At 72.4% G+C, this 191,188-nt stretch carries 194 protein-coding genes and 3 pseudogenes; 96 read left to right on the top strand and 101 right to left on the bottom strand.

Annotated elements, in window-relative coordinates; translation table 11 throughout:
- Together HCN51_RS27545 and HCN51_RS27540 are read left to right on the top strand one after the other, a co-directional pair.
- Window positions 1–1,111, top strand: a 1,111-nt coding sequence (locus HCN51_RS27545) for a sensor histidine kinase (protein WP_168013029.1), incomplete at its 5' end; no start/stop codon positions are given.
- A 509-nt stretch (window positions 1,112–1,620) separates the two neighbouring features.
- The gene (locus HCN51_RS27540) at window positions 1,621–2,796 is read left to right on the top strand and encodes a serine hydrolase (protein ID WP_168013027.1); all 1,176 of its coding nucleotides are present in this window, start codon (window positions 1,621–1,623) and stop codon (window positions 2,794–2,796) included.
- Window positions 2,797–3,120: 324 nt separating this feature from the next.
- Here the strand turns inward: HCN51_RS27540 and HCN51_RS27535 are convergent, their stop codons facing one another.
- Entirely contained in the window at window positions 3,121–4,287 is a 1,167-nt protein-coding gene (locus HCN51_RS27535; RefSeq protein WP_168013025.1) for a CU044_5270 family protein, read from the bottom strand.
- Window positions 4,284–4,889, bottom strand: a complete 606-nt coding sequence (locus HCN51_RS27530) for an RNA polymerase sigma factor (RefSeq protein ID WP_168013023.1) — start codon at window positions 4,887–4,889, stop codon at window positions 4,284–4,286. The genes HCN51_RS27535 and HCN51_RS27530 overlap by 4 nt, the downstream gene beginning before the upstream one ends.
- Window positions 4,890–5,586: 697 nt before the next feature.
- Between HCN51_RS27530 and HCN51_RS59810 the strand changes: the two genes are divergently transcribed.
- Window positions 5,587–7,044: an arabinofuranosidase catalytic domain-containing protein gene (locus HCN51_RS59810; protein WP_168013021.1), complete on the top strand. Its 1,458-nt coding sequence runs from the start codon at window positions 5,587–5,589 to the stop codon at window positions 7,042–7,044.
- A gap of 502 nt (window positions 7,045–7,546) precedes the next feature.
- On the opposite strand, the gene HCN51_RS27520 is transcribed toward HCN51_RS59810, so the two are convergent.
- Entirely contained in the window at window positions 7,547–7,732 is a 186-nt protein-coding gene (locus HCN51_RS27520; protein WP_168013019.1) for a hypothetical protein, read from the bottom strand.
- A gap of 367 nt (window positions 7,733–8,099) precedes the next feature.
- Here HCN51_RS27520 and HCN51_RS27515 point away from each other — a divergent pair, with 367 nt between their 5' ends.
- From HCN51_RS27515 to HCN51_RS27505, 3 genes are read left to right on the top strand one after another with little or no spacing between them, the layout of a single operon-like run.
- Window positions 8,100–9,245 carry an FAD-dependent oxidoreductase gene (locus tag HCN51_RS27515; RefSeq protein ID WP_168013017.1) on the top strand — a complete coding sequence of 382 codons (1,146 nt, stop codon included), beginning with the start codon at window positions 8,100–8,102 and terminating at the stop codon, window positions 9,243–9,245.
- A 10-nt stretch (window positions 9,246–9,255) separates the two neighbouring features.
- Window positions 9,256–10,038, top strand: coding sequence for an NAD-dependent epimerase/dehydratase family protein (locus HCN51_RS27510; protein WP_168013015.1), 783 nt, complete (start codon window positions 9,256–9,258; stop codon window positions 10,036–10,038).
- A gap of 44 nt (window positions 10,039–10,082) precedes the next feature.
- Window positions 10,083–10,691: a TetR/AcrR family transcriptional regulator gene (locus HCN51_RS27505; RefSeq protein WP_168013013.1), complete on the top strand. Its 609-nt coding sequence runs from the start codon at window positions 10,083–10,085 to the stop codon at window positions 10,689–10,691.
- 21 nt (window positions 10,692–10,712) lie between these two features.
- Here the strand turns inward: HCN51_RS27505 and HCN51_RS27500 are convergent, their stop codons facing one another.
- Window positions 10,713–12,332 (bottom strand): CocE/NonD family hydrolase, encoded by a 1,620-nt coding sequence (locus HCN51_RS27500; protein WP_168013011.1) that lies wholly within the window; start codon window positions 12,330–12,332, stop codon window positions 10,713–10,715.
- A gap of 120 nt (window positions 12,333–12,452) precedes the next feature.
- Between HCN51_RS27500 and HCN51_RS27495 the strand changes: the two genes are divergently transcribed.
- A complete protein-coding gene (locus HCN51_RS27495) occupies window positions 12,453–13,043 on the top strand; it encodes a hypothetical protein (protein WP_168013009.1) in 591 nt (196 codons plus the stop codon).
- Between the two features lie 338 nt (window positions 13,044–13,381).
- Window positions 13,382–13,744 carry a hypothetical protein gene (locus tag HCN51_RS27490; RefSeq protein ID WP_168013007.1) on the top strand — a complete coding sequence of 121 codons (363 nt, stop codon included), beginning with the start codon at window positions 13,382–13,384 and terminating at the stop codon, window positions 13,742–13,744.
- A 61-nt stretch (window positions 13,745–13,805) separates the two neighbouring features.
- On the opposite strand, the gene HCN51_RS62400 is transcribed toward HCN51_RS27490, so the two are convergent.
- Both HCN51_RS62400 and HCN51_RS27480 read right to left on the bottom strand, forming a co-directional pair.
- Window positions 13,806–14,222, bottom strand: coding sequence for a ferredoxin (locus HCN51_RS62400; protein WP_346433818.1), 417 nt, complete (start codon window positions 14,220–14,222; stop codon window positions 13,806–13,808).
- A gap of 11 nt (window positions 14,223–14,233) precedes the next feature.
- Window positions 14,234–15,439, bottom strand: coding sequence for a cytochrome P450 (locus tag HCN51_RS27480; protein WP_206067942.1), 1,206 nt, complete (start codon window positions 15,437–15,439; stop codon window positions 14,234–14,236).
- Window positions 15,440–15,571: 132 nt separating this feature from the next.
- Between HCN51_RS27480 and HCN51_RS27475 the strand changes: the two genes are divergently transcribed.
- Window positions 15,572–16,201 carry a TetR/AcrR family transcriptional regulator gene (locus tag HCN51_RS27475; RefSeq protein ID WP_168013005.1) on the top strand — a complete coding sequence of 210 codons (630 nt, stop codon included), beginning with the start codon at window positions 15,572–15,574 and terminating at the stop codon, window positions 16,199–16,201.
- 128 nt (window positions 16,202–16,329) lie between these two features.
- On the opposite strand, the gene HCN51_RS27470 is transcribed toward HCN51_RS27475, so the two are convergent.
- The gene (locus tag HCN51_RS27470; protein WP_206067941.1) at window positions 16,330–17,325 is read right to left on the bottom strand and encodes an MBL fold metallo-hydrolase; all 996 of its coding nucleotides are present in this window, start codon (window positions 17,323–17,325) and stop codon (window positions 16,330–16,332) included.
- Window positions 17,326–17,426: 101 nt separating this feature from the next.
- Complete coding sequence (locus HCN51_RS27465; RefSeq protein WP_206067940.1) at window positions 17,427–18,581, bottom strand: MFS transporter; 1,155 nt, start codon at window positions 18,579–18,581, stop codon at window positions 17,427–17,429.
- 610 nt (window positions 18,582–19,191) lie between these two features.
- Between HCN51_RS27465 and HCN51_RS27460 the strand changes: the two genes are divergently transcribed.
- The 4 genes from HCN51_RS27460 to HCN51_RS27445 all read left to right on the top strand — a co-directional run bounded on the left by HCN51_RS27460 (window position 19,192) and on the right by HCN51_RS27445 (window position 21,281).
- The gene (locus tag HCN51_RS27460) at window positions 19,192–19,920 is read left to right on the top strand and encodes an SDR family NAD(P)-dependent oxidoreductase (protein WP_206067939.1); all 729 of its coding nucleotides are present in this window, start codon (window positions 19,192–19,194) and stop codon (window positions 19,918–19,920) included.
- 258 nt (window positions 19,921–20,178) lie between these two features.
- On the top strand, window positions 20,179–20,598 hold the full coding sequence (locus HCN51_RS27455) for a hypothetical protein (RefSeq protein WP_168012999.1): 420 nt from the start codon (window positions 20,179–20,181) through the stop codon (window positions 20,596–20,598).
- On the top strand, window positions 20,595–21,005 hold the full coding sequence (locus HCN51_RS27450; protein WP_168012997.1) for a sialidase/neuraminidase family protein: 411 nt from the start codon (window positions 20,595–20,597) through the stop codon (window positions 21,003–21,005). Before HCN51_RS27455 ends, HCN51_RS27450 begins: the two co-directional genes overlap by 4 nt.
- A 45-nt stretch (window positions 21,006–21,050) precedes the next feature.
- Window positions 21,051–21,281 carry a hypothetical protein gene (locus HCN51_RS27445; RefSeq protein ID WP_168012995.1) on the top strand — a complete coding sequence of 77 codons (231 nt, stop codon included), beginning with the start codon at window positions 21,051–21,053 and terminating at the stop codon, window positions 21,279–21,281.
- 413 nt (window positions 21,282–21,694) lie between these two features.
- Here the strand turns inward: HCN51_RS27445 and HCN51_RS27440 are convergent, their stop codons facing one another.
- Window positions 21,695–21,991 carry a hypothetical protein gene (locus tag HCN51_RS27440; protein WP_168012993.1) on the bottom strand — a complete coding sequence of 99 codons (297 nt, stop codon included), beginning with the start codon at window positions 21,989–21,991 and terminating at the stop codon, window positions 21,695–21,697.
- Between the two features lie 605 nt (window positions 21,992–22,596).
- Between HCN51_RS27440 and HCN51_RS27435 the strand changes: the two genes are divergently transcribed.
- Together HCN51_RS27435 and HCN51_RS27430 are read left to right on the top strand one after the other, a co-directional pair.
- Entirely contained in the window at window positions 22,597–23,448 is an 852-nt protein-coding gene (locus HCN51_RS27435; RefSeq protein ID WP_168012991.1) for an SDR family NAD(P)-dependent oxidoreductase, read from the top strand.
- 50 nt (window positions 23,449–23,498) lie between these two features.
- Complete coding sequence (locus HCN51_RS27430) at window positions 23,499–24,728, top strand: NAD(P)/FAD-dependent oxidoreductase (protein WP_168012989.1); 1,230 nt, start codon at window positions 23,499–23,501, stop codon at window positions 24,726–24,728.
- 281 nt (window positions 24,729–25,009) lie between these two features.
- Here HCN51_RS27430 and HCN51_RS27425 read toward each other — a convergent pair whose 3' ends face one another.
- On the bottom strand, window positions 25,010–25,615 hold the full coding sequence (locus HCN51_RS27425; RefSeq protein ID WP_168012987.1) for a response regulator: 606 nt from the start codon (window positions 25,613–25,615) through the stop codon (window positions 25,010–25,012).
- Between the two features lie 297 nt (window positions 25,616–25,912).
- The gene (locus HCN51_RS27420; protein ID WP_168012985.1) at window positions 25,913–27,730 is read right to left on the bottom strand and encodes a sensor histidine kinase; all 1,818 of its coding nucleotides are present in this window, start codon (window positions 27,728–27,730) and stop codon (window positions 25,913–25,915) included.
- Window positions 27,731–27,997: 267 nt separating this feature from the next.
- On the opposite strand from HCN51_RS27420, the gene HCN51_RS27415 reads away from it, so the two are divergent.
- Together HCN51_RS27415 and HCN51_RS27410 are read left to right on the top strand one after the other, a co-directional pair.
- Window positions 27,998–28,678, top strand: coding sequence for a hypothetical protein (locus tag HCN51_RS27415; RefSeq protein ID WP_168012983.1), 681 nt, complete (start codon window positions 27,998–28,000; stop codon window positions 28,676–28,678).
- A gap of 673 nt (window positions 28,679–29,351) precedes the next feature.
- Window positions 29,352–30,185 (top strand): SDR family NAD(P)-dependent oxidoreductase, encoded by an 834-nt coding sequence (locus HCN51_RS27410; protein ID WP_168012981.1) that lies wholly within the window; start codon window positions 29,352–29,354, stop codon window positions 30,183–30,185.
- 794 nt (window positions 30,186–30,979) lie between these two features.
- Here HCN51_RS27410 and HCN51_RS27405 read toward each other — a convergent pair.
- The 5 genes from HCN51_RS27405 to HCN51_RS27390 all read right to left on the bottom strand — a co-directional run bounded on the left by HCN51_RS27405 (window position 30,980) and on the right by HCN51_RS27390 (window position 34,037).
- Window positions 30,980–31,465: a hypothetical protein gene (locus HCN51_RS27405; protein ID WP_168012979.1), complete on the bottom strand. Its 486-nt coding sequence runs from the start codon at window positions 31,463–31,465 to the stop codon at window positions 30,980–30,982.
- 144 nt (window positions 31,466–31,609) lie between these two features.
- On the bottom strand, window positions 31,610–31,876 hold the full coding sequence (locus tag HCN51_RS27400) for a hypothetical protein (protein ID WP_168012977.1): 267 nt from the start codon (window positions 31,874–31,876) through the stop codon (window positions 31,610–31,612).
- Window positions 31,877–31,896: 20 nt separating this feature from the next.
- Entirely contained in the window at window positions 31,897–32,031 is a 135-nt protein-coding gene (locus HCN51_RS61510; protein ID WP_277350102.1) for a hypothetical protein, read from the bottom strand.
- A gap of 243 nt (window positions 32,032–32,274) precedes the next feature.
- A complete protein-coding gene (locus tag HCN51_RS27395) occupies window positions 32,275–33,096 on the bottom strand; it encodes an ABC transporter permease (protein WP_168012975.1) in 822 nt (273 codons plus the stop codon).
- Window positions 33,093–34,037, bottom strand: a complete 945-nt coding sequence (locus HCN51_RS27390) for an ATP-binding cassette domain-containing protein (RefSeq protein ID WP_168012973.1) — start codon at window positions 34,035–34,037, stop codon at window positions 33,093–33,095. Before HCN51_RS27390 ends, HCN51_RS27395 begins: the two co-directional genes overlap by 4 nt.
- 87 nt (window positions 34,038–34,124) lie before the next feature.
- On the opposite strand from HCN51_RS27390, the gene HCN51_RS27385 reads away from it, so the two are divergent.
- The 3 genes from HCN51_RS27385 to HCN51_RS27375 all read left to right on the top strand — a co-directional run bounded on the left by HCN51_RS27385 (window position 34,125) and on the right by HCN51_RS27375 (window position 37,049).
- Window positions 34,125–34,904 carry a TetR/AcrR family transcriptional regulator C-terminal domain-containing protein gene (locus HCN51_RS27385; RefSeq protein WP_168012963.1) on the top strand — a complete coding sequence of 260 codons (780 nt, stop codon included), beginning with the start codon at window positions 34,125–34,127 and terminating at the stop codon, window positions 34,902–34,904.
- Between the two features lie 430 nt (window positions 34,905–35,334).
- Entirely contained in the window at window positions 35,335–36,360 is a 1,026-nt protein-coding gene (locus tag HCN51_RS27380) for a permease (protein ID WP_168012961.1), read from the top strand.
- On the top strand, window positions 36,357–37,049 hold the full coding sequence (locus HCN51_RS27375; protein WP_168012959.1) for a TIGR03943 family putative permease subunit: 693 nt from the start codon (window positions 36,357–36,359) through the stop codon (window positions 37,047–37,049). Before HCN51_RS27380 ends, HCN51_RS27375 begins: the two co-directional genes overlap by 4 nt.
- 97 nt (window positions 37,050–37,146) lie before the next feature.
- On the opposite strand, the gene HCN51_RS27370 is transcribed toward HCN51_RS27375, so the two are convergent.
- The gene (locus HCN51_RS27370) at window positions 37,147–37,467 is read right to left on the bottom strand and encodes a hypothetical protein (protein WP_168012957.1); all 321 of its coding nucleotides are present in this window, start codon (window positions 37,465–37,467) and stop codon (window positions 37,147–37,149) included.
- A 354-nt stretch (window positions 37,468–37,821) separates the two neighbouring features.
- On the opposite strand from HCN51_RS27370, the gene HCN51_RS27365 reads away from it, so the two are divergent.
- The 7 genes and pseudogenes from HCN51_RS27365 to HCN51_RS27335 all read left to right on the top strand — a co-directional run bounded on the left by HCN51_RS27365 (window position 37,822) and on the right by HCN51_RS27335 (window position 43,955).
- Complete coding sequence (locus tag HCN51_RS27365; RefSeq protein WP_206067937.1) at window positions 37,822–39,573, top strand: ABC transporter ATP-binding protein; 1,752 nt, start codon at window positions 37,822–37,824, stop codon at window positions 39,571–39,573.
- On the top strand, window positions 39,570–41,339 hold the full coding sequence (locus HCN51_RS27360; RefSeq protein ID WP_168012955.1) for an ABC transporter ATP-binding protein: 1,770 nt from the start codon (window positions 39,570–39,572) through the stop codon (window positions 41,337–41,339). The genes HCN51_RS27365 and HCN51_RS27360 overlap by 4 nt, the downstream gene beginning before the upstream one ends.
- A gap of 215 nt (window positions 41,340–41,554) precedes the next feature.
- Window positions 41,555–41,881: a hypothetical protein gene (locus tag HCN51_RS58230; protein WP_206067936.1), complete on the top strand. Its 327-nt coding sequence runs from the start codon at window positions 41,555–41,557 to the stop codon at window positions 41,879–41,881.
- Entirely contained in the window at window positions 41,878–42,681 is an 804-nt protein-coding gene (locus HCN51_RS27350; protein ID WP_168012953.1) for a class I SAM-dependent methyltransferase, read from the top strand. The genes HCN51_RS58230 and HCN51_RS27350 overlap by 4 nt, the downstream gene beginning before the upstream one ends.
- On the top strand, window positions 42,678–42,857 hold the full coding sequence (locus tag HCN51_RS27345) for a hypothetical protein (RefSeq protein ID WP_168012951.1): 180 nt from the start codon (window positions 42,678–42,680) through the stop codon (window positions 42,855–42,857). Before HCN51_RS27350 ends, HCN51_RS27345 begins: the two co-directional genes overlap by 4 nt.
- A gap of 421 nt (window positions 42,858–43,278) precedes the next feature.
- Window positions 43,279–43,524, top strand: a pseudogene (locus tag HCN51_RS27340) (helix-turn-helix domain-containing protein); the annotation flags it as partial.
- A gap of 89 nt (window positions 43,525–43,613) precedes the next feature.
- Window positions 43,614–43,955, top strand: a complete 342-nt coding sequence (locus HCN51_RS27335) for a Rossmann-fold NAD(P)-binding domain-containing protein (RefSeq protein WP_240973311.1) — start codon at window positions 43,614–43,616, stop codon at window positions 43,953–43,955.
- Between the two features lie 151 nt (window positions 43,956–44,106).
- Here the strand turns inward: HCN51_RS27335 and HCN51_RS27330 are convergent, their stop codons facing one another.
- The 4 genes from HCN51_RS27330 to HCN51_RS27315 form a co-directional block, all read right to left on the bottom strand.
- On the bottom strand, window positions 44,107–44,958 hold the full coding sequence (locus tag HCN51_RS27330) for a CU044_5270 family protein (protein WP_168012949.1): 852 nt from the start codon (window positions 44,956–44,958) through the stop codon (window positions 44,107–44,109).
- Window positions 44,951–45,523: a sigma-70 family RNA polymerase sigma factor gene (locus HCN51_RS27325; protein ID WP_168012947.1), complete on the bottom strand. Its 573-nt coding sequence runs from the start codon at window positions 45,521–45,523 to the stop codon at window positions 44,951–44,953. Before HCN51_RS27325 ends, HCN51_RS27330 begins: the two co-directional genes overlap by 8 nt.
- 596 nt (window positions 45,524–46,119) lie before the next feature.
- The gene (locus HCN51_RS27320) at window positions 46,120–46,878 is read right to left on the bottom strand and encodes a methyltransferase domain-containing protein (protein WP_168012945.1); all 759 of its coding nucleotides are present in this window, start codon (window positions 46,876–46,878) and stop codon (window positions 46,120–46,122) included.
- The gene (locus HCN51_RS27315) at window positions 46,875–48,041 is read right to left on the bottom strand and encodes an MFS transporter (RefSeq protein ID WP_168012943.1); all 1,167 of its coding nucleotides are present in this window, start codon (window positions 48,039–48,041) and stop codon (window positions 46,875–46,877) included. Before HCN51_RS27315 ends, HCN51_RS27320 begins: the two co-directional genes overlap by 4 nt.
- Window positions 48,042–48,145: 104 nt before the next feature.
- Between HCN51_RS27315 and HCN51_RS27310 the strand changes: the two genes are divergently transcribed.
- The 4 genes from HCN51_RS27310 to HCN51_RS27295 all read left to right on the top strand — a co-directional run bounded on the left by HCN51_RS27310 (window position 48,146) and on the right by HCN51_RS27295 (window position 54,560).
- On the top strand, window positions 48,146–49,111 hold the full coding sequence (locus HCN51_RS27310) for a GlxA family transcriptional regulator (protein ID WP_168012941.1): 966 nt from the start codon (window positions 48,146–48,148) through the stop codon (window positions 49,109–49,111).
- A 1,273-nt stretch (window positions 49,112–50,384) separates the two neighbouring features.
- A complete protein-coding gene (locus HCN51_RS27305) occupies window positions 50,385–50,999 on the top strand; it encodes a sensor domain-containing protein (protein WP_168012939.1) in 615 nt (204 codons plus the stop codon).
- Between the two features lie 191 nt (window positions 51,000–51,190).
- On the top strand, window positions 51,191–51,439 hold the full coding sequence (locus tag HCN51_RS27300) for a hypothetical protein (RefSeq protein ID WP_168012937.1): 249 nt from the start codon (window positions 51,191–51,193) through the stop codon (window positions 51,437–51,439).
- Window positions 51,440–51,800: 361 nt separating this feature from the next.
- Window positions 51,801–54,560 (top strand): LuxR C-terminal-related transcriptional regulator, encoded by a 2,760-nt coding sequence (locus tag HCN51_RS27295; protein WP_168012935.1) that lies wholly within the window; start codon window positions 51,801–51,803, stop codon window positions 54,558–54,560.
- 68 nt (window positions 54,561–54,628) lie between these two features.
- Here HCN51_RS27295 and HCN51_RS27290 read toward each other — a convergent pair whose 3' ends face one another.
- Together HCN51_RS27290 and HCN51_RS27285 are read right to left on the bottom strand one after the other, a co-directional pair.
- Window positions 54,629–55,192, bottom strand: a complete 564-nt coding sequence (locus HCN51_RS27290; protein WP_168012933.1) for a hypothetical protein — start codon at window positions 55,190–55,192, stop codon at window positions 54,629–54,631.
- Window positions 55,189–55,827 (bottom strand): hypothetical protein, encoded by a 639-nt coding sequence (locus tag HCN51_RS27285; protein WP_168012931.1) that lies wholly within the window; start codon window positions 55,825–55,827, stop codon window positions 55,189–55,191. Before HCN51_RS27285 ends, HCN51_RS27290 begins: the two co-directional genes overlap by 4 nt.
- A 437-nt stretch (window positions 55,828–56,264) precedes the next feature.
- On the opposite strand from HCN51_RS27285, the gene HCN51_RS27280 reads away from it, so the two are divergent.
- Together HCN51_RS27280 and HCN51_RS27275 are read left to right on the top strand one after the other, a co-directional pair.
- On the top strand, window positions 56,265–56,666 hold the full coding sequence (locus tag HCN51_RS27280; protein WP_168012929.1) for a hypothetical protein: 402 nt from the start codon (window positions 56,265–56,267) through the stop codon (window positions 56,664–56,666).
- 53 nt (window positions 56,667–56,719) lie between these two features.
- The gene (locus HCN51_RS27275; protein ID WP_168012927.1) at window positions 56,720–56,890 is read left to right on the top strand and encodes a hypothetical protein; all 171 of its coding nucleotides are present in this window, start codon (window positions 56,720–56,722) and stop codon (window positions 56,888–56,890) included.
- Between the two features lie 130 nt (window positions 56,891–57,020).
- Here the strand turns inward: HCN51_RS27275 and HCN51_RS27270 are convergent, their stop codons facing one another.
- Window positions 57,021–57,647 carry an isochorismatase family protein gene (locus tag HCN51_RS27270; RefSeq protein ID WP_206067934.1) on the bottom strand — a complete coding sequence of 209 codons (627 nt, stop codon included), beginning with the start codon at window positions 57,645–57,647 and terminating at the stop codon, window positions 57,021–57,023.
- A 10-nt stretch (window positions 57,648–57,657) separates the two neighbouring features.
- Complete coding sequence (locus HCN51_RS27265; protein WP_168012925.1) at window positions 57,658–58,455, bottom strand: AraC family ligand binding domain-containing protein; 798 nt, start codon at window positions 58,453–58,455, stop codon at window positions 57,658–57,660.
- 315 nt (window positions 58,456–58,770) lie between these two features.
- Here HCN51_RS27265 and HCN51_RS27260 point away from each other — a divergent pair, with 315 nt between their 5' ends.
- Window positions 58,771–59,673, top strand: coding sequence for a tetratricopeptide repeat protein (locus HCN51_RS27260; RefSeq protein WP_168012923.1), 903 nt, complete (start codon window positions 58,771–58,773; stop codon window positions 59,671–59,673).
- 293 nt (window positions 59,674–59,966) lie between these two features.
- On the opposite strand, the gene HCN51_RS27250 is transcribed toward HCN51_RS27260, so the two are convergent.
- Window positions 59,967–60,803: an alpha/beta fold hydrolase gene (locus HCN51_RS27250; protein WP_206067932.1), complete on the bottom strand. Its 837-nt coding sequence runs from the start codon at window positions 60,801–60,803 to the stop codon at window positions 59,967–59,969.
- Window positions 60,804–60,898: 95 nt separating this feature from the next.
- Here HCN51_RS27250 and HCN51_RS27245 point away from each other — a divergent pair, with 95 nt between their 5' ends.
- A complete protein-coding gene (locus HCN51_RS27245) occupies window positions 60,899–61,837 on the top strand; it encodes a LysR substrate-binding domain-containing protein (RefSeq protein ID WP_168012921.1) in 939 nt (312 codons plus the stop codon).
- Between the two features lie 88 nt (window positions 61,838–61,925).
- On the opposite strand, the gene HCN51_RS27240 is transcribed toward HCN51_RS27245, so the two are convergent.
- The gene (locus tag HCN51_RS27240; RefSeq protein ID WP_168012919.1) at window positions 61,926–62,759 is read right to left on the bottom strand and encodes a nitrilase-related carbon-nitrogen hydrolase; all 834 of its coding nucleotides are present in this window, start codon (window positions 62,757–62,759) and stop codon (window positions 61,926–61,928) included.
- Between the two features lie 29 nt (window positions 62,760–62,788).
- Between HCN51_RS27240 and HCN51_RS27235 the strand changes: the two genes are divergently transcribed.
- Together HCN51_RS27235 and HCN51_RS27230 are read left to right on the top strand one after the other, a co-directional pair.
- A complete protein-coding gene (locus HCN51_RS27235; protein WP_168012917.1) occupies window positions 62,789–62,947 on the top strand; it encodes a hypothetical protein in 159 nt (52 codons plus the stop codon).
- A 324-nt stretch (window positions 62,948–63,271) separates the two neighbouring features.
- A complete protein-coding gene (locus HCN51_RS27230) occupies window positions 63,272–63,847 on the top strand; it encodes a DoxX family protein (RefSeq protein ID WP_168012915.1) in 576 nt (191 codons plus the stop codon).
- Window positions 63,848–64,475: 628 nt separating this feature from the next.
- Here the strand turns inward: HCN51_RS27230 and HCN51_RS27225 are convergent.
- The 5 genes from HCN51_RS27225 to HCN51_RS27205 form a co-directional block, all read right to left on the bottom strand.
- A complete protein-coding gene (locus HCN51_RS27225) occupies window positions 64,476–65,735 on the bottom strand; it encodes an RNA polymerase sigma factor (RefSeq protein WP_168012913.1) in 1,260 nt (419 codons plus the stop codon).
- Complete coding sequence (locus HCN51_RS27220) at window positions 65,732–66,109, bottom strand: YciI family protein (RefSeq protein WP_168012911.1); 378 nt, start codon at window positions 66,107–66,109, stop codon at window positions 65,732–65,734. The genes HCN51_RS27225 and HCN51_RS27220 overlap by 4 nt, the downstream gene beginning before the upstream one ends.
- Before the next feature lie 14 nt (window positions 66,110–66,123).
- Window positions 66,124–66,705, bottom strand: a complete 582-nt coding sequence (locus HCN51_RS27215) for a dihydrofolate reductase family protein (RefSeq protein ID WP_168012909.1) — start codon at window positions 66,703–66,705, stop codon at window positions 66,124–66,126.
- Window positions 66,706–66,797: 92 nt separating this feature from the next.
- Window positions 66,798–67,361, bottom strand: a complete 564-nt coding sequence (locus HCN51_RS27210) for an NADPH-dependent FMN reductase (RefSeq protein ID WP_168012907.1) — start codon at window positions 67,359–67,361, stop codon at window positions 66,798–66,800.
- A 23-nt stretch (window positions 67,362–67,384) separates the two neighbouring features.
- The gene (locus tag HCN51_RS27205; protein WP_168012905.1) at window positions 67,385–68,524 is read right to left on the bottom strand and encodes an FAD-dependent oxidoreductase; all 1,140 of its coding nucleotides are present in this window, start codon (window positions 68,522–68,524) and stop codon (window positions 67,385–67,387) included.
- A gap of 112 nt (window positions 68,525–68,636) precedes the next feature.
- On the opposite strand from HCN51_RS27205, the gene HCN51_RS58225 reads away from it, so the two are divergent.
- Window positions 68,637–69,851 (top strand): TetR/AcrR family transcriptional regulator, encoded by a 1,215-nt coding sequence (locus HCN51_RS58225; protein WP_206067930.1) that lies wholly within the window; start codon window positions 68,637–68,639, stop codon window positions 69,849–69,851.
- Here HCN51_RS58225 and HCN51_RS27190 read toward each other — a convergent pair.
- Window positions 69,841–70,818, bottom strand: a complete 978-nt coding sequence (locus HCN51_RS27190; RefSeq protein WP_168012903.1) for a helix-turn-helix domain-containing protein — start codon at window positions 70,816–70,818, stop codon at window positions 69,841–69,843. The two genes, HCN51_RS58225 and HCN51_RS27190, sit on opposite strands and share 11 nt — an antisense overlap.
- 136 nt (window positions 70,819–70,954) lie before the next feature.
- On the bottom strand, window positions 70,955–71,314 hold the full coding sequence (locus tag HCN51_RS27185; RefSeq protein WP_168012901.1) for a hypothetical protein: 360 nt from the start codon (window positions 71,312–71,314) through the stop codon (window positions 70,955–70,957).
- Between the two features lie 432 nt (window positions 71,315–71,746).
- Between HCN51_RS27185 and HCN51_RS27180 the strand changes: the two genes are divergently transcribed.
- Entirely contained in the window at window positions 71,747–72,964 is a 1,218-nt protein-coding gene (locus HCN51_RS27180) for an MFS transporter (RefSeq protein ID WP_168012899.1), read from the top strand.
- A 175-nt stretch (window positions 72,965–73,139) separates the two neighbouring features.
- Here the strand turns inward: HCN51_RS27180 and HCN51_RS27175 are convergent, their stop codons facing one another.
- Both HCN51_RS27175 and HCN51_RS27170 read right to left on the bottom strand, forming a co-directional pair.
- A complete protein-coding gene (locus tag HCN51_RS27175) occupies window positions 73,140–73,445 on the bottom strand; it encodes a hypothetical protein (RefSeq protein ID WP_168012897.1) in 306 nt (101 codons plus the stop codon).
- Window positions 73,446–73,758: 313 nt separating this feature from the next.
- Window positions 73,759–75,087: a sensor histidine kinase gene (locus tag HCN51_RS27170; protein ID WP_168012895.1), complete on the bottom strand. Its 1,329-nt coding sequence runs from the start codon at window positions 75,085–75,087 to the stop codon at window positions 73,759–73,761.
- Window positions 75,088–75,304: 217 nt separating this feature from the next.
- On the opposite strand from HCN51_RS27170, the gene HCN51_RS27165 reads away from it, so the two are divergent.
- A complete protein-coding gene (locus HCN51_RS27165) occupies window positions 75,305–76,432 on the top strand; it encodes an alpha/beta hydrolase family protein (protein WP_168012893.1) in 1,128 nt (375 codons plus the stop codon).
- A gap of 77 nt (window positions 76,433–76,509) precedes the next feature.
- Here HCN51_RS27165 and HCN51_RS27160 read toward each other — a convergent pair whose 3' ends face one another.
- Window positions 76,510–77,412, bottom strand: coding sequence for an alpha/beta hydrolase (locus HCN51_RS27160; protein WP_168012891.1), 903 nt, complete (start codon window positions 77,410–77,412; stop codon window positions 76,510–76,512).
- A 64-nt stretch (window positions 77,413–77,476) separates the two neighbouring features.
- Here HCN51_RS27160 and HCN51_RS27155 point away from each other — a divergent pair, with 64 nt between their 5' ends.
- The 3 genes from HCN51_RS27155 to HCN51_RS27145 all read left to right on the top strand — a co-directional run bounded on the left by HCN51_RS27155 (window position 77,477) and on the right by HCN51_RS27145 (window position 80,321).
- On the top strand, window positions 77,477–77,947 hold the full coding sequence (locus HCN51_RS27155; protein WP_206067927.1) for a MarR family transcriptional regulator: 471 nt from the start codon (window positions 77,477–77,479) through the stop codon (window positions 77,945–77,947).
- A gap of 273 nt (window positions 77,948–78,220) precedes the next feature.
- Window positions 78,221–78,619, top strand: a complete 399-nt coding sequence (locus HCN51_RS27150) for a YybH family protein (RefSeq protein ID WP_346433817.1) — start codon at window positions 78,221–78,223, stop codon at window positions 78,617–78,619.
- A 172-nt stretch (window positions 78,620–78,791) separates the two neighbouring features.
- Window positions 78,792–80,321, top strand: a complete 1,530-nt coding sequence (locus HCN51_RS27145; protein WP_206067924.1) for a Gfo/Idh/MocA family oxidoreductase — start codon at window positions 78,792–78,794, stop codon at window positions 80,319–80,321.
- Between the two features lie 18 nt (window positions 80,322–80,339).
- On the opposite strand, the gene HCN51_RS27140 is transcribed toward HCN51_RS27145, so the two are convergent.
- The 6 genes from HCN51_RS27140 to HCN51_RS27115 form a co-directional block, all read right to left on the bottom strand.
- Window positions 80,340–81,512 carry an alpha/beta fold hydrolase gene (locus tag HCN51_RS27140; protein WP_168012883.1) on the bottom strand — a complete coding sequence of 391 codons (1,173 nt, stop codon included), beginning with the start codon at window positions 81,510–81,512 and terminating at the stop codon, window positions 80,340–80,342.
- Window positions 81,512–81,910, bottom strand: a complete 399-nt coding sequence (locus HCN51_RS27135; protein ID WP_168012881.1) for a VOC family protein — start codon at window positions 81,908–81,910, stop codon at window positions 81,512–81,514. Before HCN51_RS27135 ends, HCN51_RS27140 begins: the two co-directional genes overlap by 1 nt.
- 17 nt (window positions 81,911–81,927) lie before the next feature.
- The gene (locus HCN51_RS27130; RefSeq protein WP_168012879.1) at window positions 81,928–82,764 is read right to left on the bottom strand and encodes an alpha/beta fold hydrolase; all 837 of its coding nucleotides are present in this window, start codon (window positions 82,762–82,764) and stop codon (window positions 81,928–81,930) included.
- A gap of 121 nt (window positions 82,765–82,885) precedes the next feature.
- Window positions 82,886–83,476, bottom strand: coding sequence for a DinB family protein (locus HCN51_RS27125; protein ID WP_168012877.1), 591 nt, complete (start codon window positions 83,474–83,476; stop codon window positions 82,886–82,888).
- A gap of 180 nt (window positions 83,477–83,656) precedes the next feature.
- Window positions 83,657–84,298, bottom strand: a complete 642-nt coding sequence (locus HCN51_RS27120; protein ID WP_168012875.1) for a response regulator transcription factor — start codon at window positions 84,296–84,298, stop codon at window positions 83,657–83,659.
- A 52-nt stretch (window positions 84,299–84,350) separates the two neighbouring features.
- Window positions 84,351–86,333, bottom strand: a complete 1,983-nt coding sequence (locus HCN51_RS27115) for a histidine kinase (protein WP_206067922.1) — start codon at window positions 86,331–86,333, stop codon at window positions 84,351–84,353.
- Window positions 86,334–86,513: 180 nt separating this feature from the next.
- Between HCN51_RS27115 and HCN51_RS27110 the strand changes: the two genes are divergently transcribed.
- Window positions 86,514–86,864: a hypothetical protein gene (locus tag HCN51_RS27110; RefSeq protein WP_168012873.1), complete on the top strand. Its 351-nt coding sequence runs from the start codon at window positions 86,514–86,516 to the stop codon at window positions 86,862–86,864.
- Between the two features lie 327 nt (window positions 86,865–87,191).
- On the opposite strand, the gene HCN51_RS27105 is transcribed toward HCN51_RS27110, so the two are convergent.
- Both HCN51_RS27105 and HCN51_RS27100 read right to left on the bottom strand, forming a co-directional pair.
- Window positions 87,192–87,827, bottom strand: a complete 636-nt coding sequence (locus HCN51_RS27105; RefSeq protein ID WP_240973300.1) for a rhomboid family intramembrane serine protease — start codon at window positions 87,825–87,827, stop codon at window positions 87,192–87,194.
- Window positions 87,828–88,014: 187 nt separating this feature from the next.
- Complete coding sequence (locus HCN51_RS27100) at window positions 88,015–88,569, bottom strand: class I SAM-dependent methyltransferase (RefSeq protein ID WP_168013057.1); 555 nt, start codon at window positions 88,567–88,569, stop codon at window positions 88,015–88,017.
- A gap of 290 nt (window positions 88,570–88,859) precedes the next feature.
- On the opposite strand from HCN51_RS27100, the gene HCN51_RS27095 reads away from it, so the two are divergent.
- Entirely contained in the window at window positions 88,860–89,093 is a 234-nt protein-coding gene (locus tag HCN51_RS27095; protein ID WP_168012869.1) for a hypothetical protein, read from the top strand.
- A 6-nt stretch (window positions 89,094–89,099) separates the two neighbouring features.
- On the opposite strand, the gene HCN51_RS27090 is transcribed toward HCN51_RS27095, so the two are convergent.
- Window positions 89,100–89,723 carry an SbtR family transcriptional regulator gene (locus HCN51_RS27090; protein ID WP_168012867.1) on the bottom strand — a complete coding sequence of 208 codons (624 nt, stop codon included), beginning with the start codon at window positions 89,721–89,723 and terminating at the stop codon, window positions 89,100–89,102.
- 33 nt (window positions 89,724–89,756) lie between these two features.
- Entirely contained in the window at window positions 89,757–90,950 is a 1,194-nt protein-coding gene (locus HCN51_RS27085) for a cytochrome P450 (RefSeq protein WP_168012865.1), read from the bottom strand.
- Between the two features lie 167 nt (window positions 90,951–91,117).
- On the opposite strand from HCN51_RS27085, the gene HCN51_RS27080 reads away from it, so the two are divergent.
- The gene (locus tag HCN51_RS27080; protein ID WP_206067919.1) at window positions 91,118–91,825 is read left to right on the top strand and encodes a sulfotransferase family protein; all 708 of its coding nucleotides are present in this window, start codon (window positions 91,118–91,120) and stop codon (window positions 91,823–91,825) included.
- A gap of 112 nt (window positions 91,826–91,937) precedes the next feature.
- Complete coding sequence (locus tag HCN51_RS27075) at window positions 91,938–92,402, top strand: helix-turn-helix transcriptional regulator (protein WP_168012863.1); 465 nt, start codon at window positions 91,938–91,940, stop codon at window positions 92,400–92,402.
- 509 nt (window positions 92,403–92,911) lie between these two features.
- On the opposite strand, the gene HCN51_RS27070 is transcribed toward HCN51_RS27075, so the two are convergent.
- The gene (locus HCN51_RS27070; RefSeq protein ID WP_168013053.1) at window positions 92,912–93,703 is read right to left on the bottom strand and encodes a maleylpyruvate isomerase N-terminal domain-containing protein; all 792 of its coding nucleotides are present in this window, start codon (window positions 93,701–93,703) and stop codon (window positions 92,912–92,914) included.
- Between the two features lie 228 nt (window positions 93,704–93,931).
- On the opposite strand from HCN51_RS27070, the gene HCN51_RS27065 reads away from it, so the two are divergent.
- The 5 genes from HCN51_RS27065 (at window position 93,932) to HCN51_RS27045 (ending at window position 98,444) form a co-directional block, all read left to right on the top strand.
- On the top strand, window positions 93,932–94,909 hold the full coding sequence (locus HCN51_RS27065; protein WP_168012861.1) for an SDR family NAD(P)-dependent oxidoreductase: 978 nt from the start codon (window positions 93,932–93,934) through the stop codon (window positions 94,907–94,909).
- Between the two features lie 271 nt (window positions 94,910–95,180).
- The gene (locus HCN51_RS27060; protein ID WP_168012859.1) at window positions 95,181–95,900 is read left to right on the top strand and encodes an ABC transporter ATP-binding protein; all 720 of its coding nucleotides are present in this window, start codon (window positions 95,181–95,183) and stop codon (window positions 95,898–95,900) included.
- 2 nt (window positions 95,901–95,902) lie between these two features.
- Complete coding sequence (locus HCN51_RS27055) at window positions 95,903–96,646, top strand: ABC transporter permease (protein ID WP_168012857.1); 744 nt, start codon at window positions 95,903–95,905, stop codon at window positions 96,644–96,646.
- Complete coding sequence (locus tag HCN51_RS27050; protein ID WP_346433816.1) at window positions 96,643–97,809, top strand: sensor histidine kinase; 1,167 nt, start codon at window positions 96,643–96,645, stop codon at window positions 97,807–97,809. The genes HCN51_RS27055 and HCN51_RS27050 overlap by 4 nt, the downstream gene beginning before the upstream one ends.
- A 5-nt stretch (window positions 97,810–97,814) precedes the next feature.
- Window positions 97,815–98,444 (top strand): response regulator, encoded by a 630-nt coding sequence (locus tag HCN51_RS27045; RefSeq protein WP_168012855.1) that lies wholly within the window; start codon window positions 97,815–97,817, stop codon window positions 98,442–98,444.
- 14 nt (window positions 98,445–98,458) lie between these two features.
- On the opposite strand, the gene HCN51_RS27040 is transcribed toward HCN51_RS27045, so the two are convergent.
- A complete protein-coding gene (locus HCN51_RS27040) occupies window positions 98,459–98,680 on the bottom strand; it encodes a hypothetical protein (protein WP_168012853.1) in 222 nt (73 codons plus the stop codon).
- 204 nt (window positions 98,681–98,884) lie between these two features.
- A complete protein-coding gene (locus tag HCN51_RS27035) occupies window positions 98,885–100,180 on the bottom strand; it encodes an alpha/beta hydrolase (protein ID WP_168012851.1) in 1,296 nt (431 codons plus the stop codon).
- A 59-nt stretch (window positions 100,181–100,239) separates the two neighbouring features.
- On the opposite strand from HCN51_RS27035, the gene HCN51_RS27030 reads away from it, so the two are divergent.
- Window positions 100,240–100,782, top strand: coding sequence for a helix-turn-helix domain-containing protein (locus HCN51_RS27030; RefSeq protein WP_168012849.1), 543 nt, complete (start codon window positions 100,240–100,242; stop codon window positions 100,780–100,782).
- 2 nt (window positions 100,783–100,784) lie between these two features.
- Here HCN51_RS27030 and HCN51_RS27025 read toward each other — a convergent pair whose 3' ends face one another.
- Both HCN51_RS27025 and HCN51_RS27020 read right to left on the bottom strand, forming a co-directional pair.
- Entirely contained in the window at window positions 100,785–101,795 is a 1,011-nt protein-coding gene (locus HCN51_RS27025; RefSeq protein WP_168012847.1) for an amidohydrolase family protein, read from the bottom strand.
- 87 nt (window positions 101,796–101,882) lie between these two features.
- Complete coding sequence (locus tag HCN51_RS27020) at window positions 101,883–102,437, bottom strand: TetR/AcrR family transcriptional regulator (protein WP_168012845.1); 555 nt, start codon at window positions 102,435–102,437, stop codon at window positions 101,883–101,885.
- 77 nt (window positions 102,438–102,514) lie between these two features.
- Between HCN51_RS27020 and HCN51_RS27015 the strand changes: the two genes are divergently transcribed.
- Entirely contained in the window at window positions 102,515–103,744 is a 1,230-nt protein-coding gene (locus HCN51_RS27015; RefSeq protein ID WP_168012843.1) for a CynX/NimT family MFS transporter, read from the top strand.
- Between the two features lie 801 nt (window positions 103,745–104,545).
- The gene (locus tag HCN51_RS27010) at window positions 104,546–105,997 is read left to right on the top strand and encodes a vanadium-dependent haloperoxidase (RefSeq protein WP_168012841.1); all 1,452 of its coding nucleotides are present in this window, start codon (window positions 104,546–104,548) and stop codon (window positions 105,995–105,997) included.
- Window positions 105,998–106,382: 385 nt separating this feature from the next.
- On the opposite strand, the gene HCN51_RS27005 is transcribed toward HCN51_RS27010, so the two are convergent.
- Genes HCN51_RS27005 through HCN51_RS26995 form a run of 3 tightly spaced genes read right to left on the bottom strand, consistent with a single transcriptional unit; the run spans window position 106,383 to window position 109,938 of the window.
- Window positions 106,383–107,135 (bottom strand): ABC transporter permease subunit, encoded by a 753-nt coding sequence (locus HCN51_RS27005; protein ID WP_168012839.1) that lies wholly within the window; start codon window positions 107,133–107,135, stop codon window positions 106,383–106,385.
- Window positions 107,132–108,475: an ATP-binding cassette domain-containing protein gene (locus HCN51_RS62395; protein WP_168012837.1), complete on the bottom strand. Its 1,344-nt coding sequence runs from the start codon at window positions 108,473–108,475 to the stop codon at window positions 107,132–107,134. The genes HCN51_RS27005 and HCN51_RS62395 overlap by 4 nt, the downstream gene beginning before the upstream one ends.
- The gene (locus HCN51_RS26995) at window positions 108,472–109,938 is read right to left on the bottom strand and encodes an alpha/beta fold hydrolase (RefSeq protein WP_168012826.1); all 1,467 of its coding nucleotides are present in this window, start codon (window positions 109,936–109,938) and stop codon (window positions 108,472–108,474) included. Before HCN51_RS26995 ends, HCN51_RS62395 begins: the two co-directional genes overlap by 4 nt.
- 166 nt (window positions 109,939–110,104) lie before the next feature.
- On the opposite strand from HCN51_RS26995, the gene HCN51_RS26990 reads away from it, so the two are divergent.
- On the top strand, window positions 110,105–111,568 hold the full coding sequence (locus HCN51_RS26990; RefSeq protein ID WP_168012824.1) for a histidine kinase: 1,464 nt from the start codon (window positions 110,105–110,107) through the stop codon (window positions 111,566–111,568).
- Window positions 111,565–112,203, top strand: coding sequence for a response regulator (locus HCN51_RS26985; protein ID WP_168012822.1), 639 nt, complete (start codon window positions 111,565–111,567; stop codon window positions 112,201–112,203). Before HCN51_RS26990 ends, HCN51_RS26985 begins: the two co-directional genes overlap by 4 nt.
- Before the next feature lie 350 nt (window positions 112,204–112,553).
- Here the strand turns inward: HCN51_RS26985 and HCN51_RS26980 are convergent, their stop codons facing one another.
- From HCN51_RS26980 to HCN51_RS26960, 5 genes are all read right to left on the bottom strand, one after another.
- Window positions 112,554–112,997, bottom strand: a complete 444-nt coding sequence (locus HCN51_RS26980) for a globin domain-containing protein (protein WP_206067916.1) — start codon at window positions 112,995–112,997, stop codon at window positions 112,554–112,556.
- A gap of 149 nt (window positions 112,998–113,146) precedes the next feature.
- The gene (locus HCN51_RS26975) at window positions 113,147–113,686 is read right to left on the bottom strand and encodes a GNAT family N-acetyltransferase (RefSeq protein ID WP_168012818.1); all 540 of its coding nucleotides are present in this window, start codon (window positions 113,684–113,686) and stop codon (window positions 113,147–113,149) included.
- Window positions 113,687–114,070: 384 nt separating this feature from the next.
- Window positions 114,071–114,532: a GbsR/MarR family transcriptional regulator gene (locus HCN51_RS26970; protein WP_168012816.1), complete on the bottom strand. Its 462-nt coding sequence runs from the start codon at window positions 114,530–114,532 to the stop codon at window positions 114,071–114,073.
- Entirely contained in the window at window positions 114,532–115,341 is an 810-nt protein-coding gene (locus HCN51_RS26965) for an alpha/beta fold hydrolase (protein WP_168012814.1), read from the bottom strand. Before HCN51_RS26965 ends, HCN51_RS26970 begins: the two co-directional genes overlap by 1 nt.
- 26 nt (window positions 115,342–115,367) lie before the next feature.
- Window positions 115,368–115,901 (bottom strand): DUF3307 domain-containing protein, encoded by a 534-nt coding sequence (locus HCN51_RS26960; protein WP_168012812.1) that lies wholly within the window; start codon window positions 115,899–115,901, stop codon window positions 115,368–115,370.
- Window positions 115,902–116,084: 183 nt separating this feature from the next.
- On the opposite strand from HCN51_RS26960, the gene HCN51_RS26955 reads away from it, so the two are divergent.
- Window positions 116,085–117,056 (top strand): MBL fold metallo-hydrolase, encoded by a 972-nt coding sequence (locus HCN51_RS26955; RefSeq protein ID WP_168012809.1) that lies wholly within the window; start codon window positions 116,085–116,087, stop codon window positions 117,054–117,056.
- A gap of 13 nt (window positions 117,057–117,069) precedes the next feature.
- Here HCN51_RS26955 and HCN51_RS26950 read toward each other — a convergent pair whose 3' ends face one another.
- From HCN51_RS26950 to HCN51_RS26935, 4 genes are all read right to left on the bottom strand, one after another.
- Window positions 117,070–118,413: a carotenoid oxygenase family protein gene (locus tag HCN51_RS26950; protein WP_168012807.1), complete on the bottom strand. Its 1,344-nt coding sequence runs from the start codon at window positions 118,411–118,413 to the stop codon at window positions 117,070–117,072.
- Between the two features lie 125 nt (window positions 118,414–118,538).
- A complete protein-coding gene (locus tag HCN51_RS26945; protein WP_168012805.1) occupies window positions 118,539–119,306 on the bottom strand; it encodes a MerR family transcriptional regulator in 768 nt (255 codons plus the stop codon).
- Window positions 119,300–120,103: an alpha/beta fold hydrolase gene (locus HCN51_RS26940; protein WP_168012803.1), complete on the bottom strand. Its 804-nt coding sequence runs from the start codon at window positions 120,101–120,103 to the stop codon at window positions 119,300–119,302. Before HCN51_RS26940 ends, HCN51_RS26945 begins: the two co-directional genes overlap by 7 nt.
- Window positions 120,100–120,804, bottom strand: a complete 705-nt coding sequence (locus HCN51_RS26935; protein ID WP_168012801.1) for a TetR/AcrR family transcriptional regulator — start codon at window positions 120,802–120,804, stop codon at window positions 120,100–120,102. The genes HCN51_RS26940 and HCN51_RS26935 overlap by 4 nt, the downstream gene beginning before the upstream one ends.
- A 74-nt stretch (window positions 120,805–120,878) precedes the next feature.
- Here HCN51_RS26935 and HCN51_RS26930 point away from each other — a divergent pair, with 74 nt between their 5' ends.
- Window positions 120,879–121,817: an MBL fold metallo-hydrolase gene (locus HCN51_RS26930; RefSeq protein ID WP_168012799.1), complete on the top strand. Its 939-nt coding sequence runs from the start codon at window positions 120,879–120,881 to the stop codon at window positions 121,815–121,817.
- 79 nt (window positions 121,818–121,896) lie between these two features.
- Here the strand turns inward: HCN51_RS26930 and HCN51_RS26925 are convergent, their stop codons facing one another.
- Entirely contained in the window at window positions 121,897–122,874 is a 978-nt protein-coding gene (locus HCN51_RS26925) for a helix-turn-helix transcriptional regulator (protein WP_168012797.1), read from the bottom strand.
- 110 nt (window positions 122,875–122,984) lie between these two features.
- Here HCN51_RS26925 and HCN51_RS26920 point away from each other — a divergent pair, with 110 nt between their 5' ends.
- Window positions 122,985–123,380 carry a RidA family protein gene (locus tag HCN51_RS26920; RefSeq protein WP_080038304.1) on the top strand — a complete coding sequence of 132 codons (396 nt, stop codon included), beginning with the start codon at window positions 122,985–122,987 and terminating at the stop codon, window positions 123,378–123,380.
- Window positions 123,381–123,386: 6 nt separating this feature from the next.
- Here HCN51_RS26920 and HCN51_RS26915 read toward each other — a convergent pair whose 3' ends face one another.
- Genes HCN51_RS26915 through HCN51_RS26905 form a run of 3 tightly spaced genes read right to left on the bottom strand, consistent with a single transcriptional unit; the run spans window position 123,387 to window position 126,057 of the window.
- A complete protein-coding gene (locus tag HCN51_RS26915; protein WP_346433815.1) occupies window positions 123,387–124,199 on the bottom strand; it encodes an MBL fold metallo-hydrolase in 813 nt (270 codons plus the stop codon).
- 53 nt (window positions 124,200–124,252) lie between these two features.
- Window positions 124,253–124,876, bottom strand: a complete 624-nt coding sequence (locus HCN51_RS26910; RefSeq protein WP_168012793.1) for a response regulator — start codon at window positions 124,874–124,876, stop codon at window positions 124,253–124,255.
- Window positions 124,873–126,057, bottom strand: coding sequence for a sensor histidine kinase (locus HCN51_RS26905; RefSeq protein WP_168012791.1), 1,185 nt, complete (start codon window positions 126,055–126,057; stop codon window positions 124,873–124,875). Before HCN51_RS26905 ends, HCN51_RS26910 begins: the two co-directional genes overlap by 4 nt.
- A 200-nt stretch (window positions 126,058–126,257) precedes the next feature.
- Between HCN51_RS26905 and HCN51_RS26900 the strand changes: the two genes are divergently transcribed.
- Both HCN51_RS26900 and HCN51_RS26895 read left to right on the top strand, forming a co-directional pair.
- On the top strand, window positions 126,258–126,800 hold the full coding sequence (locus HCN51_RS26900) for a GlcG/HbpS family heme-binding protein (protein ID WP_168012790.1): 543 nt from the start codon (window positions 126,258–126,260) through the stop codon (window positions 126,798–126,800).
- 101 nt (window positions 126,801–126,901) lie between these two features.
- Entirely contained in the window at window positions 126,902–127,495 is a 594-nt protein-coding gene (locus tag HCN51_RS26895; RefSeq protein WP_346433814.1) for an ankyrin repeat domain-containing protein, read from the top strand.
- A gap of 30 nt (window positions 127,496–127,525) precedes the next feature.
- Here the strand turns inward: HCN51_RS26895 and HCN51_RS26890 are convergent, their stop codons facing one another.
- Together HCN51_RS26890 and HCN51_RS26885 are read right to left on the bottom strand one after the other, a co-directional pair.
- Window positions 127,526–128,017, bottom strand: a complete 492-nt coding sequence (locus HCN51_RS26890; RefSeq protein ID WP_168012788.1) for a DinB family protein — start codon at window positions 128,015–128,017, stop codon at window positions 127,526–127,528.
- Between the two features lie 21 nt (window positions 128,018–128,038).
- Window positions 128,039–128,659: an SAM-dependent methyltransferase gene (locus HCN51_RS26885; protein ID WP_168012786.1), complete on the bottom strand. Its 621-nt coding sequence runs from the start codon at window positions 128,657–128,659 to the stop codon at window positions 128,039–128,041.
- Between the two features lie 80 nt (window positions 128,660–128,739).
- Here HCN51_RS26885 and HCN51_RS26880 point away from each other — a divergent pair, with 80 nt between their 5' ends.
- Entirely contained in the window at window positions 128,740–129,336 is a 597-nt protein-coding gene (locus HCN51_RS26880) for a helix-turn-helix domain-containing protein (RefSeq protein ID WP_206067913.1), read from the top strand.
- 12 nt (window positions 129,337–129,348) lie between these two features.
- Here HCN51_RS26880 and HCN51_RS26875 read toward each other — a convergent pair whose 3' ends face one another.
- Window positions 129,349–130,845, bottom strand: coding sequence for a hypothetical protein (locus HCN51_RS26875; RefSeq protein ID WP_168012782.1), 1,497 nt, complete (start codon window positions 130,843–130,845; stop codon window positions 129,349–129,351).
- 45 nt (window positions 130,846–130,890) lie between these two features.
- A complete protein-coding gene (locus HCN51_RS26870; RefSeq protein WP_168012780.1) occupies window positions 130,891–131,652 on the bottom strand; it encodes a PASTA domain-containing protein in 762 nt (253 codons plus the stop codon).
- A gap of 309 nt (window positions 131,653–131,961) precedes the next feature.
- On the opposite strand from HCN51_RS26870, the gene HCN51_RS26865 reads away from it, so the two are divergent.
- From HCN51_RS26865 to HCN51_RS26855, 3 genes are all read left to right on the top strand, one after another.
- Window positions 131,962–132,489 carry a DUF1062 domain-containing protein gene (locus HCN51_RS26865; protein WP_346433813.1) on the top strand — a complete coding sequence of 176 codons (528 nt, stop codon included), beginning with the start codon at window positions 131,962–131,964 and terminating at the stop codon, window positions 132,487–132,489.
- A 77-nt stretch (window positions 132,490–132,566) separates the two neighbouring features.
- On the top strand, window positions 132,567–133,271 hold the full coding sequence (locus tag HCN51_RS26860; protein ID WP_346433812.1) for a TetR/AcrR family transcriptional regulator: 705 nt from the start codon (window positions 132,567–132,569) through the stop codon (window positions 133,269–133,271).
- A 42-nt stretch (window positions 133,272–133,313) separates the two neighbouring features.
- Window positions 133,314–133,784, top strand: a complete 471-nt coding sequence (locus HCN51_RS26855) for a hypothetical protein (protein WP_168012777.1) — start codon at window positions 133,314–133,316, stop codon at window positions 133,782–133,784.
- Between the two features lie 6 nt (window positions 133,785–133,790).
- On the opposite strand, the gene HCN51_RS26850 is transcribed toward HCN51_RS26855, so the two are convergent.
- The 3 genes from HCN51_RS26850 to HCN51_RS26840 all read right to left on the bottom strand — a co-directional run bounded on the left by HCN51_RS26850 (window position 133,791) and on the right by HCN51_RS26840 (window position 135,595).
- Window positions 133,791–134,039 (bottom strand): hypothetical protein, encoded by a 249-nt coding sequence (locus tag HCN51_RS26850; RefSeq protein ID WP_168012775.1) that lies wholly within the window; start codon window positions 134,037–134,039, stop codon window positions 133,791–133,793.
- Between the two features lie 64 nt (window positions 134,040–134,103).
- Window positions 134,104–135,222 (bottom strand): alkene reductase, encoded by a 1,119-nt coding sequence (locus HCN51_RS26845; protein WP_168012773.1) that lies wholly within the window; start codon window positions 135,220–135,222, stop codon window positions 134,104–134,106.
- 85 nt (window positions 135,223–135,307) lie between these two features.
- Window positions 135,308–135,595, bottom strand: a complete 288-nt coding sequence (locus tag HCN51_RS26840) for a hypothetical protein (RefSeq protein ID WP_206067902.1) — start codon at window positions 135,593–135,595, stop codon at window positions 135,308–135,310.
- Window positions 135,596–135,643: 48 nt separating this feature from the next.
- Here HCN51_RS26840 and HCN51_RS26835 point away from each other — a divergent pair, with 48 nt between their 5' ends.
- From HCN51_RS26835 to HCN51_RS26820, 4 genes are all read left to right on the top strand, one after another.
- Complete coding sequence (locus HCN51_RS26835) at window positions 135,644–135,796, top strand: zinc-binding dehydrogenase (RefSeq protein WP_206067900.1); 153 nt, start codon at window positions 135,644–135,646, stop codon at window positions 135,794–135,796.
- Between the two features lie 38 nt (window positions 135,797–135,834).
- On the top strand, window positions 135,835–139,269 hold the full coding sequence (locus tag HCN51_RS59800; protein WP_346433811.1) for an AfsR/SARP family transcriptional regulator: 3,435 nt from the start codon (window positions 135,835–135,837) through the stop codon (window positions 139,267–139,269).
- A gap of 132 nt (window positions 139,270–139,401) precedes the next feature.
- Window positions 139,402–139,620: a hypothetical protein gene (locus tag HCN51_RS26825; protein WP_206067889.1), complete on the top strand. Its 219-nt coding sequence runs from the start codon at window positions 139,402–139,404 to the stop codon at window positions 139,618–139,620.
- Between the two features lie 13 nt (window positions 139,621–139,633).
- Window positions 139,634–140,932 (top strand): MFS transporter, encoded by a 1,299-nt coding sequence (locus HCN51_RS26820; protein ID WP_168012771.1) that lies wholly within the window; start codon window positions 139,634–139,636, stop codon window positions 140,930–140,932.
- Here HCN51_RS26820 and HCN51_RS26815 read toward each other — a convergent pair.
- On the bottom strand, window positions 140,865–141,563 hold the full coding sequence (locus HCN51_RS26815; protein WP_206067887.1) for a TetR/AcrR family transcriptional regulator: 699 nt from the start codon (window positions 141,561–141,563) through the stop codon (window positions 140,865–140,867). The genes HCN51_RS26820 and HCN51_RS26815 overlap by 68 nt on opposite strands.
- Before the next feature lie 197 nt (window positions 141,564–141,760).
- Here HCN51_RS26815 and HCN51_RS26810 point away from each other — a divergent pair, with 197 nt between their 5' ends.
- Window positions 141,761–143,017, top strand: a complete 1,257-nt coding sequence (locus HCN51_RS26810; RefSeq protein WP_168012769.1) for a YncE family protein — start codon at window positions 141,761–141,763, stop codon at window positions 143,015–143,017.
- 62 nt (window positions 143,018–143,079) lie between these two features.
- Here the strand turns inward: HCN51_RS26810 and HCN51_RS26805 are convergent, their stop codons facing one another.
- Window positions 143,080–144,534 (bottom strand): MFS transporter, encoded by a 1,455-nt coding sequence (locus tag HCN51_RS26805; protein WP_346433810.1) that lies wholly within the window; start codon window positions 144,532–144,534, stop codon window positions 143,080–143,082.
- Window positions 144,535–144,625: 91 nt separating this feature from the next.
- Between HCN51_RS26805 and HCN51_RS26800 the strand changes: the two genes are divergently transcribed.
- Window positions 144,626–145,192 carry a TetR/AcrR family transcriptional regulator gene (locus HCN51_RS26800; protein WP_168012767.1) on the top strand — a complete coding sequence of 189 codons (567 nt, stop codon included), beginning with the start codon at window positions 144,626–144,628 and terminating at the stop codon, window positions 145,190–145,192.
- On the opposite strand, the gene HCN51_RS26795 is transcribed toward HCN51_RS26800, so the two are convergent.
- Window positions 145,186–145,536, bottom strand: a complete 351-nt coding sequence (locus HCN51_RS26795) for a hypothetical protein (protein WP_168012765.1) — start codon at window positions 145,534–145,536, stop codon at window positions 145,186–145,188. The two genes, HCN51_RS26800 and HCN51_RS26795, sit on opposite strands and share 7 nt — an antisense overlap.
- Window positions 145,537–145,649: 113 nt before the next feature.
- Here HCN51_RS26795 and HCN51_RS26790 point away from each other — a divergent pair, with 113 nt between their 5' ends.
- Window positions 145,650–146,075 (top strand): cupin domain-containing protein, encoded by a 426-nt coding sequence (locus HCN51_RS26790; protein WP_168012763.1) that lies wholly within the window; start codon window positions 145,650–145,652, stop codon window positions 146,073–146,075.
- A 7-nt stretch (window positions 146,076–146,082) separates the two neighbouring features.
- Here HCN51_RS26790 and HCN51_RS62390 read toward each other — a convergent pair whose 3' ends face one another.
- Entirely contained in the window at window positions 146,083–146,880 is a 798-nt protein-coding gene (locus HCN51_RS62390) for an MmyB family transcriptional regulator (protein WP_168012761.1), read from the bottom strand.
- Window positions 146,881–146,963: 83 nt separating this feature from the next.
- Here HCN51_RS62390 and ilvD point away from each other — a divergent pair, with 83 nt between their 5' ends.
- The gene (ilvD, locus tag HCN51_RS26780) at window positions 146,964–148,811 is read left to right on the top strand and encodes a dihydroxy-acid dehydratase (protein ID WP_168012759.1); all 1,848 of its coding nucleotides are present in this window, start codon (window positions 146,964–146,966) and stop codon (window positions 148,809–148,811) included.
- Window positions 148,812–148,930: 119 nt separating this feature from the next.
- On the opposite strand, the gene HCN51_RS26775 is transcribed toward ilvD, so the two are convergent.
- On the bottom strand, window positions 148,931–149,353 hold the full coding sequence (locus HCN51_RS26775; protein WP_168012757.1) for a DUF2992 family protein: 423 nt from the start codon (window positions 149,351–149,353) through the stop codon (window positions 148,931–148,933).
- A 136-nt stretch (window positions 149,354–149,489) separates the two neighbouring features.
- A pseudogene (locus tag HCN51_RS26770) lies at window positions 149,490–150,679 on the bottom strand (cytochrome P450).
- Window positions 150,680–150,818: 139 nt separating this feature from the next.
- Between HCN51_RS26770 and HCN51_RS26765 the strand changes: the two are divergent.
- Together HCN51_RS26765 and HCN51_RS26760 are read left to right on the top strand one after the other, a co-directional pair.
- A complete protein-coding gene (locus HCN51_RS26765) occupies window positions 150,819–151,631 on the top strand; it encodes a GNAT family N-acetyltransferase (RefSeq protein WP_168012755.1) in 813 nt (270 codons plus the stop codon).
- Window positions 151,632–151,731: 100 nt separating this feature from the next.
- Complete coding sequence (locus tag HCN51_RS26760; protein WP_168012753.1) at window positions 151,732–152,478, top strand: hypothetical protein; 747 nt, start codon at window positions 151,732–151,734, stop codon at window positions 152,476–152,478.
- Between the two features lie 165 nt (window positions 152,479–152,643).
- Here the strand turns inward: HCN51_RS26760 and HCN51_RS26755 are convergent, their stop codons facing one another.
- A complete protein-coding gene (locus HCN51_RS26755; RefSeq protein WP_168012751.1) occupies window positions 152,644–153,105 on the bottom strand; it encodes a hypothetical protein in 462 nt (153 codons plus the stop codon).
- A gap of 205 nt (window positions 153,106–153,310) precedes the next feature.
- On the opposite strand from HCN51_RS26755, the gene HCN51_RS26750 reads away from it, so the two are divergent.
- The 3 genes from HCN51_RS26750 (at window position 153,311) to HCN51_RS26740 (ending at window position 155,433) form a co-directional block, all read left to right on the top strand.
- Entirely contained in the window at window positions 153,311–153,808 is a 498-nt protein-coding gene (locus HCN51_RS26750) for a pyridoxamine 5'-phosphate oxidase family protein (RefSeq protein WP_168012749.1), read from the top strand.
- 63 nt (window positions 153,809–153,871) lie between these two features.
- A complete protein-coding gene (locus HCN51_RS26745) occupies window positions 153,872–154,279 on the top strand; it encodes a YciI family protein (RefSeq protein ID WP_080038278.1) in 408 nt (135 codons plus the stop codon).
- 8 nt (window positions 154,280–154,287) lie between these two features.
- Window positions 154,288–155,433 carry a DUF6596 domain-containing protein gene (locus tag HCN51_RS26740; protein ID WP_168012747.1) on the top strand — a complete coding sequence of 382 codons (1,146 nt, stop codon included), beginning with the start codon at window positions 154,288–154,290 and terminating at the stop codon, window positions 155,431–155,433.
- Between the two features lie 187 nt (window positions 155,434–155,620).
- On the opposite strand, the gene HCN51_RS62385 is transcribed toward HCN51_RS26740, so the two are convergent.
- The gene (locus tag HCN51_RS62385; RefSeq protein ID WP_206067883.1) at window positions 155,621–157,018 is read right to left on the bottom strand and encodes a cytochrome P450; all 1,398 of its coding nucleotides are present in this window, start codon (window positions 157,016–157,018) and stop codon (window positions 155,621–155,623) included.
- 165 nt (window positions 157,019–157,183) lie between these two features.
- Between HCN51_RS62385 and HCN51_RS26730 the strand changes: the two genes are divergently transcribed.
- Window positions 157,184–159,073, top strand: coding sequence for a S9 family peptidase (locus HCN51_RS26730; protein ID WP_168012743.1), 1,890 nt, complete (start codon window positions 157,184–157,186; stop codon window positions 159,071–159,073).
- 35 nt (window positions 159,074–159,108) lie between these two features.
- Window positions 159,109–159,651: an LOG family protein gene (locus HCN51_RS26725; protein ID WP_080038275.1), complete on the top strand. Its 543-nt coding sequence runs from the start codon at window positions 159,109–159,111 to the stop codon at window positions 159,649–159,651.
- On the opposite strand, the gene HCN51_RS26720 is transcribed toward HCN51_RS26725, so the two are convergent.
- The 4 genes from HCN51_RS26720 to HCN51_RS26705 all read right to left on the bottom strand — a co-directional run bounded on the left by HCN51_RS26720 (window position 159,618) and on the right by HCN51_RS26705 (window position 163,453).
- Window positions 159,618–160,568 (bottom strand): LLM class flavin-dependent oxidoreductase, encoded by a 951-nt coding sequence (locus tag HCN51_RS26720; protein ID WP_428981552.1) that lies wholly within the window; start codon window positions 160,566–160,568, stop codon window positions 159,618–159,620. The genes HCN51_RS26725 and HCN51_RS26720 overlap by 34 nt on opposite strands.
- A 73-nt stretch (window positions 160,569–160,641) precedes the next feature.
- Complete coding sequence (locus HCN51_RS26715) at window positions 160,642–161,106, bottom strand: MarR family winged helix-turn-helix transcriptional regulator (protein WP_346433809.1); 465 nt, start codon at window positions 161,104–161,106, stop codon at window positions 160,642–160,644.
- A gap of 31 nt (window positions 161,107–161,137) precedes the next feature.
- Window positions 161,138–162,280, bottom strand: a complete 1,143-nt coding sequence (locus tag HCN51_RS26710) for an erythromycin esterase family protein (protein ID WP_206067881.1) — start codon at window positions 162,278–162,280, stop codon at window positions 161,138–161,140.
- A gap of 93 nt (window positions 162,281–162,373) precedes the next feature.
- A complete protein-coding gene (locus tag HCN51_RS26705) occupies window positions 162,374–163,453 on the bottom strand; it encodes a DUF5937 family protein (RefSeq protein ID WP_168012737.1) in 1,080 nt (359 codons plus the stop codon).
- A gap of 100 nt (window positions 163,454–163,553) precedes the next feature.
- On the opposite strand from HCN51_RS26705, the gene HCN51_RS26700 reads away from it, so the two are divergent.
- Both HCN51_RS26700 and HCN51_RS26695 read left to right on the top strand, forming a co-directional pair.
- On the top strand, window positions 163,554–164,900 hold the full coding sequence (locus HCN51_RS26700; protein ID WP_168012735.1) for an MFS transporter: 1,347 nt from the start codon (window positions 163,554–163,556) through the stop codon (window positions 164,898–164,900).
- Window positions 164,901–164,909: 9 nt separating this feature from the next.
- A complete protein-coding gene (locus HCN51_RS26695; protein ID WP_206067879.1) occupies window positions 164,910–165,980 on the top strand; it encodes an MmgE/PrpD family protein in 1,071 nt (356 codons plus the stop codon).
- A 47-nt stretch (window positions 165,981–166,027) separates the two neighbouring features.
- On the opposite strand, the gene HCN51_RS26690 is transcribed toward HCN51_RS26695, so the two are convergent.
- On the bottom strand, window positions 166,028–166,642 hold the full coding sequence (locus tag HCN51_RS26690; RefSeq protein WP_168012733.1) for a TetR/AcrR family transcriptional regulator C-terminal domain-containing protein: 615 nt from the start codon (window positions 166,640–166,642) through the stop codon (window positions 166,028–166,030).
- Window positions 166,643–166,711: 69 nt separating this feature from the next.
- Between HCN51_RS26690 and HCN51_RS26685 the strand changes: the two genes are divergently transcribed.
- Window positions 166,712–168,253: an FAD-dependent monooxygenase gene (locus HCN51_RS26685; RefSeq protein WP_168012731.1), complete on the top strand. Its 1,542-nt coding sequence runs from the start codon at window positions 166,712–166,714 to the stop codon at window positions 168,251–168,253.
- Window positions 168,254–168,278: 25 nt separating this feature from the next.
- Here the strand turns inward: HCN51_RS26685 and HCN51_RS26680 are convergent, their stop codons facing one another.
- Complete coding sequence (locus tag HCN51_RS26680; RefSeq protein ID WP_168012729.1) at window positions 168,279–169,820, bottom strand: hypothetical protein; 1,542 nt, start codon at window positions 169,818–169,820, stop codon at window positions 168,279–168,281.
- Between the two features lie 223 nt (window positions 169,821–170,043).
- A complete protein-coding gene (locus HCN51_RS26675) occupies window positions 170,044–171,504 on the bottom strand; it encodes a dihydroorotase (RefSeq protein WP_168012727.1) in 1,461 nt (486 codons plus the stop codon).
- Window positions 171,505–171,680: 176 nt separating this feature from the next.
- Here HCN51_RS26675 and HCN51_RS26670 point away from each other — a divergent pair, with 176 nt between their 5' ends.
- The 5 genes from HCN51_RS26670 to HCN51_RS26650 all read left to right on the top strand — a co-directional run bounded on the left by HCN51_RS26670 (window position 171,681) and on the right by HCN51_RS26650 (window position 175,999).
- On the top strand, window positions 171,681–172,151 hold the full coding sequence (locus tag HCN51_RS26670) for a DUF2306 domain-containing protein (protein ID WP_168012725.1): 471 nt from the start codon (window positions 171,681–171,683) through the stop codon (window positions 172,149–172,151).
- A gap of 118 nt (window positions 172,152–172,269) precedes the next feature.
- The gene (locus tag HCN51_RS26665) at window positions 172,270–173,397 is read left to right on the top strand and encodes an acyltransferase family protein (protein WP_168012723.1); all 1,128 of its coding nucleotides are present in this window, start codon (window positions 172,270–172,272) and stop codon (window positions 173,395–173,397) included.
- Window positions 173,398–173,440: 43 nt separating this feature from the next.
- Window positions 173,441–174,064, top strand: coding sequence for a TetR/AcrR family transcriptional regulator (locus HCN51_RS26660; RefSeq protein ID WP_168012721.1), 624 nt, complete (start codon window positions 173,441–173,443; stop codon window positions 174,062–174,064).
- Window positions 174,065–174,145: 81 nt separating this feature from the next.
- Entirely contained in the window at window positions 174,146–175,312 is a 1,167-nt protein-coding gene (locus HCN51_RS26655; RefSeq protein ID WP_168012719.1) for an acyl-CoA dehydrogenase family protein, read from the top strand.
- A gap of 57 nt (window positions 175,313–175,369) precedes the next feature.
- Entirely contained in the window at window positions 175,370–175,999 is a 630-nt protein-coding gene (locus HCN51_RS26650) for a TetR family transcriptional regulator (RefSeq protein ID WP_168012717.1), read from the top strand.
- A gap of 298 nt (window positions 176,000–176,297) precedes the next feature.
- On the opposite strand, the gene HCN51_RS61495 is transcribed toward HCN51_RS26650, so the two are convergent.
- The 5 genes and pseudogenes from HCN51_RS61495 to HCN51_RS26625 form a co-directional block, all read right to left on the bottom strand.
- Window positions 176,298–177,461 carry a helix-turn-helix transcriptional regulator gene (locus tag HCN51_RS61495; RefSeq protein WP_168012715.1) on the bottom strand — a complete coding sequence of 388 codons (1,164 nt, stop codon included), beginning with the start codon at window positions 177,459–177,461 and terminating at the stop codon, window positions 176,298–176,300.
- Between the two features lie 19 nt (window positions 177,462–177,480).
- Window positions 177,481–178,032 (bottom strand): hypothetical protein, encoded by a 552-nt coding sequence (locus tag HCN51_RS26640; protein ID WP_168012691.1) that lies wholly within the window; start codon window positions 178,030–178,032, stop codon window positions 177,481–177,483.
- A gap of 22 nt (window positions 178,033–178,054) precedes the next feature.
- Window positions 178,055–178,537 (bottom strand): annotated as a pseudogene (locus HCN51_RS26635) (RNA polymerase sigma factor); the annotation flags it as partial.
- A gap of 57 nt (window positions 178,538–178,594) precedes the next feature.
- Complete coding sequence (locus HCN51_RS26630; RefSeq protein WP_168012713.1) at window positions 178,595–180,055, bottom strand: amidase; 1,461 nt, start codon at window positions 180,053–180,055, stop codon at window positions 178,595–178,597.
- A gap of 203 nt (window positions 180,056–180,258) precedes the next feature.
- Entirely contained in the window at window positions 180,259–180,585 is a 327-nt protein-coding gene (locus HCN51_RS26625; protein ID WP_168012711.1) for a hypothetical protein, read from the bottom strand.
- A 26-nt stretch (window positions 180,586–180,611) separates the two neighbouring features.
- Between HCN51_RS26625 and HCN51_RS26620 the strand changes: the two genes are divergently transcribed.
- The 3 genes from HCN51_RS26620 to HCN51_RS26610 all read left to right on the top strand — a co-directional run bounded on the left by HCN51_RS26620 (window position 180,612) and on the right by HCN51_RS26610 (window position 183,233).
- Window positions 180,612–180,941 (top strand): YciI family protein, encoded by a 330-nt coding sequence (locus HCN51_RS26620; RefSeq protein WP_080038256.1) that lies wholly within the window; start codon window positions 180,612–180,614, stop codon window positions 180,939–180,941.
- A gap of 24 nt (window positions 180,942–180,965) precedes the next feature.
- A complete protein-coding gene (locus tag HCN51_RS26615; protein WP_168012709.1) occupies window positions 180,966–181,742 on the top strand; it encodes an LLM class flavin-dependent oxidoreductase in 777 nt (258 codons plus the stop codon).
- Between the two features lie 120 nt (window positions 181,743–181,862).
- Window positions 181,863–183,233 carry a glutamine synthetase family protein gene (locus HCN51_RS26610; protein WP_168012707.1) on the top strand — a complete coding sequence of 457 codons (1,371 nt, stop codon included), beginning with the start codon at window positions 181,863–181,865 and terminating at the stop codon, window positions 183,231–183,233.
- On the opposite strand, the gene HCN51_RS26605 is transcribed toward HCN51_RS26610, so the two are convergent.
- Complete coding sequence (locus tag HCN51_RS26605; RefSeq protein WP_168012705.1) at window positions 183,227–184,006, bottom strand: SAM-dependent methyltransferase; 780 nt, start codon at window positions 184,004–184,006, stop codon at window positions 183,227–183,229. The two genes, HCN51_RS26610 and HCN51_RS26605, sit on opposite strands and share 7 nt — an antisense overlap.
- Before the next feature lie 17 nt (window positions 184,007–184,023).
- A complete protein-coding gene (locus tag HCN51_RS26600) occupies window positions 184,024–184,902 on the bottom strand; it encodes a LysR family transcriptional regulator (RefSeq protein ID WP_168012703.1) in 879 nt (292 codons plus the stop codon).
- 103 nt (window positions 184,903–185,005) lie between these two features.
- Here HCN51_RS26600 and HCN51_RS26595 point away from each other — a divergent pair, with 103 nt between their 5' ends.
- The 4 genes from HCN51_RS26595 to HCN51_RS58215 all read left to right on the top strand — a co-directional run bounded on the left by HCN51_RS26595 (window position 185,006) and on the right by HCN51_RS58215 (window position 188,876).
- Window positions 185,006–185,743, top strand: coding sequence for an arginase family protein (locus HCN51_RS26595; protein WP_206067876.1), 738 nt, complete (start codon window positions 185,006–185,008; stop codon window positions 185,741–185,743).
- A 90-nt stretch (window positions 185,744–185,833) separates the two neighbouring features.
- Window positions 185,834–187,255, top strand: a complete 1,422-nt coding sequence (locus tag HCN51_RS26590; protein WP_168012701.1) for an FAD-dependent monooxygenase — start codon at window positions 185,834–185,836, stop codon at window positions 187,253–187,255.
- A gap of 96 nt (window positions 187,256–187,351) precedes the next feature.
- On the top strand, window positions 187,352–187,705 hold the full coding sequence (locus HCN51_RS26585; protein ID WP_168012699.1) for an STAS domain-containing protein: 354 nt from the start codon (window positions 187,352–187,354) through the stop codon (window positions 187,703–187,705).
- A 250-nt stretch (window positions 187,706–187,955) separates the two neighbouring features.
- Window positions 187,956–188,876 (top strand): hypothetical protein, encoded by a 921-nt coding sequence (locus tag HCN51_RS58215; protein ID WP_206067875.1) that lies wholly within the window; start codon window positions 187,956–187,958, stop codon window positions 188,874–188,876.
- Window positions 188,877–188,961: 85 nt separating this feature from the next.
- Here HCN51_RS58215 and HCN51_RS26575 read toward each other — a convergent pair whose 3' ends face one another.
- The 4 genes from HCN51_RS26575 to HCN51_RS26560 form a co-directional block, all read right to left on the bottom strand.
- Window positions 188,962–189,615: an aquaporin gene (locus HCN51_RS26575; RefSeq protein WP_168012697.1), complete on the bottom strand. Its 654-nt coding sequence runs from the start codon at window positions 189,613–189,615 to the stop codon at window positions 188,962–188,964.
- Between the two features lie 96 nt (window positions 189,616–189,711).
- A complete protein-coding gene (locus HCN51_RS26570) occupies window positions 189,712–190,059 on the bottom strand; it encodes an STAS domain-containing protein (RefSeq protein ID WP_168012695.1) in 348 nt (115 codons plus the stop codon).
- Window positions 190,060–190,158: 99 nt separating this feature from the next.
- Window positions 190,159–190,380: a hypothetical protein gene (locus HCN51_RS26565; RefSeq protein ID WP_168012693.1), complete on the bottom strand. Its 222-nt coding sequence runs from the start codon at window positions 190,378–190,380 to the stop codon at window positions 190,159–190,161.
- Between the two features lie 37 nt (window positions 190,381–190,417).
- Window positions 190,418–191,182: an SGNH/GDSL hydrolase family protein gene (locus HCN51_RS26560; RefSeq protein ID WP_168013031.1), complete on the bottom strand. Its 765-nt coding sequence runs from the start codon at window positions 191,180–191,182 to the stop codon at window positions 190,418–190,420.
- Between the last annotated feature and the right edge of the window lie 6 nt (window positions 191,183–191,188).

Genomic DNA, 191,188 nt, shown 5'->3' with positions numbered 1-191,188 from the left:
ATCGCGGCGGCGCGAGACCTGGCTGCAGGCCTCCGCCGAGCTCACCACCAGCCTGCTGTCCGGCGCCGACCCGCACGAAGTGCTCGCCACGATGGCGGCCCGCGCCCGCCACATGTGCGACGCCGACCTGGCCCAGGTGCTGCTGCCCGAGACGTCCGGCGAGTCGCTGACCGTGGCGGTGGCCGACGGCGAAGGAGCCGGCGAGCTGCTGGGGGCCACCTTCGACATCGCCGCCACCCTGGCGGGAGACGCGTTCACCCAGGGCGAGCCGCTGTCGGAGACGGACCTGCAGAGCGTCACCGACCTCGACTCGCCGCTGCGGCGGCTGGGCTACGGACCCGCGCTCCTGGTCCCGGTGGGCGCGGCACCGCATGTGCGCGGAGTGCTCACGCTCACCAAACGCAGCGGCCGGCTGCCTTTCAGCCGCGCCGACCAGCAGATGCTCCAAGCGTTCGCCGGGCAGGCCGCGATCGCGCTGGAGCTGGCCGAGGCCCGCCGCGACGCCGAACGGCTCGGCCTGCTCGAAGACCGCGACCGCATCGCCAAGGACCTGCACGACGTGGTCATCCAACGCCTGTTCGCCACCGCCATGACCCTGATGAGCACCGTGCGGCTGGTGGAGCGGCCGGAAGCCGCCAAACGGCTGCAACATGCGATCGACGAGCTGGACGAGACGATCCGGCAGATCCGCTCGTCCATCTTCGCGCTCCAGGGCACCCGCGAGGACAGTGCCCCGGGCCTGCGCGCGCAGATTGTCGACCTGGTGGAGGGCGCGGGCGGGCACCTGGGCTTCATGCCCGGCCTGCGCATGGAGGGCCAGATCGACACCCTGGTCGGCGAGCAGGCCGCCGAGCACCTGCTGGCCGTCCTGCGCGAAGCCCTGTCCAACGTGGTACGCCACTCCCACGCCACCCGGGCCGAGGTCTCGGTCGAGGTCGCGGACCGGCGACTCACCCTCACGATCTCCGACAACGGCGTAGGGATCGGGGAAGGCGGGCGCCGCAGCGGGCTGCGCAACGTCGAGGACCGCGCCGGCCGCCTGGGCGGCACCGCCGAGCTGGACGCCCCGCAGGGGGGCGGTACCCGGCTGCGCTGGCAGGTCCCGCTCTGACAGCGGATCCGGCCGCCTCCGGCACGACGTGGCGGCCACCTGGACCTCGTAGAACGTGCGGGGCCGTCTCCTGGGTGAGCGGTCCGGGCTCCGGCCGGGGGCCTTGCGCGGGCGGGCAGGCGACGTTGGTGCTGGCGCCCGCTCCTCGGGGGTCGAAGCCGATGACGTCGTAGCGCTCGTTGAGCTTGGCGATCTCCTCGTTCCTGAGCCTGATCCGCAGGACGGGATCGAGGTATCCGCCGTTGCCGGGCCCGCCGGGCAGGATCACGGTGGCGCCGAGCCGCCGCTTCGGGGTGGGTGGCGGTCCGGCGGGTCACCGCGATGTCGATCTTCCGCGAAAAACGTCATGGCAGTCATCGCTACGGCAGCGCTTGTTTCCTCCCGGTTTCCGCCGCCGCGCCGATCGAGGGCGGAAACCGTGAGGAAACCTCGCCTGGTCTAGGCATGAGTCGAACGTCGCGACCGGCGCCACCGCTGGGCCGCGATACTCCGACGGAAGGAACGTCTTCGTGAATCGTGCAACAGCGGCCGGCCTCGCCGGGCTGGCCTGCGCCCTGCTGACGCTGAGCACCGTGCCCGCCGCGGCGAAACCCGCCGCGAGCCGGCCCCGGCTGGGCGACGTGCAGCGGGCGCTGGCGGCCCTGGCCGAGTCTCCGCAGGTGGTGGGCGCCATTGGCGAGGTCTACGTCGACGGCGAGCGCGTCGGCAAGGGCTCGGCCGGCACCCGCCTGCTGAACGGCAAGGGCGGCAGGATCCCGACCGGCGCACGCTTCCGGGTCGGCTCCCAGACCAAGCAGATGACCGGCGTCGTGGTGCTGCAACTGGTCAAGGAGGGCAAGCTCGCCCTCGACGACAAGCTCAGCGACCTGCTCCCGGAGGTCGCCGAGAAGGACCTGGTGGAACGCGCGAGCGAGATCACCCTGCAGCAGCTCGTCCAGCACACCTCCGGCATCCCCAACTTCTTCGACGACGAACTGGTCGACACCTTCGACTTCACCACCTACCATCCGCCGATCGAGCTGGTGAAGAAGTCGCGCACCCTGCCCCGCACCCAGGAGCCGGGAGAGAGGTACTCCTACTCCAACACCAACTACATGCTGCTGGGCCTGATCATCGAGAGGTACACCGGGCACACCCTGGCCGCCGAGTTCGAGCGGCGCGTCTTCGATCCCGTCGGCATGGACGACTCCTATCTGCCCACCACGTTCCCCGGCGGTATCAAGGGCCCGCACGGCCACGGCTACTTCCCCGACAGCACGGGCAAGCCGCGCGATGTGGACCGGCTCAACATGAGCTACGGCTACGCGGCCGGCGGCGTCATCTCCACCGCGCACGACATCAGCGCCTTCCAGCGGGCCTTCGCCCAGAACCGGCTGCTGCCCGAAGAGCTGAAGAAGGTGCTCATGGGACCGCCGAGAAGCGCGCCGCAGCCGTCGGGACAACCCTCCGGGCAACCGTCCGAGGGCGGGGGCGGCCGGCAGCAGCCCGCGCTGCCGTGCGGCGGCGAGCCGGCGATCATGCCGCTCAAGGGCAGCGCCCCCGGCTTCAACGCGGTCACCTTCACCTCGCCCGACGGCCGGACGCAGTTCGCCCTGTCGGCCACCCTGGCCGTCTCCAACATCGACCCATCGCTGGATCCGCTTCTGGTGAAGGCCGCCGAAGCGGTCTTCTGCCCGCAGAAGTAACAGCAGTACTGAAACAGGGATAACGGCGAGGAAACAGCGACTTCGCCACGCCCTGACAAATTCCTTATTCCCCGGGAGCATCCCAGCCCTCACCGCCCGCATCAAGGCCGGGGAGGCGGGAGCGCTCCGGCACGCCGGCGGCGGCATCCGGGTGCCCGCCGTCGTGCGCCGGCCCGCCGCCCTCCACGGCCGCCAGGTCAGCGACGTCCCCGTCATCACACAAGACTGGACGGCGCCCCTCCTGGACGCCGCCGGCTACGCCGTATGACAGGGGCACGGCAATCACCACACCCTGATGGCACGTGCCGGTGGAATCGACCGTCTCTAGCCGGGCAGCTTGGGCTTGGTGTCGGTCCAGCCCGAGTCCACGATCAACCAGTACTGCAGAACTCTGCCGGGGACTTGCCAGGACTGGCTGTCAGGCCCGCGTTCCTGGAGGACCTCCCTGCTGCCGAGGACCTGGCCGGTCCGCCGGTCGAAGATCAGGTCGCGTTGGAGCGTCCCCCGGCCGTCGCGGCTCTCGAACGAGGCCGCGAGGGCGACGCCAGGGCGGCCGAGGGGGTCGGTAACGGCGCCGAGCTGGCGTACACCGGGATAGTCGGTGAGCAGACGCATGAGGCCCGCTCGCACTTTGGGAGGGACCGGGGTGCTGCTGAGAGCGAAGAAGACCTTGTCGAGTACGCCGGCTGCGCCGTCGCAGCGCTTGCGCGCCGCGGTGACGCCGCCGCGGCGCAGTTGCCCGGCCACTTCCGGCGTGAGCCTGACTCTGCCCTCGCACAGCAGTTTGCGCAGCTTCTCTGGTTCGGTGGGGAGATTCTGAAGCTCCGCGTAGGTGAACGAGCCGACGCCTGGAAGGTTGAAGGCGCCGCCTGGAGACTTGTTCTGATCCGCGTCCCATTTGCCGGACTTGGTGCTGATCGTGCGCGTCACTCCCGACGAGCGCACCTGCCAGCTTCGAGGCGAGCCCGCTTCGCGCCAGGCTTTGACGTCGGCGTCGGTCTGCGGTTCGCCGGCGAGGTCGCGGCCGTAGAACGCCTGGCCGTCGCCGCGGGTGCGCCCTGTCCATTCGAAGGTGTCCACGCGTTCTTCCACGACGTACCCGCCCGTACGGCCGAGGGCGAGCAGCGGCAGGCTGGTCCGCTGGTGTGTGAACCAGTAGCGAGCCTGCGGCTGCCGTTCGGCCCGGGAGGCGGCGGCCAGCATCATGGCGCGTGGGGTGAGGGTCTGAGGAGCAGGGTCCGCGCCCTTGTTCGCTTCTCCGGGCCTGTGCGGGGCTGCGGGGTCGGCGGCGATGAGCGCCGCGCCCGCGACCACGGACGCGACCATCGCGGCGGCCACCAGACCGAGCGGCAGACGCCACGCGCGGCGAGGACGGGGGCGTACGGTCCGGGTCTGGCTCAGCATCTGCGCCCGGGCCTGGGCCATCGCCTGACGGGTGGGCGGGGGCGGGTCATCGTCATACAATCCGCGTACGAGATCCAGGTCGTTCATCGATGGATGTCCTCCTCGTCGAGCAGGGGATTGGTCCCGCCCAGTGCCTTGCGTAGTTTCTTGCGAGCCCGGTTCAGCCGCGAGGAGACCGTGCCGAAGGGCACATCCAGGGCCTGCGCCGCCTCTTCGTAGCTGAGCCCCGACAGCGCCACCAGCAGCAGCACGTCCCGTTGCTCGGCGGGCAGAGCGGCGATGGCCTTGGCCAGCACCTCTCTGAGCCTTTCTGAGCTCACTTTCGCGGTCACCGCGTCCTCATGGCCCCCGGCGGACTCCGATCTCGGGCCGAGCCGGTGCACGGCGCGCAGGAGACGGACCTCATCACGCCGGTGGCGGCTGATGACGTTGGTCGCGATGCCGTAGAGCCACGGCCGGGCGCTGCTGCGGCTCAGGTCGTAGCGATGACGTTGGCGGAAGGCCAGGGCGAAGGTCTCGGCGCAGATGTCGTCGGCCGCGTGCGGGCCGAGCCGCTGGGAGGCGTACCGGTGGATCTCGGTGTAGTGGGCGTCGAAGACGGCGCCGAAACAGTCGGGCTCGTCCCAGGACCGCTTGATCACCGTGGCGTCGTCCGGCCACGGCGGTACGACGCTCTGGGGAGCTGCCATGTCTGGCTCCTTCATACACAACCTTGTCGTCGGCGGTACAGCGGTCACCCCTTGTTGTCCGAAGGCCGACACCGCCTTCCCCTCGAATTCCGGGACGCCTCAGCGGATGCTTGCGGCAGGTGCGGCGACGGCGGTGAGGGCTCACCGGCCGCGCATCCGCTCCAGCCCGCCTTCCGCACGATCTCGGCCCGATGGTGAACACCGTCAGGAGCCGGCCCTTGCCTCCCCCCGGCCGCGGGATCGATCACGATCTGCTCGACGCCCTGCCCCGCCTCCTCCTGGAGAGCCGGCCCGTCGAGCCCGAACATCCGCCGAACGTCGTCGACCACCGTGGTGCCCGGCTTCTCGGCCAGGAGCAGATAGGCGGCGGCCCCTGGTCCCGGGCGTCGCCGGCGAGGTGATGAGCCGCGAGGCGGCCGCCCAGCGTCGGGGCCGCGGGGGGTGAAAGTTTCACGACGTCTCACCGGAACGGTGCGAACGCATCGCGGCAAGAGCCCAGGCGGGGGCGCCGACGACACTCCGGGCGTCCGGGAGAGGTGATCCACGTGCTTGACGCCGGAACCCGCACTGCGTTGACTCGCACTACCGTTGACCGTCGAATCGATTCGGCACGCTACAGATGTTAGCGCTAACATTACTGGCAGGGCCTGCCGCATCGGTGCCGTCCGGTCATGATTCCTGATTGGGAGAAGAAGGCATGATGCTTTCCGGGTACCTGAGAAGGTCGCTCGCGGCCGGGGCGAGCGCATTGCTCGCCACCGTCTGCCTGACCGGCGGTGGTACGGCCCAAGCCGCGACGCCGCAGCCGTGCGACATCTACGCCGCGGGCGGTACGCCGTGTGTCGCGGCGCACAGCACCACGCGCGCCCTGTACGCGGCCTACAACGGCCCGCTCTACCAAGTCAGGCGCTCGTCCGACAACACCACCCGCGACATCGGCGTTCTGAGCGCGGGCGGTGTCGTCAACGCCGCCACGCAGGACTCCTTCTGCGCCGGCACGACCTGTGTGATCACGATCATCTACGACCAGTCCGGCCGCAACAACCGCCTCACCCAGGCGCCGCCCGGCTACTGGAAGGGCCCTGCCCCCGGCGGATACGACAACCTCGCCGACGCCACCGCGGCCCCAATCACCATCGGCGGCCAAAAGGCGTACGGTGTCCGCGTGGAGCCCGGCACCGGCTACCGCAACAACAACACCAACGGCGTCGCGACCGGCGACCAGCCCGAGGGCATCTACGCCGTCGTGGACGGCACGCACTACAACCAGTGGTGCTGCTTCGACTACGGCAACGCGCAGACGGACGGCCAAGCCGACTCCCCCGCCATCATGGAGACCGTCTACTTCGGCGCCAACAAGCAGTGGGGCTACGGCGACGGAGCCGGCCCCTGGATCATGGCCGACCTGGAGTGGGGACTGTTCTCCGGGGTGAACGCGGGCTACAACAAACTCGCGCCGATCAACCACCGTTTCGTCACGGCCATGGTCAAGGGCGAGCCGAACCACTGGGCGATCCGGGGTGGGGACGCGCAGTCGGGCGGCCTGACGAACTACTTCGACGGACGACGCCCCAACGGCTACAACCCGATGAAGAAGGAAGGCGCCATCCTGCTCGGCATCGGCGGTGACAACAGCGTCTCCGGCCGCGGCACCTTCTTCGAGGGCGTGTTGACCTCCGGCTATCCGAGCGCCGCCACCGAGGACGCCGTACAGGCCAACATCACCGCCGCCGGCTACGCGCCCGCGGGCGGCGGCAACCCGCAGCAGGGCGTCCAGATCGTGGGCGGCCAGTCCGGCCGGTGCGTCGACGTGCCGAACTTCAGCACCACCAACGGCACCCAGGTGCAGATCTGGGACTGCGGGAGCGGCACCAACCAGCGGTTCACCTACACCTCCGGCAAGCAGTTGCAGGTGTACGGCAACAAGTGCCTGGACGCCTACGGGCAGGGCACCGCCAACGGCACCCAGGTGATCATCTGGGACTGCAACGGCCAGGCCAACCAGCAGTGGAACGTCACCACCAACGGCACCATCACCGGCGTGCAGTCAGGGCTCTGCCTCGACGCCACCGCGGCCGGCACCGCCAACGGCACCAAACTCATCCTGTGGTCCTGCAACGGCCAGGCCAACCAGCGGTGGTCCCTGCGCAGCTGATCCTGACCACCTGGTCCTGCGCACGAGGGCGATCGGGTGAAACGCCTGGGGCGAAGGTCCGGACACTGGATGGCCGAACCGGTCCAGATTTCGTAGCGGCCCTGATGTGACGGTGGCCATGAGAGGCCTCTCATGGCCACCGTCACCTCGCTTCCCAAGCGATGAGAAGCATCGTGACAACAGATCGCACATCGTCTACCCATGGCTGCTCGGTGGTTGCTCGTCCGCGTTCGGACACCGTGAGGATCGAAGCCTCGTCACGGCACAGAGCCGTGTCGGGAAGAGGGCGAATGGCACACTCACCAGCTTTCGCAACGGGGTGCCAGGCGGCGGTTGTTCGTATGCCGGTAGCTTGTCCCGGGGCACCGGCCAGCAACAACGCGCGATCTCTGATGCGGGGTACGAGCCGTCAGATCCTCGAAGTCGGATTCGGTTGTTCCCGTCCGGCCCTGCTGCTCGGGCAAGCCCGCGGCTCCCGCTGTGCCGCAGGCAGGCCAGGGCATCAACGGCTCGATGGGCTGCCATTCTTGTGGCCGATGGCGACACGACGCACAGGAGGGATGGCGAACACCAGCGCGATCAGCACAAGCGAGATGACGATGCCCGCCATCGGATCCGCTCCCGGGGCAGCGAAGAAGCCGATCAGGTACAGGACCAAGACGGCTGCGGCTCCACGGAATACGCGCATGTGATCGACTCTACTGGTGCGACAGGACGAACCGCCGAAGCACAGCGGCGTGATGCGTTCACCGTGCTGTCACCATCCAGGTGCCCGCTCAGCCGCTCGGCGAGCTTCTCGGCCGACGTGACGGCCTCGGCGGGCGCGGGCGACGGGCCACCCGTGGCCGTGAGCACCGCGACCTCGCCGATCTTCGGCAGGCGCAGCTTTCCGCGCGCGTGATCGAGAACCGGACGCCACACGCGGCGGCGAGGTCTAGGTCCCGTGACGCCGGTCGCGCCCCCGCCCGTGCAAGGGTTCACATCTCCGACGCTTGAAAACAAAAGAACAAGATGTTTTTATAGACGTAGAAATTCTTCGGAAGGGAGGCTCGGACATGCGGGCCATCATCATCGGGGCGGGGATCGCCGGGCTGGCCGCGGCGCTGCGGCTGCACCAGGCGGGCTGGGAGACGCTGCTGGTCGAGCGGGCCCCGGCGCGGCGCGGCGGCGGCTACGGGGTGACGTTCGGCGGCATCGGCCACGACGGGGCCGAGCGGATGGGCGTGCTGGCGGAGCTGAAGCGGCGCGCGTTCGTGACGCGCGAGCTGGTCTACCGCAAGCCCGGCGGGGAGCGGCGCTTCGCGCTCAGCGGCGAGACGATCGCGGCCACCATGGGCAGGAAGTCGTTCACCATCCTGCGCGGCGACATCGAGGCGGTGCTGTACGAGGCCGTCGCCGAGCACACGACGATCCGGTTCGGCACCACGATCACCGCCGTCGAGCAGGACGCGGACGCGGTGCGCGTCACGCTCAGCGACGGCGGCACCGAGAGCGCCGACCTGCTGATCGGCGCCGACGGGCTGCACTCGGCGACGCGGGCGCTGGTGTTCGGCCCGGAGGAGGACTACCGGCTCGACCTGGGGCACCGGGTGGCGGTGTACATGTTGAAGGAGCGGCCGGAGGGCCTGCCCTCGGGCACGACCGGCTCGATCAGCTCGGGCGGGCGCACGTTCGCGATGATGAGCGTCGGCGACGGCCGCACGGCCGCGTTCTTCGGCTACCGCACCGACGGCGCCCGGGCGCGGGCGTCGCTGGAGGAGCTGGGTGAGCTGTACGGCGACATGGGCTGGCTGGTCCCCCAAGCGTTGGAGGGGCTGAAGACGGCCGAGTCGGTCTACTTCGACAGCATCAGCCAGATGGTGGTCGACCGGTGGAGCAAGGGCAGGGTCGTGCTGCTCGGGGACGCGGCGTGGTGCGTGACGCTGTTCGCCGGCTACGGCTCCTCGCTGGCCGTCGGGGGTGCCGACCTGCTGGGCGCGGCGCTGGAGCGGCACGGCGGCGACGTCCTGGCCGCGCTGGCGGAGTGGGAGGCCGAGCTGCGGCCGGAGGCGGAGAGGAAGCAGCAGCTCGGCCGCCGGGTGAAGGGCGTCTACGCCCCGCGCAACCCGCTGGTGCTGGAGCTGACCCAGCTTCCGCTGCGGCTGTCGTCGTGGGGGCCGGTGCGCCGGCTGGTCGAGCGCAAGTTCCAGCTGGCGGGCTGAGGGGATGGCGATGCGTGTGCTGGTCCTGGGCGGCACCCACCATGTCGGGCGGGCCGTGGTGGAGGTGGCGCTGCGGCGCGGCGATGCCGTCACCACGCTCAACCGCGGCCTGTCGCGCCCGCCCGCGCCCGGGGTGGAGGCGCTGGTCGCCGACCGCACCGACCCCGACGCGGTGCGGCGGGCGCTGGGCGGGCGTTCGTGGGACGCGGTGATCGACACGTGGGCGTGGGCGCCGCGCGTGGTCGCCGACAGCGCCCGGCTGCTGGCCGGCCGGGCCGGGCACTACGGTTACGTCTCCAGCCGCGCCGTGTACGCCTGGCCCTGGCCGGCCGGAGCCGATGAGAGCGCGCCGCTGGTGGCGGGCGATCCCGGCGGCCAGGACGGCGGCGACTACGCCGCGGCCAAGCGGGGCGGCGAGCTGGCCGTGGCCGAGGCGTTCGGCGAGCGGGCCCTGCTGGCCAGGGCCGGCATGATCCTCGGCCCGTACGAGGACGTCGGGCGCATGCCCTGGTGGCTGCGGCGGCTGGAGCGGGAGAACTTCCCGCTCGGCATGGAGTTCGGGCTGCGCTACCCCGGCGATCCCCATCCGACGGGCCTGCACGACGCCGACGTCTCCGCCGCTCTGGCGGCCGGGCTCACGCTGCGGCCCCTGCGCGAGACGCTGGCCGACACCTGGGCCTGGCTGCGGCGCGAGGGCGATCCCGCCCCTCGCCCCGACACTCCGTCCCCGGCCCAGTGGTTCGACCCGGTCCAGGAGCGGCACGTCCTGGAGCTGGCCCGGTCCCTCATGTGAAAACATTTGGTCGGTATGTTTCGACCATCGGAAGGTGCACCTCCATGCCTCCCGCCTTCTCGGCCGCGGAAAAGGCGCGCATCACGCGGCTGCTCCTGGACAACGGCCTGCGCCTGTTCACCACCCAGGGCCTGCGCAAGACCTCGCTGGAGGACCTGGTCGCCGGGACCGGGATCGCCAAGAGCACCTTCTACGTCTTCTTCGACTCCAAGGAGGCGCTGTATCTGGAGCTGATGCTCGCCCAGATGGCCGAGGTCAAGAGCCGCGTGATCGACGGGGCGCTGCGCACGCAGCCCGACACGCGCGCCGGGCTGCGCGCCTTCCTGCACGCCACGCTGGCCGAGCTGGACGGCAACCCACTCTACGGCAGGCTGATGACCCATCCTGAGGAGATGGAGGCGGTGGTCAGGAAGCTGGATCCCGAGCGGGTCACCTCCGCACCCGGCAACCCGGTCAGCGCCCTGGCGGCCTACCTGGCCGAGCACCGCGACGACCTCGCCGGCGACGACCCGGAGGTGATCGTCGGCGTGCTGCAGGCCGTCCTGATGATGCCGCTGCACCGCGACCGGCTGGCCAGCCCCGACCTGTATGAGAAGATCCTCGACCGGCTCATCGACATCGTCGCCGACGGCCTGACCCGGCCGCAGCGGTAGGAGCAGCGCGGTGCTGTGCGGTCAGGTGACCGGCAGCACGACGGCCGACGGACGGACTGGGTCGTGGTGGATCTGCTGGTCGGCCGCGCGCATCGCGGTGGCGGTAGCGGGCGGTTCGCCGGTGCCGAGGTTGCGGTCCCAGCGCGGGTACGCCCCGCTGGCGACCTGCACCCGGATGCGGTGGCCGCGCTTGAACCGGTGGGCGACGGGCGCCAGCTCGATCTCGGCCATCCCGTCGACCGGCCGGTCGGCGGCCAAGCGGCGCAGCGCGTCACAGACATGCGTGATCGCGCCCGAGGGCGCCACGTCGCTGACGCGCACGTAGAAGTCGGTGTGTGCCAGGCTGGAGGTCACGTGCAGCTCAGCGGCGGGGACGCCGATGACCTCCAGGTCGGCCGGCAACGGCTCGCCGGTGTAGGTCAGGACGTCGTCACGCCCGGCCAGCACGCTCTCGCCGGTCTTGCGCGAGATGCCGATCATGCGGGACATGCCGGCCACCGCCGGGGTCGGGTCGGCGGGGTCGTAACGGTAGCGGCCGGGCGCGGAGCCGGCGGGCAGGTCGCCGCCCAGGCCGCCGTTCCCGTGCAGGTAGAAGCGCTGCGGTCGCACCGCGGCGGGCGGGTAGGCCGGCAGGTCGCGCCACTCCTCGGCGCCTCTGACGTAGATGCGCACCGGTGCCGTGCGCAGCCCGTTGCGGTCGTTGAGCAGGTGGGCGCGCAGCCAGGTGAGGCTTTCGCGCAGGGCCGTCATCGACAGCTCGGCGTCCCAGTGCCGCCACGGCCCGATGGTGAGATACGGCTCGCGCCCCGCTTCGCGCAGTGCCTGGTAGTCACGGACCAGGCCGGGCAACGCGATGTCGTCCCAGCCGCTGACCAGGTGGTTGGGAGCGGTCACCTTCGCCACCGCCTGGCTGTGGTCGCCGGGCGACCACCACGGGTCGTCGGCGTCGGGGTGGGTGAGCCAGTCCCGCCAGTGCGGGGCCACCGCGCCGACGGCGATGGTGTCGGCCTCGGTGAGCGGCAGGGCGCGAGCGGCCCGCGCCCGCCTCCTACCGCCTAACGCTACGGCGGACAGGTAGACGGGCAACGGCTTCTCCTGGTGGGCGACCATGCTGATCCAGCCGAGGAAGAGCTCCAGGGCCAGTGCGCCGCCCGGGTAGATCAGGTCGTAGGCGTTGGAGCCGATCAGCGAGGTGCTCATGGCGCGCAGCTCGGGCCCGGCACCGGCGGCGATCGCCCACTGGGTGTAGCCGTTGTAACTCTGCCCCACCATGCCCAGCTCGCCGGTGAACCATGGCTGCCGGCGCAGCCACTCCAGGACGGCCAGGCCGTCGTCGCGCTCGGAGACGAACGGGGTGAGCGTCCCGCCGGATCCGCAGGTCCCCCGGCCGCTGACCACCACGACGTGGAAGCCGCGTTCGGCGACCAGGCGGCTGACCATGGCACCCTTGGTCCTGTCGGTGTAGACCGAGCGGATCAGCACGGTCGGCCGGTCGCCGAGCCCTTGGGGAGCGTAGTGGTCGGCCAGCAGCACCACGCCGTCCGGCATCGGGACCGGCAGGTCCTTGTCCACGGTCACGTTCGCGGTCTCGGCCGGGGCCAGCTTCGCCCTGTTGGCCAGCAGCCTGGCGGCGATGCTCATGACACACGCTTCCTTTCCTGACGGTTGCGCGGGACTCATCGCGAGCCGCGCTGGGGCCCGCGGTCGTCGCGCACGGCGTCCCATGCCTCCAGGGCGCGTTCGTCGGCGAACACGCCGCGGGTGAAGATCTCGATGCCGGCGCTGGCCGCCGAGCTGGGCCTGCTCGGCCTGGTCGCGGGAGCTTACGCCGTTCAGGCCACGTTGCGCTTGCAGGGCGAGGAAGCGGCCCTCAGAGCCGAGCCCGTCCTGGCCACGGCCGTGGCTCGCCGGCGCTGGATCCTGAGCCATCTGGTCATGGCGCTCGGGGGCAGCGCGGTGGTCCTCGCTTCGGGCGGGCTGGCCGCCGGGATCGCGCACGGCCTGCGGATCGGCGGCCCGGTCGGGCAAGGGGGCCGCATGCTCGGCGCGGCCCTGGTCCAGGTGCCCGCCACGTGGACGCTGGCGGGGATCGCGATGCTGCTGTTCGGGCTGTTGCCCCGGCTGACCGCGCTCGCGTGGGCGGCGCTGCTGGCCTTCGCCCTGCTCGGCCAGCTGGGCGAGCTGCTCCAGCTGGCCGACTGGGTGCGTGACCTGTCACCCTTCGCGCATGTGCCACGAGCCCTGGGCCAGCCGCTGGACCTCGGACCGCTGCTCTGGCTCGGGGCCGTCACGGCCGCGCTGCTCCTTGCGGGGATGACGGCCTTTCAGCGACGCGACGTGCAGGGCGGCTGAGGTCCTGATGCTGTCGCTGACGGGCGAGGCGGACCTACGGCGAGGCGACACCGTTGGCTGGGCCCGCTGGCCTGCACCGGTGATCGACTGGCTCCCGTCCGGGGGTGGCCGGCGCCTCGGCCAGCGCGGCCATGAAGCTCGATTCCGCGGCGGGCACGTCGGCCGGCAGAGACGGCGTGAGCCGGCCCGCCCCGTCGAAGCGCTCCCACAGCGGGCCTGTCCGCATGTTTCGACTGCCGTTGCCCTGATCAGGTTCTCGCCGTTGGATACTGTCAGTAATGTTAAAGTAACGTTAAGTTACATTTCGGGAAGGGCAAGACCATGCAGGAGCACTTCCAGTGGAAAGGAACATCATGTCTCCCAGCCTCCGCACGAGCAGCATCGCCCTCGCCACCGTCGTCACCAGCATCGTCGCCTCTGCCGTTCTCGCCGCCGGGTCTGCCCACGCCGACGTATGGGGAGACTGCCGCCCGACCAAATCCGGCTACACCTGCCACAAGCTTCTGGAAGCCAGCATCCTTACGTGCATGGACGGCGGCGGCGACGTACCAGCCGACTTCGTCGCCGACCCCACTCAGCTCGCGACCTGTGCCGGCGGCCGGTGGGACGGCGTCAAGCTGGACCCGAACGAGGCCCGTCGCTTCGCGGAGAACGCGAAATCGCTGCGGCAGCTCCTCGGCAACCTTGACGTCGACGTATAGGAACAAGCAGGGGGAAGCCGAGGACGAGCGGCCGACCGGCGTGTGCCGATGTCGCGAGCGATCACGGCGGCCTCGGCACCGACGAACCCGTCATCGATGACCACCCTGCGCGATTCCGGTCGCCTTTGCCGTCGCAGTGCCGCCCGCCTTCGGCCCACGCGGACTCCCGCCGGCGCGGATCCGGGCTGGTTGCAGTGGCGCCCGACCGCAGGTCCAGGTCCAGCTTGTCCGCTGTTCGCCACTGCGCAGCCGCAGCCGTTCCGGTTCCATCGGCCCGGCGGGAACTGTTTGGACGAATGGATGCGCCGCGCAACAGCGCGATCCGGCCGATGAAGTCGCGTTGGTGTTGCTCCGGATCAGCGTAGGGATGCAGCAGAACCGCGATCCCGTCCTCCTCCCGCTGGTCGAAGAGATCAAGAGCGGTGAGCACGCACTGACCTGAACCGCAGCCTTTCCCCTCATCCAATGTGATCTTCATGGAGGCGTCTCTTACCAGGTCACCGGCAGCCGGTGGATGCCGTAGACGAGTGCGTCGTTCTTGAACGGCAGGCGCTCCAGCGGGTCCGCCAGTGCCAGGTTCGGGATCCGCGCGAACAGCGTGTTGAGCACGACCTCCAGCTCCAGCCGGGCCAGGTTCTGTCCGAGGCACTGGTGGATGCCGAAACCGAAGGCCAGGTGGTGCCGTGCACCGCGATCGGTGTCGATCTGGTCCGGCCGCGTGAACACGTCCGGGTCGTGGTTGGCGGCCGCGGCCGCCACGATGACGCCGTCGCCGGCGCGGAAGGTGACGCCGTCCAGTTCGAAATCCTCGACGACCACCCGGGAAGTGGCGTTGTCGACGATGGAGTGGAAGCGCAGCAGCTCTTCGACCAGCTGCGGGGTCTGCTCGGGCCGCTCGCGCAATCCGGCCGGCAGTTCCGGATCGTCCAGAAGCGAGGCCACGCTCAGGGAGATCATGTTGGCGGTGGTCTCGTGACCGCCGACCAGGAGCAGGAGCCCGATCCCGGTCAGGGTCTCGCGGTCGTAGGCGTCGATGTCGCGGTACTTGCCGATCAGCCGGCTCAGCAGATCCTCGCCGGGCTCGGTCTCCTTGGCGACGACCAGGCCGTTGATGTACTGGCGCAACCACAATGCGGTGTCACGTCGCTGTTCGCTGGTCGCGTTGCGACTGAGAATGATCTTCGTTCTGCCCTGGAACTGACCGCGATCGGCGTAGGGCACTCCCAGGAGCTCGCAGATCACCAGTGACGGCACCGGCAGCGACAAGGCTTCCACCAGGTCGGCCGGCCGCGGTCCGGCCAGCATCTCGTCGATGGCTCGGTCGGTGATCCGCTGGATCTCCGGTCGCATCTGCTTGACTCGCTTGACGGTGAACTCGTTGGTGATCATGCGCCGGTGCCGGGAGTGTTCCGGCGGGTCCATGGCGACGATCGTGCCCTTCAGCGGCACCGAGGCGACCCCGGGGATCAGCTGCGGGAAACCGGGGTTCGCGCGGTTCGAGCTGATCTTGTCACTGGACAGGAATCTTCGCGCGAGGGCGTGCCCGGTGATCAGCCACGCCTGCTTGCCGTCTTGCAGGGTCACCCGCGAGATCGGCGCCTCCTGCCCGAGTTCCGCGTACTGCGGCGGCGGACCGAACGGGCAGGAGCGGGGCATCGGGAAGGCCGGCGGAGCCTGAGTGGCGGTGTTCGTCATGATGTCACCTCTCGAAATAAGAAACCCTGGGTTTCTTATGCTCAGGCTAAGCTCGGCGATCAGGGAACGCAAGGTTTCTTGGGAGCTGTGATGCCGAACACGCCGAGGACGGCCCCGTCCGCAGGTGAGACCATGTCGCGCCGCCGGGGAGCCGAGCTCGAGGACGCCATTCTGGACGCGGCTCGCGAGGAACTGGCCGAGCTGGGTTACGCGAAGTCCACCATGAGAGGCATCGCCAACCGCGCCGGCACCAGCAAGGCCGTGTTGTACCGCCGCTGGAGCAGCCTGCCCGAGCTGGTGCTGGACACGCTGCGGAGCCGGTTCGCCCACGTGCCGGTCCCCGACACCGGCGATCTGCGCGACGACGTGCTGCACCTCTTGCGTCAGGCGCAGACGAACCTCGGCGACACCCGCCGCGACACGGTCTCCGGCCTGATCGCGGACACCGTTCACGACCCGCGGCTGACACAGCGACTGCGGGACCTCATCGCCAACTCCGCCCTGTCGGACGCCATGTCCGCGGTGCTGGAGCGCGCGGCCGAGCGCGGCCAGATCCCGCCCGGCCCCTGGCCGCGACGGGTGATCACCCTGCCGATCAGCCTGCTGCGAGACGACTTCGTGGTCTTCGGGAGCCGGCCATCCGACGCCGACCTGGCCGCGGTCGCCGACGAGGTCTTCCTTCCGCTGCTGGGCTACGCGTCCCCTTCCACCGGGGTCCGAAACGGTGATCGTCCGTCGAGCGAGCAGAGAGGAAGCCGATGATGTCGTAGGCGTCGTCCTGCTCGACCCCTGCGAACGCGCCGGACTCGACCCCCTCCGAAGGGCATGGTCACGGTATGCGGCGGGCCAGTCGCGGCACGAGGCTCAGCCTCTCTGCTCACGGTCGAAGGTCAGCGGCAGATTCGGGGAAGATCGGCCGGCCTGGCCGAGGCCATCTCTGCGGCTACCGCCTTCACGTTCTCCTCCATCAGCGTCGGAAGCGAAGCGACACGGGGATGGCCGGGATAGGCCCGCTCCATGGCGGCGATGACGGCCCGGCGCTCGGTGCGGGTCACGCGCCGGCCTGCCGGGGAGTTCGTGCGTACGACGGGCTTGACCAGGTGCCGGAAGTGCTTGATGTAGGCCTGCTGCCGGGCGATCAGGTCGAGGGCCAGCGCGGGAGCGCCATGGCCGGGATAGGCCACCTCCGCGGCACGGTACGACGTGCGCAGCCGCCCGAGCTGGATGAGCCAGCCGCAACTGTGACCTTCTACGAGAGCGGGCGTCACCCGGTTGCCGAGCAGGTCACCGGGGAACAGGGAACGGCTTCGCGGCTCGTAGTACACGGTGGCCGCATCCGACTCGGCGCCGGGGAACTCCGCTGTCCGCACCGTCATCCCGGCGATCGTCAGCGTCGCTCCCGCCCGGAAGACCTTGTCCGGATAGGTGAGCTTCTGGGGAAAGTCCGATCCGGGCAGGGACCGCGTGAGCTCGTAGAGTCCCCGTCTGTCCTCCCGCATGGCTCGGGCACTCGCCTCGGACGCATAGATCGGCGCCTGCGGGAACGCTCGATGAAAGATGCCCGCTCCCCCGACGTGATCGGGATGGGCATGCGTCAGCAGAACGGCCACCACCGGTTGGCCGGCGTCCCGGATGCGCGCAAGCGCCTGCCGGGCGTCGGTGAGCGTGCGCAGGGTGTCGATCAGGATCAACCCCTCCGGCGCCTGGATCCAGTAGGTGTTCACCGACCCGGGATTGCGCGAGGCGAAGCGTCCGACGCGGAGCTCCGCCTCGGCGTGCGCCTTCGAGGGTGCGAGGGCCGGTTCGGTGGCTGTTGCCGGACGCGCTGCGGTAAGGGGCGTGCCGGCGAGAATGGCAGCAAATACGGCGATGGCCTGCTTCTTCACTCTCTCGATCCTTTCAAGATCGCGATCCGGACCACATGGCCGGCGGGGTGTCTCGGCGTTTCGGGCGGAGTGAGCTCGTCCGGTTGCTGGTCCACCGGCTGTCAGCGGGCGGTCCACCGTGCCGTCAGCCACGTCAGCGGCAGGCATGCCAGGCACATCAGCATGCCTGCGACGACGACCGCCGACAGGCCGCTGGTCAGGGCCCAGCCGCCGAGCAGCGCCCCCGCGGCGATGCCGGCGTTGACCGCCGAGGCGGGCAGGCTGGCGGCCAGATCACGTGCCGGACCGGCCAGGGTGGCCACCTGGTACTGCAGAGACGGCACCAGCCCGAACCCGACCAGTCCCCACGCCAGCAGTGCCACAGCGGCCAGGATTGGAATGGTCCCGGTCAGGTGGAGCAGGCCCAGCGACAGCGCCAGCACCACGTTGGCCACGAGCAGCGTGCGGGGAGCGTCCCGGTCGGCCGCCCAGCCGCCGGCGAACGTGCCGATCGCCGTGGCCACACCGTAGGCCAGCAGGAAGCCGCTCACGGCCGCGTCGGAGATGCCGGTCACCTGCAGCAGGAACGGGGTGATGTAGGTGAGGACGGTGAACTGCCCACCCAGCAGCAGCACACCGACCGCCAGCATGACCAGCACGCGGGGGGCGAACGCGGAGCGGACCTGGGCACGCAGCCCCACCGCCGCACCGCCGCCGGCGACCGCCGGGAGCAGGACGAGCAGGCCCACAAGGACGAGCGCACCCACGGCGACGATGACGATGAACCCACCGCGCCAGCCGAGGTTGCGGCCGATCAACGTGCCGATGGGGACGCCCATGGCGGTGGAGACGGCGATGCCGCCCATGACGATCGCGATGGCTCGCCCCATGCGGTCCGCGGGCACGAGCGAACCGGCGGCGGCGAAGGCGGCCCCGACGAACGCGCCATGCAGGGATCCGGCCACGGCCCGGGCCACGAGCAGGAACTCGAAGCTGGTCGTGACGACCATGGTCAGGGTGGCCAGGAGGAAGGCCAGCATGCAGGCCCACAGCAAGGTACGCCGGTGCAAGCGGATGGTGGCTGCGGTCAGCGCGGGTCCGCCGATGGCCAGCCCCAAGGCGTAGGCGGTGACCAGGATGCCTGCCGTGCTGACCGTCACGCCGGTGTCGGCGGCCATCAGGTCCAGCACTCCGACGATCATCAGCTCGGTACTGCCAAGGACGAACGTGGCGAGAAACAACGAGAACAGGGCCAGATTGCCACGTGTTCGGCTCAAGGTGGGGAAGGGCTGCATGTCGAACTCCAGCTCCGTTCACATCGTTTCGGGGTCTTCGATACCGCCTGCCGCCGGTGAGCAGCGAGTGCTGCTCACCCTCACTGAGCCCTGGGCGAGCGAGTCGTCGAGCGGCGGCTGACGGGGGTGGCGATGGCGCGTGGGAACGCATGCTCCCAGCGGGGCCTGCCCCGTCGTTCACACGCGGACTTCGGCGCCTGGCCGTCCCGTCCCACCAGGTCGCAGTGAGACGCCGTATGCCTGTGCCATCCGATCCCCTCGCTCACCAGACGGGTACGGCCGCAGACTCGCTTCGGACAGCGTTCGTCGGATCACGGCTCATGCAGATCGTGACAGGAGGCCGAAGACTGCCGATAGTGCCCCTGTCACCAGGCGAACATGCAGTTTGCACAGTCTGACAGGGGGTGCGTCAGCGGGGCGGGAAGATGAGGACCTGTCGCTTCGGTTCGCAGGTCTCGCCCTTACCTCCCAACACCCGCCTTTCAGCACCTTGAGACCCGCCGCCGGTGGCCCACATCACACCTCGGCGGTGTCACAGAAATCGGGCCGGCACCGCCACATGGTCGTCAGGACAACGACGTCAGGAGTGGACATGACCTCCGTATTGATCACCGGGGCGAACAAAGGCCTGGGCTACGAGACGGCACGCAGGCTCGGGAAGCTGGGCTGGAGGGTCTTCCTCGGCTCCCGCGACGAGGGCCGGGGAAGGGCCGCCGCGCAGAAGCTGGCCGCCGACGGCGCACAGGTCATCATGGTTCCCTTGGACGTGACCTCGCAGGAGTCGGTGGCCGGAGCCGTGCGGCTGGTCCGCGAGCACACCGACCGGATGGACGTGCTGATCAACAACGCCGGCGCGGCGGGCGGCGGTGTCAACCCGGCGGAGGCGACGGCCGAGGACGTCCACGCCGTCTACGACACCAACGTGTACGGGCCGGTCCGGGTCACGCACGCGTTCCTGCCGCTGTTGCAGGCGGCCGACAACCCGCGGGTGGTCATGGTCACCGGCGCCGGGGGTTCCATCGCGTTCGTGACCGACCCCGGCCAAGCCGTCTCGACGATGTACGAACTCGCCTACACCTCGTCCAAGGCGGCACTGAACATGATCACCGTCCGATACGCCCAGGCGCTTCCCGGCATCAAGTTCAACGCCGTGGCCCCCGGCGAGGTGGCCACCGGCAGGTTCACCGCCACCGACATGAACATGCACACGGGCGACCTGACGGTCACCGAGGGCAGTGATCCGATCATCGAGCTCGCGACGCTCACCCCGGACGGGCCGAGCGGTATCTTCATCGATCGCCTCGGCCCCATCGGCTGGTGAAGGTTCACCACGATGAGACGGATAAGCAAGGGGCATCCGCCAGCGTAGGGGGCCCAGCCGCAGAGCCAGCCGCGCGAAGCCGGTGACGGACGGCCCTTGCGGGAGGAACGCCACCGGCTGACTACGCAACGGCTGCTTAGGTGCGGGGCGAGTGAACTCTCCGCTCACCAATGACCTCAGCTCAAAGCAGTCCCTTTTCATTCTTCCGCTTGATGATGATCACGCTCCTGTAATGTCGTCTTACTCGCCACAGCCATCGTGCTCGCCAGCGCCGCCGCCTCCCCTGCCGCGGCGGACAGCACCGACATCGACCGGCCCATCATCGTCGAGACAGTCTCGGGCACCAGCCCGCTGCCCGCAGGCTGCGGAGCCCCGCCGGCCGACGGCTACACCCTGAACCCGAACATCGAAGTCCTGCCCTCGCTGGCCCGCGACCCGAACCGGCCGCAGCACCTCGTCACGATCTACCAGCAGGACCGATGGAACCGCTACGGCAGCAACGGCGCGATGACCGCCGTGTCCGACGACTACGGCCAGACCTGGCAGGAGCCGGTCACCCTGCAGCGCAATGACGACCCGAACGTCTTCAACGACCGGCCGACGGTGACCGCCGCCCGTACCACCCCGGCGTCGTCGACATACCGGCCAACAGCGGCGTCATCGGCACCCAGCTCGTGACGCTCCCGGACGGGACGCTGCTGATCGGCATGCACCACAAGACCGACACCGACGCCTCCACCCAGGTCATCCGCTCCACCGACGGCGGCAAGACCTGGTCGGCGCCGACGCTGGACGTGCCTGCCCCGTTCGCGGTCGGCGTCCGCATCCCCGACCCGGACGACTCCGGCGACCCGATCCGCAACGCCTCCCTGCCGCTGCTCGCCGCCCAGCCGGGCACCCAGAACGTCAACGCCGTCTGGCCCAGCCAGGAGGCCAACGGCACCTTCCACGTCGCCTACTCGCGCTCGGCCGACGGCGGACAGACCTGGTCCGCCCCGATCCGCCTGGACAAGACGCCCACCGGCTCCGCCGCCGTGCCGGTCGTCGCCGCGTCCGAGACCGGCGCCGTCGCGGTCACCTACTAAGACTTCCGCAACAACACCTCCGACCCGGCCACCCTGCCCACCGACGTGTGGGCCGTGACCTGCGCCAAGGACTGCACGAAGCCCGGCTCGTGGCGTGAGCAGCACCTCGAGGGCCCGTTCGACGCCCGGAAGGTCCCCTTGACCAGCGTGGGACGGCTGCTCGGCGACTACACCGGCCTCGTCGCGGGCGGCAACGCCTTCACGGCCGTGTACGGCGTCTCCACCGGCGACGCCGCCAACCCGGTCGACCTGCACACCGTGATCTTCTCCCGCTGACCACGACCACGCTGATGACGGCGACGCTGATCACTCGGAGTCGATAGAACGGCGGGGCCGGTCCCACCGGCCCCGCCTCCTCGTGTCAGCCGGTCGTATCGCGTCATGCCCGATCACCGTAGCTCTGACCTGCGGCTTGACGGGATCCATCTCTACAGACAGGAACGCATCCTGTGCCGGGCGGAGATGAAGGGCCACGGAGACTCCGGGCAACCGTCTTATGGGCAGAACCTTCGATGTGGCGGATGGCCTGCCCTCGTGCCTTGGCGCACCCCGCGCACCTTGAGATCGAGGTAGCGCACGATCCACACCTCAAGAGAGGAAGACCCACGTCATGATGAGCAGGCCGACGACGTACAGCAGGGCGAACCAGCGGGCGACGCCGCGACCCCGGGCGCTGATCGCGGTCACTGTCAGATGAGGCGGGTGACCTGCAGCAGGACGAGCAGGGCGAGGAAGCGGTCGGCGGCGGCGAGGCCGTCGATGAATTCCTCGCCGTTCACCGGCTCCCCCGTCGCCTGGCTCGCGCGTGACGTGGCGTCGGCGGCGGAGCCGGTCTGCTGCCACGTGGTCACGAAGAGCGCGCCCGGTTCCGGCACGGCGACGAAGATGCCCAGGTCGGGGCGGCCGAGTATCCAGGCTTCGCCGTCGTTGCCGACGGTCAGCGAGGCCGCCCGCTCTTGCAGTTGTGCTGCCGTCAGGCCGGTCATGTCTCTCCAGATGGCAGGAAAGGGATCCGCGATGAGGGGGGGAAGCCCGAGGACGAGTGGCCGACCGGCGTGTGCCGGCGGTTCAAGGCGCGTCAGGTATCCGAGCAGCTCGAAGGCGGCGTCGATCGTCTCCACCTCGACCGCGGGCGCCCAGACCGGCCACATGCTGGAGGACGGTGGAGTTCAGACCGCCGGTGCCGAGCACCAGCACGTGGGACTCGCGAAGCCGCCGCTGCAGGTCCACCCGGCTGCGGTCCAAAGAGGCGAACGATTCGAAGAAGGCCAGGTTGCCGCAGTAGCGTTCGGCCTCGTACGTGGTGAGGCCGCCGAGGCGGCCGCCGCAGGCCATCGGCCGGGCTGCGCCCGTCGTCGCATCCCCCGCTCGCGAACATCTGGCTCCTGTCGGTCCCCGGCGGCTCCTGCTCCGTACACGAGACGCCGGCCCTCGCCGCGCTGTGACATCCCGTCCTGTGTGGCGTAGGGCACAGCACCGCGCTGTCACAAAGGGCGGGGCGCCGACGCCGCATGGTCGTCAGGATGCGCGCGCCCCATCGAGCGGGACCACCGCGCGACCGCCACCCGGAACTAAAGAACGGAAAGACATCATGAGCAAGGTCTGGTTCGTCACCGGTTCGTCTCGCGGCCTGGGCCGTGAGTTCGTCGAGGCCGCCCTGTCGCGCGGCGACCAGGTGGCCGCGACCGCCCGGACCGCCGAAAGCCTCGACGACCTGGTCACCGCCTACGGCGACCTGGTCCTTCCGCTGAAGCTGGACGTGACCGACCCGGACGCCGTCCGCGCGAGCGTCACCCGGGCCAAGGAGCACTTCGGCCGGCTCGACGTCATCGTCAACAACGCCGGCTACGCCCAGGTCGGCGCGGTCGAGGAGCTGGCCGGGCAGGACCTGCGCGACCAGCTGGAGACCAACCTGTTCGGCGCGCTGTGGGTGATCCAGGCCGCGCTGCCCTACCTGCGCGAGCAGGGCTCGGGGCACATCATCCAGCTGTCCTCGGCGGCGGGAGTCATGGCGATGCCGCTCAGCGGCGCCTACAGCGCCTCGAAGTGGGCGCTGGAAGCCCTGAACGAGTCCCTGGCCCAAGAGGTCGCCGGCTTCGGCATCAAGGTGACCGTGATCGAGCCCGGCGGCTTCGCCACCCGGGACGGCAAGAACCCCGACCCGCTCGCCAACGGCCACCTGTCCGAGCCGAACCCGGTCTACGACGGTCTCCGGCAGCGCATCGCCGCGTACGCGGGCAAGCAGCCCGCGGGCGATCCGGCCGCCGCGGCCCAGGCGCTGCTCAAGCTCGTCGACTCCGACAACCCGCCCCTGCGGGTGCTCTTCGGGCAGGGCTTCTACCCCATGCTGCAGCAGGTCTACGCCGACCGGCTCAAGACCTGGGCCGACTGGCAGGACCTCTCGGCGCAGGCGCACGGCCCCCTCGATCGCGAAAACCGATGACGAGGGCCGCGTCCACTCCGTCAGCGCAACCCAACCGACAGGAGCGACACATGAGGCATCACATCGTCGTCCTCGGCGCCGGCTATGCCGGGGCCTACGTGGCCGGGAACCTGGCCCGCCGGCTGTCCCGCAAAGACGTCAAGATCACTGTGGTCAACGCCGTGCCGGACTTCGTCCAGCGCATGCGGCTGCACCAGCTCACCGCCGGCCGGGACCTGCAGGCCCCGGCGCTCGCCGACGTCTTCGCGGGAACGGGGATCGAGCTGCGCCTGGCCCGCGTCACCGCCATCGATCCCGAGCACCGGATCGTCACCCTGGCCGACACAGACACAGACAGCGTCGCCGGCAGCGTCGCCGGTGGTGGCGGGGAGCTCGGCTACGACACGCTCGTCTACGCGCTCGGCAGCCGCGGCGACGTCGAGCGGGTCCCCGGCGCGGCCGAGCACGCCTTCGACGTCGCCGCCCGCCCCTCGGCACTGCGCCTGCGCGAGCGCCTGGACAGCCTGGACAGGCGGGGCGGAGGCGGGAACGTGGTGGTCGTCGGCGACGGGCTGACCGGCATCGAGACCGCCACCGAGATCGCCGAGGCCCGGCCCGGCCTGTCGGTGACGCTGGTCGCGCGCGGCGAGCTGGGCGCCCGGCTCTCGGCCGGCGCCCGCCGCTACCTGCGCCGGGCCTGCGACCGGCTGGGCGTCACCGTCGTGGAGCACGCCGGCGTCGAAGCCGTCGAGGCGACGCGGGTGCTGTGCGCCGGCGGAACCGTGCTGGCGTCCGACGCGACGGTGTGGACGGCCGGGTTCGCGGTCAGCCCCATCGCCGCCATCGGCGGGCTGGAGGTCACCGGGAAGGGGCAGATCGTCGTCGACCGCACCATGCGGTCGGTCTCGCACCCGGACGTGTACGCCATCGGCGACAGCGTCCACGCCATCGGCGACAACGGCCGGCCGCTGCCGATGTCCTGCGCGTCGGCCGGCTACACCGGCCGGCAGGCCATCGAGGCGATCATGGCACGGCTGACCGGGCGCGCCGTCCCGCACACCAAGCTGGTGCACACCTACAACCACATCAGCCTGGGACGGCGGAACGCGATCCTGCAAACAGTCGACGACCAAGGGAAGCCGAAGCCGAAGTACCAGGGCGGCCGGCAGCCCTCGCGGGTCCAGGCGGCCATTCACCGGACGGCGCTGTGGGCCACCTCGCACCCCACGTACGGCTTGCCCAAGCGCAGGCACCGCCTGGCCGCCGCGCCGGACCGCATCTCCGCGCGGACATCGGCGTAACCGCCGCGCAGACCTCGGAGGTGCCGGGGCCGTCAGACACGGGGTTTCTGACGTGCCCGGCACCTCCCCCCGCTTGCGTGCCCGCCGGTGGCAGGCGGGGCGGAGCGGTTCGAGCAGGTGCTCGCCGCAAGGGGGTGCGGTTGCGGCCGGACAGGCTCAGCAGCCGCACGCGCGCTCGGCCAGAAAGGGTGCCGGCCGGGCGAAGGCTCAGTCCGGCACAAGCTCAGTCCGGCACAAGCTCAGTCCGGCGCAGGCTCAGTCCGGCAGGGTTCCGGGGCCGGTCAGATCCAGCCGGACTCCGTGGCGATCCGGATGGCGTCGACGCGGTTACGGGCGTCCAGCTTGACGACGGCCGAGGTGAGGTAGTTGCGGACTGTCCCGTAGGTCAGGAACAACCGTTCGGCGATCTCCAGGGGCTGCGCACCGGTCGCCGACAGGCGCAACACCTCGGTCTCCCGCCGCGTCAGCGGGCTTGGCCCGGCCTGCAGCGCCGCGACCGCCAGCGCGGGAGAGATCACCCGGCCGCCCCCGGCGACCGTTCTGATCGCCGCAGCCAGTTCGGCCGGCCCGATGTCCTTGGGCAGGAGCCCGGCCACGTGGCTGTCGATCGCCGCGCGCAGCTGGCCGGGCCTGGTGAGTGCGGTCAGGAACAAGATCTTGCAGGCCGGGAGCCGGGTCCGAAGTTCGGCGGCGGCTGTGACGCCGTCCATCCCGGGCAGGCCGATGTCGATCACCGCCACGTCGGGCCGGCGCTCCACCGCCGCCTCCACGATCTCGGCGCCGGTGGCGAGCTGCGCCACCATCTGGATGTCGTCCTCCAACGACAACAGCTGGACCAGGGCCTCGCGCAGAATGTGCATGTCCTCGGCGATGAGCACGCGAATCACGTACTTCTCCTCCTCGCCTTTCGTAACGGTGCTGCTGACCTGCGCCGGTGAAAGAGCACACGCCACGGCCGCCAGCGGCCCGGACGGTGCTTTCCAGAGCCGCGTCACCAGGTCCACAGCCTGCCCTCTCGGGGTTGGCCGGAGCGGAAGGCCGGTCGAGGCCTGCCTTGGCCCGCCGCGGATCCTCCGGGGAAACCACTCGAAAGGCGTAGCAGGCCGATGAAGGCGACATTATCACCGGGTGGGGCCTCCGCTTCCTCTCCTCACGAGGGGTGACACAGGTATCGGGTCGGGACTTCACCGATCCCCCAGGCGGGTGTTTCCCACCGGGTCGTCAGGAAGCGCGGCCGGCTTCAACGGGAACTCGACGACCACCTCGAACCTGTCGCCGGGCCGATACCCGGCCGTCAAGCGGTCCCCGGAGCGCCGGGCCAAGCTGCCAAGCCCGCAACCGCGCCCGTCCGGTCGCGCCGCCACCGGGACTTCGGCTCGGGCGGCGGGCGCGGCGCCATCGTTGACCACACGTAACCGGATGAGATCGCCGGTACCGGACACGGTGATCTGACAGGTGCGAGCGCGGCTGTGCCTCAGCACGTTGGTGACGCTCTCGCGGAGCGCGGCCGCCAGCGCGGTGTCGACGTCGGCCGGCACCGGTCCGGTCTCGATCCGTACCGAGACGTTTATGCCGGCGGAGGCCAAGACCTGGCGTGCGGCCTCGGCTTCCGCACCCAGGTGCAGCTCGACCCGGTCACCGGTGATGGCCTCCAGCTCCGCCACCGCCCGTTCCACCAGAGACACCAAAGAAGCCATCTCGGCTCTGGCCCGCCCGGGGTCGGTGTCCAGCAGGCGTCCGGCCACCTCGCCCTTGAGCGCGACCGCCGACAGGCTGAAGCCGAGCATGTCGTGCAGGTCCTGGGAGACTCTGGTCCGTTCCTGTTGCACGGCGTCCTCGGCGAGCTCGTGTCGTGCCCGCTCCAACACAGTGATCAGCTCGCTGAGCCGTCCCAGGCTGTAGACGAGCCACGCGAGCATGAGGTGACCGCCCAGGTTGGCCAGGACGTTGCTGGCCTCGACGCCTTCCTCGGCCAGTACGAGCGTCACGTGCCCGGCCAGGATGACGCCAGCGAATCCCCAGGATCGAGGGGGCCGCCCATGCAGCAGCACCTTGCCGGTGAGGTAGCTCAGCACGCGGTCCCACGAGCCGGGGATGACCGCGAGCGGAAGCAGGATCAGCAGGCCCTGGACGATCAGGGTGGCGCGGGTCTGCGGCATCATCTGCAGCACCACGATGATCGCGAGCCCGGCGGCGGCCGACGCCATCGTCAGCGTGCCGGCGGCTTCGACATAGTAGAGGTTGCTCAACACGAGCACGCACTGGATGAGCAGCACGGCGAGCAGGATGATCCGGGCTGGGCGGGACGACCCGATCGGCATCGCCGGCCCGGTGATCGCGCCGGCCCGGTAGGCGGCGGCCGTCGCCCGCACCTCCGCCAGGGTGCGCCGGGCGAGCGCGACACTCTCGCGCAGGTCCTCCCCGGCGTCCGGCGGCTCCGCTGCCGCCGCTTTGCGTATCCGGAACGCGGTCGCCTGGAGTTTTCCCCCGAGCAGGTCGCGTAGTTCGCCGTCGAGCCGCAGGCGTTCCCCGAGCCGGGCCGGCCGGGCCAGCGCGTCCCGGGTGGCGTGCAGCCGGCTCACGGTTCCGACGAGCGCGGCCAGGCCGAACACGATGAGACCGTCGTCCGCCGTGACGATCATGAACCAGAGCGAGGAGTACATCCCGTAGCCGAGCAGAGCGGCGCCCGCACCAGCCGCCGCCACGATCAGGACGAACAGCGGCCAGGCCCACCGGGCCGGCAGCACGCACAGCACTCCGGCGGCCACCGCCCAGGGCATCCAGTCCCACTGCGTCCCGACCACCGCGAACGGCAGGAGGTAAAGCCCGACCAGGGCGAGGAGAAGCCCGCGCTGGACGGCCGGGCGGCGGTGCCGGGCCACGATCGCGATCAGCGGCGGGTACGACAGCGTCACCAGTAGCAGCCCGAGGGGCTCAACGCCGCGCCATATCCCGCTCATGGTGCGGATGTAGAGGAGGATGACGAACGACGCCCACAGCATGGCGCGGGCGAGCCGGAGCGGGAGATCGTCGTCGCTCCGTTCTGCCGGCGCCTCTCGCCGGCCTGCGCGAAAGGCACGTCCCACTGCTGACGGGGACACTGTCGCCCCTTTCCTGTCTCCTGCCACGATCTCCGTTGACCGGGCCCCACCGGGCGGTGTCCGCCACCTGCCGGCGGTGAAGGCGTGTCATGAGCGAGGAGAATTCATGGGCCAGATCGACCCCATCCCCGTCCGCAGGACAGCGGAACTGCCGGCCGCAGGGCGACGTTGATGGAGCCGACCGGAATCCTGGCGATCATCGCGGTCCTGTCACTCGTCACGGTCGAGTTCGGCGGGCATGCGCTGCTGCGCTTCATCACCACCGATCGCGACCGGCTCGGAGAATTTCGAGAACGCTTCATCCGCGCCGGCCACGCCCACGCCGGTGTCCTGCTGGTGCTGTCCCTGGTCTATCCGCTGTACCTGCCCCGCGCCGCGTTCCCTGACAGCGTGGAATGGCTGTGCGGCGGTGCCCTGCTGGCCGGTGTACTGGCGCAGTCCGGGGGCTTCTTGATCCATCTGGCCATCGGCGAGCAAGGCCACCGTCCGCCCGGCACCGTGCTGACGCGGGTCGGCGCCCTGCTGCGAGACCCGCACGGTCCTGCCGGGCGGCTCGGCCGCTCTGAAGGACCTGGACGATGCGATCTCGCGCTCCGTGCAGCGCCGTCCATGTCCAACATCAGCGGCGACTGGGTGGGGAACTGGGGCAGGGTGGCCGCGTCGATGGTGAAGATCGGGAAGCCGTCGTGGCGCCGTTCGGAGGAGAAGCGGGACCGGCCCGGGCCTCCTCGTGCCGTGCCACCCACCAGACCGCTGGGAGGCCGCCGGCCGGCTGGTCACCGTGCCGGGCCCAGGGTGAGCGGGGTTTCGACGGCGATGCGGGTCAGCTTGTGGGGGTTGCGGACGTAGTAGAGGCCGGTGATGCGGGCGTCCTCGACCCATCTCGTAGGCGACGGTGAACAGCAGATTGCGGTGGGCGACGAACAACTCGGTGGCCGAGCCCGTCCCGCGGCCGGTCAGGCCGCCGTGGATGAGCGGTCCGGCCGTCCCGGTGGTCGGCTCGCTGCGCTCGTGCATAACCGGCTCCTGCCTGTCGTCGGCGATTCCTGCTCTGTGCACGAGACGCCGGCCCGCGCCGCCGTGTGACAGGCGCGACCGATACCGCACGTCACAGCGGCGGCCCTGTACCGGGCCCCCGCAGGTGGTCATTGTCGCGTTGCCGCTTGCGGTGGCGAGCAGGCGGGCTGGTCGAGGTCTCAGGCGCTGGCCGCGTGATCCCCAACAGGGTGTCGGACCAGGTCCTCCTGCACGGCACGCTCGGCGGCGGTACTGGTCGTGGTCATGACCTCGGCCGGCCGCCACGTACCAGACGCCGGCCGCGTCTCACCGCCTGTGACATCCGAGATCGTGGCGCACGTCACACGACGGCGCTGTCACAGGGAAGGGGCCGTCAGCGCCACATGTTCGTCAGGACGCCGCGCGAACGTTCGGCGCGGCACACCTTTCCATAAGCGATCGCCCCGGCCTGGCGCGCGGTGACCGCCGCACAACTACCGCGGCCCGGGCGGAACGAAAGGACATCATGAGCAAGGTCTGGTTCATCACCGGCTCCTCGCGCGGGCTCGGCCGTAACTTCGTCGAGGCCGCCCTGTCCCGCGGCGACCAGGTCGCCGCGACCGCCCGCACCACGGCGAGCCTGCACGACCTGGCCACCACCTACGGCGACGCGCTGCTGCCGCTGGCGCTGGACGTGACCGACAAGCCGGCCGTCTTCGACAGCGTGAAACAGGCCAAGGAGCACTTCGGCCGCCTGGACGTCATCGTGAACAACGCCGGCTTCACCCAGGTCGGCGCGGTCGAGGAGCTGAGCGAGCAGGAACTGCGCGACCAGATGGAGACCAACCTGTTCGGCGCGGTGTGGGTGATCCAGGCCGCCCTGCCGCACCTGCGCGAGCAGCGCTCCGGGCACATCATCCAGCTCTCCTCGGTGGCCGGGATCGTCGCCATGCCGCTCGTCGGCGCCTACCACGCCTCCAAGTGGGCCCTGGAAGGCCTCAACGAGGCCCTCGCCGGCGAGGTCGCCGCGTTCGGCGTCAAGGTGACCATCATCGAGCCGGACGCCTTCGCCACCCGGGACGGCGACAACCCTCTCGACTACGGCCACATGGCGCAGATGCACCCGGCCTACGACGAGTTGCGCCAGCGTCTCGGGGCCACCGCGCAGCAACCGACGGGCGACCCGGCCGCCGCCGCCCAGGCGCTGCTCACCCTCGCGGACACCGACGACCCGCCCCTGCGCGTGCTGTTCGGCAAGGACTTCTACCCCATGATCCAGCAGGCGTACGCGGACCGGCTCAAGACCTGGACCGACTGGCAGAATCTGTCGGCGCAGGCGCACGGCCCGCTCGGCGCCTGACGTCCGCGGCCTTCCCGCGCCGCCGCCTGCGGCGCGAGCGGTCGGGCTCGGACGTGACGGCGCAGACGGGATCGAGGACCGGTAGAGGCCCGGAATCCCGTCATGGTGGAGCCGGTCATCTCGGACTGGCGGATGCGCCGGTAGACCTGGCGGATCGGTGCCGTGGCACGCGGCCTGTCGGCGCCGACAGGCCGCCGCCCGGATGGCGGAAGCTCCGATCACGCTGGTCACCGCGCCCGAGCCACGCGGACCGATCAGCCGGGTTTCCGTTTCACGAGGTTCCTCGCCTTTGGAACGTCGGCTGTCTCGGAGGGGTGGTCAGCGATCAATGCCAAGGAGAGACGAGACGTGCCCGGCAGCCGCCGCGACCTGGCCGCCGATCAGATTCGCGGGCTTCTCCCTCACCTGCTCGGCCTCTGACGCGTGGGCCCACCCGTGTGACGGGCCCACCTATCGGCTCGCGGGCTGATCAGCGCCGCACCCCGGATCACCGCTTCACAAGGCGCCGTTCGCTCACATGCCGCGATCGATCACCCTGCCACCTGGGCGCCGGGCATCGCTTCATGGTCAAGGTCAAGCGTGGATGTGTTCGGCACGCTTCACCTTGGAACGCCCTGTCGGTTCGACATCCTGGACAGGGGCCAGCTGGCGTGTGGTCGTCCGTCCGGCAGGCTGCGCCAACGTCGCCCACGCCCGCCGCAACCTCCTCAGCCACCATGCCGCCTTCCCCGTCTACAACAACTGATCAACGTGACGGGCCTGAACATAGAAACTCACTGCCGGGGCCCCTGCCTTCATGGGAGCGCCTTCCCTTGTCGTGCGTGCGGCTTGAGCATCAAACGCAGACAAACCGCGGGCAGCTCTGCTGGATAAGGCACCGATTGTCCTGAGCGCGATCCCTGCCTTGCAAGGACCTTCTTCACTTCGGGGTCGTCCTGTTCATCAGAGACGCTGAACACATTAAGGGCGATGGTGGCGCCTTCCCACTGGGGCGATTTCATCCATACATTCAGCGGCGAAGCATCCGTGGAGATGACCCAGTTTCGGCTGTGGAGGCGCGCGACCGCCTTCTGGAGTGACTCAGCCTCGGAATTGCCTGAGATGTCGACCACGAGACTATTGGTGACGACGGTTTCAGTTCCCGACAGGCCTTCGTGGCGTTCTTCCCAGACAACCGCGCCCAGCTTGCGCACCTCACCCAGCACGCCGGGATCGACCTCCTCGGGCTGTGCCGCGCAGCCCCCGGCGAGAAGAGAGGCCGCGAGAACAATTGCGGTCATTGTTCGCATTGGCACATCACTCCCCTTTCATAGTTCGCTGGATGCGCCTTTCCTTCTGCCAGCGGCTTTCATGCAGGGGAACCGCACCCAGCACATTCTCATTGTCCCCGGTTCGAAGCGGCCTGCCGGATGTCCGTCCAGTGCCTAACGACGAGCTCGTATGCTCTCCATGCCGCCGACCAGAATCCAGTTCGTCGCCAGTTCCTCGGTCGTCAGCCTGGGTGACCAGCCGGACATGTAGTCGTTCTGCTCCGTCTCGTAGCAGATGCTGCCGCTGGAGATGCACCCTCCGCGACCCGAGCCGGCCTCTTGTAGCGAGCCGCCCGGCAGAATTGTCTGGGAGGAGCGGCCGGTGGGGTCGGTGCCGGTCAGGGGTGAGGCGTTGGCGTGGGCGTAGCGGTTGGCCTGCACCGACGGGCTCGGCTCCAGCGTCAGGATGTCGCGGCCGGGTGACCGCGACCGGTGTTGGTGCCGGTCTGGGCGGTGACCGAGCCGAACGGGTCGTACGCGGTGGAGGTCTGCACGCTGGTGGTGAAGGTGGCCACCAGGTCGCCGTGCAGGGTCATCGTGGTGCCGGGGTTGGTGACCTGGGTGTTCTCCCCGGCCGCGTTGTAGGTGTAGCTGGCGGTCCTTGTTGCCCGGTGCGGTCTGATTGGTCAGCCGGCCGACGTCGTCGTACTCCATCGTGGTGGTGTAGGCGGCGCCGGCGGGCTTGCGCTCGATCCGAGTGGGCGTTTTGTGTCGTTGTGATGCCCTTCGGGGGAGAACTGTTCGGTGGAGGGCACGCGGCTCACGGATGCTTGGAGCGTTCAGCGTCCTCTGCGCATGTAGGCGCGGAGGGACAGCGGGATGAAGATCACCAGCAGAGCGGCCGACCAGAGCAGGACGGTGGTCACCGGATGTGCGAGCGGCCAGGCCACGTCTCCGGACGCACCACCCGGGTTGCCGAAGAGTTCCCGTGAGGCGGCGGTGAGCGCGCTGACCGGGTTCCAGTCGGCCAGGAAGCGCAGCCAGCCGGGCATGCCGTCGGTCGGGACGAACGCGTTCGACAGCATCGTGAACGGCAGGCCCAGCGGCACCATCGCGTCGGCGACCTGGTCGTTCTTCACGGCAAGGCCCACATAGACGCCCACCCAGCTCAGCGCGTACCGCAGCACGATCATCAGCAGGAACGCCTGGGCCGCGGGGATCAGTCCGCGGTGCGGCTGCCAGCCCACCAGCAGGCCCGTTCCCACCATGATGGCCAGCATCAGCAGGCCGGTCAGCAGGTCGGCGCCGGTCTGCCCGAAGGGCACCGCCAGCCGCGCCATCGGCATGGAGCGGAACCGGTCCATCACACCGCGGGAGGCGTCGGCGGCCACCCGTGTCATGACGCCCAGCCAGGCGGAGAAGGTCACCATCGCGAACAGGCCGGGCATGAGGTACTCGCGGTAGTCGCCGCCACCGGGCACCTGGATGGCGCTGCCGAAGACGTAGCCGAACAGCAGCACCATGACGGCCGGGAAGATCAGCGCGGCGACAATCTGCCCAGGTTCTTGCCGGAGCCGGCCCAGCTCGCGGCCGACCAGGGTCAGCCCGTCGGCGAACGTCCAGCGGACGCGGCCCAGCGGTGAGGCGGTGGAAGCGGTCATCGCATGGTCTCCTTGCGGTCGGTGAGGCGCAGGAACACCTCGTCGAGGGTGGGGCGGCGCAGGCTCAGGTCGGCGGCGGCAACCCCGGCGTGGTCGAGCTCGCGGACGATGTCGGCGAGCCGGAGGCCGGTGGCGGGCAGGGCGACGGTGAGCCGGTCGGCGTCGGTCGTCGTGGGTTCGGTGCCGGCCAGGGTGGTCAGTACGGTCGCCGCTGCCGGCAGCGTGGCCGGGTCTTCGAGGGTGACGTCGAGGCGGTCGCCGATCGTGGCCTTCAGCTCGTCGGGCGTGCCGGTGGCGATCACCTTTCCGTGGTCGATGACGGCGATGTCGTCGGCCAGCTGGTCGGCTTCGTCCAGGTACTGGGTGGTGAGCAGCACTGTGGTGCCGTCGGCCACCAACTCGCGGATGCTGTCCCAGATCTCGCCGCGGCTGCGCGGGTCCAGGCCGGTGGTGGGCTCGTCCAGGAAGAGCACCTCGGGGCGCAGGATGAGGCAGGTGATCAGGTCGAGGCGGCGCCGCATGCCGCCGGAGTAGCCGTGAACGGGCCGGTCGGCGGCGTCCGTCAGGCCGAAGCGGTCCAGCAGCTCGTCGGCCCGCTGGTGCGCCTGACGTCGCGGCAGGTGGTACAGCCGCCCGAACATGCGCAGGTTGCCGCGGCCGGTGAGCTTCTCGTCCACGGCGGCGTACTGGCCCGCGAGCCCGATCCGCTCGCGCACCTGGGCGGCCTCGCGGACGACGTCGTGTCCGGCGATGCGGGCGTGTCCGGCGTCGGGGTCGGACAGGGTCGCCAGGATGCGCACCGCGGTCGTCTTACCGGCGCCGTTCGGCCCCAGCACCCCGCATACCGTTCCCGCCGGAACGCTGAGGTCCAGGCCACGTAGTGCATGGGTGTCGCCGAAGGACTTGTGCAGCCCCTCGGCGACCACGATCGGATCCGCCATGTCCCCTCCATTGGGTACGTTGTACGCGTTCGTGGCGATCACCCTAGGCCAATGGGTACCATGTACGCAACCGGGAGGAGTGGAGCGGTGACCGACGCCGAGTACGTGAGCATCTGGATGCGGCCCGAGGGCGCGACCTATGGGCGGAAACCGGCCTACAGCCGCGCGCAGATCACCGAGGCAGCGATCCGGATCGCCGACGCCGAGGGACTGGAGGCGGCCACCATGCGGCGCATCGCCGCCGAGATCGGCGCGGGCGCGATGTCGCTCTACCGCTACGTGCCGAGCCGTGACAACCTGATCGAGCTCATGGTCGACCGGCTGCAGGGCGAGATCGACGTCGAGGGCATGCCCTCGGGCGACTGGCGCGCGGACCTGACGCGCTACGCCGACGGGCTGCGCGCGATGTGGCTGCGGCACCCGTGGATCGCCACCGTGCAGCGGTCACTCCCCAGCTTCGGCCCCAACCAGCTGCTCGTGATCGAACGGGTGATGGGCGCCCTCGACCCCCACGTCTCCATCGACGAGAACCTCGCCCTCATGGCCATTCTGAACGGCTATGTCGAGGGCGCCGCCCGCGAGGAAATCAGCTGGGCCGAAGAGGTCCGCCGCAGCGGGCTCAGCGAGTCGGAATGGATGGCGCGGAGCGGCCCGTACGTTGAGCAGCTGCTGAAGAGCGGGGAGTACCCGATCTTCAGCAGGATCGTGACGGAGGCGCACCGATTCCACCTGAGCCGCGGCGATCAGTTCCGGTACGGACTCCAGCGCGTCCTCGACTGCATCGCCACGGCCCTCCCCCAGGCGGCCGAGTCTGCGATGGCGGCGCACCGAGAGGGGCCGGGAGAACAGGCCGGGGCAGGCTGCTGAAACAGTAGAGCCACCATGGCACGCAGGGAAGCTGGAAAGCCGTCTCGATGACCAAGGTCGCCGTCGATTCGACGATCCGACGGCCTTCCGCGCGGGCCCACCGCCAGGGGGCGGCACCAGCTCCACCCCTGGCTGCCGGCCGCCACCGCCATGCGCCAGCACGGTGCCGCCTCACCTGCTCGCAGATCACCGACCTGCTGGTCATGGTGCGAGCCCGTCGAGGTGTCGTGGTTCATCTCACGGCGAGCCCTGAACAGGTCCGCGCCCGGCTCGTGGCCCGCGACAGCAGCGCACCACCCGTACCGACCTGCGTCTCCGTACCTATCGGCAGCTCGGCCGCTCCGGACGGCTCCATCTCCGCTGTTGGGCGTAGGCGTTGAGACAGCCGCGCTAGTCTGCTGCGGCGTACCCGTGTGCGGTTGGGAGGGTGATGTCGCAGCAGAGCACGGCGGATCGGCCGGTTCCTGAGGGTGGCCGGTTGCCGGAGTACGGGTCGCAACGAGGCTTGGGCGGGTTCCGGCTGCCCTGGGCGTTCATCGTTCTCGTGGTCCTGCTCGCGGCGGGACGGTTCCTGCTCGCGCCTTACCTGACGCATCCGGCGCTGCAGACCTGGGCGACCGTGTTCGTGGCGGTGTGTGTACAGGCGCTGCCGTTCCTGGTGCTGGGGGTCGCGTTGTCCGCGGCCATCACCGCGTTCGTGCCCGCGTCGTTATGGACGCGGGCGCTGCCCCGGCGCACCTACGCGGCGGTGCCGGTGGCGGGCATCGCGGGGGCGGTGCTGCCCGGCTGCGAGTGCGCGTCGGTGCCGGTGGCCTCCGGGCTGATGGCGCGCGGCGTGGCGCCGCCGGCGGCGCTGGCGTTCCTGCTGGCCTCCCCGGCGATCAACCCGGTGGTGCTGGTGGCCACCGCGGTGGCCTTTCCCGATGACCCGTCGATGGTGGTGACCAGGTTCGCCGCCTCGCTGGCGGTGGCCGTGCTGGCCGGTTGGATCTGGGCTCGGTTCGGGCGGGCCGCGTGGCTGCCGGCGCCCCGCCGGGCCGCCGGGACCAGCGAGGGCAAGGTGAGCGTCTTCGTGGACGCGATGCGTCACGACCTGCTGCACGCCGGCGGGTTCCTGGTGGTCGGCGCGCTGGCCGCGGCGACCTTGAACGTGGTGATCCCTCGCGACTGGCTGACCACGGTGGCCGGGGTGCCGGTCGTGTCCGTGCTGGTGCTGGCGCTCCTGGCGGTGCTGCTGTCGATCTGCTCGGAGGCCGACGCGTTCGTGGCGGCCTCGTTCACGGCCTTCTCCCCCACCGCGAAGCTGGCGTTCCTGGTGGTCGGGCCGATGGTGGACCTGAAGCTCATCGCCCTGCAGGCGGGCACGTTCGGCCGGGCGTTCGCCTGGCGGTTCGCGCCGCTCACGCTGGTCCTCGCGGTCGGGGTCAGCTTCGTCGCCGGCTGGGCCCTGCGGTGAGCCGCCAGGCGCAGGGCGCCGTCCTGCTGATCCTGGGCGCGACGGTGCTGAGCATTTCCGCGTTCTCCATGACGTACGTCAACTACGTCAAACCTGGCTTCCGGCCGCTGCTCGTGGGGGCCGGGGCGGTGCTGGCGGTTCTCGGTCTGCTGTCCGTCGTCGCCGACCTGCTGGACCGGCCCGGCGCCGCCCATCACCATGGGACGCGGGTGGCGTGGCTGCTGGCCGTGCCCGCCTTCGCCATCGTGCTGATCGCCCCGCCCGCGCTCGGCGCCTTCGCGGCCAGGCAGAGCGACAGCCCGCCGGCGCTCGCCCGGACCGGGTCCTACAGCACGTTGGCGGGAGACGGGGTGACGGAACTGACGCTGGGCGAGTTCATCGGCCGTGCCTACGCGCGGTCAGGGCCGTCGCTCGCGGGCAGGAAGGTCAGACTGACCGGCTTCGCCGTCCCGGCCGAGGGCGGCAGGAGCTGGTATCTGACCCGGATGCAGATCCGCTGCTGCGCCGCCGACGCGCTCGCGCTGGAGGTCGCCATCAAGGGGGCGGCCGCCCCGGCGGAGGACTCGTGGGTGACGGTCACGGGCACCTGGGTTCCGTGGCCGGAGGGCATACCCGAGGACTATGTGGTGCCCGCGTTGGCCGCGACCGGCGTGACCGCCGTCGCGCAGCCGGCCGAGCCGTACGAATAGGGCTCCGCAGACGGACCGGGTCACGCAGAATCTGCTGCTCCTCCTGCCCGCCGGGGGCGCTGTCGAAGATCTCGGCCTTCTCCGCGGACTTCGCCGACTACGTCGAGCCCGGCTTCCGGCCGCTGGTGATCGCGGCGGGCGTGGTGCTGGTCGTCCTGAGCATGGCCGCCCTGGTTGCGGACCGCCGCAGGAGCAGGAGCGCAGCACGCCGGCGGAACTCCTCCACGCCGGTGCGGAGGAAGAAGCCCATCGGGCATGGCTGCCCGGTCGTGACGCGGTCATCCACGTCACCGTCCTGATCGCCCTCGTTCCGCTCGGCCGGGTGAACCACGGCCTCGTCGCGCGCACGGCCACCCGGCGGGCGGCCTCGGCCGATCACGTGCCGGCCGTACGGGCCGCCGGCGCGTCCCCGTTCCACGTGCGGCGGCGCACCATCGGCCCGCACATCGCCGGCCCCGTCCTCCCTGACCGTCACAAGCGCGAATCCGCCCGGGCGCCGTCACGTCGCTCGGCTTTCTCGGCATCGGGTCGCCCCCGCCTGACACCGACTGAGGCGGCCTGGTGAGCGAGGCCACTCCCCTGCTGGTCACCACACGGCCGTATCGCGCTCGTAGCGGATCTGCTTCGTGAACGGTACAGCGGCGGCCCTTTCCAACGCGGGTTGACCGCCACGCCCGTCAGGCACACAGGACGAGGATGACGGGTTACGAAATCGAGCGACAATGATTATCATTTGCTCAAATTGTCGTCCGTTTACCGTCAGAGGTGACGCATGTCCGCTTCCACGAGCCCATCGGTGCTGGCTCCCGCTCGCGCCACCCTCATCGGTTGCGGTGTCCTGACCGGGATCAGCGCGCTCGCCGGAATGGCGCCGCTGATCGCGGTCGTCGAGATCAGCCGGCGCCTGCTGCAGGGGAGCACGGACGTGTGGCCGGTCATCGTGGTCGCGCTCGTGGCGCTCGCCGTCAAGCAGCTCGGCACGTTCGGCGCGGGCGTGCTGACCCATCTGGCCGACATCCGGGTGTCGTTCCAGATCCGGCGGGACCTGCTGCGCAAGCTGCGCAGGCTCCCCCTCGGCTGGTTCACCGACCGCAACTCGGGGATCGTGAAGAAGACGGTCGAGGACGACGTCGCCGCGCTGCACCACCTCATCGCCCACTCCGTGGTGGAGGTGACGGCCGCCGCGGTCCCGGTGCTGGTGGCGGTCGGCTACCTGTTCCTCGTGGACTGGCGGATGGCGCTGATCAGCCTGGTCCCGCTGGTCAGCGGGCTGATCGTGTACCAGCGGGCGATGGCGGGCGCGGGGACGAAGTACCCGGAGTTCATGGTGTGGCTGACGCGGCTGAGCGGGGCGGCGGTCGAGTTCGTGAACGGCATCGGGGTGGTCAAGGCGTTCGGCACGCCAGGGGCGGCCAGCCGTAGATTTCAGGAGGTATCCCGAAATTTCGCCCGCTTCTTCCTGGAGTGGGCGAAGGCGACGACCGTGGCCTCCGTCATCGCGGAGATCCTCCTGTCACCGCCGAGCGTGCTCGTCGTCATGGTGGCCGCGGGCGGCTTGCTCACCGCCGCCGGCTGGTTGCCGCTGACGAGTCTCATCGCGTTCCTGGTGTTCGGGACGGTCACCACCGCGGGCCTGATGACGGTCATGATGTCGATCCACCCGCTGGTCACGGCGCTCAGCGTGGCGCGCGGCATCGGCGAGGTGCTCTCCACACCGGAGCTGCCCGTCCCGGCGAGCCCGATCGTGCCCGACCCCGCCGCTTCCGGCCCGGTGGTACGGATGCGCGGGGTGCGTTTCGCCTACGGCGACACGGTCGCGCTCGACGGCGTGGACCTGGAGCTCGAACGGGGCACGGTGACCGCGCTGGTCGGCCCGTCCGGGTCCGGCAAGTCCACCCTGGCCAGGCTGCTGCCCCGCTTCGACGACCCGCAGCAGGGCTCGGTCGAGCTGCACGGCGTCGACCTGCGCGACCTCGACCCCGCCGAGCTGTACCGGCACGTCGCCTTCGTCTTCCAGGACTCCGCGTTGCTGCGCATGAGCGTCCGCGACAACATCCGCCTGGCCCGCCCGAACGCCGATGACGAAGCCGTGCGCGCGGCAGCGGCCAAGGCGCAGATCCTCGACCGCCTGGACACGCTGCCGCGCGGGCTGGACTCGGTGGCGGGCGAGGACGCCGAGCTGTCCGGCGGCGAGCGGCAGCGGGTCTGCATCGCCCGCGCCATCCTCGCCGACCGGCCGATCCTCGTCCTGGACGAGGCGACCGCCGGCGCGGACCCCGAGAACGAGGCCCGCATCCAGGACGCGCTCAGCGAGGTCGCGCGCGGGCGCACCGTGCTGGTCATCGCGCACCGGCTGAGCACGATCCGCGGCGCCGACCAGATCGTGGTCCTCGACGAGGGCCGCGTCGCCGAGCGGGGACGGCACGACGAACTCCTCGCCCGCCAGGGCCTGTACGCCCGGCTGTGGCAGCACGACCAGCGCGCCCGCGAGGGCGCCGCCGAGCGACTGGAGGCCGGCCGATGATCACCATGATCCGCTACCTGGACGAGCTGCTCGACGAGCGCGGGCGCCGTCACCTGCGCGTCATGCTCGCCGCCCAGGCCGGGCAGGGCATCCTGCAAGGGCTGGGCTTCCTGCTCGTGGCCCCGCTCGTGACCACCCTCACCACCACGCCACCCGACTGGAGCCGGTTCTGGCTCTGGGCGGGCGCGATCGCCGCCGCGGTCGCCGCCCACCACGCGCTGCTGGCGTGGAGCACCTCCCTCGGGTACGTCGTCGGCACCGACGTGCTGACGAGCTTCCACGAACGCCTCGGCAACCACCTGGCCACCCTGCCGATCGGCTGGTTCCGCGGCGACCGCACCGGCCCGATCGGGCGCATGCTCGGCAAGGGCACCATGGACGTCGCCAACATCCCCGCCCACCTGCTGCGCCACGTCGTCGTCGGCCTCACCGCCCCCGCCACCATGATCGTCGGCAGCTTCCTGCTCGACTGGCGGATCGGCGCGGCCTTCACCGCCGGAGCGCTGCTGTGCGCGCTGGCCCTGCGCCTGCTCATGGCCATCGTGCGGCGCAACGACGACGACTACGACCACGACATCGGCGTCAGCGCCTCCCGCATCGTCGAGTACGCCCGCCAGCAGCCCACCCTGCGCGCCTACGGCGTGCTCGACCGGCCCGAACTCGGCACCCTGGAGGAGTCCCTGATCCGCCAGCAGGGCTCCCAGTCACGGCTCACCATCCGGGGGGCCTGGGGGATGATCGCCTTCTTCGGCACCCTGCAACTGGTCGTCACGGCCGTCATCGCCCTCACCGTCGGCCTGACCCTGAACGGCTCCATCTCCCTCCCGGTGATGATCGGAGTGCTCGTCGTCACCCTGCGCATGCTCGACCCCCTCTCCCAGCTCGGCGAGCTGGCCGGCACCGTGCAGATCAACGCCGACGCCATCGGCCGCGTACGCGCCCTGCTGGCCGTGCCGCCGCTGCCCGAACCGGCAGCGCCCGCCGAACCCGCCGGCACCGCCATCGAGCTGAGCGGCGTGCGCTTCCGCTACGACGATGCCGACGGCGGGGCCCCCACCGTCCTCGACGGCATCGACGTGGACATTCCCGCCGGAAGCTTCACCGCCGTCGTGGGCCCGTCGGGCGCGGGCAAGAGCACCCTGCTCAAACTGCTCGGCCGCTTCTTCGACGTCACCGAGGGGTCGATCCGCATCGGCGGCCGGGACGTGCGCGAGCTGGGCAGCGCCGGCGTCTCCCGGCTGACCGCGCAGGTCTTCCAGGACGTCTACCTGTTCGAGGGCACCATCGCCGACAACCTGCGCATGGCCGCCCCGCACGCCACCGACGCCGACCTGGACCGGGTGGCCCGCATCGCCCGCCTCGACGAGGTCGTCGAACGCCTGCCCGACGGCTGGGACACCCGCGTGGGCGAGGCCGGCTCCACCCTGTCCGGCGGCGAGAAGCAGCGCGTCTCGATCGCCCGCGCCCTGCTCAAGGACGCCCCCATCGTGCTGCTGGACGAGGCCACCGCCGCCCTCGACCCGGCCAACGAGGCCGCCGTCGCCGACGCCATCGCCGAACTGGCCCGCGACCGTACCGTCATCGTCGTCGCCCACCGCCTGTCCACCGTCGTGGCCGCCGACCACATCCTCGTGCTCGACCACGGCCGGATCGCCGAACGCGGCGACCACGACAGCCTGCTCGCGGCCGGCGGCACGTACGCCCGCTTCTGGCATGAGCGCCTGCGCGCCCGCGGCTGGCAGCTCACCCCGGAAGGCACCGCATGACCACCACCACCCCCGCCGGGCGCCGCATCGACGATGGGCCCCCACCACGTGTCCCCCGGCACGCTGGTCGCCCTCGACTTCTCCACCATCGTCTTCGGCCTGCTCCGCGGGCTCGGCTCCGCCCCCTAGCCCACGGCCCCGCACCCGCCGCGCCTGGGCATCACCGATCCGGTCACCGCGCTCGTCGCGGCGGCGTCGACCACGGTCACGCTGCTGTGATCAGGACCGAGAACGTGCGCCGGACCTGCACCGGCGCGGAGTTCGCCTCCCTCGACGACACCACCCTGCGCGCGGAAGGGCTGCGCTGTGCCTTCCACGGCCGCCGCGTGCCCGACGTCGAGCACGACGCCCGCTCCGGCGTGGACCGCCGACACCTGCGCTCCATCATCCAGGTCGTGCGCGACCTCGCAGCCGGCGGCGCCGTCGTCGGCCACGACGACGAGCTCCTCGCCCACGCCGCCGACCAGGAGCTGTGCCTGCGCCCCCTTTTGAGCATCCTGAAGCGCCACATCCCCACTCATTCCTACGGAGATTCCCCATGACATCCGCCGGCATCGGCGCCGTCTTCGACAGGGCAGCCACCCACTACGTCGAGGTCTCACCGCTGCTGTGGAACCCGATCGGCGAGGCCACCGTCGCGGCCGCCGCGATCGCAGCAGGCGAACGGGTGCTGGACGTGTGCTGCGGCGCGGGCGCCTCCGCCATCCCCGCCGCGCGGGCGGCCGGACCGCACGGCCACGTGGACGCCATCGACCTCGCGGCAGGGCTCCTCTCCCACGGCCGCCGCCGCGCCACCGCCGAAGGGCTGCGGAACGTGCGCTTCGTCCGAGCCGACGCGACCACCTGGCAGGACCGGCCCTACGACGTGGTGCAATGCGTTCACGGCGTCTTCTTCCTGCCGGACATGGACACCGCCGTCTCCCGCTTGGCCGAGCTGCTGCGGCCCGGCGGACGCCTGGTCATCACCGCCTGGGCCCAGGGCGCCATGGAGAGCTTCGGCCGGCTGTTCACCGAAGCCGTCGCGCACGTCCGGCAAGCCCCCGTGGCTCCCCCGGCCAGCAGGCAGGCGGCGTCCACGATCGACACCGAGGAGGACCTGCGCTCCTGGCTCACCGCGCGCGGGCCGACGCGGGTCACCGTGACGCGCTTCCCCCTGCGCATCCCCCTGGACGCCGCGCGCGCCTGGCAGGTGGTGCTCGGCAGCGGCTTCCGCGGCATGCTCTCCGGCCTGGAGGATGCCGCCGTCGATCAGGTACGCGCAGCCTTCGGACGCCTCCTGCGCGAACGGGGAATGACCGAACTGGACGCCACGTCCCTCATCGGAGCGGGGACGCGCCCGTGATCGACGGCACCACCCGAGTGACGCAGCGGCGATCCTGGCAGCGCACCTCGGCCCAGGCCCCGATCCACGAGTACGACGTCGCCGAGGCCGCCGCCGAGACCCTGCTCTCCGACGACCATCTGGGTGAGGCGATCCCGCTCACCGGCCCGAGAGCCCACGTCCCGTCACGGCAGTGACCGGGCGGCCGGGCCGTACTCTGGCGCAGTGGGCCGCCGACCACCGAGCAGACTTCGAGACCCCTTGACGGGACTCGGCGTACGGGCGTTGCCGGGGTGAGGCGACCCGACCGTGGGCCGGCGCCCTCCGCGCGGACGCGCGGGTCATGGCAGATCACACGTATCCCAGGTGGGCGGCGCCGAGCGCTTGCTCCGTGGCAGCTCGGAACCACGTCGATCATGGGGCGGCTGAACGCGAGCGAGCTACTGTGGGGAGGCACCGCCCGCCGGACCGCCTGGCCGCGCTCGGTGCAGCCGGGCGATGGCGCAGGCCGCCCTTCCGTTCCCGGCGGACTCTCGCGACCTCTGCCACCTGGTGTGTAGTACTGGCAGGGCCAGCCACCCCCTTGGTCATCGGAAGAGCGATGGCCAGACTTGAGGCATGGGCAACAGCGACTTGGGCGACTTCCTGCGGGCCCGCCGTGCTGGACTCACGCCGGACGAGGTCGGCCTGCCGGTCGAGTTCGGCGCCGGTCGCCGGGTCGCCGGTCTGCGGCGCAGTGAGGTCGCACAGCTGGCCGGGGTGAGCACCGAGTACTACACCCGTCTGGAGCAAGGCCGTGCCCGGCAGCCGTCCGAGCAGGTGCTGCACGCCCTCAGCGACGCGCTGCGGTTCGACGACGTCGAGCGGCGGCATCTGTTCGCCCTCGCGGGCACCGCCGCCGGGCGCTGGAAGGCATCACCGACACGCTCGCCCAGGAGGTCGGCCAGTTCGGCGTGCGAGTCACCGCCGTGGCCCCCGGCGCGTTCAAGACCGACTGGGCAGGCAGGTCACTGGTCCGCACACCGCGCAGCATCGCCGACTACGACGCGCTGTTCGACCCCGTCCGGACCCGCCGCCAGGCCCTCGCGGGCCAGGGCATCGGTGACCCTGATCGCGCGGGCGACGCCATCCTCACCCTCCTGGACGTGGACAAGCCGCCCGTGCATCTCCTGCTCGGCTCGGACGCGCTCCGCCTGGTCGCCGCCGGACGCCAACGCGTCCAGGACGACTTCTACGCCTGGGAGGAACTCAGCCGCTCCATCGACTCCACCGAAGGCGGAGTGACGGTCGCCTGACACGGGACACCTCACCAAGGCGGCGGCCGTCAGCGGCGGGCCTCGGCCTCGCGGACTACGGGCACCCCTCGGCGGCCATAGTGCCGAGGTCGCCGAACTCGAGTTCCCCGCGGTCCGCACACCGGCCGTACCCGCCTGGGCTGCGACGATTTCACCGCGGCAGCTCGTCCGTCCACTCGGTGGCCACCGAGATGTACGAGTTGCTCATCGCCGAGCCCCCTTCGGCGGTCAGCAGGATGTTGGCGCGCGTCACCCGGGCGGCCTCGGGATCGACGACCATCTTGATCTGCACGCTCCCGGAGAGCGGGATCAGCAGTTCCTGCCCGCCCTCGACCGGCCCCGCGTTCTCGACCCCCGGCGTCGCGGCGAGGGCCTCGAATGCAGCCGAACGGACCGGCGCGGGCGTCGGCAGCTCCGTGATCAGGGTGATCAGCGGGGAGACGAGCTCGCCTTGCCGGTCGGCGGAGATCATGGCGCTGTCATGGCGGGGTAGCCCGGCGATGCGCTCCTTCAGCTCCTCCGGATCCGATGGAAGCCCTTCGAGCTCCTCGAAACCGATCTTGGCGCCCATGAGCCTGAACGGGGCCGGGTCCTCGACGACGGCGCCGGGAGTGGCGTACGGCTCGTTCCTGGACCAGCGGTGGCCGTCGCGGGTGGTCCAGCTCTCCTGCATTTCGGGCGCGTCCGGGCCCTGCCACGTACGCGTGATGTGCCAATAGGTCCCCGTGCCCTGGGGGATGTGCTCGGCGCTGGCCGCGGCCATGAGCAGGACGTCCCTGCCCGAGATCGGCGTGGCGGCGGGCGGGGCCGCGCTCGTGACGATCACGGCGACGGCCACCGCGGCGGCGACCGCCATGCCCAGCACCGGCAGGAGCCGGCCGCGGCGCCGGCGGGCGCGGCCCCGCGTCATCCTGTCCTGGAGACGTCCCCTGCTGCGGGTGATCGCCTCGGCGGATGGTTCGGGCTTGGCCAGCAGATTCGCGACGGCGTTCAGGTCATCCACGGGCGTTCTCCTTGTCGATGAGGGCGAGGATCTTGCTGCGGGCCCGGCTGAGCCGGGAGCCCACCGTGCCGACGGCGATGCCGAGCGCCCGAGCCACCTCGTCGTAGCTGAGCTGGCCCAAGGCCACGAGCAGCAGCACGTCACGCTCGCCGCCGGAAAGGGCGGCGAGCGCCTTGGCCAGGTGCGGCTGCATGCGCTCGGCGGCAACGGAGGTGACGACCCGGTCCTCGTGGCCTTCCACGACAGGCTCCGGTCCCAGCTTGGCCAGCGCCTTGTAGTGGCGGGTCTCCTTGCGGCGGTGCCTGGCGATCAGATTGGTGGCGATGCCGAACAGCCAGGGCCGCAGGTCTCCGCGTTCCGGTTCGTACCGGTCACGCCGGTCGAAGGCCAGCAGGAACGTCTCGGCGGCGAGGTCCTCGGCGATCTGCGTGTCCAGGCGCCCGGCGACGTACAGGTAGATGTCGCGGTAGTAGCGGTCGTGGACGGCGGTGAACAGGTCGGGGTCGCGCCGGTACCGGGCGACGAGCTCGGCGTCGGTCACCTGTTCGCTCGCTTCGGCGCTCACGTTCTTGTCTTCGGCATCAGGTCGGCCTTCCGGTCGGCGGTCACGATCATCCATCCTTCGCCGCAAGCCGGAATCGTCTTCCCGCGCGCATCCCCCGCTCTGCTCTCATCCCCGCTTTCGGGACGCGACGTGGGCGCACGTCCGGCAGTGACTCACCCGGCAGAGCGAGAGGGGGCCGCCCCATCGGGTAGCGGGGACGTATGGGCGGGTCAGCTTGTGTTTCTTGGTCCAGCGGATGAAGTGTCCGGTCTCGCGGCGGCGGGTGGCCTGGTCGCTGCCGATCCAGGCGTGCAGGTGGTTCTCCCCGGCAGGTCGCGAGCCGGCGCAGTGGTCGGTGAACGCCGCCCGTACCTCCTCAAGCCGGGCCCCGGCCGGCGCGGGCGGCCTGCCGCGGTGGCGGCCTTCAGCCTCCGCCGCGGCGAGCCGCTCGGCGGTCAGCTCGTTCGCAGGTCGCGTGGGAACTGGGGGTCGTTGACCAACGTGTCATACGCCACCAACCTCGAAGATCCCAAGCGGGTGTTGCGCTTGAGCGAGCGTGGTGCCGGCCACTGCCGGGCGGTGACTGATTGTCAGGCGTCCCCTCCCCGTCCGGCTTTTCAGTGGGGACGTACGGCGATGGCGGTGACCCATGCTTGAGCGAACATCGCACGTGGGCTGGTGGCCCAGTCGCGGAGCCGACGAGCGTGGGCGGTCTGCCCCGCGGCCTCGAGCTGGACCGCGAGATAGCCCGCGATGCGGGCCGGGTCGGCATGGCGTTCGTAGTGGGCGTCGAGGTGGCACTGCTCGAATCCCGCTTCGAGCAGGTACTCGCCGAGTTTGTGGCCGACGAAGGGGTCTCCGCCGTTGGCTTGCTGCAGGCGCGTGTAGGCGCTGACAGCGTCGTCACAGGGTGGGCTCAGCAGGAAGCCGCCCCAGTCGGGGCTGCAGAGCCCGACCTTGCCGCCAGGGCGCAGCACCCGCCGGATCTCGGCCAGGGCCTGGGCCGGGTGGGCGAGGTGTTCCATCAGGGCGTGGGAGAAGACGCGGTCGACCGATCCGTCGTCCAGCGGGATGTCGTAGCAGGATCCCTGCCGGAATCGCACGTTGGTGAGGCCCCTCTGTCGCGCGAGGGCGCGTGCGCCGCTGAGCTGGGAGGCTTGCTGGTCGAGTCCGAGAACGTGTCCCGGTGCGACGGCGGCGGCCAGGTCGACGGTGATGGTGCCCGGCCCGCATCCCAGATCCAGCAAGGTCGTTCCCGCAGACAGGTGCGGCAGGAAGAACCGTGCGTGCGTCGCGGCTGTTCGTGCCGCCATGAAGGCGATGGCGGAGGTGTCGTGGCCGGGTGTGTAGCGTTCGGTCCCGGGAGTGTCGCTCATCGTGCGACCGCCGCCTTGGCGCGCGCGTCGAGCAGTCCTGAGCAGACGGCCAGGGCCAGCCCCGTGGCGGCCAGGACGGCGCCGACCGCGTTGGGGCCGGTGTAGCCGTATCCGGCTCTGATCGCCATGCCGCCGAGGAAGGCGCCGAGCGCGTTGGCGATGTTGAAGGCCGACAGGTTCAGTGCGGAGGCGAGGGTGGGGGCGCCTGCGGCCTTGTCCAGGATGCGCAGCTGCAGTGCCGGGACGGTCGCGAACCCGAACACCCCCAGCAGGAACAAGGTGCAGACGGCGAGGACCTTGCTGTGCGCGGTCATCACGAACAGGCTCAGCACGATGCTCAGCCCGGCCAGGAACACATACAGGCTCGGCATGAGCCGCCGCCCGGCGAACCGGCCCGACACCAGGTTGCCGGCGGCCATGCCCAGCCCGAAAACGATCAGCAGCAGCGTCATGCTGGACCCGCTGAAGCCCGCGACCGTGGTCATCATCGGCGTGACATAGGTGAAGGAGGCGAAGACACCGCCGAAGCCCGCCGTCGTCACTCCCATCGCGAGCCAGACCTGTGGCCGCCGCAGCGTCGCCAGTTCCGCGCGCAGTCCCGTCTCGTTCTCGGGCCGCAGCCCGCGCGGGACCAACGCGGCGATGCCGGCCATCGACAGCGCGCCCAGTGCCGCGACCGCCCAGAACGTGGCCCGCCAGCCCGCGGCCTGCCCCAGCCAGGTCACCAGCGGCACTCCGGCCACGTTCGCCAGGGTGAAGCCGCCGAACATCACCGACATCGCGCTCGCCCGCCGTTCCGGCGGGACGAGCTGGGCCGCGACCACCGACCCGACCCCGAACAGCGCCCCTTGCGGCACGCCCGCGACCACCCTGGCCGCCAGCAGCAGGCCATAGCCGGAGGCGACCGCCGACAAGGCGCTGCCCGCCGCCAGCAGCGCCGCGACGATCATCAGCGTCGTGCGGCGCGGCAGCCGGGCCGAAGCGGCGGTGAGCAGGGGCGCCCCGACGATCACACCGGCGGCGTACCCGGTGATCAGGCCCCCCGCGTCCGGGATCGACACCCCGACCCCCTGGGCGACCTGCGGCAACAGCCCCATGATGGCGAACTCCGAGGTCCCCACCCCGAACGCCGTGACGGCCAGGGCCAACAATGCCAACGGCATGGCGCCGCACTCCTCACTCAACGGGAAATACCGGTGTCCAGCCTGAGCGGCGAGCCACCGGAGGCGTGAGTGGCTGAAACGCCAACGTGGGATAGATTTCCGCCATGATGCGTGTGGGGGTACTGGTCACCGAGCAGGTCCGCGTGTTCGACTACGCCGTGGCCACCGAGGTCTGGGGGCTCGACCGGACCGCCCGCGGCGTCCCGCGGTTCGAGCTGCGCACCTGCGGGCCGCACCGCTCCATGATCCCCATGACCTCGGGCGTGACCTGCGTTCCCGGCCACGGTCTGGACGGCCTGGACGAGTGCGACCTGGTCGTCGTTCCCGGCGTCCAGAACCCCACGGCGCCCGTCCATCCGCAGGTCCGGGCCGCGCTGCGGGCCGCCCACGCACGCGGCGCCACCGTGGCGTCCCTGTGCTCGGGCGCGTTCCTGCTGGCCGCCGCCGGCCTGCTGGACGGCCGCCGCGCCACCGCGCACTGGCTGGACGCCGAGGAACTCGCGCGCCGCCATCCCGACGTGATCGTGGACCCCAACGTCCTGTTCGTCGGGGACGGCTCCGTATGGACCTCGGCAGGCGTGGCCGCCGGCATCGACCTGTGCCTGCACCTGGTCCGCCGCGATCACGGCGCCGCCGCCGCGGCCGAGATCGCCCGGACCATGGTCACCGCACCCTTCCGGACCGGCGGACAGGCACAGTTCATCACCCGCCCCATCCCGGCCGCCCAGGACCAGGTCGACGACCTGTCAAAGGTACGCGAACGGGTTCTCCACGACCTTGCCCGCCCGTGGACCGTCGCGCAGATGGCGGGGCTGGCGCGCATGTCCGAGCGCAGCTTCGCCCGCCGATTCGTTCAGGCCACCGGCGGCACCCCTCTGCAGTGGCTCCTGACCCAGCGCGTGCTGGCCGCCCAGCACCTCCTGGAGGTCAGCGACCTGCCCATCACCGCCATCGCCCGCCGCTGCGGCTTCGGCACCGCCCTCACCATGCGCCACCACTTCACCCGCCACGTCGGCCTGCCACCCCGCGACTACCGCCAAGCCTTCGGCCCCACCCACGACGCCGATTGAGCACGCACCGTCGCAGGTCTGGCCCGCCGCAGTCCTTCGACTCAACCCCCTGCTGTCGGGGAAAGGCTGTGGTGCCGGTACGCGGCGACTCGCTCGCCGCGCCCTGCTCCAGCGCCTCGACGGCCCGGTCGAGGTCGTCGTCGTGACCGGGGAGCCCGTATCGGCCCAGGAGGGCGGTGCCCAGATTTGGTGGGGCTGAGCCCGGCGCGTCGGCTGCCTGCCCGGCCGGCTTGACCGCCCGGTCGAGGTCCGCCTGCGCCCCGGACGTCGTGTGGCGGTCACGCGAGGTCCGGCTGAGGTGGTCGAGCCACATGGCCGTCGCCATCGGATTGATCTCGAAGGCGGTCGTGGCCTCTTGAACCAGGAATCCCAGGGAGTAAGCCCGGGCCCTGCGGCTACGGCAACGCTCAACCGGTCAGCGAACGCATGGGGCATTTCTCACGGGCGGCGCCGGACCGGCCGCCCGGTAGGCCTGGGCGACACCGCCTGGTCTCTCTCGACCACAAGGTCAGCTGCGGCAAATGTCCGCAATATGTCCGGTCAATGTCCCTTCAACCTGGGCGGCTTCTTCAGTATCGTCGGCTTCCGTGCACTGGATGCGGCCGGGGCAGCTGGCGCCGTGCATACCACGGAGGAATCCGGGCCACGCCGAAATCACCGCACGGTAATTCTGCATATGCTCGTCGGCAGGCGCACGATCGTGCCTGATTCTGATTTGCCGCCGACGCGGCAGGCACAGTCCTGGTCGTGACGGGAATGGCCGGCAACGAGCCAGATCCGTGTGATTCCGAAACAGGAGAAAACAGGAGTGAAATATCTGACGGCGGCGGTCACGAGCGTCGCCATGACGGTGGTCGTGCTCATCATGACGGCGCCCAGCGCCGGCGCATCCGCCTACGTCCTGCTGAAGCAGTCCGGAGTCACCTTCAGTCGCGGAGCTTGCAGCAGAGCACCACCAGCAAGCTCGACACGAAGGCGTACCACGTCCACCCGCGGCGCTACTCCGCCTGCGCGGGAAGCCCGGCCGGCGGCACGCGTTTCGTGTGCACCCCGTATTACAGCTGCCGAGGCTGACCGCTCTTCCCGTTCAAGAGCCCAGTCGACGGCGCCGATCCGGACCGTCAACGGGCAGGTTCGGCAGTCGTTCGGGTCGCCGCGATCCGGCACCGTGCTCGGGTTGACGGCCGTCTCGGCCATGTGACCCGAACCAATCGCTCGGAACTGCGTCTGACTTCACGTACGCATCCATCCAGAAGCGACCAGAGGAGCCACATTGCTCAAGAAACTGATGGTGCTGGGGATCGCCGCCACGGTGCTGGGCGCCGGCGCCGGCGAGGCCGCAGCGGCGCCGTCGGCCGCCTCCCTGCCCAAGGGATTCCTGCTGTACGAGGCCAAGGCGGCAGGACCGGCCAAGTCGTGGGAGAAGTGGACGGTGAGCAACCGGCTGAGCCGGCGCCTGGAGGTCAACCCGTGCGAGCGCAACCCCGGCGCCAATGACCGGGTCACGGCACGCACCATCACGTACGTGGCCGAGGCCGATCACCTGAGCGAACAGGTCGTGATCTACCGGAGCAAGACCGCCGCCCGCCAGGCGTTCAACGACGTACGAGCCGACCTCAAGCGGTGCGCCACCGGCGGCACCAAGCCCTACACCTACACGTACCGATGGAAGAAGACCCTCATCGGCGACGAGGCGTTGCGCATCGGCGGTTTCTTCTTCGAGGGCAGGGCCCGCTACGTCATCGTGCGGAAGGGCAAGGCCCTGGCCATCTACGCCGAAGGCGGCAATGTGACCAAGAGCCTGAAGTCCTCGCACTTCCGCGCGGTGGTGAAGGACGCTCGCACCATGGCCGGCAAGGTATGCGGCCTGCCTGGCGTCTGCTCCTGACAGGCGGGACCGACAGGACGGTGAGCGATGCCGGGCGAATCGACGGAGGGTGGCCCGGTCCCTTGCGTTCCGGGGCACGGCCGGACGTCCGCCGGCTGATGCCGTGCCGCTGACGGGCTTCGTCGCGATCGAGGCTGAGGTGAAGCCGGACAGTCCTGCGCTTCCGGCCGCGTACACCGTCGAGCCGGCCGGTGAGCGCGGCGAAGACGACCGTGGGCGCCGGCATGACGGCGCCCAGCTCCAAGGTGCCGGCGCAGCCGTGGCGCCGGATGTGCATCCAGGCGCACATGGCCACCGTCATGGTCACCCCCGTCTCCAGGACGGTCAGCGCCGGATGGCGTTTCATGGAGTGCTCCACGCCGGCCAGCCCCAGGACCGCGCGCAGCGCCCCGCCGAGCACGACCATGCCGGCCAGCATCGCCACGACCGTCTCCAGGTAGTGCGGGACGCAGCGCCACCAGGTCCGGCGGTCGCCGGAGCGCTGGGGGAGGCGCAACGCGCCGCGCCCAGCGGCCGCCCGCCCTGGCCCTGCGAGCTCCAACGGCTTGAGCGCGTGCTGCGGGTCTCGCGCAACCTCACCGAGGGGCTTGACGCCGACGATCGGGGCGACATGGGAGGCATTGCCGGGTGCGGATGGCCGACGCCCCGCGGGTACCCCCGGTGGGCATAATTCGAAGAGCCAGACTGACTGGAGCTGCCCTATGTTTCGGTCAGAGGATAGTGCCAGGGCCGGATCTAGGTGGGCAGGGTGATATGGCTGCAGGCGTTGCACCCGCGACGCGCCGGCACCACAACGTGCCGGTGAGCTTGACCTCGTTCGTGGGCCGGCAGGAAGAGGTCGACAAGCTGCTCACCCTGCTGTCCTCACGGCGCCTGGTGTCGCTGACCGGGGTCGGGGGCTGTGGCAAGACCAGGCTGGCGCTTCGGGTGGCCGAGAGCCTGGCCGCGTCCTGCGCCGACGGCCCCTGGATGGTGGACCTCTCGGCTGTCAAGGAGCCGGAGCAGGTGGGGCGGCTCGTGGCTTCGACCTTCGACCTCCTGCTGGAGCCGGGCAGCGACCAGCTCGCCGGTCTGGTCAGGCAGCTGGCTCACCGCGAGACCCTGCTGTTGCTGGACACGTGCGAGCATCTGCTGGCACCGGTGGCCGAGCTGACCGACCGGTTGTTGCGCTCGTGCCCCGGCCTCACCGTCCTGGCCACCACGCGGGAACCCCTGGGGGTGGAGGGCGAGACGGTGTGGCGGGTTCCCGTCCTCGACGCCGCGGAGGCCCGGCAGCTCTTCGCCGAACGCGCGACGCTGGTGGCTCCAGGCTTCGATCTGCGCGCGGTCGAGGCCGACGTGGACGCGGTGTGCACGCGAGTCGATCGGCTTCCGCTCGGGATCGAACTGGCAGCGGCTTGGGTCAGGGCGCTCGGACCGGCGCAGATCGCATCCGGGCTTGAGGCTTCGGTGCGGCTGCTCACGGGTGGGCCGCGCGGGGGCGTCGCGCGGCATCGGACCATGAATGCCTCGATCAGCTGGAGCCACGCGTTGCTCGACCGCCGCGATCAGGTGCTGTTCCGCCGTCTCGCGGCGTTCGCCGGTACGTTCGACATCGACTCCGTGGCTGCCGTGTGCGCCGGCCCCGGCGCCCCTGCCCCTGTCCGGGGCCCCGTCGACGGTCCAAGTCGGGAAGTCGGTGGTCCAGGCCGGGAAGCGGCGCTGCCCGTCGACTGGCTTCAGCCGCTCGGCCGGCTCCTGGACAAGTCGCTGGTCACCGTACGGGAGGTGGCCGGGCAGGTCAGATACCGGCTCCTGGACACCATCCAGCAGTACGCCGAGGAGGAGCTGCGGGCGGCGGGCGAGGAGGACGCCGTGCTGGAGCGCCATCTCGACTATTTCCTGCGCCTCGCGGAGGAGGCCGAGCCGGGACTGGACTTCGACCAGGACACCTGGCGGCTGGTGCTCGACGGCCATCACGACAACCTGGTCAAGGCGTTGCGCTGGGGATTCGCGGGCGGACCCGCGCGACGTGCGAAGGCCTGCCGGATGGTCGCCGCGCTCGGGCGCTACTGGTTCCTGCGCGGGCTGTCCACCGAGGGGCACCAGTTCCTCGACCTCGCCCTCCGTTGCGTCGATGACCGCGTGGTGCGCCACCGCCTGCTGGCCGGGCAGGCCATGCTGGCCATGGTGAGCGGGCGCGGTGACCTGCTCGATGACGCGGTGAGCGAAGTCCTCGACGACCCCGCCTCCGACCCGGTGTCCCGCGTGCGGTCTCTCACGGGGCGCTGTTTCCGGGTCTTCTTCCGCGACTTCGAGGAGACCGAGCGCCTGGCCCGCGAGACCTACCGTGAGGGCGAGCGGGTGGGTGACCCGTTCTCCCGGGACTGGTCGCTGGTGACGGCGGGATACAGCCTGCAGACACGCGGCCTCAATGACGAGGCGAGGAAGGTGGCCCGCCGGGCCTACGCCGGCAGCATGGAGCGTGGTGACCGCTTCTGCGGCGCCTTCGCTCGCGGGATCGAGATCTTCACGACCATGCAGACCGGCGACGTCCGGGCCGCTGTGGCCGTCGCGGACGAGGTGGTCGCCCTTGTGCGGCCGCTGCGCGACTATTTCGCCGTCGGCACCAACACCGTCAACGCCGCCCACGCGATCGCTTCGTCCGGCGATCTGGACCGTGCTCGCGAGCTGATCGACCCGGTGGTGAGGTCGGTCGTCGAGACCGAGGACGTCAACGTGGTCGGATTCATGGTCGCGGACGGTCTCGTGCGCCTGTGGTCCGGCGAGCTCGAGGCGGCGGTCCGCACGTTCGAGCGAGGTGTCCGGCGACGTGCCGACGGGTCGATCGAGTGGATCGGGCTTCGCTGCCTGCCGGGCCTGGTGGGGGCGCTGCGGCGGCTGGACCGGCTGGAGACCGCCGTGACGATCGCGAAGGAAGGCGTCGCGCTCGCCGAGCGGCTGCGGACCCCGTACGAGCTGGCGCAACTGCTGGACGAGCTGGGCAGGCTGGCCGCGCCGGCCGACCGGGGGCAGGCCCGCGACCTGCTGCACCGGTCGCTGGCGTTACGACACGACAACGGGCTCGTCACCAGCTTGGTCGACTCGCTCGAAGCGCTGGCGGAGCTCGACGCGGGCGAGGACGCCCACCGGGCAAGGGCCGCCCGGCTCCTGGGTGCGTGCGAGGCAGCCCGCGAGCGGATGGGCTACCCACGGCCGCCCGTCGACACGGCGGCCGCTGCCGCTCTGGTCGCCGTGCTGCGAGACAGGCTCGGGGCGGGCTTCGACGAACACCGGGCCGCAGGCCGGGCCCTCACGCTCGCGGACGCCGTGGAACTCGCGCGACGCGGCCGCGGCAGCCGCGACCGCCCCAGCGCCGGTTGGGAGAGCCTGTCGCCGACCGAGCGTGAGGTGGTCGTCCTGGTCTGCGCCGGCCTCAGCAACCCGGACGTGGCCGGACGGCTGTTCATGAGCCGGTCCACGGTCAAGAGTCACCTCAGCCGGATCTACCAGAAGCTCGGGGTGGCGAACAGGACCGAGCTTGCGGCGTACGCGAGCTCCCACCCCGATCCCGGCAGCTGACCGCCACGAGCCGGCGGGCAGGTCGCCGTCGTGCCTGGCGAGGGCGGTGGTCACGGCGCGGCTCCATGTCAACGATCTTCCCGGCGGGCAGTACGGAGACGCAGCCGGCCCCACGGCTTCCAGACCGCCAGGATCGTGGCGAAGGAGAGCGAAGAGAGGGACACGGCGGGCGGGAAGAACAGTCTCTCCACCACCGTGGACGACGGCGTGCCGGTCAGCAGGCGTTCGCCGTATGAGCCGACCGCGTCCATGCCCGGCATGAGCAGGACGACGATGAGGATGCACAGGGCCAGGTTGAGTGCCAGTTTCACGGCGACCCACCAGTAGCGGACCAGCCCCCAGGTGGTGCCGGCGCCCAGCACGACCCCCGTCACCAGGCATACGAGGGCGGATCCCAGCATCGGCCAGATCACGAACTCCGCCAATGCCCGGTACGCCAGGCTCCGGGCGTTCACGTCAGCGGCGAACCAGCCGGCGAGCACCAGCACGGCCATGATCACGTCGATCCCGATCCACGCGCCGGCGGAGATGACGTGGACAACGAGCGTGGCGCGCCGCCAGCCTCTGGAGAGTCGCCGGCGGGATGCGGGCGGCGCTCCTCGAACTCCGCGCTCCGAGGTCTGATGGGTCACCGCGGCACCCGGTGGCGGGACAGGCTCACACCCGCGCTGATCGCCCACACCATGCACAACAATCGGCCGAGCAGGATGAGGGCCGCTCCTTCGAAGACGAAGAGCGAGGACAGCGACAGCACGGACACGACCAGCGCCACCGTGGACAGGATGCGGACCGGCCGGCCGAACTCCCTCTCGCGAGATGTCAGGAAGGCGAACACGCCGAGCGCGACGACATGGGCGGTGCCACCCGCGATGAAGTTCGCGTCGCGCAGCACCTCCACCGTGCCCGGCGAGGCCGTGGGGGCGACGGCGGCCAGCACCCACGCGCAGATGCTCGCGAGCAGCATGAGCCCCACGGCCACAAGACCCCACGGACGGGAACGGCGGCGGCCGGCGACACCGGCGAACCAGGCGAGGAAGAGCACGGACACCGCTTGGCAGGCGCCCATCAGCACGGCGGCCAGGCGGTTGCCGGCGAACCAGTCTTGAGCCGCCGCGGACGTCGAGTTCGGCAGCGGCATCGCGGACGTGGCGACGGCGGACGTGACGAAATCGGTCACCAGGTAAACGGCCACGAAACCGCATGCGGCGATCAACGCCGGCACCCCGGTGCGGGCGCGGTGGACGGTTTCGCCGGAAGGCTCGATCATGGACGGCTCCTCGCCGGTACGAGTGGATTTCCTTTCCCCCAACCCTCGGAGCGGACGACGTGCACGTACATCGGCCAGGTGGCCAGCCGGGCCCGCCCGCCGGGCCACTTCGCGGGCGGGTGAACCGGAGACCGGGCCAGTCCGGAACGAGGCGAGAGCGAGGTCACGCTGTACTCGCCGAACCCCCTCAGGTCACGTCGCCGGAGTCCCGCCGGACGGGATCCGCTTGCGGCCTACGCGCTGGACGCAGAAGGTGGGCGCACTGGAGCGGTGCACCACCCGGGCTTCCCGCAGGCGCGAGTCCAGGCACGATGTCGTGAACATGGGCCACCTGGCCGATGTTCGCCTCGGGACACCGGCGCAGGATCCGGGGCATGAATCAACCCAACGACGCGGCAAGACCCGCGGTCGGACCCGGTCGTTTCCCGGCGACGGACATGCCGACCAGGCTGATGCTCCTGCTGCTGGCGCTCGGCCTGCCACGCACCGTCCTGGCGGATCTGGGCCTGGTCCCGCCGGAGAGCGGACTGCTCTACTACGTGCTGGCGCTCACGCCGTTCGCGGCGTGGTTGCTGGTGGCGACGGTACGTGAGAGCCGCCGGCCTTTCGCGGACTTCCTCGTCCTCGGGATCCTCTACGGGCTCTCGCTGGTGGTGGTTCACCAGCTCCTGTGGAACGCCGCGGCGGGGTATGGCCGGAACACACCTGCGGGCATCGCCGAGTTCACCTACCGGGCGTACACGAGCGGGATCGCCATGTCGATCGGGCTCGGCACCGGGCTGGTCGCGGCCCTGGCCGCCGTCGGCGCGCGAGCGTGGCGGTCGCGCCGTACCCGCTGAGCGCCAGACCATGAGCAGGAAGGAGTTCCGAGCCGGCTGACCAAGCCGGAGGGGTGGGCGGCAGCCCGCCCGCGCGCAGCGACGGGCTCGACCGCACGTCCCGGCAGTACGCGGCCCACCGCGGCCACCTCAGCACCGAGCAGGCCAGGGTGCTCGGGCCGGCCGGGCTCAGCGCGAGGACTGGCAGCAGGTACGCCGCCGCCTGGCGGAGGTCTCGCCAGTGAGCCCGCCGTTCCCAACGCGCCGGCGAACAGCCGGCACAGGGCCCGCTCCAGCTCCGAGCACGGCATGAGGTGCATGCACCTTTCTGCGCCCCATGATCCACAGGTGTTGAGAGAGGCAAGACCCTGGTCGTCAGCTTGAGGAAGCCATACGAGAGCGGGTGGCGGCGATGACCTCGCTCGTGTCCAGGCAGGCGATGCCCATACCGGTGAGTTCGCCGTCCGCGTCGCTGGTCCAGCGGGAGAGCGCGTCCCGCACCGCGACGGTGCGTAGATCGCGCTCGGTCGCGTCGACGAGCGTGGCACGCGGGCAGTTCGGATAGTTGCAGCCGGCGACGACTACCGTGCTCACCTCGCGTTCGGTGAGGTGGTCCAGCAGCCGGGTGCGGAAGAAGGCGCTCCAGCGAGGTTTGTACAGGATGTGCTCGTTCGGACCGATTTCCTGCGCGTTTCCTGCCAGGAGCAGGTCCGGATCGAGTTCGGTTTCCGGGGCGAGCCCGTCGGCGAGCTGGGAGCCCGGCGAGTGCGGGTTGACCTTTCCTCGCAGCGTGCGCCGGCACAGGTCGGCGTTGCTGCCGTCGGGCAGGTACAGGCGCACGATGTGCACGATGGGCCGCCCCGCTCGGCGGAACGCGTGCGTCAGGCGCCGGACCGCGGGCAGCACCTCGGCGGTGCCGTCGATGTCGGCGATGAAGTCACGCTGCAGGTCGATGGTGAGCAGGGCGCTGCGGGAGAACTCTGGCATGGTGTGTTCGTTCACGCCGGACACGTTAGGCGGGCGGGCCGTACCGGTCTTGTACGTCGTTGCGGGCGAACCGGCCCGGGGTGGCGGCGAACGTGCGGCGGAAGTGACGGTGCAGGTGCGCCTGGTCGTAGAAGCCGCTTTCGGCGGCGGCGCGCGCGACGGTGTGCCCGGCGGTCAGGAGCTGCTGGGCCCGGCGCAGGCGTAGCTGGAGCAGGTAGCCGTGCGGAGTGAGGCCGCTTTCGCGGCGGAAGGCGCGCAGCAGCTGGAACCGGGGCAGGCATGCCACGCTGGCGAGCTCGTCCAGGGACGGGGTGTGTTGAAGGTCTGCGGCCAGGTGCCGCTGTACCTTCAGAACGGGTAGCGGCGGCGCCGCAGTGATCGCGCGGCGTGTGTAGCGGACGAGGATCTCGGTGAACAGCGCTTCGAATTCCTCCTGCGCGGCCAGGGAGTTCTGGTCCTGGCGGCGGTGCAGCCGGATCAGGCGGCGGGCCAGGGACGGGTCGTGGGGAGTCGGCACGGCGAAGGTGGGCCGGTACCCGGCGAGTTCCGCCAACAGCGCCGGCGGAAGGTAGAAGACTCGATAGTCCCAGCCCTCGGCGATGCCGGGGCGGCCGGCGTGGATGGTGTCGGCATCGAGGAGAAGCAGGCTGCCCGCGGGCGCGTGCTCGGTGCCGCCGCGATAGCGGACAGCTTCCACCCCGCGCTCGATCGCCGCGATGGCGTACTCGCTGTGCGCGTGGGGAACGAAATGATGCGTACGGAAGGACGCCGTCACCAGACGCATGTCGTCGCGGCTGTAGCGGTGCTCGACGACGTCCTTCACGACTGCCTTTGTACCCGACGTCACCCGAACCCCGAACAGCGGGAGAGCCTGCCTCGTCGCCACGCCGCGACGCCGGCCTTCTCTGCAGTACGCGCGGGACCCGCTGCGACGGATCGGGAGCAATCTCGTCCGGGACTTCGCCGAGTCGCCTCCGCCCGGCGAGCGTTCCGGCATGGCCGGGCGCGGGCCCGTACGTCGCTGATCAGCTCTGGTCGCGCCCCGACTGGTGAAGGCGCCGGCCCGCAGGGCACTCCCTCCCGGACCAGGCGCGATAGTAGAACCCTTCCCAGACCCGCCGCGGCCAGTCTGGCGGGCGTGGCCGTGCCCGAGGTCCGGCCGCCGCTGGCCGAGCTGGCCGGCGCGCACCTGGCCGCCGAGCACCGGCCCGGCCGGTACGCCCGGCACGACCTGCTCCGCGCCTACGCGGCCGAGCTCGTCCACACCCTCGACACCGAGCACGACCGGCGGCGGGCGTCGCGCCGGCTGCTCGATCACTACCTGCACACCGCGCACGCCGCCACGCTGCTGCTGGCCCCGCGCCGGCGCCCGATCGCGCTCCCGCCGCCCGCACCAGGGGTGAGCGCCGAGGCGATCGACGGGGCCGGGCAGGCGCTGGCCTGGTTCACCTCCGAGCGTCCCGCGCTGGTCGCCGCCGTGCAGGAGGCCGCCGCCCAGGGACACGACGAGGAGGTGCGGCACCTGGCCTGGGCGCTGAGCGCGTTCCTGCGATGGCGCGGCCTGCTGCTCGACTGGGTCACCGCCGAGCAGGCCGCCCTGGACGCCTCGCGCCGGCTGGCCGACCCTCGCGGGCAGGCCCACGCCCTGCTCGGCCGGCACGACCGGGCGCTCGTGTACTGCCGCCGCGCCCTCACCCTGTTCCAGGAGCTCGGCGACCTCAACGGCCAGGCCGCCTCCCTCGACGGCCTCGGCTACGCCCACCATCACCTCGGCCAGTACGACCTTGCCGTCCGCTGCCACCGGCAGGCGCTCGGCCTGTACCTGACGCTGGGCGATCGCATCGGCGAGGTCGAGGCGCTGATCCGGCTCGGCAACGCGCACCACGTCGGAGGCGATCACGACACCGCCCGCGACACCTGGCGGCAGGCCCTCGTCCTGCTCGACGAGCTCGCCCACCCGGACGCCGGGCAGGTCCGTGCCCAGCTCGCCGACCCCGCGCCCGGCCGGGCCGGGGCACGGTTGTACTGGTCCCACCGGTAGAAGCTCCGCGGCGACGTTGACCATCGCCGAGGCGGTTTCCGGCGGGCACGTCTTCGCGCGGCCGCCGCGAGCAGCGGTGGTGTTCCTCCGGATCCGACTGGTACTGGCCGAAGAGCGCCCGCGGCCCGGCCCGGTCCGTGCTCTCCCACCGTGGCCGCGATCGCCCGCAGGTTCGTCCTCTGGAAGCGGTCGCGGGCGAAGGGCGTGATGGCGGCGTTGCGGATCTCGGCCCTCGTGGTGAGGTCCGCATGGGCTGAGGGCACGTTCCGCACGGTGCCGGTGGCGGGTAGGGGTCAGGGCGCCTGGAGCAGGGCCGTGGCGAGCTCGTGCGGGCGGGTGGCGAAAGGGCTGTGGCTGCCCGGGATTGTCCGTACGGTGAAGGGGGCGTCGGGGAAGGCCGCGTCGGCCTCGGCGATCATCAGGTCCTGTGTGGCCGTCGGGAGGGTCCGGTCGTCGGCGCAGCGGATGAAGGTGCGCGGGATCCGTCCCCAGCGCCCGGCCGTCAGCACGACCGGCGTGGCGGGGATGGCCAGCGGCAGGTCCGGGCTCAGCGTGGAGCGCCAGCGCCCGAAGCGGTTCGCGGGCGTGTCGTGGAAGTGCGCCTGCCGTAGCTCCTCGACGTAGGCGGGGTCCGTGGACAGCGGGTTGATCCGGACGGCGCCGAGCGCTCCGGCGTCGCCGAGGAACAGGCCCTGTCCCAGCGCGGCGGCGTTCTGCGGCGCGTTGAGGTAGTCGAAGAAGCGCGGCCGCCCGCCGGGGACGAACGCGGAGACGTAGACGATCCGGTCCACCAGCTCGGGCGCCCGCTCGGCGGCGAGCGACGCGGGCCCGCCGCTCGCGCTGTGCGCGACGAGCACGACCTCGCGATGGTGGCGGACCCGGCGCAGCGTGTCCACGATGGCGGCGGCGCAGTCGTCCATCGTCACGCCGGCCAGCTCGGACCTCTCGGTCAGCAGGCCGGGCTGGCCGGGCAGCAGGTATCCGCTGGGCAGCGGCGCGTCGAAGCCGTGCCCGGGCAGGTCCACGGCCACGCTCGCGACTTCGGGCCCGGCGAGCGCGCGCTGCGTGGCCGACCACTGCCCGGCGCCGCCCCAGGCGCCGTGGACGAAGACGAAGACGGTTGTGCTCATGTCGTTCATCCCAGCCGATGACCACGACGTCATCCACCTCAAGATATGGCAGTCTGAACGACAATACACAGGAGATATCGCGGGAGGAGACGCTGGTGGAGGCCCGGCATCTGCGGTACGCGCTCGCGCTCGCCGAGCACGAGCACTTCGGCCGGGCGGCGCAGGCGCTGGGAATCGCGCAGCCGCCCCTGTCCAAGCAGATCGCCGACCTGGAGCGCGAGGTCGGAGCCCGGCTGTTCGACCGTACGCGGCAGGGGGTGTTCCCGACAGCGGCGGGGGAAGCGTTCCTCGTGCGGGCACGCCGGGCACTGGAGGAGATGACGGCCGCCACCGTCGACGCGGGGCGGGCGGCGCGCGGCGAGACGGGGCGGCTGCGCCTGGGGTTCGTCGCCTCCGCGCTGCTCGATCTGCTGCCCGTCGTGCTCGGCCGGTTCGGTCGCGAGCGGCCCGGCGTACGGCTCGAACTGCACGAGATGGCGACCAGCGGCAGCACGGCGGCGCTCGTCGCCGGGGAGCTGGACGTGGCGATCACCCTCGGGCCACCCCGGGGCGCGGGGGCCGAGCGGCTGCTGTCCGTGCCGATCGGGCATGATCACCTGGTCGCCGTCGTGAGCACCGCGCACCCGTACGCGGGCCGGCCGTCGGTGAGCGTGGAGCAGCTGCGCGACCAGCGGCTCATCGTCTCGGCCGCCGGCGACGAGCCCGCCGTCGCCGCCGTGCTGCGCACGCTGCTGGGCGAGGACTCCGCCGCACTGACCACCGCGACCGCCGCCAGGGACGTGCACACGATCGTCGGCCTCGCCGCCTCGGGCGTCGGCGTCGGGCTGGGGCCCTCGCGCATGGTGTCGGCCCCGCGTCCGGGCACGTGGTTCTGCGAGGTGACGCCGCGCGTGCCCCTGCCCGACCTGGTCCTGTCGTTCGCCACCGGGGACCGCTCCCCGGTGCTGGCCGCGTTCCTCGACGTCATCCGGCGCCACTGCCCCATCGTCGACGCCGCTCTCGACCACCGCCTCCACATCATGCTGAACGCTTGAATCGCCGCGGATCGTGGCCGGGGCTGGTGGCGCTGCTCTCGGCGGCGGGCACGGTCGAGTTCCCGCTTTCCGCAAGGCACGATCGAGGTCAGCGAAAGGCCGCTTTACATGCCGTCGGTTCCGGCTCGCGCTGTGTGGCGGGCCCCGGCGTTCCGGCTGCCGGCGGGCGCCGCCGGAAGGCACCGGAACCGAGGAGGACGATGGTGCCGGCCAGGCACAGCACATGGCCTTGGTTGTCGAAGGCCGCCGACAAGCCGACGTAGTCCTGCCGGACGAGCGAGTAGCCGTTCTCGATGGCGCGCAGACCGGCCATCACGGTGTGCACCCGGCCGATCTCCGGCCAGTCGCCGCCGGGCACCAGCATGATGTCGGCATCGGCACGCATCATCGCCGGGAAGTCGGCGTCGTTGCAGATGACGCCGGCGAGGCGGCCGTAGGGCGTGCTGACCACCGGGGCGACCCCGTTGCCGGGCCGGTACGGCTCCATGCCGGGGACCGGGTGCGACTTCTGATAGGTCCATAGGACAGTGCCGTCGGGGCCGATCAGGTGGGTTTCGTCCCGGCTGTCGCGCGGGTTGGGCAGGTGGACGTTATCGGCGACGAGCAGGTAGATGTGCTCCTGGTGGGCGACGCTCCGCGCCTGGGTGAGGAGTGCGGGCAGGCCGGCGTGGGACGCGGGCAGGCCGGCGTGGGAGACGTAGGCCGCGTTCTCCGACCAGATGACGATCTTCGCGCCGGCCTGGGCGGCGCGCCGGGTTCTGGCGAACAGGTCGTCGATCACGGCGGTGGACTCCGGTTTCACCGTGTCCGGATCGAACCGTGGCAGCGCGCCCCGCCCGGCGGACACCTCGACGTCCGGGCGGCCGAGTGCCGTCATCTGCTGGTGGATCAGAGCCATGTTGGCGTTGAGTCCGGCCTCCACGCCGTACTCGTCGAGGGATCGAGACCGGCGTGCTGCGGGACGACCTGCCTGTCGAGATCCTCTATGAATTCCTCGCCGGCACCATCCTGAAGGCGATCGCACTCAACCAGCAGCACCGTCTGGGGCTGGAAGAAGCCGGTGCCACCGCCGCGGGCTTCTTCCTGAACGGCACCCGCTCACGGGATTAGAGCCGACGGGCGCCCACCAGCACCGGGGCCATCCCTGGGGGCGGAGGATTTGGCAGGCGCCCGTTCTGTGACACGGCAGCCCGGCCGTCGCCCACGGGACGTCGCGCCTCAGGGACCGTGCAACGCGCCGAGCGAATCTCCACTCCGTAGCCGCCTCCGTGCCGGTCATCCGTGCCGGCGGTCCGTACTGACGATCCGTGGTCGCCACGGATGCGCGGCGGTCAGGCCGGGCGGAAAGCTGAGCACACGCAAACAGCGGTCGCGAGACAGCGCAGCAGCGGCCGCCGTCGCCGCCCCCCAACGGAGAAAGGCAAGTGAGAGAGCATGAACGGGCACGTCAGCACCAACCTGCTCAGCGTCGAGGACAGGGAGCAGCAGACCAGGAAGCGCGGACCGAGGTTCACGCTGAGCGGGGCGCTGTGGTCACTCCAGGCGTTGATCGGCTTCTTCTTCGCGGGCAGCGGTTTCGGCAAGGTGCTGCTGTACGACGAAGCCCTGTACGCGGCAGCGCCCCGGGCCGTGGCGTGGTACGCCGCGGTACCGCAGCCGCTGATCGTCTTCATCGGGGTCTGTGAGGTTCTGGGCGGCATCGGCCTGATCCTGCCGGCGATGGCGAAGGTCAGGCCGATGCTGACGCCGCTCGCCGCCGCCGGCCTGACACTGACGATGATCCTGGCGGCCGGTTTTCACATCGTCCGCGGCGAATACGCCTTGGTGCCGGCGAACCTCCTGCTGGGCGGCGTCACGGCGGTCATCACGGCCGGACGGTGGAAGCTGCGGCCCGTCGCGGCCGCCCCCGTCACCACCGCACGCGTCGTCGCCTCGCTCGCGGTCCTCCTCGCGCTGGCCCTGCTGGCCTGCGCTCCGACGTGGTACACGATGACCAACGCGTCCTTCTGAGGCTCTTCCCGAACCGGCTGGGCCTGGCCGCCGTGATGACCTGGCCCCCCGCGGTCCTGACCATGGAGCCGGCCGGGCTGGCTCGCATGTATCCGCACGCCACTCTCGCGCCTCGATCGCCGCCGCGGCCTCCGACCCCGGTAACGGCGCGAACGACGCGGTCGCCCCGTCCGGCGGATCCGCCGCGGCGGCCGGAACCGGTATGACCGGCGCCAGCACCGCGCCCGCCATCACGATCCCGGCCGGCCGCGGACGGATCCGCCCCCACCAAGCGGCCATCTCCCAGCCCCTTCCCCTCGCGAACCCCACGGGCCCGCGTGGAAACAGCCCGCCTCTGGCCGGCCGGTGCTCCGCAGCGAGCATCGGCGGAGCTGGATGGCGCGCACGCCGGCGAACCCGTCCCGCAACGGACGATGACCGGCTTCATGACGAAGGTAGCCACCGGCCGTTCACCGGTCGTCAACCGCTGAGTGGAAGTTCGTCTCCACCAACCGCGGTAGTCCGCGTCCGGGATCAATCGGCCGCGGTAGCCGGCGGATCCGGGCCGGGCTGCCCCTCCGCCGGTCGGCGCACGGCTCGGGCGGCTCTGCGAGGTCGCTGGGGTGTCCGGCGGAGCACGACCGGCTCGTCAAGAGCAAGGGCTTGGCCGGCAGGCTGCCGCGGCCAGTTCCGTGGCGCGTCGGTCGAGGAACGTGCGCACCGCCGGATCGGTGGTGAGGGCGGCGGCCTGCGCGTACGCGGCCGCCGCGTCCCCGTGCCGCCCGAGCCGCGCCAGCAGATCCCCCCGCGTCGCGTGGTACGGCTGGAACCGCTCCCGCTCGGGCGGCAGGGCTTCGAGCAGCCCGAGTGCGTGCGCGGGTGACTCGGTGCGTCCTTCGACGGCCGCCTGCGCGACGCGGGCGCCGAGGCTGGGCGCGACGGCGACCAGCGCGGCGTAGAGGGTGCGCAGCGCGTGCCAGTCCGTCTCGCCCGTGCGGGCGCGGTCGCAGTGGACGGCCTGGATCGCCGCCTCCAGCTGGAACCGTCCGGGTGCCCGGCCGGGACGTTCCGCCCTGTGCAGGTACTGCTCGCCTTCGGCGATGAGGCGCCGGTCCCAGTCGGAGGGGTCCTGCTCGTCCAGCGGCAGGAACGGGCGGTCCGGCCGGGCCGCCCGCGCGGAGGCGAGGGTGAGCAGCGCGGCCAGTCCCCACGCCTCCGGCTGGTCCCCGAGCAGGCCGGCCGCGGTGACGGCGAGATAGCGGGCCTCGCCGGCGAGCGACCCGCCGTCGCCGCGGCGCGGCCAGGCCAGGGCGTAGCAGCCGTACACCGCTTCCAGCACCGGCGCCAGCCGCTCGGGCATCGCCTGCCGGCCGGGGACGGCGAACGGGATCCGGGCGTCGCGGATCCGGCGCTTGGCGCGTACCAGCCGTTGCGACATCGCGCCGGCGGGCACGGCGAACGCCCGCGCGATGTCGGCGGAGTCGAAGCCGAGCACGGTCTGCAGCATCAGCGGCGTGCGGACGTTCGGGGCGATCGCCGGATGCGCGCAGACGAAGAGCAGGGCGAGCCGCCGCTCGGGGATCGCGTCCGCGTCGAGCTCGTCCAGCGGGCCGGCCGCGCTGCCGCCGTCGGCGGCCTCCTCCAGCGGGGCAGAGCGGCGGTGCGCGGCGGACTTCCAGAAGTCCCGCTGGCGGTTGCGGGCGACCGTGAGGAGCCAGCCCTCCGGGTTGTCCGGTACGCCGTCGCGCGGCCACCTGGTCAGCGCCTGCTCGAACGCCTGCGCCAGGGTGTCCTCGGCCAGTTGCAGGTCGCCGGTGGACTCGGCCAGCAACGCGACCAGCCTGCCGAAGGACGCCCGCGCCACCCGTTCCGCGACCTCCGCCACCTGCACGGCCGGCTCGCCGGTCATGACGGGACCCACATGCCGGCCTCGATGTGCACCGCGCCGGGCCGGATCTCGACCGTGCCGCCCCAGGCGGCCGGCGGCGCCTGCCGGGCCCACGCCAGCGCCGCGTCGAGGTCGGGGACGTCGATGACGACGAAACCGCCGAGCTGCTCCTTGGTGTCGGCGAACGGGCCGTCCTGGATGCGCGGCTCCCCGTCGGCGCAGGTGAGCGTGGTCGTGGCGGACGAGGGCCGCAGGACCTGCCCGTAGACCAGGATCCCGGCCTGTTCCAGCGTCGCGGCGTAGCTGGCGAACGCCCGCATGCCGTCGGCCATCCTCTCGGCCCCGATCGACTCTTCGCTCTCCTCGGTGTAATGGAACAGCAACATGTAGCGCATGCCGAGATCCTTCCTCACTTCACCTGGTAGCGCGCGATGACGACGCCGTTCGTGGACGTGACCGACTCCTCCAGCACGAGGTCGCCGCGTTCGCCGCCGCCGAACAGCCGGGTTCCCGATCCGAGCACGATCGGGTGGATGAGCAGCACGTACTCGTCGACGAGCCTGGCCCTGTGCAGCGAGCGGACCAGCTCGCCGCTCCCGAGCACGGTGATCACGCCGCCGGTCCCGGCTTTCAGCCGGGCCACGGTCTCGGTGGCCTCGCCCGCCAGCGGCGTGGAGCCGGGGTAGGCGAGGCGGGTGCCTTCGTGGCGGGTGGCGACGTACTTGCGCTGGTTCACCAGGGACTGCGTGAACGGGTTGGGCTCGGCGACCGAAGTCCAGTATCCCAGCAGGTCGTCGTAGGTCCGGCGGCCGAAGAGCAGCGCGCTGGTCCGTGCCGTCCCCGACCCGGCGAACCGCCCGGTCACCTCGTCGGCGTACCCCACGCCCCAGCCGCCGTGCCGGAACCCGCCCCTGGTGTCCTCGTCCGCGCGCCCCGGCCCCTGCATGACGCCGTCCAGGCTGACGCTCTCGAAGACGCTGATGGTGCCCATCCTGCGCTCCCTCACTTCGTACGGGCGGAGCCGCCCTGTGCGGCCCGTCATGGAAATGACGAGAACCGCAGGCCCGGACAGACACCCCCGGGTCACGCGGGGGCGCGCAGCGTGGCCAGTGCGGTGGACCAGGCGACGAGCTGGTCGAGGGTGGCGGCCAGCTGGGCCGCCTGGTGCTCGCCCGGGGTGAAGTCGGTGAAACCGGTGAAGTCGTGGTGCATGCTGAGCGCGACCTGGGCGGACACGTCGGCGACATGCAGGGCGCCCAGGACGGGACGCAGCGCTTCGACGGCCCGCACGCCGCCGTCGATGCCGTAGGAGACGAACCCGGCCGCCTTGTCGTGCCACTCGGCGTGGACGCGGTCGAGGGCGTTCTTCAGCTTGCCGGGGGCGGAGTGGTTGTACTCGGGGGTGACGAACAGGAAGCCGTCGTATCCGGCCACGGTGCGGGCCCAGGCGCGGGTGTGGTCGTGGGTGTAGCGGCCGGTGGCGGGCGGCACGGGCTCGTCCAGGTCGGGCAGATGGAAATCGGCGAGGTCGACCAGCTCGAAGCGGGCGTCGGCGCGCTGGGCGGCGTGCTTCATCACCCACTGGGCGACGGCCTGGCCGCGCCGGCCGGGCCGGGTGCTGGCCAGAACGACAGCGATGGTGATCATGAGGAGTCCTTCCAGGCGTGGGGTCAGTGTCGCGGCCGGCCGGTGAACATCCGCACCAGCCGGGTGACGGCGTCGGGGCCGAACATCAGCTCCAGGGACGCGGCCGACTCGGCGGCGGCGGCCTCGCCGCGCGGGAAGAGCGCCTTCTCGTAGGCGGCCAGCGCGGCCTCGGCGTCACCGCGGTGGTCGGCGAGGGCCTGGCCGAGCTCGGCGCCGTCGAGCATGGCGAGGTTCGCGCCCTCGCCGGCGAACGGCGACATCAGGTGCGCGGCGTCCCCCATCAGGGTGACGCCGGAGACGCGCGCCCAGGAGTGGCCGACGGGCAGGGCGTGGATGCGGCGCGGCACGAGCGGGCCGTCGGCTTCGGCGATCAGCTTGTGGAAGGCGGCGTCCCAGCCGGTGAAGTGGGCCAGCAGCGCGGCCTTGGCGGCGGCGGGGTCGGTGAAGTCGATGCCGTCCAGCCAGTCCGGCCCGGCGCGCAGGGCGCTGTAGACGTGCAGGCTGCCGTCGCTCTCGCGGTGGGCGAGGAAGCCGCGCTCGCCGTCCAGGGCGATGAGGAAGCCGCCGCCGACGAGGGCGGCGCTGCCGGGGTGGCGGGTGTCGGCCTCCAGCAGGTCGAGCTCGACGAACGAGATGCCGGTGTAGGCGGGGCGGGCGGGTGAGACCAGGGGACGGATGCGGGACCAGGCGCCGTCGGCGCCGACGAGCAGGTCGGTGGTGATGGTGCCGCCATCGGCGAAGCTCACCTCGTGCCGGCCGTCGCCGAGCGGGCGGGCGCCGGTGGCCTTGGCGGCCCAGCGGATCGTGTCGCCGGGCAGGGAGTCGAGCAGCAGGTCGCGCAACCGGCCGCGGTCGACCTCGGGACGGCCGCCGGTGCCGTCGTCCTCCTCTTGCAGGGCGACGGTGGCGTCGCGGCGGAGCAGGCGCATGGCCTGCCCGCCGGGGTGGATGATCGCCTGGAACGGCCGGTACAGGCCGGCGGCGCGCAGCGCGACCTGCCCGGAGTCCTCGTGGATGTCGAGCATGCCGCCCTGGGTGCGGACGTGCCGGTCGGGCTCCAGGTCGAAGACGGTGGCGGGAATGCCGTGGAGGTGCAGGACCCGCGCCAGGGTCAGGCCGCTGAGCCCCGCGCCGATGATCGCGATGGGGTGGTGGGTGGTCATGGCGGTGCTCCCTTGGTGCGGACGACAGAACGACATCACTTATGTGGTCGTTCAGAAACTATAACAACTCTACTCAAAGAGTCGTTTCGGGCAATGCCCTAGACTTGGGGGCATGATCGAGGCCACCACCGGGCGCAGGGAGCGCAAGAAGGCGCGCACCAGGCAGGCGATCGCCGCCGCCGCGCTGGAGCTGTTCCTGGAGCACGGCTTCGACGGGGTGGCCGTCAAGGACGTGGCCGAGGCCGCGGACGTGTCGATGAGCGGGCTGTTCAAGCACTTCCCGACCAAGGAGTCCCTGGTCTTCGACGAGGAGGACGACGTCCAGGCCGGCCTGATCGCCGCGGTGCGCGACCGTCCGGACGGCGGATCGGTCCTGGACGGCCTGCGGGGCTGGCTGCTGGACCATGCCTGCGCGGCGACCGCCGACCCGGCCGCCGCCGCGTTCCGCGACCTGATCGCCCGCACCCCGGCGCTGAGCGAGCATGCCCGCCGCATGTGGCTGCGGCACGAGGAGAGGCTGGCCGAGGAGATCCGCCGGGCCGGGCCGGACGGCCCCGGCGCCGGCGTCGCGGCCCGCGCGCTGGCCCGGTTCGTCCTGGACCGCACGCAGCCCTGGCAGCGTGACGACCCGCGCGCCGAGATCGACGCCGCTTTCGCCCTGCTCGCCTGCGGCTGGCCCGCCCCGGAACGCCAGGTGCCGCCGCACCATCATGCGCAGGCAACGCCAACGTCTCCGGCCCGCCCGCCGGGGCTGCGGGAACGCAAGAAGGCCGCCACCCGCAAGGCCATCACCGAGGCCGCGCTGGAGCTGTTCGCCGCCCGCGGTTACGACGGCGTCGGCGTCCGCGAGATCGCCGAGGCGGCCGGCACCTCGATCGCCACCCTGTTCGCCTACTTCCCCGACGGCAAGGCCAGCCTGGTCTTCCCCGGCGACCGCGGCCAGCACATCGCCGCCCTGGTCGGCGCCGTTCACGGCCGCGCGCCCGGCCAGAGCGTCCTGGAAGCCGTTCGCGACCACATGGCCGGGCGCGGCCCGTTCGCCCCCGACCCCGCTCCCGACCAGCGGCGCGCGCTCGACGTCATCCGCGCGACCCCGGAACTGCGTGACTACGCGCTGCACTCCTGGACGGTGGCCCAGCAGCCGCTCGCCGAGGCCGTCGCCCAAGAGGCAGCCCTGCCTGACGGCGACCTGTCCGCCCGGCTCCTGGCCCGCTACGTCCTGCAGATCCCCGACCTGGCCAACACCCTCGACGCCGACGCCCGTCACACCCTCGACGTCGTCACCCGCCTCCTCGACCGCGGCTGGCCCGCCTGCCTCACGGAGTAGCCGCCGGCACGGGCTCCCGGAGCCGCGCACCCCTTCTAGGCTCCGCCCGCCGAGACGGAGCAGGTGCCGATCGAGGCCGGCCCGCCGTTCGGACGTGACCGGAATCAGCGCGCCGGCGGGGACGTTGGGCTCCGCCATAGGAGGCCCGCCCATGGTGAGCGTCAGTGTGGAGAGCGCGCAGCAGACGGAGGCCCGGCTCCGGCGCGTGATCGCGGCGGCACCGCTCCAGGCGGCGTTCGCGGATATGGCCGGCGACGGTGCGGCCTTGCCGGCGGAACAGTCTGTGCAGGTGGCTACGGGAGATGTGATGGGCGGCGGCGATCGTGCCCGGGGTCAGCCGGGGGTCGCCCAGGTTGTCGTGGATGAAGGCGTGGATCCGGGCCGTCAGCGCCCGCTGCCTGGCGTGCGGGGGGACCAGGCCCTCGGTGCCGAGCGCGTCGGCCAGCGCCAGCGTCAGGACGTCGAGGGTGAGCGTGGACAGCCGGGAGGTCTCCGCATCGGAGAGTTTCGGCAGGTGCCGGGCGAGCTGCGGCAGAATCCGTGACGACAGCGCGCCGATGCCGCGGTCACCGGGCATGCGGACCGAGGTCAGGTCATGCAGGTCGCGCGGCGGCAACGGCAGTGAGGAGCGCGGTGTCGTGGTCAGCAGCGTCCACTGCACCGGGCCCATTTCGCCGATCGCGACCTGGGCGCGGAAACGCGCCGCCGGATGCGCTTCGCAGCGTGCGTCCTTGGGCATCCAGGCCTTTGAACTCACCCCCCGCCAGAACGCGAAACGCTCTGTCGCCGGAACCTTGTCGGTGCTGACCACATTCATCATGCGACTGTCGCCGCACTTCGTCATCGCAGGCCAGCCGTTTTCGCGCGCAGGTCCGATTTCCTGGCGGGCCTGGCACGCGAGGCATGAACGATGACATTCACCGGCATCCGCGTGGGCGCCGGAAACACGATCCGGCGGTTTGTTCACACCCTGCGTCGCGCCGGGGCGTCACCCTGAACGAGCACCGGCCATGCTCCCGAACCCGGGCCGGCGGATCGCCGCCGCACGAGCCCGTCGTCGGCCGCGCGGCGAACGCCGATCGCATACGGGGCCGTCCGCCGGTTCACGGCGTCTGCTCGTCGATCTCGCACGTGGTGAAGACCCACTGGTGGCCGCCTCTGTTCTTCAGCGACCAGTACACCCACCCGGTCCCGGTCAGGTCGAGGCTGAGGGTGAAGTCGAGCGTGATGGCGCCCCCGGAGACGTTCGCGCTCTGCGTGCCGCCGCCGTTCGGGGTGATGAGCTGGTACTGCGTGGCGGCGGCGTTGGTGGTGGTGGTGAGGTGGAAGCGCAGCCGGTAGGTGTGCGGGTTACCGCCGGGCACCCGGACGTACGGCACCACGAGCCGGCTCGCCGAGGCGGGGATGACGTCCGGGTTGAAGGCGGCGTTGCTCGCGGTGAAGGCGTGCAGGCCGTAGAGCACGAGCTGGGTGTCGGCCGAGATGACGAACTGCGGGTCACGGTCTGAGGGTCCACGGTTTGAGGGTCCACGGTGCCGACCGGCGTCCAGCCGTACGCCGCGCCGCGCCGCGCACCCGCACCGGCCGGCACACCTCGCCGAAGCGGCCGGGCTGCCGGTCCATGGCGTGGCCGCGCAGCCGCGGCTCGTCGCCGGCCCGAGCGGAACCCGCCACCATCTGGCGGAGCTGGGCGACGGGCACGGTTCGGCGAGGCTCCGGAACGCCTCGCCGTCCGGATGGACACCACCGGCGCAGGAAACCGGCCGGTCATCGCGCGACTTCCTTCGGCTCTTTTCCGGCGCGGCCCGACCGGGCCCAGGACCTAGGACCATGGACGGAGCCCCCCGGGACCCGCGGCCGATGCCGTCCCGGCAGCGCGTGACGACACTGCTCACATGGTTTCCCCTTCTCTCACCGGTCTCGCCGGCGTGCGTCCCTTCCTGGCCGGGATGTTCGTGGACGCGCTCGGCAGCGGCCTGTACGTACCTTTGACCTTGCTGTTCATCCACGAGGTGACCGGGCTGCCCATGACGGCCGTCGGGCTCGGGGTGACCGTGGCGGCGGTCGTGGGGCTGGCGGCCAATCCGGTGGCCGGGATCCTCATCGACCGGTTCGACGCCCGCCGCGTGCTGGTGGGCACCTACCTGCTGCGGGCGCTGGCGTTCGCGGCGTATCCCTTCGTGGACGGGATCGCGGCGCTGATCGTCGTCGCCGCGCTGGTCGCGGTCGGCGACCGTGCGTACTATCCGGCCTCCGGCGGCTACGTGTCCGCGCTGGCGGACGGCGCGGTCAGGGACCGCCTGTACACGCTGGTCGCGACCGCCAGGAACGTCGCCTTCGGCTTGGGCGGGCTGCTGTCGGCGGGGGTGATCTCCCTCGCCGGGGTGACGGGGTTCGCGGTCGTGGCGCTGCTGAACGCGGCGAGTTTCACCGTGGCCGCCCTGTGCCTGCTCCGATCCGGACGACCGGCTCCGGCCGTGCCGTCGCGGCAGCCGGTCGGCTACCGGCAGGTGCTCGCCGATCGGCCCTTCGTCACGCTGGTGGCGGCGGAGCAGGCGTACACCCTGATCCACATGGTTCTCCCGGTCGCGCTGCCGGTGTACGCGGTCACCGTGCTCGACGTGCCGCCCGCGCTGCTGGGCGTCCTGTACGCGATCAACACCGTGCTGGTGGCGGCGGGGCAGGTTCCGGTGCGGCGCTGGCAGCGTCACTCCCGCCGCACCCGCGCTATGGCGTTGAGCGGCCTGGTCATGATGCTGGCGTGCGCCGCCTACGCCGCGACGGCGGTGCTGCCCGCCGGGCCGGCCCGCGTCGGAGGGCTGCTCGCGGCCACGCTGGTCCTCACGCTCGGCGAGCTGCTGCACACCGTGCCGAGCTGGGCGCTCGCGGCCGCCGCCGCGCCGCCGGCTCTGCGGGGCCGCTACCTGGCGATCTACCAGCAGACGTGGGCGGTGGCGGCGGTCCTGGCGCCGGCCGGCTTCGCCGCGCTGCTGGGCGCGGCGCCGCCGCTGCTCTGGCTGGCGCTGGCGGTCCTCGTGGGGCTGGCCGGGCTCACGCTGCTCCGGCTCACCCACCGCCTGCCTGCTGACGCCGTCGCCGCGCCCGGAGCCTGAACGGGGCATGCCTCCGCGACACTGAAAGGTCCATGACACCCCCGGGACGTTCGACGTCGCACGCACCGCAAGCCGGGATCTCGGCGCGGGCAAGCACGCCAAGGCGGCGCTTCGAGGGCTCACGTGGCGGTACGTCGGCAATCCCTCCGAGGGCGAGGTGCCCGCGGGTGCACGGTCAGGCCGGTGAGAGCGGGGGCGAGGTGTCAGGAGGGCCGCTGCCACCTGGGCTTCGAGCCATGCCGCCGTCTGGGAGGAGGGCCGGCCCAGCTCTTTCATGGTGCTCCACGTGCAGGAGGCCCCGGTAGTGCTCCAGCTCGTAGTCGGCGGCCTTGGCCACGTCGGTGCCGGAGTTGCGGGCGTCCATCAGCGCCGTGAGCGTCTTGGCGTGCCGCTCGATCACCTCGCTCGTGCCCGCGGCCGTCAGGCGCACGATCTCGCGCCCGTCGCCGCTCGCCAGCGCCTGGCGCCGGGTGCGGCCCATCTGCTCATCGTCGGCGCTGTGCCTGGCCAGGCCAGGATCAGGGCGAGCTTGCCGCCGACGCTGGAGTACACAGTGTTCAGCGTGACGTTGGCCTCGGCGGCGACACCACCGCTGCCCGGCCCCGGATAGCCGCGCACTTCGACCTGGCGCACGGGCAGACGCCGGAGAACATCGTGCTGGAGCCCGACGGCACCGCTGTCGTCACCTTCGCCGCCGCCCGCCAGGTGGCTGCCGTCAGCCCTCAGGGTGAGGCGAGAATCCTGGCCACGCTCCCCGCGCCCGCCGACGGCGGCGCGCACGCGGAGAGAGTGGCTCATGAGGCGCGCCACGGTACGCGGGCCAAGATCCGGTAGCCCCCCGTAGGAGTGTGGTCCGCGTTCAGGGTGCCGCCGTAGACGGACAGCCGTTCGCGCAGTCCGATCAGCCCGCGCCCGCCTGTCTGCGACGGGCCGCGCCGTGTGCCGCCGGTGTCGGTGACCTCGATCTCCAGCCAGTCGTCCTCGTGGCGGATCGAGACGGACGCCGCCGCGCCCGCCGCGTGCTTGATCGTGTTCGTCAGGGCCTCCTGGACCACGCGGTAGGCGGCCAGGTCGACCCCGGCCGGCAGCGGGCCGGGCGGCAACGACAGCTCCACGTCGACCGGGATCCCGGCGGCCCGGACCCGGGTGACCAGGGCGTCGAGCTGATCGAGCCCGGGTTGCGGGCCGGGCGGCGCGCTCTCGGTGACCGCGTTCTTCGCCATGGCCTCGTTCTCGGTGGCCAGCAGGCCCATGACGTGACGGAGCTCGGACATGGCCGCCCGGCCGCCCGCCTCGATCGCGAGCAGGGCCCGCTTCGACTCCGCGGGCTCGGCGTCCATGACCTTGCGCGCCGCCCCGGCCTGGATCACCATCACGCTCACGTTGTGGGTCACGATGTCGTGCAGTTCGGCGGCGATCCTGGCGCGCTCCTCGTCGACGGCCGCGCGCGTGGCCTGCGCCTGGGCTCGCTGGAGCGCGTCGATGCGATCCCGGCCGGCCCGGAGCCGTCCCTGCCAGAAGCGGACGGCGCCCGCCAGCACTCCCGCCCCCGCCAGCACGACGATGGGGCCCAGCCAGGACGGCAGCGCGGGGACGACGTCCTGGAAGACCACGCCGGCCAGCACCGCCGCAGCCGCCAGCCCGCCCGCCGCCGCCAGCCGGTGACGGCTGTAGGCGAGCGCGCCGTAGGCGGCCACGGCGCAGGCGAGCACGGTGATCCACGTCGCGGCCTCGTGGGTGGCCAGCGCGGCGAGCACGACCGTCCAGAACACGGCCAGCGGGTACCGGCGCCGCACCGCCAGCGGCAACGCGGTCAGGACCACCAGCAGCGGGTGCGGACCCTGCTCAGAGCGGGCCCGCGGGCTCGGAGCAGGGCCCGGGGTCACCGGCCGGGCGGGGGGATCGGGGCGCAGCCGCAGGGACACGGCCGCCGGCTCCTGCCGCCTCTCGGTGGAGGCGTCGTGCAGATCGGCCACCGCGGCCACGGCGAGCACGGTCAGCAGCAGCGCGAGCACCAGGTCGGCCACCAGCGCCCCGCGTGACGGCCGGGCGCGCGCCTCCTCCGGACGCAACACCTCCCGCGCGTACTGCCGCCACATCCGCCACCTTCGTTCCACCGCCATCGGGACATTGTCACGGCTGCGCGACCGGCCACGCATCCGTCCCGATGACGGGGGCATCGTCCGCCGGGACTACATCGCAGGGATGACCCCGGGCCCGAATCGTTCCTGGGAACTACCCGGATTCGGTACGACGGCCGACGCGCCCGCCGCGTGACCGCGCCTAGCGTCGTCCCGTCCGCGGACGACCGCGGCCTCCCGAGAAAAGGCGAACACGCTGATGCATCTTGCGAGAACGACGGCCCTCACCCTGGCCGGGCTGCTCACCCTCGTGGCCCCCCTTCCCGCCGCCGCCGCGGTGCCGGCGGCACCGCGGCTGCCCGCGCCGACGGGCTCCCGCGCGGTCGGCGTCACCTCCCTCCACCTGAAGGACGCCTCCCGCAGCGACCCGTGGGTCCCGGCGGCGAAGGCGAGGGAGCTGATGGTCTCCCTGTGGTACCCGGCGGCCGGGACGCGTGGCAGGCACCAGGCTCCGTACGTGACGCCGAAGGAGTCCGAGCTGCTGATCAAGGACGCGGAGCTGCCCGTCGCGCCGGACACGCTGAGCAAGGTGCGGACCAACGCCTTCACCGACGCCGTGCCCGCGGGCCGCGACCGTAGCCTGCCCCTGGTGGTGCTCTCCCCCGGCCTCGGCTCCCCGCGCAGCTCGCTCACCAGCCTGGCGGAGGACCTGGCCAGCAGGGGCAACGTGGTGGTCGGGATCGACCACACGTACGAGAGCGTCGCCACCGCCTTCCCCGACGGGCGGGTCACCACGTGCGTCGCCTGCGAGAACAAGGACCCGGACTTCGGGCAGCAGGTGGTCCGCAGCCGCGCGGCGGACGTCTCCTTCGTCCTCGACCAGCTCACCGGCGCGAAGCCGAAATGGCGGGGAGCCGCGCTGATCGACCGGTCGCGCATCGGGATGGCCGGCCAGTCCGTCGGCGGCGCGAGCAGCATCGCGGCCATGGTGGGCGACAAGCGCATCCGCGCCGGGGTCAACCTGGACGGCACCACCTTCGCCCCGATCCCCGAGCGCGGCCTGGCCCGGCCGTTCCTGTTCATGGGATCGCCGACGATGCACGGCCCCGGCGGCAAGGACGGGAGCTGGGGACGCGACTGGAAGCAGCTGACCGGCTGGAAGCGGTGGCTGGTGGTGACCGGCGCGGAGCACGCGTCCTTCACCGACGTCCCGCTGCTGGCCGAGCAACTCGGCATCGACCTCGGCTTCGCCCTGACCGGAGCCCGCTCCGTGGAGATCACCCGCACCTACGTCGCCGCCTTCTTCACCCGCCACCTCACCGGCAAGCCCCAGCCCCTGCTGGACAAGCCGTCCGCCCAATATCCCGAGGTGAGGTTCGCCGGCTAGGCTTCGTCGGTGCTCACGCCCTGCCGCCCTCCATGCAGATGGTCAGGTGGGCTGCGGCGATCGCGCTCGTGCCGGTGTCAGTGAGCGTCGAGGTGCTGGGTGAGGAACAGGGCTGCTCGGTCGAGTGCCTGGCCGGCCTCGTCGAGCGTTCCGACGAAGGCCTGGAACACGTGCGGCACTCCGGCGGTGATGTCGAGGATCACGTCGACGTCCGCCTCGCGTGCGCGTTCGGCCAGCCGTACGGAGTCGTCGAGGAGCAGTTCGTTCGTGCCGGCCTGGAGCAGGATCGGCGGGAAGCCGGTCAGGTCCGCGTGGACGGCGGGGGCGAGCAGCGGCTGGTCCGGGTCCTGACCGGCGAGATACATCTCGCCGGTGCGGCCCAGGCCCTGCCTGGTGAAGAACGGGTCGATGCCTTCCTTCGTGGTCATCGTCGTGCCGGAACGCGTGTGATCGAGCCCGGGTGAGAACGCCGCGATCGCCGCGGGCATCGGCAACCCCGCGTCCCGGGCGGCCAGGCACGTCGTCACGGTGAGCCCGCCACCGGCGGAGTCGCCGGCGAACACGATGGACGCCGGGTCGATGCCGCGCTCCAGCAGGCCGCGGAACGCGGCGACGCCGTCCTCGATCGCGGCAGGAAACGGGTGCTCGGGAGCGAGCCGGTAGTCCAGCGAGATCGCCCGCACGCGGGTGCGCCTGACCAGGTTCGCGGTGACGACCATCGCGGTCTCCGGCGACCCGAGCGAGAACGAGCCGCCGTGGAAGTACAGGATGGTCCCTGGCCGGGCCTCACTCTCCGGTTCGACGAGGAGCGCTGGGCGGCCGGCCAGCTCGGCCGGCGTCCGCCGCACGCCGTCCGGGGGCGGGAACGCCGCCATGAACGCGGCGAAGCCCTCCCGCATGCGTTCGACCGGCACCGGTCCGGACGGTTGCGGCGCCTTGCGCACCATCGTGTCCAGTGCGTGTCGTTGGTCCCTGCTCATGTGGCCGCCTTGTGGTTCGAGTGGCAACTGCATGCCGCGGCATGTTTCATCTAGACTATATGCCGTGGCATCTACTTACCCGGGCGCGGGGCTCGCCCGTTTCTTCGACGACCTGGTCCGCTGCGAGACCCGCCTCTACAACGCCGTAGGGGAGAAACTGCGCGCCGAGCACGGGATCGTCGCCTCCCAGTTCGAGCTCCTGCGCTACCTTCGCGACCACCCGCGCTCACGCGTCGCCGACATCGCGACGAACTTCGCCGCCGGGATCGGCGCGATCAGTAAGGGCGTCGACCGGCTCGAAGCGCGCGGATGGGCCGCCCGGCTCCCGAACCCCGCCGACCGGCGCTCGTCCCTGATCAGCCTGACCACCGATGGGGCCGCGCTGGTCGCCGAGGCCGAACGAACCTTCCACGAACACCTCGGCGAGTTGCTCGGCCCCGCCATCTCCGCCGGCCAGGTCGACGCCGTGGGCGCGGCACTCGCCGCACTTCGTCGCGCACTCGAGTCCGCGCGGGTCGGCGTGCCCGTCGGATAGGCCAGTGTGACGGCGGGCCTCCGAAGGCCGGACGGGGCGGTGAACGGGAGCCGCCGAACACCTGGTCGCGCGCCTTCCCGACGCGCTGAAGGCGAGCCGGCGACGGTCCGTCATGACGTCCGGAGCATAACGTCATAGCAATATTGATCTTGGACAGGATAACTTCCAAGCCATAGCGTCAGGGGTGTGAGAAGCCGAGTTTCCACGGGAACAGGAAAGGCCGGGGTAGCGATGCCTACGCAACGAGAGAGGGATGAAGCCGAGATCCGCCAGGTGATCGGCACCATCGTCGAAGGGCTCCGGAACAAGGATCCCGAGACTCTGAAGCGGCTCTACGCCACAGACATCGTGTCGTTCGACATCGAGCCGCCGCTCCAGCACGTGGGGATCGACGCCAAGCTCAAGAACTGGGCGCCGGTGTTCACGTCCTTCGAGCAGGTGAACTATGAGGTTCGCGACCTGACGCTCACCGTCGGCGGCGACGTGGCGTTCGGGCATGCCTTCGGGCGGCTCAGCGGCACGCTGAAGAACGGGGCGGCGATGAGCGGCATGTGGGTGAGGGTCACGTACTGCCTGCGGAAGATCGACGGCACGTGGCTGATCGTGCACGACCAGGTCTCCGTCCCGCTCGACATCGCCAGTGGCAAGGGCGTCGTCGACCTCGATCCCTGATCCCGCCGCCCCCGGCCCGCACATGATCAGCAAGACGTGCGGCCGGGGCCGCGACCGCCGACCGTCCCGCGGTGCCTGTCTTGCCCCGCGGCGGCGGACGATCGATACTCCCCACTACACGGGGGGAAAGCGCCATGCACCATCACCGTCCACCGAGCAGGAAGTGATCGCAGTGGCCTCTTCGCCCCGTTATGTCCCCTCACGCCGTGACCTGCTGAGGTCCGGCGTCTCGCTCGGCGCCGCCACGGGCGTCGGCGGCATCGCCACCGGCGCCGCCGCCTCGGCCTCGTGGGAGCCGCCGCGCGCCCAGGGTGAGCGCAGCATGGTGAACGTGCCGTTCGAGGGTTTCGAGAAGGTCCGGGTCGGCCTCATCGGCCTCGGCAACCGGGGCGGGAGCCAGGACGTGCGCTGGGGCGCCGTCGCCACGGTCACCGCCGTGTGCGACATCCGTCCCGAACGGGTCAGCCGCACCATCGCCCGCATCATGCAGCAGGGCTTCCAGGACGTCGAGCCGGTCGGCTACTCCGCGGGCGAGCAGGACTTCCTCAAGCTCGTCCAGCGCGACGACATCGACCTGATCTACGTCGCCACCCCGTGGGAGTGGCACTACCCGCAGGCCAGGGCGGCCATGGAGCACGGCAAGCACGTCGCGGTCGAGCTGCCGATCTCCCCGCACCTGGATGAGATCTGGAGCCTGGTACGCACGTCCGAGCGCACCCGCAAGCACTGCATGCTGCTGGAGAACGTCAACTACTTCCGTCCCGAGCTGCAGATGTTCGGGATGGTCCAGGCGGGGCTCTTCGGCGACCTGCAGCACGGCTCCGGCGGTTACGTCCACGACCTGCGCTGGCCGTACCTGTTCGGCGGCGCCTACCACCCGGAGTACTGGCGGCGGCGCTGGCAGACGCGGATGAACGCCCTGCACTACCCGATGCACGGCCTGGGGCCGGTCTCGGCCGCCATGGGCATCAACCGCGGCGACCGCTTCGACGAGCTGGTCGCCGTGGCCTCCCTGCCCAAGGCGCTGGCGCTGTTCCGTGAGGAGGATCCGCGGGTGACCCCGGATCACTCGTCCTGGCAGGACAAGCCGTACATCTCGGGTGACCGGCACACCTGCTTCGTCACCACCGTCCGCGGCCGGTTCATCCGGGTCGAGCACGACGTGAACTCCCCTCACCCGTACACCAGGGAGACCACGCTCACCGGCACGCGGGGGTCGATCGAGCTCGACAACGCCCGGGTCTACCTCGAATCGCTCGGCCACGACGACCACACGTGGCGCACCGGCAGCGCCTACAACGCCATCCGCCAGCAGTACGACCACTGGTTGTGGCCGTTGCTGGAACGGCTGGCCGACCAGTACGGCGGGCACGGCGGCGGCGACTTCGTGTCCATCTTCCGCCTCGTGCAGCTGATGCGGCTCGGCATGACGCCCGACATCGACGTCTACGACTCGGCGGCGTGGTGCTCGGTGATCCCGCTCAGCCACGAGTCGCTGACGGCCGGACGGCTGCGCCCCGTCAAGGTGCCGGACTTCACCCGCGGCCACTGGAAGGAGGCCCGCCCCACCTTCGACCGCCCGCAGCCGGAGGACCCGCAGCTCAGGACCGGTGCGGCGGCCGGCCGCCGCGTCAGGGGGATCATCGAGCCGGGCAGCAGCGAAGCGAACGGGGACGCCGAGCCCGCACCGGACGGCGAGTGACCGCGGCGGCGAGCCGCGTCACCCCGCGGTTCCGGGCCGCCCGGGGATCAGGTTCGCGAAGAACGCGCGGAGGTCGTGGACGAGGAGGTCGGGCGCCTGGTGGGCGGCGTAGTGGCCGCCCCGGTCGTAGGTGTTCCAGGACACGATGGCGGCGTGGTCGCGCTGCGCGCACACCCTGATGGCCTGGATGTCGTGCGGGAACTGGGCCAGGGCCAGGGGCGTGGTGGTCGGCCCGGCGGCCGGTGGCTGCCGCTCGTACTCGGCGTAGATGCGCATGGCGGAGGCGGCCGTGCCGGTCAGCCAGTAGATCGTGACGTGGGTGAGCAGGGTGTCGGCGTCGAGGTCGCCCATGGCCTGGCTGTTCCAGGCGAGCAGCCCGACGGGCGAGTCGGTGAGCGCGAAGGCGAGCGTGTGCGGCTGCCGGCCGTGGACGTGCGCGTAGGAGCCGGAGTGCCGCTGCAGGTGGCGCAGCCCGTCCAGGGCCGCCCGGTCATCCGGGGTCAGCTCGCCGAGGTCGGGCTCGACGCTCGGCGGGTACGACAGCCACTCGCCCTCGGGCAGGGAGAACAGCTGGGTCACGTGCACCCCGGCGACGGCCTCGGGCGCGATCCGGCCCAGCTCGGGCGAGATGTGCGAGCCCCAGTCGTTGCCGGCCGCGCCGTAGCGGCGGTAGCCGAGGCGCCGCATCAGGGTCGCCCACGCGCGGGCGATGCGGCGCGGCCCCCAGCCGGTGTCGGGGGTGGGGCCGGACCAGGCGAAACCGGGCAGGGCCGGAATCACCAGGTGGAACGCCACCTCGGGGGACAGGCCGTGCGCCCGCGGATCGGTCAGCGGGCCGATCACGTCCAGGAACTCCGCCACCGAGCCCGGCCAGCCATGGGTGCAGATCAGCGGCAGCGCGTGCGGCTCCGGCGAGCGGACGTGCAGGAAGTGCACCCGCGTGCCGTCGATCGTCGTGGTGAACTGCGGGTACCGGTTGAGCCGCTCCTCCCAGACGCGCCAGTCGTAGGCGTCGCGCCAGTGCTCCGCCAACTGCTGCACGCGGGCTCGGGGAACGCCGTAGGCGTCGGCCGCGCCGTCCGGCTCGGGCGCCCAGCGCGTCTTGGCCAGGCGTTCGCGCAGGTCGGCCAGGGCGCTGCCGGGGACGCGGATAATGAAGGGGACGAGTTCCTGGCCCGCCCGCGGCGCCACTAGCTGCCCTCGATGATCTGGGCGACCTCCCAGACGTTGCCGTCGGGGTCGGCGAACGCGGCCGTGCGCCGTCCCCACGGGCGGTCGATCGGGCCGTTGAGCAGGCGTACTCCGTGCTGCTCCAGCTCGGCGCAGACGGCGTCCACGTCCGCCACCCGGATCGTGAACAGCGCCCGCGCGCCGGACCCGGCGCCGCCCACCGGGGCCGGCTCGACCAGCTCGGGCGCCTGCTCGCGCCGCAACAGGTTGAGCATGATCGAGCCGAGGCGGACGACGGCCGACTCGTCGTCCTGGTGGACGACCTCCAGGCCGAAGACGCCGGTGTAGAACGCGTGGGCGGCGGCGAAGTCATCGACGAAGAGGGTGATGACTTCGATCTCGTTCAGTGCCTTGATCATGGTGCTGTCTTCCTGGTTCAGATGTGCCTGCGGAGCCAGTCCAGGCCCTCTTCCGCGTGACCGGTGATGGTGAAGTGGCTGTCGTCCGCGCGCAACCGCAGCTCGGCGGTGGGGCAGTGGGCCGCCAGCCAGGCCCCGTGCGAGGCGGGGATGATCCGGTCGGCGGTGCCGTGCAGGAGCAGGACGGGGACGTCGATGGCGCGCGGGTCGCAGCCCCAGGCGTGCGTGTAGGAGACGTCGTCGTCGATCTGGCCGTAGGGGCCGGCGGCCAGGGCCGGCTCGCTCACCTTCCCCAGCCAGCCCCACGGCCCCTCGAAGAAGGCCAGGTCGACCGGGGTGAACTCGCAGTCGTAGGCGAAGTTCGACTCGTGCAGCGCCGTGCGCACCTCGCGGCCGGCCGCCGCCGTTCCCAGGGCGGCCACCCCGGACGGGACCATCCCGGCGAACCAGTCCAGCCCGTCGGCGCCGTACGGGGCGATGCCGGCCAAGCTCACCACCGCCCGCACGCGATCACCCAGGACGGCGGCGCACCCCAGCGCGTACGTCCCGCCGCCGGAGTAGCCCACGACGGCGAACCGGCCGAGGCCGAGCGCGTCCGCGACGGCCGCCGTGTCGGCGGCGACCGAGGCGACGGTGCGCCCCGGCGCGACGTCGGAGCGGCCATAGCCGGGCCGGTCGAACGACACCCAGCGCATCCCCAGCCTGTCGGCCGCGGCGAACAGCGGCTCGGGAGGCGCCCCCAGGTTGGGGGTGCCGTGATGCCACAGGACCGGCAGCAGGTCGCCGCCCGCCGGGGCGGTGTCGTACACGTGCAGCGTGCGGCCGGCGGCCACCTCGACGTCCAGCTCGATCATGCCGTGATGCTAGCGCCCCTGCCCTCAGGACCGCGGGCGATCACCTTCGTCCGCGGGCGACGCGCCGGCGTCCATGGAGATGACGAACGACCGGCTCGGGGCGCTCATCGCGCCCGGCCGCTCAAGGCGCTCCCCCACCGTTCGAGGCCGACCGGGCGGCCTGCTCGATCTTGGCGCGGTAGGCCGCGCGGGCCTCCTCGTCGATCCGCGTCTCGTGTTCGGGACGCAGCCCGGTCCGGCCGTCGAGGCCCTCGCGCAGGATGTCGGCGTGCCCGGCGTGCCGGATGGACTCGCCGAGGACGTGGACCATGACGGCGAACAGGTTCGTGCCGGCATGAGGCTCCGGCCACCACGGCACGTGGCCGGGGGCGTCGAGGGCAAGCGCGTCGATCGTCGCGTCCGAGTGCTCCCACGTGCGCCGGTAGAAGCCGACGATCTGGTCGCGGGTCTCGTCCTGCGCCGCCCACAGATCGCCGCCGTCGGAATCCTGCCACCGGGGCAGCGGCTCCGGGGAAGGACGGCCGAAAACCTCGCCGAAGTACCTGGCCTCGACGGTGGCCACGTGTTTGACCAGGCCGAGGAGGTTGGTCCCGGTCGCCGTCAAAGGTCGGCGGGCGTCGTAGTCGGACAAGCCGTCGAGCTTCCACAGCAGCACCTTGCGGTCCCGCCGCAACCTCCCGTGCAGGTGGTCCTTCACGTATGCGTCGATCATGCGGCATGAGCCTGCCATGAGCTGCGCGTGATCACAAAACACCGTACGCGATCCGTGGCAGCCGGCGACGGCATCCTGGTCGTGCGCGCATGTGGGCGCCGCCGTCGATGGCCCGCGCCTGGCCGTGGACCGGCCGCCTTCGCTCCCCTTCTCGATCGCCCGCCCATGGGAGCCATCGCGTCATGGGTGGTTGAGGTAGAGGAGGACGGCCTGGACGCGGCGGTGGTCCTCCTCGGAGGTGGCCAGGCCGAGCTTGGCGAGGATGGAGCTGACGTGGGTCTCCACGGTGCGGTCGGTGAGCCACAGGCGGCGGGCGATGCCGACGTTCGTGCGGCCCTCCGCCATCAGCGCCAGCACCTCGCGCTCCCGGGCGCTCAGCGCGGCCAGCGGGTCGGGGGCGCGGCGGGTGTCGATGAGGCGGGAGACCACCTCGGGGTCGAGGGCGGAGCCCCCGGCGGCCACGCGTTGCAGCGCGTCGAAGAAGTCCTCGACGTCGAAGACGCGGTCCTTCAGCATGTAGCCGAACCGGCCCCGGGAGACCAGGTCCACGGAGTGGCGGGTCTCGACGTGCTGGGACAGCAGGACGATGCCGAGCGACGGGTGCGCGTCCCTGATGCGGCGGGCGGCGCGGGCGCCGTCGTCGGTGAGGTCGGGCGGCATGCGGATGTCGATGATGACCAGGTCCGGGTTCGCGGCGTCGACGGCGGCGATCAGGCCGGGGGCGTCCTGGGCCTTGGCCACCACGTCGTGGCCGGCGTCGGCGAGCAGGCGGGCCAGCCCCTCCCGGAACAGGGCGGAGTCCTCACCGATCACGACGCGCATGGCAGCTCGTCCCCACCGTTCATGACGCGCACGGCAGCTCCGCCTCCACCGTTCATGACGCGCATGGCAGCTCCGCCTCCACCAGGGTGCCTCCGCCGGCCGGGCTGCGCAGGCGTAACGCGCCGCCGGCCGCCTGGACGCGGTCGGCCAGGCCCGCCAGGCCGGTGCCCGGGCGGATCTCGGCGCCGCCCGGCCCGTCGTCGCTGACCCGCACGGTCACCCGGTCGCCGGCCCGGGCGACGTGCACCCCGATCGCGGCCGGCCCGGCGTGCTTGACGGCGTTGGTCATGGCCTCGCTGGCGACGTAGTAGGCGGTCATCGCGACGTCCTCGGGCAGGTCGTCGGCGGCGACGTCGAGCGTCACGGGCACCGGCACCTTGCGGGCCAGCATGACCAGCGCGTTGCCGAGCCCGTCGTCGAGGCTGCTGGGCCGCAGGCCGTGCGCGATCTGGCGCAGCTCGGTGACGGCGGCGGCCAGCTCCGCCATGCACCGGTCGAGCAGGTCGCCGACGTCGGCGGTGCCGTCGTGCAGGTGGCGTTGCGCCAGCCGGATCGCCATGCCGAGGGAGACCAGGCGCTGCTGCGCGCCGTCGTGCAGGTCGCGTTCGAGCCGCCGCCGTTCCTCGTAGCCGGCGTGCAGCAGGCGGGCGCGGCTGGCCTCGGTCTCGTCCAGGGCGCGGCTGACCTCGATGCGCAGCCGGACGACCTCGATGAGCAGCGCGCCGGCGTCGGCGGCCTCGCGCAGCAGCTCGCGGGTGCCGGTGGAGCCGCGCACGATGGCGCCGATGGTGTGGCCGCCGAGCCGTACCGGGGTGCGGTGGGCGTCGGCGGGCCGGAGTGGGGTGCCGCTCGCGTCGACCAGGTGGGACGTTCCGGGCAGCAGGTAGCCGACCCGCAGCTCCGGGTCGCGCAGCGCGGCGCGCAGTGCGGACTCCAGCTCCTCGGGCTGCGCCAGGCCGGCGTGCGTACGGTCGCGCAGCTCCTCGATGGCGCCCAGCACGGCCTGCCGCTGCGGGTAGAGGCGGCGGTCGACCTGGCGTTGCAGCCGTACCCGCAGCGGGGACAGCGCGGCGGCGCAGATGGCCGTGCCCGCGGCGGCGGCGACGGGCGAGCCGCGGCCGGCGCCGAGGCCCACCAGGAACGAGGCGGCCGTGTAGAAGCCGAGCAGGATCGCCGTCACCAGGCCGTAGGTGACGGCGGCGCTGATCGCGCGGTCGATGTCGTAGAGGTCGTGCCGCAGCACCGCGATCGTCGTCGCCACGGGGATCGTCAGGGCGGTCACCGCCAGGCCGGCGAGCGCGAGGTCGGGCCCGCCGATGAACAGGTAGCTCGCCCAGCACAGCAGCAGCGTCAACGGCAGGGCGGCCGCGCCGAGCGCGAGCCACTTGAGCTGCGCCCGCTTCACCTCCTCGCTGGTACGCCGGTAGCGCAGCACCACCGCGGCGGCGGAGGCGACCAGCAGGCCGAGGAAGACCGGCAGCAGCGACAGCCCCGCCACCCGCACCGCCGCCCCGTACGCCGGCGGAAGCGCGAACAGGTGCGGCATCGACGCGAACGGCTGCCGGTAGGAGTCCGGGTCGAACACCCCGAACAGGACGAACAGCGCGGGGACGATCAGCAGCCCGGCGACCACCCACCGCCAGCGCCGCCCCGGCAGCCGCCCGTCGGGGAAGACCAGCATGAGCAGCGCGGCGGGCACGTACAGGAACATCCAGTCGCCCTGCGACAACGCCACGTACAGCTCGGCGAGCGGCAGCCCCGGGCGGCGGGCGATGGCCGCGAAGTACAGGTCGCCGACCGTGACCCACACCGCCGTCGCGCCGACCAGCATGAGCAGCGGCCCGACCGCGCTGCCCGGCCGCCGGACGGCGACCACCATGCCGAGCGCCACCGAGGGCAGCGCCAGGATCGCGCCGGCCACGAACGCGGTCGTCGCACCCGCGTCCCCGGCGATCACGGCCAGCACCACCCCGGCGGCGGCCAGGGCGCCGATCAGGGGCGCCAGAACGAACGCGAGCAGACGCGGGATGGCCACGCCTCCACGGTAGGACCCGGGCCGCGCCGGATGAATACGTGCCAGCACGGAGATCGATCCCGTGCCGGCACGGAGGCCGGTCCCGTGCCGGCACGGAGGCCGGTCCCGTGCCCGCCCGGATCCGCCCGCCGGGTGGCGCGGCCGAGACTGCGAGCAGGCAACGAACCGAGGAGGAAAGTCATGAAACGCTCCCGTCTGCTCGTCACCGGCCTGGTTCTCGCCGGCCTGCTCGGCGTCGTCGACGTCGTCACGCTGCCGCTCGGTGACGGCGAGCACCCGCCGTTCGCGGTGGCCGTCGCCGGGGCGGTCCTCGGGCTGATCACCCTGGTCGGCGTCGTGTTCGCCTGGCGCGGCAGCCGGGCCGGGGTGGTCGCCGTGGTCGTCTCCCGGCTGCTGTCGGGGCTGACCGCCGTGCCGGCGTTCTTCGCCGACGGGGTCCCGGCCGCGGCGATGGCGGCGGCGGGGGCCGGCATCGCGGTCACGCTCGCCTGCATCGCCCTGGTCGCGCCGTCACTGCGGGTACGCGGCTGAACGTCCTGTCCGCCGGGCCACCGCGCAACGTCCCCCGCGCCCTGGCGCTGCGAACCGCGCCGGGGCTCGCCCTCGCCTTCCGAGCTCGCCATGGCCGAGCGCAATCCCCGGCTCCGCGGCCGTCCTGGACAGGGGCCAGGACGACCCGGCGGGCCTGCGGGTGTTCCTGCTCTCCGGCCGGCACGTCAGGCCCTTCCTGAACACGACCGGATGAGGGGACGCGTCCCGAGGAGGGGAGGGACGCGACCCGGGCGGGCCCTGGGCCGGCTGTGCTGTCAGCGCGCAGCCGGCCCAGGGCCGCATCTCGCCCAGCGGCGGCCGGCCCGGTCAGAACAGGGTCAGCCCCGCGCCCAGGAGCGTGCCCACCACCACGCCCACCCCGTGATTGTTGGTGAGCAGGCACAACACGACGCCGGCGACCGGAATGAGCAGCGCGAGCAGCCGCAGGGCCCGGTCGGGGCCGCGTAGCGCGTAGTGGGCGGCCAGCGCGCCGACGAGCCCGCAGATGGCGACCGAGTTGCCCGCCCCCTCCGGGCTCCACGCCGCCAGGCTGACCGCCTGCGCGCTCACCCCGCTGACCACGTACACGAGCGCGGTCCGCCACCCGCCGAGCCGCCGCTCGGCGATCGGGGCGACGGCGATCAGGGCGGCCAGGTTGAACGCGAGCTGGAACCAGCCGGACGACTGCACGAGCAGCGCCGTCAACGCCCGCCACCACTCGCCGCCGGGATGCCGCTCCAGCAGGCCGACGACGTCCGGGAACAACGTCTGCACCACCGCCAGCACCACCATCAGCGCGACCAGCGCCGCCGCGACGACGGGAACCGGCCGCCGCCACGCCCGCAGCAGGGCGCGCGGGGACCGCTCGCCGGCCTCGCCGGGCGGCACGGCCATGGCCGTCAGCAGTTGCGCGCCGGGCGCGACCACGGCGGCGGCACACAGATACAGGACCACGGTACGCATGAGCACGCGCCCAGCTTGCCAGCCGCCCGCCCGCACCCACACACCAGGTCAGCGCCCAGCGGCCCGCCTCCTCCACAGGCGACGAACGCGCGGCCGCGCACGCCTCCCCCGCTCAGATCTCCCCCGCGCACGCCTCCCCCGCTCAGACCTTCTCCGCTCAAGTCTTCTCCGCTCAGACCTTCTCCGCTCAAGTCTTCTCCGCGTAGACGAACCGCTCGACCGGCGTCGGCGCGGCCAGGCCGCGCTCCCTTCCGGCCGGCCGGACGTACCGCTCCAGGTAGTCCTCCGTGCCGACCTGCTCGCGCTCGATCCATCCGTACGGCGCGAGCAGCCCGGCGACGTCCCCCGGATGCAGCCCGAAACGGAAGATCCGTTGTTCGGCGACGAAACGCCGGTACATGCGGCCGCCCCCGTACAGCTCGGTGCCGTCGAGGAAGTCTTGGAGCAGGTAGGTGAAGACGAGCCGGCTGCCGGGGGCGGCGCCGGACAGGGAGGACAGGGTGGCCCGCACGCCGTCCTCGCTCAGGTACTGGGTGACGGCCTCCCCCACGAACATCGCGGGCCGTTCGATCCGGAAGCCGTCGTCGGCCAGGGCGGCGGCGAGGTCGTCGCGGTCGAAGTCGATGGGGACGAGGGTCAGGCCGTCGGGCAGCCGGCCGAAGACGTCGCTGAGGCGCGCGTGCTTGCGGGCGATGTTCCCGGCCAGGTCCAGCTCGTACGCGCGAGCCTTGGGAACGACCAGCCGGCAGGCGCGGGGCCAGGTCGTCGTCGGTGATGCGGTTGCCCGCGGGAAGGTACCGGTCGCACGCGGCGATCACCATCGGGCCCAGCGCGGTGCCCATCACAGCCTTGCGTTCCGACATGATGACGCCTCCGGAGTCACGCCGATGAACACCGGCGCCCCCTGGTTCCGGCACCTGTGTACTCCTCGAAGGTAACCCGGTGAGGGCGCGGGATTTCCGCTCTGGCGGCGATGATCGCCGGGAGTTACCGTGAAGGCCGATCACGAGGACGATCCCAGGAGGTCCTGCGATGACCATCAAGCGTGGGGTTTTAGCGGCGGTGCTGGCCGCGGCGGCGCTCACGGCCGGTGCGGCGCCGGCGCACGCCATCCCGCCCCCGCCGCCGGGCGGTGACCTTCTCGTCGTCTTCAGCTACTACAGCGGCGACCAGGTCGTCGGTCAGCGCTGGTTCGGGTGCGGCCAGCCGGCTGGGCAGTGGGGTGTGCTGGAGGGGACGCAGAAGGTGTTCTTCACCCCCTGCTAGATCAGGTCACGCCGGTGGGCAGTGCTCGGCCTCTTTGGTCAGGAGGTTTTCTGAGGAGGGCGGGGGCAGGGTGTCGCCCGAGGGCCGCAGGCTCGACAGCAGCAGGGCCAGGTAGCGGCGGGGGTCGTGGTGGGCGGGGTCGCCGGGGTGGGCGGTGGCCAGGGCCATGATGACGATCGCGGCCAGGTCTCGTACGACGAGGTCGGCCCGGACCTGGCCGGCGCGCTGCGCCCGGTCGAGGACGGCGCCGAGCGGCCCCATGAAGCGGGCCGCGATGTCGACCGTGGAGGCGCCCGCCTGCCGGGCGGCCTTGAGCAGCCCGTGGTGGGCGGCCAGCGTGCCGACCGCCGCCGTCAGCGCCCCGGCCAGGGCCTGGCCTGGGTCGGCGGCGTCGCGGGCGGCCACCACCAGCGGCTCGACCTCTTCGGCGAAGTACGTCTCGAAGGCGGCTCTGATCACGCCGTCGCGGTCGCCGAAGCGCCGGTAGACGGTGGCGCTGCCGATGCCGGCGTGCCGGGCGATCTCCTCCAGGGAGACCTCGGGGCCGCGTTCGCGCAGGATCGCGATCGCGGCCCGGACGATCTTGTCGGCGTTGCGCAGCGCGTCGGCTCGCTGTCGCTGCTCGTGCACACGGTGAACGCTAGCAGCCGCCGCGGCGGGCGGTTACCAGGTGACGTCGAAGGAGGACAGCCCGTAGACGACGTTGAAGGAGCGGAAGCTCGGCGCGGTGCCGGTCTCGCGCAGCCCGGGTAAGCGTTCGAACAGCGCGGGGAAGGCGATCCGCATCTCCATCCTGGCCAGCGGCGCGCCGAGGCAGTGGTGCACGCCGTGGCCGAAGGCGAGGTGGCCGAGGTCACCGCGGGTGATGTCGAGCCGGTCGGGCTCGGAGATGAAGTGCGGGTCGCGGTTGGCGGCGGGCAGCGCGCACATCACGACCTCGCCGGCGGGGATGCGCACGCCGGACAGCTCGACGTCGGTGGTGGTGACCTTGCTGGTGCCGGAGTGGACGATGGTCAGCCAGCGCAGCAGCTCCTCGACGGTGGCGCCGATCCGCTCGGGCTCCTTTTTGAGCAGGTCGAGCTGGTCGGGGTGGCGGAGCAGGGCCAGGGTGCCCAGGCCGAGCATGTTGGAGGTGGTCTCGTGGCCGGCCAGCAGCAGCAGGGAGGCGATGCCGGTCAGCTCGTCGGTGGACAGGTCGTCGCCGTGCTCGCGCACCAGCATGCCGAGCATGTCCTCGCCCGGGTCGGCCTGGGCGCGCTTGACGAGGTCGGTCATGTAGGCGCGCTGTTCCAGGCTGGCCGCCGTGCGCTGCTCGAACGGCAGCGAGACGTCGAGCAGCCTGCCCGAGCGCCGCTGGAAGTCGGCGCGGTCGTCGTACGGGACGCCGAGCAGCTCGCAGATGACCAGGGACGGGATCGGCAGCGCGAAGGCGGAGACCAGGTCGGCGGGCGGCCCGGTGCGCTCCATCGCGTCGAGGTGCTCCTGGACGATCTCGTGGATGCGCGGCTCCAGCCGGCGCATGCGGCGCATGGTGAACTCGGGGGTCAGGATGCGGCGCAGCCGGGTGTGCTCGGGCGGGTCGAAGGCCAGCAGGTTGCCGGCCCGCATCCGTTCCCGCTGCTCCGCGCTGAGCTGGTCGCTCACCGGACGGAACGACATGGCGGCGGCGTTGCTGAAGCGGGTGGCGTCGCCGAGCACCTCCCGCACGTCGGAGAAGCGGCTGACGAGCCAGGCGTCGATGCCGAACGGGGTGGGCACCCGGCGGACCCCCTCCTCGTCGCGCATCGAGGCGAGCTCCGGGGCGGGGTGGAATCCGTTGCGCCGCATGTGCAGGGGCAACGTGACGGCATCGCTCATGGTCATCCTCCGGACGATCGGCACTGACCGCATGTCACAAAAACGAGAGTAGCCCATCATTTCGTGGCGCGCGCAGCCCGGATCGGGGCCTGCGGAAGGGGATTGTCACGACCGTGATCACGCCACCATGATCAAGGGCATCCGACACCCATGGAGGAGCAAGCACCATGCTGACCGTGATCGGCGCGGGTTTCCCGCGCACCGGGACGAGCTCGATGAAGGCGGCGCTGGAGCGGCTGGGGTTCGGGCCCTGCCATCACATGTTCGACATCGGGTCCGACCCCGACCGCGCCCGCCGGTGGGCGCCCCTGGCCGACCATGACGTGGTGCCCGACTGGGACCACGTGTTCGAGGGGTTCCGTTCGGCCGTGGACTGGCCGGCCTCGTTCTTCTGGCGCGAGCTGGCCGACGCCTACCCGCAGGCCAAGGTCGTCCTCACCGTACGCGACCCGCACGCCTGGCTGGCCAGCATGCAGGCGCTCATCGCCAACGGCCCGGCCCGCTTACAGGCCGACAGGCTCGCACCCGAGATGGCCCCGCTGGTCGAGAGCATGAACACCACCCGCCCGCTGCTCGAACGCATGATCCGCGAGGGCCTGGGCAGCGACCGGGCCTTCGGCGAGCCGCTGGATGAGAAGGACAGCCTCCTGGCCTTCGAACGGCACGTCGCCACGGTCACGGAGAGCCTGCCGGCCGAGCGGCTGCTGGTGTTCGACGTGCGGGAAGGGTGGGAGCCGCTGTGCCGCTTCCTCGGCGTGGACGTCCCCGCCGGGGAGCCGTTCCCGCACCTGAACGACAGCAAGGTGATGGAGGAGTCGATCGACCGGCTGCTGCAGGGAGAGAACATCGGGCTGCCGTTCCACCGCGTGAGCTGAACCCCCGGCCGCCGCCCTGTACCGGGGGCGGCGGCCGTTCACGAACAGGATGGTCGTCTTCCGCGTCCCGGCGTGACAAGCTGGAAGCGAACCGCTACCGAGGTGGAGCCGCTTGCAGGTCGTGTTCGACAGCACTGATCCCGAGCGCATCGCGGCGTTCCTGGCCGCCACGTACGGCGCTCCCGTCAAGATGAGCGCCGGCCGCGCCGGCTACCGGTTCCGGCACACCCGGCTCGGGCTGGGCCCGCTGTACGTCAACACCATCGACCACACCGCGACCACCGAGTACCACGCCGACCCCTTCCCCGCCCTCATCGTGGTACGGGCGCACCGGGGGGTGCGCACCGACCTCGACGAACGACCTGGCTCAGCGAGCCGCACCACCTGGACCGTGCCGACGCCACACCCGCACCACACCCCATGGCCTACCTGCGCCGCGTCCGGCTGGAACGCGCCCACGAGCAGCTGTGCGCGGGCCACCTGGGGTGACGGCACCACCGTCACCGCCGTGGCGGCCCGCTGGGGCTTCCTCCACCCGGGCCACTTCGCCGCCGTCTACCAGCAGACCTACGGCTGACCGCCCAGCCGCGCCCTGCGCACCTGAGCCGGCCCGCGGACCGGGATTTCGTTTTCCGGATGGCGACGGCGGGTGATCCTTCGCTTCGATGGCTGATCGGCGCGCGGATGCGAAGCCATGGTGGAGACCCGGAGGCGGATGGAGCGGCCCGTGCACCGTCGCCTCCGATCGTGCCCGTCCGAGGGAGGCGGTGATGGGCGTGGACGACCTCGCAGCGCGTACGGATACTGGCGGCGCCGGGCACCCACCCCGGCTGACGGCCGCATCCCCACCTCGGGAACGCTCGCACACACGACCACGGGCTCCCAGCTTCCGGGTGCCCCGCGCCGGCCGGGACCTCGGCGCGGAGGTGAACCCCTGTGCCGTGTACCCTCGCCCGCAGCCGGTGCCGCGCCGGGCGGTGGCGGCCGACACCGCCGACACCGTCGTGCAGGTGATCGACCGGATGTACGACGTCAGCGAGCGGGTCGTTGGCGAAAGGCATGCCCGGGAGGGTGCATCGTCACGTCCTACTCGGCCGGGTCCCAGGCGCTGAGCTGGTCGAAGAGACGACGGTCGCCGTCGAGCTTCAGGGAGTCGAACGGGATGCGGTTGTACAGCATGAGAACCAGTTCGCCGGCCGTGCCCCGGGCGGAGGCGTGGGCCACGTCCGCCTCCTGACCGTCAGCGGTGGCCGGCAGGGCGTCCGGCCCGGGGAGACGGGTGGTCCGCGCGCCGTCGGCGGAGAGCGACAGGCGCCAGGAGCGGCCCTCGGAGGCGTGGAAATCGATGGCGGCAGGCTGGTGCGGCCAGGCACTCGTCGTCGCGACGCAGGTGAACAGGAACTCCTCGACACCGTCGAGCGCCACCTCGGCCGGCAGCGGCTGCGGGGCACCCACGGTGATCTGGGCGTCGTAGGTGTGCACCGCCATCTGCTGGAGCTGGTGCCGGGCCACGGCACCGCAGGTCGGCGGCGACTGCAATGTCTCCCACCACGTCCAGCAGCCGCGATCCGGGCCAGCCTTCCGCAACGCCTCCACCAGTTGCTCCGTCGAGTCCGCCAGCCAGGCCAGCAGCGCCTGGCGCTCGCGAGGCACAGCCGGGGCGCCCTCCGCCGCCGACTTGGCCTCAGCGGGCCCTGCGGCGACGGTGGCGGCCCAGTCTCGGCGCCCCTCGCCGATGTGCTGCGCCAGATCGAACAGCGTCCACTCCGGGCAGGTCGGCACCTGCGCGTCGAGGCTGGACGCGGCGGCGACCGCGGCGCGGAAGGCGGTCGACCGCTCGTCGATCAGTCGCAGCAGAGCGGGGAACTCGAGTGTCATCGTCACCCCGAATCTCTATCACCCCGTTCCGGCAATCGCACAACGATCTACACCGCCGCCCTCGCGCACGGCCCCTCACCAAACGGACGAGCGCCCGGCCTTCCTGCTGTGCCAGCGCCATGGCCGGCGCACCGTCCTGGCCGAACGCGACAACTTCCGCGCCGCGGGCCAGGCGTTGATGCCCGCCCCGGTACGTGCGAGGGTGGTCATCGACGGAGGGGTCGAGCGATGGAGTCGTTCACAGGAAAGATGGCCGTCGTCACCGGAGGCGGCGCCGGCATGGGACGCGAGCTGGTCGTTCAGCTGGCCGCCGAAGGCTGCTCGGTGGCCGCGTGCGACGTCGACGAGGCCGGGCTGGCCGTCACCGCCGAGCGGGCCGCCAAAGCCGCACCCGGCGGCGGCGAGGTGCGGGTCACCACCCACCGCTGCGACGTGTCGGACGAGGCTCAGGTGACGAGGTTCCGCGACGAGGTGGTCGAGCGGCACCGGACCGGCCACATCAACCTGCTGTTCAACAACGCCGGCATCGGCGGTGGCGCCAGCTTCTTCACCAGCTCGCGAGCCGAGTGGGAGCGGACGTTCAGCGTCTGCTGGGGCGGGGTGTACAACTGCACGCGCGCGTTCATGCCGCTCCTGGTCGCCAGTGACGAGGGGTGCCTGGTCAACACCAGCAGTGTCAACGGGTTCTGGGCGGCCGGTCCCGGTCTGCCGATGAGCGCGTACAGTGCCGCCAAGTTCGCCGTGAAGGGCTTCTCCGAGGCGATGCTGACGGACCTGCGGATCAACGCGCCGCACGTCCAGGTCGCGCTGGTGATGCCGGGGCACGTCGGCACCGAGATCGTGATCAACTCCCGCCGGATCCACGGCCACTCCGATCCTGACGACATGACCGCCGCGGAGCTCGCGGAAGCCCGTGAGCGCGCCGCCGTCGTCGCGGGCGTTCCCGCCGACCGGTTGAGCGATGCGGAGGTCCGGGCCGCGGTCAAGAGCATGGGTGAGTGGTTCCGGGACAACGCGCCGCTGTCGGCCGCCGACGCCGCGACCGTCATCCTCGATGGCGTACGCGCCGGCACGTGGCGCATCCTGGTCGGTGACGACGCCCGCGCCCTCGACGCGGCGATGCGCGCCGACCCGCTGGACCTGTACCGGCCCGACAGCCCGACCCTGGCGGCCGTGTTTCCCAACATGCGCCACCGCGAGGAGTAAGTCGGACTCGGCAAGCCGGTCACCCGGCGATGCCGGAGATTCCGGCATCGCCGCCCGCGGAGAGGCGCCGACGTTCGTGCGGGCGAACGGCACCTGGGCCCCGAGCAGCGCGATGGGCTCGAGCGCCGCGCACCGCCACGTCCTGACCACCCGCGAGGACGGCACCACGCTCCGGCGAACCGAGGAGTCCATGGCCTCTCGGAGCCTCGGCGGCAGGGGGTCAACCGATCGGTGGATATCGGGGCAGGGCCAGGCCGAAGATCCTCGATGCATGGCAGTCATCGAGGTCAACGACCTGCGCAAGAGCTACAAGGGCCACCAGGCCGTCCACGGCGTCTCCCTCACGGTGGAGCGCGGCGAGATCTTCGGGATCGCCGGCCCCAACGGCGCCGGTAAGACGTCCGTCGTGGAGTGCGTGTCGGGGCTGCGGCGTCCTGACGGCGGCACCGTACGGGTGCTGGGCCTGGACCCGCACGGCGGCGACCGGCGCGCGCTCCAGCAGCGCATCGGCGCGCAGCTGCAGGAGGCGGCGCTGCCCGACGCGATCAAGGTCGGTGAGGCGCTGAAGATGTACGCCTCCTTCTACGACGACCCGGCCGACTGGCGGGCGCTCATGGACGAATGGGGCCTGACGGGCCGGAAGGGTGACCGGTTCGCCGGGTTGTCCGGGGGGTGGAAGCAGCGGCTGTTCATCGCCCTGGCTCTGGTGGGCAGGCCCGAGGTGGTCCTGCTGGACGAGCTGACCACGGGCCTGGACCCCGATGCCCGCCGTTCCACCTGGGGTCTCATCCGGACGATGCGCGAGCGCGGCGTGACGGTCGTCATCGTCACGCATTTCATGGACGAGGCGGAAGCGCTCTGCGACCGCGTCGCCATCATCGACGGCGGGCGCGTGACCGCCCAGGGCAGCCCCTGCGAGCTGATCGGGCAGGCCGGCGCCGGCATCGCCTCGCTGGAGGACGCCTATTTCGCCCTCACCGGAAGGTACTGACCATGAAGGGCATGAAGGGCATGAAGGGCTTCGGCAATGTCGTCGCCGTCGAGCTCAAGCTGGGCCTGCGCGACCCGATGTCGGCCTTCTTCGCGCTGGCCTTCCCGCTGATCATGTTGTGGGTGAAGCTGCGCGGCGGGAACAAGCCGCTGCCGGGCGGGGTGCCGCTGGTCGATGCCACCGTGCCCATGCTGGCGGCGTTCGTCATCGGACTGGCCGCGCTGGTGGTCCTGCCGGCCACGCTCGCCCAGTACCGGGAGCGGCGCGTACTGAAGCGGCTGCGTGCGACCCCGGCCGCGCCCGCCTTGCTGTTCGGCGCGCAGTGGATCGCCCACATGCTGCTGGCGGTGGCGGGGACGGCGCTGATCGTCCTCGTCGGCGCCGCAGGGTACGGGCTGGCGGCTCCCGCGAGCCTGGCCGGCGTGCTGCTGGCCTGGCTGCTCGGCGCGCTCAGCCTGGGTGCCATCGGTCTCCTGCTGGGTGCGCTGGCCCCCGGCGGGCGGGCGGCGACGGTGATCGGGCTCGGGTTGTTCTTCCCCATGGTGTTCCTGTCGGGGGCGGTCATCCCGCGCGAGACGATGTCGGGCTCGATGCGCGCGATCGGGGACCTGACGCCGATGGCGCCGGTGGTGCGGGCGATCAGGGACGGCTGGGCCGGCGCCCCGCCGTCGGCGGCTACGCTGGGGATCATGGTCGCGATCGCGGTGGCGGCGGGTGGCGGCGCGCTGAAGGCGTACCGGTGGTGACGTCCAGTCGGTGGGACCGGGTCATGGCGGCGCTGCCGTACCTGCTGGTCCTGCTGCCCGCGCTGTTCTCGCTGCTGCGGGAGTGGCGGGTGGAGGTGCTCGCGCTGGCGCTGTTCGCGGTGGCGTGGCACTGGCTGGTCGTGACCGCGCATCCCGGCTGGGTCGCCCGCCCGTGGGTGGTGGCCGGCTACGTCGTCGTGCTGCTGGCCGTCGTCGCGGCGCTGGTCAGGGTGGACACGGTGTTCACGGTGACCGGGGTGGGGACGTTCCTGCAGTGCTTCGCCCTGCTGCCGGGGCTGTGGGCGTACGCGGGGGTGGCGGTCACGGTCGGCGTGCTCGTCGCCGCCCGCCCCGCCGACGGCCGGACGCCGGTCGAGCTGCTCGCCTCGTTCGTGGTGGGGGTGCTGGTCACGTCCATGGCGGGGCTGGTCTTCCAGACCGTCACCGAGCAGAACGAGCGGCTCAAGCAGACCACCGCCAGGCTGGCGGCGCTCGCCGAGGAGAACGCCGAGCTGCAGGCCCAGCTCCTCACCCAGGCGCGCGAGGCCGGGGTGCTCGGCGAGCGGCAGCGGATGGCCAGGGAGATCCACGACACCATCGCACAAGGGCTGACCGCGATCCTCACCCAGCTCGAAGCCCTCGGCGACGTGCCGGGCGCCGGTGAGCGGCTGGCGACCGTGCGCGGCCTGGCGCGGGAGAGCCTGAGCGAGGCCCGCCGCTCGGTACGCGCGCTGCGGCCCGTGCCGCTGCAGGAGAGCCCCGAGTTCACCGCCGCCCTGACCGGGGTGGCCGAGCGGTGGTCGCGGCTGGCGGGGGTGCCCGCCGCCGTGTCCGTCACCGGCGCGGCCCGGCCGCTGCACCCCGAGGTCGAGGACACCCTGTTACGCGTGGCGCAGGAGGCGCTGGCCAACGTGGCCAGGCACGCCCGCGCCGGGCGGGTGGTGCTGACGCTGTCGTACATGGACGACGTGATCGCCCTCGACGTGCGCGACGACGGGGCGGGCTTCGTCCACGAGCCCGGCCGTACGGGCGGCTTCGGCCTGGTCGGGATGCGCCAACGCGTCACCCGCCTGGCCGGCCGCCTGGAGATCGAGACCGCCCCCGGGCAGGGCACCGGCATCTCCGCCACCGTCCCCGCCATCCCCGCCGCCGCGAGGTCGTGAACCCCATGCCGATCCACCTGATCATCGTCGACGACCACCCCATCGTGCGCGACGGCCTGCGCGGGATCTTCGACACCGGCGACTTCGAGGTCGTCGGCGAGGCCGCCGACGGCCGCGAGGCCCTGGCGGTGGCCCTGCGCACCGGCCCCGACGTGGTCCTGCTCGACCTGCGCATGCCGCACATGGGCGGGGTCGAGGTGATCCGCCGGCTGCGCGAGCAGCAGCCCGGGGTGCGCGTGCTCGTCGTGACGACGTTCGACGACGACGCCGACGTGCTGCCCGCCATCGAGGAGGGCGCCACCGGCTACGTACTTAAGGACACGCCCCGCGACGACCTGCGGCGGGCCGTGCTGGCCGCGGCCCGCGGCGAGAGCGTGCTCTCCCCCACGGTGGCCGGCGTCCTCGACCAGCGGGCCCGCCACGTCCCTCCGCCGGCGCTGAGCCCTCGGGAGGTGGAGGTGCTGTCGCTCATCGCCCGGGGGGCGACGAACCGGGAGGTCGCCGGGCGGCTGTTCATCACGGAGGCGACGGTGAAGACGCACCTGCTGCACGTCTTCGCCAAGCTGAAGGCGAAGGACCGGGCGGCGGCGGTCGCGGTGGCGTACGAGAGCGGCCTGCTCAGCCGCACGAGGTGAACGCCCGCCCCCGTTCAGAGCCGGGCCGTGCACCGGACGCATCCGGCGGGCGACACCGGCCGCACGTCGCTCCAGCCCGTGCTCCTGACGATCCCGGCCCGCCAGGCGGCGCCTTCCGGCGTGAGCCCCTGCTTGCCGAGCAACCTGCCGGTGCCGCGGTCGATCACGATCTGCTCGGTCGCGAACTGCACGACCGGCCCGTCGAGCCCGAACGTCCCCGGAACGCCGTCGACCACCTCGGCGCCCGGCGCACGCGCCAGGAGCAGACAGGCGGCGGCCCTGGTGTCAGGCGTCGCGGGTGAGCTGATGAGCCGCGAGGCGGTTGCCCTGCGCTGCGGACAGTGCCACTCCCCTGCTGCGCGAGGCGAGGTCCGCCGTGATGCGCTGGCCGGTGGTGTGGCCCCCTTGAGAGGCATCCGGCTGTTGTTCCGCGGGGGTCGTCAGCGTTCGCAGGTGGACAGGAGCCAGTCGGCGATGCCGGTGACCACGGCCGCGTCGACGTGCTGGGGCCGGTGGTAGTCCGCGGGCGTGGACGGGCCCGAGCCGGGGAAGAACAGGTGGTCGTCGGCGTCGTGGACGCGGATGGTGACGTCCGGACGGTGGGCGAGGCCGGCCTGCCAGCCGGCGAGGTCGTCGGCGACGGTCACCTGGTAGTCGCGGCCGCCTTGCAGGATGAGCATCGGTTTGCCCAGCGCGGCGGCGGTCGCGACCGGGTCGTAGCCGCGCAGGTCGAGCCAGTACGCCCCGGAGTAGCCGAACGGCAGCTCCGCGGCGGGCGTCTCGGCCGACAGGTCGGGGCTGTCGACCCGTGCGGCCTGCCGCGTGATCGTCTCGACCGCGGCCTGCGCGCCGGGATCCTGGGCGGCGAGATGGCGGACGACACGCACGGCCGCCCGGTGCATGGGCTGGGTGTCGGCGGCCAGGAGCACCAGCCCGGCCACCGACGGCTCGGCGGCGGCGACCCTCGGGGCGGCCTTGCCGCCCATGCTGTGCCCCGCGACGAACACCCGCGCCGCGTCGACGGCAGGGTGGCGCCGGAGCAGGTGGACGGCCGCGACGGCGTGCGGGACGTACTCGTCGTTCATCGTGAAGCCCGGGATGGCCGCCACCTGGGCGGCGTGGGTGTGCGTCACCTTGTCGAAGCGCAGCACCGCCACGCCGCGGCCGGCCAGCCCCCAGGCCAGGTCCTTGAGGGGCTTGTTGGGGCCGCTGGTGGCGTCGCGGTCGAACGGGCCGCCGCCGCTGAGCAGCACCACCGCGGGCCACGGGCCGTCGCCGCGCGGCAGGCTCAGTGTGCCGGGTACGGCCAGCGCGCCGGATCCCACGGTGACCTCGTGCTCGTCGAAGCTGTCGCGGCGGGCGTACGGAGGCGGCGTCCACGGCTCGGTGGGGGGTGGTGCGAGCCGCAGGTCCCGCAGGAGACCGGTGTCGTCGACCGCCAGGACCACGGTCAGCTCGCCGCGTTCGTACGTGACGGGGACGCTCACCTTGACCAGCTCGGCCTGCCCGGTCGCGGCCACCCAGCTGTCGGGGGCCGGCTCGCTGACCGGCGTACCGACCGCGGAGATCGCCCCGAGCACGGAAAGCTGGCTCTCCCAGGCGGCCCGCAGCACCTCGGCGGAGACCACCGCCCGCAGCGGCGGCGCGAACAACGCCTCGACGTCCGTGAAGCGCCCGCTTCGCGCCATCTCGACGACCGCCGTGGCGGTCGCCGCCGGATCCGTTCGCATGGTCATGCCGGCACCAACCTTTCTACTGTTTTGCGAACGGTAGCACACCATGAGAATGTTGGATCGTGGACACTTTGGAGCTGCTGGCGCATCCGGTACGGCTGCGGATCGTGCACGCGATGCGCGGCGAGCGGGAGCTCACCACGGGCGAGCTGTGCGCGCGGATCCCCGACACCTCGAAGGCCATGGTCTACCGGCACGTGGACCTGCTGGCAGCCGCCGGGATCCTGGAGGTGGCGGGCGAGCGGCGGGTGCGCGGCGCGGTGGAGCGCCGCTACCGGCTGCGCCACGACCGGGCCGTCCTCGACGCCGGCGTCCTCGCGGCCATGACGCCCGACGACCACCGGCGCGCGTTCGCCACGTCGATGGCCGTCCTGGTCGCCGAGTTCAACGCCTACCTTGAGCGCGAGGGGGCCGACCCGGTGGCCGACCTCATCGGCTACCGGCAGCACGCCGTCTGGCTCACCCGCGAAGAGCTGGAAGAGATGATCACCGCGTTCCGTCGGGTCATCCTGCCCCTGCTGGCCAACCAGCCGACGCCCGACCGCACCCAGCACCTGCTCAGCCCCATCTTCTTCCCGGTCGAGCGGCCACCCGCCGGCTCCTGACCTCAGCTCGCGCGGGCGGTGAGGCGTTCCCAGTTGCGGTGGGCAATGTCGGCCTTCTGCTCGTCGGTGAAGGGCGCGCTCTCCAGGAAGGAACGGGCGGCGCCCTTGCTGGTGTCGACGTAGGGGAAACCGCCGGGCCGGAAACCGTAGGTGAAGGGATAGTCGGTGGAGTACAGCATCCGGTCGGTGCCCATGACCTCGGCGGTCCAGCGCAGGTAGCGCGGGCTGTTGGTGCCGCTGCCGGCGACCCAGAAGTTCTGCTTGAAGTAGTCGGCGAGCGGCCGCTGCAGGCCGCCGGCCTCGGCGAAGAACCCGGTGTGGTCGAGGTAGAACAGGACGACCTCGCCCCAGTGCCCGGCGATCACCTGGAGGTCGGGGAACCGGTCGAAGACGCCTGAGAAGATCATCCGCAGGTACTGGACGCCCAGGTCGTAGTACCAGCCGATCGCCGCTCCGGCCAGCGGCGCGCCGATCGGGCCGATGCCGGAGTAGTAGGCGTCGATCACGGGCTGGACCGGCGTCTGCGGGTGGAAGTGCAGCGGCACGCCGAGCCGTTCGGCGGTGGCGTACAGCTCGTCGTTGTCGGGGTGGTCGGCCAGCTTGTCCCCGGTGCGGCCGTACAGCATGGCGCCGGGGAAGCCCAGCTCGACCACCGCCCGCTCCAGCTCGGCCGCGGCCGCGGCGGGTGACTGGGTGGGGATCGCGGCGAACGCCTGGAACCGGTCGGGGTGCGCGGCGACGATCTCGGCGAGCTGGTCGTTGGCCTCGCGGGCCACCGCGATCGCCTCGGCCTCGGGCAGGTCCTGCACGCCGGGCGAGGACAGGGACAGGACCGCGACGTCGATGCCCTGGTCGTCCATGTGGGCCAGCCGCCGTTCGCCGGTCTCGCGCAGGTTCCTCGCGATCGGGCTGTCGCCGAACCCGCGGGCGGGGATCTGGGGTGATCCGGCCCGCTTGTACGCCTCGTGGACGGCGGGTACGACGACGGTCTCTTCCACTCCGATGATGCGCATGCTGACGCTCCCTTGTGTTTCCAATGGCAACAAAGGAACGATATCACCACTATTATCAATGCCAGAACATCATCGTTAACGGTGATATCAGCGGGGGCGGAGGCCATCGAGGGCGACCGCGACATACCGCCGCCAATCCCCCGCGGCGTTGCGGATGACGGCCGCCAGGCCACAGATGACCATGTTGACGTCCTCGGCCGTCACGTCCTGCCCGGCCACACCCTGGGCCCGCGCCCGCCCGATCAACACCGCGATGACGGCGAGCAGCGCATCACGGGTCTCCCCCTGCGGCTCGGCCGAGCCCATGGCCTTCTCGATCACCTCGGACATGCCGCGATCCCCGGCCAGCACCTCACCCACGTGGACCAGGAACCCCTCCAGGCCCTGAGCCCCTTCACCGGCGAACGTGCGCCCCGCGGCCGCGAGGTCGCCGGCCCGACGCTCGGCGATGGCCTCGATCAGCGCCTCCCGGGTCGGGAACTTGCGGTAGAGCGTCCCGATGCCGACGCCCGCCGCCCGCGCGACCTCCGACATCGGCACGTCATGACCCGACTCGGCGAACAACACGCGCGCGGCCTCCAGGACCCGATCGCGATTGCGCTCGGCATCGGTACGCGGCTTGCGGCGCTGCGGAGTTGACATCCCGGACGCTCCCCTGCCTAGACTTCTATACGGAATCCGGATTCCTTATTCCGCATTATGTCATGAGAGGTGACGCCATGCCGAAGGAGCGTTCGACCACTTCGAGGGGACGTTCCGGCCAGGCGCTCCTGGTGTGGGGGCTGCTGGTGGTGGCGGCCAACCTGCGGCCGAGCCTGACCGTCGTGGGGCCACTGCTGGATCGGGTGCAGGCCGATCTGGGGCTGGCTCCGGCCGTGGCCGGGCTGCTCAGCACGCTGCCGCTGCTGGCGTTCGCGGCGATGTCGCCGGTGGTGCCGCGGCTGGCGGCGCGGTGGGGGCCCGAGCGGCTCCTCTGGTGGGCGCTCGTGGTGCTGGCGTTCGGGATCGGGGTCCGGTGGGTGCCGTCGGCGATCGGGCTGTTCGCCGGAACCGTCCTGATCGGGGCGGGGGTCGCCGTGGGCAACGTGCTGCTGCCGAGCCTGATCAAACGCGACTTCCCCACCCGGGTGGGGCTGCTGACCAGCGCGTACGCCACCGTCATGGGCGCCGTCGCCGCCGTGGCCTCCGGGGTGGCCGTGCCGATCAGCCAGGCCGCCGCCGGCGGCTGGTCCACCGCGTTCGGCTGCTGGATCGTGCTCGCGCTCGTCGCCGTCGTGCTGTGGCTCCCGCAGGTACGGGCGCCGCGACCGGCCGCGGAGACGATCCGCCGGCACCGGCTGCCGTGGGGATCGGCGCTGGCGTGGGCCGTCACGGCGTTCATGGGGTTGCAGTCGCTGGGCTTCTACGTCGCCGTCACGTGGCTGCCTCAGGTGTTCCAGGACAGCGGGGTGAGCGCGGCCACGGCGGGATGGCTGCTGTTCCTGTTCCAGGCGGTCGCGGTGCTGACCAGCCTGGCGGCGCCGGCCGCGCTGCGGCGGGCCGGCGACCAGCGCGCGGCGGCGACGCTCTCCTCCGCGGTCGTGCTCGGCGGCTACCTCGGACTGCTGGTGGCGCCGGGGTGGGCGTGGCTGTGGAGCGTCGTTCTCGGGCTGGGCGGCGGGGCGTGCCTGGTGCTCGCGCTGGCCTTCCTCAGCCTGCGCGCCCAGGACGCGACCGTGGCGGGCACGTTGTCGGCGATGGCGCAGTCGGTCGGCTACCTGGTGGCCGCCGCAGGGCCGGTGATCTTCGGGTTGCTGCACACGGTCAGCTCCGGCTGGCACGCGCCGCTCGTTCTGATGTGCGTCGCCGCGGCCGGGCAGGTGGTCTTCGCGATGGTGGCCGGCAGAGGCACGGTGGCACCCGCCGACGACCAGACTCTTGAACGCGCTCCCTCGCCCGGGCGGAGTTGACCGTCGAGCCCACGACAGAAGCGTGCCCGGCGGCCCGGGCGATGTCCTGACCCGTTCTGCCGGCCGAGGGCAGGCTCAAGACCTCTGCGGGTGAGGGCAGGTTCAAGACCTTTGCGGCCGAGGGCAGGCTCGAGACCGCAGTCGTGATCTCGCAGGTGCCGCCGACGTCACGTTCCGGCCGTCCACGCCTGTGCCGACCACCTGACCGCCATCGCCCCGACAGCCCCTTCGCGCCGACGGCCGTCCACGCTCACGTCAACCACCGGGGCCGTCACCCGACCGCCCGCCCGCACTCCGGCACGGGCTCGCGGCCGCTCCTAGCGGCAGCCCCGCCCCGCGACACACCACCCGAACCCCCGGACACCGCGTAAGCCTCCGGACAATGCCCAAGCTACCGCACATCACCCCGAGCCACCCCACCGCCCAAGCCACCCCCCATCGCCCAAGCCACCGGCCCAAGCCACCGGAGATCACCCGAGCCGCCGGACATCGCCCAGGCCACCGGACATCACCCGTACGACATCGAGGACGACCTCCACCCGACGACCAGGTCACAACCCTTCGGAGAGGAGCCGCCGCGGGAGGATCCAGCCTTTTGCCGTTACCAGATCAGTGTGTTGAGCTTGATCAGCAGCTGCTTCACCAAAGTTCCTGACACATCGAAGTTCCTGAAGACCGAGTTCTGACATGCCGAGTCCTGACATGCCGAGTTCTGACATGCCGAGTCCTTACATACCGATGGCTGACACACAGAGGTTCTGACACACCCCAGTTCCTGACACTTCCAGGGAGGACCTGTTCATGAAGGAGAACAACGACCGTCCGTTACCCCGCGTCCGCAGGACCTGGCGTCACCGCGTGGCCGCGCTCGGCAGCGCGCTGGCCCTCGCCGTGACCGGCACCGTGGTGGCCGCGCCGCAGCCCGCCCTCGCGGCAGCGCCGAACTACGACGGCGATCCGACCCAGTACTGGAACCAGGTCCTCGTGGACGTCTTCCGCCAGCTCAACGGCCCCGACGCGGCCCCCGGCAGGTTGGCCAGAGCGGCGGCCATGATGAACGCCGCGATCTTCGACGCCGAGACCATGTACCGCGACCAGTGGCGCACCCGGTTGTATCAGCCCTACTTGCAGGCGGGACGCTACTTCTCCCTCGGCGAGACCGACCACGAGGAGGAGCGGGTCATCGGCAGGACCGCCTACAACATCCTGCTAGACCTGTTCGGAACCGCGACCCTGCACAGCCCGAGCATGACGAGCCTGCTCGACCAGCGTTTCACCCATCGTTTCGGCACCAGCCCCACCGACTTCGACTATCTGGACCTGCAAGTGGTCAGCTCGGTGGTGCAGCGGATGCGGCAGTTCCGCAGCGACGACCGCTCCACCGACAGCACCGTCTACACGCTCAGCCCGGAGCGGGGCGCCTGGCGGCCCACCGGCGACCCGAGCTGCACCGCCGCCCAGAACGCGGTGACCCCGAACTGGGGCCGGGTCAAGCCGTTCTCGATGACGTCCGGCTCCCAGTTCAGGCGGCCCACGCCGGAGCAGGCCATCACCTACGACCAGCTGCTGCAGACCACCGAATACCAGCGGCAGGTCGATCTGGTACGCCGCTTCGGCGGCGCCGCCGACACGGCCAAGACGAAGCTGGAGCGCACCACCCCGCAGACCGCGGCCGCCCTGTTCTGGGCCAACGACGTGGACGACACGTATCGGCCGGTCGGCCAGCTGCTGGTGCACACCGGCCAGGTGGCCCGGCAGCTCAACGTCACCAGCCCCTACGAGAACGCGCGCCTCTACACGCTGGTCTCCCTCGCCCTGGCGGACGCCGCGATCGCCGCGTGGGACACCAAGTACGAGACGAGGATCGACCTGTGGCGGCCCGAGAGCGCCATCAGGGAGATCGACCCCGACTGGCGCCCCTTGTCGGTGGACCGTAACGGCAACCACTTCTCCCCCTGCTTCCCGTCCTGGGTATCGGGCCACGCCACGTTCGCCGGCGCCTGGGCAGGCATCATGACCCGCTTCTTCGACGGCAACGCGACCTTCACCGTGGACACGGAGGACCCGTCCGCCCCCGTCAAAAGCAAGACCTTCACCTCCTTCGCACAGGCGGCCCAGGAGAACGCGCAGAGCCGGTTGTGGCTGGGCGTCCACTATCCCTGGGACGCCGACGACGGCATGGCCATCGGAGACGCCATCGCCAACCACGTCTTCACCAACGAGCTAACCGAACTCCCCACCACACCCCGCTAAGTCACCACACCCGGGGCGGACCCGGCGACCTGCGTGCGGGCGATGCCACGCTGCGAGTGCGGCACCGGCAGCGTGCACGCAGGTCATGTCTCGACCTGGGAGCGGCCCGGCTGGCCTGCCCGCACGTCATGGCGCGATCCGAGAGCGGCACCGGCAACCTGCACAAGTCACGCCACGAATAGTCCCGAGGCAACTGTTCTGCAGGGTTACCTGCGCAAGCGTGGCGACGGCGCCGGTGATCTCCCGGGTTGCTACGTAAGCCTGGCTACGACGCTGGGCGATCTCGTGGGTTGCCTGGCGATCTCGCGAGTTGCCTCCGTGAACGCGGCAAGGGCGCTCGCGTAGAACGGCATGGAACCCGCTGTGCAAGGGCGCGGTGCTGCTGTCAGACGTCGCGGCGGTTGATCACTAAAGCTGCCGTGAGGAGGGAGACCACGGCGTAACCGGCCAGGATGGTGGTGGCTGTGACGGGGCCGAAGCCGCCGGAGTCGGGGACGCCCGCCAGTTGCCGGGTCAGGGCGGGAAGCGTCAGGGACGCCATCCGGTCGTTCCACGGGGCCGGGAGAAAACGCTCGATCACGGCGGGCAGCAGTGGCAGGGCGACCAACGCGACGAGTGCTCCCGGAGTCGAACGCAGGATCGTGGCCAGAGCCAGCCCGATCACCGCGGCCACGGCGGAGCCGGCGCCTGCTGCCAGTACTTCGGCCAGGGCCGCCGGTTCGGACAATGAGGCGCCGATCGGGCGCCCGCCCACCACCGCCTGCGCGGTGAGGTAGGTGGCGAACGCCACCACCTGACCCCCGATCGCGGCCACGGCGGCCACCACCGTGGCCTTGGCCACGAGAGCCATCCATCGGCGCCGGACCGTGGTCAGCGTGAGCCTGATCATGCCGGTGCCGTACTCGCCGGAGATCGCGAGCACGCCCAGCATCCCGAACAGGACAGGAGGGATGTCGGCACTGAACCGGAGCCCGGTGCCGACGATCTCACCGCTCAGGCCCCTGGTGTCGAAGTAGCGCGAGATCGACAAGGCGGCGGCACCGGTGATCGCCAGGGTCGAGAGTGTGCAGGCCAGCACGTAGTAGGTGGATCGGAGCGAACGCAGCTTGAGCCATTCGGATGCGATCACGTTGATCATCGGGTCAGCTCCATGAACGCCTCCTCCAGTGACACCTGCTGCGGTGTCAGCTCATGGATGGAACAGCCGCTTCTCAGGGCGGCGTCTCCGATGGCGGCCGCGGACATGCCCGCCACCAGAAGCCCTTCTTCGCCTCCGGGCTCGTAGACCGCCTCGCCCGCCGCGAGCGTGCTCGGCGGCGCGACGCGCATCCTGCCGTCCGCCTCGACCGTGCCTGGCGGCGCGACGCGGACTTTGCCGTCCGTCCCACGCGTGACCGGCGGCGCGACGCGCACCCTGCCGTCCGCCCCACGCGTGCCCGGCGGTGCTTGGCGCACATTGCCGGCCGCCCCTGGCAGACCGGATGGTGTGGCCCCTACCGTGTGGTCTGCCTCCGGCATGCTGGGTGGTGCCAAAGGCCGCCTCCCGTCCACTTCCGGCCGGCCGGGCGGTGCGACGCGTGCAGCGTCTGCCGCAGGCAGGCCGGATGGCGCAATGTGTACGCCGCCGGCTGCGGCGTGAGCGTCCAGCGGAGCTGCGGCCCGCCACGTGCCGTCCGTCCCCGGCGGGGCGGATGATGCCGCGCGTACGGCAGTGCCTGCCGTATAAGTGCTCGGTGGCGGGGCGGCGCGTACCGTGGCGCCTGCTGCCTCGAGCACTGTCGCCAGGCGGGACGCGTGGGGTGAGCGGACCAGGACCTCGTCCTGGAAGCGGGCCAAGAGCTCGGGTGTCGTCGTGTCTTCGATCAGGCGGCCGTGGCCGATGATGATGAGCCGGTCGGCGGTGAGGGACATCTCGGTCATCAGGTGGCTCGACAGCAGGATGGTGCGGCCTTCGGCGGCCAGGGAGCGCAGCAGGGTTCTGAGCCAGCGGATGCCGTCGGGGTCGAGGCCGTTGACCGGCTCGTCGAGGATGAGCACGCCGGGGTCGCCGAGCAGGGCCGCCGCGATGCCGAGGCGCTGGCGCATCCCCTGGGAGAACCCGGCGATGCGTTTGCGTGCCACGCCGGCCAGGCCGACCTCCTCCAGCAGCCGTACGACCCTGCGGCGGCTGATGCCGCCGGCGTAGGCGAGGGCTTGGAGGTGGTCGAGGGCGGTGCGCCCGCCCTGCACTTCGGTGGCGTCGAGCATGGCGCCGACCTCGCGCATGGGGTCGCGGAGGTCGTGTTTGCGGACGCCGTTGATCAACGCCTGGCCGGAGGTGGGTGCGTGCAGGCCGAGGATCATGCGCATGGTGGTGGACTTGCCGGCTCCGTTGTGCCCGAGGAAGCCCGTGACCTGTCCGGGCCGGACGTCGAACGTGAGCCCTGAGACCGCACGTGTGGAGCCGTACGCCTTCGTCAGGTCCATGACCTCGATCATTTTCCTACCTTCTGGATCCGTTCGGCCGGGCAGCTCGTGCCGGGGGCGGGCAGCGCGCCCGTGCTGAGATAGGTGAAGACATGTCGCCGCAGGCAGGTGTTGCCTGCCCAGGACGCGTGGCCGTCGCCGTGCCGCAGGACCCGCGCGGACGGGGTCTGCTCGGCCACGTGCGCCTGCCCCAGATGGTTGGTGTTGTTGTCGAGCTCGCCGATCGCGAAGAGCATCGGCGGGGTGTCCTTCACGCGCAGCGGATGTGGCGCCCAGGACGCGCCGCCGCTGCGGCCCCAGCACCGCCCGAGCTCGAAGCGTCCCTCGAGCCAACCGAACCTCGGTGCGATCTCGCGGAGCCTGGCCTCGATGCCCTGGAACTCCTCATATGTGGGCAGCTTGGGCATGAAGTCGTTGCACAGGGCGTCTTGGCTTATGGACGTGCCGCCCTCGTCGAGGCGCAGTTCTTCGAGGAAGTCACCGGCGTCGCCGTCGAGGGCCTTGCGGAGGGCGGTGGCGAGCTGGGGCCAGCGTGCCGGGTTCATGCCTTTGATCGCGCCGGCGTACAGCTGCCCCTCGGACACCGTTCGTCCGGACGATGCCGGCAGCGGCGCGCGGCGCGCTCTGGCGACGAGCTCGTCCCAGGCCCTGCCGGCGTCCCTGCCGTGCAGGGCGCAGTCGGTGCGGCGGGCGCACCAGTCGCGGAACAGGGTGAGATGCCGCTCCTGCGTCAGTGCGTAGTTGCGCAGCCAAGCCTCGAAGTCCGGCTGGGTGTGGTCGGCGGTGCCGTCGAGGTACATGCGGCCGACCCGCTGCGGGAACAGCTCCAGGTACGCCTGGGCGTAGACGGTGCCATAGGAATTGCCCGCGTAGATGATCCTGTCCTGGCCGAGTGCGGCGCGTAGGGCGTCGATGTCGTGGGCCACGTTCCAGGCCGTCATCCCGCCCCAGGTCGATTTCGCCATGAGGCGGCAGCTCGCCTGGTGGGCGGCGTTCTTGGCCGCGTGGGCGTCCCAGTCTTGCTTCGTCCTGGCCAGGAGCAGGCCGTATATGGAGGACTCAGGCTCCGCGCAGCTCACTCTCTTGCCGCTCGCAGGCTCCGACATGCCGCGCGGATCGATGGCGATGACGTCGAAGCTCCGCTGCAACTCGTCGAGCAGTCTCGGCAGCTCCGCCGGAGCGTCGGGATCGCCCTTGCGCCTGAGCATCGTGGTGCTGGTGCCGGGCCCTCCGAAGTTGACGATCAGCGGTCTCGAGCCCTTGCCCGTCGCGGGCAGCTTGGCCACGTGCACCGACGTGCTGGGGCCGCCGGGATCGGCCCAGTCAACGGGGACGACCAGGTCGGCGCAGCGCAGACCGTCACCACAGTCCTTCCACACGAGGTCGTGGGCCTGCGCCGAGGCCAGCGCGGCGCTGCCGAGCGGCACGGCGAGACAGGCCGCCAGGCACAGGGTGATGAGTCCGCGTCGATTCATGGCGGCAACGATGCTGCACGGCGGCGGGTCCGCGCATCGGAGCCAGATCCGATCTTTGGGGTCGGACCAGGGTCAGACGAAGCGGGCGTATGGCCGCGGAGTACGACCCTGGTCTGACAGCCCGTGCTCCGATTCGCGCCCGCCCGTACCTCGATAACGTGGCGACGTGCATCTGCTCGCCCAGCGGCCTCCACCCTGGCTGCTCATCCTGGTCGACACCGTCGTCGCGGCGCTGCTCGCGCTGGCGTCCACGGCGAGTCCGCCGGAGCTGGCCGCCGATGCCGGCTCCGTGGCGCTGTGCTGGCTGGTCGTGGCGCCGGTGGCGGTGCGGCGCGTATGGCCGGAGCCCGCCTACTACAGTGCGCTCCTGATCGGCATCGCCGTGCTCTTCGTGCAGGTCAACCGGCTGTTGCCGGCGATCGTCGTGGCCCTGGCCATCTACCCGCTGGCGACCGGCCGGCCGGTGCGGCGATCGGCGATCGCCCTGGTGACGGGCCTGCTCGTCACCGGCGGAGCCGCGCTGCTCTCGGCGCTGAGCGCGGCTCAGCGGGCCGACGGCTGGCCCGACCCCGTCCTCATCGTCGGGATGGTCTGGCTGGTCGTCGCGGCGAGCTGGAGTCTCGGTACGACGGCGCGCACCCGCCGCGAGTTCGCCGCACGCGAGGCCAGGCAGGAGGCCAGGCGGCAGGCCGAGCAGGCGGCGGCCGACGAGCGCCTGCGGATCGTACGCGAGCTGCACGACGTCGTCGCCCACTCGATGAGCATGATCACCGTCAAGGCGGGGGTTGCGGCCAAGGTCCTGGACAAGCATCCCGCCGAGGGGCGCAAGGCGTTGCTGGCCATCGAGGAGCTCGGGCGCGGCTCCCTCATGGAGATGCGCCAGCTCCTCGGCGTGCTGCGCGCCGCCGACGGCGCACCCGAGCGCGCGCCCCTCCCCGGCCTCGCCGACCTGCCGGCCCTGGTGGAACGGGCGGCGGAGGCCGGCGTGCGGGTCGACCTCTCGGTGAGCGGCACGTTACCCGACAGCATGGCCGCATCCGTCTACCGCATCGTCCAGGAGGCCATCACCAACGTCGTCAGGCATGCCGCGCCCGCCCATTGCCAGGCGGACGTGTCGGTCGTCGGCAGGACGGTGCGCATCTCCGTGGTCGACGACGGGCCGGGGCAGCGCGTCCTGCCGGACGATGCCGACGAATCAGGGCAGCGCTTCCTGCTGGGCCGTCCCGGAGAGTCAAGGCAGCGGGTCCTGTCTGACTGTCCCGGCGGGTCAGGACAAGGCGTCCAGACCGACCGTCCCGGCGGGTCAGGACAAGGCGTCCAGACCGACCGTCCCAGCGGGTCAGGGCAACGCTTCCTGACCGACCGTTCCGGCGAGTCGGGGCAGCGCCTCCTGCCGAGTTCTCCTCACGGGTCAGGGCAACGCGTCCTTCCGCACCGTTCTGACGGATCAGGGCGACGCGTTCCGCCGGATCGGTCCGACGGGTCGGGGCAGCGCGTTCTGCCAGGTCGTTCCGGTGGGCACGGTCTTGTGGGCATGCGCGAACGCGTCATGATGTACGGCGGCACCTTCGAAGCCGGGCCTCGGCCCGAAGGCGGGTTCGGCGTCCACGCATCATGGGAGATTTCTTGATTCGAGTGCTCATCGCCGACGACCAAGCGCTGCTGCGCGGCAGCTTCCGCCTGCTGATCGACTCCGAGGACGACCTGACCGTGGTCGGAGAAGCGGCCGACGGGCAGGAAGCGGTGGCGCTCGCCCGCGCCGAGTCACCTGACGTGGTGCTCATGGACGTCAGAATGCCGCGCCTCGACGGCATCGGCGCGACCCAGCAGCTCGCCGGCGACACCCGGATCCTCATCCTGACCACGTTCGACCTCGACGAATACGTCTACGCGGCGCTGCGGGCCGGGGCCAGCGGGTTCCTGCTCAAGGACGCGCCGCCCGACGACCTCCTGAAAGCGATCCGGGTGGTCGCGTCCGGCGAGACGCTGCTCGCGCCGAGCGTCACCACGCGGTTGATCGCGGAGTTCGTACGGCGGCCGGCGCAGCAGGTCTTCCACGGGCTCGACACGTTGACGGATCGGGAACGCGAGGTGCTCACGCTCATCGCCCACGGGCTGTCCAACGCCGAGCTCAGCGAGCAGCTGCAGGTCAGCCCCGGCACCGTGAAGACCCACATCAGCCGCCTGCTGACCAAGCTGCAGGCCCGAGATCGCGCCCAGCTCGTCATCGCCGCCTACGAGGCCCGCCTGGTCACGCCGCGTTAGGCCGACGAGCACCTGGCGGCCCCGCCTTGTCCTCGCCTCTTCTCCTGGGTGCTGATCGCGGGTGGCGGACGTGGCGGCCGTGGTGGGCGGTCGGCTCGGGTAGCGGACGCCGGTGGTGGGCTGCGCGAGCGGCGAACGTGGTGGGCGATCGGCGCGAGTGGCAGGCTCCGTAGTGATCAGTGCCGATGGCGGACGCAGCTGGTGATCGGCACAGGCAGCAGACGGGCGCGTGCTCAGCGCGGGTGGCGGTCAGCGCCAGCGCCCGAGGAGGTGGAACGGTAGGCCGGCCTTTCGGGGGTGGTGTCGGTAAGGGCGGATTGAGGTCGATGTCCTGGTCAGGGGCGCGGGGGTCAGGGGGTTGGCTTGTCTCCGGCCCAGGTCCAGCGGGGGACTTCGCGTAGAGGGTGGAGGTCCGCGTCCGTGGTGGCGTGGGAGTTCTGCATGGCGACGTGTGAACCGAACTCGACGTGCTCGCGCACCGCGTCCAGGAACTCCTGGTCGCGAGGGAGCCCGGCCTCCTCGAAGGCCTCCATGTACAGGTCGACGAAGCGTTGCCGTTGCTCTTCGGTGATGTGCAGGTGCCGGTGGGCGTCGATGAGGTAGGCGAAGCCTGGGCCGCGGGTGAAGGCGTCGGGGCCGCCGAAGGACTCCGAGGTGAACGACGTCAGGTTCGGCACATGGGAGGGCTTGCGCTCCGGGAAGAGCGGCTTGAGCAGCGGGTCGGTGAGCAGCTTGGTGTAGAAGATTTCTTCCAGGCGGTGCAGGGCTTCGGTGCCGCCGGCGTGGTCGTACAAGCTCGTCATCGTGACCTGCGCATAGGTAGTCGTTGCGGAGCTGTTCGAGATCGCTCCCGGAGCTTATCCCGTCGGCGTGGGGTTCGCCGAGAGGTTGGTCTCGGCGGTTGTGCGGCCGCGGTGTCTCGGTCAGGGGTGCGGTTGGTGGCTCAGTTGCGCAGGTTCTTCGCGTAGATCCAGTCCAGGCCGTCCTCGCCGGTGAGGTCGAGGTGTGCGGCCCTTACCAGGCCGGCGCGTGCCGCCACTCGTTGGGAGGCGGTGTTGGCCGGGCGGACGCGGGCGATGACGGGTCGCTCGGGAACGCGTTGCGTCACCCAGTCGACCACCGCGGTCGCGGCCTCGCTGGCCAGTCCTTGCCCCCAGGACGAGGTCTCGAAGCGGTAGAAGAGGTTGAGCACGCTCATGCCGTTGAGTTCCATGGTCTTGGTCCCGCAGAAGCCCAGCGGCCGGTCTGAACCGTGGCGTCGCACCGTCCAGTAGCCGTAACCGAAGCGCTGCCAGTGATCGTCCCAGCGCTGGAAAAGCTCCGCCGCTTCCTCGCGCTTGGACAGGGCGTCGGAAGGGTTGTGCAGGCAAGTGGCGGGGTCGCTGTGGATGGCGTGGATCGCGTCTATGTCGTCCGGTGACGGGCGTCGCAGCGACAGCCGGCCGGTCAGGAGGTCGTGAGCATGACGGCTTTCATCAAGCATGTGGTGATCATAGGAGCACAGCTCTCCGGCCCTTTGGGCGGCGGCGCCGGATCCTGGCGGCTCACCGAGAAGGGGGGTCGAGGGCCGGAGCGGGGGCGGGAGCGGGGCGGCAGGCACGCTCGCGGCGGTGGCCAGGGCGTGGGCGGCCTGGGTGGTTGCTGACCTGGGTGGTGGGCGGCCTGGGTGGTGGCTGACCTGGATGATGGCTGACCTGCATGGTGGGCGGCCTGGATGATGGCTGACCTGCGTGGTTGCTGACCTGCGTGGTGGGCGGTCTCGGTGGTGCGTGGTCTCGGTGGTCTGAGCCGAGGACGAGCTGGATGAGAGCCGGGCGGGCGCTGGCAGACCTGGTGGTTCGCCCCAGCGCCGGTGGCCGCTGGGCAGTCAGTCGTTCTCGCGGCGTTCCTGCTGCCGCCGGTACGCGGCGAGCAGCTCGCTCCCGACGTCCACATATCCGGAGAACAACCCGATCACGTCCTGGAGCCGCCGGCGTGCGGGGCCGGGGCCGACCAGGTCCTCGCCTTCGCGGAGGGCGGCGATCAGGGTTCGGGCGCGGGCGTGGCTGGCCTCCAGGAGGGATGCGATCCCGCCGGCGGCCTCCACCAGCAGACGGCGGCTGCCGGGCTGGGGGATGGTTCTGGCCAGTCCCCAGGAGTCCAGCTGGCGGACGGCGGTGCTGACCGAGGCCTTGCTGAGCGCGAGTTCCGCGGCGATCTCGTCCAGGGACCGGGGTGTCTCGCTCAGCAGGAGCAGGCCGTAGACGCGGCCGGTGGCGTGCGGCAGGTTCCAGGAGGCCAGGAGGTCACCGACCGAGACGATGAACGCGGTGCGCTTGCCGGCGTCCATCACCGCTCCTCGCGGGGCAGGGTGTGCAGGAACGTGTCGATCGCCGCGTTGACGGCTTGCGGGTTGTCCTGGGTGCAGAGGTGGCCCGCGTCGGGGATGACGACCTCTTCGACGCCCTCGGCCCGGGCCCATCGGGGCATGGCCGCGGCGATGTTGCCGGTGTGGTCCTGGTCGCCGCGGATCAGGCACAGCGGTACGGGCGTCCGGTGGCCGGGGTCGGGGGTGACCAGCTCCACGGTGGCCTTCCACACCTGGACGAAGTCCTTCTTGGGTAGCTGGGAGAAGGCGCGCCGCGCGTCCGCCCGGGCGGCCGGGGTGAGCGCGGAGGCGTTGGCCATCAGCTCCGGCAGGCGCCCGGCCGGGAGGGCCAGCAGGGCCGGCGCGGCCAGCTTGAGCAGCAGGCGTTCGCTCCAGGACAGCGGCCCGGTGTTCCAGGTCGAGCCGATGACGATCAGGGCTCGGGCCAGGTGGGGGTTTCGCCGGACGAGGGCCTGGCCGAGGTTGCCGCCCAGGGAGTGGCCGGCCAGCACGGGGCGGTCCAGCGCCAGGTGTGCGATGAGTGCGGACAGGTCGGCGAGTGCCCGTTCGGCGGTGAACGGGGTGCCGGCGGGCCGGGACAGGCCGTGGCCGCGCTGGTCCCAGACGATGACGCGGAATCCTCGGTCGCGCAGGTGTCCGGCCTGGGCGTCGAACATCGCGTGGTCGACCCCGGCGCCGTGCGTGAAGACCACCGGCGTCCCTCCGCCGCCGCTGTCGGCATAGCGCAGGTCACATCCCTCCAACGGCAGCTTGTTCACTAGATTCAGCATTTTCTGAATATAGCAGGGCCGGTCAGTCACACCTGTGCCGTGGCCGAGCGGCGTTCGATCAGCAGGGCGGCGCCCACCAGGGCCAGCGCGCCGATCGCGACGGCGGCTACGCCCCCGAAATCATCGACCACCACGGCCAGCACGGCCGCGACCAGCATCGCGCCGACGTGCAGGGACTGGTCGATCAGGTACGGCCCCTCCGCCCAGTCGTGGCACTTCTTGAGCTCGATCAGCCGGCGCACGATCCAGCGCCGGTCGATCACCGCGTGCGTGCCGGCCGACACCAGCAGCGCGGTCACCATGCCGGCGAGCTGCATCGGCACCGCCACGCACACCAGCGCCAGCGCCGCCGCCTGCGTACCGATGTATCCGGCGACATGCCGCAGGCAGGCCCGCCAGCCGGTCCACGGCGAGACACCCCTGGCCAGTTGCTCCGCGTCGGGGACGCCTTTGGCGACCGCAGTGCTGTTGCTCTGCACCACGTGATCGCCGATCTGGTGCCCTGCGTACAGGGCGGCGAACGTGACGGCGGTGATCGCGGCCGCGCTGGCACTGGTCACGGTGGCTCCTTCTCCACGGGGTTGGCTGCAGTCAAACACACCGCGCAACGGGCGGCCGTCATGACCTGATCGGCCGGGAAAATCGGTGTGTTCCCGGAACATGGCGGCGCTACGATCGCGGACGCTCGATCTTGACGGCGGCGGAGAGCGCCGTCCACGACCGCTCGGGAAGGGCGCCTTGACATGACGCACGCGCAGGAACCCTGGCCCGACCACCCGGATCTGCTGGAGCGCGGGCACCCCTTCCGGCAGTGGAAGACCTGGCGGATCCCCGGCACCGAGCTGACCCTCACCGGCTACTCCCGCGCCAACGACAAGACCTTCTTCCACATCCCCGAGCTGCGCTGCTGCCTCGACGCGGGGCTGTGCGAGGGGCGGCAGGTGGACACGGTCTTCCTGACGCACACCCATCACGACCACGCCAAGGATCTCGACTTCCTGGCCTCGAAGGCGTCCGGCGTGGACATCTACCTGCCGGCCGCGTCGGTGCCGTACGCGGAGGCGTACCTGCGCGCCTCGGCCGAGCTGAACCACGGGGCGGCCTTCGACGCGACGCTGGCGGGCGGCCACCGCCTGCACGGCGTGAAGCAGGACGACGAGATCGTCTTCGGCCGGCGCGGGCACCACGTGCGGGTGGTGGAGTGCGAGCACAAGGTGCCCTGCGTGGGCTACGCGTTCTCGGAGGGGCGCAAGGCGCTGCGGCCGGAGTTCGAGGAGATGTGGCGGTCGATGACGGCGGAGGGGCGGGGCGCGGAGTTCGGCCGGTTCGTCGCGCTCCAGCGCAAGAAGGGGGTCGAGGTCGACGCCGAGGTGAGCAGGCCGCTGTTCGCCCATCTCGGGGACACGCACGTGAGCGTGTTCGAGCGGAACCCGTGGCTGTTCGACTATCCGGTCGTCATCACCGAGTGCACCTTCCTCGACGACGCGGAGCTGGAGCGCGCGAACCGGGTCGGGCACACCGTGTGGAGCCGGCTCAAGCCCGTGGTGGAGGCGCACCCGCGGACGTTGTTCGTCCTGGTGCACTTCAGCCTGCGCTACTCCGACCAGGAGGTCCTCGACTTCTTCCGGGGAGCGGGCGCCGGTCCTGGCAACGTCGTGGTGTGGGCGCACCCGGCGAGCCGCCTGCCCGAGCAGCACCAGCGCAGCCGCCCCTGAGCCTGCGAACGGCTCAGATCCAGTTGCCGTGGAAGCCCGCGGGGATGCGTACCGGGACGTGCACCTCGGCCAGCGGGGGCGCGGCCAGGTCGGCGGCGTCCAGGATGGTGAGATGGCTCGTGCCGGTGCGGCGGTCGTGCACGAACGTCATCAGGTAGCCGTCGTTCTCACCCGTGCTCCCCGGTCTGGAGACGAAGACGGCCTCGCCGCAGGTGCGGCCCGGAGGGAGGCGCTGCACCGCCCGTCCGCCGCCGACGAGGTCGTACGCGTAGATCTCCGACCTGTCGGGCTCGGCGTCCAGGGAGAAGCTGGTCGTGTAGCCGTAGCGGTGGGGCAGGCCGAGCGCCGGGTCGGCCACGCGGGGATATTCGCTGGGCGCGTCGTCGAGCGGTTCCTCGGCGACGGCGCCGGACCGCAGGTCCAGCGTCCAGCGGTACGCGACCGGGAGGCCGCCTTCCAGGTCGCCGGCGCCGTCGCGCCACAGCGTGGGGACGCGGGTGCCGGTGACGGTGATCGTGTCGCCTCCCGGGCCCTCGAAGGCGTTCATGGTGTGCCAGACGTAGCACGGCGTGACGTCGAACCAGCGTACGGGCGCGTCGGGCCCGGCCGCGCGCGCGAGCACGCCGAACCGGGCGCGGTGCGCGTCGTCCCAGCGCCACGGCGGCCCGCCCGCCGCGGCCTGCGTGCGGTCGAAGACGACCGGCAGGTCCATGAAGATCACGTGGTGCCGGGTGACGGCGAAGTCGTGCATCATGGTCGCGCGCGGCACGTCCACGACGCGCGTCTGCACGACCTCGCCGGCCGCTGAGGCGCGGTAGTAGGTCAGGTACGGCGGGCGCAGCTGGTAGCCGAAGAACAGCAGCTCGCCCGTGCTCGGGCAGGTCTTCGGGTGCGCGGTCATCGGGGTGCGCAGGGCTCCGTCGAAGGTGTGCGGCCCGATCGTGGCCAGGTCCGGCGTCACCTCGTACGGGAAGCCGCCCTCCTCCAGCGCGAACAGCCGGCCCGCGTGCGCGATGAGGTGGGTGTTGGCCGTGGTGACGCGGTAGTCGATGCGGCCGCTGTCCTGGTCGAAGGCGAGGGCGAAGCGGGACGTGCCGGGGTGCTCGTACAGCGGGGTGCGGACGTACCGGTTGCGGTACCAGCGCGCCCGGCCGCCGTCGAGCGCGATGGTGTGGATCATCCCGTCGCCCGCGAAGGAGTGTGGCGACCAGCCGGTACGCGGGTTGGGCCCGTTGCGGAAGAACTGCCCGCGCAGCTCGGCCGGGATCTCGCCCACGACCTCGGACGGCTCCAGGGTCACCTCGTCGGGGACCGGGGCGTTGTTGCCCGCCAGATGCAGCGGCACGGTTTCGGACATGGTGGAGCTCCCGTCGGCTCGTGGGGGGACGCCGACCACCGTGCCGGAAAAATCCGTCGACCGGCAGTCTTGTTCTTCTCGCCCGCCTCAGCCGGGCGGAAGAAGCCCAGCTCAGAGCGTCACAACTATCGGATGCGTTCGAGCCTGGTCCAGCCCGTCCAGCCGCGCTGCCGCAGCAGCTCGATCAGCCGGCGGGCGGGCGGCACAGTGTCGAACGCCAGCGAGTCCATGAGCTGGGCGAGCGTGGCGTCGACGCCGGTGTCCTCGACGTAGTCGTCGCCGCGTTCCGCGGCCATCCGCGTGAGGTAGGCGGCCAGCCGGTCGGCCAGCTCGACCAGCCCTGGGTCGTCGTCGGCCCGGTCGAGTGCCTGGCTGAGGGTGCGGTAGAAGCCGACGAGCGTGGGGTCGCCGAGCTGCTCCCGCTTGCGGGCCGTCCACTCCGGGACCCGCTCGGGAGCGTGCAGGGCCAGCGGGATCCAGCCGTCGCGCTCGGCCCGGACGATCCGCTCGTCGATGCCGAGCGCCCGCAGCCGGTCCAGGTGCTCGACGACCTCCGGGGGCAGGGCGAGGCGGTCGCCGGAGGCGAGCCGGGCGATGCGCTCGCGGTGCCGCTGCCGCTCGCGGATCTCCGCCTCCAGCCGCCGGTCGATGTCCGCGACGGCCGCGGCGAACTCCTCCTCGCCGGCCCGCAGCAGCTCCCCCACCCGGGCGAGCGGCACCCCGGCCTCGGCGAGGGTCCTGATCCTGATCAGCTCGACCACGGCGCTGGCGTCGTACCTGCGGTAGCCGGAGTGGTCGCGCTCGGGCTCCGGCAGCAGCCCCTTGGCGTGGTAGTGCCGCACCGTGCGCACGGTCACCCCGGTGTACGCCGCCAGCTCGCCGATCGTCAGCATCGCTCCAGTCTCCACGACGCGCTCAGGTGCCGGATGACGCGGGCGATGTCGTGAGCGTGGGTGACGATCAGCCGGTGGTCGGCGTCGAGCCAGGTGGTGGTGACGCGCGGGTGCTCGCGGACGAGCCGTTCGACGCCGGCCCGCCAGTTGCGGTTGAACCGTTCCTCGTCGCCGGCCATCGCGGTGGACATGATCATGGCGATGGGCCGGTCGATCGCGGCGTACCGGTCGAGGATCTGCGCTCGGACGGCGTCGATCTCGAGGTTGAGGTCGAGGATCTCCTGGCCGGTGAGCAGCACCTGGCCTGCGGCCCGCTGCCGGGTGGCCGCCTCCTCCCACAGGGCGCGGAAGGCGGGCAGGACGTCCTCGGTGAGGAACGGCTCGGGCACCGGGTTCGCCCCGTCGATGAGCACGAGCCCGGCGACGGCGCCGGGGTGCTCGCCGGCGTAGTGCACGGCCAGGTCGGCGCCCAGCGAATAGCCCACGAGCAGGGGCGGCTCGGGCAGCCCGCGCCGCTCCAGCTCCGCCAGCACGGCGGTGAGGTCGCTCAGGAACGCCTGGAACGAGTACCGGCCGGCGGCCGAGGCCAGGCCGTGGCCGCGCAGGTCGAAGGTCACCACGTCGTGGTCGCGCCGCAGCAGCTCGACGGGCTCGCGCAGGTCCGCCTGGGTCGAGCTGAGCCCGGGGCACAGGACCAGCGGCCGGCCCCGGCCGCCGCGGGAGACGGGGATCGTGACGCCGTCGTGCTGGATCGTGAAGGTCTGGACGGTGCTGCCGCCCGTGGTTCCGGTGGTCATGCCCCCATGCTGGGAGGTTGACGCTGCGTCAGGGTCAAGTCCACGCGGGCGAGCCGTTCGGTGTGGGCCGAGCGGCCCGCCGGCCGCCCTGCCGCGTGTGACGCCTCCTGGGCCAGGCCGTTGAGCGTGGTACGGACGACGCGCTCGGTCTGGAGGGTGACCGCGTGCGGGTCGTCGAAGCGGACCAGGCCGTCGGCCAGCAGCACGGCCAGCCCGTGCAGGGCCGCCCACACGACGAACTCGGCCCCTTCGCGGGCGGGCTCCGGCAGGGCGCCGGCCGCCGTGAGCCGATCGAGCTCGGCAGTGAGGACGTCGTGCGGGTGGGGGGTGATGGCGGAGTCGGGGCCGGTGGCGCCGCCGCGCAGGACGAGCCGGGCGACGGCCGGGTCGTCGAGGGCCCAGGTCACGTAGCTGCGGCCGAGGGCGATGAGCCGCCGCTGCGGGTCGTCCTCCTGGCCGGGCGCGTGCGCGCAGTCGTGCCGCAGGCGCTCGCCGAGCCAGGCGAGCGTGCGCTCGGACAGGGCGCGGACCAGCATGTCGCGGGAGGCGAAGTGGTGGTAGGCGGCGCTGGGGCTGACGCCGACCCGCGCCGAGGCCTCGCGCAGGGACCAGCCGTCGGTGCCGCGCTCGCGCACCAGGGTCTCGGCGGCGTCGAGCAGCGCGCCGCGCAGGTCGCCGTGGTGGTATCGCTCTCTCGCCATCGCCCGATCTTAACACCGCTCAGATGTCTGCTAGGCTCGCTTCATCTCAACACTGTTCAGATTGGAGCCGGACCATGTGCCCCGCCGATGTGCCGCCGAACCCGTCCCCCGACTTGAGTGACCTTCCCGACGTGCGGACGAGCCCGCCGCCGGTCGTGCGCGGCGAGCCCGTGGAGCTGTCCGACGGCGTGTACGTCATCCCTGACGGCCGGGTCGAGCTCGTCCCGAACGTCGGCATCGTCGTCGGCGAGCACTCCGCGCTGGTCATCGACACCGGCATGGGGCCCCGCAACGGCGCGTACGTGCTGGAGCAGGCCCGGCGCCTGGCCGGAGACCGGCACCTGTACCTGACCGTCACGCACTTCCACCCGGAGCACGGGTTCGGGGCGCAGGCGTTCAAGGGCGTGGCGACGATCGTCTACAACGCCTCCCAGCGCGCCGAGCTGCACCGCAAGGGCGCCTCCTACGTGGAGATGTTCAGGGGGCTGAGCGCCGCCGCGGCGGCCGAGCTCGAAGGGGTCGAGCTCGTCGATCCCGACCTGGTCTACGAGGGCGCGGCCGAGCTCGACCTCGGCGGGCGCAAGGCGGCGCTGCGGGCGGTCGGGCCCGCGCACACCGGCTCCGACCAGGTCATCGTCATCGACGACCGGGTGCTGTTCGGGGGCGACCTGATCGAGACGCGCATCTTCCCGATCGCGCCGTACTTCCCGCCGTACGACGTGGACGTCAACGGCCCCGGCTGGATCGGCGTCCTCGACGACCTGATCGCGCGCGACCCCGAGATCGTCGTGCCCGGCCACGGCGAGGTGGCGGACGTCACCCTGATCCGCGACGTCCGCGACTACCTCGACCACGTGTACGGGGAGGTCACGCGGCTACGCGCGGCCGGTGTCTCGGCCGACGAGGCGGCGGCGCGGATCGACGAGGAGGCCCGCGCCCGCTGGGCCACCTGGGAACGCCCCGAATGGATCGGCTTCGCCGCCCGCGCCTTCTACGCCGGCGCGCAGCACTGACCGCGCGAACGGCTCCCCCAGGCGGAACGTTCGGGGGCGGACGGCTCCCAGGAGAACGTCCTCCTGTAGCGGACGGCTCTCAAGAGGGCGTCCCGTAGCGGGTGGCGAGCGCGGTGGCGCGGTCGTGCAGGGCGGTGCGCAGCCACGGCGGGTCCAGGGCCTCGGCGGCGAGGCCGAGCTGCCACAGCGCCCACACCGCGTGCCGCCCGTCCTGGAAGCTCGCCTCCATCCGCAGCCACCCGTCCGTGTCACATTTCTCGGTGTGGACGGCCAGCGCAGTGCCCGCCAGCTCCTCCCGCCGCGCCGGGTCCAGCCGCAGCAGGACGGTGACCTGGTCGCCGCCGCTGCGGAAGCGGGTGCTGCGTTCCTGCCAGGCCCGGTCCAGATCGACCCGGTCGGGGCGCTGGGCGGGCTCGGGAAGCTCCTCGGCGGCCAGGATCCGCGACAGCCGGTACGTGCGGTCCGCCCCCGACCGCGTGGCCAGCAGGTAGCCGCGGTCGCGCACGGTGACCAGGCCGATCGGGTCCACCGTGCGCCATTCAGGGCTCCGGTCGGCCGCCGCCGCGTAGTGGATGCGCAGCTTGTGCCCGGCGAACACCGCCCGCAGGACCTCGGCCGCGATGGCGTCGGGCACCTCCTCGGCGGCCAGCCGGCGCGAGAGCAGGTCGGTCTCGGGGTCGATGAGCAGCCGCTCGGCCGCGCCGGCCGCGGTGGCGCGGTAGCTCTCGGGCAGCGCGTCGACCACTTTGAGCATCGCCGAGGCGAGCGCCGAGCCGAGGCCGAACGCCTGCGCGCCGCGCCGCGACCCGGCGACGAGCAGGGCGAGGGCTTCGTCGGGATTCAGCCCGGTCAGCTCGGTACGGAAGCCGGGCAGCAACGCGAACCCGCCGTGCCGCCCGCGTTCGGCGTAGACCGGGACGCCGGCCGCCGACAGCGCCTCGATGTCGCGCAGCACGGTGCGGGTGGACACCTCCAGCTCTCTGGCCAGCGCTGTCGCGGACAGCCGGCCGTGCTGCCGCAGCAGCAGGACCAGCGAGACCAGCCGGTCGGCACGCATGCGAAAACCCTATCGAAATACACGACACAGGATGTCGTGATTCGTTGGGAGGCTCTTCGTCGTACGAACCCGTACAGATTGCTGACGATTCGATAGGAGCTGATGTGGCGATGGAGCGAACGGCGATCAACCCGTGGCCGTGGTCGGTGCAGCTGGGCTACAACCAGGGCGAGCTGGTCTCGGGGCACACCCGCACCCTGTACTGCTCGGGGCAGACCGCGATGAGCGCCGACGGCAAGCCGGAGCACGCGGGTGACCTGGCGGCGCAGCTCGCGTCGAGCCTCGACAACCTGGAGGCCGTGCTCGGCGAGGCCGGCATGTCGCTGGCGAACCTGGTCCGGCTCAACGTCTACACCACCGACGTCGACCGCCTCTTCGAGCACTACGGGGTGCTGGCGTCACGGCTGGGCGCGGCCGGGGTGGCGCCGTCCACCACGATGCTCGGGGTGACGCGGCTGGCGATCCCCGACCTGATGGTCGAGCTTGAGGGGACGGCGGTCGCCTGAGGTCGTTCAGCCGCGTAGCGCCGACCAGGAGCCGTGCCCGGTCAGGCGCAGCAGCGCGGACAGGCCGGCCTCGTCGAACGCCGTCTCCAGCTCCGCCCGCCCTTCGGAGAAGTGCGTCCACCCGTCGTAGTGGGCGGGGATGACGACGGCGACGCCCAGCACGGCGGCGGCGGCCGCGACCCGGCGGGCGTCCATGGACACGGGACGCTCGCGGAACTTGCCCTGGACGCGGGCCGCCCCGGCATTGAGCACGGCCGCGTCGATGTCCGGGACGCGCCGGGCGATCTCGGCCACGGCCCGCATCGAGGCGTTGTCGCCGCTGACGTAGACGGTGGGCAGGCCCATACCGGACAGGACGAAGCCGGTGACCTCGCAGTTGATGTGGCCTTGCGGGTCGCGCTCGCCGTCCTCGGGCCCGTGGACGGCGGGCACGGCCTGGACGGTCAGGTCGCCGCCGCCGTCCCGGCGCGGCAGCGTGCGGGTGGCCCAGGGGGCCAGCCCGGCCGCCCGGGGGCCGAGCCGCGCGGCGGCGCTGGGGACGGTGAGGGTCAGCGGGGCGGCCATGGCGAAGGCGCGGCCCCGGTCGTCGAGGTTGTCCGGGTGGGCGTCGTGGCTGACCAGCACCGCGTCGACCGGCCCCAGCCGGCTCTCCGGCACGGCGGGGCCGGTCGTCTTGGTCAGGTAGCCGTGGGGGCCGGGGTCGTCGAAGGTGGGATCGACGACGATCCGCAGGCCCCCGAGATCGATGACGGCCGTGGGGCCGCCCAGCACCGTCACGGCACACTCCTGCCGGGGCAGGTCCTCCTCGTCCGCACGCACGCCTCCCATGCTGCCCGCCCGCCGGGCGCGCGGCGGTCTGCGACACACCGGGGTCAGGGCAGCCTGATCAGGCGCCGCTCCACGGCGGCGGTGACGGCGGCGGTACGGGTGTCCACGCCGAGCTTGCCGTAGATGTGCACCAGGTGGGTCTTGACCGTCGCCTCCGTGATGAACAGCCGCCTGGCGATCTCGCGGTTGCCGGCGCCGCTGGCCAGCAGCTCCAGGATCTCCACCTCCCGGACGCTCAGCGCCGGGCCGGGGTCGCGCAGCCGCCGCATCATCCGCGCCGCCACCTTGGCCGACAGGACGCTCTCTCCCCTGGCGGCGGCCCTGATGCCCTGGAACAGCTCCTCCGGCGGGCACACCTTGAGCAGGTATCCGGTGGCGCCGGCGGCCACGGCGCGCAGGACGTCCGCGTCGGTCTCGTACGTCGTCAGGACGAGGACCTGCGGCGGCGCGGGCAGCGCCCGGATCCGGCGGGTGGCCTCGACGCCGTCGATGCCGTCGCCGAGCTGCAGGTCCATGAGCACGACGTCGGGCCTGCGCGCGGCGATCCCGCGCAGGGCCTCGTCGGCGCCGGCCGCCTCGCCGACGATCTCGATGTCGTCCTCGCCGCCGAGCAGCGCCACCAGGCCCGCCCGTACGACCGGATGGTCGTCCACCAGGAACAGCCTCATCGCGCGCCCACCTCCTGCTCGCGCACCGGCGGCGTGGCCGGGCCAGGGACGGGGACGCGGGCGGCGAGCGCCGTGCCCTCACCCGGTGCGCTCTCGACGATCAGGACGCCGCGCACCCCGGCCAGCCGATCGCGCATCGCGCGCAGCCCGTACCCGCGGCCTGGGGCCGGGGCGGGCTCGGCGAAGCCGGCGCCGTCGTCGAAGACGTCCAGGGTGACCTCGCCGTCCAGGTAGGACAGGGTGATCGTGGCGTTCGCGGCGCCCGCGTGGTCGCGGACGTTGGCCAGCGCGCCCTGGGCCACGCGCAGCAGCGCCGTCTGCACGCCCGGCTCCAGCGGGTACTGCTCGCCCTCCACCCGCAGATGCACCCGCGGAGCGTCGTCGCCGCCGTTCGCGCAGAGCCGGGCCAGGGCTTCGGGCAGCGTGGTGCCGTCCAGGCCCGGCGGTCGCAGGTCGCGGACGAACCGGCGGGCCTCGCCGAGGTTCTCCGCGGCGGCCTCGGCGGCGCGACGTACGTGGGCGCGGGCGAGCTCGGGGTCGGCGGCCCACACCCGGTCGGCGGCCTGCAGCAGGATCCCCATGCTGGTCAGCCCCTGGGCGAGGGTGTCGTGGATCTCCCTGGCGAGCCGCTCGCGCTCCTCCAGCACGCCGGTGCGGTGCCGCGAGTCGGCGAGGGTCTCCCGGGTGCTGATCAGGTCGTCGATGAGCAACTGGCGGGCGGCGCTCTCGCGCTGGAGCTCCCAGAACGTCACCGCCGTCATGGCGGCGATCCCGATGGGCGCGAGGATCAGGCTCGGATCGACCTCCTGAGCGATCTTGGTCTGGGCCGCGATCACGACCAGCGTGAGCACCGCCGCCGCCACCGCGAACGCGCGCGCGTTCAGCAACCGCAGGCACAGGAACAGCAGCGGCACCGCGCACCAGCTGAACGACGGCGCGACGACCACCAGCCCCAGCCAGACCGCCGCCACGCAGCCCAGCCAGACCACCCGCCGGCGCCCGAGCCGGCTCCAGGACACCACGCCCACCAGGTACGCCAGCGCGAGGACCGCGCAGACGACCAGCGCGGCCACGGTCTGCGCGACCATGCCGTGCCGGGACACCAGCCTGAGCGCCGAGGCGACCAGCAGCAGGTAGAAGCCCACATGCATGGCCCAGTTGAGCCAGACGCGCTCCCTCATCACCCTCCCCGTCCGTGCTGCCCCGACCTTATGCGCTGCCGGGGACCGGGCTGGGACGTGCCGGCGGCACATCAACCGATCGGTTGATCGGCGGCTCGACCGGTTGACGCCGCGGGATCGTTCATGCTCCCGATGGCTGCCCGCGCTGCCGCTGAAAGGCTTCGACCTGCTCGAACACCTTCTGACGAACGGAAGAGACGATGACCGGATCCCTGCGCGCCCGCCGCGGCGCCGCCGCCCCGCTGGCGGGCCTCGCCCTCGTGGCCGCCGCCTTCGCCCCCGCTGCCGCCCAGGCGGCCACGCCATCCGTGAAGGACGGCCAGGCGGTCGTCCAGACGGAGGTGCTGTCGTCCGGCGCCGCCCTGGAGATCGCCGAGGCGGCGATGCACGAAGCCGCCCGGCAGAAGCAGAAGGTGACCGTCGTGATCGTCGACCGTTCCGGCGCGACCCGGCTGGTCGCCAAGGGCGACGGCGCCGGGCCGCAGACCGAGGAGTCGGCCCGGCGCAAGGCGTTCACGGCGGTCTCCTTCGGCCGGGCGACCAGCGAGCTCGCCAAGGGCCTCGACGGCGGCGGCCCGAGCATCGCCGACATCCCCGGTACGCTCTTCCTCGGCGGCGGGGTCCCCGTCGCCTCCGGCGGCGCGCCGGTGGCGGGCATCGGCGTCGGCGGGGCGCCGAGCGGCGACATCGACGAGGCCATCGCCCGCGCCGGCCTCAAGGCGGTGGCGGGCCGGCTGCGGTGAGCGGCCGCGCGTTCGTGATCGGGCGCAGATCCGTCCTGCTGTCCCTGCTCGGGTCGATCCTCACGGCGTGCGGCGCCCCCAAGGCGGAAGAAGGAGATGGTGTGGTCAACGAGGAACTGCTGGCGGCGGCGGCGCGAGGGGACGCCGGCGCCGTCCGCGACGCGCTCCGGCGCGGGGCCGACGTCGAGGCCCGCGACGACCGGCGGCGCACGGCGCTGCTGCTCGCCGCCGCGGCCGATCACGTCGAGGTGGCCGAGGTGCTGGTCGAGGCCGGCGCCGACCCCGACGCGCAGGACGCCGACCGGGCCACCCCGTGGCTCGTCACCGGTGTGACCGGCAGCGTCGCCATGCTGCGCGCGCTGCTGCCGGCCGGGCCCGACCTGACCGTGCGCAACCGGTACGGAGGGGTGTCCCTCATCCCGGCCTGCGAGCGGGGGCACGTGGACTACATCCGCGAGGTGCTGAAGACGGGGATCGACGTGAACCACGTCAACGACCTGGGGTGGACCGGGCTGCTGGAGGCGGTCATCCTCGGCGACGGCGGCCCGCCGTACCAGGAGATCGTGCGCCTGCTGGTGGCGGCCGGCGCCGACGTGGACCTCGCCGACCGCGACGGCGTCACGCCGCTCTCCCACGCGCTCGCCAAGGGCCAGACGGAGGTGGCCGCCCTGCTCCGCGCGGCCGGCGCCCGCTGACCATTGGTGGACGCCCGCTGAACCATCGAGTCAGCGGCCGGTGGTGCCGTCGATCAGCTCGCGCAGGATGTCGGCGTGCCCCGCGTGCCGGCCGGTCTCCTCGATCAGGTGGGTGAGCGCCCACCGGACGCTGGGCGCCGGGCGGCCCGGCCGGGGCCTGGGGACGGGCGCGCCCAGGTCGGCGCAACCGTCGAGCACGGCGTTCGCGCGCTCGACCGTCTCCCGGTAGCGGGCCACGACGTCGGCCACGCTGTCCTGCGGCTCGGCCGTGAACGTGGCCGGCCAGTCGGTGACGTCCTCCCCGAGGAACGTGGCACGTTCGACGCAGGTCAGGTGGTTGAGCAGGCCGAGCAGGTTCGTCCCGGACGGAACGGCGGCCGTGCGGGCCTCGGGGTCGGGGGCGCCGTCGACCTTGGCGGCGATCGAGGCCCTGAGGTAGTCGAGGAAGCCGCGCAGGACCTCGGCCTCGCCGCTCCCGGTGCGGGGCGGCGGCGTGTCACGGCGGCGGGTGGTGGTGGGCATGGTGCCTTCTCTCCGGTGGGTTCAGGGGGTGCGGCGGATGAGCAGGACGTGGTCGGTGACCTCGGCGGTGCGCCCGCCCGGCCCGGTCGCGATCCTGCGGGGCGCGTCGGCGCGCTCGATCGTCCACGCCGCCGGGTCCAGCGCGATGCCCGCCGCGACCTCCCGCGGGCTCGGGTACCGGGCGTCGGGGTCCTGGTTCCACGACCAGGGCGCGGTGGAGCCGTGGTCGACGACCAGCAGCCGCCCGCCGGGACGCAGCGCGTGCGCGGCCGCGCGCAGCACGCCCGCCCGGTCGAGGTCGAAGGGCGTGTGCAGGTAGTGGGCGCAGATCAGGTCGAACGTGCCGTCCGGGAACGAGTCGCGCAGGTCGTGCCGCACGGCGGTGATACGGTCGCCGAGGCCGTGCGCGCCGGCGAGTGCCGCGAGCCGTTCGACCGCGACGGCGGAGATGTCGGCGGCGGTGACCCGCCAGCCCTGCCCGGCCAGCCACAGCGCGTCGCCGCCGTCGCCGCAGCCGAGGTCGAGCGCGTCGCCGGGCGGCAGGGGCGTGACCACTTCGGTGAGGCGGGTGTTCGGACGGGGGCGGGTGGCGGCGGGTCGTGCCGCGTACACGCCGTCCCAGAACGTGACCGCTTCGGTCATGGGGGCTCCTTTTCGAGAGGTGTCCGCCCAGTCTCGCCAGAAGCGCGCGTTCTGGCACGAAATCTTGCGGTTCTGGCAAGATGGCGGGCGTGGACCACGACCTGGACGAGGTGCTGGACGCGGTGGGGCCGAGGCTGCGGGCGTTGCGCCGGCATCGCGGCCTGACCCTCGCCGACCTCGCGACCACGACCGGCGTCTCCGAGAGCACGTTGTCGCGGCTGGAGAGCGGCCAGCGGCGGGCGACGCTGGAGCTGCTGCTGCCGCTGGCGCGCACGTACAACGTGCCGCTGGACGATCTGGTGGGCGCCCCGCGCACCGGCGATCCCCGGATCCATCTCACGCCGATCCACCGGTTCGGGATGACGTTCGTGCCGCTGTCGCGCCGGCCGGGCGGGGTGCAGGCGTTCAAGATGATCATCCCCGCGCGGCCGGAACCGCTCGTGCCGACGCCGCAGACCCATGACGGCTTCGAGTGGCTGTACGTGCTCAACGGCCGCCTGCGGCTCCTCCTCGGCGAGCGGGACCTGACGTTGCCGCCGGGCGAGGCTGCCGAGTTCGACACGTCATTGCCGCACTGGCTGGGCAGCGCCGACGGCGGGGTGGTCGAGCTGCTGATCCTGTTCGACCCGCAGGGCATGCGCACCCACGTCCACGCCGACCCGCACCGGCCCGCCTGACCCGGCGGGGCTTCAGTGCCGGGACGGAGGGACGGGTGGCCGTTCGCGGGCGAGCAGCGCGCCCAGGGCCGCGGCCAGCAGGGGAAGGCCCGCGACGACGGACACGACCGCCGCCCAGGGCGTCTCGAAGGGCACCCTTGGCGGGTCGTCCCAGCTGCTGGACGCCGTCAGCGGCCACAGCAGCAACATCCCGGCGAGGCATCCGGCGGCCGCGCCGAGCACCGTCCCGAGCAACGCGCTCAGCCCCGCCCGGCCCGCGCAGAACCACCGGAACGCGGCGCCCGATCCGCTGCCGGTCCGCCTCAGGACCCGGGCCTGGCGGCCGTTCGCGGCCTGGCCGAAGCCGGGCGCGAGCGCGCTTGCGAGGGCGAGCAGCAGCGCCGCCGCGGCGATCGGCAGACATCGGGTCGAAGCCTGGAAGCCCCGCTCGACGTAGGTCCGCGCGAGGTCGTCGTCCAGCCGGCGGTCGAGGCGCTCCCGCTCCTGCTCCGTGACCCGGTGAAGGGTGGGGTCGACGATGAGCTCGGCCGGCTGGAGCGGGTAGCCGAGGTCCCGGACGATCTTCGAGGGGACGAAGATCGCCGCCATGTGGGGGGTGGCGGGCCTGGCGACGGCCGCCGGGATCGTCTTGGTCCTCGCGTTCTCGTCGTCGGCGCTGATCTCGTACGACAGCTCGACCGCATCGGCCCGCACGTCGCCGGAGACGATCACCACGGCCTTGCCCTCGTCGTAGGGCGTGGACTGGTCACCGGTGAGGTAGCGCAGCAGCCTCTCGTCCCCGATGGCCTGGGGCCAGTAGACGACCTCGTCCGGCAGCTCGGCGGCCTCCGCCGTCGCGTGCAGGTACCGGTCCGATTCGTGGACCTCCTCGACCTCGACGATCGGCACGCCGGGTAACTCGCGCTCGATCGCCGCCCGCACGGCGCCCGCCTCGGCCGCCGAGAACCCCTCCGTGAGCGGGAAGCCCGGCCGGACCACCAACGCGCCCGGCCGGGCCTGCGGCTGGTAGGCGGCCCTGTCCTGGGTCGTCTCACCGGTCGCGATGACCGTCACGGCGATGCCGGCGGCGCTCGCCAGCATCGCCAGCGTGATCGCCGCCACCGCCGGGATACGGCGGTGGGCCAGGTCCCGGGCCGCCAGGCGGAACGGCAGCGGCAGCCGTTCCGCGGCGCGAGCGGCGAGCTCCAGCAGCCACGAGGGCAGCGGGCCGAGGCCGCCCATGAGCAGCCCCGCGCCGAGGAGGCTCAGCAGCAGGAAGCCGAGGCTCTCCAGGGCGCCGTAGCGGGTGTCCGCACGGGCCAGCCATGCCCCGAGCCCCATGATCAGGGCGCCGCAGAACGACGTGAACAGCCCCACGACGACCACGCCCCGGCGCACGAGGTCGTGCCGGCCGGCCGGGGCGGACAGCACCGCAGCGGGGACGGCAGTGGCCGCGGTCGCCAGGGGCAGCCCCGCGAACAGGGCGGCGAACAAGATCCCGAAGCCGAGGGACGCAAGATCGAAGGGCATGGCGGCATCGTAGCCATGCCCTTGCGGATCAGCCGGTCACGAGCATCAGGGGAGCACGCAGGGCCGGCCCTGGGCGTCCACCCCGCTGGACTCCCTGAGGTTCACCGCCGAGCCCCGCGCCACCGTCGTGCCGGCGCCGGGCGTGGAGAACAGCACGGTCCCGAACACGTCCTTGCAGGTGTTGTCGAACGTGACCGACCCGACGGCCAGCCCGGCCGCCACGATCGCCTGACGGGCGGAGGCGTCGTCGAAGCCCTGCACGTTCGGCACCGTGGTCAGGCCGCACTGGACGCGGAAGGTCTCCCACGACTGGATCAGCGTCGCGTCGCTGTGGACGACGTCGGTGGTGCGGCCGCCGCCGCCGACGGCGGTCAGGTAGTGGCCGTCCACGGTCTGGATGGCGAACCCGTCGCCGCCCTGGCGGATCAGCGCGAACTTCTCCCATGCCTGCAGCAGGGTCGCGTCGGAGTGCACGACGTCGGTGGTCCGCCCGCCGCCGCCGACGGCGGTGAGGAAGTTGCCGGTCAGCGTCTTGATGCCGAAGTGCACGCCGTCGCCCGCGTCGACGAGCGTGAACCGCTCCCAGGAGCGGGCCACGGTGGCGTTCGAGTGGATGACGTCGCTCGTGCGGCCGCCGCCGCCGACGGCCGTCAGGAAGTTCCCCGTGTTGAACGTCTGGAAGGTGCAGGTGGTCGGGGTCGCGAACGGCAGCGCCAGCGCCGCCGACGCGGACCGCGCCGGCCCGGCCAGGCCGGCCACGGCCAGCGCCGTGCCCGCCATCAGGCCGAACACGCGTCTCAGGTTCATGGGCCTCTCCTCCTCCTGCGCGGCTCCCGCTTCCGGAGCCGTCGTCAGTGGGGCGTTCCATCGGTGTTCCGGCGCGTGGAACGGGACGGAGCGACCTGGGGCGGGCGAAAAACGGCTGGCCTTCGCGACCGGCCCTCCCCTACGGTGACTTCGCACTCCCGAACGTGAGGACTCTCCCCCCGCATGACCCCGCCTGCTCTTTAGACCTGACACCTTCTCCGCGCATCGGTCGCCGGCGTCGCCGCCGGCTCTGTTTTCCGTGCCCTCTGTCAGGTCTTCAGAGAGATCATGTCTTCACGTCCTCATACCGTGCTGCCCTGGGTCGTGCGGCGCACCCGCCTGCCCTTGCTCGCCCTGCGTTGCGTGGCCTGCCCGTCCGAGCGGGCCACCGCCGGTGACGGCAGGTTCCGCGTCAACGCCAACGGCAAGCTGCTCGACGTCTGGCTTCTGGTCGACTGCGTGTCCTGCGGTCGTACCAGCAAGCTGACCGTCCATGACCGGGTCCACGTCCGTTCCCTGTCCCGCACCCTGCTGTCCGGCTACTCGGCCGACTCGCGGGCTTTCGTGGCCCGCGTCCTGCTCGACCCGTGGACCGCCCGCCGTAACCGGTTCGCGCTGGAGTGGGACGGCTGCTGGGAGCTCGTCGCCCCGCCTCCTCCCGAGGAGGTGTGGCCGCTGCATGTCACGGTCGTCTTCGACGACCCCGTGCCCGTCCGCCCGGAACGGCTCATCGGCCAGGGGCTGGGCATCAGCCGAAGGGAGATCACCCGCCGCGTCAAGATCGATATCCCGCTGAACCGCCGGACGGCGCAGGACTTCTCGTTCGTCCTGCTGTGACCGGCCTTCCCGGTCACGCACCGCATCCGACCTTCACTGAACGGCGTGCAGCGTGCGAACGCTGTAGAGTGTGGGGCGTGACCGGGGAGATCATCAGCCGCCGCGCCCGGCTGCGCGCCGAGACCACCGCCGAGATCAAGGCGATCGCCCTCAAGCTCATGTCGGCCGGCGGCCCCGACGCGATCTCCCTGCGCGCCATCGCCCGCGAGATGGGCATGACGGCCGGCGCGATCTACAGCTACTTCCCCACCCGCGACGACCTGGTCACCACGTTGATCGGCGACGTCTACACCTCGGTCGTGGAGGCCGCCGAGGCCGCCCGCGACGCCGTGCCGGCCGACGACCCCGGCGGCCGGATCCTGGCGTGGGCGGAGGCCGTGCGCGCGTGGGCGCTGGCCGGTCCCGAGGGCTTCCGGCTGATCTACGGCGACCCGGTGCCCGGCTACCGGCCGCCCGCCGACGGCCCCGGCAAGGCCGCCGAGCTGCGCGCCTGCACCGGCCTGACCGGCCTGGTCGCCGCCGCCTGGCCGGCCGCCGAGCCGCTCCAGCGCACCGAACGCACCTACACGTGGGACGACTTCGACCCCGGCCTGGTCGCGCACGTCCGCGAGCACTTCCCCGGCCTGCCGCCGGCCGCGCTGGCGCTGACGCTGCGCGTGTGGGGCCGCATGCACGGCCTCGTCGCCCTGGAGATCTACGGCCACCTGAGCCCCCTCGTCCACGACCCCGCGGCCGTCTACCGCGACGAGATTCGCGACCTCGTCGCCTCCCTCGGCCTGTAAACGACTGGCCCGGCAGGCCGGTCATGCGTGATGCTGGGGCTCATGATCAGCATTCCGCCGCGTACGGCCACCGACGCGTACTTCGCCCGGACGGGTGGGTCGAGGCGGCTCGACGTCGTCTTCGACCTCGACCTCGGGGAGCTGGTGGACGGCCACCACGTGGTCGCCCGGGGCCTGGAGCTGTCGGGCGGCGAGGGGGTGCTGCACTACGAGCTCGTCCCGGGGCCGGCGCCGGACGAGGAGGAGCGCAAGGGGCCGTTCTTCTGGTACTGGATGTTGTCCACCGAGGACGACCTGGGCACCGACTATCGGGACGACAACGGCGGCGCCTTCGACCCGTCGGGCGGGCCGGCCGCGCACGGCGTTCGCGATCTGGGCGGGCCGGTCCCCGCGTCGGCCCGCCTGCTGAAGGTGGAGTTCACGCCCGCGGCCGGATGGACGCCGCCGCGGCCGTGGTGCCGCCGCCTGGAGATCTCGCTCCCGGCCGGCGGCGTGACCCCGGCCTGGACCTGAGCGCGGTCAGTACTGCACCCACAGGTTGTAGAGGCCGGGCGCGGTCCAGTTGGTGGGGATGACGGTTTCGCAGTAGTACGAGCTCCAGGTGTGGTTGGCCTGGCCTTGGGCGCCGAACCACTGGCACTGGTCGGGCCAGCCGTAGCTGGCCTGCTTGACGTAGGCGGCGGAGGTGGCGGCGGAGACGGCCACGGCCGGGGAGGCGAGGAGGGCGGCCGCGGTCAGTGCGAGCGCGGCTAACGGACGCGACTTCATACAGGAAAGTTAACTAAAGATTGAGCACGGGCAATGCCCATCCCGCGGCGGCTGAGCGGCGGTGTCAGACCGCGACCGGGTGGCGGCCGAGCACCGGGTAGTCGGTGTAGCCGAGCTCCCCGCCCCCGTACCAGTACTCCGGCCGCACCGGGTTGACCGGCGCGCCACGGCGGAACCGTTCGACGAGATCGGGGTTGGCCAGGAACGCCCGGCCCAGCGAGACGAGGTCGGCGCCCGCCGCGAGCAGCCGCTCCCCCTCCTGCCGACCGCCGTCGGCGGGGAACGGCGTCGGCCAGGGCAGCGCCGGGTTGGCGATCAGCACGGACGGCCACGCGCGGCGGATGCGGTGGAACAGCGGCTGCGCGGGGTCGGCGAACACGACGTGCAGGTAGGCCAGGCCCCTGCCGGCGAGCGCGCCGACGAGCTCGGGGTAGACGCGCTCGACGTCGTGCTCGCGCATGGCGTTCGCGGTGACGCCGGGCGCGATGCGCAGCCCGACCCGTTCGGGGCCGATGGCGTCGGCGACGGCCTCCACCACCTCGACCGCGAAGCGGACGCGCCCGGTCGCCGGGCCGCCGTAGGCGTCGCCGCGCTGGTTGGTGACCCCGGACAGGAACTGGTGGATCAGGTAGCCGTTGCCGCCGTGCACCTCCACCCCCTCGAACCCGGCGTCCACGGCCCGCCGGGCGGCGGCGGCGAAGTCGGCCACGGTGGCGCGGATCTCCCCGACGGTCATCGCGCGTGGCACGACCCCGGGCCTGGATCCGGCGGGGGTGTGGATCGGGTCGGGGAAGGCGACCGGGGAGGGCGCGAGCGGCGTCAGGCCACTGGTCTCCGGGTGGCCGATCCGGCCGCCGTGCTGCACCTGCAGGAACATCGTGCCGCCCGCCGCGCGCACCGCGCCGGTGACGCGCCGCCAGCCGGCCACATGCTCATCGCGGTAGATGGCGGGAATGTCGGGATAGGTCTGGCCGACCGCGTTCGGTGTGGTGGCCTCGGCGATGATCAGGCCGGCGGACGCGCGCTGCGCGTAGTACGTCGCCATGAGCGGCGTCGGGACGCCGTCGGCCGAGGCGCGGTTGCGCGTCAGTGGCGCCATCACCAGCCGGTTGGGCAGGTGCAGCGGGCCGAGCCTGGCGGGCTCGAACAGGCGGGAGGTCAATGCCGTGCTCGACATGGTCATGCTCCGATCTCTCGACGTCCGGGGACAGTGACGACTGTGCTCCCGGACGCTTCGGAGCCGCTGACGACCCGCTGATGACCGGCCCTCAGCCGGCTCCCGCCTCCGCCGGAACGGCGTCCCGCGCGGGCAGGGAACGGCCGGCGGCCTGCCACGCCGCCTCGATCATCGGGAAGACCTCATCCAGCGCGGCCTCCGGCTTGGCCGCCTCGCGGGCCAGCGAGAACGCGTCGATCGCGAACCTCGCGACCGCCCGGCAGGCCGTGGTCTCCCCGGGCAGGCCGAGGTCGGCGGCGATGGCCGCCGCCAGCGAGCGCGCGTGGCGCGACCGCATCGACTCCTCGTACTGCCGCAGGGCCGGTGACTCGTCGATCATGCGCCAGATGGGGGACTCGGGGCGCGGTTCTCCGGGGTGGCTGGAAGCATGCCGGACGCGCTCGCCGAGGCCGCCCGCCTCATCTCTGCGGGGCGGTTGCACATTCCGGTCGACCGGTCGTACCCGCTCGGCGAGGCCGCCGCGGCGCACATCGACAGCAAGGCCGGTCACACGCGCGGGCGCCGGGTCATCGTCGTCTGAGCTACTCCCGCAGGGCGGGGGGAACCGGCATGTGTACGGTGACCACTGTGCGATTCGCGGTGCTGGGGCCCCTCTTGGTGCAGGACGATGAAGGCCGGCCGGTCAAGATCGTCGAAGTCAAGGTCAGGGCCCTGCTCGCCGATCTCCTCGTCCACGACGGGCGGCCCGTCCCCACCGACCGCCTCATCGAGGACCTGTGGAACGGCCGGCCGCCCGGCAACCCCGCCAACGCCCTGCAAGCCAAGGTCTCCCAGCTGCGCCGGGCACTCGGGCGCGAGCGCGTCGCGTACCAGCCGCCCGGCTACCTCCTGCGCCTCGCCCCCGAGGACGACGTGGACGCCCACCGCTTCCTCGCCCTGGTGGCCCAGGCCCGCACCGCCGACCCCGAGACCCGCGCCGCGCTCCTCACGGAGGCGCTGCAGCTCTGGCGCGGGGCCGCTTACGCCGACTTCGCCGACGAGGAGTTCACCCGCGCCGCCGCCCATCGCCTCACCGAGCAACGCCTCGCCGTCGTCGAGGAGCAGGCCGAGACGCGGCTGGCCGCGGGCGACCACCTGCTGCTCACCGGAGAGCTCGCCGACCTGGTCGCCCACCATCCCCTACGTGAACGGCTGCGCGCCATCCAGCTCCGCGCCCTGTACCGGGCCGGCCGCCAGAGCGAAGCGCTCGCCTCCTACACGGAGCTGCGGCGGCGCCTCGCGGACGAGCTCGGCGTGGACCCGAGCCCGGAGCTGAGCGCGCTCCACCAGGCGATCCTCCGCCAGGACCCGTCACTCGGCCCTGGCCCAGCTCCCGAACGGGCCGTGCTCCCCCAACCCGAGCGAGCCGCTTCTCAGCAACTTGGGCGCACCGTGCTGCACCAACCCGAGCAGGCTGTGCTCCACCAAGCGGTCCCGCATCGGGATCCGTCGCCCGGCGCTCCCCGCAGCAACCTGCCCACCCAGCTCACAGCCCTCATCGGCCGCTGGCGGGCCCTGGAGGAGATCACCGCCCTCCTCGGCGGCAGCCGCCTGGTCACGCTCATCGGGCCGGGCGGGGTCGGCAAGACCCGCGTCGCCGTGGAGACAGCGTCCCGCATCGCCGCCCAGGCCGGGACGGCGCCGAGCCGCGCCACCGAGACGCCGACCGCGCACGGTTTGGGCGCGCAGGAGCCGGCCACTCAAACGCCGGCTGCGGCGGTGCCGGGTTTCCCCGACGGGGTCTGGCTGATCGAGCTCGCCGATCACCACGGCAGCACCGACGACCTCGTCCAGGTGATCGCCACCGTGCTCGGCATCACCGGCGCACCGATCTCCGGCGCCCCCACGAACCCCACCGACCGGCTCGCCACCGCCCTGCGCGAACGCCGGACCCTGCTCGTCCTCGACAACTGCGAGCACCTCATCGAGCAGACCGCCGAGCTCGCGAACCTCCTCCTGCGCGCCGCCCCCACGCTCAGCATCCTGGCCACCAGCCGCGAACCCCTCGGCCTGACCGGCGAAACCCTCTACCCGATCGACCCGCTGCAGCAGGCCGACGCGATCCGGCTGTTCACCGAGCGCGCCACCGCCTCCGCCCCGAACTTCGCCCCCGGCCCCGACACCCTGGAGACGGTGGCCGACATCTGCCGCCGCCTCGACGGCATCCCCCTCGCCCTGGAGCTGGCGGCCACCCGCGTGCGGAGCCTCGGGGTCAAGGAGCTGGCCGCCCGGCTGGAGAACCGGTTCCGGCTCCTCACCACCAGCCGGCGCGGCGCCCCGGCCCGGCAGCAGACCCTGCGCGCGGTGATCGACTGGAGCTGGAACCTGCTCACCCACCAGGAGCAGGTCGTGCTGCGCCGCCTGGCCGTGCCGGCGGGCGGCTGCACCCTGGACGCGGCCGAGGCCGTCTGCGCCGGGCCCGACGTGCCGGCCGAAGAGGTGCTGGACCTGGTCACCCGCCTGGTCGACCGGTCCCTGGTCGTCATGACCGAGACCCCCGCCGGGCCGCGCTACCGGCTGCTGGAGTCGATCGCCGCGTACGCGATGGAACGCCTGCGCGAGACGGAGGACCTGACCGCCCTGCGCGAGCGCCACCTGCGCCACTACCTCGCTCTCGCCGAGCAGGCCGACCCCCACCTGCGCGGCCCCGACCAGCAAGCCTGGCTCGACCGGCTGGACGCGGAGGCCGCCAACTTCCGCGCGGCCCTCCAACCCACCACCCACCCCGATCCCACCGCCGGAACCGAGGCCACCCCCCGCCCCGACGCCGCCCCCAACACCCCACCCGCTGCCAGCGCCCGAGCCGAGGCCATTGCCCGGCTGGCTACGGCCCTCACCTGGTGGTGGCTGCTGCGCGGCCGGCTCACCGAAGGCCATCAGGCCCTGTCGGCGGCGCTCGCGCAGGCCCCGCACTCGGCCGAGCTCCGCCTGCTGCAGGGGGCGTTCACGCTGCTGACCGGCGACCGCTCCGACCCGCGGCCGGCACCCTCCCCCGGCACGGGCGCCGACCCGGCCCGCCATGGCCGGATGCTCTGGCTCTACGCCTACGGCCTCTTCCACGCGGGCCTCCCCGACGTCAGCGAGCAGGTCAACACGCAGGCCCAGCGCCTGCTGGCCGCCGACGCGTGGGGCACCGCCGCCGTGCTCGCCCTGCGCGCGATGAACGCCCTGAGCCGCGGCGACCTCGACGCCGTCGCCCGCAACGCCCTGCACGCCGCCACGCTCTTCCACGAGCTCGGCGACCGCTGGGGCGAGCTGCAGACCACCTCACCCCTGTCCACGCTGGCGGAGATCAAGGGCGACTACGCGGAGGCGACCCGCCGCCAGAGCGAGGGGCTGCACCTGGCGCAGGAGCTGGGCCTGACGGCGGAGGTCGCGGCCCGCCGTTCCGGGCTCGGCCGGCTGGCGCTGCTGTCGCACGACTGGGAACGCGCTCGCGACCTACACGAGCAGGCCCGCCGCCTGGCCGCCGAGCAGGGCTACGTGTACGGCCAGGTGCACGCGATCATGGGCCTCGCCCTCGGCTCCCGCCGCTCCGGCGACCTCGACGCCGCGGCGACGTACCTGGCCCAGTTGCGTGACGACTTCGCCTCCTCACCGGCGGGCGAGCACCTGCTCCACGTCGAACTGGGCTTCACCGCCGAGCTGCGCGGCGACGCCGCCCGGGCGGCAGCCCTCCAGCTGCACGGCCTGGAGGTGGCCTGCTCGATCGGCGAGCCCCGGGCCGTGGCCCTGTCCCTCGAAGGCTCGGCAGGGGCGGCGCTGGCCGGGGGCGCGGGCCGGGCGGAGGTCGCGACCCTGCTGCTGGGCGCGGCGGACGCGGCCCGGCGAAGCGTCGGCGCGCCGCTGCCACCCGCCGAGCGCGGCGATGTCGACCGCATCACGTCCGCGGCCAGAGCCGTCCTGGGCGAGGCCGCGCACGCCGAGGCGTTCCTGCGCGGCACGAAGCTGACCTGGCAGGAGGCCGCGGCGCTCGCCCGCGCCACGCTCGCCGGAGAAGGTCCCGGGCGGTGATCGGGGGCGTTCGCGCAGCCCATCCGCCTGGCCCTGCATGAGCGCCACCACCGCGCGGACGCCGCCCGTGAGGTCGGTATCAGCCGGGCGCTGGCCTCCTACCACCTGCGGCAGCTCGCCAAGTACGGCTTCGTGGAGCAGGCCGAGGCGCGCGACGAGCGGGAACGGCCGTGGCGGGCGACGTCCCTGACGCAGGAGTGGTCCGACGCCGAGCAGACCCCGGAGGCGTCGGCCGCCCGCGGGCTGCTGGAGCAGGTCATCGCCGACCCGTCCGAGCGGCCGGAGGGGGCCCGGCCCGTGCTGCTGACCACCCTCCTGGTCCCGCTCTCCGCCACCGGCACCGGCGACTGAGCCGGGGGTGGCCATGAACGCCGCGGCAACGCCTACAGATGAAGGGATCCGGGGCCTCCTCGGAAGGAACCGGGACTACCGGCGGCTCCTCACGGCCGGGCTGATCTCGCAGACCGGTGACTGGGTCATCAGCACGGGGCTGGCCTACCACGTCTATGTCCTCACCGGGTCCACGCTGTCCAGCGCCACCATGTTGCTGGCCGCCCGGTTACCCGACGTCCTGCTCGGCTCGCTGGCGGGCGTGCTCGCCGACCGGTGGGACCGCCGCCGGCTGCTGGCCGTCACGGACGTGCTGCTCGCGCTGGGGTTGCTGCCTCTCCTGGCGGTACGGGGACCGGGCCAGGTGTGGATCGTCTACGTCGTCGCCTTGTGGACGGGCGTGCTCAGCACCGTGCTGTTCCCCGCCCAGAAGGCGCTCGTGCCGCAGATCGTGGCCGCTTCGCAGCTCGTCCGGGCCAACGCGTTGCACGGGCAGAGCGGCCAGGCCGCCAGGCTGCTGGGGGCGCCGGCGGGCGGGGTCGCGGTCGGCGCGGGCGGGCTGGCGGCGGTCGTCTGGATCGGCGTGGCCGGCTTCCTGATCTCCGCTCTCCTGCTGGCCCGCCTGCGGACGCCCTCCCGGCGCGCCCCGGCCGCGACGACGATGGGCGGGGAATGGGTGGCCGGGCTGCGGCTGGCCGGACGGAATCGCCACGTGCGCCTGCTGGTGACGTACATGGTGATCACAGGGCTGGGCGAGGGGGTCTTCGCGACGCTCGCGGCGCCGTTCGTGGCCCAGGTGCTCGGCGGGGAGGGAAACGCGTACGGGCTGTTCCTGTCGGCGCAGGCGGTCGGCGGGATCGCCGGCGGTCTGGCGCTCACCGCCCGCCCGGGGAACGCCGGTCCGCGAGCGCTGTTCGGATGGGGGACGGTCGTCTTCGGCCTGGCCGACCTGGCGCTGTTCACCTACCCGCTCCTGGCGCGGGAGCTGTGGCCGGCCATCGTGCTGATCGCCCTGGCCGGGCTGCCGGGCGCGGCGGCGATGGCGGGGCTCACCACGTTCGCCCAGACGGCCACCGGCGCCGACCGGCTGGGCGCGGTCTTCGGGCTCCTCATGAGCGCGCAGGCCGCCACGTCCCTGCTCGGGATGGCGCTGGCGGGCGTGCTCGGCGAGCGGCTCGGCATCGTCCCGACGCTCTGCCTGCACGCCGCCGGGCTGATGGCGGCGGGGCTGCTCGTCGTGGTGACAGCGGACGGGCGACGACCGCCTACGCCGGAGGCTCCTGGGACAGCACCCGGAAGCGGGCCAGGAGGATCGCGAGCAGTTCGTCGATGATCTGCTCCCGGCCGGCGTCCACCCACCCCACGGCCCAGTCGTGCATGAGCCCGTTGACCGCCCCGATGAACGCGGCCGCGGCCACCCGGTAGTCTCCGGGCGGGATCTCGCCGCGCTCGGCGGCGGCCTCGGCCTGGCGGCACAGGAAGGCGATCCAGCGGGCGCGGCGGTCGAGCCGCTGGCGGTCGAGGCGCGGGCTGACGCCGATGATCTCGACGAAGGCGATCCGGGTGTGACGGGGGTCGGCGGTGGCTCCGGCCGCGTAGGCGCGGAACAGGGTGGAGTAGCGCTCGACCGGCTCGAGCTCCTGCGCCTTGCGCAGCACGGCGAGGACGGCCCGCTCGGCGGTGTCGTTGACGTACAGGTGCAGCTCGGCCAGCAGGTCCTCCAGGGTGCGGAACTCCTCGTAGAACTGGCGGGTGGACAGCCCGGCGGCCCGGCACACATCGACGATCTTGGTGGCGCGGTAGCCGGGGCCGCCGCCGAACAGCTCCAGGCCCGCCTCCATCAGGCGTCTGCGGCGTTCGGCCTGGCGCTCGCTCGCCGTCCTGCCCGCGTACCGGCCCGCCGCCGGCGTGATCCTGCCCGCCACCGTGTCCTCCGCTGAGGTGTCACGGAAAGTTTCTCGCATCGGGTCTTGTGGCAGGCGCCACACGTGCCTACCATCCAGTCACCAAGTCTGAATATCCCGATATTCAGACCTTCGGCCGGCCCTGCGAGATCACCGCGTTCTCGTCCGCGCGTGACGGCTTCCCGAGGCTGTCGCGCCACCCCGGGGCGCGCCGCGCGCGCCCCCCTCTTTCTTCCGGCTCCCTCTGGAGAAGGACCATGCACGCTCTGGCTCGTGCCCGCCGATGCGGCTCCCGCCTGCGCGACGTTCTCCTCGCGGCCACCCTGACGGCCGCCTGCTGCACCGCTCCCGCGAGCGCCACGACCGCCCTGCGCGAGGTGCTGTTCGTGGGCAACAACTGGGACGGCACCGCCGACGTGATCGGCTCCACCGGCGACTTCGCGAAGATCGCCCGGATCAACGTCATCCCCGACAAGGCCCAGCGCCTGACCGAGATCTACCTCAACCCCATCAAGCTCATCTACTTCCTCGGCATCCGCCAGGGGCCGGGCGAGGGCCACGACCAGTTCGTGGACGACATGTACACCACCCCGGACGGCACGGCGGTGGTCGTCTCGCGGCCCAGCTTCGCCGACGTGGTCGCCATCGACCTGGCCACCGGCGCGATCCGGTGGCGCTTCCCCGTCTCCGGCTACCGCGCCGACCACATGGCCGTCTCCCCCGACGGCGCCAAGGTGGCGGTGTCGGCGTCCACCTCCAACACCGTGCACGTCCTGGACATCCGCACCGGCAGGCAGCTCGGCTCGTTCCGCGCGGGCGACAAGCCGCACGAGAACGTGTTCACCGCCGGCGGCTCCCTGCTGTGGAACATGTCGATCGGCGAGGTCGACAACGCCTTCGACGACCCGTCCCAGGACTGGCTTAAGGGCGACCGGCACATCACCGTCGCCGACGCCGCCACGTACCGGGTCGTGAAGACCATCGACATGCGCGGCCGGCTCGACGCGTTCGGCCGCAGGGACCTGTCGGACGCGGTGCGCCCCGCCGTCTTCACGCCCGACGAGTCGTCGCTGTACTTCCAGGTCTCCTTCTTCAACGGCGTCGTCCAGTACGACGTCGCCGCCGACCGCATCACCCGCGTCAAGACCCTGCCGAAGAACCCCGCCACCAGCGAGGACCGCACCACCTGGGTCAACGACTCCCGCCACCACGGCCTGTCGATGAAGCCCACCGGCGACAAGCTGTGCGTCGCCGCCACCATGGACGACTACGCGACCGTCCTGGACGTGGCGACGTTGCAGGAGGGCCCGCTGGTGCCGGCGGCCAAGCCGTACTGGGCCACGGTGAGCGGCGACGGCCGCGCGTGCGTGATCTCCGAGAGCGGCGCCGACCAGGTCACCGCCATCGACTTCGCGACCGGCCGCAAGCTGCTGTCGGTCCCGGTCGGCGACCACCCGCAGCGCGTCCGCCTCGGCCACGTGCCGGACGGCTGGACCGGGCCCTCGTCCGGCTGATCAGAACAGTGGCGCGGACGCGGCCGGCGGACATCTCAGCAAGCGGCGCCCTGAACGCGGTCTCAGCGGGCGGCAGCCGAGGGGTGGCGCGCGCGCAGCATCCCCCAGCCGACGAGCGCCGCGGCCATGCCGGTGAGCAGGAGGCCGGCGATCGTGACGGCGTCCTGGAACTGCGCGCTCTGCTGGGGGCTCCAGGCGGGGGCGGCGAGGTCGCCGGTGAGGACGGCGGCGAGCACGGTGCCGCCGACGGCGATGCCGGCGCCGGAGGTGACCTCGGTGACGGTGTCGGTGAGGGCCGCGCCGATCGAGGTGCGGTCGTCCGGCAGGCCGCGCAGCACGTTGACGGCGGCGACCACGCCGACCACGCGCATCCCGGCGGCGACGAGCACGAGGGCGGCGGCCACGCCGGCGTACCCGAGCCTGCCGAGCAGCGCGTAGACGGCCAGCCCGGACACGACGGCCACGGCCCCGAGCCAGGCGGCCCTGGCGGCGCCGGCCCGCTCCACGAACGGGCCGATGAACGGGCCGGCCGCGATCAGGACGACGACCTGCGGCAGCATGCCGAGCGCGGCGAGGCCGGGCGGCCACCCCCAGGCGAGCTGCAGGTGCAGCGTCACCAGGTAGCCGAGGCCGGCGGTGGCGAGCCCGGCGGCGGCCTTGTAGGCCAGGCCGCCGGCGACGAGCGGGCGGGCGACGAGCGCGAGGTCGAGCAGCGGGTGGCGGGCCGAGCGCTCGCGCAGGACGAACAGGACCGCTCCGGCGGCGGCGAGCGCGGCGAGCGTCCACGGCCGCCATCCGGCGGCGCCTTCGTGCACGAAGACCGTGGGGGTGACGAGGGCCAGGACGATCGTCGCCGTGCCGAGCACCGCGCCGAGGACGTCCACGGGGTCGCGGTGGAGGCCGGCCGGGTCGTCGGCGGCGATGCCCGCCCGTACGCCGGCGATGGCCAGCACCGCGATCGGCACGTTCACCAGCAGCAGGACCTGCCAAGGGGCGACGGCGAGCACGAAGCCGCCCGCCGCCGGGCCGATCGCGAGGCCGGCCAGGCCCGCGGTCGTGATGACGGTCGTCGCGCGGACGCGCAGGCGGTCGTCGCGAAACAGCCGGAAGGCCAGCGCCATCGACCCCGGCGTCGTCATCGCCGCAGCGACGCCGGTGAGCGCGCGCACGGCGATCAACTGCTCGGCGGTGGTGACGAACGCGGTCGCCAGGCTCGCGGCCGCGAGCAGCGCCAGCCCGGCGAGCATGACGCGGCGCCGGCCGAACCGGTCGGCCGCCGCGCCGAAGGCCAGCATCAGCCCGCCGAACATGACGGCGTACGCGCCCGTCACCCACTGCAGCGCGACCGCCGAGGCGTGCAGGTCGCGGCCGATGGTGGGCAGCGCGACGTTGAGGATCGAGTTGTCGAGCATCTCGAACAGGAACACCGCCGACAGCCCGGCCAGGGCCACCCACGCCTCGCGCAACGTCCGGGGCGGCCGGACCCGCGCGGCTTCTGTGTCAGGGGGAGTGCTCACGAACGGCCTCCTAAGATAAACGGCTCTATCTTACGGCCGCCACCTTAGGGCGCTAAGATAAGATAGGCAAATCTATCCAAAGGAGGTGCGGATGCCCGAGCGGCGCCGTGGCGCGGCACTGGAGAAGGCGCTCCTCGACGCGGCCTGGGAGGAGCTCACGGCCACCGGCTACGCCGGATTCACCATGGACGCCGTCGTCCAGCGGGCCGGCACCAGCCCGCCCGTGCTCTACCGCCGCTGGCCCGACCGCGACGCGCTCGTCCGCGCCACCGTCGCCCACGTGCTGGAGCAGGCCAGAATCGACGTCCCCGACACCGGCAGCCTGCGCGAGGACGTCCTCACCCTCATGCGGGAGATCAACACCACCCGCGTCCGCCTCATCACCCTCATGAACGTGCACCTGGCCGGCTACTACCAGGAGACCGGCACCCGCCCGGGCGAGCTGCTGGCACCGGGGGGCGACGACGGCGGCGACGTGATCTTCCAGCGGGCGGCCGAGCGCGGCGAGATCCGGCCGGAGCGTCTCACCGAACGCATCAAGGCGCTCCCCTTCGACCTGCTCCGCCACGAGATCCTGGTGACGTTCGCCCCCGTGCCCGACGACGTCCTGGAGGAGATCGTCGACACGGTCTTCCTCCCCCTCGTGAGCGCTCAGTAGCTGTCGCTCCAGCGGTACCAGGGCCCCTGGAGGTGCTCGAACGACGACGCGACCGACGGGCCGGAGTCGTCGACCGGCGCGCGGCCGGGGCTCCAGACGTAGCCGTGGGGGTCCACGCCGGGGCCGGCCTCGCCCACCTGGAAGTGGACCCGGTCGCCCACCCGGTAGATCGCCTGGAACTCGGCCTCCCCGACCCGCCGCGGCCCGGTCAGGGGGTCGTCGCCGGGGCCGAGGGACCGGGCCACCTGCTCCATGCCGGTCAGGGAGCGCAGGACGCGCTCGTGCTCGCCGTACCCGCAGGAGGTCAGAACGGCCAGGGTGACGAAGGCGATCAGGATCCGCACGCCTGCATTGTCCTCGATCATCCACCCGCCGCGCGTGCGGTTGTCACGGGATCGGCGGCCCGCCCGGTCTTAGTCGGCGGAAACCGACCGACGATCGACGAAGGCGACACATCATGCGCAAGCTTCCCCTCACCGCGGCCGCCGCCGCCCTGGCCCTCGCGCTGTTCCCCGCCGCGGCGAGCGCCACGCCCGCCACCGGCGTCAGCGCCACCGTCCTGTACCAGCGCACGGTGGGCGACCAGGACTACGTCCTGCGCGAGATCACCATCGAGCCCGGCGGCAGCACCGGCTGGCACTACCACGACGGCACCCTGTACGGCGTGGTCCGCCAGGGCACCCTCAGCCACTTCGACGCCACCTGCGCCTCCGACGGCGTCTACCGCAAGGGGCAGGCGATCGTCGAGCCGAGCGGCGCCGACCACGTGCACATCGGCCAGAACCGCGGCGACCGGCCCGTCATCCTGGAGGTGCTGTACGTGCTGCCGCACGGCGCGCCGTTCTCGGTGGACGCGCCGAACCCGGGCTGCGACTTCCAGTAAGGGCAGGTCACGGGCCGGCCGGGGTGTAGATCACCACGTGCAGGTCGGGCTGGTCGGCGAGGGCCAGGCGGTGGTGCTCGTAGCGCAGCACGCCCGCCGCCGGATGGCGGAAGAGCCGCTCGCGCGAGGCGAACCCCTCGATGTGGTGGTCCTGCCAGGCGGCGTGGAAGACCTCGCTGGTGGCGAGGAGCCGCTGGACGATCGGCGAGCGGGCCAGGTCGCCGAGGCGGGGCCCGGCCTCGGCGCGGAACTCGGCGAGGAAGCGGCGGCTGGTGGTCTCCCAGTCGGGCAGCAGGTCACGGACGTACGGGTCGGTGAACACCAGCCACAGCAGGTTGCGCTCGCCCGGGTCCACCGTGGCCACGTTCGGGTACAAGGCGGCGTAGGCGGCGTTCCAGCCGGTGATCGTCCAGTCGGGGGCGATGGCGTAGGCGGGGAAGCCGGCCAGCGCGTCGAGCAGCCGCTGCAGGTGCCCGGGCACGGTACGCCCGGCGGGCTCGGCGGCGTCGGGCAGCGGCGCGTACCCGGCCAGGGAGAGCACGTAGGAGCGCTCCGCGGGGCTCAGCCGCAGGGTGCGGGCGAGGGCGTCGAGCACCTGGCGGGAGGGCTGGATGTCGCGGCCCTGCTCCAGCCAGGTGTACCAGGTGGCGCTGACGCCGGACAGGGTGGCGACCTCCTCGCGCCGCAGGCCGCCCCGGCGGCGCGGGCCCGCCGGCGGCAGCCCGACCGCGGTCGGGTCGAGCCGCGCGCGCCTGGCGCGCAGGAAGCTGCCGAGTTCCCGGTGCCGGTCGGCCGTGCTGCTCACCCGAGCAAGGATAGTGCTGGTAGTGGCACTACCAGCACTACGGGCGTCTTCGCCGCCGGCCCGCCGGCCGCCAGCATGGCCGCATGCCACAACTGAGATCACGTACGGTCACCCACGGGCGGAACATGGCCGGCGCCCGCGCCCTGATGCGCGCCTCCGGCGTCCCGGCGGCCGACATCGGCGTCAAACCGGTCGTCGCGGTGGCCAACAGCTTCACCGAGTTCGTGCCGGGGCACACACATCTGCAGCCGGTGGGCCGCATCGTGTGCGAGTCGGTGAACGCGGCGGGCGGGATCGCGCGCGAGTTCAACACGATCGCCGTCGACGACGGCATCGCCATGGGCCACGACGGCATGTTGTACTCGCTGCCGTCGCGGGAGCTGATCGCCGACTCCGTCGAGTACATGGTGCGGGCGCACTGCGCCGACGCCCTGGTGTGCGTCTCCAACTGCGACAAGATCACGCCGGGGATGCTGATGGCGGCGCTGCGGCTGAACATCCCCACCGTGTTCGTCTCCGGCGGCCCCATGGAGGGCGGCCGCGCGGTGCTGGCCGACGGCACGGTCCGCACCGGGCTCCATCTGATCACCGCCATGTCCGAGGCCGCCAACCCGGCCGTCGCCGACGACGACCTGGCCCGCATCGAGGAGGCGGCCTGCCCCACGTGCGGGTCGTGCTCCGGCATGTTCACCGCCAACTCCATGAACTGCCTGCTGGAGGCGCTCGGCCTGGCCCTGCCCGGCAACGGCACCACCCTGGCCACCCACACCGCCCGCCGCGCCCTGTTCGAGCGGGCCGGGCGTACCGTGATGGAGCTGGCCGCGCGCCACTACGGCGAGGACGACGGCGGCGTGCTGCCCCGCGCGATCGCCTCCCGCGCCGCCTTCGACAACGCCATGGCGCTGGACCTGGCCATGGGCGGCTCCACCAACACGGTGCTGCACCTGCTGGCCGCCGCCCGCGAGGCCGGCCTCGCCTACACGCTGGCCGACATCGAGGCCCGCTCCCGGGAGGTGCCGTGCCTGTGCAAGGTCGCGCCCAACGGAACGTACCTGATGGAGGACGTGCACCGCGCCGGCGGCATCCCCGCCATCCTGGGCGAGCTGCGCCGCGCCGGGCTGCTGCACGAGGACGTGCGTGCCGTGCACGCCGACTCGCTCGGCGCGTGGCTGGACGCCTGGGACGTCCGCGGCGCGGCCCCCTGCCCCGAGGCGGTCGAGCTGTTCCACGCCGCGCCCGGCGGCGCCCGCTCGCCGGCCGCGTTCTCCCAGTCGGCCCGCTGGCAGTCCCTCGACCTGGACGCGGCGGCCGGCTGCGTGCGCGACGCCGCGCACGCCTACTCCCCCGACGCGGGCCTGGCGGTCCTGCGCGGCAACCTCGCCCCCGACGGCGCCGTGGTGAAGTCCGCCGGCGTCCCGGACGGCCTGCGCGTCTTCACCGGCCGCGCGGTGGTCGCCGAGTCGCAGGAGGAGGCCGTCGAGGCCGTCCTGTCCGGGCGCCTGTCGCCCGGCGACGTCCTCGTCATCCGGTACGAGGGGCCGCGCGGCGGGCCCGGCATGCAGGAGATGCTGTACCCGACCGCGTACATGAAGGGCCGGGGCCTGGACAAGGTGTGCGCGGTGGTCACCGACGGCCGCTTCTCCGGCGGCAGCTCCGGCCTGTCGGTCGGGCACGTCTCGCCCGAGGCGGCGGCCGGCGGCCCCCTGGCCCTCGTCGAGGACGGCGACGCCATCACCGTCGACGTGCCCGCCCGCCTCGTCCACCTGGCCGTCACCGAAGACGAGCTCGCCGCCCGCCGCCGCCGTCTGGAGCAGCACACCGGCTACCGGCCCCGGCACCGCGACCGCCCGGTGTCCACGGCGCTGCGCGCGTACGCGGCCCTGGCCCGCTCGGCCGCCGAGGGCGCCGTCCGCGAGATCGCCGGCCCCTGACGCGCCCGACGGCGGCCCGTGACATGCCGGCCCGTGACATGCCGCTCACATACCGGCCGCTCACATACCGGCCGCTCACATATCGGCCGCTGACATGCCGGCCGGACTCCGATGGGTTCTCAGCGGTCGCGGCGGCGTTCGATGCGTTTGCGGCGGGCGACCTCGCGCTTGTGCTCGGCCTGCTCCCGCAGCCGGGCCCGCCGGTCGGCCCTGGCCTGCGACTTGTGCTGCTCCAGCTCCAGCCGCATCCCCTCCTGGGCGGCCGTGCCCCGGGTCGGCAGGCGGGCCGCCGCCCTGGCGGCGAGCTTCGCCGCGCGTTTGGGGTTGGCCCGGCCGGTCGCGCGCTCGCCGGCGGGGACGGGTGGCGCCGACTCGGAGCGCTCCAGCAGCGCCACCCCGTGGCGGAGCAGATAGTCGTACAGCTCGGGGCCGGTCGGCTCGGGGCCGAGGACGAAGCGGACGGCCCGCACCTGGTCGTCCTCGGCGCGTTCCAGCACGCCGACCCAGAACCCGCCGTCGAAGAAGATGGAGAGCGTGATCACGTCTGCCCTTTCCCGTGTATGCCGGACAGGCGGCCTCGGCGAGGTCGCCTTACGGCACACCGGACATCCCAGGAAAGGGCGGATACGTGGAGCTTCGCCCGGGCTACCGACCGGGCCGCGTTTTCGTGTGCTGCCCTCAGTCTAGCCAGGTGACGGGCAGGCTCTTGACCCCGTGGATGTCGGCGGTCTCCGGCCGCAGCGCGACCTCCTCGGCCGGTACGGCCAGCCGCAGCGTGGGGAAGCGCTCGAACAGCGCCGTGAACGCGACCCGCATCTCGACCCGGGCGAGCTGCTGGCCCAGGCACTGGTGGATGCCGTGGCCGAAGGCGAGGTGCCCGCCCTCCTGCCGGCCCAGGTCGAGGGCGTGCGGGTTCGTGAAGCGGTCGGGGTCGCGGTTGGCGGTGTGGTACGACAGCACGACCGCCGTCCCGGCCTTGATCGTGTGGCCGCCGAGCTCGACGTCCTCCAGCGCCGTCCGCTGGAACGTCTTGGCGACGCTCAGGTAGCGCAGCAGCTCCTCCACGGCCCGCTCCGGCTCGGCACGCAGGGCGGCGAGCTGGTCCGGGTTCTGGAGCAGGGCGAAGGTGCCGAGGGCCAGCATGTTCGTGGTGGTGTCGAGGCCGGCGGCCAGCAGGATGAGGGCCATCCCGCGCAGCTCCTCGTCGGTCAGGTCGCTGTCGGTCAGCTCGCTGAGCACGTCGTCGGTGGGGTCGGCGCGCCTGGCCGCCACCAGCTCGGCGAGGTACTGCTGCACGGCGGTGTAGGCGCGATCAACTCCTCCTCGCCGGTCTCGCCGTTCATGAACTTGTCGACGTTCTCCTGGAAGCGGTCGCGGTCCTCGTACGGCACGCCGAGCAGCTCGCAGATCATGACGGCGGGGATGGGCTTGGCGAAGGCGGTCACCAGGTCGGCCGTGGGGCCGGCCTGCTCCATGGCGTCCAGGTGCTCGGCGGTGACCTGCTCGACCCGCTCGGTCAGCAGCCGCATCCGCCGCACGGTGAACCGGCCGACGAGGGGTTTGCGGTAGCGGGCGTGCTGGGGGTCGTCCATCAGCAGGAACTCGCCGGGCGGCGCGGGCGGCACCTCGATGTCGCCGAAGTCGACCAGCGGGTGGTGCTTCATCAGCTCCTTGCGGGAGCTGAACCGCGGATCCGCCAGCACGGAGCGCACCAGGTCGTAGCCGGTGACGATCCAGCCCTGGTGGCCGTCGGGGAAGGTGAAGCGGCTGATCGGGCTCTGCGCGCGGGCTTCCACCAGCTCCTTGGGCGGGTCGAACGGGCAGCCGGGGCGGCGCTCGGTCGGCATCGCGGCGAGCGTGTGCTCCATGGTCATTCCTCTCGTCAGCGGCCTTTCAGAGCTCCACGGTCGCCGACCCCGCTGACACGGGACCGTCACCGGCCTGACATGACGGCCCCGCCAGAAAAGGCTTTGAGCCGGGCCCGCGCCGCTGGCTAGCCTGCCGTTCATGATCTGCCTGGCGCGGCACCGCCTGACCTCCGCCGAGACCGGCCCGGCGCTGCGCGCGCTGTGCGCGTGGACTCCGGCCGACGCCCCGGGCGGCGGCCTGCACCCGGGGGACGTGGGGTGGCTGCTCCGCTTCGACGACGCCGCCGTCTTCCTCTGGACCGACGGCGGGGCGCCGGTGGCGGCCGGCTTCCTCGACGGCCCCGTGCTGCGCGTCACCACCGCGCCGGACCTCGGCCCGGCCACCCTCGACGCGCTCGCCACCGACGCCGGCGACCTGCTGGAGCCGGGCAACGATCGATGCGACGGCCTGCCCATCCCCGGGTGGGAGCCCGACCCGGAGGAGTCCTGGCTCGTCCTGTCGTGGTCGCCGCGGCCGGTGTCGAGCCGCGCCGAGCCGGTCGACGCGGCCGGCGCCGCCGACCGGGTGCTCGTGCAGCGCTCGGCCTTCCCGGGATCCACGTTCACGGTCGAACGCTGGCACGCGATGCGCCGCTCACCGGCGGCCGGGCTGGCCGTGGAGGTGCTGGTACGCACGCCGGAGGGTGAGCCGGCCGCCGCCGCGACGGGCTGGCTCGCGGGGCCGGGCAGGTGCGGGCTGCTCGAACCGGTCGGCACCCACCCCGACCATCGTGGGCACGGCCACGGGCGCGAGGCGGTGCTGGGCGCGTGCGCGGCCCTCACCGAGCGGGGCGCGAGCGCGGTCGCCGTCGTGACGCCGTCGGCGAACGAGGCCGCGGTGGCGCTGTACCGGTCGGCCGGGTTCACCGTCGTGCGCGAGACCCGCGACTGGGCACGCCCGCAGCCACACTGAACCCGCGAGACTGAGCCCGCGAGACTGGGCCGGCGAGACTGGGCCGGCGAGACGTCCGGTCGTGTCCCGATCGTGATCCGCCTCCGGCAAGATCACCGCCGTGCAGAAGACCACGATCACGGCCCTGGTGGCCTGCGGCTGCCTGCTGGTGGCCGCCGCGCCCGCGCAGGCCGCTCCCAAGGATCCCGTACGCGCGCTCAAGGCCCAGCTCACCCCCGGCCACGGCGTCCGCTTCACCGAGACGACCACGCTGTCAGGCGGCGGCAAGGCCAAGCTGCAGAGCCGCAAGGGCACCTTCCAGCTCGACGCCAAGGGCGTGGCGGCCTCCGACATCACCACCACCTCGCCGGGCCGGCCCGGCGAGCGCACGATCAGCGTCGGCAAGGTCAGCTACACCTCGGGCGGCATGTGGGAGGACCGCCTGCCGCCCGGCAAGTCCTGGTTCAAGACCAACGGCCTGCTCGGCGGCAGCAGCGGCTTCCACGGCCAGGTCATCAACCCCGCCGAGCCGAAGACCCTGGCCGCGCTGGTCAAGAAGGGCAAGCTGCGCGGCGGCACGCTCACCGGGACGATCACGTTCAAGGAGCTCGAGAAGGTGTCGCGCTGGTTCGGGGCGTCGATCCCGCTGCGCATGGACAACGCCACGAAGGTCTCCTACACGCTCACGCTGACCTCGGCCGGGCTGGTGAGCCGGGTGAAGTCGTCGTACGCGGCCACGGGCGTCCTCGCCAGCAGCGAGCTGAAGGAAAAGACGCTGACGATCGACAGCCGCTTCACCGGGTGGGGCGCCAAGGTGTCGATCAAGGCTCCGGACCCCGACACGGTGACCACCGACATGGGCGGCTGACCGTCGCGGGCGGTCACCTGCTGTGGCGGATCGCGGCCCGTACGGCGGTGTAGATGACGAGCCAGAGGATCGCCACGGGGATGACGAAGAGGATGGCGAACTCGACCCAACCGATGTTGAACATGACCTCACCGTAGGAGGCGGCGGTTGGAAGGCGCTTGACGATCACTTACCCAGGGCCGGGATGTCGATCCGGCTCTGGTCGCCGGGGGCCACCAGGCAGGGGAGCACGACGTTCCCGGCGCGCAGGCGCTCCCCTGTGGGCGAGGTGAGCCGGGCCGTGCGCTCGATCTCGTACGCGCTGCCCGCACGCGGCGTCACGCGCAGGCGCAGCAGCCAGAAGTAGCGCCCGTTGAGCTTGTTGGAGGTCTGCTCGGCCCCCAGGACCGCCGCCTGGCACGGCACGGCCGCCGCCCGCTCCTCGGGGGTGAAGGTGCGCAGCCCGGCGGCCTCCAGGCTGCCGAACGCCAGGGAGCCCATGCCGAGCATCGCCGCGGCGAGCAGGACGATGGGGGCGCTGACGTACGCGCCGACGCGGGTGTGCGGCTTGCGCCTCAGCACGAGGAACAGCACGACGGCCACGATCAGCGCGATCACGGCGAATGTCCCGAAGACGACCGATGCCATCCTGCTCTTCCTCACGTTCCGTCTTTTCAGGGGCGGGTCCCGGTAGTCGATCAGGGGTCGCTTGCAGGGCGGCTGCAGTCCGCATGATCACCGGCCTCCGGCGGATCCGGAAAAAGTTCGCGCGCGGATGTCGAGAACCCGTCACCGGCTCCGTCCCAGGAGCGAGAGCGCCCCGGACGGGCGACGACGAGAACGGGAGACAGACATGAAGCAGCACGAGATCGCCGAGGTTCTGAGCCGCCCCTACAGCCAGGAGCTGCTGGCCCGCGACGTGACCCGCCTGGCCTACGTGGCCACGGACGGCACCCCGCGCAACGTGCCGATCGCCTTCACCTGGAACGGCTCGCAGATCGTGATGTGCACCACCAAGAACGCGCCGAAGCTGGCGGCCCTGCGCGCGAACCCGGCGGTCGCCCTGACGATCGACACCGAGGTGCACCCGCCCAAGATCCTGCTGATCCGCGGCGAGGTCGAGCTGGACGTCGTCGACGGCATCCCGGAGGAGTACCTGCAGATGAACGGCAGCTACCAGATGACGGCCGAGCAGCGGGTCGAGTGGGAGGCGGAGGTGCGCTCCCTCTACGACGGCATGGTCCGGATCGTCGTCACGCCCACGTGGGCGAAGCTGATCGACTTCGAGACGACGCTGCCGAGCGCGGTGGAGGAGCTGATGCGCAAGCGCGAGGAGAGCCGCAGCGCCTGAAACATCCCCTCATCATCAGCAACACGGCCACAATGGGGCCGTATCACACTAAGGAGAACGACGGTGGCCAAGTATCTGCTGCTCAAGCACTACCGGGGCGCGCCCGCGGCGGTCAACGACGTGCCGATGGACCAGTGGACGCCGGAGGAGCTGTCGGCGCATCTGCGGTACATGCGGGAGTTCGCCGCCCGGTTGGAGAGCACGGGCGAGTTCGTCGACAGCCAGGCGCTGTCGCCGGAGGGCACGTTCGTCCGCTCCGACGGGGAGGGGCGGCCGCCGGTGACCGACGGCCCGTTCGCGGAGACGAAGGACCTGATCGCCGGCTGGATGGTGATCGACGTGGACAGCTACGAGCGGGCGCTGGAGCTGGCGGCCGAGCTGTCGGCGGCTCCGGGCGCGGGCGGCAAGCCGATCCACGAGTGGCTGGAGGTGCGCCCGATCATGACCGAGCACCTGCCTGCGACGGATTGAGTGACGGGGTGAACGAGGCGCTGCTGCGGGAGCTGGTGCCCGCGGTGATCGGTGCTCTCGTCCGTCGCGGAGCGAGCTTCGTGGCGGCCGAGGACGCCGTGCAGGAGGCCCTGGTCGAGGCCGTGCGCGTCTGGCCGGGCGACGCGCCGCGCGACCCGAAGGGCTGGCTGGTCACGGTGGCGTGGCGCAAGTTCCTGGACGCCGCCCGCGCCGAGGCCTCCCGGCAGGAGCGCGAGGTCCGGGTGGAGGCCGAGCCGGCGCCGGGCCCGTCGGAGGCGGTGGACGACACGCTGCAGCTGTACTTCCTGTGCGCGCACCCGTCCCTGACCCCGGCCTCGGCGGTCGCGCTGACGCTGCGCGCGGTCGGCGGGCTGACGACGCGCCAGATCGCGCAGGCGTACCTGGTGCCGGAGGCGACGATGGCGCAGCGCATCAGCCGCGCCAAGCGGACCGTCTCCTCCGTCCGCTTCGACCAGCCCGGCGACCTGGCCACGGTGCTGCGCGTGCTCTACCTCGTCTTCAACGAGGGCTACTCCGGCGACGTGGACCTGGCCGCGGAGGCGATCAGACTGACCCGCCAGCTCGCGGCCAGGACCAAGGACGAGGAGGTGGCGGGCCTGCTCGCGCTCATGCTGCTGCACCACGCCCGCCGCCCGGCGCGGACCGGCCCGGACGGCAGGCTGGTGCCGCTCGCCGAGCAGGACCGCAGCCTGTGGGACACCCGGATGATCGCCGAGGGGGTGGACGTGCTGCAGGCGGCGCTCGCCCGCGACCGGCTGGGCGAGTTCCAGGCGCAGGCGGCGATCGCCGCGCTGCACGCCGACGCTCAGTGCGCCGCGGAGACGGACTGGGTGCAGATCGTCGAGTGGTACGACGAGCTCGTCCGGATCACCGGCAGCCCCGTGGCCCGCCTCAACCGGGCGGTCGCGGTCGGCGAGGCCGACGGGGCGCGTGCCGGGCTGGCCGCCCTGGCCGAGCTCGATCCCGCGCTGCCCAGGTACACCGCCGTGGCGGCGTACCTGCACGAGCGGGACGGCGACCTGGCGACCGCGGCCCGCCTGTACGCCGAGGCCGCCCGATCGGCGCCGAGCGTGCCCGAGCGCGAGCACCTGACCCGCCAGGCCGCCCGCCTCAACACCCGGTTGCGCGGGTGAGCCGCCCGGTCAGGCGGCCTCGGCCGCCCCCACCCGCCTGACCCCGCCGCCGGGCGCAGTGCGCACTCCCGATCGATCCCGCCGCCCGAGCACCGCCCGCCCGGCCCCGGGCGGCCCCGGCTCCGGCCGGCCGGGCGCCGTCTGGTCGGCTGGCGGCGGCCCTGTGCGGCCGGGCCGGTGGGGGTGGTCAGCGGGGGCGGCGCAGGCCGCGCAGGAACGTCCACAAGGGGGACCTGGACGGGCGGTCGGCGGGCTCGGTGGGCGGAGGGTCCTCCGGGGTGGGTGGGGCGGGGGTGGGGGCGGTCGTGGGGGGTGCGGGCGCGAGTTCGTACTGGATCGGAAGGGAGCGCAGGGCGCGCATGAACGGGGACGGCCGCCACGGGAGCTGGTCGGCCGGGAGGGCGAGCTTGACCTTCGAGAGCCGCTTGAACAGGCGGTGCACGGCGATGGCGGTGATGCGGGTGGCCAGGAGCCGGCCGAGGCAGTTGTGCGGGCCGGCGCCCCAGGCGAGGTGGGCGCGGGTGGTGCGGATGGCGTTCCAGTCGATGGCGCCGGCGAAGCGCGGGTCCTGGTGGGCGGCGGCGACGGAGAGCATGACGGGGTCGCCGGCGGCGATGGTGCGCCCGCCCAGCTTCACCTCGGTCAGGGCGTAGCGGAAGGTGAGGTTGGCCATGGGCGGGTTGAGCAGCGCGACCCGGTTGATGGTCTCGTCGATGGCGCCGGTGGACAGGCTTTCGCGCACGTCGGGGTTGGTGGCGACCTCGACGACGACGTTGCAGACGAGGCTGGCGGTGAAGTCGAGCAGGCCGGGCAGCATGAGCAGCTCGCGGGCCAGCTCGTCGAGGGTGATGTCCGGTTTGGCGGCGATCAGGTACGACGGCAGGTCGTCGCCGGGGTGCTCGCGTTTGGCGGCGCCCAGCTCGGTCATGGCGGCGTGGAGCCGTTCGAGCGCGGTGGCCGCGTCGGTCCCGGCGTCGATGAGGCGCCAGATGTCCATGACGACGTCCTCGCCGCGGCCGGCGGTGAAGCCGAGCATGCGGTCGGCGACCATGAGCGGCAGCGGCCGGGCGTACTGGGCGGCCAGGTCGGCCTGCCCGGTGCTGCCGCCTTCGGCGAGCACGGCGATGAGGTCGTCGGCGTGGCGGGCGACGGCCTGTTCGAGCTGCTGGGCCTGGGGGTGGCCGTGGTCCTGGAAGGGGGCGAGGGCGCTGGTCCAGGCGTTGCGGAGCTGCTGTTGCGCGGTGCCTTCCTGGAAGGTGGAGTTGTTGACCTGGAAGACGGGCAGGAGGGGCCAGTCGGCGGGGATGCGGCCTTCGGCGTGTGCCTTCCACCGGTCGGGGTGTTTGCTCCAGACGCCTCCGGCGTTCTGCAGGACGCGCAGCACCTCCTCGTACCCCATGACGAACCAGACCGGCACGCCGAGCAGGTCGACGGGCGCGACGGCGCCGTGGGTGTCGCGCAGTCTCGCGTGCACGTGGGCGGGGTTGGCGTCGTAGTCCCTGGTCAGCAGCGGCTCGGCGGGGGCCGGGGCCGTCGGCTCGGGGGGCTGGTGGGGCTGCGGGCCTTGGGGGGTCACGTGCTGCACTGCCTCTCTGCTCGCGGTACCGCCGTCGATCTAGCCGTGGATCTTACGGTGGTTTCACGCAGAAGGCGTGCGGCATCACGAATTGTGACCATCGGCCGCGATGTGCGGGGCTTTGTGAGGGACGGTCGCTGTGGCCGCCGGGGCGCTGCGGTTAGGGTCGAGCGCATGAAACCAGCGGACATTACCCTCTTGCATGCTCTCGGCGCGCCGACGATCTCGCCCGACGGGAAGCATGCGATCGTCGCCGTCAACCGGCCCGACCTCGAAGCCGACGACTACCGCGGCGGCCTGTGGCTGGTCCCGACGGACGGCTCCGCCGAGCCGCGCCGGCTGACGCGTGGCCCGCGCGACGCGGAGCCGGTCTACTCCCCCGACGGCGCCTGGCTGGCGTTCGTGCGTGCCGGTGACGGCGCCAAGCCGCAGCTCTACGTGCTGCCCACCGGCGGCGGCGAGCCGTGGAAGGTGACCGACCAGCCGCTCGGCGCGGGCGAGCCGGTGTGGAGCCCCGACTCGCGGCGGCTGGCGTTCGTGGCGCGCGTGCCCGAGGAGGGCCGTTACGGCGAGGGCGAGCCGGACAAGGAGCCGCCGCGCCGCATCACGGGCTTCCAGTTCCGGCGCGACAACCTGGGCTTCTTCATCGACCGGCGGGCGCACGTGTTCGTCGTCGACCCGTTCGTGGACGAGCCCTCGCCCGTCCAGGTGACCGAGGGCGACTACGACCACGGCGAGGTGGCGTGGAGCCCGGACGGCGCGCTGCTGGCGTTCGTGGCGGCCCGCCACGACGAGCGCGACACCACGGTCACCGCCGATGTGTGGGTGTGCGCTCCCGACGGCTCCGGGCTGCGCCGGGTGACGGGCAGCGACCTGTCGGTGTCCGGGCCGCGCTTCACCCCTGACGGCGCGGCGCTGTGCTTCTTCGGCTACGCCGCCGGGCCCGAGGGCCGCCGGGTGGTGTGCCGCAACGCCGGGCTGTGGACGGTGCCGGTGGCCGGGGGCGCGGCCCGGCGCCTGACCGACGAGGAGCGCTTCCACCTGCCGGAGGACCCGTACGCGCCCATCGGCGAGGGTGTGCTCGTGACCGCCGAGAACCGGGGGGCCAAGGACCTGCTGCTGGTCCCGTACGAGGGCGGCGAGCCGGCCGTCCTGATCAGCGGCCCGCGCGAGGTCAACGCCGTGGCCCACGCCGCCGGCGTCACCGTCGCGGCCGTCGCCGACTCCCGCACGCCGGGCGAGCTCGTCGCGCTGCGCGACGGCGAGGAGATCACGCTGACCTCCTTCGGCCGCGACCTCGGCGTGCTGCCGCTGGAGGAGATCACCGGCACGGCCCCCGACGGCTACCCGGTGCACGGCTGGATCGTCCGCCCCGAGGGCGAGGGGCCGCACCCGGTGCTCCTCATGATCCACGGCGGCCCGTTCACGCAGTACGGCTGGCACGTCTTCGACGAGGCCCAGGTCTACGCCTCGGCCGGGTACGCGGTCGTCATGGGCAACCCGCGCGGCTCCTCCGGCTACGGGCAGGCGCACGGCCGGCACATCATCGGCGACGTCGGCCGGCTGTCGGCCGCCGACCTGCTCGCGCTGCTGGACGCCGCGCTGGCCACCGGCGGCCTGGACGCCTCCCGCACCGGCGTGCTGGGCGGCTCGCACGGCGGCTTCATGACCACGTGGCTGGCGGCCCACCACGGGGAGCGGTTCAGGGCGGCGATCAGCGAGCGGGCGCTCAACGCGATCGACAGCTTCACCGGCAGCAGCGACATCGGCTGGTTCTTCACCCGCGACCTGTACGGCGAGGACACGGCGCGCTGGGCCGAGCAGAGCCCGCTCACGCACGCCGACAAGATCGAGATCCCGTTCCTGATCATCCATTCCGAGCACGACTGGCGGTGCCCGGTGGAGCAGGCACAGCGGTTGTTCGTCAAGCTGCGGATGCGCGGGGTGGAGACGGAGATGCTGCTGTTCCCGGGAGAGGGGCACGAGCTGTCGCGCTCAGGGCTGCCGAGCCATCGGGTGGCCCGCTTCGAGGCCATCCTCGACTGGTGGGGCCGGCACCTGTGACCAGGTGACGCGTCGCGCCCTTTACGGTGGTCTCCATGAACATCTGCGTCTTCCTGTCCGCCGCCGACCTGCCCGAGACCTACACCCGCCCCGCCCGCGAGTTCGCCGAGCTGATCGGCAGGGGCGGGCACACCCTGGTGTGGGGCGGCTCCAACGTGGGGCTGATGAAGGTGATGGCCGACGGGGTGCACGAGGCGGGCGGGCGGCTCATGGGCGTCTCGGTGGACTTCCTGGCCCACAAGGTGCGCCCGGGCGTGGACGACATGGTCGTCGCGGCCGACCTCGGCGAGCGTAAGAAGCTGCTGCTGGAGAAGGCCGACGCGGTGGTGATCATGGTGGGGGGCACGGGCACGCTGGACGAGGCGACGGAGATCCTGGAGCTGAAGAAGCACGGCCGTACGGACAAGCCCGTCGTGCTGCTGAACACGGCGGGCTTCTACGACGGCCTCAAGGAGCAGTTCCGCCGGATGGAGGACGAGGGTTTCCTGCCTCGTCCTCTCACCGACCTGGTCTTCTTCGCCGAGGAGCCCGTGGGGGCGATGGCCTACCTGGAGGAGTCGTCCGGCGTGACGGGCTGAGCTTCCTTGGCGACCGCCTCGCGTACGGCGGGGGCGACCTCCTGGCCCCAGCGGGCCAGGGTGGTCGCGTCGACGGAGCCGTGGCTGGGAGAGAAGAGCGTGAAGCCGGACGCGCCGTGCTCCAGCACGGCCGAGGTCAGCTCCTCCACCCACTGCCCGACGGAGCCGCCGAGCCAGCGGCCCTCCGCGTCGCGGGTGGCGGGCAGCGGCCGGTCGGTGATGCGGCCGGGCAGGTTGAAGATCGTGCGGACCTCGGCCGGGTCGCGGCCGGCGGCGGCCGCCGCCTCGTCGATGACGGGGCGGGAGGAGCGGTAGCGCTCGCTGAGCCAGTCGGCCGCGTGGCCGGGGATCCAGCCGTCGGCGACGCGGCCGGTGGCGGCCAGCGACTTGGGGCCGACCGAGCCGGTCCACACGGGCGGGGCTGCGACGGGCGCGGGCTCGATCTGGCGCACCTGGTAGTGGGCGCCCTCGAAGGTGACCGCGGGCCCGCCGCCGGACAGCAGCTTGACCAGCACGATCGCCTCCTCGAACGCGTCCACCGCGGCTCCGGGGCTCAGCCGGGGCACGCCCATGTCGGCGATGCGGTCCCACAGGCCGCCCGCGCCCATGCCGAGCACGATCCGGCCGCCGGACATCGCCGACAGCGAGGTCACCGTCCTGGCCAGCATGGCCGGCGGCCGGGTCGGCAGGTTGGTGACGTTGGCGAAACCGGCCAGGTGCCGCGTGCGCCCGAGGACGAAGCCGAGCGCGGCGTAGGCGTCGAGGCGGACGCCGATGTACGGGTGGTCGGACAGGGTGAACAGGTCCAGCCCGTCACGGTCGGCCTGCTCGGTCAGCCGCAGCAGCTCGGGGATGTCGTCGATGCCGGGATGCGTGCCGAAGCCGAAGACGACCCTGGATGCGGACAACGTGCTCATCATTCAAACCCCTCACAAAGTTCGTGCCACGAACTTTATTAGTTCGTGGCACGAACCGCAAGTGGTAGCGCCGTCACCGCAGCCGGTCCGGCTCCATGAAGACGGTCGGCACCTTGTTGTCGGCCACGATCCGGCCGAGCAGGGCGGCGAGCGTGTCGCGCTCCTCCGGCGCGAACCCGGCGGCCAGCTCCTCGATGCGCCGGCAGGTCTCGTCGTAGAACTCCACGGCCAGCTTGGCGCCCATCTTGGTGAGCGCCACCCGCACCGCCCGGGAGTCGTCGGGGTCGGGCTTGCGCTGGACCAGGCCGTTACGCTCGGTGCGGTCGACCAGACCGGTCAGGCTCGACTTGGCCAGGCCGAGCACCGCGCCCAGCTCGCTCATCCCGTACGGGCGCGGCATCAGCACGCACAACAACTGGCCCTGCTGCTGGGTGAGACCGTACTCGCGGGCGGAGGCCTCGTACACGGCATTGACCAGGAACGTGGACCGCACCAGCGCGGCCACCACCCCTATCTGACTTTCGGCTTGCTCCTTCACCACTCGACAATAGCAAAATTCGCGACACGAACTAGGAACGCGCGAGCTGGACGAGGTCCGGGTCCGCGACGAACAGGACGGCGTCCGCGCCGTCCAGGGTGGCGTGGTCGAGGGGGAAGTACCCGCTGCGCTGCGGGACGGGGTCGGTGCGGGTGCGGGCGCCGGAAGGGACGGGGGCCAGGCCCCACGTCGTGATGCGGGCGCCCAGCAGGCCCTCGAAGGTGTCCGGGGCCGGGTCGCCGACGCCGAGCGCCCCGGCCCGGCCGAGACCGCCGGCGACGAACGCGTACCGGTCGCCCAGCAGGGACGCGACGATGGCGCCCGCGCCGATCCAGTGCATGTCCAGGTCGGCCACCCGCATGCCGCCCGGCGACTTGCGCAGGTGCGCGTTGTGCGAGTGCACCAGCATCGGCCCGCGCGGGGCCTCGATGGCATGCAGGTCGAGCAGGTTCTGGGCCATCAGGGCGCCGCGCACGGCCATCAGGCGGGTCACCCGCTCGTTGCGTTCGAGGGGCACGGCCGCCTGCCGGTGGTAGCGGAGCAGGCCGAGGCCGGCGGTGAGGTGCGCCCTGGCCCTGATCCACTCCTCGCGCGAGGGCGCCTCCCGCTCGCGCGCCCGCAGCGCGACGAGCAGCTCCTCGGCGGCGGCACGCAGCCGGCCCGCCTCCGGGCTCGCGCCGGGCGAGCTCGCCGCATCCATGATCGCTTCGGTACGTCCCCAGCGCTCGTCGTCGCCGGCCAGGCCCGCGATGTCGAGGTCGAGGCCCAGGTAGTCGCGGACGTGCTCCAGGTAGCGGCGTGGGCTGGGCGCGCTGAAGTTCTCCGTCGGCGCGTCGAACCCGTGCAGGCTCAGCCGCTCCCGCGGCGGTCGGGTCCGGTTGTACTCGCGCATCCAGGCGAGCAGCTCCCTGTTGCCCTCCATGGCTCCCCAGCCGTGCGAGAAGCCCTCGCTCAGGGCGGTGTCGAGGGTGCCGGTGCCGTTGCGGACGTAGTCGTCGGCGGTGAGGGCGGCGATGCGGTCGATCTCCAGGGCGATCGAGCGGAAACCTTGCCCGGCCAGCCGGGCGAACAGCTCGTTGCGCAGCCGCTGGGTGGCGGGCACCTGGTGGGTCGGCTCGCCGAGGGCCAGCAGCTCACATGAGGGGGCGATGAAGTCGCGAATGTCCTGACTCATGTAGGTAAATCGTAACACTGCAACGTCGATTGAAGCTTTGTCGGCCTGTTCTCCTGTTTTCAGGCGCTTAAGTCTCAAACGTCGTGGCACCGCTCAGCGCAGTACGGCCGTCAGCAGGTCGCCGCCCAGCGCCGTCAGAGCGGGCAGATCGAGGCGATGGCGGACGTACCGGCCGTGCCGCTGGGCCGAGAGCAGGCCCGCGCGGCGCAGGACGGCGAGGTGGCGGGACACCTCGGGGGGCGTGAGCTCCCAGGCGTGGGCCAGCTCGCCGGTGGTGTGCGGGCCGCGGGCCAGGGTACGCAGCAGCCGCAGCCGTACCGGATGGGCCAGCGCCTCCAGCCGGAGCGTGACCGTCTCCATCGAGACCGGCGCGGGCGGGCTCGCCTCCGCCACCGGGTACTGCACCACCGGCTGCCAGCCGGGCGCGTGGATCACCACCAGGTGCGGGTGGCCGAAGACGGTGGGCAGGAACGTGACGCCGGTGTCGGGGGCGGTGATCGCCTTGTCCTGGAGCTTGTCCACCATGATGCGGTCGCCGTCCGGCGCCAGGGTGACCGCGCCGGAGACCGACGCGAGCGCCGCCGCGACGCCCTGGCGTTTCAGCAGGTCGTTCTTCAGGCGCAGGTCGGTGGCGAGCCGCACGGAGATGTCCGCCCAGGCGGCGTCGAAGAAGGCCTCGGCGCACTGTTCCAGGGTGTGACGCACCCGCGCCCGCACGGCGGCCGGGTCCGCGAGCAGCCGTTCCACGAACGCCTCCTGGAGCGCGCCGCGGGCCTGCGCCAGGTCCAGGGCCCGCTCGCGCGCCGTCGCGTCCTCCAGCGGCGAGCCGAAGTGCAGCCGGTTGCTGCCGCACGTGGTGACGAGCGCGGCCCGCACATACGCCTCGTCGCCGATCCGGTCCACGTCGTCCAGCTCCTCGGCGAGCGTCGGCCGGGGACGGGCCGGCACCAGGAAGTCCGCCCGCGAGGACCGCCACAGGAACTCCGCCTCCCTCAGCCGCTCGGCCAGCTCCGGCCGCAACCCCGCCCACACGTCCCCCGCCCAGGCGGCGAACCGCGGGTGATGGCCCGGCTCGGCCAGCACGTGCAGCATCGCGGTCAGCTCGGCCAGCGGCGAGGCGGTGAACCGCAGCCGCCCGGACGGCGGCCCGCCGATGTCGATCCTCAACGTCATCCCCCCATCATCGCTGGCCGGACACCCGGCGACTCCGCCGATTGACGATCTCCGTCAACCGTCGGGGCCGTACTGGCGGCCCGGCCACATCGTGAACGCCATGGCAACGACCAAGATCCGGCCCCGCGCCCTCGTCCGTGCCTCCGGCGGCCCCCGCTACGCCGTCGCCCTCGTCGTGGACGCGCTCGGCACCGGCCTGCTGCGGCCCTTCCTGCTGCTCTACGGGGTGACGGTGCTCCGGCTGTCCGCGCCGGTCACCGGGGTCGCCATGACGGCCGGGGTCGTGCTGGGGCTGGCCTGCATGCCGGCGGTCGGGTGGTGGCTCGATCGGGGGGCGCGCAGCTCGGTCGTGGCGGCGGCGATGCTGGTACGGGTGGCGGGCGTGGCACTCCTCCTGGCCGCCCCGGCGGGACACGCCTGGCTGTTTGCGCTGGCGGCGCTCTTCCTCGGCATCGGCAACCAGGCGTGGCCGGCCGCCCATGCCGCCCTCGTCGCCACGGTCGCCCACGGCCGCGAACGCGACGCCGCCCTGGCCGCCGGCCGCGCCCTCCGCAACGCCGGCCTGGGCGCCGGCGCCCTCCTGGCCACCGCCTGCCTCACGGGCGGCCCTACAGCGCTGCGGGCGCTGGCCGTTGTCACCGGGCTCGCTTATCTCGTTGCGGCGGTCCTGGCCTGGTCGGTCCGCCTGCACGCACATCCGCCCGCCCTTCCACCGGCCACTCTCCCCGTCCCCACCATTCCGCCCACCAGCGCACCTGCCGGCCGAGCCTCGGCCCCACCCGCCGACCCGTCCGCTCTTCCACCCGCTGCTCCGGACAGCGCCGGTGGGCCCGCGCCGCGGATGCGCGCGCTGCTGGCCGCCAACGTCGTCTACGTCTTCTGCCTCAACGTCCCCGAAGTGGCGCTCCCCCTGGTCCTGGTGACCCAGTTGCACGCCTCCCCGGTGTGGCCGGCGGCCATCTTCGTGGCGAACACGGTGCTGGTGGTCACCCTCCAGGTCCCGGTCACCGTCCTGATGTCGCGCTTCTCCCGGCGGGCGGTGCTGGCTCTGTCCGGCGTGGTCCTGGCCGCGTCGTACCTCGGCTTCCTCGGGGCCACCTCACTGGGGCACGGCTGGGGTGCAACGGCCGTCACGGCGGTGTCGGTGATCTGCACCATCGGCGAGATCGTCTACGCCGGCAGCGCCACCGCGCTCGTCACCGCCCTCGCCCCGCCCCGCCTCCTGGGACGCGCCCTGGCCCGCTTCCAGCTCTCCACGGGGTTCGGCCTCGCCGTCTCTCCTGCGGTCATCACCGCCCTCGCCTCCCATGGCCCGGCCACCCTCTGGGGCGGCCTGTCCTCCGCGACGCTCCTGTCCGCCGCCGCCGTAGCCCTCGAGAAGGATCACGGAAGGCGGCTGCGCGATACGACCTCCTCCGCGCACGATGGGGACGGCGACGGCAGGTGAGGAGACGGGATGACGTACGTGCGGCGGCTGGCCGGGTTCGCGGTGGCGTGCAGGGACGGCGAGCTGCCCGAGGCGGTGCGTGCGGACGTGCCGGGCCGGGTGCTCGACGTCCTCGGCAACTGCCTGGCCGCCTACTCCGACACGACCGCCGACGCGACCGGCGACACGACCCGCGACACGGCTGAGGCCGCGGCGGTGGTGTTGCGGGGCGTGCGGCGGTGGGGCGGGGCCGGTGAGGCGAGCGTGATCGGGAGCGGCGACCGGGTGCCCGCGCCGTCGGCGGCGCTGGTCAACGGCACCTTGGCGCACGCGCTCGACTTCGACGACACCCACCTGCCGTCGGTGCTGCACCCGAGCGCCCGCGTCGTGCCGGCGGCGCTGGCCGTGGCCCAGAGCGTGCGCGCGCCCGGCGCGGAGCTGGTGGCGGCGATCGCGGCCGGGATCGAGGTGTGCGCCCGGCTCGGCATGGCGTCCTACCTGCCGCAGGAGCGTAACTCGTTGTTCTTCGAGCAGGGCCGGCATGCCACCTCCATCTGCGGCACCCTGGGCGCCGCCGTGGCCGCCGGGCTGCTGCTCGGGCTGCCGCCCGAGGGGGTGGCGCACGCGGTGGGGGTGGCCGCCTCGATGGGCGCCGGGCTGCTGGAGGCCAACCGTACGGGCGGGACCGTCAAGCCGGTGCACTGCGGGTGGGCCGCGCACGCCGGGGTGTCCGCGGCGGTGCTGGCCGCCGAGGGGCTGACGGGGCCGCCGACGGTGCTGGACCCGGCGCGGCTGGAGCTAGCCGGCCGGGTGCGGTGCGTGGCCGACGAGCGCGCCTCGCGGATCTTCCCCCGGGCGTTCGCGGCGGTGGTACGGGTGCGGCTGCGCGACGGCTCGACGCTGGAGCACCGGGTGGACTCCTCACGCGGCGGGCCCGAGCATCCGCTGTCGGCGGCGGAGCTGGAGACGAAGTTCCGCTCCAACGCGAGCCGGGCGCTGCCGCCGGGCCAGGTGAACGAGCTGGCCGAGGCGGTTCGGGAGCTGGGCTCGGGCGGCGCCGCGGACGACGTCCTGACCAGGACCGCCCTCCGCCCGTCCTGACCAGGCCCGCCCTCCGCCCGTCCTGACGAGGACCGTCCTGGCGCGCGTCAGGTGGGGCGGGTCGCGTTCAGGCCGGCTAGCAGCACGCCCAGCGCGTAGCGGAAGTTGTCGGTCACGGTGGCGCCGGCGGCGTGACGTTCGCGCAGGCCGCGTGCCATCAGCGGGAACGGGATGGTGGCGATCGCGGCGGCCTCGTCGTGTTCGCCGGGCCACGTCTGGTCCTCCACCGCGCGTCCGAGGATGAAGTGGACCAGGACGCCGGCCGCGCGGGTGGCGTCGCCGAGCGAATAGCCCGCCCGGTGCAGCACCTCGACCGTACGCTCGGCGAACTCCCCGAGCGAGCGGGCGACCCGCAGGTCCGCGCCGAGCGCGATGCGGGGGCCGTCGCGGTGGCCGAGCAGGGCGGCGTTGAGGGCGAGCCCGGCCTCCTCCAGCCACGTGAGCCAGAAGGTGTCGGGGGGCGGGAGCCGGGTGAGCACCGGTGCCACGATGGCGTCGGTCATGTGGTCGAGCAGGGCCCGCTTGCCGCTGAAGTGCCAGTACAGCGCGGGCGCCTTGACGCCGAGCTCCGTGGCCAGGCGCCGGACGGTCAGCTTGTCGAGACCGTCGGCCTCCACCAGGGCCAGGGCCGCCCGCACGGCCTCCCCGACGTCGATCGGCATCGATGTCCTCCTTGACGCCCTTAACTTGTTAAAGCCATAGTACCCCTTAACAAGTTAAGGAGGCGTTTCATGGACGCTGATGTGATCATCGTGGGCGCCGGACCCGTCGGCCTGCTCCTCGCCGCGGAGCTCCGCCTGGGCGGCGCTCACCCTCTTGTCGTGGAACGTCTGGACGAACCCGCCGAACAGACCAAGGCCCGCGGCATCGGCCCGCTGGCCACCGAAGCACTCTGGCGCCGCGGCCTCGGCCCCCAGCTCGACCAGGCACGACCCGGCGGCACGCGAGACCTCGCCCGCGACCACGGCACCACCCTCGGCCACTTCGCGAACCTCCACAAGCTCGTCCCGGACGAACGGCGGCGCGGCACCCAGATCTGGCAGCCGGAGCTGGAACGCGTCCTCACCGCCCACGCCGAGGAGCTGGGGGTACGCATCCTGCGCGGGCACCGGCTCGTCGCACTCGAACCCGACCCGGGCTCCGCGCACGCCGGCGCCGGCGACGGCGACGGGGACGGGGACGGGGACGGGGACGGGGTCACGATCGTCGTGGCCACCTCGCGGGGCGAGCGCCGGCTGCGCGCACGTTACGTGGTGGGCTGCGACGGCGGCCACAGCACGGTGCGCCAGCTCGCCGCCTTCCCCTTCCCCGGGACGCCGGCTTTGCTGCGGACGATCGCGGGCCGGGTGCGGTTCTCCGGCCCCGTCCCCGCCCCGGGCCGGTACGACACGGGCACGTTCCTGCGCGGCGGCGACATGGCGGGCGTCACCGAGCCGGCGGCGGCCGGGCACGGGCCGGGCCGGCGCGCGACGGCCGAGCACGGGCCTGACGGGCCGGTGACCGCTCGCGAGCTGGCCGCGGCGATCCGCCGCGTGACCGGGGCCGACGTCCGGATCGAGGAGATCCACGACGACCGCCGCTTCGGCGACCAGGCCCGCCAGGCCGCCACCTACCGGCTCGGCCCGGTGTTCCTGGCCGGGGACGCCGCACACGTGCACTCGCCCAGCGGCGGGCAGGGCCTCAACCTCGGGCTGATGGACGCGATGAACCTCGGCTGGAAGCTGGCCGCCGTCGTGCGGGGCGACGCCCCGCCGGCCCTGCTCGACACCTACACCCGCGAGCGGCACCCCGCGGGCGAGGCGGTGCTGCGCAACACGCGGGCCCAGTCCGCGCTGCTGGCTCCCGGCCCGCACGTCGACGCGCTGCGGGACGTCATGGACGAGGTGCTGGACCTCCCGGCGGCCAACCGGTACTTCACCGAGCTGCTGTCCGGCGTGAACCTCCGCTACGACCTCCCCTATCCCGCCCCGGCCCCGGCCGGCCGGCACTGCCCTGACCTGGAGCTTGTGATCGTCAATGACGACGACGGGCGGGACAGCGGTGATGGTGCGGTGTCACGGCTGCACGAGCACCTGCGCACCGGCCGCGGCCTGCTCCTGCTCACGCCGCGGACGCGGGACCTGGCCCGGTACGCGGCGGGCAGGGTCGAGGTCGTCACGGTGACGAACACCGAGCCGCTGCTGCTGCGTCCCGACGCCGTCATCGCCTGGCAGGCGGGCGACGAAGCGTCCCTCGCCGTCGCGCTGGACACCTGGTTCGGCCCGCCACGCTGATGCCGCACCACCACCTGGGGGCGCGTCAGGCGTCCGACCGAGCGGGCGCCGTGTCCAAGCGGGCGGGCGGGACGTCCGAGTGGGGGTGCGCAGCCTCCACTCCCGCCCGCGAAGGGAAGGCGGAGGTGCGGTGCGTCTGTGCCTGTTCGCGGCGGTCACGCAGGTGTGCGGCCAGGGCCAGGGCCCGGCGCCGGGCGGGCAGGGCGGCGGCGTGCTCGCCCGCCTCCTCGTGCGCGTGCGCGAGGCGGCGGTAGGCCAGGCACTGGACGTCGGCGGCGCCGAGCCGTTCGGCGGCGAACACGGCGCTCTCCCAGACGCGGACCCGGTCGTGGAGGTGCCCTCTGCGCCGGAGCATCTCGTCCATGGACCAGGCGATGCGCCAGGCGTCCTCGTTCCAGTCCTGGTCGGCGGTCCAGCGCAGGAGGGTCAGCAGGCAGTCGCGTTCGGTGTCGAACCAGTCCAGCGCGTCCTGCCCGGTGGCGGGCAGGGCAGGGTGGACGCCGGGCGCCGGCCGGCTCATGGTGATCGGGCGGGCCCGCGGGGCCAGGGTGATGGCGCCGTGGTGGGCGGTGTACATGTAGTGGTCGACGAGCCGTCTCAGGGCGCCGGTCGTGGAGGCGGGGCCGGCGTGCCGGAGCGTGTGCAGGCGTACCAGGTCGTGCATGCGGTAACGTCCCGGGCGGTGCTGGATCACCAGGTGGGCGGCCTCCAGCAGGCGCAGCAGCGTGCTGGTGCGCGCGGCGGGCAGCGCGGCCAGCGACGCCACGGCGGCGAGGCCGACGTCCGGCACCGGAGCGGGCGCCAGCGCCAGCAGCAGCCGCCTGGCGTCCTCACCGAGCCCCAGCCAGGACGCCTCGAAGGCGGCCCGCAACGCGGCGTCCTGCTCGGCGAGCGGCTCGCTCAGAGGGGCGGGGGGTGGTTCGGTGGGGGGCGTTTCCAGGGGCAGGTGGGGGTGGGTGGCGATGCGGGCGGCCGCCAGGCCGAGTGCCAGGGGCAGGCCGGCGCAGCGGCGCAGGAGGTCGCGTACGGCGTGCGGCCGGGTGGTGCCGATGGCGCGCACGAGCAGCCGCGACGCCTCCTGCTCGGCCAGCCCGCCCAGCGGGACCCGTGCGGCGGCCGGGACGTCAAGCTCGTGGCGGCTGGTGATCAGGACCGCGCTGGTGGGGGTGCCGGGCAGGAGCGCCCGCACGTGGCGGGTGGAGGGGGCGTCGTCGATCAGGACGAGCATGCGGCGGCCGGCCATCATGTCGCGGTAGAGCGCGGCCTGGGCCTCGGGTGCCGACGGGATGGTGCGGGGGTCGGCGCCGAGGGCGAGCAGGAGGTCGAGCACCGCCTCCTCGGCCGTCACGGGCGGGGTGACGGGGTCGTGCCCGCGCAGGTCGAGGTGGAGCAGCCCGTCCGGGAAGGATTCGGCGTCGCGGTGGGTCCAGTGCAGGGCCAGCCACGTCTTGCCGACACCACCGGGCCCCCAGATCAAGGCCGACGGCGACGCTGTCTCCGCCCCCGGCCGGGCGCCGGTCGGGGACAGGGCCTCGTCCAGGACGCCGAGCTCTGCCGCCCGCCCCACGAACAGCTCCCCGGGAAGGGACGGCAGCGGCCGGGGCGGCGGGTCCAGGGGTCCACCCGGCTTGGTTGCGACCGGGTGCGGTGCGGGCGTCCCGGGCCAGGTGTGTGTCCCCATTGAGATCTTTCGCCCCCGATCGTCCCGCTGCCGCTGGAAGATCGACTTTAGCCGCCCATCCGCCACCTAAGTGGACGAACGGGGCGATCGGGGTGAAGCAGGTTCTCCGTCAGCGATGCAGGTACGAGCCCGACGGCTCGCCGGACGTCTTGCCGTCGCGGAACGCCACCCGCCCGCCGACCACGGTGGCGACGGGCCAGCCGGTCACGCGCAGGCCCTCGAACGGGCAGTGGTCCTGTCCCGACAGCAGCAGGTCCGTGGTGACGGTCCTGGTCAGCTGCGGATCCAGGACGGTGAGGTCGGCGTCGTAGCCGATGGCCAGCGCGCCCTTGCGGCCCCACAGACCGAACGCGCGGGCCGGGTTGGCGGCGGCGACCTCGGCGATCCTGGTCAGCGGCAGGCCGCGCCGCAGGTGCCCCTCGGAGAACAGCACGGGGTACAGCAGCGCCGTGCCGCCGAAGCCGGGCCGCGCCGGCCACAGATCGTCCCCCTTGTGCTCCTCCAGGCAGCAGGCGTGGTCGGAGGCCACCCAGTCGATGCGCCCGTCGGCCACGCCCGCCCACAGCGCCTCGTTGTGCTCGCGGGTGCGGATCGGCGGGTTGACCTTCCCGCCCAGCCCTCCGCCCAGCCCTCCACCCAGCCCTCCGCTGGGCCGGGCGCGCGCGTCGAGGTCGTCGTGGTCGAGGCACAGGTGGTGCAGGGTGGTCTCGCGCCTGGCGGAGGTGCGGGCGGCCGCCTGCAACGCCTCCGCGCTGGACAGGTGCAGCAGGTTGATCTCGACGCCGGTGTGCTCGGCCAGCACGGCCGCCTCGGCGATGGCGAGCCGCTCGGTCAGGGGCGGCCGGGCCTGGCTGTAGGCGCGCAGGTTCTGGGGGCCGCCGCCGGCGCGGACGCGGTCGATGAACACGCGCATCAGCTCCGACTGCTCGCAGTGCAGGCTCAGCGACAGCCGGCGGCCGGGGTGGGCGGCCTGCGTCGCGGCCAGCTTCTCCATGATCAGGTAGAGGTGCCCGAGGTCGTACTCGTCGCCCATGGTGAAAGCCCGGGCGTCGCGGCTGTTGGCCGCCAGGTCGAAGCCCTTGTAGAACATGTAGTACTTGAACGAGGTGACGCCGTGCCCGGCCACCAGGGCGGGGATCTCCTCGATCTGCGCGGCGGTCATCGGGGCGAGGTGGAAGCCGTAGTCGGTCCACGAGCGGCCGGCGACCGCGTCCAGCACCTCGGGGAAGATCGTCTCGTACGGGCCGGTCCTGCCGAGGTAGTGCTGCCCGGTGCGGAAGTAGGACAGGACGGTCGTGGCACCGCCGACCAGGGAGGAGCGGGTCTCCTCGTACGCGTCGAGCGCGAGGTCGCGGTAGATCCCCAGGTGGAAGTGGGCGTCCACCGCGCCCGGTAAGACGACCTTCCCGGCGGCGTCGATCATCTCGCCGCCGTCGCCGAGGCCGGCCGCGTCGAGATCCTCGCCGATCGCGACGATCCGGCCGCCGGCCACGGCCACGTCGGCGCGCACCTCACCGTGGTACGGCAGGACCAGGGTCCCGCCCTTGACGAGCAGGTCATATCGCATCATGGTGCCCCTTCCGGGCCGGCGGGGTGCGGTGGTCTCCAGCAGCGCGGCCGCGCACGGCTCCGCCAGGGGCGCGGCAACGGAGGTGGTGCGCCCCTTCTCGCCGGTCGGCTCCTGCCGTACAGTCTGGATCAGCTTTTCCCGCAGCGGAACACCCCCGTTCGTAAGGACTTCTCCTCGTGCGAGCCCCGTGGGAGGCGCTGGTGCTCGGCCCGCTGCAGTTCGTGCCAGCCGTGCGGGCGCGCCGCCGGGTCCACCGCGTGATCGGGCGCTGCTACCTGCTGGCCGGGGTGCTGCCGTCGGCGCTGGCGGCGGTGCCGGTGGCGCTGCTGTCGGGCCGCCTGGTGACGCAGGTCGGCCTGACCGTGCCGGCCGTCCTGTGGCTGGTCACGGGCTGGCTGGCCTACCGGGCCGCCGTCCGCCGCGACTTCGCGCGGCACCGGGAGTGGATGATGCGCAACTACGCGCTGACGTTCCTGGCCGTCACCTCCCGGATCGTGGTGCCGCTGCTGCTGCTGTCGCAGTTGCCCTTCGGGGTGCCCGCCGGCTCGCTCCGGACGCTGGCCCCGTCCATGATCCCGGCCGGGCAGGTGCTCGGCTGGGTGATCAACCTGATCGTGGCGGAGATCCTGATCAGGCGGGGGCGATAGCCGGAACGCGGGAGTGTGCCTGGCTCCACCCCCGCTGTGCATCCAGCCGCATACCGCCGCGCCCGCGCGCTCCCTAGCGTCGGCAGCACACCCCCGACGACTCGACTGGAGCACGTCCATGACGACCGGCCCCCACCCCGCACCGCCCACGCTCACCGGCGGCGGCGCGGCACCGCCCCGCCTGTGGTTCATCGACAACCTGCGGATCCTGCTGACCTCGCTCGTGGTCCTGCACCACGTGGCCGTCGGCTACAGCGGCCTGCCGCTGTGGTACTACAACGAGCCGCCCACCAGCACGGCGGCCGGGTTCGGCCTGTCGGCGTTCCTGATGCTGAACCAGTCCTGGTTCATGGGCGCGTTCTTCCTGCTGTCGGGCTACTTCACGCCCGGCTCCTACGACCGCAAGGGCTTCGGCCCGTTCCTGCGCGAGCGGCTGGTCCGCCTGGGGATCCCGCTGGCGGTGTTCTCCTTCGCGCTCAACCCGCTCCTGCTGGTCCCCGCCTACCCGGGCGGCTCCCCGGTGGAGTTCTACCTGGCCACCATCGGGTCGGGGCCGCTGTGGTTCGTGCTGGCGCTGCTCGTCCTGGACGTGTGCTACGCCACCGTCCGCCGCCTCACCGCGCGGCGCCCGGCCGCCGTCCGGCCGCTCACCCCCGGCGCGGTGGCCGCGTTCGTGGTGGGGCTGGCCCTGGTCACGTACGCGCTGCGCGTGGTGCTCCCGGTGGGCACGCAGGTGCCGGTCATCGACTTCCCCACCATCTCCTACCTCCCGCAGTACGTCTCGTTCTTCGTCCTCGGCACCGTCGCCTACCGGCGCGGCTGGCTGCGGGCCATGAGCGGGCGGACGGGCTGGGCGGGGCTCGCCCTGGCGATCGGGTCCGCCGTGGTGTTCCTGCCGCTGGCGCTGTCCGGTGGCCTGGAGGCGTGGCTGGGCGGCGGCACCCTCAGCTCCCTGTGGTACGCGCTGTGGGACTCCTCGTTCGCGGTCGGCGTCGTGCTCGCGCTGCTGACGTTCCTGCGCCGCCGCATGGACCGGCAGGGGCCGCTGCGCCGCTACCTGTCGGCGCACGCGTTCACCGTGTACGTGATCCACGCGTTCGTGGTGACGGCCCTGGGGTACGCGCTGAGCGGCCTGGCGTGGCCGACGCCGGCGAAGGCGGCGCTGGTGGCGGTGGTGGCGCTGCCGGCCTGCTTCGCGCTGGCGGGCCCGGTCCGGCGGCTGCCCGGCGTGCGCCGCGTCCTGTGACGCTACGCCCGTAGGGAAACGGCCGTTGCGTACAATACCGATCATGCACGCCACCTCCTCTCCCCCGCCCGCGCGGGGCCGCAACCGGCGCGGCCAGGGGGAGCGGCTGCGCGGCGACATCATCGAGGCCACCTTGCGCATGCTGGACGAGCTGCGCGACGACGAGGCGCTGTCGCTGCGCGCCGTCGCCCGCGAGGTCGGCATCGCGGCCACCTCCGTCTACCTCCATTTCGCCGACCGTGACGCCCTCGTCTACGCCGCTCTGGAGCAGTGCACCCGCGACCTGCTGCGCGATTTGGAGGCGGCCGAGGCGTCCGGCGGCGACGCGGTGGCCCGGCTGCGGGCGCGCCTGCTGTTCCTGGGCTCGTGGGTGCGCGAGCACGCCGGCCTGTACAAGGTGCTGCACGAGAGCGGCCTCAACCGGCGCATGCACCTGGCGTTCAAGCAGGAGCTGGCCGAGCGGACGACCGCCGCCGTGCGGCGCTGCATGGACGAGGGGCGCGCGCCGGCCGGTGACGCCGCGGCGGTGGCGCTCGACCTGCGCGCGGCCGTGCACGGCGCGGTGTCGTTGCGGGTGAACGAGCCGGCGCTGCCGTTGCCGCCGCTGGAGGAGCAGATCGACCGGTTCCTGGTCAAGCTCGTCGGCGTCCGCCTGCCGGCCGCCTGAACGCACCCTGCGCCGGCCGCCTATGGCGCCGGCCCGGCCGCCGGAGTACAGTCACCGGCGATCAGGGAAGGGGGCCCCGCCATGACCGAGACCCGCCCGCTCCACCGCGCCGGCCCGGCCCTGGCGCAGCGGGCCCGCGACCTGCGTCCCCTCATCGAGGGCGAGGCCGGGCAGGCCGAGGCGCAGGGCAGGCTCACCGCCCACGTCGTGGACGCCCTGCACGAGGCGGGCATCTGCGGCATGTGGGTGCCGGCGCCGCTCGGCGGCGGCGAGCTGTCGCCGAAGGAGCTGCTCGCCGTGATCGAGGCGCTATCCTACGCCGACCCCTCCACCGGCTGGGTCGCGATGATCACCACGCTGGAGAACGGCGCGGCCGGCGCCTACCTCGGTGACGAGGCCGTCGAGCGCATCTTCAAGGGCCCCCGGATGCCGCTGTTCGCCGGGCAGGGCACGCGCCCCGGCAGCGCGGTCCGCGAGCGCGGCGGCTACCGCCTGACCGGCCGCTGGAGCTTCGGCTCGGGCATGCTGCACGCCCAGTACACCCACAGCCTGGCCATCGTGGAGGACACCGGCGAGCCCCGCATGTTCGTCACCCCGGTCGAGGACATCACGATGCTCGGCAACTGGGACGTCCTCGGCCTGCGCGCCACCGGCAGCATCGACTACGCCATCGACGGCGCCTTCGTGCCCGAGTCCTACACGCATCCGTTCGCCCAGTTCGAGCCGCTGCGCGGCGGCGCGCTCTACCGGCTCGGCCTGCTCGACCAGGCGCTGCTGTGCCACAGCGGGTGGGCGCTCGGCGTGGGCCGCCGCCTGCTGGACGAGCTGATCGGCCACGTGGGTGCGCGGGCGGGCCGGCCCGGCCAGCTCGCCGGCAGCGACGCCTTCCACACCGGTTTCGCCCGCGCCGAGGCGGCCTTCCGCGCCGCCGCCGCGCTGGTGCACCAGACCTGGGACGACGCCGAGCGCGTCCTGGACTCCGGTGGTCACCTCGACGTGCGCCAGGACACCCTGGTGCGGCTCGCGCTCAACCACATCACCTCGACCGTCGCCGAGACCGCCCGCTTCGTCCACGCCAGCGGCGGCACGACGGCGCTGCGCGAGGGGCCGATCCAGCGGCTGTTCCGGGACGTGCACGCGGGCATGGCGCACATCACGTCGGGCCCGGCGGTGCTGGCCGAGTGCGGGCGCGAGCTGGCGGGCCTGGCGCCGGGCCACGCCTGGGTGGCCCTCGGCCTGGAGCCCTGACACCTCTCTGGTTGAACGATCGCATCGTGGTCAATACAAACGTTTAGAATTTTGAACGTGCGACCAATCTCCGAAGAGGACCTCACCACCCGCGCCCGCATCCGCGACGCGGCCATGACCCTGTTCGCCGAGCAGGGCGTCAAAGCCACCACCATCCGCGGCATCGCCGAGGCGGCCAAGGTCTCCCCCGGCCTGGTCCAGCACCACTTCGGCACCAAGGAAGCGCTGCGGCTGGCCTGCGACGAGTACGTCCTGACCTACATCCGGGCCCAGGTCGGCGCCGGCGTCACCGACGGCAACCTGGAGAACCCCGAGTTCATCGGCACCGTGCACCGCACCGCGCCGCCCCTGATGAAGTACCTCGGCCGCGCCCTCGTGGAGGGCTCGCCCGCCGCCGCCGGCATGTTCGACGACCTCGTCGCGATCACGGAGCAGCACCTGGCGGGCGACGACCCCCGCGAAGAGAGCGACCACCGGGCCCGCGCCACCGTCCTGACCGCGATGAAGCTCGGCCTGACCGTGCTGCACGAGCACGTCTCCCGCGCCCTCGGCACCGACCTGTACGGCCCCGACGGCGCCGTACGCGTCGGCAAGGCCCAGCTCGACCTGATCAGGCCCGAGTTCCTCGGCCGGGAGCTGTTCGAGCAGGCCCGCACCGGCCTGGAGAAGTTCGAGCGGCAACGATGACCGCCGCCGTCCACACCGCCGGCCCGGTCAAGACCTTCGGCCGCACCCGCGCCCCGGATGGCTGCCTGTTCCTGGCCGTGGACCTGCTCGCGGGTTCCGGCCGGCGGACGGGATCGTGCTGGAGCTGTCCCCGTTCGTGCACGTCCCCGCACTGCCGCTGACGGGACAGCCGCTGTGCCCGCGCTGGCCCTCACCTGGCGGCGGCGGGCCTGGTGTTCCTGGGCCGCCGCGACCTCGCCCCCTCGGCCTGAGCCCGCCCGGAATAGGGCGGGCGGGGCGGCTGTTCACCCCGTCAGGTTTAAGTTTGAACTTCTGACGGAGGGAATTTCTGATGGCCATCGCATTCATGCTCGCCATGAGCCTCATCGTGGGAGGCTTCCTCACCGGCACGATGGTCGCCCTCGTGCTGCACGGCATCCGCGACCGCCAGTGGCCGGTCCTGTGGCGGCGGCGCGTCACCTACCGCGGCTTCGTCCCCCGCTGACCCGCGGGCGCGGGCGGCCAGCCGGCCGGCGAAGGCGAGGACGAGGTCACGCAGCTCGCCCGGCCGCTCGATGACGAACGGCCGATCCAGCGCCGCCAGCACTCCGGGCAGCCAGTCCAGCCGCTCGGCCCGCAACTCCACCCGCAGCCACCCCTCACCCGCCGCCTCGCCACCCGCCGCATCGCCACCCCCGGGAATCTCCGCCACGGTGGCGATGCCGGCGGGCAGCCGGGCCCGAACCTGCTCGACCGTCCCCTGAACGCGCAGGCTCACCTCATACCGGTAGGCCGCCGCCGCGAACCCCTCCACCACCCGCCGCGCCGGATCCACCCCCGCCGGCGCCTCGAACGAGCCCGGCAGCGCCCGCGCGTCCTCGACCCGGTCGAGCCGGAACGTCCGGCTCTCCCCGACGCCCGGATCCTCCCCCGTGACATACCAGCGGCCCGCATGGCTGACGATCCCGTACGGATGCAACGTCCGCTCACTGCGCCGCCCGCCCCGATCGGTGTACCGGATCACGACCGGCCGGCGATGGCGCACCGCGTCGGCGACCGCGAGCAGCACCCCGCCATCAGGAACGTCCGGCCCGCCCGGCCGCTCGGTGAAGGCGACGGACTCCAGCAACGCCTCCAGCCGGGAGGCCAGCCGCCCCGGAAGCACCCGCCGGATCTTCGCCGCCGCCGTCTCGCTCGCGGTGTCCGCCACCGGCCGGCGCGCCATCAGCCCGAGCAGCACGGCCAGCGCCTCGTCGTCGTCGAGCATCAGCGGCGGCAAGCGGTAACCGCGCGCCAGGCGATACCCGCCATAACGCCCCCGCACCGACTCCACCGGGATGCCGAGGTCGATCAGCTGCCCGACGTACCGCCGCACCGTCCGTCCCTCGACCCCGAGCCGGTCGGCCAGCTCCGCCATCGTCCGGGTGCCACCCGACTGCAGCAGCTCCAGCAGGGTGAGCACACGGCCGGTCGGCGCAGACATGCCGACCAGCCTATGTCCCCTACTGGACGGAACCTGTCCGCTTGCAGCCCTGCGGCGGGGAAGCCGGCTTCCCGGTCCAGCCCGACTCCGGGCCGCGGGCCTGGTAGCCCATCACCTGGCCCTTGGTCGCCCCCAGCGCGGTGCGGGCCGCGTACGAGACGTGCGCGAGCGTCGCCCCTGTCGCCGGGTCGAGGATCAGCCGGTAGGAGACCGGCAGCTCCTTGCGCGGCTTGCCGGAGTACACCACAGAGCCGCCCTCCCCGCCGAGATCCACCGAGATGCCTTTCCTGCCCAGCGGGTCGGTCACCGTGCCCACGACCTTGGTGCCCGGCAGGGCGGCCAGGACGCGGATGAGCGCGGCGCGCTGCGCCGGGCTGAGCGGCATGCTCAGCAGGTTCGCGGTGGTGGGCAGGAACGTTGCGAAAGGCTGCGTGAAGCCGCGCGCGTTCCAGATCGCGTGGTACGCGCGCAGCCGCTCGATCAGCCTGTCCGGGTCGGTGGGGATCGCCGCCAGATCTGCCATGGTGAACGTGCTGACCGTCGCGTCCGGATAGGTTCCCGTGGGGTCCACGCCCATGGTGTACCTGCAGCCTGCGCCGCGCCCGATGCAGCCGTACGAAGAAGGCCGCCTTGCTGCAGCCGACCACCTCGGCCGCCTCCGCGGCGGACAGGCCGTGCCAGGTGGTCAGGGTCAGGATCTCCTTGTCGGCGTCGGACAGGCCGGCCAGGGCGCGCAGGACGGCGACGCGCTCGACGGCGTGCTCACCCGCGTCCGCGATGGCCTGTTCGGTCCACGTCCGCAGCTCGGCTTCCAGGGACTCGCGCCGGGCGGCCTGCCGGTAGGTGTCGCGCAGGATGTTGCGGGCGACGCGCAGCAGCCAGGGCAGCTGGGCGCCGGCGGGAATGTCGTCCAGGCGCCGCCAGGCCACCAGGAAGGTCTCGCTGACCACTTCCTCCGCGAGCTGGTGTCCGGCGCGGCTCGCCGCATAGCCGTACACCCTCGCCTGGTAGGTGGTGTAGAGCGCGGTGAAGCGCTCATGGGGGTTCGGCAAGCTGATGTCCTTCGATCGGGGCATGCGTTCGCAGAGCATGTGGTCCGCGGGACGACTTTCTTACACCCCGATCTCGTACGCTCAGCACCCCTGGTGCGGTGCCTGGAAGCCGCCGATCCGCTGCTCCAGCAGCTCGGCCAGCCGCAGCGGCGTGCGGTCCTCGAACATCGGGCCGATGAGCTGCACCCCCACCGGCAGCCCCTCCGGGGAGCGGCCCGCCGGAACGGCGGTGGCGGGCAGGCCGGGCATGGTGGCCAGACCGGCCCACACGAGCTGGTCGAAGTACGCGAACGTGACGCCGTCGATGTCGATGCGCCGCTCCATCGGGTTGGGGTGGTGGTCGTGCGGGAACGCGGGCGTCGGCGTGATCGGGCACACCACGGCGTCGAACTCGGCGAACAGCCGCCGCCAGCCGTGGCGGTGCACCTCGCGCCGCTGATTGGCCTCCATCCAGTCGCGGTGGCTGAACAGCATGGCGCGCAGCCGCACGGCGTCGAGGCTCCGGTCGTCCGCGTCCAGCCCGGCGACGCGGGCCCGCAGCTGCTCGTGCGCCTCGACGGGGAAACGCGCGACCGCGCCCGAGATCAGCAGCTGCATGTAGAGCGTCGCCGCCTCGGCCAGATCGGGCAGCAGCGCGCTGTGCCGTTCGACGCGGGCGCCGGCCTCGGCGAGCGCGCCGGCCACCCGGTTCACGCCCGCCCGCACGGCCGCCCCGGTCGCGATGAGCGGATGCTCGTCCAGGACCAGCACCCGGAAGTCGCCCAGCCGCTCGTGGCGCGCGGGCGGCAGCCGCACCTCGTACGCCTTGCCGAGCGTCAGCGGATCCGGCCCGGCCATGACGTCCAGCAGGAGCGTGAGGTCACGGGCGGTGCGTGCCATCGGGCCGACCACGGCCAGGTCGGGCTCGATCGGCAACGGCGGGGCCGGCGGCGCGGCCATGCCGCGCGTCGCCGCCAGCCCGAGCGTCGGCTTGTGCGCGTGGACGCCGCAGAAGTGCGCGGGGGTACGCAGCGAACCGGCGAGGTCGGAGCCGATGGACAACGCGCCGAACCCGCACGCCAGCGCCGCCGCCGACCCGCCGGACGACCCGCCCGGCGTGCGAGCGAGATCCCACGGGTTGCCGGTGGTGCCGTAGATGTCGTTGAAGCTCTGGATGTCCTGCAACCCCAGCGGCACGTTGGTCTTGCCGAGCACCACCGCGCCCGCGGCCTTGAGCCGCGCCACCTGCACCGCGTCCTCGGCCGGCACGTGGTCGCGGTACGCCGGCATGCCCCAGGTCGTGGGCAGCCCGGCGACGTCGTACGACTCCTTGACCGTCACCGGGATGCCGAGCAGCGGCCGGTCCTCGCCCCGGGCCCGCGCCCGGTCGGCGTCGCGGGCGGCGGCCCGCGCCCGGTCGAAGTCCGGCACGCAGATCGCGTTGACCGCCTTGTCGTCGCGCTCGATCCGGGCGATCGCCGCGTCGGTCAGCTCCGCCGAGCTCACTTCGCCGGCGCGCATTGCGGCAGCGAGCTCTTCTGCCGATTGAAAACTGTCTTCCATGAAGGCGACTGTAATGGTTGTCGACGGAATCCCGTCTCGTGTGAATCACCGGCTACGCCGCCCCCAAATCAAGAAAACTCCAGGTCAGAATGTCGACTCGTGGGCGAGGGCATGAAATTCCGTCGCACGCAACGAGACAGATGTCTCCCTTTCTCTCGGCCGCGAGCCATAATGCGCGCGGATTGTCCAGCAGAAAAGGCCACTCATTCTGGATTTGTGACGGGCCGCCACACCAGGGCGCGCCGCGATCCGTCGGGAGCCTCCGCCCAGCCGGTGATCTCGCCTTGCGCGTTGATGGCGTTGGCCATCGTGGCGGTGCCGGTCGCCGGGCCGGGCAGGCGCCGCATGCCGGCCCCGGCGCTCCAGATGAAGCCGCCCGCGAGCACGCCGTCCGCGCCGAACGCCGACTGGCCGACGATGTCGCCGTCGCCGTTGATCGCCTCGGCCTGGCTCCACTGGCCGCCGAGCGTGCCGAGCTCGGTGATGACGCCGTCGTCCCACAGGAAGATCTGACAAAGTAGCTGAGCCACCCGAGAGCACAGGAGATCATTCCCCGATGCGATACCTGGTTTCCGTCATCGACGACAAGGACAACCCCGGCAGCACCGACCGCCAGCCCGCCATCAGCGCCTTCAACGAGCAGCTCATCGCCGACGGCCACTGGGTCTTCGCCGGGGGCCTCGCCGACACGGGTACCGCCACCGTCGTCGACAACCGCGGCGAGCAACCCGTCCTCACCGACGGCCCCTTCATCGAGTCCAAGGAATACCTCGCCGGCATCTGGGTGTGGGAGGCCCCCGACCTCGACACGGCGCTCAAGCTCGCCGCCGAAGCGTCCAAGGTCTGCGACCGGAAGATCGAAGTACGCCCGTTCCACCAACAATGATCACCAGCCGCATAACCTGAACCCATGGTGCGCTACGCGATCGGCCTGCCCAACGTCGGCGAATTCGCCGACCCCGCCCTCCTCACCGAGCTCGCCGTCACCGCCGAAGAACACGGCTGGGACGGCGTCTACCTGTGGGACCACCTCCTCTACCACGACCCCGCCTGGCCCGTCGCCAACCCCACCGTCACCCTGTCCGCCATCGCCGCCCGCACCCACCGCGTCCGCCTCGGCATCCTCATGACCGCGCTCCCCCGCCGCCGCGTCCAGACCGTCGCCAAGGAGAGCGCCACCCTCGACCGGCTCTCCCAGGGGCGCCTCACCTTCGGCGCCGGCCTCGGCTCCCTCGACGCCGAATACACCGACTTCGGCGAGGACGCCGACCTCAAGGCCCGCGCCGCCAAGCTCGACCACGGCCTCGACCAGCTCACCCGGCTCTGGCAACGCCTCCACCCCACCCCCGTCCAGCAACCCCGCATCCCCATCTGGTGCCCCGGACGCTGGCCCACCCGCGCCGGCTTCCGCCGCGCCGCCCGCTGGGACGGCGCCATGCCCACCTTCCACGAGTACGGACGCGACCGCCCCGTCCCTCCATCCGAGTTCGCCCGGGTCGTCGACTACCTCGCCGAGCAACGCGGCACCCTCGACGGCTACGACATCGCCCTCGAAGGACGCGCCACCGACGGCCACCTCGACGCCTACACCGCCGCCGGCCTGACCTGGTGGATCGAAGCCCTCGGCTGGTGGCGCGGCGGCATCCCCGACGCCCGCGCCACCATCACCGCCGGCCCACCCCGCTGACCCATCCCCACAATCCCGGGCAAACCCCCCACCAGGCCGAACGCTCCCCGCGTGGCACCCCCGCACCCTCACTCCGCCCCGCTAAGGTGCCACGCGGGCCGACCACCAAAGGGGGACACCATGCTCGACCACACCACCCAGGCCGACACCCTCGACCTCGACCTCGCCGCCAACGGCGTCGTCGGCGTCATCATCACCTGGGCCGACAACAACGGCATCCCACGTTCCCGCACCGTCCCCATCGACCAATTCACCGCCGCCACCCGGCGCGGCATCGGCATCACCCCCCTCTTCGCCGTCTTCGACTCCCACGACACCATCACCTTCGACCACCCCCCGCTGGCCACCCCCTCAGGCGACATCCGCCTCCTGCCCATCACCGACCGCATCGTCCAGCTCGCCGGACAACCCGCCTTCGCCTGGGCCCCCGGCCGGCAGATCGCCCCCGACGGCACCCCCTGGCCCTACGACCAGCGCACCGCCCTCGAACGCCAGCTCGCCCGGGCCGCCGACCTCGGCATCACCCTGCGCGCCGGCTACGAGATCGAATTCCACCTCAGCGCCGCCGACGACCCCCACGACGACCCCCGCCCCGTCTACGATGGCCCCTCCTACGGCCCCACCAAGATGCTCGCCGTCGACGCCTTCGCCGAACAGCTCCTGCGCGACCTCAACCGCAACGGCGTCCCCATCGGGCAGCTCCACGGCGAGTACGGCCCCGGCCAGTACGAGCTCAACATCGCCCCCACCGACCCGCTCACCGCCGCCGACCACCAGCTCCTCACCCGGCAGACCATCCACGCCGCCGCCCGCCATCACGGCCTGCGCGCCAGCTTCGCTCCCCTCGTCACCCCCGGCCACGTCGGCAACGGCTGGCACCTGCACACCTCGCCCAGCCACAACGGCGCCAACCTCCTGTCCGGCGGCGACGGGCCCGCCGGCCTCACCCCCCAAGGCGCCGCCTACCTCGCCGGCCTCCTGCGCGACCTGCCCGCCATCACGGCCATCACCGCCCCCAGCCTCTCCTCACTCCAGCGCCTCCGCCCCGGCTACTGGTCCGGCGCCTACACCTGCTGGGGCATCGAGAACCGCGAAGCCGCGCTCCGCCTCATCCCCTCCACCCCGCTCCTCGGCCCCGACCACGCCAACATCGAGCTCAAACCCTCCGACGCCGCCGCCAACCCCTACCTCGCGCTCACCGCCGTCATCGCCGCGGGGCTCTCCGGCATCGAAGACCGCCTCACACCTCCCGGCCCCATCCAGGAGGACCCCGCGACCTGGACCGACCAGCAGCGCGCCGACCACGGCATCCACCGCCTGCCCACCACCGTCCAGCAGCAGCTACGCGCGCTCCACGACAACCCTCGCATCCGCGCCGCGCTCGGCGACGACCTCGCCGACGCCTTCCGGGCCGTCCGCACCTCCGACGCCGACCGCGCCGCCGACCTCGACGCCGCCGCCGTCATCCGCGCCTACCGCTGGCTCTACTGAGCCTTCAGCCCCACCCCGCACGCCGCGCTCACCACGCCCGACGGCGGCTGCGCCCGCCACGACGGTGTCGGCACCACGCCCGGTGGCACCAGCTCCAGCCCCTCGAAGAAGCCCGCCACCTGCTCAGGCGTGCGCAGCGTGTAGGGGAAGGCGGCCCGCCGGTTGTAGGCATCCACCGCCTCCACCAGCGCCGGATTCACCGACACCCCGTCCGACAGCGCCAGCGCGCCCCCCACCGGCAAGGCCGCCACGAACCGCCGCACCAGCCCTGCCGCCACCCCGTAGTCCGGCACCTGACCCGCGATGCTCAACATGATCAACGCGACCGGCCGCGAGAAGTCCAGCGTCCGGGCCGCCCCCGCCAGCACCCCTTCCGGATCCCGCACGTCGGCCTGCAGATAGTCGGTCGCCCCCTCCGCCGACCCCGACAACAACGACCGCGCGTGCACCAGCACCAGCGGATCGTTGTCCACGTAGACCACCCGCGACTCCGGCGCCAGCCGCTGCGCCACCTCGTGCGTGTTGTCGGCCGTGGGCAGGCCCGACCCCAGATCGAGGAACTGCCTGATCCCTGCCTCCGTCACCAGGTAGCCGACCACCCGGCGCAGGAAGTCCCGCTGCAACCGCGCCACCTGCGCGAACTCCGGGAACGTGCGCAGCAGCTCGTCGCCGGCCTGGCGGTCCACGGGGAAGTTGTCGGTGCCGCCGAGCAGGTAGTTCCAGACCCGGGCCGAATGCGGTCTCGTCCGATCGATGCGGGGCTCGCCGTCCATGCCAAGAGCGTAGGCGATCATTCGAGGAGCAGATCCAGCAACGCGTTCACCGCCGGGGTCGCCGTGCGCAGGCACGCGTACGTGGTGCGGGTGATCTCAATCGTGGAGATCGGGCGCAGCACGACCCCGGCCGGCACCCCCACCACCGTGGCGACCAGTTCCGGCACCAGCGCCACTCCCAGCCCTTCCCGCACCATCCGCAGGACGAGCGCGTAGTCGTCGGCCGTGTGCACCACGTTCGGCCGGAAGCCCGCCAGCGCGCAGGCCCGATCCAGCATCTCGTGGTCGCTGGTGCCCTCCGAGCCGGCGATCCAGGGCTCCTCGCGCAGCACCCCCAGGTCCACCCCACTGCCCGCCGCCTGGTGGCCGGCGGGCAGGGCCATCAGCATGGGCTCCACGCCCAGGAACCGGCGGGACACCCCGGGCGGCGCCTCCTCCGGGATCAGGCTGTAGGTGAACGCCACCGCCAGGTCGCACCGGCCGGCCCGCAGCGCCTCGACGGCCTCGCGCGGCTCCAGCTCGTGCACGATCACCCGCAGCTCCGGATGGCGGGCCCTGGCGGTGGCGATCGCGGGCAGCAGGCGCGCGACGGCCGCCGTGGCGAAACAGGCCACCCTGACCGGCCCGCGCGGGGTGGCGGCCGAGCGCAGATCCTCCTCGGCGGCGTCGAGCGCGTCGAGGACGACCCGCGCGTGCCCCACGAGCCGCCACCCCTCGGCGGTCAGCCGGACCCGCCGCCCCGCCCGCTCGAACAGCGGCACCCCGGCCTCCCGCTCCAGGACGGCGAGGTGCTGCGACACGGCGGACGAGGTCAGGCCCAGCACCTCGGCGACGGCCGTCATCGTGCCGTGCTCGGCGAACTCGCACAGCAGGCGCAACCTGACCGGATCCAGCATCAAGCACATCTTATAGATCCGTGCAGGAACGCTAAGTGGACGTTGCCGAACAGCTCGGGCGACACTGTCGATCCACCACCACCCGACCAGGAGGAGGACCACCATGCTCACCGTCGTCGAAGTGCCCCAGTGGCAGGGGTCGGCCTCGCCCACGGCGCCCCGGCTCGTCGAAGGCGCCGCCCGGCTGGCCGCCATGATCCCCGCGGACGCGCACATCCGGGTCGAGACCGGCGCCACCCTCGCCGAGACCGCCGATCGCGTCCGCCGGGCGCTCCCCCAGAACGGCTTCGTCGTCACGGTCGGCGGCGACTGCGGCGTGGAGCTGGAGCCGATCACGGCCGCGCTGCGCCGGCACGGCGACCGGCTGCACGTCGCCTGGTTCGACGCCCACGGCGACATGAACACCCCCGACACCTCCCCGTCGGGCGCCTTCCACGGCATGATCCTGCGCACGCTGCAGGGCGAGGGCCCGGCCGACCTCGTCCGCTCCCCGGCGCTGCGCCCGTCCCGGATCGCGCTGGCCGGCACCCGCTCGCTGGATCCCGCCGAGTCCGAGCACATCCGCCGCGCGGGCATCGGCGGCCTGGACACCATCGGCCCGGGCGCCGTCGTCTACGTGCACGTGGACCTCGACGTCCTGGACGGCATCACCTCGGTCGGCTACCCGGAGCCGGACGGCCTGTCCGCGCAGGCGCTGGCCGAGGCGGTCGCGGAGCTGGCCGCCCGGCACCCGATCGCCGGGCTGGGCATCACCGAGTACGCGCCTGCCGACCCGCGCGACCAGGAGTTGCTGGAGCGGCTGGTCCCTTCGCTGGTCCGGCTGTGCACAGCGCCCCAGTAAGGTCAACACTTGTTGGCCAACAAGTGTTGACACACTTCGGACGGGGTGATTGAGTGGTGCCAACAGACGTTGACGTGAAGGGAAGGCGACATGGCCGAGGTGATCGTCGTAGGAGCGGGCCCCACCGGGCTGCTGCTCGCGGGGGACCTGGCGGAGTCGGGCGCGGCCGTCACGGTCCTGGAGCGCCGCGACGGCAAGGTCTCCAATCTCTCCCGCGCGTTCGGCGTGCACGCCCGCACCCTGGAGGAGCTGGACGCGCGCGGCCTCGCCGACCCGCTCATCCCCATGGGAGCCATCCTGAGCAAGGTACGGCTGTTCGAGCGGGTGGAGGTGGACCTCGCCGGGCTGGCCAGCCGCTTCCCGTACCTGCTCATCACCCCGCAGTACAACGTCGAGCACCTGCTGCTGGAGCGGGCGCTCAAGGCGGGCGCCGAGATCGTGTACGACGCCGAGGTGACCGGCCTGACCCAGGACGGCACCGGCGTCACCGTCACCACCACGGCGGGCGAGCACCGCGCCGCCTACGCCGTGGGCGCCGACGGCTACCACAGCGCCGTGCGCCAGGCCCTCGGCCTGCCCTTCCCCGGCAAGTCGGTGCTCAAGTCCATCATGCTCGCCGACGTCAAGGTCGCCGAGGAGCCCGCCGGGATGCTGACCGTCAACGGGGTCGGCGACGCGTTCGCGTTCGTCGCCCCGTTCGGCGACGGCTACTACCGGGTCTTCGCCTGGGACCGCCGGCACGTCGTCCCCGACGACGCGCCCCTCGGCATGGACGAACTGCGCGAGGTCACCCGCCGCGCCCTGGGCACCGACTTCGGCATGCATGACCCCCGCTGGATGTCGCGCTTCCACAGCGACGAGCGGCAGGTGCCCGACTACCGCACCGGCCGCGTCCTGCTCGCCGGCGACGCCGCCCACGTCCACTCCCCTGCCGGCGGCCAGGGCATGAACACCGGCCTCCAGGACGCGGCCAACCTGAGCTGGAAGCTCGCCGCCGTGCTGCGCGGCGCGCCCGACGCGCTGCTCGACACCTACCAGGCCGAACGCCACCCCGTCGGCCGCTCCGTGCTGCGCAGCAGCGGCGCCCTCATCAGGGCCGCCATGATCGAGTCCGCCGCCGGGCGGGCCCTGCGCGGGTTCGCCGCCCGCCAGGCGCTGTCCGTCCCCAGGATCCGCGAGAAGATCACCGGCCAGCTCACCGGCATCGGCTACACCTACCCCGCGCCCGACGGCGCCCACGAGCTGGTCGGCACCCGCGCCGCCGACGTCCCGCTCGCCGGCGGCGGCCGGCTGTACGAGGCGCTGCGCGGCGGGCGTTTCGTCCTGCTCGGCGACGCCGACGTCACCGGCTGGGACGACCGCGTCCGCGTGGCCACCTCCACGGGGTTCGCCGCCCCTCTCGTGCTCGTGCGTCCCGACGGGTACGTCGGCTGGGCCGGCGCCGGCCCGGCGGGGCTGCGCCGCACCCTGGCCGAGCTCGCCGGGCCGCCGGCGCAGACACCGCACCCGTGATCCGCTAGCCCGCGGGCAAAGGGGTAGTGTTCGCGTCAGGAAAGGTCCGGAGGCGTGGCCGCGACCGATCACCTGCACAGGTGAGGTGAGTGAGCCATGGCTTACATCTCGAGCCTGCTGACACACGGCCACTGGAGCGTCCTGCGCGTCGCCGGCACGGTCGACGACCGGCGGGTGCCGGCACTGCGAGCCCAGCTCGACGACGCCGTCGACACCCGTCCGCGCGTGGCCGTCGACCTGACCGGCTGCCGGCTGACCGGCACCCGCTGGATGAGCGTCCTGCTCGGGGCGGCCCGCCGCGCGCACGAGCGCGGCCACCTGTTCGCCGTCGTCAGCCCCCGGCCGCACGCCGCGCGCCTGTGCCTGCCGGTTCTGGCGAGGGGCGGGCGGCTGCTGCTGTGCGAGTCCACCGAGCAGCTGCCGAAGCTGGAGCCCGCCGAGCGCCGCTAACCGGACGACTGCTGTGAAACCGGTGGGAACCGGCCGAGGGTGTCCGACGTCCAACCAGAGCTAGCGTTCGCGCCGAGCACCCGCGCCGGCCGCGCGGCGGTGCCGGCGTCGTAGTCCGACCTGTTCGCCTTCGACCGACGACGCCAGTCAGCCCTCGTTCACCCGCCACGGCGGTGCTTCGCCGTGCGCGCGAACGGCAGGCGGCTGACCGCGAGGACCCCAGGGACCCCGAGAGGATCAGGTGACGCCCATGACTTCCGGCCGACCGTACGAGGAACGTCCCCGCCACCGGCGACTGCTCAAGCTCGCCACCATCGCGATCGTCGCCACCGGCGGCCTCGCGGTGACCGTCTCGGCCTCCGCCGCCACCCTGACACCGGTGCCGCCGGCCACCGAGACCCCCACCCCGGCCGAACCACCGGCCGAAACCCCGACCCCGACCACCTCTCCTGCCCCGGCCGAGCTGCCGCCCATCAACCCGTGGGGGTTCGTGGGTGCGATGCACGGCGAGTTCGCGGTGGCCACCAAGGACGGATGCGGCACCGTCACGCTGCTCACCCAGACCGGCCAGGTGAGCGCCCTGTCCGACGGCTCCATCACCGTACGCAGCCAGGACGGGTTCGAGCAGACGTACACCATCGACGAGTCCACCCGCGAGCCCCGCGTGCGGGGGCGCGACGGCGAGGACAGCGGAATCGAGCAGGACGACTGGGTGGCGGTGATCGCCACCAGCACCGCCGGCGGGACCGCCACCGCCACTCCTACCGCTGTTCCCAGCGAGACCGCCCCCACCGCTACCGCCGTTCCCAGCGCCACCCCCACCGCCACCCCCACCGCCACCTCCACCGGCGCTGCCGCCGACGGCCAGACCGCCACGGCGGCTTATCTCCTGGACCTGTCGCAGCCCGCCCGGCTGTACCCGCAGGGCAAGAACGGCTGGAAACGCGCCAAGCAGTGGTGGGCGATCGTCCCGAACTGGCAGACCCCGACGCCATGCCCCACCCCGACCCAGACGGTCACCCCGCTGCCGACCGACCCCACCCCGGAGCCCCCGACCGAGACGCCCACGGACACGCCCACGGAGACCCCGACCGAAACGCCGACCGAAACCCCCACGGACACGCCCACCGAGACACCGACCGAGACGCCCACGGACACGCCGGCCTCCTGATCACGAACCGGCCTGTGGGAGGGGCGCGCCGGATCCTGCGAGGCGAAGCGTCACAGGGTCCCGCGTCGACCCGGAGACGCGGGGATCACGCCGCGGACGCCTGCACCGGAGCCCGGTCCGACGGGTTGAGCGCGAGGAACACGATCCCGGCCGCGGCGGCGCCGATCAGCTCGGCCACCAGCCACACCCAGATCCGCGTCCAGTCGAACAGCCCGATCGACGCCGCCCCGATCGCGACCGCCGGGTTGAAGGCCCCGCCCGAGACCCCGCCGACCGTGAACGCCCCGGCCGCCACCGTGAACCCGATGGCCAGCCCGTAGAAGCTGTTGCCCGGGTGGTCCTTGCTCGTGGCCGCGTTGAGCACCACGTACGCCAGCGCGAACGTGAACAGCGCCTCGGCCACGAGCGCCACCCACACCCCGCGCCCGGACGGCGAGACGGCCCGCACCGCGGCCGGGTTGATCACGTACGCGGCGACCATGGCCGCGACGACCCCGCCGGCCACCTGCGCGACCCAGTACGGCAGCGCGTCGGCCAGCGTGATCCGGCCGCGCAGTAACACGGCCAGCGTGACCGCCGGGTTGTAGTGGCCGCCGGAGATGTGGCCGCCGGCGTACACCATGACCATCAGGATCGCCCCGATGGCCACCGGCGCCAGCGGCGCGCCCGTGAGTGCCGTGACGCCGACGGTGAAGACGAGGAAGAACGTTCCAATGAACTCTGTGATGTAACTGCGCACCGTGTCCTCCCACCTGAGGGGTTTCGCATCGTGCCCTCCCAACGTGGGGCGGCACGGCGGGGTTCAACGGGGCGGGCCACTCTGACGTCCAGCGGGTCAGAGCGCGCGCAGCTCGGCGATGGCCTCCTCCAGCGTGGCCCGCAGCTCCAGGACGCGGTCGAGGCCGCGCTGCCGGAACAGCGCCCGCATCAGGTCCCCCGTCGCGCACACCAGCGCCCGGCCGCCCGCCGCCTGGGCGTGCCGGTGCGTCGCCAGCAGCACGGTCAGCCCGTACGAGTCGGCCGAGGTCAGCGCGGCCAGGTCGATCGCGACCCGGGGCCGCGCCCGCGCGAGCGCGGCCTGCAGCAGGTGGCAGGTGTCCATGTCGAGGTCACCGCCGACGGTGACCACGCTGACGCGGGCATCGACCTCGGTCTCGGTGATCCGCAGGCGTCCGGCCGTCATGAGCCGCCTCCCCGCACCCGCAGGCGTCCGGCCGTCATGAGCCGCCTCGCCACACCGGCAGGCGTCCGGTCATGGGCCACCGCGCCGGTGCCGGCGCCGTCACGGCGCGGTCAGGGCCGCGTCGAGGGCGGCGCCGGGCCGTTCCCGCCACGGCCGTTCCCGCCACGCCTCCCGCGGCAGCGCGTGCACCAGCGGCGCGTTGGGGCCGAGCGGGCGGCGGACCGGGTCGCCGATGCGGACGCCCCCTTCGGTGACGTCCCCGCCGGCCGGCGGGATCTCGGGACGGGGCCCGGGCGGCTCGGCGTACGTGACGGCGCTCATCTCACCTCGAAGCAGTCTCGGGAAGCCCCCCATGATCTCATGCGACGGGAGTGAGCGACGGGCGCTTGGCCGCCCGCCCGTCGCCGGAGGAGCGCCCGCGCAGCCGCCGGGCGATCCACGGCCCCGCGAACGTCGCCAGCCAGCGCGCCTCGGCCGCCGCCGCCCGCCAGACGCCGGGCGGGGGCAGCGCGGGCAGCGGCGCCATCCACGTGTCGTCGCTGCCGGGCAGCCCGAGCGCGTGCGCCACGCCGGCCGCGAACCTGGCGTGCCCCATCGGGCTGGCGTGCAGCCGGTCCACGCTCCACATGCGGGCGTCGGTCACGTACTCCAGCGGGTACGTGTCCACGAGCGTCACCCCGTGCCGGGCGGCGGCCTTCCTGACGCGTTCGTTGAAGTCGAGCACGCGCGGCACGAGCGGCCGGGCCAGCGGCGCGATCCTGCCGATGTCGGGGAACGTCACGGTCACCACCTGGGCGCCCGCGCCCGTCAGCGCCTCGAACATCTCCTCCAGCACCCCGGCCACCCGCGCCGCGTCGAACCCGGGGCGGATGACGTCGTTCATGCCCGCCATGACGGTGGCCAGGTCGGGCCGCAGCTCCAGCGCCGCCCCGAGCTGCTCGTCGCGGATGCGCGCCGCCGTCCGGCCGCGCACGGCGAGGTTGGCGTACAGCAGGCCGGGGTTGGCGGCGGCCAGGTGCTCGGCGAGCCGGTCGGCCCAGCCCCGGTGGCCCACGACGTCGTCGCCGTCGCCGAGCCCTTCGGTCTGGCTGTCGCCCAGCGCGACGTAACGCGTGTACGTCATGACACC

Origin of the sequence: Nonomuraea composti, from assembly GCF_012034275.1 — a bacterium.
Taxonomy (GTDB): Bacteria; Actinomycetota; Actinomycetes; order Streptosporangiales; family Streptosporangiaceae; genus Nonomuraea; species Nonomuraea composti.
Note: the sequence above shows the minus strand (reverse complement) of the source record. Positions and strands in the feature narration are given on the sequence as shown.

Coding starts and splice junctions, on each gene's coding strand:
- HCN51_RS27535 (WP_168013025.1), bottom strand. CDS start 4,287: ATGAACGACCTGGATCTCGTACGCGGATTGTATGACGATGACCCGCCC.
- HCN51_RS27530 (WP_168013023.1), bottom strand. CDS start 4,889: ATGGCAGCTCCCCAGAGCGTCGTACCGCCGTGGCCGGACGACGCCACG.
- HCN51_RS59810 (WP_168013021.1), top strand. CDS start 5,587: ATGATGCTTTCCGGGTACCTGAGAAGGTCGCTCGCGGCCGGGGCGAGC.
- HCN51_RS27520 (WP_168013019.1), bottom strand. CDS start 7,732: ATGCGCGTATTCCGTGGAGCCGCAGCCGTCTTGGTCCTGTACCTGATC.
- HCN51_RS27515 (WP_168013017.1), top strand. CDS start 8,100: ATGCGGGCCATCATCATCGGGGCGGGGATCGCCGGGCTGGCCGCGGCG.
- HCN51_RS27510 (WP_168013015.1), top strand. CDS start 9,256: ATGCGTGTGCTGGTCCTGGGCGGCACCCACCATGTCGGGCGGGCCGTG.
- HCN51_RS27505 (WP_168013013.1), top strand. CDS start 10,083: ATGCCTCCCGCCTTCTCGGCCGCGGAAAAGGCGCGCATCACGCGGCTG.
- HCN51_RS27500 (WP_168013011.1), bottom strand. CDS start 12,332: ATGAGCATCGCCGCCAGGCTGCTGGCCAACAGGGCGAAGCTGGCCCCG.
- HCN51_RS62400 (WP_346433818.1), bottom strand. CDS start 14,222: ATGAAGATCACATTGGATGAGGGGAAAGGCTGCGGTTCAGGTCAGTGC.
- HCN51_RS27480 (WP_206067942.1), bottom strand. CDS start 15,439: ATGACGAACACCGCCACTCAGGCTCCGCCGGCCTTCCCGATGCCCCGC.
- HCN51_RS27475 (WP_168013005.1), top strand. CDS start 15,572: ATGTCGCGCCGCCGGGGAGCCGAGCTCGAGGACGCCATTCTGGACGCG.
- HCN51_RS27460 (WP_206067939.1), top strand. CDS start 19,192: ATGACCTCCGTATTGATCACCGGGGCGAACAAAGGCCTGGGCTACGAG.
- HCN51_RS27440 (WP_168012993.1), bottom strand. CDS start 21,991: ATGACCGGCCTGACGGCAGCACAACTGCAAGAGCGGGCGGCCTCGCTG.
- HCN51_RS27435 (WP_168012991.1), top strand. CDS start 22,597: ATGAGCAAGGTCTGGTTCGTCACCGGTTCGTCTCGCGGCCTGGGCCGT.
- HCN51_RS27430 (WP_168012989.1), top strand. CDS start 23,499: ATGAGGCATCACATCGTCGTCCTCGGCGCCGGCTATGCCGGGGCCTAC.
- HCN51_RS27420 (WP_168012985.1), bottom strand. CDS start 27,730: ATGCTGTGGGCGTCGTTCGTCATCCTCCTCTACATCCGCACCATGAGC.
- HCN51_RS27410 (WP_168012981.1), top strand. CDS start 29,352: ATGAGCAAGGTCTGGTTCATCACCGGCTCCTCGCGCGGGCTCGGCCGT.
- HCN51_RS27405 (WP_168012979.1), bottom strand. CDS start 31,465: ATGACCGCAATTGTTCTCGCGGCCTCTCTTCTCGCCGGGGGCTGCGCG.
- HCN51_RS61510 (WP_277350102.1), bottom strand. CDS start 32,031: ATGACCCTGCACGGCGACCTGGTGGCCACCTTCACCACCAGCGTGCAG.
- HCN51_RS27395 (WP_168012975.1), bottom strand. CDS start 33,096: ATGACCGCTTCCACCGCCTCACCGCTGGGCCGCGTCCGCTGGACGTTC.
- HCN51_RS27390 (WP_168012973.1), bottom strand. CDS start 34,037: ATGGCGGATCCGATCGTGGTCGCCGAGGGGCTGCACAAGTCCTTCGGC.
- HCN51_RS27380 (WP_168012961.1), top strand. CDS start 35,335: ATGTCGCAGCAGAGCACGGCGGATCGGCCGGTTCCTGAGGGTGGCCGG.
- HCN51_RS27365 (WP_206067937.1), top strand. CDS start 37,822: ATGTCCGCTTCCACGAGCCCATCGGTGCTGGCTCCCGCTCGCGCCACC.
- HCN51_RS27360 (WP_168012955.1), top strand. CDS start 39,570: ATGATCACCATGATCCGCTACCTGGACGAGCTGCTCGACGAGCGCGGG.
- HCN51_RS27350 (WP_168012953.1), top strand. CDS start 41,878: ATGACATCCGCCGGCATCGGCGCCGTCTTCGACAGGGCAGCCACCCAC.
- HCN51_RS27320 (WP_168012945.1), bottom strand. CDS start 46,878: ATGAGCGACACTCCCGGGACCGAACGCTACACACCCGGCCACGACACC.
- HCN51_RS27315 (WP_168012943.1), bottom strand. CDS start 48,041: ATGCCGTTGGCATTGTTGGCCCTGGCCGTCACGGCGTTCGGGGTGGGG.
- HCN51_RS27310 (WP_168012941.1), top strand. CDS start 48,146: ATGATGCGTGTGGGGGTACTGGTCACCGAGCAGGTCCGCGTGTTCGAC.
- HCN51_RS27285 (WP_168012931.1), bottom strand. CDS start 55,827: ATGATCGAGCCTTCCGGCGAAACCGTCCACCGCGCCCGCACCGGGGTG.
- HCN51_RS27280 (WP_168012929.1), top strand. CDS start 56,265: ATGCCGACCAGGCTGATGCTCCTGCTGCTGGCGCTCGGCCTGCCACGC.
- HCN51_RS27250 (WP_206067932.1), bottom strand. CDS start 60,803: ATGAGCACAACCGTCTTCGTCTTCGTCCACGGCGCCTGGGGCGGCGCC.
- HCN51_RS27230 (WP_168012915.1), top strand. CDS start 63,272: ATGAACGGGCACGTCAGCACCAACCTGCTCAGCGTCGAGGACAGGGAG.
- HCN51_RS27225 (WP_168012913.1), bottom strand. CDS start 65,735: ATGACCGGCGAGCCGGCCGTGCAGGTGGCGGAGGTCGCGGAACGGGTG.
- HCN51_RS27220 (WP_168012911.1), bottom strand. CDS start 66,109: ATGCGCTACATGTTGCTGTTCCATTACACCGAGGAGAGCGAAGAGTCG.
- HCN51_RS27215 (WP_168012909.1), bottom strand. CDS start 66,705: ATGGGCACCATCAGCGTCTTCGAGAGCGTCAGCCTGGACGGCGTCATG.
- HCN51_RS27210 (WP_168012907.1), bottom strand. CDS start 67,361: ATGATCACCATCGCTGTCGTTCTGGCCAGCACCCGGCCCGGCCGGCGC.
- HCN51_RS27205 (WP_168012905.1), bottom strand. CDS start 68,524: ATGACCACCCACCACCCCATCGCGATCATCGGCGCGGGGCTCAGCGGC.
- HCN51_RS58225 (WP_206067930.1), top strand. CDS start 68,637: ATGATCGAGGCCACCACCGGGCGCAGGGAGCGCAAGAAGGCGCGCACC.
- HCN51_RS27180 (WP_168012899.1), top strand. CDS start 71,747: ATGGTTTCCCCTTCTCTCACCGGTCTCGCCGGCGTGCGTCCCTTCCTG.
- HCN51_RS27175 (WP_168012897.1), bottom strand. CDS start 73,445: ATGGGCCGCACCCGGCGCCAGGCGCTGGCGAGCGGCGACGGGCGCGAG.
- HCN51_RS27170 (WP_168012895.1), bottom strand. CDS start 75,087: ATGGCGGTGGAACGAAGGTGGCGGATGTGGCGGCAGTACGCGCGGGAG.
- HCN51_RS27165 (WP_168012893.1), top strand. CDS start 75,305: ATGCATCTTGCGAGAACGACGGCCCTCACCCTGGCCGGGCTGCTCACC.
- HCN51_RS27160 (WP_168012891.1), bottom strand. CDS start 77,412: ATGAGCAGGGACCAACGACACGCACTGGACACGATGGTGCGCAAGGCG.
- HCN51_RS27135 (WP_168012881.1), bottom strand. CDS start 81,910: ATGATCAAGGCACTGAACGAGATCGAAGTCATCACCCTCTTCGTCGAT.
- HCN51_RS27130 (WP_168012879.1), bottom strand. CDS start 82,764: ATGATCGAGCTGGACGTCGAGGTGGCCGCCGGCCGCACGCTGCACGTG.
- HCN51_RS27125 (WP_168012877.1), bottom strand. CDS start 83,476: ATGATCGACGCATACGTGAAGGACCACCTGCACGGGAGGTTGCGGCGG.
- HCN51_RS27120 (WP_168012875.1), bottom strand. CDS start 84,298: ATGCGCGTCGTGATCGGTGAGGACTCCGCCCTGTTCCGGGAGGGGCTG.
- HCN51_RS27110 (WP_168012873.1), top strand. CDS start 86,514: ATGAAACGCTCCCGTCTGCTCGTCACCGGCCTGGTTCTCGCCGGCCTG.
- HCN51_RS27105 (WP_240973300.1), bottom strand. CDS start 87,827: ATGCGTACCGTGGTCCTGTATCTGTGTGCCGCCGCCGTGGTCGCGCCC.
- HCN51_RS27095 (WP_168012869.1), top strand. CDS start 88,860: ATGACCATCAAGCGTGGGGTTTTAGCGGCGGTGCTGGCCGCGGCGGCG.
- HCN51_RS27085 (WP_168012865.1), bottom strand. CDS start 90,950: ATGAGCGATGCCGTCACGTTGCCCCTGCACATGCGGCGCAACGGATTC.
- HCN51_RS27080 (WP_206067919.1), top strand. CDS start 91,118: ATGCTGACCGTGATCGGCGCGGGTTTCCCGCGCACCGGGACGAGCTCG.
- HCN51_RS27070 (WP_168013053.1), bottom strand. CDS start 93,703: ATGACACTCGAGTTCCCCGCTCTGCTGCGACTGATCGACGAGCGGTCG.
- HCN51_RS27065 (WP_168012861.1), top strand. CDS start 93,932: ATGGAGTCGTTCACAGGAAAGATGGCCGTCGTCACCGGAGGCGGCGCC.
- HCN51_RS27060 (WP_168012859.1), top strand. CDS start 95,181: ATGGCAGTCATCGAGGTCAACGACCTGCGCAAGAGCTACAAGGGCCAC.
- HCN51_RS27055 (WP_168012857.1), top strand. CDS start 95,903: ATGAAGGGCATGAAGGGCATGAAGGGCTTCGGCAATGTCGTCGCCGTC.
- HCN51_RS27045 (WP_168012855.1), top strand. CDS start 97,815: ATGCCGATCCACCTGATCATCGTCGACGACCACCCCATCGTGCGCGAC.
- HCN51_RS27035 (WP_168012851.1), bottom strand. CDS start 100,180: ATGACCATGCGAACGGATCCGGCGGCGACCGCCACGGCGGTCGTCGAG.
- HCN51_RS27025 (WP_168012847.1), bottom strand. CDS start 101,795: ATGCGCATCATCGGAGTGGAAGAGACCGTCGTCGTACCCGCCGTCCAC.
- HCN51_RS27020 (WP_168012845.1), bottom strand. CDS start 102,437: ATGTCAACTCCGCAGCGCCGCAAGCCGCGTACCGATGCCGAGCGCAAT.
- HCN51_RS27015 (WP_168012843.1), top strand. CDS start 102,515: ATGCCGAAGGAGCGTTCGACCACTTCGAGGGGACGTTCCGGCCAGGCG.
- HCN51_RS27010 (WP_168012841.1), top strand. CDS start 104,546: ATGAAGGAGAACAACGACCGTCCGTTACCCCGCGTCCGCAGGACCTGG.
- HCN51_RS27005 (WP_168012839.1), bottom strand. CDS start 107,135: ATGATCAACGTGATCGCATCCGAATGGCTCAAGCTGCGTTCGCTCCGA.
- HCN51_RS62395 (WP_168012837.1), bottom strand. CDS start 108,475: ATGATCGAGGTCATGGACCTGACGAAGGCGTACGGCTCCACACGTGCG.
- HCN51_RS26995 (WP_168012826.1), bottom strand. CDS start 109,938: ATGAATCGACGCGGACTCATCACCCTGTGCCTGGCGGCCTGTCTCGCC.
- HCN51_RS26975 (WP_168012818.1), bottom strand. CDS start 113,686: ATGCTTGATGAAAGCCGTCATGCTCACGACCTCCTGACCGGCCGGCTG.
- HCN51_RS26970 (WP_168012816.1), bottom strand. CDS start 114,532: ATGGACGCCGGCAAGCGCACCGCGTTCATCGTCTCGGTCGGTGACCTC.
- HCN51_RS26965 (WP_168012814.1), bottom strand. CDS start 115,341: ATGCTGAATCTAGTGAACAAGCTGCCGTTGGAGGGATGTGACCTGCGC.
- HCN51_RS26955 (WP_168012809.1), top strand. CDS start 116,085: ATGACGCACGCGCAGGAACCCTGGCCCGACCACCCGGATCTGCTGGAG.
- HCN51_RS26950 (WP_168012807.1), bottom strand. CDS start 118,413: ATGTCCGAAACCGTGCCGCTGCATCTGGCGGGCAACAACGCCCCGGTC.
- HCN51_RS26945 (WP_168012805.1), bottom strand. CDS start 119,306: ATGCTGACGATCGGCGAGCTGGCGGCGTACACCGGGGTGACCGTGCGC.
- HCN51_RS26940 (WP_168012803.1), bottom strand. CDS start 120,103: ATGACCACCGGAACCACGGGCGGCAGCACCGTCCAGACCTTCACGATC.
- HCN51_RS26935 (WP_168012801.1), bottom strand. CDS start 120,804: ATGGCGAGAGAGCGATACCACCACGGCGACCTGCGCGGCGCGCTGCTC.
- HCN51_RS26930 (WP_168012799.1), top strand. CDS start 120,879: ATGTGCCCCGCCGATGTGCCGCCGAACCCGTCCCCCGACTTGAGTGAC.
- HCN51_RS26925 (WP_168012797.1), bottom strand. CDS start 122,874: ATGCGTGCCGACCGGCTGGTCTCGCTGGTCCTGCTGCTGCGGCAGCAC.
- HCN51_RS26920 (WP_080038304.1), top strand. CDS start 122,985: ATGGAGCGAACGGCGATCAACCCGTGGCCGTGGTCGGTGCAGCTGGGC.
- HCN51_RS26910 (WP_168012793.1), bottom strand. CDS start 124,876: ATGAGGCTGTTCCTGGTGGACGACCATCCGGTCGTACGGGCGGGCCTG.
- HCN51_RS26905 (WP_168012791.1), bottom strand. CDS start 126,057: ATGAGGGAGCGCGTCTGGCTCAACTGGGCCATGCATGTGGGCTTCTAC.
- HCN51_RS26900 (WP_168012790.1), top strand. CDS start 126,258: ATGACCGGATCCCTGCGCGCCCGCCGCGGCGCCGCCGCCCCGCTGGCG.
- HCN51_RS26890 (WP_168012788.1), bottom strand. CDS start 128,017: ATGCCCACCACCACCCGCCGCCGTGACACGCCGCCGCCCCGCACCGGG.
- HCN51_RS26885 (WP_168012786.1), bottom strand. CDS start 128,659: ATGACCGAAGCGGTCACGTTCTGGGACGGCGTGTACGCGGCACGACCC.
- HCN51_RS26880 (WP_206067913.1), top strand. CDS start 128,740: ATGGCGGGCGTGGACCACGACCTGGACGAGGTGCTGGACGCGGTGGGG.
- HCN51_RS26875 (WP_168012782.1), bottom strand. CDS start 130,845: ATGCCCTTCGATCTTGCGTCCCTCGGCTTCGGGATCTTGTTCGCCGCC.
- HCN51_RS26870 (WP_168012780.1), bottom strand. CDS start 131,652: ATGAACCTGAGACGCGTGTTCGGCCTGATGGCGGGCACGGCGCTGGCC.
- HCN51_RS26855 (WP_168012777.1), top strand. CDS start 133,314: ATGATCAGCATTCCGCCGCGTACGGCCACCGACGCGTACTTCGCCCGG.
- HCN51_RS26850 (WP_168012775.1), bottom strand. CDS start 134,039: ATGAAGTCGCGTCCGTTAGCCGCGCTCGCACTGACCGCGGCCGCCCTC.
- HCN51_RS26845 (WP_168012773.1), bottom strand. CDS start 135,222: ATGACCATGTCGAGCACGGCATTGACCTCCCGCCTGTTCGAGCCCGCC.
- HCN51_RS26840 (WP_206067902.1), bottom strand. CDS start 135,595: ATGATCGACGAGTCACCGGCCCTGCGGCAGTACGAGGAGTCGATGCGG.
- HCN51_RS26835 (WP_206067900.1), top strand. CDS start 135,644: ATGCCGGACGCGCTCGCCGAGGCCGCCCGCCTCATCTCTGCGGGGCGG.
- HCN51_RS26820 (WP_168012771.1), top strand. CDS start 139,634: ATGAACGCCGCGGCAACGCCTACAGATGAAGGGATCCGGGGCCTCCTC.
- HCN51_RS26815 (WP_206067887.1), bottom strand. CDS start 141,563: ATGCGAGAAACTTTCCGTGACACCTCAGCGGAGGACACGGTGGCGGGC.
- HCN51_RS26810 (WP_168012769.1), top strand. CDS start 141,761: ATGCACGCTCTGGCTCGTGCCCGCCGATGCGGCTCCCGCCTGCGCGAC.
- HCN51_RS26800 (WP_168012767.1), top strand. CDS start 144,626: ATGCCCGAGCGGCGCCGTGGCGCGGCACTGGAGAAGGCGCTCCTCGAC.
- HCN51_RS26790 (WP_168012763.1), top strand. CDS start 145,650: ATGCGCAAGCTTCCCCTCACCGCGGCCGCCGCCGCCCTGGCCCTCGCG.
- ilvD (WP_168012759.1), top strand. CDS start 146,964: ATGCCACAACTGAGATCACGTACGGTCACCCACGGGCGGAACATGGCC.
- HCN51_RS26765 (WP_168012755.1), top strand. CDS start 150,819: ATGATCTGCCTGGCGCGGCACCGCCTGACCTCCGCCGAGACCGGCCCG.
- HCN51_RS26755 (WP_168012751.1), bottom strand. CDS start 153,105: ATGGCATCGGTCGTCTTCGGGACATTCGCCGTGATCGCGCTGATCGTG.
- HCN51_RS26750 (WP_168012749.1), top strand. CDS start 153,311: ATGAAGCAGCACGAGATCGCCGAGGTTCTGAGCCGCCCCTACAGCCAG.
- HCN51_RS26730 (WP_168012743.1), top strand. CDS start 157,184: ATGAAACCAGCGGACATTACCCTCTTGCATGCTCTCGGCGCGCCGACG.
- HCN51_RS26725 (WP_080038275.1), top strand. CDS start 159,109: ATGAACATCTGCGTCTTCCTGTCCGCCGCCGACCTGCCCGAGACCTAC.
- HCN51_RS26720 (WP_428981552.1), bottom strand. CDS start 160,568: ATGAGCACGTTGTCCGCATCCAGGGTCGTCTTCGGCTTCGGCACGCAT.
- HCN51_RS26710 (WP_206067881.1), bottom strand. CDS start 162,280: ATGAGTCAGGACATTCGCGACTTCATCGCCCCCTCATGTGAGCTGCTG.
- HCN51_RS26705 (WP_168012737.1), bottom strand. CDS start 163,453: ATGACGTTGAGGATCGACATCGGCGGGCCGCCGTCCGGGCGGCTGCGG.
- HCN51_RS26700 (WP_168012735.1), top strand. CDS start 163,554: ATGGCAACGACCAAGATCCGGCCCCGCGCCCTCGTCCGTGCCTCCGGC.
- HCN51_RS26695 (WP_206067879.1), top strand. CDS start 164,910: ATGACGTACGTGCGGCGGCTGGCCGGGTTCGCGGTGGCGTGCAGGGAC.
- HCN51_RS26690 (WP_168012733.1), bottom strand. CDS start 166,642: ATGCCGATCGACGTCGGGGAGGCCGTGCGGGCGGCCCTGGCCCTGGTG.
- HCN51_RS26685 (WP_168012731.1), top strand. CDS start 166,712: ATGGACGCTGATGTGATCATCGTGGGCGCCGGACCCGTCGGCCTGCTC.
- HCN51_RS26675 (WP_168012727.1), bottom strand. CDS start 171,504: ATGATGCGATATGACCTGCTCGTCAAGGGCGGGACCCTGGTCCTGCCG.
- HCN51_RS26665 (WP_168012723.1), top strand. CDS start 172,270: ATGACGACCGGCCCCCACCCCGCACCGCCCACGCTCACCGGCGGCGGC.
- HCN51_RS26660 (WP_168012721.1), top strand. CDS start 173,441: ATGCACGCCACCTCCTCTCCCCCGCCCGCGCGGGGCCGCAACCGGCGC.
- HCN51_RS26655 (WP_168012719.1), top strand. CDS start 174,146: ATGACCGAGACCCGCCCGCTCCACCGCGCCGGCCCGGCCCTGGCGCAG.
- HCN51_RS61495 (WP_168012715.1), bottom strand. CDS start 177,461: ATGTCTGCGCCGACCGGCCGTGTGCTCACCCTGCTGGAGCTGCTGCAG.
- HCN51_RS26630 (WP_168012713.1), bottom strand. CDS start 180,055: ATGGAAGACAGTTTTCAATCGGCAGAAGAGCTCGCTGCCGCAATGCGC.
- HCN51_RS26620 (WP_080038256.1), top strand. CDS start 180,612: ATGCGATACCTGGTTTCCGTCATCGACGACAAGGACAACCCCGGCAGC.
- HCN51_RS26615 (WP_168012709.1), top strand. CDS start 180,966: ATGGTGCGCTACGCGATCGGCCTGCCCAACGTCGGCGAATTCGCCGAC.
- HCN51_RS26610 (WP_168012707.1), top strand. CDS start 181,863: ATGCTCGACCACACCACCCAGGCCGACACCCTCGACCTCGACCTCGCC.
- HCN51_RS26605 (WP_168012705.1), bottom strand. CDS start 184,006: ATGGACGGCGAGCCCCGCATCGATCGGACGAGACCGCATTCGGCCCGG.
- HCN51_RS26600 (WP_168012703.1), bottom strand. CDS start 184,902: ATGCTGGATCCGGTCAGGTTGCGCCTGCTGTGCGAGTTCGCCGAGCAC.
- HCN51_RS26595 (WP_206067876.1), top strand. CDS start 185,006: ATGCTCACCGTCGTCGAAGTGCCCCAGTGGCAGGGGTCGGCCTCGCCC.
- HCN51_RS26590 (WP_168012701.1), top strand. CDS start 185,834: ATGGCCGAGGTGATCGTCGTAGGAGCGGGCCCCACCGGGCTGCTGCTC.
- HCN51_RS26585 (WP_168012699.1), top strand. CDS start 187,352: ATGGCTTACATCTCGAGCCTGCTGACACACGGCCACTGGAGCGTCCTG.
- HCN51_RS58215 (WP_206067875.1), top strand. CDS start 187,956: ATGACTTCCGGCCGACCGTACGAGGAACGTCCCCGCCACCGGCGACTG.
- HCN51_RS26570 (WP_168012695.1), bottom strand. CDS start 190,059: ATGACGGCCGGACGCCTGCGGATCACCGAGACCGAGGTCGATGCCCGC.
- HCN51_RS26565 (WP_168012693.1), bottom strand. CDS start 190,380: ATGAGCGCCGTCACGTACGCCGAGCCGCCCGGGCCCCGTCCCGAGATC.
- HCN51_RS26560 (WP_168013031.1), bottom strand. CDS start 191,182: ATGACGTACACGCGTTACGTCGCGCTGGGCGACAGCCAGACCGAAGGG.